The sequence below is a fragment of the Streptomyces sp. NBC_00237 genome (assembly GCF_026342435.1).
GTDB lineage: Bacteria > Actinomycetota > Actinomycetes > Streptomycetales > Streptomycetaceae > Streptomyces.
Genome location: NZ_JAPEMT010000003.1, coordinates 1 through 228,545, shown reverse-complemented (window position 1 = coordinate 228,545; position 228,545 = coordinate 1). Strand labels below are relative to the sequence as shown.

Below are 228,545 nucleotides of genomic sequence, written 5' to 3'. Positions count from 1 at the left end.
GCCCGGTCGACGACCGCACCCCCACCGTGGTGGAGCTCGGCTACCGGCTGAACCGAGCTGCCTGGGGCCGCGGTTACGCCACCGAGGGCTCGCGCGCCTTGATCGCCAGGGGCTTCACGGAGCTGGGGGTGGAACGGGTGACGGCCAACACCATGGCGGTCAACACGAGGTCCCGGAACGTGATGGAGAAGTCGGGCCTCACCTTCCTGCGCCACTTCACCGGCGACTGGCCGGACGCGATCGAGGGCTCCGAACACGGCGAGGTGGAGTACGACCTCACGCGCGCCGCATGGGAGAAGCGATGCTAGGAACCGCTCCTCGTCGGCTACCTGGCGGCGCCCGCTTCCTGGTGCGAGACACGGTCGGCCTCTCTCTGGGGGTGCGGATGTGCGGGGGCTCGCCGCACTCGCGCGTCATACGGTACTGAGTGCCCATCAGCTGCGGCACTCAGTGCTGCCGTTCACTCGCTGCCCCCTGTCAGTCGCGCCCTTCCGTCACTCGCGGCCCTCCGTCAGCGCGGACTCGACCTGCTGGACCACCCGCCACAGCGGGGCGCCCTTGCGCGCGACCATCACGATCACCTCGCCCTCGTCCGGCTCCCCGGACGCCACGGCTTTGCCGCCCGCCCACACCTCGCGGACCGTACCCAGCGCGTGGTCGACGGCCGCGTCGGCGTCGCCTTCGCCGCCCGTGCGCAGCCAGGTCCGCAGGGCGTTGTTGTGGGCGGCGACCACCGCCGCCGCGACCACTTCGGCACGCAGCGCGCCGTCGGACGTACCGTCCCAGCGGGTGCGGAGGTAGGCGGCCAGGGTGCGTTCGTACCGGCGCACGACGGAGAGTTCGTACGTGCGCAAACCGGGGACCTCACGCGTCAACCGGTAGCGCTGGACGGAGAATTCCGGCTTCGCGGCGTACATGCGCATGACCAGGTGGGCGGCGTCGCACACCGCGCCCACGGGTTCCGCGTCACCGGCGGCCTCCAGAAAGGCCGTCATGTCGGCGAGGCAGCGGTCGTGGTCGGGGAAGACCGCGTCCTCCTTGGAGGGGAAGTAGCGGAAGAAGGACCGCCGTCCGACCCCGGCGCGCGCGACGATGTCGTCCACGGTGGTCCGTTCGAAGCCGTGCTCCAGGAAGAGCGCGAAGGCGGACTCCGCGAGGACTTCGCGCATGGGCGTCTTGGGCGCGTCAACCGGCCCCGCTGAGGCAGCACTTTCGGGGGCCTCTCCCGCTGGCTTGCGCCGCCTACGCACCTCGGTCATGCGGGGAACGTAACACCGGAACCCTCAAATGTGGCACTCAATGCATTTACAGAGGGTACTCAGTGCCATATGTTCGAGACATCCATCGTGCGCGTTCTGCAATCGCTTCGTGTGCGCGACCCGCATGTGTCCCGTATGTGACCGTCTGTGTAAGGAGACTCGGCGTGAGCTTGAGGATCGTTGTCTGTGTGAAGTACGTGCCCGACGCCACTGGCGACCGGCACTTCGCCGATGACCTGACGGTCGACCGGGACGATGTCGACGGTCTGCTGTCGGAGCTGGACGAGTACGCGGTCGAGCAGGCGCTGCAGATCGCGGACGAGGCCGATGACGCGGAGATCACCGTGCTGACGGTGGGTCCCGAGGACGCGAAGGACGCGCTGCGCAAGGCGTTGTCGATGGGTGCGGACAAGGCGGTGCACGTCGAGGACGACGATCTGCACGGCTCCGACGTGATGGCGACGTCGCTGGTGCTCGCGAAGGCGATCGAGAAGACGGGTTACGACCTGGTGATCGCCGGTATGGCGTCCACCGACGGCACGATGGGTGTGCTCCCGGCGATCCTGGCCGAGCGCCTGGGTGTCCCGCAGGTCACCCTGCTGTCCGAGGTCAAGGTCGCCGACGGCAAGGTGACTGGCCGCCGGGACGGCGACGCGGCCTCCGAGCAGCTCGAAGCCTCCCTCCCGGCCGTGGTGTCGGTGACCGACCAGTCCGGTGAGGCCCGCTACCCCTCGTTCAAGGGGATCATGGCGGCGAAGAAGAAGCCGGTGGAGTCCCTGGACCTGGACGACCTGGACCTGGAGGCCGAGCTGGTGGGCCTGGCAGGCTCCTGGACCGCAGTCGACGCGGCGGACAAGCGTCCCGAGCGCACCGCGGGCACGATCGTCAAGGACGAGGGCGAGGGCGGCAAGCAGCTCGCCGCGTTCCTCGCGGGCCAGAAGTTCATCTGAGCCCGCGCCCGCCCCTTCTCGTCTTCTTCCCTTCGTCTTCGCAGGAGCTTTCCCATGGCTGAAGTTCTCGTCTATGTCGACCACGTGGACGGTGCCGTCCGCAAGCCCACCCTGGAACTGCTGACTCTCGCCCGGCGGATCGGTGAGCCGGTCGCGGTGTTCCTGGGGGCCGGTGGCGACGCCGCCGCCCCCGTCCTCGGGGAGCACGGGGCGACCCGGGTGCTGAGCGTGGACGCCCCGGAGTTCGGTGACTACCTGGTGGTGCCGAAGGTCGACGCCCTCCAGGCCGCGTTCGCCGCGGTGTCGCCGGTGGCCGTGCTGGTGCCGTCCTCGGCGGAGGGCAAGGAGATCGCGGCCCGTCTCGCGGTGCGGATCCAGTCCGGCCTCATCACCGACGCCGTCGACCTCGAAGCCGGACCGGAGGGCCCGGTGGCCACGCAGGCCGCGTTCGCCGCGTCCTACACCACCAAGTCCCGGGTCTCGCGGGGTGTCCCGGTCATCACCGTCAAGCCGAACTCGGCCCCGGTCGAGGCCGCCCCCGCCGCCGGTGCGGTCGAGGCCCTGACGGTGTCGTTCTCCGACGCGGCCACCGGTACGAAGGTCGTGTCCCGCACCCCCCGGGAGTCCACCGGGCGTCCGGAGCTGACCGAGGCCGCGATCGTGGTCTCCGGCGGCCGGGGCGTCAACGGCGCGGAGAACTTCTCCGTCATCGAGAAGCTCGCCGACTCCCTCGGCGCGGCCGTCGGCGCCTCCCGCGCCGCCGTGGACGCGGGCTGGTACCCGCACTCCAACCAGGTCGGCCAGACCGGCAAGAGTGTCTCCCCGCAGCTGTACATCGCCTCCGGCATCTCCGGCGCGATCCAGCACCGGGCCGGTATGCAGACCTCGAAGACCATCGTCGCGATCAACAAGGACGCCGAAGCCCCGATCTTCGACCTCGTCGACTACGGCGTCGTCGGCGACCTCTTCAACGTCGTCCCCCAGCTCACCGAAGAGGTCACCTCCCGCAAGGGCTGATCCGGCAGACGGGTCACGTCCCGTCCAACGAAACGCGACCCGTCCGACGGGACGTTGCCCGTCCAACCGAACGTGATCCGTCCGACGGGTCCGCAGCACCCGCTTCCCGGGGGCCCGTGGTGATCGTCGCCACGGGCCCCCGGTGGTCACGGGCTCTCGGCCACGGGCTCCCCTGCGGCCTTCTCCAGCAGCGTGAAGGACTTCGGCGGGCCGCCCGGCTGCGGCTTGCCCTCCTTGCTGCCGACGATCCGATAGCCGGAGTCGAGGTAGTACGAGGTCAGGCGTTCGTTTCCGGCCAGGCAGTCCAGCCGTACCCACGCGCGGCCCTTCTCGGCGACCCGGCGCTCCGCCGCCCGCAGCAACTGCCCGCCCGCCCCCGGAGCGACCCTGTCGTGGTCGACCATCAGCCGGTGCACGTACCCGGCGTTCGGGGGCTGCGGACCCCAGGCGTCCTCGTCCTCCCACCACAGTTCCCAGGCCCCGACCACGCGCCCGTCGGACTCGGCCACCCAGACCTCGCCGCGCTCCATGATCCTGCGGAAGTGGTCCCCGTCCAGCTCACCGGGACGCCACTGGCCGGTGATGCCCTGGGCGAGCATCCAGCGGGCGGCGTCGTCGCGCAGCCGGACGAGGTCGGCGAGGTCGGTGTCGGCGGCGAGCCGAAGGCGAAGATCATTCACCCGGGGATAATCGCACGAACGACAATGCCGCTAAGGGGCGCGGGGAACTGCGCGGCCGCCGAAGGCGGCACGGGGGTCCGGGGGCGGAGCCCCCGGCCGTAACCCCAGCTCCCCCACATCGCGCACTCAGTCGCTGAACCGCGCCGGAGCCAGCCGCGTCCGGTCGACCCGCACGTCGAAGACGTCACCGCGCGCGTAGTGGCCGACCGGGTCGAAGTTCTGCCGCTCGGCCCGGACCACGGCGGGGTCGATGTCGGCGGTGACCAGCATCTCCTTCCCGGAGACGGGTGCGACGATCCACTCCCCGTCCGGGCCCGCGATGGCCGAACCTCCGTCGCAGTGGGAGATCCGGTCGGCCAGACGGTCCCGGAAGGGGAAGTCGGCGGGGATGTCCTCGTACGAGAAGAGCGCCCCGGCGGCGAGCGAGTAGACCCGCCCCTCCTGGGCGATGAACCGGGTGATGTCCGTGGTGTTGCGGGTGGAGCCCGGCCAGACCGACACGTGGAGGTCCTCGCCCTGGGCGTAGAGGGAGTGCCGGGCCAACGGCATCCAGTTCTCCCAGCAGTTGAGGCCGCCGACCCGGATGTCGTCGACCTGGTGCACGCGCAGTCCGTGGCCGTCGCCGGTCCCCCACACCAGGCGTTCCTCGTACGTGGGCATGAGTTTGCGGTGGGCGCTGACGATGCCGGACGTCGGGGAGATCGCGAGCAGCGTGCAGTACACGGTGCCGTGTACGCGTTCCGTGATGCCGAGGTAGGTGAAGACGGCCAGGTCGCGGACGGCTTCGGTGATCCTGGCGAGATGGGGTCCGGTCAGCTCGACCGCCGCGTCGAGATAGGCGGCGTACGCCCGCTTCTGCTCGGGGTCGCCGAAGCGCGCGCCGTCGGTGTGCTTCAGCCAGAACGGATAGCCCGACAGGAAGGTCTCGGGGAACGCGACCAGGCCGACGTCGTCCGCCGCCGCCTTCTCCAGGTACTCCACCACCTTCGACGTACCGGCGGTGGGATCGAGCCAGGGGCAACGGAGTTGAGCGGCAGCGACGCGCATGGCGCGATCCTCGCACCGCGGAGACCGCTCCTTCAAGAGGTCCTGAAACCCTTCCGAGACCGCACGGAACGCGAGCTGAAGGCGCACTGAATGCGGGCTGCCGCACGCTCTGCTCCATGACGACCTCCACCACCTCACCCCCGCCCCCACCTCCGGCCCCGGCCGTACGCCCCCTCGCCGTCGAAGCCAGGGAACTGCGCAAGTCGTACGGGGACCGGACCGTGCTCGACGGGATCGACCTGACCGTGCCCACCGGCAGCGTCTTCGCGCTGCTCGGCCCGAACGGAGCGGGCAAGACCACCGCCGTCAAGATCCTCTCGACCCTCATCGGCGGCGAGGCCGAAACCCTGCGGGTCGGCGGGCACGACGTGGCCGCCGACCCGCAGGCCGTACGCACCCGGATCGGAGTCACCGGGCAGTTCTCCGCCGTCGACGGGCTGATCACCGGGGAGGAGAACATGATGCTCATGGCGGATCTGCACCACTTGCCGCGCCGCGAGGGCCGCCGGGTCACCACCGAACTCCTCGCGCGCTTCGACCTCACGGAGGCGGCGAAGCGGCCCGCCGTCGGATACTCCGGCGGCATGAGGCGGCGGCTCGACATCGCCATGACGCTGGTCGGTGGCCCGCGCATCATCTTCCTCGACGAGCCGACCACCGGTCTCGACCCGCGCAGCCGTCACCGTACCTGGGAGATCGTCCGGGAGCTGGTCGCCGATGGCGTGACCGTCTTCCTCACCACGCAGTATCTGGAGGAGGCCGATCAACTCGCCGACCGGATCGCCGTGTTGAGCGAGGGGAAGATCGCGGCCGAGGGGACGGCGGAGGAGCTGAAGCGACTCGTTCCCGGAGGGCACGTACGGGTCAGGTTCGCCGGTCCCGGGGCCTACGGGGCCGCGGTGCGGGAGCTGCCGGAGGCCACCCGCGAGGACGAGGGGCAGGCGCTCCAGGTTCCGTACGACGGCAGTCCGCGCGCGCTGCGTTCGCTGCTCGACCGGCTGGACGCGGCCGGTGTCGAGGCGGACGGGCTGACCGTGCACACACCCGACCTCGACGACGTGTTCTTCGCGCTGACCGGCGGGACCGACGGCTCCCACGCCGACCATTCACGCACCACCACCGACCCGGTCGGCCCGGCCAGCCCGCTCAGCCCGCTCAGCCCGACCAACCCGATCAGCCCGACCAAGGAGTCCGCCCGATGAGCAGCACCCTCTCCCTGGTCGCCCGCGACTCGTCCACCATGCTGCGACGCAACCTCCTGCACGCGCGCCGCTACCCTTCCCTCACCCTGAACATCCTGCTCATGCCCATCGTCCTGCTGCTGCTCTTCGTGTACGTCTTCGGCGACGTGATGAGCGCGGGCATCGCGGGCGGCGGCGCCGACCGGTCCGACTACATCGCCTATCTCGTACCGGGCATCCTGCTGATGACCCTCGGCGCGACCCCGGCCGGTACGGCGGTGTCCGTGTCCATGGACATGACCGAGGGGATCATCGACCGGTTCCGCACGATGGCGATCCATCGCGGGTCCGTGCTGATCGGGCACGTCCTCGGCAGCGTGATCCAGTCGATCGCCAGCGTGGTCCTCGTCGGGGGCGTCGCCGTGGCCATCGGCTTCCGGGCCACGGACGCCTCGGCGCTGGAGTGGCTGGCGGCGTTCGGGCTGCTCGTACTGGTCGCGACGGCGTTCACCTGGATCGCGGTCGGCATGGGGATGGCGAGCCCGAACCCGGAGGCGGCCAGCAACAACGCCCTTCCTCTGATGATCCTTCCGCTCATCTCCAGCGCTGTCGTCCCGGTCCAGACGATGCCGGGGTGGTTCCAGCCGATCGCCGAGTACCAGCCGTTCACGCCCGCCATCGAGACCCTGCGGGGGCTGCTGCTGGGCACGGAGATCGGGCACAGCGGGTGGCTCGCGGTGGCGTGGTGCGTGGGGCTGACCGTGCTCGGCTACTTCTGGTCGACGTCACTGTTCCGGCGCGGCCCGAAGTAGCCTCGGCCGAAGCGGGCCCGCTCACCCTTGCGGTCGCACAGACACCAACTCCCGCGCAGCTGCCACCAGTTCGTCCCGCCCCAGGGCGGCGTACTCCGACACCGCGTCGGCGTACGCCGCCCCGTCGGCGTCCCCGGCCGCCCGCCGGGCCCGCTCCGCCGACATCGTCGGCTGGAACTCGCGCAGCACCCGCAGCCGTTCCGCGAGCGCGATCATGCGTACGGCGCGGAGGGCGAGGGCATCGCCGGAGGCCAGGGCGTCCTCAGAGGCCAGAGCGCCGTCAGAGGCGAGGGCGCAGCCGGAAGCGAGATCCGCCACGCCCAGCGCGTGCAGCATCGTTCCGCACATCCTCATCTCCAGGGGCGAGCGGGACAAGTCGCCGAGCAGCGCCCGCAGTTGCCGCCGTACCCGGTCGCGGACCTCCGCGACCTCGCCGGTCCGGCCCGCGTACGCGTGCGCCGTCACCGCCGCCGACTGGACCTGGAGCGCCCAGGGGTCGAGCCAGTGGTCGCCGCCGGGGTAGAGCGAACCGGATGCCGCGTCACCGGAGACCAGGGCCCCCGCCGCCGAAGCCCCGCCCGCCGCGGTCTCCGCCAGCCGCCCCACCGCCCTGCGCCACAGTCTCAGCCCCTCCTCCGTGCACCCCCGCGCGAGCGCGATCTCGGCCCGCCCGCCGACCTCCGGACTGTAGAAGGCGTCCTGCTGCGCGACGGGCCCGGCGTCCGCCCGCCCGAGCCAGTACTCGGCCTCGTCGGCCTCGCCGCGCTGGAGACAGGCCAGGGCCAGGCCCTGCCGGACGCCGATGTAGTCGTACGCGTTGCCGAGGCCCGGCAGCACCCCGAGGGCCGCCCTGAGGTGCGCGTACGCGGCCTCGCCCTCGCCCACCTGCAAGCACAGCTCGCTGCGCCGCGAGTGGCACATGAGCTGGAGCGGCGGGTTGTCGACCGGGGCCAGTGCGGTGATCGCCCGGTGGACCGAGGCCATCGCCCGGTCCGTGTCGTACGCGTACTCCCAGACGTACGTCGCCACACACTCGGCGACCCCCGCGACGAGCGGGTTCGGGTCGGCGCACAGGGCGTTCAGCACCTCGTGTCCTGGCGGCCGCGAATCGGGGACCGCGCTCAGCACGACTGCGACGGCCCGCAGCAGTGTGTCCGGCGGGGCGGGCGGCAGCCTGCGCAGCGTCACCAGATGGCGTACGAGCTGCGCGCCGAAGCCCATGAACAGGCCCGCCGTACACAGCACGGCGGCGGCCCGCGCCACCTCGACGTGCTCGGGGTCGGGACGGTAGTGGGAGAGCGGCGGACCGGTCTCGGCGCCGAGGGCGGCCAGTCGGGGGTAGTTGGCGTCGGTCGCCCACAGGGCGGCGAGCACGGCGGTCAGCGCGGCGACGGCAGGGCCGTCGTCGTGGGCGAGTGCGTGCCGCAGTGCCGGTACGAGGTTGTCCTGCTCGGCCCTGACCCGGTCCCAGGAGGCCAGCACGTCCGCGCCGAACAGCACGTCGTGGTGCGCCACCCCGAAGTCCCGCGCCCAGCGCAGGAACCGGCCGAGTGCCTCCTCGTCGCCGCCCGCCTCCACGCACCGCGCGGTGCTGAACTCCCGTACGGCCTCCAGCATCCGGAACCGCACCCCGGCCGGGGTGTCGGCGACGGTGAGCAGCGACTGCCCGGCGAGCTGTTCCAGGAGGTGCAGCGGATCCTCGCCGAGAACCGCCTGCGCCGCCTCGCCGGTGAAGCCGCCGGGGAACACCGACAGCATGCGCATGGCCGCCCTGGCCTCTTCGGGCAGGAGGTTCCAGCTCCACTCCACGACGGCGTGCAGCGTGCGGTGCCGCTCAGGGGCGTCCCGCGCGCTGCCCCTGAGCAGGGCGAACCGGTCTTCGAGGCGGTGCGCGATCTCCCGTACGGACAGAGCCTTGGCCCGTGCGGCGGCCAGTTCCACGGCGAGCGGAAGCCCGTCGAGGTGGCGGCAGAGTGCGGCGACCTCGTCCGGCGGCAGCTCCACGCCGGGCCGGGCGGCCCGGGCCCGCTGCCCGAACAGTTCGACGCAGGTGTCGAGGCCGAGTTCGGGCAGCGCGTACAGCGCTTCGGAGGTGAGGCCGAGCGGTGCCCGGCTGGTGGCGAGCACCCGCAGGTCCTTCGCGGCGGAGACCAGGGCGTGCACGAGGTCGGCGACGCCTTCGACGACCTGCTCGCAGTTGTCGAGGACGAGCAGGGCGGGCCCCGGGCCGAGGGCGGCCAGGATGGCGGGGACGGGGTGTCCGGGGCCCTGCCTCTTGCGGACGCCGTCGCCCGCGCCGAGTGCGGAGGCCACCGACGTGGCGACCGCGGTGGCCACGTCGGCGTCCGCCGTGACGGCGACGAGCGGCACGACGTGCACGACGGGCTGTGCGGCCCGGCGGCTGACCGCGTGGGCCAGCCGGGTCTTGCCGAGCCCGCCGGGACCCACGACCGTGACGACCCGCGCCCGCTCTCCCAGTCGTTCCACCGCCGTGATGTCCTCGTCGCGGCCGAGGAGGGGGTTGGGCTCGTGCGGCACGCCGTACCGTGCGACGGGCTGATCAGCGAGCAGCAACTCCTTCTGTACGGCGCGTAGTTGAGCTCCGGGTTCCGTTCCGAGGGTCTCGCGCAGGGTGCGGCGGTACGTCTCGTAGCGGGCGAGCGCGGCGGGCGGGCCTGTCGTCGCGGCCTCGCCGCGCAGGAGTTCGGCGAGGACCTCCTCGTCGCGGGGCCTTCGCGCGGCGGCCTCGGCCAGGGGTCCGACGGCCTCCGGATGCCGTCCGAGGCGAGCGAGGGCGAGCGCTCGCGTCCGTACGAGCGTGTCGCGGACGGGAGCGCGTGCGGTGCGCAGGGCGGCCACCGGGTCGCGTGAGTCGCCGACCGCGTGGCCCGTCTCCCACAGGGCGAGGCCCGCTTCGGCGGCGGCCAGCGCCGCCGCATGGTCACCGGCCCCGGCCCGTTCGGCGCTCGCGGCGGCATGCAGGAGCAGTGCGGAGCTGTCGACCTGTTCCTCGGTGAGGCCGAGCCGGTATCCGGTGGGCGTGCTCACGAGGAGGTCGGCACCCCACTGGGCCCGCGCCCGGGACACCAGGACCTGGAGCGCCTTCCCCGGCCGCTCGGGCAACCCGCCGTCCGGCCACAGCCCCCGTACGAGCCGCTCCGTGCCGGACCCGGCGCGCAGGTCTCCCGCGAGGAGGGCGAGGAGGGCGCGCAGCCGGGGTGCGGTGACCTCCTGCCCGCGGCAGGCGACGCGCGGCAGCAGGGTCAGCTCGATGGTCATCCGGGCAGCGTAACGAAGGCTGAACGCAGGCCGTGCGACAGGGACTTCAGTCACCCGGCCGTACGCTTGACATTCCGCCCTGGGGGTCGCCGCGCACACCGCACTCGCCCCGGGGCGGCGAGGAGGTCGTTCTGCTGCGGGACCTGGAGCGCCCCGGGGCGGACCTCCGTGACAGGGCCGTGCCTCGGCGGCTCAGCCGATCTGTTGCGGCGTGACCGTCAGCCAGTTCTTGTCGGCCGTCGGCTGCTGGCCGAGTTCCTTCTGCCGTGCGACACCCGCGGCCTTCATGCCGTTCAGCTCTTTCATATAGCTGTCCTTGCGGTTGACCCACACCCGCAGGCCGCCCTTGGCCACGTCCGTCGAACGCAGCAGCATCGGGCCGTCGCTCTTGGGAGTGTCGCCCGCCGCCAGGACCGGCTTGCGCCACGGGTCGACGTAGGTGCTGATCGCGGCGGGCTTGCCCTCGTACCAGGTGGCCGGAGCCCACAGGGTGGGTGTCAGCTCCAGCTTGCCGAGCTTCGCCGCGTCGTAGCGCCCCGCCGCGATCTCCTTGCGCGTGCTGGTCACTTCGCCGGTCCTGCGGTCCTTGAGGAGGGTCGATACGCCGAGTACGTTCTCGGGCTTCACCGCGTAACCGTGCTTCGGGTCGGCGAGGACCATGCGTACGAGGTCCTCGTGCGCGGCGCTCACCACGTACACCTCGATGCCGTGCTTCGTGAGGCTGCGGTACAGCTCCTGCATGCCCGGGGAGAACTCGGGCTTCTTCGCCCCGCCCGGCAACGGCTTGTCGTACGCGAGGAGCTCGTCGACGTACCCCTTGAGCTGCTTCAGCGTGAAGCCGGAGAAGATCTGGGCGGCCCACGGGTAGGAGACCTGGTCGTCGATCTCGCAGAGCCGGGCGTAGTACTCGGCGAGGGTCTCCTGGTGGGCGGCGGTGTCCTCGAAGGGGATGATCTTCAGGGAGGGGTCCATGGTGTCGCGGGTCAGGACCCCCTTCATCTCCAGGAAGGGGAGGAGGGACTCTTCGAGGTCGTTGCGGTACGAGGTGTTGTCCGCGTCGAAGACCGCGTACGCGCCCCGGTGCTCCTGGGCGGCGATCAGCGCGGCCAGCTTCTTCGCGACGGGCGCGGGCCAGTGCTTCAGCTCGGACACCACGGCGCGCTGCTCGGCCTGCGCGCCGTCGGAGGCCGCCGCCGCCTGCGTGTCGGGCCACAGGCTTCCTGCGGCGAACACGGCGCCGGTGAGGGCTCCGGCCGCACCGAGCAGGACGGGCTTCTTGCGCTTCGGGGGAGTGTTCACGGCGGGCCACACTAGGCTGACCTGCGCTTCTTTCCCATGATCGACGTCATGGAGTGGGCGGGCGGGGCGGGGGTAGGCGCAGGGCCCCGGTCCGAAAGCTCCGTCCCGAAGGCTCCGAGCCGGAAGGCCCCCGCCCCACCGGGTCACTCGCCGCCGTCACCACCCGTCAACGTCCACCACAGGAACGTGTACTTCAGGGCGTACACGGCGGCGGTCTGCGCGTTGTCGTTCGCGCCCGCGTGGCCGCCGCCCGAGGTCTCGTGGAAGTACACCTCGTGCCCCTGCTCACGCAGCCGTGCGGCGGCCTTGCGGGCGTGGCCCGGGTGGACGCGGTCGTCGCTGGTGGCGGTCAGGATCAGCACGGGAGGGTACGTCCGGTCCTCCCGGAAGCCGTGGTACGGGGACATGTCCGCCAGGTGCGGGCGGTCCGCCGGGTCGTCGGGGTCGCCGTACTCGGCCATCCAGGAAGCGCCCGCGAGGAGGCGGTGGTAGCGGAGCATGTCCAGCAGCGGCCAGCCGATGACGACGGCGCCGAAGAGGTCCGGGTAGCGGGCGAGCATCGCCCCGGCGAGGAGACCGCCGTTGCTGCGGCCCTCGACGCCGAGCCGGCCGGGTGTGGTGAGGCCCCGTTCGACGAGGTCGCGGGCGACGGCGGCGAAGTCCTCGAAGGCCCTGGGCCGTTCGGCCTTGAGCGCGGCCCGGTGCCAGTCGGGGCCGTACTCGCCGCCGCCCCGGACGCCCGCGAGCACGTACCGTCCCCCGCGCGCGAGCCAGCCGCGCCCGTGCAGGGCGCTGTAGCCGGGGAGGAGGGCGTGCTCGAAGCCGCCGTAGCCGTGGAGGAGTGTGGGGGCGGGCTCGTCGTGGTCGGGTCCGGTCACGAAGTACGGCACTCGGGTCCCGTCGTCGGACACGGCGAAGTACTGCCGTACGGAAAGCCCCTCGGTGTCGAAGAGCGCCGGGGCCCGCTTGAGCACTTCGCTCCCGCCGGTGGCCGCTTCCCCCCGGTGCAGCGTCGGCGGCTGGAGGAAGCCGTCCGTTTCCAGGAAGTACTCGTCGGAGTCCTCGTCGGTGGCGACGACTCCCGCCGAGGCCAGCGGCGGCACCGCACCGAGGGGCTGCCGTTCCCAACTCCCGCCCCCTTCCACGGGTGTCAGCACCTCCATGCTCGTCGAGACGTCGGTGAGGGTCTCCAGGATCAGGTGGTCGCGCGTCCAGGAGTACCCGGCGAGTGCGGCCTGCGGGGTCGGGCTGAACAGCACCACCGGCTCGCGCCCGCCCGCGAGGAAGGCGTCGAAGCCGAAGACGAGGAGCGAACCGGCGGGCTGCCCCAGCCATTCGGACTTCGGCTCGACCACGAGCCACTGCCGGTGGGCGTACGCGTCGGCGTCACCCGGCACCTCGATCCGGACCCACTGCCCGTCCGGCCCCCGTACATGGCTGTCCGCGTTCCAGAAGTCACGCTGTACGTGGAGGAAGTCGCGGGCGAACCCCTCGGTCGGGTCGTGCCAAGCGCTCACGGAGAGGTCCTGGGCCTCCACTTCGTACACCAGCTCGGCCTGCTCGACGGGCGTCCCGCGCCGCCAGCGCCGTACGGTGCGCGGATAGCCGGAGTCGGTGAGCGTGCCGGTGCCGGGTCCCAGGTCGATACCGAGGTAGACGGTGTCGTCGTCGATCCAGCCGATCCGGGTCTTACCCTCGGGCACCCGGAACCCGTCCGGCACGAACTCCTTGGTCTCCAGGTCGAATTCCCGGACGACCACGGCATCCGTGCCGGACGGCGACAGCCTGACCAGCGCCCGCCGGAAGTCCGGGTACCGCACGGGCGCGCCCGCCCAGACCCAGTCCGTGTCCTCCGCCTCGGCGAGGGCGTCGACGTCGAGGAGGACCTCCCACGTCGGCTCGTCGGTGCGGTACTCGTCGAGCGTCGTACGCCGCCACACTCCGCGTACGTGGTCGGCGTCGCGGCGGAAGTTGTAGAGGTGGGGGCCGCGCCGGGTGACGTGGGGGATGCGCCGGGAGTCGTCCAGGACCTGCCGCAGCCCCTCCGCCAGTTCGCCGCCGCCGGGCGTGCCCAGCGCCTGCTCGGTCTCGGTGGTGCGCTTGCGCACCCAGTCGAGCGCTTCGGGGCCTTCGATGTCTTCGAGCCAGAGGTACGGGTCTTCAGTGATCACAGGGTGAGTATGCCGACCCGTTTGTTGTCCGCGGACAACACCATGCGGGTCCCCCAACTGCCCACCGTCACGCCCGTCGTGCTGCGGCGCGGCGGCCCACGGCGGCCACCACCAGGCCGCCGAGCTGGCCCGTCCCCTGCCCCGCCCCGGCGACGGTCCGGCTGGGCGATCCGTTGCGCTGACGATCGTCCGCAAACTCGTCCTAAAGTCCGAGCGGTTCGACCACTCCTGCGGCTGGTTCGGCCTGGACCGGCCGTCACTGACCCACCGCCTCAAGGCACGGGCGTCGCCGTCCTCGGCTTCGTCGCGGCCCCGGACACCTCTGGGGCGCCGATCGCACTCGCCCCGTTCACGGACGCGATCGGGGCCGTCTTCGCGACCGCCCAGATCACCGGTTCCACCATCCCGGCCCTCGCCGCCGACCCGGGTACGGCCACCGTGGCGGACGCGGCGCGCGTCCCTGGCAAGCGGGGGCGCACTCTCGGGCTAGGTGTGCGCCGCACTGCTGCTGGCCCTGGCGGCGACGGCGTACACGCCGAGGACGCGGACGGCCGGGCACACGGCCGCACCGGAACCTCGGCGCGGGGCCCCCGTACCCCCGGGGTAGATTCCTCGACAAATCCCCGTCCGCCGACGCCGCACGCCCGAGGACCCTCATGCCGACCGTGACGCTCTCCGTCGAACCGACCTCGTCCGCCCCCGCATTGACCCTGCGCCCGTGGCGGCACGACGACGCGCCGGACCTCGTCACGGCCCACCGGGACCCCCTGCTGCGCCGCTGGCTCGTCCACCACCTGGACGACGAGGCGCAGGCGCTCGGCTGGATCGACGCCCAGTCCGAGGGCCGGTCGGCGGGCACCCGCCTCAGCTTCGCCGTCCTGGAGAACACGGCACCGGGAGAGCCCCCTGCCCGCCCGCTCGGTCACATCGCGCTCAAGCGAACGGGCACCCCCGACAGCCCCTCCGCCGAGGTGGGCTACTGGACGTCGGCCGCTGCCAGGGGCCGGGGCATCGCACCCCGCGCCCTGGCGGCAGTGTCCGACTGGGCCCTCGGCCCGCACAGCACCCTGCCGGTGACGCGCCTGGAACTCCTGCACTCCGTACCGAACGAGCCCTCGTGCCGAGTCGCGGAGAAGTGCGGCTACGCCCTGGAGGCGGTGCTCGCCCCGCTGCCGCCCGCGTACCCCCACAAGGGCCACCTGCACGCCCGGCTGCGCTGAGAAGCCGCCCGCACGCCCTACTTGATCACGCCCGTCATGCTCACCGGCTCTCGTCCAAGCCTTCCAGGACCCAGCGATCCAGTGCCGCACCGGCTGATCCTGACGGACGACGGCCTGGGCGAGGAGGGGACGTCCGTGCCCCTTTGCCTGCGCCAGCCCGGCGATGGCCGACCCGGGAGTTCGCCGCCGGCAATCCGGAGAGACTCGCCGAACGCCTCGTCGCACGCACGGGCCCGGACGTCCCCGACGTGTACGTGCAGGAGCTGCGTCCGGGGAACGCGCGAGGGCTCGTTGGAGTGGATAAGTAAGGTAATGCTCGCACCCACACCGGACGCGGGTGCGCGCTGATCGGACGTCGGGGGAAGACCGCACGTACGGCGGTCAGTGGCACCCGACGCGCATGACCAACCAGAAACCACGAGCCACACATGACCCAGACCGCACCCGCTACCGCCTCCGCCCCACCTGTCACACCACCCGCCGCCTCCGCACCCGCCCGCCGCCTGATCGGTGTGGACGTGGCGCGCGCGGTGGCCATTCTCGCCATGTTCGCCGCGCACGTCGGCCCCGACGCCGAACTGCGCGGAGCGCGCCTGCTCATGGTCGCGGCCGACGGCCGGGCCCCGGCCGTCTTCACCCTGATAGCCGGGTTCTCGCTGGCCCTCGCGAACGGCGGCCGCCAGCCGCGCCGCACGCCCGGCGGCTTCCGGGCCGTCGCGGTGCGCTGCACGGTACTGGCGCTGCTGGGCCTCGCCCTCGCCGCGCCGGGCCGGGGGATACTCGGCATCCTGACCTTCTACGCGGCCTACTTCCTGGCCGCAGAGCCCTTCACCCGGCTCCGCCCCCGGGCGCTCACCGTCCTCGCGGCGACAGGCATCGTCCTGGGCCCGGTCCTCTCGTACGTGCTCGGCCCGCTGGCCGGTTACCGCGTCTCCGGGCGCGGCGGAATCCCCCGGCCCGAGGACCTGACCAGTTTCTCCGGCGTCGTGGACCTCCTCGACAAGACGCTGCTCAGCGGCGCGTACCCGTTCCTCACGTACTTCCCGTACGTCGTCGTGGGTCTCGCGCTGGGCAGGCTCGTGGACGTGCACCGCCGCAAGCCCGCCGTCAAGCTGGCGGTCTGGGGAACGGTGACCGCCGTCGTCGGGTACGGGACCTCCTGGCTCCTGGTGGATCACGGCGGCGGCCGACAGGCCATCCTCGAGGCCATCGCCCGCCACCACGCCTGGGCGCTGGACCGGGAGGACCCGGTGGTGTCCGTACTCGCCCGCCAGTTCGGCGCGATCCCCTCGACCGACTGGCACTGGCTGCTGCTCTCCGGGCCCTACAGCCAGACGCCCTTCGAGACGCTGGGCAACGTGGGTGTCGGAGCGGCTCTGATCGGGCTGTGCCTGCTGGCCGTCCGGGTCCGCACGGTGGCCACGGTCCTGCGCCCGTTGGCCGTGGTGGGCACCATGGCGCTGTCCGTGTACACCCTCCACGCCATCGCGCTCTTCAGCTTCGCCCACGGTGTGACCGGCTGGGTTCCGCTGATGTGGTTCTGCGTGGCGGCGCTGGTCGGCTGCTGGGTCTGGGAGCGCTGCTTCGCCACGACCGCGCTGCGGTACGGCCCGCTGGAGTCGGCGCTGCGGGCACTGACCCGCGCGACGGCCCGCAAGGACTGACCGCCCGGCGGCCGGTCCCCGCCGACCGTCCGTTCCTCAGCCGACGGGGACCGGCTGCCGCACCAGATACACGTCCACCGGGTCCTCCGTCTCCAGCGTGAACCCGAAGCGCTCGTACAGGCGCCGGGCGGGACTCCCCCGGAGCACGTTCAGCCGGACGACATGGCCCTCGCGGTCGGTCCGCTCCAGCAGTTCGCGCAGCAGCGAGGTACCGATGCCGGTGCCCTGGAGGTGCGGCTCCAGGTAGAAGTGCTCCAGCCAGTGGCCGTCGTCGGCCGGGCGCAGCGCCAGACATCCGGCGAGCGTTCCGGCCACCTCGACGACCCAGGTGTGCTCCGGTTCGTACGCGTCGCGCATCCGCTGCCGTACCCGGTCCGGGTCGTACACGCCGAGCCGCTCCAGGTCCGGCCGCATCACCACGGCCCGCACCTCGACCAGCGCTTCGAGGTCTCCCGCCGTCGCCTGCCGTATCTCCCAGTCCGCCATGATCGTCAGGTTAACGGGCCGCCTGGAGCGGCCTGCGGCATTTTCACGGGTACAGGGTGCGCAGGGCGAGCACGGTCAGCCAGCCGCAGCCGACGACGAGCGCGACCCGCTGGAGCAGCCCGCCGAAACCGGCCATGCGCGGGGACCCGCTGAACGCGGCACTCGACCACCCCATCGCTCCCGCGAAGAGGACGCCGGAGGCGATCGAGTACGCCGTCCACCCCGCCGAACCGTGGGGCGCGTACACGAAGCAGGCCGCGATCAGGCCGAGGAACGCGGCCATGGAGAACGCGTCGTGCAGGGTCCCGACCCGGGTGGGACGTTCGATCCGATCGGGAGAGCCCGGCGGATATCCGCGTACCGGATCGGCCCGGAAGATCCCCGCCCCCAGCAGGCCGACCGCCCATAGGCCGATCAGTACGGCCCCCCAGCGCGAAGGCCCTTCCCGCCAGAGCCCCACGGCGAAGGCCGAGGACAACAGGACCGCACAGCCAAGGAAGTTGACGACCTGGACCCAGCCCGTACGGCCGATGCTGAGCGAACTGACCGGATGGCGAAGGGAGTTGTAGTCCGGACGCAGCGCACCCGTCAGCAAGTACACGGCGGTGAAGAGGGGGCCGCTGGCCACCCCGCAGAGAAGCAGCAGGTCATCGCTCATTGCGTCAACTTAGATTGACCCGCGCTCCCTCGTCAACCTCTATTGACGAAGGGGTGCCCCCTTGAAGACACCCCCCGGGGCCGTCATGCTGTGGCGACCCGGCGGGCCCGTCGGTGGCCCTTCGAGGGGTGGAGCAGCATGGCAACGCGTATCGGCAGGTCCGCTGGGGGCGCATGCCTGGCCCTGGTGCTGGCCGTCACCCTCGCGCCGGAGTCGACCGCCGTCGGCAGGGGACCGGACGCGCCGGGCAGGGGCGTACCCGGCACGAAAGCCTTCGAGGCCGTGGCGCAGCGCGTACTGGAGCACCGGACGGCGCACCTCGTGGAGGGGGCCGACCCCGCGGACGTACCACTGCCGCAGGAGGGGGAAGTGCGGGTCTCCTCGGATCAGGTACGTGAAGAGACCGCGATCGGGGCTGAGTTGACGGAGCGTCGGACGGCACTCGCCGATGCTCGGGAGGCGTACGAGGGCGCGTCCACCCGGGTGGCGGTGGAGTCGGTGTCCGTCACGCGCGGCCGAGTCGTCGTGGTCGCGGTCGAGGACACCGAGCTGTCCTACCGACAGTCCGGCGGGGGCGAACCGCCCCTCACCGCGTTCCGGTCGGAGCACCGACTCACCTTCACCCCCGCCCCCGGCAGCGGCTGGCAGCTCACCGGGGTGCAGACGCTGGGCGACGGCCCGCACGCGGTGAACCAGCCGGAGGGTTGAGGGAATCCGGCCGGTGTCACCGCCGCGCGACGCGAAGGCCGGCGCCGCGCAGAGGGCTGCACCCCGCATCAGCCAGCACCACGCGAAGGTCAGCCCGCCGTCCAGGGGCGGAGCTTCTCCGGGTTCCGCATCGCCCAGAAGCGTGTGATCCGGTCACCCTCGACGTCGAACGCGATCACCGTCGACGTGACCCCTTCCTGCTGGACGACCAGCCCCGGCTGACCGTTCACCGTCCGCTCCAGCAGTCGCAGGCCCGGTACCAGGTCCAGCATGGCGACCAGGTAGCGGGCGATCCGCTCGCTGCCCCCGGTGGGCGGTGCCGCGTTGACCACTCCGCCGCCGTCGGCGAGGCCCATGGCGTCCGGGTCGAGAAGGTTGATCAGGGCGGCTATGTCCTTCTCCTCCCACGCCTGCTTGAACTGCCGTACGAGTGAAGCCTGTTGCGCGGCCGGGGTGATCGTCGCCCGCGACACGTCGACCCGGCGGCGGGCGGAAGTGGCGAGCTGGCGGCAGGCGGCCGGGGAGCGGCCGACGATCTCCGCCACCTCGGCGAAGGAGTAGCGGAACACGTCGTGCAGGACGAACACGACGCGTTCGGCCGGGGTCATCGCGTCGAGCACGACGAGGAGGGCCATGTTGACCGACTCGTCGAGCGTGACCCGGTCGGCCGGGTCGACCGGCCTGCGGCCCCCGCTTCCGTCGGCCCACTCCGCGTGGTCCGGCAGCGGCTCCGGCAGCCACTCGCCCACGTAACTCTCGCGCCGTACCCGCGCCGAGCCGAGCAGGTCGAGGCAGATGCGGCTCGCGACCGTGGTGAGCCAGCCGCCCGGGGACTCGATGGCGTCCTGCTGCGCGCGGCTCATGGCGTACCAGCGGGTGTACGCCTCCTGCACGACGTCCTCGGCGTCGGCCAGCGAGCCCAGCAGGCGGTAGGCGAGGTTGATGAGCCTGCGGCGCTCGCTGACGATCGCGCTCAGGGTCGGGTCGAGAGCCTCGGGCGGCGTGTGCATGGGGTGCTGCTCCCTCGATCGCGCGGGTCGGTGCGGGGACGGTGGCGAGAGTCTCCACTCCTACGACGGAGCAGGCCCCCGGAATGTGAGGCCGTCGCGGCAGCCGGAATTCCCTGGGGTCCGCGCCTCACATTCCTTGAAGCTGTCTCGTCGTAAGGGCTGGGACGGAACGCACGGCGTCCCGGGCAGCGCTCCCGCACCGCGACGGTGCGAGAGCCCCAGCGCATCGAGGAGATCACGATGGAATCCCGTATCGACTTCATGTCCAACCCCGTCGGATCCAAGGCTCTCAAGGGCCTCGTCTCCGCGGGCATGGCCATCGCCCACCAGATACCGGCCGCCACAAGGGAGTTGGTCGCGCTCCGGATCAGCCAGATCAACGGCTGCGGCTACTGCGTCGACATGCACACCAAGGACGCCGCGCACGCCGGGGAGAGTTCCGTACGGATCAATCTGGTGGCGGTCTGGCGCGAGGCCCCGGTGTTCACCGAGGCGGAGCGGGCCGCCCTGGAGCTGGCGGAGCAGGGCACCCGGATCGCCGACGCGGCCGGTGGCGTACCGGACGACGTGTGGGCGAACGCCGCCAAGCACTACACCGAGGACGAGCTCTGCGCGCTGATCGCGGCCATCGCCGTCCTCAACGCGCTGAACCGGGTGAACGTCATCACGCAGAACCCTGCGGGCGACTACCGGCCGGGGCAGTACGCCTGAGGCCCGCACGCCTCGCCTGACGGACGGTGCGCCGGGCGCGGACCTCGTACGCGGTGCCTGCTCGTACGCGGTGCCTGCTCGTACGCGGTGCCTACTCGTACGCGGTGCCTAGCTGACCTTGTACATCGGGTTCGGCAGCTTGAAGGTGCGATCCGCGTAGCCGCCGGTGAAGTCCGAGTCCTGGTCGCCGATGCTGGCGACCAGGTCGTAGCCCCGGGACTCTATGTACTTGCGGGTGGCGGCCTTGTACTGGGCGCCGTCGCACTTCCACGCGTCGCCCGAGCCGCACGCCTCCTTCAGGTACGCGGGCGGGTTCACCTTGTCCTTGAGGAAGAGGTGGGTGCGGTCGAGCGGGGTCTTGACGCCGACCTTGGCGAGGTTCTTCGCGAACGGGGCCCGCACGTCCTCGGCGGAGCCGGTGAGGAAGAAGACCTCGACGCCCTTGCTCTTCGCGTAGTTGACGAGCTCGGGCATGCCGTAGACGGGCCCACGGTCGGCCTTGCTCACGTAGTCCGTGAAGGTCTTGGTGCCGTAGGTGAAGTTCGTCGCCTTCTCGTAGTCGTACGTCAGGAGCATGGTGTCGTCGACGTCGAGGACCACGGCGGGCTTCTTGCCGTGCCGCACGCCCTTCTTGCCCGCTTCGGCGAGGTGCTTCTTGGCGGCCTTCTCGACCTGGTGCACGTCGTGCGCGTAGGGGCTGTTCGCGGAGGCGCTCCAGGTGCCGTCGGCGTTCTTCGTCCCGCCGTAGTAGCGGTCGATCTGGGTGACCAGGTCGGCGATGTTCTGCGGCTCGTGGGCACCCGGGCGGCTCTTCGCGGCGGCGGGCTGCTGCTGTTGCGGCGCGTTGTCGGCGCTCGCCACGCCCGTCCCGTAGACGGCCCCTCCCGCGAGGGCGAGGGTGGCGGTCAGTCCGGCGATACGGGTGTTCCAACGCGTCATGACTCGATCTCCGTTGATGAGAGTTGAAGAGAGTTGAAAGGGGTGGATGAGGGTTGATGGCGAGGGGCGACGGCGGAACGACGAAGGTCGTTGCAGGTCGCGCCCTGTCTACGCGCATCACATGACCGACCTCAAGGTTCTTTGCACAGCCATTGCTTTACCTTTTCCTTGCCAACGCAATGCGCGGCGCGGCACGGCTGGCTTCCGGCCTCGCTCAGCACACCACCGGAGCCTCCACCAGCAGCCTGGTACGGACCGAGCGGTAGCCCAACGCCCGGTTCACGGCCGCCATCGACAGGTTCTCCCGGTGGACGGTCGAGGTGACGGTGAGCACTCCGGGGAAGCACTCGCTCATCCGGACGGCCTGCGCCGCCTTCACCCAGCGGGCCAGCCCGTGGCCCCGGTGCCCGGGGGCGACGGCGGTGTCGTGCTGATCGGCCGCCGGGCCGCCGCCCGGCGGAACGGTGGCCACCGTCACGGCGACGACCACCCCAGTGGCCGGGCCCACGGCCGCGCACACCATCAGCCGGTCGCCGCCCTCCGTCATCCGCGCCTCCCACTCCCGTACCGCGGCGGCGTCCCAGGTCCTGGCGGCCAGCTGCATCGCGGCTCCCGGAGCGTCCATGACGTGCCCCATCACCCGCCCGAAGGAAGCGACCAGCGGCTCCGGAGCCACACCGAGCCAGTGCACCACCCGATATCCCCGAGCCCGTACCCCCGGAGGCGGACACTCCGCCAACTCCCGGCAGCGACGCACCACCCGGTCCTCCGCCAACGGCTGCTCCTGCAACTCCAGGGGCAGAAGCACACGCATCCCGGGTACGGTGCGGGCGAACGGCTCCCCCGGCGGCCCGCCGAGCACGGTGGCCTGCACTCGGGCCGTTCCGGCCCCGGCCGCACCCCGCATCGCGTGGGCGAGCAGGGCGGATCCGAGACCACGGCGGCGGGCGGAGGGCGCCACGAACAGCCGCAGAAATGCGGTGTCCTCCTGATGTGGCTGCGGCTTCAGCTCAGCGACCGCCCGCATCGCGCCCCCGCCCCTTCCACTTCTCACGGCCCAGCGCATCGCGGGCGGATCTTCAGCGAGAAGCAGCTCGGCGAGCACGGCGGGGCTCGCCGAGCTGCCTGACGACTCGCGGTTCCCTTCGCTGAACACGGAACACCAGGCAGCAAGGTCGCCGGGGACCGCGCGCTGCGGCACGAACGGCTCGACCACGGCAATCGCATCGGTGCTGTCAACGGTTTCACTCGCATCAGTCACCGCAGAACCCTGCCACGCTCCAGCGTACGGCGCGATCTTCCTGCGCCGCGTCGAACGCGCCCGGCGCGAGCTGGCGATCGGACGCGCAGGAGATGGGCCGCCAACTCCCTTCCAGGGCTGACGACTTCTGCGTCAACTCACAGCCCTTGAACGGCGCGCACCGGGAGAGCGAGACGGCTCCCGAGCTGGCCGACGAGCTCTTCGTCACGACCCGACAGCGCCACTGGCAACAGGCCCTCCTGGAAGGGCTGTTCGCGGTGGTGTCCCGTCAGGTCGGCACGCACGAGCGGGTACCGGTGGTGCGGATGCGGGTGCGGATGCGGATGCGGGTGGATGCATCGGGCCGCGCACGGCGCCCTGAGACGTCCTGGCCCATCACCCTTGCCCCCTCACCCCTGGCGCATCAACAAGCACCCCTGCCGGAACCGCTGCCCCTCCCCCGGCTGCCGCAGCATCCGCGCCACCTCGACGAATCCGGCCTCGGCGGCCAGCCCCGCGAGTGCGTCGACCGGCCACCGGTAGGCCGTGGTCACCTTGTGGTCGAACGGCGTCACGGGGTCCCCCTCCGCCTCGAAGAAGCCGAGTAGAAGATGCCCGCCTCCTTCGATGACACGCCGGAACTCCGCGAAGTACGCGGGCAGTTGCTCCGGCGGTACGTGGATGAGCGAGTACCACGAGAGAATCCCGCGCAACGCCCCGTCCGCCACGCCCAAGGCGTCGAGGGCCTCCATGGATCCGACCTCGAACCGCAGTTCCGGGTACGCCTCCCGGGCGATCCCGATCATCGCGGGCGACAGGTCCACGCCGAACACGTCGAGCCCGAGGTCCCGCAGATGCGCGGTCACCGCCCCGGGCCCGCAGCCCAGTTCGGCGACGGCCCCGCCCCGTACGAACTCGGCGAAGGCGGCGAGCACCGCCCGGTCCAGCGGGGAGCCGTCGAGCGCGTCACGGAAGAGATCGGCGTAGAGGGTGGCGACGGAGTCGTAGGCGTCGGCGGTCGTGGCGAGGTACGCAGTCTGTTCGGTCACGGGGACCGACCCTAAAGCCTCCGACCCCCGGACAGCTATGCCCTTCCCACCCCTCACCCCTCAGCCCGCCGCCCCCTTCCGCGCCCGGAAGGCCGCCGCCTTGGTCCTGTTCTGGCAGGCCGTCGAGCAGAATTGCCGTACCCCATTGCGCGAGGTGTCCGTATAGACCCGGTCACAGCGTTCCGCCTGGCACACGCCGAGCCGCTCCGCCAGCCCTCCGCCCACCGCCAGTGCCAGCGCGGTCGCGCAGCTCGCGCCGACGCCCGACGCGAAGGAGTCGTTCGCTCCGTGGAAGTGCAGCTGCCAGTCGCCGCCCGCACCCCGGTCCAGCCTCGGACGGGCGCTCGTGGCGTGCAGCAGCGCGTTCACCACGTCGGCCGCGACGTCCAACTCCCCTGCCTGGACCGCCTCGAAGACCTCCCGCATGCGCCGCGCCGTCTCCGCGAGGAGCTCCGCCTGCGTACCGTCCGCCGTGCGCGCGAGGGCCGATGTCCCGTCCTGCGGCACGGCCGCCTCGATGGCCGCCCACCTCTCCGTCCCACCGGGCGCGGCATACGGACGACCCCGCGCCTCGCCGTCGGTGAGGGCGTTCACGAGCGCCACGGCATGCTCCAGCCGCGCCACCACGTGACTGTCGAACATCACTTGACCAGTCACCCCTTCCGGCATAACTTCTCTTCTCGTACCTGACGTTACTTGATTCGACAGTCACGCGCGAGCGCCCCCGTACGCGCCCCCACCCGCGCTGTCGTCAGCGAAGGGAACCAGATGCCACACCCCGAACCGGCACGAGACCACCTGCCGCGCACCGTATGGCTGTTGGTGACGGCCCGCGCGATCAATCGCCTCGGCGCCTTCTCCCTCCCCTTCCTCACCGTCCTGATCAGTACCGAGTACGGCGCGGGCGCGGCGACCGCCGGACTGCTGTCCGCCGCGTTCGGCCTCGCGACGATCCCGTCCCGGCTGGCCGGCGGCCGCCTCTCCGCCCGCATCGGCCGCCGCCGCACCATCGTGCTCGGCCTGACCGGCTGCGGCCTCGCCCAGCTCGGCGTCGCCGCAGCCGGGTCCCTGGCCACCGTGGCCGTGTTCGCGATCCTCCTCGGGCTGGCCTTCGAGCTGTACGAAGCCCCGAGCCAGGCCATGATCGCCGACGCCGTGCCCCCTGCCCTGCGGGTACGCGCGTACGGCCTGCTGAACGCCGCACTCGCGGTGGGCGGCACCGGTGCCGGGCTGATCGCCGCGGGTCTGGGCCGGTGGGACCTGCGCTGGCTCTTCGTCGCCGACGCGCTCACCTGCCTGATCTGCGCCCTGGTCCTGCACCTCGTCCTGCCCGCCGACCACCTCCGGCCGAAAACCGGGAGCGCCGGGAACCGGGGAGCCCTCGTGCACCCGTGGCGCGACCGGACCCTGTGGGCGATGTTCGTCCCCGGCACGGTCTTCGCCCTCGTCGCGATGCAGGTCATGATGGCGCTGCCGCTCACGCTCGACCGGCGCGGCTTCGAACCCGCCGACGCCGGGCTCCTGTTCACCACCTCGGCGCTGACCATCGTCGCCGCCCAGCCCGCCCTGCGCCTGCGCCGCCTGGCCGCGATGTCGTCGTCCCGGGCCCTGGCACTCGGTTACGTCCTGATGGCGTGCGGTCTCGCCTGGTACGCCGTCGCCCGCGACCTGCCCTCCTTCGTGCTCGCCACCGTCGCGTGGGGTCTGGGGGACGCGTTGGTCATGGGGCGCGTGTTCACGGTGGTGGCGGGCATCGCACCGCCGCACGGCACCGACCGCTATCTCGCCGCGTACGGAGTCAGCTGGGGCATCGCCACCGTCGTAGCTCCCGTCGTCGCGACGCAGCTCCTCACCCATGCGGGCGTGACGCTCACCTGGGCGGTCCCGGCCGTACTGTGCGCGGCGCTCGCGGCCGTACAACTCCTCGTCGTACAACCCCTGATCGCAGACTCACCAACCGAAGGGCGGCCCCGGGAAGCCGCCCGGAGCCGCCCTTCGGAGCATGCGGAGAATCAGAACGAACCGCGGCCGATCAGAAGTTGATCATGTGCCCGGCGAGCCCGTGCACCGCTTCCTTGACCGCTTCACCCAGCGTCGGGTGCGCGTGCACGTTGCGCGCGACCTCGTGGACGGTGAGGTCCCACTGCTGAGCCAGCGTCAGCTCGGGCAGCAGCTCGGTGACGTCGGGGCCGATCAGGTGGGCTCCGATGATCTCACCGTGCGTGTTGTCGCTGATGAGCTTCACGAAGCCCGTCACGTCGCCGAGCCCGTGCGCCTTGCCGTTGGCGGTGAAGGGGAACTTCGCGACCTTGACGTCGAAGCCCTTCTCCCTGGCCTGCGCCTCGGTCCAGCCGAAGCTGGCGATCTGCGGCTGCGAGTAGGTGGCGCGCGGGATCATCGGGTAGTCGAGTTCCATCGTCTCGGCGTCCGCGATCGTCTCGGCGGCGATGACCCCCATGGCCTCGGCGGTGTGCGCGAGCATCAGCTTGGCCGTGACGTCGCCGATGGCGTAGATGTTCGGCACGGAGGTGCGGCAGCGGCCGTCGACGTCGATGGCCCCGCGCTCGGTGACGGCGACGCCGGTCGCCTCCAGCCCGTACCCGGTGACGTTCGGCGCGAAGCCGATCGCCTGGAGGACCTTGTCGGCCTCCAGTACCTTCTGCGCACCGTCCTTGCCGGTGACCGTCACCTTGACCTGGGCACCGGACTCGTCGATCGTCTCGACGCGAGTGGAGGTGAGCACCTCGATGCCCAACTTCCGGTACTGCTTCGCCAGTTCGGCGGAGACGTCCGCGTCTTCCAGCGGCGCGATCCGGTCCAGGAACTCGACGACGGTGACCTTCACGCCGTAGTTGTGCAGGACGTACGCGAACTCGATGCCGATGGCGCCCGCACCCGCGATGACGACCGACTGCGGTACGTCCTCGGCGAGGATCTGCTCCTCGTACGTCACGACGCGCTCGCTGCGCGCGGTGCCGGGCAGCAGCTTCGGTGTCGCACCGGTCGCGATGACGCAGTTCTCGAACGAGATCTGCCGCGTGGTGCCGTCGGACCCGGCGACCTGGAGGGTGTTCGCGTCGAGGAAGGTGCCCCGGCCGTCGATCTCCGTGATGCCGTTCTTCTTCATCAGGAAGTGAACGCCCTTGACCCGGCCGTCCGCGACGCGGCGGCTGCGCCGGAACGCCTCGCCGTAGTCGAAGGACACCTCGCCGTCGACCTTGATCCCGAAGGTCTTGGCCTCACGGGTGAAGATGTGTGCCAACTCGGCATTGCGCAGGAGCGCCTTGGTCGGGATGCAGCCGACGTTCAGACACACGCCGCCCCAGTACTTCTCCTCCACCACCGCGACCTTCTTGCCCAGCTGGGCGGCGCGGACAGCGGCGACGTAGCCACCGGGCCCCGCGCCGAGGACGACGACGTCGAAGCGCTCTTGCATGGAAGTTCCCCTCTGATCAACCAATGAGTGACTCACCGCGTTACGTCCAACCACCGTGCCACGGAGATCATTCCGCGGCGTCGCGGCCACGTCACACGGTAGCGGCACCCCGGACACCGTCCGCAGCCGTGGCCGACGTCGCACGACGAGCCAGGTGCCGCCAGGGCTGCGGCGCACTAGCCTGGAGGTTCCACGGCGGCGACGGGGGCGAGGGACGATGTCCTGGGCGACGTACAGATGCCAGTGCGGCGACGCACGCTTCCAGCACGGCGATCCCCTCTTCGCGGGGCCCTGCCGGACCTGCGACTGCGTCGCGTTCACCAACCCGCCACCGCTGCCGCTCCCGCCCGAGCCGCCGCCGGAGCCGGAGCTCAAGCCGCACCCCTCCTGCCCTACCCAGGAACCGGGCTGCAACGGGATGCACCCCACCATCGGCTGGTAAGAGGGCGGGCACCGAGCGGCGTGCGCCCCGTCCCGTGCGGCGAAGGCCGTCCGCCGCCCCGCTTCACCCGGTACGCGGCTTCACCACGACGACTTGGTGATCCCCGGCAGGAACCCCGCATGCGCCTGCTCGCGCATCCGCACCCGGGAGAGCCCGAACTTCCGCAGATGGCCGCGGGGCCTGCCGTCCACGCCGTCCCGGTTACGGACCCGGGTGGCGCTCGCGTCGCGCGGCTGGCGGCGCAGCTCCTCCACGGCCGCCTCGCGTTGCGCCTCGCTGGTGCCCGGGGCACGTAGGAGGGCTTTCAGCTCGGCGCGTCGGGCGGCGTGGCGCGCGACGGTGGCCCGGCGCTGCTCGTTCTTCGCGATCTTGCTCTTCTTCGCCATCAGGCGCCTCTCCGAAGGACCGACCCCTGGTCGGGGCCGGCGCGAAGGAACACTATTGAAAATGGTTCCCGTTTTCAGTATGGTAGCGCCATGGCTCGCAACGACGTACGCCCGATCATCAAGCTCCGCTCGACGGCAGGCACCGGCTTCACCTACGTGACCAGGAAGAACCGCCGCAACACCCCCGACCGCCTGGCCCTGCGCAAGTACGACCCGAAGGTCACGCGGCACGTCGACTTCCGCGAGGAACGCTGACTCCGCTCACCAGCCGGTTCGCGCACCGGCACCCGTACACGAACCCCTCGGAAGGACTCCTCATGAAGCACGGAATCCACCCCGCCTACGGCCCCGTCGTCTTCCGCGACACGGCAGTCGGCACCACCTTCCTCACCCGCTCCACGGCCACCAGCACGAAGACGGTGGAGTGGGAGGACGGCAACACCTATCCGGTGGTCGACGTCGAGATCTCCTCGGTGAGCCACCCCTTCTACACGGGCACCGCGCGCGTCCTGGACACCGCCGGACGCGTGGAGCAGTTCGAGCGTCGCTACGGCCGACGCGGGAACCGCTGATGGAACCCTCGCCCGAGGGAATCCCCGGCCCGCCCCCACTGGCGGTCGTGCTCGTCGGCGGGCTCCACTCGGACGCCCGCCGACGGGTGGTCGACCGCCTCCTGCGGGCCGTACCCAGCAGCGTCGCACTGCATCACGACCTCTCGGAGGCGGCCCGTGCGCAGACGTCGGGGGCGGTGCTGCGCACGGTGCGCGACGCCACGGGCGAGTTGTCCCGCGGCGACACCCCGCTGGTCAACGACTGCGCGTGCTGTGCACTGCGTGCGGACCTCCTGCCCGAGCTGCGGCGCATCGCCGCGCTCGGGCTGACCCGGCTCGCGATCGTGGAGCTGTGGGACTCGGTGGAGCCCCGGGCGATGGCGGAGGTCGTCTCGGTGCACGGCGGTGACACCCTGACGCTGACCGGAGTGGTGACCGCCGTCGACCCCGCCCTCGTACTCCCCTACCTGGGCAACGGGGACGACCTCGCGGAAGCGGGTCTCGCCGTCGCTCCGTCCGACCGGCGGGCGGTCGGCGACACGTGGGCGCGGCAACTGGAGTACGCGTCCGTGCTCGCCCTCGTCGACGAGGGCCACGCCGACGCGGAGGACCGGGCACTGCTCGCGCAACTCCACCCGACGGTCCGTCACGTCGGCGCGGATTCGGCGGAGTTGGTGCGCTCGGCCTTCGCGGGGTTCGACGTGGAGGCGGCTGCCACGGCACAGCATCCGGCCTGCGCCCGGCTCCCCCAGGACGCGGAGGAGTCCGGAGTGGGCACCCTGGTCTGGCACCGGCACCGCCCGTTCCACCCCGGCAGACTCTTCGACGCGCTGGAGGAGCTGTGCTGCGGGGCCGTACGCAGCCGGGGGCGCTTCTGGCTCGCCGACCGGCCGGACACCCTTCTCGCGTGGGACTGCGCGGGAGGTGCGCTGTGCGTGGAGGCGTCGGGCCCGTGGCTGGCGGCGCTGCCGGATGCGGCGTGGGATCTGGAGTCACCGATGCGCAGGGCGGCCGCGGCGCTGGACTGGCACCCGGAACACGGGGACTGCTGCCAGCACTTGGTGTTCACGTCGCCCGGGCTGGACAGGGAGGGGCTGGAGCGGTTGCTCGACTCCTGCCTGCTGACGGACGCGGAGTACGCGGAGGGGCGACGCGGCTGGGAGCGACTCCCGGCGGCCTTCGACGTGTTTCTCGCCCCTGCCTCGTAGAACAACGCCCGGAACCCGTGCCGGGCAGCCCGTCACACCAGTTCGGCCAGGAAGCGGCGGCCGAGTCCGAGCCCCCCTCCCGGGTGCGGGGGGGGGGGTGCGACCCGCATGCGCTTGATCCCGGCGGCCTGGGCCCCGGGCAAGAAGTGAACTGCCGTACCTGGTGAATCTGCGCCGTGTCCGTACGCTGACCCTGGTCAGGGATGCGGTCAGGGACTTCTTGAAAAGATGCCGCGATGTGCCGTCCGCGCGATGATTTCTGCCCCTCCCCGGGGTCTACCTTCCAGAACCACACACGCACACATCGCACACGCTTTCGAACGACACGACCTGGAGTCCACCATGACCGCAGCAGAGACCCACACCCTGTCCGTGGCCGGGGCCACCCTGACGTATGACGTCCGCCCCGGTTCCGGCGAGGGCGGGACCCTGTTCCTGCTCGGCTCGCCCATGAGTGCCGCCGGATTCGTCTCGCTGGCCGCGCATTTCACGGACCGTACGGTGATCACGTACGACCCCCGGGGCGTCGACCGCAGCAAGCGCACCGACGGAGCCACGGAGACCACCCCCGAGGAGCACGCCGAGGACCTGCGTGCGGTGATCGAAGCGGTCGGGGCGGAGACGATCGACGTCTTCGCGAGCAGCGGCGGTGCGGTCAACGCGCTGGCCCTGGTCGCCCGCCACCCCGACCTGATCCGCACGCTGGTCGCGCACGAGCCGCCGATCGCCGAGGTCCTGCCGGACCGGGAGATCGCGCTGGAGATCTTCGCGGACATGCGGGCGACGTACTTGCGCGACGGGCTCGGGGCCGGGATGGCGAAGTTCATCGCGGCGGTGATGCACAAGGGCCCGTTCCCGGCGAACTGGCTGGACCAGCCCGCCCCCGACCCTGCCGCATTCGGCCTGCCCACCGAGGACGACGGCACGCGCGACGACGCGCTGCTGGGCCAGAACATGCGCCACTGCACGAGCCACCGCCCCGACTTCCCCGCGCTGCGGGCGGCGTCCACGCGGCTCGTGATCGGGGCGGGACGGGAGTCGGAGAACGAGATGACGGCACGGGCGGCGGTGGCCCTGGCGGAGGAACTGGGCCTGGCGCCGACGTGGTTCCCGAGCCACCACGGGGGCTTCCTGGGCGGGGAGTTCGGGCAGCAGGGCGAGCCGGAGGAGTTCGCGAAGACGCTGCACCTGACCCTGTCCGACCCGTCCGGCGCCTGAGAACGCACGGGGACACGCCGTCCACCCCGTCCGGCGCTGGAGGGCGGGCGGGGCGCGCCATCAAGCCCGTCCGGCACTTGAGGACGCGCGGGGCACCAATCCAGCCCGTCCGGCATTGGAGGACGGGCTGGCGTACCCAATCCAGCCCGTCCGGCGCTTGAGGACGCGCGGGCGAGGGGCGTGCAGGGGGCGAGGGGCGTAGCCCCCTCAGTGACCGCAACCAGACTCGCCCCCGCAGTCCCCACCCCTCATCTCCGCACCTTCCGCTGGTCAGCGCCCCGAGGGCCAACTAGCGTCCCCCCATGAACGACTCCACGCACGACTCCGCGAACGACCCCACAGACGCCCCCACGCCCGACTTCGCCCCCTGGTCCCCCACCTTCCTCGCCGACCCCTACCCCGCCTACGCCACCCTCCGCGCCCGTGGCCGCGTCCACTGGTTCGAGCCGACCCGCCAGTGGCTCGTCCCCCACCACGCCGACGTCTCGGCCCTGCTGCGCGACCGTCGCCTCGGCCGTACGTACCAACACCGCTTCACGCACGAGGAGTTCGGCCGCACCGCGCCGCCCCCGGAGCACGAGCCCTTCCACGTCCTCAACGACAACGGCATGCTCGACCTCGAAGCGCCGGACCACACCCGCATCCGCCGCCTGGTCTCGAAAGCCTTCACCCCTCGCACCGTCACCCAACTCATCCCGTACGTCGACCAGTTGGCCTCCGACCTGGTGGCGGCCCTCGTAGTGAACGGTGGCGGCGACCTCCTCTCCTCCGTCGCCGAACCCCTCCCCGTAGCGGTGATCGCGCAGATGCTGGGCATCCCCGAGTCGGACCGGGCCCCCCTCCGCCCCTGGTCGGCGGACATCTGCGGCATGTACGAGCTGAACCCCTCACCCGAGACCGCCGAACGAGCGGTCCGCGCCTCGCTCGAATTCACCGCCTACCTGCGGGAGTTGATCGGCATCCGCCGCCGCACCCCCGGCGACGATCTCCTCTCCGGGCTCATCGCCGCCCACGAGGACGGGGAACGCCTCACCGAACAGGAGGTGATCTCCACCTGCGTCCTGCTCCTCAACGCGGGCCACGAGGCCACCGTGAACGCGACCACCAACGGCTGGCACGCCCTCTTCCGCCACCCGGAACAACTCGCCCTGCTCCGGGCGAATCCGCAGGACCTCGTCCCCCAAGCCGTCGAAGAGCTGATGCGCTACGACACCCCGCTCCAGCTCTTCGAGCGGTGGGTGCTCGACGACATCGAGGTCGACGGCGTCACGATCGAACGAGGCGCGGAGGTCGCGCTGCTCTTCGGGTCGGCCAATCACGACCCGGCCGTCTTCGCCCACCCCGAACGACTCGACCTGACCAGGGCGGAGAACCCCCACATCTCCTTCAGTGCGGGCATCCACTACTGCATCGGCGCACCCCTGGCCCGTATCGAACTCGCCGCATCCATGCGGGCGTTGCTGGACCAGGCCCCGAACCTGCGCCTGGCCGCCGAACCCGAGCGAAGGCCGAACTTCGTGATGCGCGGACTGCGGGAGCTGCTCGTCGAGGCGTGAGGCGGCGCACACAGGCACCCCGGGTTATGAGAGTTGACTCTCACATAATGTGAGAGGACACTCTCACGTCATGGATACCGGAAATCGGCTGGGCGACATCGACATCACCGATCCGCAGGCGATGCGCGCACTGGCGCACCCCGTACGGCTGGCCATCCTCGACCACCTCCGGCGGCACGGCCCCGCGACGGCGACGCAACTCGCCCCCGACGTGGGGGCGACACCATCGGTGACCAGTTGGCACCTGCGGCATCTCGCGGGTTTCGGTCTCGTGCGCGACGCCGCGCCGGGCACGGACCGACGGCAACGACGGTGGGAGGCGGCGGCACGCGGGTTCCGGTTCGAAGCGCCCGAGGACCCCGAGGACGTGGCGGGGCAGGCGGCCGCCCGAGCCCTGACCCGGGAGATGTTCGCGCGCCGTGCGGATCTGCCGAGCAGATGGGTGGCCGAGGTCGAGCCTCTGCTGAGCCCGTTGTGGCAGGGTGCCGCCAGGCTGGCCGACACCCGGATCGTCGTCTCGGCGGAGGAGCTCGCGGCGATCCAGGACGGCATCGAGCAGGTCCTCGCGCCGTACGTGACGCGTGGTCCTGCCGAGCGCCCGTCCGGCAGCCGTGGCGTACGGCTGCTGCGCTACGCACTGCCGGAACACGCTGCCGAACACCACGCACCACCCGGCGACGGCGCCGAGGAACACGGAACCGGAGCCGGAACCGGACATCCGGGAGGCTCCCTGTGACCATCGCCCCGCCGGCGGAAACGGCGGAACCCTCGTTACCACCGTCCCTCGGGCGCGACCGCCGCTTCCGCCGGTTCTGGGCAGGGCAGTCGATATCCGAGTTCGGCGACCGGATCTCCGAACTGGCACTGCCGCTGATCGCCGTCACCGCACTGGGCGCGTCCGCCAACCAGGTGGCCTGGCTGACCGCACTCGTCTGGACGCCGCACCTGCTCGCGATCATCTGGGGAGCCTGGGTCGACCGGCAGACCCGCAAGCGCCGCCTGATGGTCGCCGCCGATCTGGTGCGCGGCGCGGTGCTGCTCAGTCTCCCCGTGGCGTACCTGCTCGACGCGGTGAGCCTTGGTCAGCTCTACGTGGTGGCCGTGTTGACCGGTACCGCCGCAGTGGTCTTCAGCACCGCCTATCCGCCCTTCTTCGTCCAGCTCGTGCCCCGCTCCTCCTACGTCGAGGCGAACAGCAGGCTCAGTGCCAGCCGGTCGGCGTCGCACGTGATCGGCCCCGCGGTCGGCGGCGGACTCGTGCAGGCATTGACCGCGCCGGTCGCCGTGGTGGTCGACGCGCTGTCGTACGTGGCATCCGCCTTCCTGATCGGCCACATCCCGCTCGTCGAAGCGCCCGCCGAGGCCGATGCGGCAGCGGCTACCTCCCTGTTGCGGCGTGCCCGGGAGGGGATGGCCTTCGTCTGGCAGCACCCCGTCCTGCGGGCGGCGCTCTGCTGCGCGGCGACCGTCAACTTCTTCACGTTCGTCGCGGGCAGCGGGCTGATGGTGCTGTTCGCCAGCCGCACTCTGGGGCTGTCCGCCGGGGCGATCGGGCTGGCCCTGGGGATCGGTTCGACCGGTGCGCTCCTCGGTGCGGTCGTCGCCCCGGGGGTTTCGCGGCGCATCGGACTGGGACGCAGCATCGTGGTGGGGGCCGTGCTGTTCCCGGCGCCCCTCGCCGTCGCCGCCTGTGCGGGCGGCCCGCTGTGGGTACGCGCCGGGGTGCTCGCCCTGGCCGAATTCCTCTCCGGGGTCGGCGTCATGCTATTCGACGTCAATCTCAACTCCCTCCAGACCAGCGTCATCCCGGACGGTCTGCGCAGCCGGGTGGCGGGCGCCTTCAGCACCGTCAACTACGGCATGCGCCCTCTCGGGGCCGTCGTCGGCGGGCTCCTCGCCACCGGCTTCGGGCTGCGGACGACGCTGCTCGTCGGCGCCGTCGGGGGAACGCTGTCCCTGCTCTGGCTGCTGCCCTCACCGATACCGCGCGTCCGCAGCCTGGCGGCGAAGCCCCCGCCCGACACGGCCTCCGCCACCGCTAACTCCACCACGGCCAAGGAATAACCCGTACAGGCAGGGGACTTGGACCCACACATGACCTCTACTTCCTCTTCCCCTTCCTCTCCGTCTTCGTCTTCCTCGTTCGATCCGCGTGCCCTGCTCGCGGAAAGCCGCATCGGCGTACTCGCCACGATCAAGGCCGACGGACGGCCCCAGCTCTCGCCCGTCCAGCCCTTCTACGATCCGGAGACCGGCATCCTGTACGTCTCCATGACCGAGGGGCGCGCGAAGACGGCGAACCTGCGCCGTGATCCGCGCGCCACCCTGGAGGTCACCAGCCCCGACGGGGCTTCGTGGGCCACTGCCGAGGGGGTCGCGAAGCTCACCGGCCCGGGGACCGACCCGCAGGGGCCTGAGGTGGAGGCCCTGGTGGACTACTACCGTCGGGCCGCCGGGGAACACCCGGACTGGGACGAGTACCGGGCCGTGATGGTCGCCGACCGGCGGGTGCTGATGTCGGTGCCGGTCGACCACGTGTACGGGGCGGCCCTCCGCTGAAGTCAGCCAGGTCCTGGCCGCTCGTCACCGGGCGGCCAGGGCCCGCTCTCACGCCATCGCCAACAGCGCCTCCCAGGCCATCGCCGCCTCCGGGTGGCGGCCCAGGAGGACAGCGCCGGACGGGGCTTCTGCCGTCTCCCACGGACCCTCGCAGCCCAGCAGGGCCGCCATCGCGTCACACGTCGACGGGTACGCCGTGAGCAGAGTGGCACGTCCCGCAGTGGGAGTCCGGGACCCGGGCAGGGCGGGTGCGGACTGCTCCTGCCAGGGCGGGGTCCAGGTGTCGAGTGCCGCGAGGCGGCCGGGGAAGACGCGCCCGGCCTCGCGGGTGAGGCGTGCGGCGAGGTCCGCGCCGTCCGCGCGCAGGGTGGTGATCAGGGTCGGCAGCCACGGCAGGAGCACGCTGTCGGGGAGGCGGGCGAAGGCGTTCGACACCGCTTCCACGACGAAGTCCACCAACTGCGGCACCGGTTCCAGGGCGTGCAGCAGACCGCTGAGGTAGCGGGGATAGGCGGGCAGGACGAGCGGGTTGGCCAGGAGCTCGTCGCAGCGGGTGCGCAGCTCGGTGCGGGTGAGCAGGCCGAGCCGGACCTGGGCGGCCCAGAGCAGGGCCGTGCGGGACTGTTCCCCAGGGTGCGACTGGGCGACGGCCAGTTCCAGTTGGGTGCGGTCACAGCCGAGGGAGAGGGCGAGGCCCTCCATGCTGAAGAGGAAGCCGAGCATCGCCGCGACCTGCCGCGCTGTGGCGTCCTCGTCGGCGAAGGCCGTGGGCAGCAGCGTGCAGTAGTGCGCGTAACCGGTCTTGACGAACGACTCGATCCACTGCGGGAGCGAGGGTTCCGCGGTGCGGTAGTACGCGAGCAAGCGGCGGACCCTGCGCAGTACGTCGGGTGCGCCGTCGACGGTGCGCTCCGAGGCGAGGACTTCCAGGGCGCGGGCGCCGAGTTCGTCGGCGAGGCGGCGGCTGCGGAGGTACAGCGTGGCCTCCTCGACCGCCTGGAGGACGGTCGCGGTGGTGGCCTGCGGGTCGTACGCGGCGCGGCGCAGCCGCTGTTCCAGGACCTGTTCGAGGCTGACGCCCTCGTAGCCCAGCTCGATCAGGGCTCGCTGGTGGGTGCCGAGGGCGAGGTCCCAGGACTCCTGGAGGGACTCCTCCCCGAGCTTGCGTTCGCCCATGATGGGGCGGGCCGCGCCGTGCGGCAGGAGTCGGCGCAGCATCCACAGCACGTCGGAGCACTGCTTGAGCGCGGGTGTGGCCGACAGGTCCAGCAACGCCCTTCTCACTCCGCGCTGTTCGAGGTTCAGGGCGAGCGGGGCGAGCCGGTCGTGGACGTCGCGGGCGAGGGGTGGCAGCGCTTCGTAGCCGACCCGGCCGACGCGGTCCCCGCCGAGCATGATCTCGACGAGGCGGCGGACGTCGCGCCTGCCGGGCACGCTGTCCTTCTCGATGCAGGTGACGGCCGCGTCCTGGAAGTCGTACGGGGTGGGTCTGGCGCGTTCGCGCATCCGGGCGAGCAGGATCGACGTCTCGTACACGGCGATGGCGTCGGCGGTCGAGGCGAGGTACCCGGCCTTGCGGGCGGCGCGGACGATCTCCACGGACCAGCCGAGGAGTTCGGCCTCGTCGACGGAGTCGATGACGGGTGCGCGTCGCAGGAAGCCGGAGAGCTTGTCGGTGGGTTCCGGGTCCGGGACGACGGCGGCTGCCGCGCGGGAACGGGTGGGCTTCTTGGCGCCTTCCTGCCCGGTGAGCCGGTAGGGGGCGACCTTGGTGCGTTTGAGGTTCTTGGCCCACTGGGTCGCGGCGATCGACACCGATCCGGCGGCGAGGCCGAACTGCGCCTCGATCGCCGCGTGGCTGGACGGGATCAGTCCGTACTGCCAGGTGCTGCCGCTGGGCGGGGTGATCTCGAAGGTGTCGGTGCCGTGCAGCCCGAACTCGGCGACCCGGCTGGCGGCGTGGAACGCGCCGCAGACGTACAGGCAGTCCTCGGGGTCGGTGCCGGTGGCGGCGAGGTGGGCACGCATGCGGGTCCACATGTACCGTTCGCGGTCCTCGTCGATCCGCACGCGCCCGACGTCGCCCGGGGCGAGCCTGCGGAAGAGGCTGCCGATGAGGAACATGACCTGGCGGTACGTCTCGTGGTCGACGTCGGCCTCACCGAGCGGCTGCTCGACGTAGAGGTTCCACCATTCCGACCAGTGCCGGGTCCTGCCGTGCCGCAGGAGGTGTTCCTCCAGTTCGGCGAAGCGCGGGCGCAGGTCGCCGATCTCGACGCCGACCGCGTCGCCGTGGAGCGCGGCCTCCTCCTCGGCGGGCGGGGCGTCGGGGTCGGCGGGCTCCGCCGATGGGTCCTCGCGCGGCTGCCACTGGAAGACGTGGTCGGAGGAGCGGTCGACCAGGACGAGTTCGACACCGGGAGTGTCGAGTGCGTACGCGATGGCCTGGTACTCGGCGGACGCTTCGGTGATCGGGGCGACGATCGACAGGGGCGCCCACTCGGCGGGGAAGTCCTTGACTTCGGCGGCGAACGCCTGGACGGCCACCGGGAGGCGGCAGTTGCGCAACTCGGTGAGGAGCGGCGTCATGTCCTCGCAGAGTTCCAGGTAGACGACCTTGGGCTGCTTCTCGCGCAGCCGTCGGGCCATCGCCGTGGCGGAGGCGGGCGAGTGGTGGCAGACCGGGAAGATCTCCAGGGGTTCCCGGGCCGCCCGGTCGACGTCGTCGACGAGGCCGAGGAGTATGCCCTGGAGCGCGTCCGGCCCGTCGGCGAACTCCCGTGCCGCGTCCTGGAGTTGAGAACGCAGCGCGTCGAAGTCCGCTCCCGCGTCGCTCTTCGTGGCCTGCTGCACCGCAGGCGGCGCAGCCGAGGCCCGCTGCACGGCGGCGGTCACGACAGGGTCGCGATCGCGTCGCGGCCGCCTTCGAGGAACTCCGGCCAGGAGCCGCCCTCCTGCTTGCTGCGCGGCTCGACGACGCCGTGCAGGTACTTGTTGAGGATCGCCAGGTCCTCCGGCTCGCGCCGGGCGAGGGAGCCGACGAGGGAGGAGGCGAGGGTGCGGGCGGTGAGGGTGCGGTCGCCGAAGAAGTTGCTGTGCAGGATGGAGTCCTCCAGGACGCCGATCTGTTCGGCGGTGGACAGGGCCGACTCCAGTTTCTCGTCGTCGCTGCCCGCTGCCGCAGCGGAGGCGCGCAGGTCGGCGAAGCTCTGGAGGAGTACGTCCAGGAGGGTGGGCGGCACGTCGAGTTCGATCTGGTGGCGGCGCAGCAGTTCCTCGGTGCGGAAGCGGACGATGTCGGCCTCGCTCTTCTTGTTCGTCACGACGGGGATGCGGACGAAGTTGAAGCGGCGTTTGAGGGCGGAGGACAGGTCGTTGACGCCCCGGTCACGGCTGTTGGCGGTGGCGATGACGGAGAAGCCGGGCTGGGCGAAGACGATGCTGTCGTCGCTGTCGCTGTCGAGTTCGGGGACCGAGATGTACTTCTCGGAGAGGATGGAGATCAGCGCGTCCTGGACGTCGCTGGTGGAGCGGGTGAGTTCCTCGAAGCGGCCGATGCGGCCGGACTCCATCGCAGTCATGATCGGCGAGGGGATCATCGACTCCCGGGACTGTCCCTTGGCGATGACCATCGACACGTTCCACGCGTACTTGATGTGGTCCTCGGTGGTCCCGGCCGTGCCCTGCACCACGAGGGTGGAGTTGCGGCTGATCGCGGCGGCCAGCAGTTCGGCGAGCCAGCTCTTTCCGGTGCCCGGGTCCCCGATGAGGAGCAGACCCCGGTCCGAGGCGAGGGTGACGATGGCGCGCTCCACGATGGAACGCTCGCCGAACCACTTCTGGGATATCTCCCGGTCCAGTCCGTCGGCCCGCTCGGAGCCCAGTACGAACAGCCGGACCAGCTTGGGCGACAGCCGCCAGGAGAACGGCTTGTGACCGTCGTCGACGGACTCCAGCCAGTCCAGTTCCTCGGCGTACTTGATCTCGGCGGGGGCGCGCAGCAGGTCGGACATATCAGGGCCTTTCAGTAGGAACAGCTCGGGATGAGGGTGTGCGGAAGCGCAGGAAGGCAGTGGTGCTGATGCGGAAGAGCGCGCTCCTGGAAGGAGATGCAGGCCCGGCCGCTCAGCCCAGGAAGTTCTTCAGTTCCTGGACGAGCTTGCGTATGTGGCCGGAGAGGACCGGCGTGCCGAGCGCCTTGAAGCGCTCGCGGAACCAGGGGTTGACCTCCTGGCGGCCCGAGCTGGTGACCGATCCGACCGGGATGAACTTCACTCCCGAGCGGTGGACGGCCTCGATGCCCTCGAACAGGGGCTGGGACCGGTCGAACTCGTAGAAGTCCGAGATCCACACCATCACGGTGTCCTTGGGGTCGGTGATCTTCGGGCGGGCCATCGCCATGGCGACGGGTCCGTCGTTCCCGCCGCCGAGGTTGGTGCGCAGCAGCGCCTCGAAGGGGTCGTGCACCCAGGGGGTGAGGTCGATGGCCCGGGTGTCGTACGCGATCAGGTGGACGTCCACCTTGGGCAGTCCGGCGAAGATGGACGCCAGGATGGTGCAGTTGACCATCGAGTCGACCATCGAGCCGGACTGGTCGACGACCACCACGAGGCGTTGCGGTGTCGTCTTGCGGGCGGTCTGCTTGTAGAAGAGGCGGTCGACGTAGAGCCGTTCCTCCTCGGGGCTCCAGTTGGTGAGGTTCTTCCAGATGGTGCGGTCGAGGTCGAGGTTGCGGTAGACCCGCTTGGGCGGGACGGACCGGTCGAGCGCGCCGACGGTGGACTTCTCCACCTGGGTGCGGAGCACTTCAGCGACCTCGTCGACGAACCGCCGGATGAGCTTCTTGGCGTTGGCCAGGGCGACGCCGGAGAGGTTGTTCTTGTCGCGCAGCAGTTGCTCGACGAGCGACATGCTCGGGTTCAGCTGCGCGGCGAGCACGGGATCGGCGAGGACTTCGCGCAGACGCATGCGCGAGACCAGTTCGGCTTCGATGTCCCCGAGTTCGGGCCCGATCCCGGGGATGAGCCGACCGAAATCGGGCAGTCGACCGCCGCCTCCCCCGCTGGTACGACTCAGGCCACGGCCTCCGCCACCGGGGAGGCCCGACCCGCCGCCGGACCGGCCGCCGCGCAGTTCGCCGGGGCGGCAGCCGAGAGCGCGCTCCAGCCAGCCCGCGTCGGACTGCCAGTTCGCCAGTTCTCCGGCGGAGACGTTGCCGGACGTGGGGGCGAAGACGTTCAGCAGCACCTTGGAGACGAGCGCCGCCCGCCGCACCTCGGCGGCCCGGTCGCGCTCCGCCTCCTCGTCGCCACCTTCCTCGGGGACCATCAGCCCGTCGAATTCGGCGGCCAGTTCGGGGTTGCGCTGGACGAGGGTGTCGACGGAGGCGCGGGGGTCGAGCAGTGCGGTGGGCAGGCCGAGGTCCTCGACGACGGCGAGGCTCGCCGACTCCAGGTTCGGCTGCTCCTCGGCGTCGAAGAGCCGGGAGAGGAGCCGCCAGTACTGGACCTGCCTGCGGCTGTCGTACGCGGCGGGTTCGAGGGCGGGGCCGCTCCGGGCGTCAGTGGTTCCGGTCATTTCCGCAGCAGCCTTCCCGCTCGCTCCCGCAGTACGGCCGCCGCGTCGGTGGCCGCTTTCTCCGCCTTCGCTCCCGCCTTGTCGGCGGTCCCTCCGGCCCACGCCCCGGCGTGCACGCCGACGGGCTTCTTGCGGACAGCGGTCTCCACGGCGAGCGGCTGGAGCCGGAACTCCCCGGCGTCCCAGCGCAGCAGCCCGATGCAGGCCCGCGACGCGGCGACCGCCTTGGGGGTGAGCGGTCCTGCGGTGGGAATCCGGTCGAGGTCCACTCCCAGGCGCTGCCCCGCGACGACGAACTCCAGCGCGTCGCCGCCCGCATCGCCGTCGCTGTCTGTCTCCGCGCCGTACCCCTCCAGGAACACGGGGACGGCGAGGCGCGCCGGGTGCCGGTCCAGGGGTGCGGTGCGCGGGGCGGTCGCGGTGGGCAGGGCAATGCGTGCGGTGGTGAGCGGGTCGGCGGGCTCGCCTGTCCGCGCCCGTGCGTCGTCCCAGAGGAGGTCGCCCTCGGCGGTGACCGGCATGTCGGTGAGGTCCATGGAGCGGCCGTCGCCTGCGGCGGTCAACAACGACAGGTGTGGGCGCAGTAGTTGCCACAGTCCCGCGCCGACGACGGTGTCCGGCTTCGGGGCCGACACACTGGCCCGCACGAGCCGCGACGGCGACCCGTCGGCGGGCTCGAACACGGCGTGCACCTGTGCCTGTACGGCGGTGGCGTGCTCCTGGAGGTCGACGCCGAGCGGCAGCAGACGCCCGGTGACCACCTGGGTGGCGGCCGGTGCGGCGGCTCCGGGAACGGTCAGGAGCAGGGCCCGCGTCCACAGGTCGGCCCAGCGGCGCACCGGGAACTCCTCCAGGGTCGCTCCCGGGCAGGACGCGGCGAGTTCGTTGGCGAAGCCGTCGAGCAGCGCCGCCAGCCGTCGCAGCGGAGGCTCGGCGAGCAGTGCGGAGATGACGGGTGCCGCAGCCGAGACGGCCTCGTGGTCCAGCCCGCGCCAGCCCGTACGGGCCAGGTCGGCGAGCCAGGAGCGGGCGGCGGCCGGCACGTTCGCCACGGGCACGACGTCCGAGCCACTTCGGTCGACAGCTTCTTCCCCCTCCCCTTCCCTCGCCCCGTCCCGGCCGGTGGCCGCGTCGACACGGGCGATGAGCGCATCGTGCACGGACCCGAGGAGCGCGCTGCGGGCTGCGGCGAGCGCGACGAAGTCGTCCTCGCCGCCTGCCCCGCCCGCCGCTCTCTCGGCGGCCTCGGCGACGCGCGCGGCCAGCGGTGTCCCGGAGACGGCCTGGGCGAGGGCCGCCGTGCCTGCGGCCTGGGCGGCGCCGGGACGCAGCAGTCCCTCCACCAGTACGCGGTCGAAGGCGTCGACGGCGGCCAGCGCTTCGTCGAGTCCTTCGATGTCCTCGGTCAGCAGATCCGCACGCATCACGCCACCGCCCGGGTCGGCGGGAACCAGTGCATCTCGGGCAACGGGGCGTTGACCGACGCGAGTTCGAGGTAGGCGAGGTGGCGGAGGAAGCGGCTGAAGACGGAGGCGGCGGCGGACGACTCGCCCAGGGAGGGGCGGGTGGTGGTCATGGCCGTGGTGAGGTCGGCGGCGACGGCTTCCGCCGTGGAGATCTCGATGCGGAGGTAGCGGGCGACGCGGTCGGCGCCGTACTGCACGACGGCTTCGTTGATGAGCGCGCGAAGGTGGTTGCAGAAGCTGCTGCGGAGGCCGCCGCAAGGGCGGTTGTTGTTGGTGCTGCAGGTGTAGGCGTAGCTCTTGGCCGCGACCGAGGAGACGTATACCCGCTGGATGTCGGAGCCGCTGGAGACGACGCCCTGGAGGCGGCCGTCGGCCAGCTCCACGAAGGGGACCTTGGCGAGTTTGCGGGGGCGGGCGGGGGTGAGGAGGCGGGTGGTGCTCGACCTCTCGCGGTCGGGCGGAATGGTGTCTGACGACACGCCAACTCCTTTGCTCCGAGGCACGCCTCGGGGGTCGTTCCGCCTGGTCGGCGGGACATGTAACGAACATAGACGCGACCACTGACAATGGAGGTTGGGGCGAGGTGGGCCGACCCCTTGGCGTGGGTGGTGGCCCTGGCGGGGTGCCGTGGGGCGCGGGCCGGTGGATGGTGCGGGTTCCGCTGCGCGGGGCTGGTCCTCTACCCTCCCCCAGCACTCGTGCAGGGGGCACCCTTCTTCCACCGTTCCCCGGACCCCCCTTCGGGAGCAAAAGCAGCCCGGGCGGGGAGATTCAGCCCGTCCAGCGTTTGAGAACGCGCAGGCGCAGCCCGTGCAGGGGGCAAGGGGCGTGGCCCCAGGCGGTAACAGCAACCACCCCCTCGCCCCGCAGGGTTTAGGTGAAGGGGCGGGGCTGGGGTGGCCCGCCGCAGGCGCACCAGGCGGAGCTCCCGTACTGGTGCCACAAGTGGCACGGCTCGGCGCAGTCGGCGGAGCAGTTCTCCCGTACCGCCGCCGCTGCGGCGCCCGGCGTGCTCCTCTCCGTACTCCCGCCGCAAAGCTGGTTCGAGCACAACGACACCGACGCGACCCGGCAGGACTGTCCGCACCCGAACCTGGTGGCGGCGGTGAACACCCTCCTCGTGGACGTGACGGAGGCCCTGGAGCAGTTCCGGCACGTCGACGGCTTCGTGGGGGCCGCCCCCTAATACCACTACGGCGACAAGGCCGCCGACGTGTACTGCGCGGCGCGCGAAACGGCGGTGCGGGGCGCGGCCTGACGGCCGTACGCCCAGGTCAGACGCCCGACACCCGTGCCACCCCGGCCAGGTCCGGCCACACCAGGGCGGCCGAGCCCCAGGTCAGTCCGGCGCCGAACGAGGTGAGCAGTACCCGTGCTCCCGGGCGGAGTTCGTCGCGGGCCGCCGCGTCGGCGAGGGCGAGGGGGATGGAGGCGGCTCCGGTGTTGCCGACGCGGGCGATGTTCGAGATCCGCCGTTCGGCGGGGACGCCCAGGCGGTCGCCGACGGCGCCGAGGATGCGGGCGTTGGCCTGGTGTCCGACGAAGTGGTCGACGTCCTCCGTCCGCCAGCCGACGTTGTCGAGCACGGCCCGCGAGGAAGCGGTCATCCGCAGGACCGCGTGCTGGAAGACCTCGCGTCCGTCCATCCGGAAGTGCCGGTCGCCGGGGCCGAAGCGCTCGGGCTCGGAGCGTTCCAGCGCGCCGCCTCCGGCGACCTCGATGAGGCCGTGCCCGGTGCCGTCGCTGCCGAGGTCGAAGCCCAGGACGCTGCCGGACTCTCCGCGTTCGCCGCGTCCCAGGATCACGGCCCCTGCGCCGTCGGCGAACACGACTCCGGCGCTGCGGTCGTCCGGTGCGATCAGCGTCGAGTAGACCTCCGTCGCGACGAGCAGAACCCGTTCGGCGATTCCGCAGGCGAGTACTCCGGTCGCGGTGGCCAGGGCGTACACGAATCCGCTGCACGCGGCGGAGACGTCCCAGGCGGCGACAGGGCCGAGGCCGAGGCGGGCGGCGAGTTCCGGGGCCATCGCGGGCATCGGCCGGTCGGGGGTGGAGGTCGCCAGGACGACCGCGTCGATACGGGGGTTCCCGGCGGCGTCCAGTGCGCGTACGGCGGCCCGGAGGGCGAGGTCGCCGGTGGAGGTGCCCGGGTCGGCCCAGTGCCGTTCGGCGATGCCGGTGCGCCGCCGTACCCAGGCGTCGTCGACCTCCCAGGCGGACGGCAGCGCGTCGTTGGGCACCGTGCGGGGCGGGACCCAGCCCGCGAGTCCTTCGACGACCGCCGTCGCGCCCTCCTTCGGCCGCATGGATTCCGCTTCCGGGTTGAAGAGTTCGCCTGACACCCGCACCTCGCCAGTTCACCCATGGGTTGACATCGGGACGAATGCCACGTTACGCCCCCACATCCCTGCCTCGCCGCCCCCGCAGCCGGACCGTCGTGTCCTGCGGCAACCGGCCCGACCCGTCCGGCGCACCGCCGACCACCGGCACTTCGGCGCCGGTCAGGGAGTGCGGACGGAGCCCCCGGCAGGAGGCGTCGCCGCCTGCGCGTTCTCGGCTGCGTACGCGGCCCGGATGCGGTGCTTGGCGATCTTGCCGTTGGGGTCGCGCGGCAGATCGGAGACGAGGTCGAGGGTGCGGGGGACCTTGAAGCCCGCGAGGGTGGTGCGCAGGGACTCGCGCAGATGGTCGGGGTCGAGTGCGGTGTCCGGTTCCGGTTGGACGAGGGCGTGGAGGCGTTCGCCGAACTCGGGGTCGGGTATGCCGAAGACCGCGCAGTCCAGGACGCCGGGACGGCCCAGCAGAGCGGCCTCGATCTCGGCCGGGTAGATGTTGACCCCGCCGGAGATGACCATGTCGACGGCGCGGTCGCAGATGTAGAGGTAGCCGTCGTCGTCGAGGTAGCCCATGTCGCCGACCGAGACGAGCCCGTCGAGGCCCGCCTCCTCGCGGGCCTCCGGACGGCCCTGGTAGGTGAAGTCCGTGTGCGCGGGCTGGCGTACGTACAGGACACCGACCTCACCGGGTGCGCAGTCCTTGCCGTTCTCGTCGACGACCCGGATCTGCGCGTCGCCCAGCGGTCGGCCGACGCTGCCGGGCCGCTCCAGGGCCTCGACGGAGTCGATGACGGTGATGTACCCGGTCTCACTGGAGGCGTACGTCTCGTGCACGATCGGGCCGAGCCAGTCGATGAGGGCCTTCTTCACCTCCGGTGCGCAGGGCGCTCCGGTGGAGCCGACGAAGCGCAGCGAGGAGAGGTCGTACCGCTCGCGCACCTCGCGCGGAAGCTTCAACAGCCTTACGTACATGGTCGGTACGCAGTAGAGAGCGTCGATGCGGTGGCGTTCGACCAGGGCGAGGGTCTGCTCGGCGTCGAAGCGCGGGGCGATGACGAACAGGTCGGCGGCGAGGGCAGCGTACTGGGCGAACATGCTCGGGGCGCTGTGGTAGAGCGGGGCCGTCATCAGGGCGCGGCATCCGGGCCGTAGTCCGTAGACCTGCCCGAGGACGGTGAGGGTGCGGTTGCGGAAGTCGTCTATCTCCTCGACGGGCACGGGAGCGCGGACGACGCCCTTGGGGCGTCCCGTGGTGCCGGAGGTGTAGGCCATGTGACCGCCGGGGGACACCAACGGCCCTTCGTAGTCGGCCTGTTGGGCGAGCCAAGGCTCGTAGGCGAGGAACGGCTCCGCAGGGCGGTCTCCTACCGCGAGGACGGTGAGGCCCTCGGGAAGCGCGTCGCGTGCCGCAGCCAGCAGGTCCGTGTTGCCGAGGACGGCTTCGGCGCCGCAGTCCTCGATGATGTAGGCGAGTTCGGTGGGGGTGAAGTGCCAGTTCAGGGGGCAGAAGTGGAAGCCGCCGAGGCGGCAGGCGAGCATGACGTCGACGTACGCGGCGTCGTTGCGCAGCAGCACCGCGACGACGTCGCCCGCGCGCAGTCCGAGCGCGTAGAGTCCGCCCGCCAACTTCCTTGCCCTGGACTCAAGTTCATGGGGCGCGGTCTCGCTGCCCTCGAAGCTGACGGTGGCGGTCATGGATGTCCTCTCGTCTCGTCCTGCACGTCCCGCTCGCCCTGCTGGTCCGGCTTGCCTGCCTGTCCGGCCCCGCTCGTGCGGCCCTGCTCGTGCGGCCTCCGGCCGTCATCGTGTCATGCACCCTGGGACTTGCACCTCAGCCCTGCCACCTCCCGTTTCGCCCGGCCCGGCAGGCCCGGGCCGCGTATCAACGCGGCCCGCCGTGCGGCGAGGTCGGGGCGGGTGCGGAGGAGCTCCAGAACACGGCCGGTGAGGCGTAAGAAGCGTACGGCCTGCCCCTGACACCCCGGCTGGCTACCCTGTGGCACGCCCCACCTGCTGCCGACTCCGGAGGCCCTCGCATGACCAGCAAGTTCACCGAGCTCTCGATCGACTGCGCCGACCCCGTCGGACTCGCCCGGTTCTGGTGCGCGGTCCTCGGCTACGAAGTGCAGGCCAAGGAGGGCGAGGACGAGTACATCTCGATCGGCTCGTCCGAGGTGCCCGAGGGGATCGACCGGCCGGGTCCCGTACCGCCGACGCTGGCGTTCGTCCGCGTGCCCGAGAGCAAGACCGTCAAGAACAGGCTCCACATCGACGTCAACCCCACCGACACCAGCCAGGACGAAGAGGTCCGCCGCCTGCTCGGGCTCGGCGCCCGCCCCGCCGACGTCGGCCAGACGGGCGAGGAGAGCTGGGTGACGCTCGCAGATCCGGAGGGCAACGAATTCTGCGTACTGGCGACGCGCCGCCCCTGAGAGCCTCAACCAGCCGTGGGAGCGGGCCTGTTCACTCCGGGCCCGCACCACTCCCCTCGGCCTTGTTCCGCCTTACTTCGGAGCCCGTTACGAGCCCCTGCGGCAGATAGCCGGACGTGACGCCCAGCGCCCACCCCTGGAGCTGAACGGCCAATGGGGCCAGGGAGATTGTGGCCAGCGGAAGCAGGCTACGGACGGGCGCGTCGGCAGGGGCGTCCTCGGAGAGCCGTACCAGACGGTCCGTCAGAGCGGCCTCTAAGAGGCGCCGATCGCCCTCCAGGAGCACGCGCAGCGGCCGCTGGTTCGGGGTCGAAACGGCGGCTGCATCCAACTCAGCTGCTGCGGAGGCTCGTTCAGTGGCGTCGGGCTTGCGCGGAGTGACGGAGGGCCAGTCGCGGGGGAGGTGGCCGGTGGCCTCGGTGAGGTAGAGGCACATCCGTTGGAGGCCGCACAGGCCAGAACTCCCGTACGTCGCCGAGTACCAGTACCCGAACGCCCGCCCTTCGACGTCCTCCAGCGCCGGGGCGATGCGCTGCTCGTCGACTCCGTGACACGCGACGTCCCGCACGACGCCTCCCTCCCCTGTTCCTGCCGGGCACCCGCCGGGTCCGCCGGGCCCCCAGCCCAGCCGGGCCCGTCATGGCACGCCACGTCGTGTCACCCGGCACGCCAGCTGTCACGTCATCAGAACGCCTCCCGGCAATCCCTCTCCCGAGTGAAGGGCCACCTACGGGTGAATCGAACGCCGGATCACAGCCCGCGCGCTCAGCACTCGCCCGCCCCACGCCACGGGCTCGAACATGCACGCGACGATTCGTCTCGGCGCCCCCGTAACGGGTCCTTGATCAGGAGAGTTTCCCGGCTGCCGAATCCGTTCGCTTCACCTCAGGAGGACCCGTGCATTCCGTTCGCTCCCGCACCCGGCGTCACTTTGCGTTCGAGAATCCTCCCGTTTCCGTCGTCCGCCCACGGCAGCAGGTTGACTCCGTCAGGGCACTGCCACTGGGCTCCTCCTCACGCCGTTCACCGAGGTGGGCCGCATGAGCAAATCCGAAGGAGCCCGCCCCCGCACCCCCGGCCCGACCCACCACGGCCCGACCCACCACGGCCCGGTCACCGGCCCGAACCCCTCCCCCACCGTTCCGCCGCCCCGGCCCGAGCGGTCGCGCCCCACCGTGCCGCCGGAGCTGGACTACAACGGGCGACGCCACCGCAGGGCCATGGAGGACGCCACCCTCCTCGACATGGCCCGGCGCATTCCGACCGCGCTGGCGCAGACCGCCAGGCTGGCCTGGTCGGTGGATCGCCGCATGGTGCTCACCGTGCTGGTCTGCCAGGTGCTGTCCGGGATCGGTACGGCGATCATGCTGACCGCCGTGGCCAAGGCCCTTCCCCACCTCTTCACGGCGTCGAGCCCCGCTGCCGCACTCGACTCGGCATGGCCCGCGCTGGTCGTCGCGGGAGTGGCGCAGGCGGCGGGTTCGGCGGCCTGGATCGCCGCCGACTGGGCCACCCGCCGCCTCAACCCCCAGGTGGCCTCCGCCGCCGACCTCACCATCGTCGACCTCCACATGCGGGCCGAGTTGAGCGCGTACGACCAGGAAGGCTTCAAGGACCGCAGCCAGGCCGCCGAGATCGGGGCGGCCCGGGCGGTGGACCTCGCGGACGACGCGAAGACCTTCACCAACGGTCTCGTCCAATTGGTCTCCGCCGCCTCGGTGTTGACCTTGCTCCACCCTGTCCTGCTGATCGTCCTGCTCCTCTCGGTCGTGCCGAAGGGCCTCGGCGGGGTGATCGCGGCGCGGATCGACTACCGGGTTCACGACCGTACGATTTCCGCCCGTACCGTGCGCGGAATGATGCGGTGGTGGCTGACCACCGCCGAACTCGCCGACGAACTGCGCGCGAACACCATGCGGGAATACCTGCATTTCTGGTACCGCACCATGTGCGACCGGGTCGAGGGGCGGGAACTGGAAGGCGCGGGGCCCTACCTCCGCATCACCGCGCTCGCCGCCGCCCTCTCCGGATTCTTCGTCCTCGGGATGTGGGCTTCGCTCGCGGCACTCGTCCTCAGCGGCCACATGGCGCTCGCCGTCGCCGGAACCGCGATCGTCGCGTCGCAGACGTCCGGCCGGGCGCTGAACTCGATCATTCGCTACGGGACGGTGATGTTCCACCACGGCCTCTATCTCAGCGATTACCACGAGTTCCTGGACGAAGTAAGGAACTCGACCACGGACCGAGGCACTTCCCTCGTCCACCGCCCCCCGCACACCATCCGCCTCGACGACGTCGGATTCACCTACCCCCACAAGGAAGTGCCCGCCCTGCACCCCCTTTCCCTCACTCTCCGACGCGGCGAGGTCATCGCGATCGTCGGCGAGAACGGGGCGGGCAAATCCACCCTCGTCCGTCTGATCACCGGCCTGACCCTGCCCACCTCGGGCCGCCTCCTCTGGGACACGACGGACCTCGCGGAGGCGGACGCGGAGTCGGTGTGGCAACACGTTGGCCTGGTCCCCCAGAAGAACGGTCACTGGCCGCTCGCCGCACGGGAGAACATCACGCTCGGCCAACAGCGCGAAGAGGACGACACCCGCGTGTGGGAATCGGCGGAGTCCGTCGGCATGGCCGAAACCCTGCGCGCGCTTCCTGACGAACTGAACACGCTTCTGGCCCGCTCGGTGTGGGGCGGCCACGAACTGTCCGGCGGCCAGTGGCAGCGCCTCGCCTGTGCCCGGGCCCTCTACCGGAGCCCCGGCGTCCTCGTCCTCGACGAACCCACCAGCGAGATGGATCCCCGGGGCGAGCACGAGATCTTCCGCGCGCTGCGGGAGACGGCCCACGACCGGATCACGCTGGTGGTGACGCACCGCCTGGACAACGTACGGATGGCGGACCGCGTGATCGTCCTCGACAAGGGCCGCATCCGCGAGGAGGGCACGTTCGACGACCTGGTCACGAGGGAGGGCAGCCTGCTGGGCGAGCTGTACGCCCTGTCCAAGGACCGCTGACCGACCGGGGGCCCGTCCCATCCGCGCCTGGGGCGGCCCCTCGTCGCAGCCCGATCGCCTCGGGCGGGGGTTGCTGGGGGGCCGTCGCTCCAGGTCGTCGTACTCGGGGCCGGATACACGCTCGCCCGGCCCCTGCTGCGCTTCGCCCGGTCTGTACGGCTCCAACAGGGTTGGAGCGCACGGGAGTTGCGGTGGCCGCTGCCCGACGATGTCCGCGCTTCGCCCAGGAGCTGGACCGTTGCGTCGGCTCGCTCTGAGCGATGGGGGGCGTTCAGGCGTCGTCGGTCCGCTCCGGGATCCCCTGCCCGAGAAACGCCGCGACCGTGCTGACGAAGTGGCGCGGATCGTCGAGCCACGGATAGTGGGCGGCTCCCGGCTGGACCGCCAGCTCCGCGCGCGGGAACAGCTTCGCGACCTCGGCGGCGACCTGCGGGCGCGGTCCGCCGTCGAGTTCTCCGGCCAGTACGAGCACGGGCACGTCCAAGGCGGCGAGTACCGCCCTGGTCGGCGCAGGGGCGAACGCGCCGTCCGTCGCATACGCGTCCGCCGCCGACTCGTTGCTCTGCTCGACGTCCGACGCCGCGTGCGCCCGCGCTGCCCCGTCCCAACGTCCGTAGAAGAAGGGGAGCGCCGCCTCGAACTCCTCGTCGGTCACCGTCCCCGACCACACCGCGTCGTACGCCGCGCGCCCCTGTCCGTACCACGGCTCCGCCGCCCGCAGTTCGGCCGCCTCCCTGCGCTGCTGCCCGGTGAAGTCGATGCCGAGGGCACGGGCACGGGCCGTGACGAAGGTCAGGGTGCGGATGCGGTGCGGGTACCGGGCCGCGTACAGGAGGGCGAGGTCGCCGCTCGCGGAGTGCGAGAGGACGTCGACGCGGTCGAGACCGAGGTGCTCGCGCCATGCCTCGACGTCGTCGACCTGTCGGTCGCAGCGGTACGTCGTCGGGTCGGCCGGGATTGCGGAGGCACCGGTTCCGCGCAGGTCGAGGAGGTGCAGCTGCCGGTGGTCCGAGAGTCCGCCGAGGTCTCCGAGGTAGGCGGAGGCGCGCATCGGCCCGCCGGGCAGGCAGAGCAGGGGCGTGCCCTCACCCCGTACGTGGAAGGCGAGTCGCGTACCGTCGGGCGCGGTGAAATGAGGCATGGCGTCATCCTCACCGGGCCGGCCAGGCACGGCAAAACGTTTGCCCGTACGTGAGCAGGGGCCTGCGGAGTCGCCGCCGTACGCGAGCAGTGCTCAGCGGAACCCCGCTCAGCCGAACCCCGCTCGGCCGAACCCCGCTCAGCCCAGCACGAACGGCAGCCGCTCCCCCAGTCCGCCCAGCTCCGCCCGCTCCTGCTCCGTCGGCGCGCGCCGTCCCGTGCCCACCAGCAGCGCGTCCTCGTCGGTGAAGGACGCGGGGAACGCCGCCCCCGCGATCCGCTCCAGCATCGACCTCGACCTCGCGAGCCCCTCGGCGGGCGGCCGGGCCGCACTCGCCGGGAGGTGGGCGACGAGGTCGAGGTGGTGGAGCGTCCACTCCATGACGTACGTGGAGAGGTAGTCGTCGGCGGTGAGCACCTCGCCTCGGGTGCCGACGCATGACGCCCGGTCGACGAGCTCTCCGGCCCGCCCTGCCGCCGAACCGATGTCGTCCAGGTGGAACTTGAGCAGGGCGGGGTCCTGGTACGCGGCGGCCAGCCGGACCGTGAGGGCGTCGAGCGGGTCCTCGCCGGTCGGCGGGGTGCCGGTGACGTCCCAGTAGGTCAGCTCGTTGCGGGTCGGCTCGCCGGTGGCGGGAGTCGCCAGGGTGATCAGCACGTCCTGCGCGTCGATGATCAGGTGACAGACGAGGTCCTGTACCAGCCATCCCTCGCAGCCGGACGGCCGTGCGAAGTCCCCGTCGGCGAGGTCGGCGACCGTGGCGCGCAGCGCTGCCCAAGTGTACGAGAAGAGATCCACGCGGGCACGCTAGTGGGACGTCGCGGGGGTGGACAACCCGGCAAGGTCCCGATGCCTGCCGGTCGGCTGTCGTTCGGGTCCTGGACGGTATCGGAGTGCAACCGCACTGGCGGTCCTTGGAGTTGGGCTGCGGCACCGGGTCCGTCGTACGGGAAACGGCCCGGCGCTCCCCCGACGGGCGAGCGGTGGTCCCCGGTCTGGCCACCGGGTTGCTGCGGATGCTGCCCGCGAGCCCTGAGATCGCCGCCGTGTGGGGTGCCGCCTTCGACCGGCTCCACCGTGAGGCCGTCGCCACCGAACTGGTGCCGGTCGACGGAGTCCTCGAAGCCCTGGACGCGCTGCGAGCCCTCGGACTGCCCGTGTGCGTGGCGTCGAGTGGCGGCCACGGAAAGCCGCCCCCGGCCTCTTCCTCCACGCGGCCCGGACATGGTGGTCTTTGACGACATGCGCAAACTGCCGGTGCTGCTCGACGGGGCCGTGGCTCGGCCCCGACTCCGGCCGACCGGCGCGCGGATACGCGTGCGTACCCGCTCCCGCCCCGGGTAGCGTCTCAGCAGCGACACCGTCTCAGCAGTGACGAGGAGGCAAGCCCGTGACCGCACAACCGGACCACCACCGTCCCGGTCGGTCCGCATCCGGGCCGCCCATGGGCACCCTGCACGAACTGCGTGCGGCTCTACGGGCCCACAGTTCGGCCGATCTGGACAGGTTCGAGACGGAGCTCGACGAGGCCGACCTCGACGACCTGGCCCAGGTCCGCGAGCTCATCCAGGCGTACCGGCACCGCGTCCTGCTGCGGCTCGACCCCGACGGCGTGGCCGCGCTGGCCCGGCCCAACGAGGACGTCGCCGCCGAGCTGCGCCGCAAGCTGGGCGAGGCCGGTAGCCGGTGACTCTGGCCTTCTACAGCGACAGTGCCGAGAAGGCCCGGATCGACCTCGCCCCGCGCGAACGGGCCGCCGTCGAGGCGGTCAGGGCGTCCCTGGAGACCGATCCGCAGCGGGGACGGCCCGTACCGGACGCCGGTGAGGATTCCGATTCGTACGTCGTCGAGCTGCTGCCCGAGGCGACCGGCGGGCGCGGCATCTCGGTCGTGCACCGGTACAGCGGGGAACTGGACGCCGTACTGATCACCTGGCTTGTGGCAGGGCCGTGAGCCAGGTGTCGTGAGCCCGGGGTCGTGAGTCCGGGGTCGTGAGCCCGGGGTCGTGAGTCCGGGTTCCGGTTGGTTCGCCTTGGTTCGCCCAGGCGGACCCCTCAACTTCCGCGCAGTTCACGGCGCATGAGAACCCGGGGGTGACCGGCCAGTACCGAGGTGGTGTCGGCGGCATGAGTGAAGCCCGCACGCTCGAAGTTCTTGCGGAGCCCCGCGTACGCCATCGTCAGGTCGACCCGGGCGTCGCCGTTGTCGAGCGGGTACGCCTCGATCACCGGAGCCCCCTGGGCGCGGGCGAACTCGACGGCCCCCGCGATGAGCGCGTGCGTCAGACCCTTCTTGCGGTGGCCGGGGCGCACCCGTACGCACCACAGCGACCAGACCGGCAGGTCGTCCACGTGCGGAATCTTGCGGCTGTGCGCGAAGGTCGTGTCGGCGCGCGGTGCGACGGCCGCCCAGCCGACCGGCTCCGCGTCGCCACCGCCGGCGGTGTCGTACGCGAGGACTCCCGGCGGGGGCTCCTTGCGGCACAGCCCGGCGACGTACTCGCCTCGGGCGGGACCGACGAGGGAGTTGTTGAGCTGGGACGGGATGCGGTAGCTCAGGCACCAACAGACGTTGGCGGTCGGGGACTTCGGGCCGACCAGCGTGCGGACGTCCTCGAAGACCGTGGCGGGGCGGATCTCGATGGTCATGGATCCATCGTGGCACGGGGGTCTGACAATCCCGGCCCTCCGGGGAGAGGCCCGCGACGGTGCCGATGACCAGGGTCGCGCCGAAACCACCGAGTACCGCCCAGGTTCGGGTTGCTCGGGATGGACGGTGGTGGTCCGGCTGCACCCGCCTCGGACGGACACCGGGACGGCACGGCGTTCCATCCGCTCCGTACGACCGTCGACGACGTGATTCGTCGGGTCGCCCAGGGTGAGCTTCGGGGCGGAGAAGGCACCGTGCTGGGCGTCGCTCGCGGCCGGGCGGGAACAGAGCATCAACCCCTCGGGAGAGACTGCCGGGACGCGCAGACCACTGGGCTTACGTCTCCGGAGGGGAGCGGCGCGGGGACAGTCTCGTCAGCAGCTCCTCGGTGACCCGCACTCCGGTCAGCCGCTCGGTGAGCGCGAAGACGGCTGCCTTCTGGTCGACGTCGACGGTGAACCCGCCCACCAGGTCGTCGACCTCCGTGAGGTCGAAGCCGACCTCCGCCAGTACGTCGTTCAGCGCGTCGGGGGTCGAACCGGAGCGGTCCGTGGGCCACTCGAAGGCGGTGCGGAGCCGACCGTCCTCGTACCAGTGGAAGTGGTCCGTGGGCAGGTCGGTGTCGGTCGTGTGCGAGACGGCCCGCGAACCGGCGGAGAGCGCTTCCAGGGCGTGGGGTCGTATGCCCGTACGGCCGTCATGGAGATGCAGGGCGAGGGCCCAGTCCCCGCCCTCCCCCGGCACGCCGAGCACCCCCGTGGGGGACGGGTCCCGCTGCCGGTCGGCCAGTTCGGCGGGCGTCACGCCCCGTACGAACGTCAGGGTGTAGCCGCCCGCCAGCGCGCGGGCGAACGCGGAGGCGGGGTCGCGTATCCAGCGGTAGTCGGCGGCGGTGGCGGGACTCGCGCGACTCGTACGGAAGTTCATGCGAACAGACTGCCACCGCCCACTGACAATGGGTGCTCAGGGTGCGATCGGCAGCTGACGCTTGTGCTCGGTGGCCCGGTAGCGGCGCACGATGATGTCGTACGCGGCGGCATCGACCGGCTTGCCCTCCAGGAAGTCGTCGATCTGGTCGTACGTGACCCCGAGCGCGTCCTCGTCGGCCTTGCCGGGGTCCAGCGTCTCCAGGTCGGCGGTCGGCACCTTGCTGACCAGCTCGGCGGGCGCGCCGAGCTCCGCACCCACGGCCCGCACGCGCCGCTTGGTCAGGCCGGTCAACGGCACCACGTCGGCCGCGCCGTCGCCGAACTTCGTGAAGAAGCCGGAGACCGCCTCGGCGGCGTGGTCGGTGCCCACGACGAGGCCGCTCCGGGCGCCCGCGACCGCGAACTGGGCGATCATGCGCTGTCTGGCCTTGATGTTGCCGTGCACGAAGTCCTGCTGGTGGGCGTCGCGGAAGACGGTGCCTCCGGCCAGCAGTGCGTCCAACGACGCGTCACTCGCGCCCTTCACGTCCACCGTGAGCACTTCGTCGGCCTGGATGAACTCCAGCGCGCGCTGGGCGTCCTTCTCGTCGGCCTGCGTGCCGTACGGCAACCGCATCGCGTAGAAGGTGGCGTCCCCGCCGCCCTCCCGCACCCGCTCGACGGCGAGCTGGCAGAGGCGGCCCGCGGTCGTGGAGTCCACGCCGCCGCTGATGCCCAGCACCAGAGAGCGCAGACCGGTGGAGGTCAGCTGGTCCGCGAGGAAGGCGACCCGCTTCTCGATCTCCTGCGGCGCGTCGAAGGACGCGCCGACGTGCAGATCCCGGGCGATTTCCTGCTGCACGGACGTGGGCGCCTGCTCGGTCACGGTTGCTCCTCGGTCGGAGGTGGCTGGGGGACAGACAGCACTCTAAGCGACGCCAACGCCCTCCTGATCAGGGCATACGGGCTGCCACCTCAGTGTTCGACCAGTCCGCCGACCGGAACCGGGGCGACGTGGCCGGACGACGGGGCATCCCGCTCCAGGGCGAGGCCGACGTCCACGAGGGAGGAGCGGATGAGCCGGGGCACGGCCGCGAGCGGCGTCCAGACGGACTCGGCGGTCTCGCCGTTCGGTTCGGGGCGGAGGTGGCCGCCGGTGACGCGGACCCGGTAGAAGACGCCGACGTTGTGGAGGGCGGGGAGGCCGGGGGTGCGGCGTTCCGCCGCGGGGACGGTGCGGGAGTCAACACCCAGCAGGCGTTCGACTGCGGCGTCGAGGCCGGTCTCCTCGGCGACCTCGCGGATCACGGCGTCGAACGGGTCCTCGCCGCCCTCGACCCGGCCGCCGGGGAGGGTCCAGGTCTGTTGGCCGTCCGGCTTCACGGCGTGGGCGAGGACTACCCGACCGCCCTCGATGCACACGGCGTACGCCGCCAGTCGCAGGTCCATGGGGTCAAGCTAGCCCGCCGGGCGGCACCCGGGTGCGCCTGCGGCGGGTTGTCCCGGCCCCGCCCCTCCGCCTCAACCCTGCGGGGCGTGGGTGGGCTGATGTCACTACCGGATCCGCAGACGGGCAACGGTCACGCCCTCGCCAGCACCACCGCCGCGTTGTGCCCCCCGAATCCGAAGGACGTGCTCAGGGCGATCGACGAGGCGTGGGCCCGCTCCGCGCCCATGACGACGTCGATGTCCAGGGCCTTGTCCAGCTCGGTCAGTCCCGCCGTCGGCGGCACCACGTCCTCCCGCAGCGCGAGCACCGTGAGGGCCGCCTCGATCACCCCTGCCGCGCCCATCGTGTGGCCGAGGGAACCCTTCGCGGACGTGACCGGCGGGCGGTGCGGGAAGACGCGCCGCAGCAGCGCCCCCTCCACCTCGTCGTTGCGCGGCGTCGACGTCCCGTGCGCGTTGATGTGGTCGACGTCCTCGGGGAGGAGTCCGGCGTCGGCCAGTGCCGCGCGGACCGCCCGTTCCGCGCCCCGGCCCTCCGGGTGCGGGGCCACCAGGTGGTGCGCGTCCGTGGAGGCTCCGTAACCGATGAGGCGCGCCAGGGGCCGGGCACCGCGCGCGGCCGCGTGTTCGGGGCGCTCCAGGATCAGCGTGCCCGCGCCCTCCGCGATCACGAAGCCGTCGCGGGCCGCGTCGAAGGGCCGCGAGGAGTGGTTGGACAGCGCGCCGAGCTGGGTGAAGCCCGTGACGACGAGGCGGGTCAGCGGGAACTCCGCACCGCAGACGACCGCGATGTCGCACTGCCCGGTGGCCAGGAGGTCGCGGGCGGTGCCGAGCGCGGTGGTGCCGGAGGCGCAGGCCGTGGAGAGGGCTGTCGTCGGGCCCGTGATCCCGAAGCGCAGGGCGATGTTCGCGCCCGCCATGTTGATCAGGTATCCGGTGAGGAAGTACGCGGAGACGCTGCCGGGGCCACGGTCGGCGAGCCGGGCGGCGGCCGTCTGCTCGGAGTGCACCCCTCCGGTGCCGTGTCCGGTGACGACCGCGACCCGGGAGCCGTCCCAGGCCGAGGGGTCCAGGTCGGCGTGTTCCAGGGCCTGCGCGGTCGCGGCGAGGCCGAGGCGGGCGACGGGGTCGAGGGACGCCGAGCCGCGTTGGCGCAGGACGGGGTGGTCCAGGGCCGGAACCCGGCAGGTGAGGGAGACGGGGAGGTCGTGGAGGCGCGGGTCGGGCGCGGCGGTGGGACGGCCCTCGCGGACCGCGGCCCAGGTGGTGTCCCGGTCGGGCCCCGCGGCGGTGACCAGTCCGATGCCGGTCACGACCGGGGCGAACGCGGGCTTCACGCGCGCGCCCTCCGTTCGTCGACGCGGGAGACGAACTCGCCGAGCGTGAGGTCGCGGAGGTCCTCTTCACCGAGCTTGACGCCCAGTTCGTCCTGGAGGGTGATGGCCATCTCGACCACCATGAGGGAGTCGATCAGGAGGTCGGTCATCGGCGTCAGTTCCCGCACGGCGGCGGGGTCGGCCTCGAACTTCTCGACGAGAAGGCCCGTGACGATTTCCAGGGTGCCTCGGGTGTCCTGGGTGTCCAGCTGCGCAGACGTGCTCATGTCGCCCTCCCATGGGGTTATTTGAGTTGTTCCAGCACTGTCCGGCACTGTATCGACAAGTTTCGGGCGACCCGTCGACATACTGAGCAAATTCCCTTTTTCAGGGTTTTGCACAGTAAGGGCAGTGAGGTGGTTCGGCCGTGCAGGAGTCGGTAGGCGAAATCAGCGACAACGCGTTGCGGGGGCTGACGTCCTGGCTCGCCGACTCGTACTTCCGGGTGGAGACCTCCGGAATCGAGAACGTTCCGGAATCGGGGCCGGTGATACTGGTCGCCAATCATTCCGGAGCGTGGGCGCTGGACGGTTTCATCCTGAATGAGGTGCTGGACCGCGAGCTGGAGCGGCAGGTCGACATCATGGCGTCCAGCCTGGTGTTCAGGTTTCCGGTCCTCGCCTCGACCGCGCGAAAGGCCGGGATCTTCGACAACGACCCGACGGTGGGACTGAGTCGGCTGGAAAGCGGAAAGGCCGTCGGGCTGTTCCCCGAGGGATTCGCGGGGGTCCGCAAGCCGTTCCGGCAGCGGTACCGGCTGCGTACGTTCAGTACGGGATTCGCCGTGACCGCGATGCGGGCGGGAGCACCGGTCGTACCCGTGTCGATCGTCGGCGCGGAAGAGGCGTATCCGAAACTCGGCGAGGTCGACTTCCTGGCGCGGCTGACCGGGCTGCCCTATTTCCCGGTCACCACGCTGCTGCCGTTGCCGTCGAAATGGCTGATCTCCTTCGGGGAGCCGATTCCGGTTCCCGTACGGTCGGATTCCTTCGCCGAACGAGCGGCGGCGGCCCGGCTGTTGTGCGACGAGGCGCAGGCGACGGTGCAGAAGATGGTGGACCGGGACAGGGCCAGGCGGGCTTCTCCGTTCCACTGAGGCGGTTCCACTGAGGCGGTTCCACTGAGCCCAGGAGGAGCCGAGGGGGAGACCGTACGCACCCCCACGGTCCGCACCGGCTCCTCAGTTGGCCAGCCAGCGCGCCGCGTTCTGGACGTCGGCCGCCGCGCGGCGGCAACGCTCCGCGTGGGCCAGCAGGAGCATGCGGGAGCGCTCGCCGACGGCGTCGTGGTTCCACCCGCTGTCGTGGGCCAGGTCGACGAGGCGCTGGGCGTGCTGTTCGAGACTGAGGGCGCTTTCCCTGGTCAGCGCCGCGTAGTGGGCGGGGGCGCGGCCCTGGGCGGCGGTGGGGCGGGGTTCGGCCGCCGGAACGTCCGAGGAGGCGTCCGCCCCGGTGAGGGCGACGGTGAGCTTCGCCGGGTCCAGGGTCCTCGGCAGGTCGTCCGGGTCGAGACGCGGTTCCCGTACGACCGGCTGGATGAGGTCGGTGAGCGCCACGACCAGCGCGCGGGCGGTGCTCGCGGCCAGCTCCGCTGCTTCGCACTGCCCCGGCGTGGCGCACAGCGACGGCGCGGGGGTGCCGGGGCGGGCCTCCCCCTCTGCGGCCGCGAGGTCGTGCAGCCAGGAAGTGGCGCACAGGATGTCCGTTCCGGCCTCGATCGACACGTCGTGCCACCGGAAGGGCGTCGTCACCTGATAGGAGGTCGCCGACCTGGGGGGATAGCGGCGCAGCGCCTCGTTCACGGCGGTCTCCGCGCGCTGCGACGCGGGCATCGCGGGCTGGACGGTGAGCAGGGCGAGGGCCTGGAGCGCGGTGTGCGTGGTGGCCTGGGTGAGCAGGTCGAGGGTGTGCTCCACTGCGGCGGCGGCCTGCTGGGCAGTGGGGCTGCCCAGTGTCGGAGCGGGGGAGCTGCCCGTGTCCCGCGCGGTGTCGGTCGCCGCGCTCGCGAGGCCGCCCAGACCGCCGAGACCGCCGAGTCCTCCCGCGCCGTCGCCCTCGCGCAGGTACGAGGACACGCGGCGGCGCAGTGCGGCGGCCCGGTCGGCGTACTCGTTGGCGTCCTCGGCCGTGTTCGCCACCGCCAGCAGGTCGCTGAGGAGGGTGTCCTCCGCCGCCGCGTCGCCCAGGACGACCCGGCGGGCGAGGCGCTGCACGACCGCGCACCAGTCCTCCCGGGCGACGGTGGCGTCGGCGTGCCGGGCGGCGACGAGGTGCGCGGCCTCCTGCGCGGCGACCGCGTGCACGTCGCGCAGGAGGGACGGCGGTACGGACACGGCCGCGTGCGGTGCGACGGGGTGGCGTCGGCCCTCGAGGGTGAGCCGGTCGGCGCGGCCCAGCGCCCCTGCCTCGTGGGCGTGTGCGATCAGGTCCGTGGCGTCGTCGGCGTCGAGCGGTGCGAGGTAGGCGCCGAACGGTGTGTGCAGCCGGACCGGGCGGCCCGATCGGCTGCGCTTGAGCTGGGTCAGGAGCTGGCGGGTGAGACTCTCCCGGGTGAACGGGGTCAGGCCCAGCGCGCGGGCGGGCGCGTCGATCCACGGAATCCGCTGGGCGGCCAGGGCAACACCGAACAGCGCGTTCTCCAGCGGCCTCGCGGTGGCTGGCTCGCGGGACTCGGTCGGGTCGTCGAGGACGGTCATCGGGCGGCCTTTCGTGGCGTGCGGGGCGTGCGGGGCATGCGGGGCATGCGGGGCATGCGGGGCATGCGGGGCATGCGGGGTGTACATGCCGTATGTGGCATATGTGGCGTGCGGGGGGGGCCGCTGGTCCGTCCTACCTGTCGAGGAGCAGGTACGGCTGGTTGCCGACGATCTCGCCGTCGTAGTCCGTGATCAGCGAGTTGACGTGCTCGCGGTGCTGGGGCATCGCGTTGCGAAGCGTGCCGGAGTACGACTGGGGCGCGTGGGACAGCGGGTAGTCGTACGTGTCGTCCAGCCAGGCCAGTTCGACCCACTGCTCCGGGATGTCGTTCGGGGAGGAGGGGCCTCGGCCGTCGAGGTGGGGGATGACGTCGTACTTGTTGACGAGGCTGATGACCTGGGTGCGGGGGTCGGCGGGACGCTTGTTGTCGATGGGCGAGCCGACGGTGACGATGTGGGTGAGCCGGTACGTGGAGACCAGGTCGAGGTCCGTGGCGAGGTTCATCGCGGTGATCCCGCCGAGGCTGTGCCCGACCACCATCAGGTCCGAGCCGACCGGGACGCCCGCACGCAGCAGCAGGTGCTTCGCGGCGCGCGCGTACGTCGTGTCGGTGCGCAGTGCCGCGTCGAAGGCGCCGACGATGTCCTGGGTGGTGCTGTTGCGCAGCAGGCCGAAACTGGTACCGGGCAGCAGCAGGACGTGCCGTACGGAGCCGTCGGTGCACTGGATGCGGCGCAGCAGGACGAGACCGTGGTTACCGAGGGCGGCGATGTCGTCGATGTAGCTGACGATCTCGTTGCTGGAGCGGGTGAGGCAGCGCTCCAGGATGGCGTCGGGCTCGGCGCGTTCGGCGCGGCCGGGGCCGGGGTTGAGGTGGCGGATCAGTCCGGCGGGGAGCCCGAGGAACGGTTCCGTGGTGGGGACGCCGCCCGCCAGGGTCACCCAGGCGAAGCCGTCGTTGCCGGGGTTCTCGTCGAGCAGGGCGATCAGCGCGAACAGCTCCATGGCGACGGGGCTGACCGTGGTCAGGGCGCGTGTGACGCCCATGAGGTCGACCAGTCGGCGTGCGGCGCGGATCGCGTCGAGGCGGCGGCCCGCGACGAGTGCGTCGGTGAGGTCCTTGGCCAGGGGCGCAGCGAGGTTGGGGTGCTCGATGGCGGCGGCCTCGATGCGCAGGGCGAAGGCGTCGACGGCCATGGCGACGGGGGTCGGCCTGAGCCGAACGACGGCGGCGGCCGAGCGGGCGGCCTCGCCGAAGAGCCCGCCGTTGGCGATGAAGCCGAGCCCGGAGGGGTTGGTGAGCGCCTTGGCGGTGGAGGCCACGGTGCCGAGCGCCCACAGGGGCCGCTTGAGCGCGTTGAGACCGACCCGCCAGCTGGAGGCGGCGGCGGTCATCTCCGCTCCGGCCTGCTTGGCGGCGAGTGCGGCCTCGGCGAGCAACACCGAGGCGGCGATGAGGAGTTCGGGGTCGGTGCGGCCGGACGGCGCGGCGGGAACTTCCGGCACGCCCGACGCCCCCTGGGCCTCCTGCACCTCCTGCACGGCGGGCGCGGCGGCACCGCTCGCGTGCCGCCGCTCAGGGCGCCTTGCCTTCCCCTTGCGCCGTACGTCGGTGTCTTTACTGGCCGTACGGGTTGCCATCGCGGCCGCCTCGTTTCCCTGTCGCGGTGCCTGTACGCCCGCGCCGCGCCCGTGCACGGACTTCTTCGTACGGAGGGGATTCGTACGGGTGGGCGTGGTGCGCTGTTCCGTTCGTTCCTACACACACCCAACCCACTCCACAGGAGCCACGCACGCCCGGCAACGAGACGACACCCGTTCGGGGCACAGCCCCCGAACGGCGGGCTGCCCGGCCCCAGGAGTTTCACACGGCGGAAATCCCCTGGCCGTCACCTGGCGCCGCCCGTAGCCTTCGAGGCTCTGATCAGCCGTTCTTCCGGCGGCGTACGAGAGCGAGGGGGCGAGGCTCCGTGAACGACGACCGGCCGACGACAACCCTGTGGCGCCCGACCGGGCCCGTGGAGCTGGAGCTCGTGAGGAAGCTCGGCTGGCGGGCGTGGCCCCCGCGGCTGCCGGAGCAGCCGATCTTCTACCCGGTGCTCAACGAGGACTACGCGATCCGCATCGCGCGGGACTGGAACGTCAAGCACGACGGCGCGGGCTTCGTGACGCGTTTCGAGGTCGAGTCGGAGTTCCTGCGCCGGTATCCGGTCCAGCAGGCGGGGGGTCGGACGATCCTCGAACTGTGGGTACCTGCGGAGGAGTTGGCGGAGTTCAACGCGCACGTGGTCGGGGAGATCACGGTCGTCCACGAGTTCCGCTGAGCGGGCTCCGGGAGTGCGCGGCCCGCGCGGTGGAGACAGGTGGAGACAGTGGGACACCCTGCCCATACGGATGAACTCCCGTGCGGGCAGGGTGCGTTGGGGGAAGGGTGAGCGGAGGGGACGGGGGTGGTTAGGGGAGGTTGTGGACGTGGGGGCCGACCGCGTTGGACCAGGCGTTGCCAGCGGTGGCGTCCCAGTTGGTGGACCAGGTCATCGCGCCGCGCAGGCCGGGGTAGGTCTTCGTGGGCTTGAAGGCGCCGCAGCCGGTGCCCTTGGCGAGGCAGTCGAGGGCGTTGTTGACGATGGCCGGGGAGACGTAGCCGCTGCCCGCGCCTCGGGTCGAGGCGGGGACGCCGAGGCCGACCTGGGAGGCGTCGAGGCCGCCTTCCAGCTGGATGCAGGCGAGTGCGGTGAGGAAGTCGACGGAGCCCTGACTGTAGACCTTGCCGTCGCAGCCCAGCATCGAACCACTGTTGTAGTACTGCATGTTGACGACGGTGAGGATGTCCTTCACGGCGAGTGCGGTCTTGAAGTACTCGGTGCCGGTGGACTGCATGTCGATGGTCTGCGGGGCCATGGTGAGGACCATGTTCGGGCCCGCCTTGGCGGAGAGCTGGCGCAGGGCCTTGGTCAGGTAGGTGGAGTTGATGCCGTGTTCGAGGTCGATGTCGACGCCGTTGAAGCCGTACTCCTGCATGAGCGCGTACGCGCTGTTGGCGAAGGCGGTGGCGGAGGCGTCACTGTTGACGGTGACGTTGCCCTTCTCGCCGCCCACCGAGATGATCACCGACTTTCCGGCCTGCTTCTTCGCAGCGACGTCCGCCTTGAAGTCGGCGACATTGGTATAGCCCACTGCCGGGTCGAGGTTGAAGACGATCTGGCCCGGCGTGGTCGTGGAGTCGGCGAAGGACACGGCGATGATGTCGTACTGCGCCTGCACGTCGCGGAGCTTCTGGACGGTCGCGCCGTTGTTGAAGTTCTGCCAGTAGCCGGTGAGGGCGTGCTTGGGGACGTTGGGGTTGGGGTTGGTGTCACCCTTCGACGTACGGCCGCTGACCGTGGCCGACTTGGGGGATTCGCCTGCCGTGTTCAGCGCGGTCACCTGGAAGTCGTAGGAGGTGTCGGCGGTCAGGCCGGTGACGGTCGCCGAGGTGCCGGTCGCCGACTGGATCTTCGTGCCGCCCCGGTAGATGTTGTACGAGGTGGCGTTCGTGGCACCGGACCAGGACAGGGCGAGGGAGGTGGCGGTGGGCGAACCGACGGTCAGACCTGTGGGGGCGGCCGGGATGCCGGGCTCGGGGTCGGGGCCGCCGCCTCCGTCGGGGCCGAAGACGGAGAGGTCGTCGACGAAGTAGGCGGCCTGGCCGTACCAGCCGTGGGTGTAGACGGTGACGGACTTGGTGTTCGGGCCCGCCTTGAAGGTGGTGGTGAGCTGCTTCCAGTCGGTGGAGCCCGGCGACCAGGTCGACACGTCGGTGGTGCCGGTCCCGCTCGCGCCGAGGTAGGCGTAGCCGCCCTGGGTCCAGGCGGAGAGGGTGTACGTCGCACCGGGCTTGACGGTGACGGCCTGCGAGCAGCGGGCGTGATCCTGTCCGGCGGGGGTGGCCTTGAGGGCGGAGGCACCGCCGTGCACGGGCGTGGAGACCGACGTTCCGGCCGTACAGGTCCAGTTGGCGAGTCCGGCCTCGAATCCGGCGTTCTTGGCGACGTTGAGGTCGGCGGCCTGGGCGGTGGGCGCGGTGGCCATGCCGACGGCGGCGAGGGCGGAGGCGGTGAGTGCGGCCGTGAGAACGGAACGGCGTCGTCTGGCGGGCGTGCGGGGGGTGCGGGGTGCGCGTTGGCGGTCCACGAGCTGCCTCCGGGGGAAGAGGTGTGGGGAGGGGGTGTAGATACGGTGGCCACCGTTGGGGCAGCAATCTGGTCCAGACCAATGAGGTTGTCAAGACCTTTGGCAGAGAAGGGGAGTTGAATGTGCGGACACCTCTCCTCAACGAGCCCGTCCGACCCTCTCCGACGCTGCTTGCGCTCGCCCCCGTCCGGCCCCTCCGACGCTGCTTCCGTTTGCCTCCGTCCGGCCCTCTCCGACGCTGTTTGCGCTCGCCCCCGTCCGGTCCCCTCCTTCCTCGCCCCGCCCCCTCTCCCGGCCCCGTTCTTCAGAGGTGCCGCCCCAAAAACTCCCCGAAGCCCGCGCGGTCCATCGGGCCCGCCTCGACCGCCACGGCCTCCCCGTCCCGGATCAGTACGAACGTGGGCGCCCCGGCGACCCCGTACCGCTTCACCGGCAGCGGACAGCGCGTGATGTCGGCCTTGACGACGGTCAGGCGCCCCGCGTACTTCTCCGCCACCTCCCCCGCCACCACGTCCATCTCCTTGCACACCTGCACCGCCTTGGGCCACGTTCCGCTGAAGTACGCGAGCACGGGGCCCGCCACCCTCGCCACGACGAAATCGAACTCGTCGCTCTCCCTCGGCTGATGGATCCTGCTCGCCACCGACACTCCTCTTCCGGTACGGACCCGAACACGGATGTGTGTACGGATATGTGCGCAAGCCCCCATCATGTCCTGCCCGGGGTGGTCGACCGTCCGGGGCCGCGCCTCCCGCCCCGTTAGGGGCGCGGGGAACTGCGCGGCCAGCCACGACGTGCCTGCACGTGGGCGGGACTGCCGCGCGGCGAGCGCTTTAGGTGAAGGGGCGGGGAGGGGCAGCCCGCCGCAGGCGCACTGGGGTGCGGCGCACCCATCGGCGGAGGTAACGGCGGGGGCACCGGGGTGGGCCCCTTGCGAGGGGTGCGCCGGTAGCGGGGTGGGGCGGGGGTGCTCCGGGGTGGGCCCGGAGCGAGAGGGGCCGCCCCCTTGCCCGCCCGTTCCGCCCCCGGGGGGCGGCCCCGCCGCCCAAGGAGGCTAGGCGGAAGCGCAGCCCAAGGGGGCGAGGCAAGGCGGAGGCCGAAGGGGCGAGGCGGAAGCGGAGGCCGAAGGGGCTCGGCGGGAGTGGGGCTCAAGGGGGCTCGGTGGGAGCGGGGGTCGGAGGGGATGCACGTCGGTGGTTGCCGCGGTCTGGAGCACCGAGATTCTGCGGCGCGGCGGCAAGGAGCGGGCCGCCCGGCTCGGGGGCGTACTCGTGCGGTACGAATGTCTGCTGTGCCCCCTGTGTCTGCCGTGCCCTCCGAGAGTGGCCGCTCCGAGCCCACCACCCGCGTGTTCGTCGCCCTCGCCCCTCCCGACCCGGCGAAGGACGAGCTGGCGCGGGCGCTGGGTCCCGCGTACGCCGCGTACCCGCGCATGCGGTGGAACCGCATCGAGGACTGGCACCTCACCCTCGCCTTCCTCGGCGAGCAGCCCGTCTCGGCGGTGCCCCTGCTCGGCCCGCCGCTCGCGGACCTGGCGGCGTCCCGTTCCCCGCTCTCCTTCGCCCTGACCGGCGGCGGGCACTTCGACGAGCGGGTGCTGTGGAGCGGGATCGAGGGCGACCTCGATGCTTTGCAGTTGCTGGCCGGGGAGGTGCGGGCGCTGGTCAAGGGGTGCGGGGTCGCGTTCGAGGAGCGCCGGTTGCGGCCCCATCTGACCCTGGCCCGCGCCCGCCGGGACGACCCGAGGGCGGCGGCGGAGGCCGCCGCGACCCTCGCCAACTTCGCGGGGCGGCGCTGGCGGGCGGCGCGGCTGCATTTGGTGGCCAGCAACGTGGGGCGCGGGCCGGGGCCGATCCGGTACCGGGACGTGGAGTCCTGGCCTTTCACGGGACCCGGTTCGGGCACGGGCTGAGCGGGTCGGGCCCGCCCTGGGCCGAGCAGAGCCGAGCGGGTCGGGCCCGCCCTGGGCCGGGCAGGGCGGACCCCCGTTCAGTCGCCCTTGATCACCTTGTCCGCGTCCACCTTGTCGCCCGCCGAGTCCTCCGTGACCGAGTCCGGTATCGGCTTGTCCTCGCGGAGGGACTGCCAGAGCGTCGCCGACTGGTCCTTGAGCGGTATGACGCGGTACTTGTCCTTCGCGTCGTAGTCGATCGGCAGCGTGATCATCTTCATGTCCTTCGAACCGATGCCGCCCAGCGCGTTGCCGAAGGACAGCAGGGACGGGACGGAGCCGAGGCCCGAGTCGGTGGTGACGGTGCGGGTGGCGGCGTCCGCGAGGTTGTACATCTTCTTCGGGTTGCTGAACACGCCAACGTCCTTGACCTGCTCCATCAGCGCCTTGACGAATGCCTGCTGGAGCTGGATGCGGCCCAGGTCGCTGCTGTCGCCGACGGTCTTGCGGGTGCGGACCAGGCCGAGGGACTGCTCACCGTTCAGCCGGTGGGTGCCCTTCGGCAGGTCCAGCTTGCTCTTCGGGTCCTTGATGTCCCTGGTGGTGGTGATCTCGACGCCGCCGAGTTCGTCGATGATCTGCTTGAAGCCGCTGAAGTCGACTTCCAGGTAGTGGTCCATGCGGATGTTGGCGAGCCGTTCCACCGTCTTCACGGCGCAGACGGGACCGCCGATCTCGTACGCCGTGTTGAACACCTGCCGCGTCGCTTCCGGCCGCAGCTTGTCGTTGCGGCCCTTGCACTCGGGGCGGGTCACCAGGGTGTCGCGGGGTATGGAGACGACGCTCGCCTTCTCGTGGCCCGCGTGGACGTGCACGACCATCGTGATGTCGGCGCGGGCGCTGCCCACGTCCTTGCCGTACGCGCCGTTGGAGCCGCTGCGCGAGTCGGAGCCGAGGACGAGGATGTCCATCGAGCCGTCGTCGACGTCAGAGGGGCGGTTCGTGCCGAGCTCCGCCTCGATGTCGACCTGCCTGAGATTGCCGTCGAGGCTGAAGTACACCCAGGCCAGACCGCTGCCACCGAGCACCACGAGGGCGGCCAGGACCCACTTCAGGGTGCGGAACCGGCCGGGCGGCCTGCGCCTGCCGCGCCGGTTCGCGGCCCGGCCCCGGCCGCCGCCCGCCTGGGCGCGGCGGGCGGCGGCGCGGCCCTGGTAGGGCTCGGCCGGCTCTTCGTCGTAACGGTCCTGGTACCCGGAGGGCTGCGTGCTCCGGCCGGCGGACTGCTTCCTTCGGCCTCCGCCCGCAGCGGCCCTAGTGTTCTTCCCTCTGTTCCCCATGCGCTTACCAGCCCCTCACCGCTTGCCTCGCACCCCCTGCCATCACGGAATCTGGGGACGGAAAAATCGACAATTTACACGCACCTGCCGTCAGGCGCTGCACGGTCAGACCTTCGGAGGTGTCGAAAGGTTGTACGGCACTTTCATTTTCCTTTGCGATCACTTGCCTTGTCCGTGACCAGCCACTTCATCCCATTCGTCGTCCGCGTCGTCCGGGTCGTCCCGCACAGCCCACGTCCGGAACCCCTACCGCGACCCCGCCTGCCGCCGCTCGGCCCTGTGCCGGGCCGCCTCGTGCGCCTCGCGCAGCAGCCGGGACACCGTGTCCGACGTACGCGCGGCGGGATTGACGACGCAGACCCAGCCGATCTCCCCGTACACGGGATGCGGCAGCACCAGGTCGGCGGCCGTGTGGTCGCGGGGCAGGGCGAGGCTCCGGGGCTCCTCCCCCGTGAGCTCGCGGAACGTCGTGCGGCCGACGTGCACGTTGACCCGCCAGCGGCCGGGAGTCGACAGCGCGGAGGCCGTGTCGCCCGGATAGTCCTTCGTGACGATCGTGGCGTACGGCTGGACGTGCTGCGGCACCTGGCCGTCGGGCGCGTAGTAAAAGAACGCGTCGCCCCACGCCTGCTCGGGAACGTCGTCGCCCTCGCGGGGCGCGAGGACGAGTGCGCCGGGGAGGGCCCGCACGGTGGCCAGGACCTGTTCCATACTCATGCTCATGTCGGTGGTCATGGTTCAAGTGTTGACTTCATGTGCTTGTGTGGGGTTGAGGGGGAGGTCCGGGTGAGCGGTCACGACCTGCGTACGGTCGATGTGGCGGCCGCGACCGGCTACTCCGTGCAGCAGGTACGGAACCTGGAGCGGCTCGGCGTGATCCCCCCGGCCGTCCGGTCCGCCAACAACTACCGGCATTACGGGCCTGTCCACGTCCAGGCCCTCCGCGCCTACCGGGCGCTCGCCCTGGCCGCCGGGCCCGTCGCCGCCCGGCGGCTGCTCGCCGCCATTCGGTCGGGGACGCTCGCCGACGCCGCCGCCGCGATCGGCGAAGTCCACACTGGGCTCGCCCACGAGCGGGCCGAGGCACTGCGGGCCCGGGAGGCGCTCCGGGCGATCCGGGCCGAGTTGACTTCGTACGAGTCGACTTCGTACGGGACGGCCACGTCGACGACGTACGAGACGGCCGAGTCGGGGGACGACGAGCGCGACTCGATGACCATCACCGAACTCGCCGGGGCACTCCGCGTACGCCCCTCGACCCTGCGGTTCTGGGAGCAGGAGGGCCTCGTACGGCCGGAGCGCGTGACCTCGCTGCGCGCCCGGCGGTACGGGCTGCCCGCGATCAGGGCCGCCCGCATCGTGGCCGCCCTGCGCGGCGCCGGTTACGGCGTTCCCGCCGTACGGGAGGTGATGGACTCGCTCGGCCGACTCGAAGGGCCGGGCTCGGCCACGTATCTCCTGGACCGACGTCTCCACGACATCGCGGGCCGGACCGTGGCCCTGCTGCGTGCGGGGGCCGATCTGGCCGCCGTGATCGAGGCCCGCTGAGACCGGAGCGGGCGCTCACGCGGAGGGGGCGTTGACGTGCACCGACCCGCAGTCCACACGCCTCCCCCGGGAGCCGGGGCCGCCAAGATCGGGCAGAAGTTACTTATCGGTATGCAGTGACTTCACAGGCCCTCGGCAGTACAACTCGCACCTCTCCGCACGAGAGTCACGAGAGTGAGGAACCTCCCCATGAGCGAATTCACCTCGCAAGCCGGGCCGAAGCCCCGACAGACCGGCCCGGAGCCCCTGCCCACCGATCCGGAACCCCGGCCCACCGGACGGTTGTCCCGCCGCCTCTTCCTCGCCGGCACGGGCGGCGCCCTCACCACGGCCGCCCTCGCCACTCCCCTCGCCCACGCGGAACCCCGCCGCGCCGCCCTCGCCAACGGGGAACGCGTCCCCGCACTGGTGATCGGCACCGGGTATGGTGGCTCCGTCACCGCCCTGCGCCTGGCCCTCGCCGGGGTCGACGTCCACATGGTCGAGATGGGCATGGCCTGGGACACCCCGGGCCCGGATGGCAACATCTTCGCCAACACCACCAAACCGGACTACCGCTCCTTCTGGCTGCGCACCAGGACCAAGCAGCCTCTGAGCAACTTCCTCGGCTTCCCCCTCGACAAGGACGTCCCGCGCCACACCGGCATCCTGGACGCCGAGGACTTCAGCGGCATCACGGTCTACCAGGGCCGGGGCGTCGGCGGCGGTTCCCTGGTGAACGGTGGCATGGCCGTCACCCCGCGCCGCGAGAGATTCAGCGCCGTGCTCCCGTCCGTCGACGCCGAGGAGATGTACGGCACTTACTACCCGCGTGCCAACGCGGGACTCGGCGTCACCGAGGTCGACCCCCGGTGGTGGGAGTCGGCGGAGTGCTACCAGTACGCCCGGGTGGGCCGCAAGCACGCCGAGCGCTCCGGCTTCCCGTTCGTCTTCGTACCGAACGTGTACGACTGGGAGTACATGAAGCAGGAACTGGCGGGCTCCGTACCGAAGTCGGCCCTCGTCGGCGAGGTGCTGTACGGCAACAACCACGGCAAGAAGTCCCTCCAGAAGACCTACCTCGCCCAGGCGAAGGCCACCGGGCGGGTCGCCATCTCACCGCTGCACAGGGTGACTTCGGTGACTCCGGCGCCCGCCGGGACCCCCGGCTACACGGTCCTCGTCGAGCAGCTCGACACCACGGGCGCGGTGACCGCGACCAAGTCCGTCACCGCCGACCGGGTCTTCTTCGCTGCGGGCAGCGTCGGCACGTCCAAGCTCCTCACCCGGCTGAAGGCGACCGGCGCACTCCCCCGCCTGAACGACGAGATCGGCAAGGGCTGGGGCGACAACGGCAACGTGATGTGCGGGCGCGCCAACCACATGTGGGACGCCACCGGGAAGCTCCAGGCGTCCATGCCGACGGCGGGCATCGACAACTGGGAAGCGGGCGGCGCGTTCGCCGAGGTCGCCCCGCTGCCGACCGGCATCGAGACGTACGCCTCCTTCTACCTCTCCATCACCAAGAACCCGCACCGCGCGCAGTTCAGCTGGAACGCCGCCGCCGGACGGGTCGACCTCGACTGGCAGACCGCCTGGAAGCAGCCATCCATCGATGCGGCGAAGACCATCTTCGACAAGATCAACAAGAAGGAGGGCACGATCTACCGCACCGACCTGTTCGGCCTGTACAAGATCTGGGGCGACCACCTCACCTACCACCCGCTCGGCGGCGCGATCCTGAACAAGGCCACCGACAACTACGGCCGTCTGCACGGCCATCCGGGTCTGTACGTGATGGACGGGGCGCTCATCCCCGGCAACACGAGCGTCAACCCGTTCGTCACGATCACCGCGCTCGCGGAGCGGAACATCGAGCGGATCATCGCTGACGATCTGTAAGTCGCGCTGCCGTGCGGCTCATTGAGCCCGTCACCGCGACGGATGCGCTCCTCGCGGTGGCGGGCGGCACGGCGGCGGGACCTGGTGCGGCTGTGCTCCGCGCGGCACTTCGGCCGCGCACCCACCGGAATCCTTCGTGCAGCAGGGTGATCGAGAAGGCGAGCCCGAGGCCGACCGCGACGCCGAGCAGCGGCTCCTCCTCGAAGGCCGCACCGCCCAGGTGGCCGAGCCCGGCCGAGTACACGGCCCAGGTCGAGGCGGCGACGGCGTCGTAGCGGGTGAAGGAGCGGCGCGGGAAGCCGGTCGCCCCGGTGGTGAGCGTGGCGGCGGTACGGCCGCCGGGGATGTAGCGGGCGACCACGAGGACGAGTCCGCCGCGCTCCTTGAGCAGGGCGTCCACCCTCCCGTATGCCCTGTGGGTACGGGAGTCAGGCTTGAGCCGCGCGAAGATCCTGTTTCCGGAGGCGCGGCCTATCGCGTATGAGATGTGGTCCCCGGTGAACGCGCCGAGCGCGGCGACGAGGATCACCAGGGGCAGCGAGGGGTCGCCGACGGAGGCCGCGAAGACCCCGAGGGTGATGACCAGGGTCTCGCTGGGGACGACGGGGAAGAACCCGTCGAGGGCGGCGATGCCGAAGAGCACCACGTACACCCAGGGGGTGGTGACGAATCCTTCGACTGCGTGGACGATGGCGTCATTCATGGTCGCCACCCTAGGAACGGGCCGGTGGCGGGGGCCGTGGACTTTGGTCCGGCGGTGACCCCGACTTTCGTCGGGGTCCGGCCATGCCCCGGGCGGCCGCCGCCACCAGCCGCCCCTGCGGCACAATCCTCCCTGTGAAGATCTCCGCGCGCGCACTGAACCGGGCCACCCTCGGCCGCCAACACCTCCTGAACCGCGTGACGTTGAGCGTCCCGGACGCGGTCAGGAGCGTCGTCGCCCTCCAGGCCCAGCACGCGCCTTCGCCGTATCTCGCACTGTGGAACCGGATCGCGGACTTCGATCCGGCGGAGCTGGACACGGCGTTCACGACGGGGGCGGTCGTCAAGGCGACGCTGATGCGGATCACGCTGCACGCGGTGGCGGCGGCGGACTACCGGCCGTTCCGGGCGGCGGTGCATCCGACACTGTACGGGTCGGGGCTGGGGTCGCGGTTCTCCGACACGGGGCTGACTCCCGCCGACGCCCGTGAACTGGCGGCGGAATTGCTGGTGTTCACGAAGGAACCGCGCAGTTCCGCCGACGTGCAGGAGTGGCTCGCCGAGCGGGTGGGCGCGGAGCGGAAGGACGGTGCGTGGCGGGGGGTGCTCGTGTACGCGCCGCTGCACCACGTGCCGACCGGCGGGCCGTGGTCGTACGGTGCGCGGCCGTCGTTCGTCACGGCGGGGGCGGAGGCGGTGCCGGACGGCCGGGAGGTGAACGTACCGGCATTGCGCCAGTTGGTGCTGCGCTGTCTGGAGGGGTTCGGTCCGGCGTCGGTGGCGGACGTGGCGCAATTCTCGCTGGTGGGCCGGACGCCGATCAGGGAGGTGCTGCGGGGGCTCGACGGTGAGGTCGAGGAACTCCAAGGGCCGGACGGGACACCCCTGTTCGACCTTCCGGGAGCGCTGCGGCCGGACGCGGACGCGGTGGCCCCGGTGCGGCTGATGGCCATGTGGGACAGCACGCTGCTCGCGTACGCGGACCGGAGCCGGATGATCCCGCCGGAGTACCGGAAGGTGGTGATCCGCACCAACGGGGACGTGCTGCCGACGCTGCTGGTGGACGGGTACGTCGCCGGTGTGTGGCGGCTGGTGGAGGGCGGTGTGGAGGTCACGGCCTTCCGCGACCTGGCGTCCGGGCAGTGGGAGGAGGTCGCCGCGGAGGCGGGGGCGCTGGGCTCGCTGTTGGCGGAGCGGGACCCCCGGACGTACAGCCGCTATCACCACTGGTGGGCGAAGCTTCCCGCCGGAGACGTCAGGTTGTTCCCGACCGGGTGCTCCTGAAACGGTCGCCCCTGAAACGGTTGCTCCTGCGGGGAGTTGCTGCCCCCGCACCTCCGCCAGCGCACCGCGTCCTCCGCCGGAGCCCCCTTCGGCTTCGTGAGGCTGGCCCGCCGCAGTTCCGGGAGGGCCACCCTCGCCCATGGAGACGCTGAGGAAATCGCGGCCCGGTCCAGGCCCTCCGGCAACCATCCGTAAGCGCCTCGACGTCTGATTCCCGCCAGTCCCGCCCCGCTCGCCGGGCGAGGCTGGCCCCATGAACACGTACACACCTCTCCCCATTCCGCCCGCCGCCCTCCGCGAACTCCGCGAGCGCGACGATTCCGGGCAGCCCCCGCAGCCGTACACAGCGGGCGTCGACAGCGCGTTCCCCGACAGCGCGTTCCCCGACTGCGTGGGCAGCCTGCTGCGCTGCTGCCTGCGCGCCGCCGAGCCCGGTGACAGGGTCGCCCTCGTCTCGTACGCCCCGCTCCGCCGCTGGGCGGCGGAGACCGGCGCGACCCCGGGGGCGTACGTCGAAACCGGTCCGGTCTTCGTCCACGCGGACGCCTGTGACGTCCGCGACGGTGACAGTGACAGTGACGGTACGGGGACGACGACCGGGCCCCAGCCGCCGCGCACGCCGGGCTACCCCTTCGCCCGCCCCGGGGCCCAGCGCCTGCTGCGGCGCTACGACGCGCGCGGGCACATCGTCGGCGGCGAGCGCTTCGAGGTCCCCCCGGGTACGGAATCCGTGGCGGCCAAGGCCCTCGACGCCGCGCTCGACGCCGCCTTCGCCGCACCGGAAGTGGCCCTGGTCCACGTGCGGGCGGTGGAGTACGGCTGCTTCCAGTTCGAGGTGCGGCGGCCGTAGGAGGAGGGGGCGGGGCTACGCGGGCAGGGTGTACTCGAAGGTGTACGGGACGGATTTCTCGCCGTGCGGGGCGACGAAGGTGCCCTTTCCGGTGAGCCCCGTCAGCGCACCCGTGCCCGAGCCGGGGACGACCTCGAAGGTGCAGTGCACGGTGCCGTCCTCGCCGAAGCGGCCGCGCTCCTCGACCACGAAGACGCCCTCGTGGCCGTCCAGTTGGCCGGAGATGTACTCCATGCCGTTGAAGGAGCCAGTCGTCTCCGTGGCGTAGGCGCACGTGTACTCGCAGCGGGTGTCGGCCGCTGCGATGCCGCCGGTGAAGGTGTTGACGACGGAGGCATGGGAGACCCGGGGGCTCGCCCCGGCTTCGGTGACGTCCTTCTCGTCCCAGCTGGCGTAGGTGAAGTGGCCCGAGACGGTGGTCGAAATGGCAGGGGTGGCAGGGGCCGGAGTGGCAGTGCCGGTCGTGTCGGACATGGGGTCCCCCTGGGGATCGGTGTGGAGTGCGGGGCGGCTCCCTCGCTCTGCACACCATCCTTCCGGCCATACCTGACACCTTCTGTCAGGTACGGGTGACAATGGCGGGCATGCGTGCCGATCGCCTGCTCTCCCTGCTCCTGCTGCTCCAGAGCCGGGGCCGCATGACCGCGCCCCAACTCGCTGCCGAACTTGAGGTGTCGGTACGCACCGTCTACCGCGACGTCGAAGCGCTCGGCGCGTCCGGTGTGCCCGTGCGGGCGGACCGGGGGCCCGACGGCGGGTACGAGCTGATGGCCGGGTACCGCACCCGGCTGACCGGCCTGACCCCCGCCGAGGCGGAGTCCCTGTTCCTGGCGGGCGCTCCCGGCCCGGCGCGCGACCTGGGGCTCGGCGCGGTACTGGCCACCGCCCGGCTCAAGCTCCAGGCCGCGCTGCCCGCCGAACTGGCCGAGCGTACACGGGTGTTGGAGGACCGGTTCCATCTCGACGCACCGACGTGGTTCCGGGAGGCCGACCCCGTTCCGTACCTCTCAGAGGTCTCGCACGCCGTGTGGGAGCAGCGGACGCTGGCTGTGGAGTACCGGCGCTGGAAGGGTGAAGTGCGGCGCGTGCTGGACCCGTTGGGGCTCGTGCTGAAAGGTGGAATCTGGTACTTGGTGGCGCGGGCGGAGGGTGCGGAGGACTCCGAGGGGTCGGTACGGACGTATCGGGTGGCCCGGTTCCTGTCCGTACGGGCCACGGGCGAGGTCTTCGAGCGGCCCGCCGGTTTCGCCCTGGCGGCGCACTGGGAGGAGTCCTCGCGGCGCGTGGAGGCCATGCGGTTCCAGGGCGTCGCGGACCTGCGGCTCTCCCCGGCGGCGCAGAAGCTGCTGCCCGCACTGTTCGGAACGGAGGGGGCCAAGGCCCTCGCGGGGGCGGGGGAGGCGGACGCCGAGGGGTGGGTGCGGGTGGAGATGCGGGTCGAGCCGACGGCCGTGGCGGTCGGCGACCTGCTCAAACTGCGTGACGAGGCAGAGGTGTTGGGGCCGCCCGAGCTGCGGAGGGCGGTCGCGGAGACGGTGGCGGCGCTGGCGGCCCGCTATGCGGCGTCGACGTGAGGGGGCCGGGGGCGCGGGGCTCGGGGCACCGCGCCAGCCCGTCAGCTCGGTCGTACCGCCTGCGACACCTCCGCCAGGAGCTTCTCCGGGTCCGCACCCCATCGCGAGCTGACCACCAGGTCGCGTGCCGGGTCCACCCAGAGGAGATGGGCGCCACCGTTGCCGCGTGCGCAGCGGCCGGTCGAAGGGGCTGCGGGCCAGACGGTGCGGTCGTCGTTCAGCCACCAGGACAGGCCGTAGTTCGGCTTGACCCGACAGGGCGTCCAGAGCTCCTCGATCCAGCGGCGGGACAGGAGCCGCTTGCCGCCCCAACTTCCTTGCCCCAGTACGAGTTGGCCGATCCGGGCCAGGTCGAGGGCGCTGATCCACAGGCCGCCGCCCCAGTGGGCGCCGCCGGACACGACGGGCACGCGCGTGCCGTCGACATCGGCGAAGGAGTTCGCGTAACCGTGCCAGGACCAGGTGTCCGAGGCCCCGATCGGGTCCATGACCCGGGTGCGGAGCACGTCGGGGAGGGACCGGCCGAGGAGGACGGTGAGGGCGAGGGCGGCGAGGTTCACACGGACGTCGTTGTACGCCCAGCCTTCGCCGGGCGGGCCGCCCGGGGACTCGGTGCCCTCCCGGGTGCTCTGGGCGTCGACCGAGGTGGGCTTGGACCAGAGCTCGCCCTCCCACTGGCTGGTCTGGTCGAGGAGGTGCCGCCAGGTGACGGCGCGCCCGTGGGCGTCCGCGAACTGGGGCAGGTCGACGGAGCGGGAGACGGGTTCGTCGAGGCGGAGGAGTCCGTCGTCGTACGCGATGCCCGCCGTCAGGGAGAGGACGCTCTTGGTCGCGCTGTACGCCATCTCGACCCGTGCGGGTCCGCCCCATTCGGCGATGACCGTGCCGTGGTGCAGGACGACGCCGCTGGGGCCCTGACCGTCGAGGAGCGGGCCGAGGACTTCGCGGTGGGAGGTGTCGGAGACCTGGGCCTCCAGATAGGAGGCCATGTCCTCGATGCCGGGGACGGGGCGGGCCGACTGGGCGTGGGTGGCGAGGGCGAGGGCTTCGGCGTCGACGCCTTGCCAGGGGTCGGGGGTGGGGGCGTTGTGTGGTGATGGCCCGTCCGTGATCCTCGTCCCCGTTCCCGTGAACTGCTCCCCCGTGTGCATGGTGCCCCGCTCTCTGGTGCCGTGTCCGTCCTGTGCATGATCAATTGCGTCGAGACGGTACCCGACGGGGTCCGTGCGTTGGAGGCACCTGGTCCGGGTGTGGCTGCCGCTGCTGCGTGGCCTGCCTTTCGAGGTGTGCGGGTGCGTGGGTGGCTGGGCGCGCCCACGCGGCGGAGCCGCACATCGAAACAGCCCCGCGCCCCGGATGCCTGCTCCGCAGCATCCGTACGGCGTCCGCGGGAAGAGCGCGGTGAGGCCCCCGACGACACCGCCCCGATGTGTCTCGTACGTCCGGGCGTCGAGCAGCAGCGCCTCGGCCACCTCCCACCCCGTCTCCTCCCGGAAGGCCCGCACCAGCGCCTCGACGGGCTGCTCCCCCGGCCGGTTCCGCCGCCCGGCAGGTGCCACTCGCCGCCGCCGTCACGGTGTCCTCAGCAGGAAGCTCGCGGAGGCCCGCACCAGTCCGTTGACCTGGATGTCGATCACGTGTTCGCCCGGGTAGTAGACGCGCGTGGTGATCTCCCTGACCGCGTGCTGCTTGCGCAGGGTCCGGCGCTCGCCGGGGGCGAGTTCGACGGTGGCGAGCTTGAAGACCTTCGGGATGGTCCGGCCGCCCTTGCGGACGTGGTGGACGACGTAGTCGACGGTGAGGGTGTGCGGGCTGTCGTCGGTGTTGCGGATGTCGAAGTCGAGGGCGAGGGTCTCACCGACGGTCAACTCCGTTACGGAGAGGGCGAGTCGGGGGATCTGCGCGTGTTCGCCACCGGTGGCGCCGAGGAGGGCGAGGGCCTGTTGGTTGCCCTGCTTCACCAGGGTGCGCAGTCCGTGCCGTACGGTCCAGGCAGTCTCCGGGGTGGGGCTCTCCTCCGTCCATCGCAGCGCCGTGGCGAGGACGAGGTCCGGGTGGTCCCTGGCGATGTCGTTGAGGTTGTTCGCGACCGACTTGCGTACGTACGAGGAGGGGTCACTGCGCAGGACTTCCAGGACGGCCAGGACCGGGCGGGGGTCCGCGACGAAGCCGGTGAGGGTGCGGGCCCAGGGCAGACGGGGGCGGATTCCCTCGCTGGCGAGCCGCCGGACGTGGTGGCTGGGGCTGTGCGCCCAGTCCGTGACGCGCTTCATGGTGAGGTCGTGGTGGCGTTCGACGAGGGGGCGGACCGCGTACTCGCCGGTGTGCCGCCGGGTGATCTCGTGCAGGGCGTCCAGGGAGACGGTCGGGTGGTCGAGTCCGTACTCCTCGACGAAGCGCGCGACCGGCATCAGGTGCCAGCTGTTGTTGAACATCCCCTGCCCGTCGGCGAGTTCGTCCCCGAGGAGGGCCACGAGGACGGCGACCGCTTCGGGGTACGGGCCTGGCAGGCGGCTGCGCAGCCCCTCGGCCAGGACTCCCACCCGGTCCTTCAACTCCAGTCCCCGGACCCGGACTTCAGCCTCCCCGACATACCCTTCGAGGTCGAAATCCGGGCGGACTCCCTGGACGAGGACGCCGAGGCGGCGGGCCCCCGCTCCGTCGAAGTGCCGCTTCAGCCCGTACTCGCCCGCCATGCCGCTCCCCTGCTCCGCCGTCCCGCGTCTCCCGGTCACACCTCGCACCAGTATCGCGGGCCGTCGCCGAACACGCCGTCCGCCGCGCTTCACGAGCCTCCGGCAACGCTCTCCAAGTACTGGTCCACGAGAGCCACTTGGCGCTCCGGGGTGAACTCGTCCGGCGCGAACAGGGCCTGCACCACCAGTCCCAGCACGAAGCCCTGCGCCGCGGCCGCCACGTCCTCCGCCACCGGCCCCCGAGGCAGCTCTCCCGACTCCTGGGCCGCCCGCACGTGCACGGCGATCCGCTCGCGCGAGCGGCGGTAGCGCTGCGCGTGCTCGGCGGCCAGTTCCGGATCGGCGAGGGCCACGTCCCAGGAGCCGACCCAGATCCGGTTGCTCGCCGCGCCCTCGGCGTCGAGCGGCAGGATGTCGAGCAGTACGGCACGCAGCATGACCAGTCCGGTACCCGCCCCCGCGCGGCCCGCCGCCGGGCGCGGCCGGTCGAGGGAGCGCTTGTCGAGCACCTCCAGGGCGTGCTGGAGCAGGGCCCGCTTGCTCGGGAAGTAGTGCGTGAGCAGGCCCGTGGTCGCGCCCATCTCCTGGGCGACGGCCCGCAGCGTGAGGCCGCCGAAGCCGCGCTCGGCCAGCACCTGCCACACCGCCCGGGAGACGTCGGCGCGGCGGGCTTCGTGGTCTCCCCTGGCGGGCGTCATGGGTGGTCTCCCCTGGCGGGCGTCACGGGTGGTCTCCTCGGGCGGGTGTCATGCGCCACAGTGTACGTACCCAACGTTCGTTACGTATCGTGGGTGCGCCCGCCCGAACGCCCGGACACCTCGCTTCCGGCCCACCCCCGAAGGATCCGCCGTGTACGCCGTACCGCTGACCGACCGCGCTGAACTCCGCCCGCTGGAGCCCTGGCAGGCGCCCGAGTTCCTGGCCCACATCGACCGCGCCCGGGACCTGGTCGACCCGTGGATTCCGTGGGCCTCGTTCTCCACCGACCTGGAGTCGGCCCGAGCCACCCTGCAGCGGTACGCCGACAAGCAGGCGGCCGACGCCGGCCGGATCTTCGGGATCTGGCTGGACGGCACGCTGGTGGGCGGGGTGATGTTCGTACGCTTCGACGCCCCGCTCGGCACCGCGGAGATCGGCGTGTGGTCGGAGCCCTCCGCCGAGGGCCGGGGCCTGATCGGCGCGGCCGTGCGCAGCCTTCTGGCGTACGCCTTCGAAGAGCGGAACCTGCACCGTGTGGAGTGGTGGAACAGCACGGTCAACGTCCGCAGCCGGGCGGTGGCGCAGCGCGCGGGCATGCACCTGGACGGAACGCTGCGCGAGCACACCGCATACCGGGGCGTCCGCCTGGACATGGAGGTGTGGTCGCTGCTGGCCCACGAGTGGAAGGGCCGGGAAGCCTAGGGCCGGGAAGCCTAGGGCCGGGAAGTCTAGGGCCGGGAAGTCTAGGGCCGGGAGGTCTAGGGCCGGGAGGTCTAGGGCCCGGTGCTCGGTGACCTCCTCGGGGTGCAGCCGCCTCTCCTTCGGTACGTTCTCCCACGCGAGCCCCTTGAGCCAGGGCCCGCCGTGCCCCGGGCAGGTCGGCCGCTCCTCACCCACCGGCCACGGCAAAGGCCCGCCCACCGAGGAGTCCGCCACGGCCGGCGGACCGGCGTCGGTCGGTACCGGGGCGGTGTTCAGAGTGCCGCCAGCGGGCCGCCCGGGACGAAGGCGTGTTCCGCGAAGCGTTCGGCCATGCGGCGGTGGGTGGCGGCGTCCGGGTGGATCTGGTCGGGGAGGGGCAGTTCGGCGTGGTCCTTCTCCCCGTAGAGGCCGCGGCCGTCGAGGTGGTGGAGGTGCGGGTCGGTGGCCGCGCGCTGCTCGACGATGCGGGCGAGTTCGGCCCGTACGACGTTGAGCGTCAGCTTGCCCGCCGCGACCTCGGCCGGGTCGCCCGCGGCCTTGAACTGGAGGCGGCCCTCGCCCATCGTCGCGAAGTCCGGGGCACTGGGGCCCGGGGTGTCCTCGTGGATCGGGCACAGGACGGGGGAGACGACCAGGAGGGGCGTGGTGGGGTGGCCCTCGCGGATCGTGTCGAGGAAGCCGTGCACGGCCGGGCCCAGCGCGCGCAGGCGCATCGCGTCGGTGTTGACGAGGTTGATGCCGAGCTTCACGCTGATCAGGTCGGCGGGGGTGTCGCGCATCGCACGTGCGGTGAACGGGTCGAGCAGGGCGCTGCCGCTGAAGCCGAGGTTGATCAGCTCGACACCGCCGTGGGAGGCGGCCAGGGCGGGCCACGTGGTCGACGGGCTCTCGGCGTCGGAGCCGTGGCTGATCGAACTGCCGTGGTGCAGCCACACTCGGCGGCCCCGGGGCACGGGTGCGGGCTCGACGGGGGCGTCCGTGCGCAGGGCGACGAGTTGGGTGATCTCGTTGTACGGCAGCCAGATCTCGACGTCCTTCTCCGTGCCGGCGAGGCCGTCGAAGCGGACGGTGCCGACGGGGCCCGGGATCGTCTCGGCGGTGCCCGTCGTCATGTCGACCAGCAGGGTGTTGCCGCCGGTGGTGCTCGCACGTCCGGCGAGGCGGCCGTCGACCAGCAGGTCGTAGATGCCGTCGGGGCGTTCCGGGGCGCCCTTGTACGCGTTCTTGGTGCGCAGGGTGTCCAGCTCGACGACGGTGGCGCGGGTGCGCAGGGCGAGCCGCACGCCGGTGGGCTGGGCCTCCGCCATGGTGAGCTGGGCGTCGGGGATCTGCGCGCGGGCCGCCGCCGGGAGCCGGTGCGGCAGCAGGCCGTGCGCGGTGCGCTCCAGGTCGAGGGCACCGCGCACAAGAGCGGCGGTGAGAGGGGTGTCGATCAGCCCCGGGTCCTGGGTGGGGGCGTCGGAGCCGTGGCCGGAACGGTGATCGGGGTCGTGCGGAGTACTCATGCCCCCACCCTGCCAAAAGGGGTGGGCGGTTCGCACATCCGTTCCCGTGCCGCGTCTCAGTGGTCCTCTCTCGCTGTCGTGGCGGCCACCCCGTTTTCCTCCTGCCCGCCCCTCACCAGGCACCTCGTGCGTGATCCAAAAACCGGAGGGTTAGCATATGAGCACCGCCTAGCTCGAAAGAGAAGAAGCCTGTGACTGCTGTCAACGACGACTCGTTCACCCACTGGAAGCACCGCGAGGAGATCGCGGAGTCGATGATCCCCGTGATCGGGAAGCTGCACCGGGAGCGTGACGTCACGGTCCTGATCCACAGCCGCTCCCTGGTGAACAAGTCGGTGGTGAGCATTCTCAAGACCCACCGGTTCGCCCGCCAGATAGCAGGCGAGGAGCTCTCGATCACCGAGACCCTGCCCTTCCTCCAGGCGCTGACCACCCTCGACCTGGGCCCCTCGCAGATCGACATCGGCCTGCTCGCCGAGGCGCACCGCGCCGACGACCGAGGTCTGTCGGTCGAGGAGTTCACCGCCGAGGCCGTCGCCGGTGCGACCGGTGCGAACAAGATCGAGCGCTGCGAGTCCCGCGACGTCGTGCTGTACGGCTTCGGCCGCATCGGACGCCTGCTGGCCCGCCTCCTCATCGAGAAGGCCGGTTCGGGCAACGGTCTGCGGCTGCGCGCCATCGTCGTCCGCAAGGGCAAGGGCCAGGACATCGTGAAGCGCGCCTCGCTGCTGCGCCGCGACTCGATCCACGGCCAGTTCCAGGGCACGATCACCGTCGACGAGGACAACGACACGATCATCGCCAACGGCAACGTGATCAAAGTGATCTACTCCGACGACCCGACCCTGGTCGACTACACGGAGTACGGCATCAAGGACGCCATCCTCATCGACAACACCGGCCGCTGGCGCGACCGCGAGGGCCTGTCGAACCACCTGCGTCCGGGCATCTCCAAGGTCGTCCTGACCGCCCCCGGCAAGGGCGACGTCCCGAACATCGTGCACGGCGTCAACCACGACACCATCAAGCCGGACGACCAGATCATCTCCTGCGCGTCCTGCACCACCAACGCGATCGTGCCGCCGCTGAAGGCCATGGCCGACGAGTACGGCGTGCTGCGCGGTCACGTCGAGACCGTCCACTCCTTCACCAACGACCAGAACCTGCTGGACAACTACCACGGCTCCGACCGCCGCGGCCGGTCCGCGCCGCTCAACATGGTCATCACGGAGACGGGCGCGGCGTCCGCCGTCGCGAAGGCGCTCCCGGACCTGAAGGCCCGGATCACCGGCTCCTCGATCCGCGTTCCGGTCCCGAACGTCTCGATCGCGATCCTCAACCTGCGCCTCGCCCGCGAGACCACCCGCGAGGAGGTCCTCGACCACCTGCGCGACGTGTCCCTGAACTCGCCGCTGAAGCGCCAGATCGACTTCATCAGCGCGCCGGACGCGGTCTCCAGCGACTTCGTCGGCTCGCGCCACTCGTCGATCATCGACGCGGGCGCGCTGAAGGTCGAGGGCGACGACGCGATCCTCTACCTCTGGTACGACAACGAGTTCGGCTACTCCTGCCAGGTCATCCGGGTCGTCCAGCACGTCTCGGGCGTCGAGTACCCGACCTTCCCGGCGCCGGTCGCCTGACGCACCTTCTAGGATCCGCGACTTCGTTGACAGTGAAGGCGCTTCATTGACACCGGATTGGCAAATCCGCGGTTCCATTGACAACGGCTACGTTCAGTAGCGGTCCTCTCTGGGCCTTTTTCGATCGCCGCGAATCTGCAACCCCCGCTCTCCGTACTGTCTCAAGCATGGCAGTGCGGAGAGCGGGCGGTGCCCGTCGTACGCGAAAAGTTCCTTCGGTCTCGATCCGGTACGACGATGGACTGGTACGCGAAGTCCCGGTCCGACAGCTCAGATTGACCGATTTTGCCGAGTCCAAGCCGTGGCGGGCTGTTCGCTCGGTCCACGGAATGGCCCACTACTCGGGCAAGTACTCATCGGCGACGACGGGTGGGCACGTGCTCTATGAGAGCCGCCTGGAGCTGGCCCGGTTGCTGCTTGCGGACTTCGATCCGGAAGTCCGAGGGATCTATGCACAGCCGTGTCGGCTGGCGGCCCGGGTCGGTGACCGGACTCGCCACCATGTTCCGGACTTTCTGCTGGTCATGCGTTCGGGGACCGTGCGAGTGGTGAACGTCAAGCCGGCGAGCCGCTTGAAGGATCCGAAGATCGTGGAGGCCCTGGCATGGCCTGGCGAGCTGTTCCGACAACACGGCTGGGACTACGAAATCTGGTCCGGGGCGGTTCGGGTGCTGCTGGAGAACGTGCGCTTCCTGGCTGCCTATCGGCGTCCCGGTGTGGTGCCCGAAACCGAGACAGAGCAGGCATGGCAACGGCTGGTCGACGGCGAGGAACTCGCCTTGGCTGAGCGCCAGTTAGCCCAAGGGAGGCCCACCGAGGAGGTGAGGCCCGCAGTCATGGCTCTGTTGTGGTCTGGGCGGTTGACGACAGATCTGTCGCGTCCGTTGTCGGGCGAGTCGGTGCTGCGGAGGTGCCCATGAGCACGTGGACGACGCCCTTGAGGCCAGGGTTACCGATCAGCTTCGACGGTGAACAGTTCACGGTCGCCGAGGTTGAGGGCCGCCGGATTCTCCTCCAGCCGGCATCTTCAGGCGTCGGTGTCCCGAAGTGGCGGCAGGTCGACATCTCTGTGCTGTTGACGCATCCCACCACTGAGATTCTTACTCCGGCCCCGCAGGGCGAACTTGCTGACGCGGCTGCCCTGAGTGGTCTCAGCGACAAAGATGACGGCGAGCTGACCCTGCAGTTCCGACATGTCCAGGAGGTTCGCACCGGCTATCAACTCGGCAGCGAGGAACTGGCTCTGCCGGGCGAACCACGACCCGACTACGCGCCCGGAACCCCGAAGATGCATCGGTACGCGGCCAAGGCGGCAGAACTGGGAGTTTCCGAAACCACGATCCGCAACTGGGTGCGTCAGGTGAATAGCTCCGGCCCGGCCGGCCTGGTTCGCGACCGCCTCCAAAAGAGCGTGCTTGACAAGGTCGATCCTCGGTGGCTGGAGAAGACCCGGTCAGTTTTGAAGGGTCATGAGAAGTCCTCCCGGCCGGTGAGGAGCCTGATCCTGATCGAGGTCGAGGAGCGTTTGGTCAAGGAGTACGGGGAAGGCACAGTCCCGCTTCCGGCTCGCACGACGGGCTACGAGGCACTGCGGGTGCTTACCAAAGGCACGAACGCTTTCGAAGGCAGCACGAAGGGGAAGAGGTCGATCGCGGACGGCCCGAAGGGGACTTACGGTCGGCTGCGGGCTACACGACCGGGCGAGTATGTGGTGTTGGACACCAATTGCCTGGATGTCTTCGCGATGGAGCCGGTGACCTGCCGGTGGGTGCGGTGTGAACTCACGGTCGCCATGGATCTCTATAGCCGGTGCATCACCGGGCTCCGACTCACCCCGGTGTCGACGAAGTCGACGGACGTGGCGGGGGTGTTGTTCGAGACGGTTCGTCCGCGGGAAGTTTCGGATGGCGGGGGTGAGCCGCTTCCGTACTGCGGGGTTCCCTCCACCGTGGTGGTCGATGCTGACAAGCTGGTCGACCGGGACGGGCAGCCATTGCTGCCCACTGTCGCGGCCGAGACAATCATCTATGACCACGGCAAGGTATATCTGTCGAACCACATCGAGAGCGTCTGCGCGAAGCTGGACATCTCGCTGCAGCCGGCGCGGCCAAAGACACCGACCGACAAGCCGATCGAGCGCTGGTTCCGGACTCTCAACCAGGGAGTGCTGGCTGCGTTGCCCGGCTACAAGGGCTCGGACGTGCATAGCCGTGGTGAGCAGGTCGAGGACGAGGCGTTCTTCTTCATCGATGAACTCGAAGCGATTATCCGTGAGTGGATCACTCTGGTGTATCACCGGCGCCACCACCGCGGCCTGCGGATTCCGGAGGTCCCTGGGCTTCAGCTCAGTCCGCTGGACATGTTCGAGCACGGAGTCACTCGGGCGGGCCCGTTGAGAATCCCGGCCCGCCCCAATCTGGCCCTGGAGTTCCTGGAGGAAGAACGTGTCCCGATCCACCACTACGGTGTCGAGATCGAAGGGATGCGTTACAACGGGGACGGGCTGAATGGCCACCGCAATCGGCCCAGTCCGTTTCGTGGGGTGAATGCGGGCAAGTGGCCGATCGCAGTGGACCGCGGAGATATGCGGAAGGTGTACTTCCAAGACCCCGAGACGCAGAAGTGGCACACGCTCGACTGGGAACATGCAGCCGCACTGGACGGCCCGTTCAGCCGGGAAGCGCTGGTCTACGCTCGCCAGCTTGCCAAAAAGACGCACCGTTTCCCGGACACCAAACGCGCGCTGGTCGAACTTCTCGAACGGTGGGGCGTCGGACTGGCCACAGACCGCACCGAGCGACGGATGGCCCTGCGCCTGTCCCAGGAACGGCTACGGCTGGTGGGCGAGGACGACGAACCGCGGGACGCCAAGGACGAGGTCGTCTCGCTGCCGTCGGTGCAACGTATTGCCGCCCTGAGTTCGTCCGCCCGTATTACAGCAGGAGACGAGCCCGGCGACCTTGACCTGAACACCGTCGAAGCGGAGAACGAGGATCTCGGCGGGGACGACGACGAGGACGAGGAGTGCGACGCCGCTTTCCCCGGCGACGAGTCCGCTCCCATGGATGAGGACGACTATTACGCTGACGTCTGGGACAGCCGTTGAACGCGCGGAACGGCGCCGAGCCGTTCGAGGGCGATGACCGCCAATACAGCCCCACTCGACTGCCGGGCTGGCTGCAGGAGGTCAACGGGCCGGACCGGGCCCAGCCAGAGCAGTACACCAGGGCCCAACTGGCCGACCTCTCGCCGCGAGCGCTCTTGAGGCACAACGACAACCGGGCGGTCTGGCACGCCAACATCGGGCCAATCGAAACTCCGCAACTCCTCCAACTGCACGACGAATTAGACGAGATCATTGAGGCGAACCGGCAGGACGGGGACAAGACGAAACCAGCTGCATTGCTGGACGCCTACCCCGGACTCGGAAAGAGCACTGCGGTCCGCGCATACGGCCGGAAGCTGTTCCGCAATCAGATCACCTTGCGAGGAGAGACCACCCCCAGTGGACACCGCAGGGTCCCGGTCATCTACATCGCGCTGAGCGGGAACACCCAAATCCGCGGCCTGAACGCCGCGATCTGTCGCTTCTACGAACTGCCGGCCACCGGAGACGCCGACACCCTGGCCGAGCGCGCAGTGGACGCTGTGCTGTCCCTGAGGACCGTCGCTTTCATCATCGACGATATCCATTTCCTTGCCGGTGCGAATACCAACTCGGTGCGAATGTCTAACCAGTTGAAGCACCTGGCGAACGTCTTCCCCGTTACCCTGATCTATGTTGGCGTCGGGGTCCGGCAACGAGGGATCCTTCACGAAGGCTCTTCCGGGAAGAAGAACGAACTCGCCCAGTTCGGACGCCGCACTACATCCCTCACGCTTCTCCCTTTCCAGATCGACGACGAGGAGGGACGCCGACAGTGGCGAACCCTACTCAAGACGATCGAGAAGCAACTCGTCCTGGCCGATAAATACCCCGGCATGCTCGCCCGGGACCTGTCCGACTACCTCTATGCCCGATCCACCGGACACTTCGCCTCCCTGATGTCATTGATCAACCGAGGCTGTCTGCGGGCGATCCGCACCGGGCACGAACGCCTCGACAAAGATCTGATGGACCACGTGAAGAACGACGCCGCCGCAGAGGAGGCCCGCCAGGAACTCGAAGCCGCCATCGAGGCCGGCCTGCTCACCAGCCACCCCAGCGAGCCGCCCGACCACCGCAGGCAGACGGCATGACGCAGTGGACGGACGGGCGGATTCCACTCTGGGTACCTCCTGTTGAGGGCGAGGCCCTCGACAGTTGGATCGAGGCATACGCTCGTCGGCTGCGGACAGAATTTCCTCAGTTCGTACGTTTCCTCGGCCTGCCCGGCGCCCGCGGCAACCTCATGGTCCGCTGCCTGACAGAGCATGAACGGCAAGTGCTATCGAAGCGCACGGGGCTCAGCCCAGACAGTCTCACGGCGATGACACTCGAGCCCTGGGACGGTCTGGCTGTCACTCTCGACCGCCCGACGCGCCGTCTCAACCGGCCACCGCACTGGCGGCACACCGGCAACACGACCCGCTACTGTCCCCGCTGCCTCGATGAAACCGCAGGACGCTGGCAGATCACCTGGCGGCTGCCGTGGTCGTTCGCCTGCACCCGCCACGGCGTGCTGTTGCTCGACCGCTGTCCCGAATGCAGGCAAGTACCCCTGGTCCACGGGCGACGGCGATTGCGGGAAGTTCCGGCGGCAAGCTGCCTCTACGGCACGGGGTCCGCCCGTGCTGTTCGCTGCGGCTTCTACCTTCCGCACGCTCCTACCCCCACCCTTCCCCGAGGCTCCTCGATTCTTGCCACCCAGGAGGAAGTCAACTCTGATGTCCTCCAAAGCAGCGAACACTACGAAACAGCCCTGCAGCGCGGCCTGGAATTGTCTGCGCTTGCCCGCTCAGCCCTACGAGGAATCAGGAGCACACTGAATTCGGCTCCTGCCGTTGTCCGCGAAGTGCTCGCGGAGTGCGGAGGCGACTTGCCTGAATTTCCTAGCCTCCAGGGCGGGGGCGATGCTCATAATGCCGCTGTCGGCACCGCAATTGCCAACATTGCAGTGCATCGTGAACGCGATGACAGCGATGCTGTCTTCGCCTGGTTGATGACGAGTAGTCGTTCCCACCGGCAGCGCACAAAACATCCGACAGCCTGGCTTGCGGACTGGGCGCCAGTCGGCCCAAAGGTGACCTCGCGCGCTCTGGTTGCAGTGGCCCATGAACTCAGTTGGACGGCCCGTCTGCGTTACGGCACCACCACAGACTCCCCGGCTTGGCCGACCCTTACCGAAGAAGATGTGCAGCGTCGGGCCTCCAAACTGCCTGCGATGCTCTGGCCCGCTTGGACCATGCGTATACTGCCCCGACTGCCTGCCCCACTCTTTCGGCTTTCGGGACTGCGCCGGGCATGCGCCACACTGCTCTTGACGCCCGGAACAATGTGGACCTACCCGCAAGCAGCTCAGCTGCTGGGAAACCCGCGTACGTTCAGCAACAAGGACGCGCTCAACACAGCACTTGAGAAACAGCGATCCGATGAGCTTGCCTCGCTCATCGTCTTGTTGGCCCGCGCATTGGATGCTAACCCGGTTCCTATTGACTATCACCGCCGACGGGCCATCTTCTCCGAGAATACGATCACTTTCGACCTGAATAGATTCCAAGAATACTCGCGACGACGCGGTCTGAGAATCGGACCAGTGCAGATTGAGAGACTGCGGTGGCACCTCCTCAAACTGCTTCTCGGCGCCGATCCTGGGACATCGTCCCGAACCCCAACCTGGAATGCGAACCTCGCACATCAAATCACCATCGAGCTCAAAGATTTCGTCCTCCAGCAGGCAACCGAAAACCTCAGATCCCACGGCATCGATGAACCTGTGCTCTGGCAGCCACCATCCTCCTGGCTCAGCGAGGTTGAATTCCCGGGCGCAGATCCCGATCGCATTAACAACGTCGAGCTCGCCGAGATGATGACGCTGGGACGCACCCTCACAGAGATCGCTGCCATCCTGGGTATCGGCGAGGACCATGTCCTGCTGCATCTTGAGGCAACCGGAATTAGTGCCGCCCTCCCGTCTGTGTCACGCTCACCTGCCCCAGGCCGCAACATTCCGCGCCAAGGACCGCTCTCACCTCCGAAACTGAGGCAGCTCTATCAAGAGCAGAGGATCTCCCCCTGCCAGATTGCGCAGCTTGCAGGATGCAGTCACACGACCGTCCGGAGAGCCCTCAACGAGGCCAAGATCACCTCCCGTTCCACCTCCGGCATTCCTCCCATCGTCCCCGCCTTGGTGACTCGCGAGTGGCTGGTGAAGGAGTACGCATCGAAGGGGCGCAGTTGCGGCGATATTGCGCGAGAACTCGGCGTTCACAAGGACTGCGTTTCGAAGCAACTAGGACGTTGGGGGATCCCTCGCTGGCCCAAGGGACTCTGCTCGAACCCTTTTGCCCCGCTGAACGTCGTGCTCTCGCCTGAAATGCAGCGTGTCAGCAGGACAAGAAACTGCCTCTCGCGGTTGCGCAACCTCCTTCAGATGCCAGGACACTCCAGCCTGACGACTGCGGCAGCGGCACTCGGAGTCCCTATGCCCACCCTGCGCCACCAACTGCGCACCGTAGAACGGACTCTGGAGTTCACTGTGATCGCGCGAACCAGCCCTCTATCCGTCTCACCGGCAGGAGTCACTTTCCTCGATGAGGCACGACATCTCATCAGCCTTCTGGAGAGCGGATCAGCACTGTCTGGCCGGACTCCAGCGAGTGCCCCTGCTACTTACAGTGACCGCCAGACCGGCGAGATGGACCAGAACTGAGCGCCCCGGGCCGACGCAACCGTTGCGCATCTGGCCCGGATTTCAGCGTTCCCACAGGAACCAGTGTCAATGATCATGGGAAACCTACACACCTGAGGGGTGGGACGTTCCCGTGCGGGAACGTCCCACCCCTCACGCCCCTGTACGGCAGGCCAGGCCATCGGCCGGAAGCCTGCCCGTGGTCAGGCAGACCGTGACGCTCTTGTCCGCACCCGGCACGCCCGAGCCCGGCGCCCGCTCCGTACGCCCGGCCTCGTATGCCTGCCCGCTACTCGACGTGCCGGGTGAACGCCCACACCCCGAGCCCGAGGCAGCTGAACGCCGCGCCCAGCAGACAGACGGCTCCCCAGCCCGCCACCGCGTAGAGGGACGTCGCGGCGAGGGCGCCGGTGGCACTGCCGATCGAGTAGAAGACCATGTAACCGCCGATCAGACGGCTGCCCGCGTCCGGTCGCAGCGCGTGGATCAGGGCCTGGTTGGTGACGTGGACCGCCTGGACGGCGAGGTCGAGGAGTATCACCCCGAGGGCGAGGGCCCAGAGCGAACTGCGGGCCAGAGCCAGAGGCAGCCACGAGACGGCGAGCAGCGCCAGGGCGATGCCGGTGGTCCGCGTGGAGAGTCCCCGGTCGTTCAGGCGGCCCGCGGCGGTCGCGGCCAGGGCGCCGACCACGCCGATCAGCCCGAGTGCCCCGATCGCGCTGTGGGAGAAGTGGTACGGGGCTTCGCTGAGCGGCAGCGCCACGCTGCTCCACAGCGTGCTGAAGGCGGCGAAGATCAGCAGGCCGAACAGGGCCCGGAGACGGAGCAGGCGCTCGGTGGCGAACAGCGTGAGGGTGGAGCGGAGGAGCTGCCCGTAACGGAGGTTCGTCGATGTCGCGTTACGCGGATTCACGCGTGCCGCTTTGCTGCTGCGCGGCAGCACGCGGTACAGGACCAGGGCCAGCAGCGCGGTGAGCGCCGCCGAGACCACGTAGACGGAGCGCCAGCCCGCGAGATCCGCCAGGAGGCCGGACACGGTGCGGGCGAGCAGGATTCCGACGACCACGCCACTGGTGACCTGGCCGACGACCCGTCCGCGCCGGGCGGGGGCGGCCAGTGACGCCGCGAAGGCCACGAGGGTCTGCGTGACGACGGCGAGGAGCCCCGTCGCCGCCAGGCCCACGAGGAAGACGGCCGCCGTGCGGGCGACGGCCACCAACGCCAAGGCCCCCACCAGGAGCAGGAGTTGGGCCACGACGAGCCGTCTGCGGTCGGCGATGTCACCCAGCGGTACGAGGAAGAAGAGCCCGAGCCCGTAGCCGACGTGCGTGAGCGTGACCACGCCGCCGACGAACGCGGGGCTCAGGGCGAGGTCGCGCCCCATGGTCACGAGGAGCGGCTGGGACAGGTAGACATTGGCCACGGCCGCCCCGCAGGCGACGGCGAACAGGGCGACGACCCCCCGGGACAGGACGAACCCCGCTCCCTCCGGGCCTTGTTCGCCGGTCTGTCGTATCGCGCCCCGCCGGTCGCCAAGCATCAGCACTCCCCACCCATCTGGTTTCAACTTGCTACCACCATCGACGATGAGGACAGTAACCTCCTCTGGTAGCATGTTGCAACCACTTCGAGACCGAGAGACCGATCGAGAGACCGAGGGACGGACGCCATGGTCACCAGGACGCGCTTCGACGACAGCGAATGCCCCGTCGCCCGGTCGGTGGACGCCATCGGGGACTGGTGGTCCCTGCTGATCGTGCGGGACGCCTTCGACGGCAGCCGCCGCTTCGGGGAGTTCCAGCGCGGTCTTGGCGTCGCGAAGAACATCCTCACCGCCCGACTGCGTACCCTCGTCGCGGGCGGCGTCCTGGAATCCGTACCCGCGTCGGACGGCAGCGCCTATCGCGAATACGTACTGACCCCGAAGGGCGAAGCGCTGTTCCCGGTCGTCGTGGCGCTGCGTCAGTGGGGCGAGCAGAACTCCTTCGCCCCCGGCGAGCCGCACTCCCAACTGGTCGACCGCGAGCGGGGAAAGCCCCTGCGCCCACTGGAAGTACTGTCCTCGGACGGACGGCGGCTGAACCCCGAAGACACCACGGTCCACAAGGTCCGGTAGGAAACGCCGGGACGGAATCCCGCCGCCGCGCGTTCCCTCCTCGGTCGTGGGAAAGTCCACTTCCCCACGGGAGCCCGACGGGGTCTCGGGGGCGGGCGGCTGCGATACGTTCGGACGATGCGCTCCTCCCTCTCTCCGCAGTTCAGGCGCGGGTTCGTCACTCTGACCGCAGGCGCGGTCACCGCCCTCGCCGTGGCCTCTCCGGCGGCGGCGAAGGACGACAAGCCGCCGACCCCGCCCGCTCAGATGTCAGCGGTCGGCGGGGAGCGACTCGCCAAGCCAGGGCCGCAGGCCGGAACGGGGGCGCCCGCGCTGCCGAAGGGACTTTCGGCCCTGTCCTGGATCGTCTCGGACGCCGACAGCGGCGACGTCCTCGCCGCGTCGAACGCGCACTGGCCGCTGCCTCCCGCGAGCACCCTGAAGATGCTCTTCGCGGCCACCGTGCTGCCCACCGTCCCGCACGGCCTCAGCCACAAGGTCACCGACGAGGAACTCACCGGGATGGGCGCGGGAAGCAGCGCGGTCGGCATAGTTCCCGGGCAGCAGTACACGACGGACGACCTGTGGCGGGGCGTGTTCCTGCGCTCGGGCAACGACGCCGTGCACGTGCTCTCCTCGATGAACGGCGGCGTCGACAAGACCGTCGCGGACATGCAGAAGCGGGCCGACGCACTGGGCGCGAAGGACACGCACGTACGCAGCCCCGACGGTTACGACGCGGAGGGCCAGGTCTCGTCGGCGTACGATCTGACGCTGTTCCTGCGCGAGGGCCTGAAGAACGCGGACTTCAAGGAGTACTGCTCGACGGCCGAGGCGAAGTTCCCCGGCGGCCCGTCGACGAAGGGCAAGCCGTTCGCGATCTCGAACACCAACCGGATGCTGTCGGGCATCGGTGGCGTCGAGAAGTACCCCGGCCTGATCGGCGGCAAGAACGGCTACACCTCGCACGCGGGCAACACCCTCGCCGAGGCGGCGACGCGCGACGGCCGCACGCTGCTGGTGACGGTGATGAACCCTCAGGAGAAGAAGCACGACGAGGTGTACGCCGAGATGCGCGATCTCCTCGACTGGGGGTTCAAGGCGGCGGGGCACACCACCCCCGTCGGCAGCCTCAACCAGCGGCCCCCGGCCGGGGGCGGCACGTCGCCGAGGACCACGACGGCGGCCGGAACCGGACCGACGGCGTCCGGGGACGGGGGTTCGTCGGGCGCGCTGGCCTGGACGGGCGTCGCACTGGCGGTCGTCGCTGCGGGCGGCGGCATCGCGTTCGCCCTGAAGAAGCAGCGGGCGAACGAGAGTTGATCCGCAGACCTCTTACCCGCGGACCTCTCACCCGCGGGCCCCTCACCTGCGGGCGCCACACCCGCAGGCCCCTCGCCCGTCGCCGCTCACCCCTCGGCGGGCGGGTGGGCGGCCGGTAGCTCCACGGTGACGAGGATGCCTCCCGTGGGGCGCGGGGCGAGGGTGAGCGTTCCGTCGTGGGCGTGGGTGATGGTCTTGGCGATCGCCAGACCGAGCCCGACGCCCCCGTGTCTGCCGCCCCGTTGGCGCTCGGTGCCGCGCTGGAACGGTTCGGTGAGTGTCGGGATCAGCTCGGGATCGAGCACCTCGCCCGTGTTCTCGACGGTGAGCACCACGCTCCGGGAGCGGACGGCCGTGGTGACCCACACGGTGCCCTGCGCGGTCAGGTTGTGCACGATCGCGTTCTGCACCAGGTTCGTGGTCAGTTGCAGGAGCAACGCGTGCGAGCCGAACGCGCGGGAGATGTCGCCGCCGGTCTCCAGGGTGACGCCGTGTGCCTCCGCGAGCAGGAGGAGCGTTTCGGCGGCTTCTTCCGCCAGGAGTGACAGGTCGACGGGTTCGCGGGTGAAGGAGCGCTGCTCGGCCCGGCTGAGCAGGAGCAGCGCCTCGGTGAGGTCGATCGCCCGGGTGTTGACGGTGTGGAGCCGGTCGATGATCTCGCCGGTGTCGTGGTCCGGATCGGCACGGGCCACCTCCAGGAGCGCCTTCGAGACCGCCAGCGGGGTGCGCAGCTCGTGCGAGGCGTTGGCCGCGAACCTCCGCTGCGCGGCGACGTGCGCTTCGAGCCGTTCCAGCATGCCGTCGAAGGCGTCGGCGAGTTCCCGGAACTCGTCCTTGCGGCCCTCCAGCCGGATGCGGTGGGCGAGTTCCCCGCTCGCGGCCGTACGGGTGGCGTGGGTGATGCGGGTCAGGGGGGCGAGCATGCGCCCGGCGAGGAGCCAGCCGCCCACCAGCCCGAACACCAGCAGGAACGCCATGACGGCGGTCGCCCTCGGCGCGAAGACCTCCAGCAGGACGGACCGGATGGGGAAGACACCGCCGTTGAGCCTGTCACCGTCATCGGGCTCGTAGAGCATCGCGCGGTCGGGGACGTACCTCAGGAGGAACACCCACACCGCCGCCATCAGCAGGACGCCCGCCAGCATGAGGAATCCGGCATAGCTGAGGGTGAGCTTGACCCGGACGCTCATACCGGGCCGCCTATCCACGGTCTCCCCCCTCACGTCCGCCGCCCGGTGCCGCCTCGATGCGGTAGCCGACGCCCGGCACGGTGGCGATGATCCACGGCTCGCCGAGCCGTTTGCGCAGGGCCGAAACCGTGATGCGTACGGCATTGGTGAACGGGTCGGCGTTCTCGTCCCACGCCCGTTCCAGGAGCTCTTCGGCGCTGACCACTCCGCCCTCGGCCGAGACCAGGACTTCGAGTACGGCGAACTGCTTCCGGGTGAGGGCGACATAGCGGTCGTCGCGGTAGACCTCCCTGCGGAACGGGTCCAGACGCAGGCCCGCGAGCAGCCGCACGGGGGGTCTGCTGTGGCCGCGCCTGCGGTCGAGTGCCCTGAGCCTGAGCACGAGTTCCTGGAGCGCGAAGGGCTTCGTGAGGTAGTCGTCGGCGCCGAGTTCGAACCCGGACGCCTTGTCGTCGAGGCGGTCGGCGGCGGTGAGCATCAGGATGGGCATCCCGCTGCCGGAGGCGACGATGCGGGTGGCGATCTCGTCGCCGGAGGGGCCGGGGACGTCCCGGTCGAGCACGGCGATGTCGTACGCGTTGACGCTCAGCAGTTCCAGAGCGGTGTCGCCGTCGCCCGCGAGGTCGGCGGCGATCGCCTCCAGGCGCAGGGCGTCGCGGATGGCTTCCGCCAGATAGGGCTCGTCCTCGACGATCAGCACTCGCATGCTCCGAGGCTACGAGCCGACGCCTATCGTCGGCGTATCGAAAACCGGATACGCGTCCGCAACACCGTGCCGCCTTGGCTGGTTGCATGACACGAACTCCACCATCGGCCCCGCCCTCGGCCACCCCGTCAGCGATACGGGCGACCCGGACGCCGCCCCGCCGTCGCGTTCCCCGGCTCCTCGTCGTCGTCCTGCTGGTCGGCCTGGCGGTGCTCGCCGCGCTCCTTGCCCGCCGGGCCGCCAAGTCCGCGCTCTCGTCGGCCGCACCGAACCCGCCCGACCTCCACAGCGAGGGCCCCGGACCGGTCGGCGGGGCCGACGGCGTCGTTCCCGGTGGTACGACGGTCTTCGACGGAGCGGTCCCGGCCGTAGCCAATCTCGACGCGGACCTGCTCGACGCGCTCCGCCGGGCGGCGAGGGCCGCCTCGGGCGACGGGGTCGTGTTCCAGGTGAACAGCGGCTGGCGGTCCCCGAGGTACCAGAACCAACTGCTCCGCGAGGCGGTCTCGACGTACGGGACCGCCGCCGAGGCCGCCCGCTGGGTGGCCACCGCGAAGACCTCCCCCCACGTGTCGGGGGAGGCCGTCGACCTGGGGCGCTCCGCCGCGACGGCATGGCTGTCCGAACACGGCGCCGCCTACGGGCTGTGCCGCATCTACCAGAACGAGCCCTGGCACTACGAACTGCGCACCGAGGCGATCGACCACGGTTGCCCGCGCAGGTACGCCGACCCCACAGAAGACCCGAGGATGCGGCAGTGAGCACGACCGAACGAACTCGGACGACGACGCGGGCGGACGCGGCGGACAGTGCGGGACCCGGTGCGGGACCCCGTGCCGGACCCCGGCGCACGGACCTGCCCCGGGCCCTCCGCACCGTCCTCCGCCCCGGCCCCTGGAAGCGCGGCCGGGTGCTCGCGGCGCTGGCGCTGCTGCTGGGCCTGTTCCTGCTGCTGCACGCACGGATCCCGAACCGGGCCGGGAACCTCGGCAGCCTCGTCGAGACCTTTCTCCCCTGGTTCGGCCTGTTCGTGCCGGTGCTGCTGCTCGCGGCGCTCCTGCGCCGTTCCGCCGTCGCGGTGGCCGCGCTGCTCCTGCCGGTGACGGTGTGGCTGAGCCTCTTCGGCGGGCTGCTCGGCGACAGGTCGGGGCCGGTGTCTCCCTCGGCCGGTGACCTCACCGTGGCGAGCCACAACGTGGGCGCGGCGAACCCCGACCCGGTCGGCACCGCCCGCGCCCTGGCCGCATCCGGCGCGGACGTACTGGCGCTGGAGGAACTCGCCGAGCAGGTCAGGGGCACGTACGAGAAGGAGCTGGCGAAGGCGTACCGGTACCGCGCGGTCCTGGGCACGGTCGGGCTGTGGAGCAGGCTGCCGCTGTCGGACGTCCGGCCGGTCGACATCAGGACGGACGTCGGTCCGCTGGGCGACGCCAAGTCCGCCGCCGACAAGCTGCCCGACAACCGGGCGCTGCGCGCCACGGTGGCCACCGGTCGCGGGCCCCTCGCCGTGTACGTGGCCCATCTGGGTTCCGTACGGGTCAATCCCCGGGCGGGTTTCCGGACGGAGACGCGGGACCGGAACGCGGCCGCGCTCGCCGAGGCCGTCGCCGCCGAGCGGGTCGGGCGGGTGCTGGTGCTCGGCGACCTGAACGGCACCACGGACGACCGCGCGCTCGCCGGTCTCACCTCGCGGCTGCGCTCGGCGCAGAAGGCGGCCGGGGACGGCTTCGGCTTCACCTGGCCCGCGTCGTTCCCGGTGGCGCGGATCGACCAGATCCTGGTGCGCGGGGTGGAGCCGAGGAGCGCGCGGGTGCTGCCCGCCACCGGAAGCGACCACTTGCCGGTGGCCGCCGCGATCGGCTGGTAGTCGGGTCCATCTGGTCAGCCATCGGAGCGACACGGTCGGCCAGCCGCTTTGACTTCCGCCGGGAACGGGAAGGGCCGCAGCTCAGCCTCTTGCTGCTCAACCCCTTGCTGGTTCAACCCCCTGCCGGTTCAGCCCCTTGCCGCGTACCCCGACGGAGGTCCGATGCGCCGCGCTCCCCGCCCGCGCCCGATCCTGCTCCCCGCCGCCGTTTCCACGGCCGTTTCCACCGCCCTCCTCGCCGCCACCCTCCTCGTCGCCGCCCCGCCCGCCGCCGCGTACAACGTCGTGGGTCCCGGCTGGCAGGGACCCGACATCACGTGGCGCATCGTGGAGTACAGCGGCAAGGACTCGCTCCGGGGCAAACAGCACCAGGTGGAGCGGGTCATCGGGAGTGCGATGCGGGAGTGGGAGAAGGCCAGCCGGAACATCCGCTTCCGGAAGGTCGACGGCGGGCCCGCGGACATCGAGATCCGCTTCGCCACCCGCCACACCGACCACCTCGCCTCGCGTTCCGGCGCCTCCTCCGGCTCCCCCTTCGACGGGCCCGGAGGCATCGCGGCGTTCGCGTTCTTCCCGCCGCGCGGCGACCTGTACTTCGACGACGAGGAGGAGTGGGACGTCGGGGTGCCCGAGCGGCGCCGGGCCCTGCGCCCCGCCCCCGGAAGCCGGGGCCTCGACCTCTTCCAGTCCGCGCTGCACGAGGTCGGCCACAGCCTCGGCTTCGGGCACAGCGACGATCCCCAATCCGTCATGCAGCCCGCCGTGACGGGCCGCCACGTCCTCGGTCAGGACGACGTCCGCGCGGTGCGGGACCTGTACGACCACCGGCCCGACGCGGGGGCGGCACGCAGAGGACTGCCGGTCGACTACTCCGCAGGCTCCGCCGATGGCACCGGCTCGGCCAGCAGCCCCGCCCTCCGGAGCACGCCGACCACCGACGGCGTCTCCTGTTCCGGCCGCCCGATCCCGCTGAGGAACGTGCCCACGGCCTCTTCCGTGAGGGCCCCTGACACGGCGTCGCTCACCAGTTTCGCGCAGACGGCCGGGTCGATCTCGGCGTCCGGATCGGTGAACTCGTCGTCCAGCCAGGATGCGAGGTCCTGAACCACCTCGCCCGTCGTGAACAGGCGGCTCATCCCGCAGTCGAGCCCGTCGTCCTGGAGGCTCCCGGGGTAGGGGGCACGGCCCCAGGCCCCGTTCTCGTACCAGTACACGCAGCCGATCTCGTACGAGGCGATCAGGTCGCGCAGCAGCTCGAACGGCAGCCAGGCGGGCGCCCCGGCCAGCACGTCGATCGCGGGCTCGTGCCACTTGACGCCGCTCGACTCGTCCTCCCCGTAGAGGACGTACCGCCCGTCGCCCACCGCGCGCAGGGCCCACCAGGTCGACCCGGCGTCGTCGTACCGCAGGCTGTCCGCGCGTCCCGGGGACATCCAGAACCCGGTGCGGTGCACCTCGGACTCCTCCTCCCGCTCCCGGGTGGTAAGCAGCCCCGCCAGCACCCCCCAGCGGGCCCAGAGGACGGGGGCGGGCGGGAGGTCTTCCGGGCGGCCTGGGCGGTGCGCGGAGGGCACGGCGGTGGTCACTTCGGCGGCGCCCTCGGTGGTCTCTTCGATGCTCATGCGGTTTCCCCGTGAGGTGGTGGGATCGGTGTGGCGACGGGCCCGGGACCGATACGGGCGACGGGCCCGGGACCGATGTGGGCGATGGGCCCGGGATCGATGTGGGCGATGGGCCCGGGATCGATGTGGGCGATGGTACGACCACGCCTGACCACGCTTCACCGGCCCTCCATCTCCTGCACCCGAAGCCCCCGTTCGCAGAGCTTCGTGGGTTTCCTCCAGCGAACCCGGGTACTCGGGGTGCGCACCGCACTCCCCCGCACTACCCGGACACCAAGGGGAGTTGCAGGTCCCATTCACACTCGTTCACGCTTGGAGGAGTTTGCTGTGAAGGCGAAGTTAGTGGTGTCGGCGGTGGCGTGCGCGGCTCTGATCGTCGGAGTATCCGGGTGCGCGGACGCCGACGCCCCGGGCTCGGCGGGTTCGGACAAGAAGACCTTCGACGGGCAGTCCCCCGACCAGATCGCCGATGCGTCGGTCACGGCGACGAAGAAGGCGGATTCGGTACGCATCCGGACCGAGGCCACCGCGAACGGGCGGTCGGCGGCCTCCGACTACGTGGTCGACACCCAGGGCAACTGCCAGGGCACCAACACCCAGCAGGACGCCAAGGCGGAGCTGCGGCGCGTCGACTCGGTCACGTACCTCAAGGGCAACCAGCAGTACTGGGAGGCCCTCCTCAAGCAGCAGGGCTCCGGTGCGAAGGGCAAGAAGGCGGCGGCCACCTTCCAGGACAAGTGGGTGAAGCTGCCCCCGGCCGAGGCGAAGGCCACCCAGGCCGGTTGCGACAAGGACGCGGTGATCGCCCTGCTCGACCGGGACAAGTCCGAGCGCAAGGGCATGACCCGCGCCAAGGACACCGAGCTCGACGGCAAGGACTCCGCCGTGCTCCAGAAGAAGACCGCGCAGGGCGAGACGATCACGATGTACGTGGCGGCGGAAGGGGAGCCGTACGTCCTGAAGGTCGAGCAGAAGGGCGGTAAGGCGCCGATGACGACGACCTTCTCCGACTACGGCAAGCCGGTGGACGCGAAGGCTCCGCCCGCCGGTGAGGTCGTGGACCCCCAGAAGCAGCAGGGCGGGACGGCGGCTTCGTAGCCAGCGACGGCGTCAGACACTTCGGGTCCGGGGCGGGCACGCCCCGGACCCTGTCCCGTACGCCGCACAGCCTGCCCGGTCGACGACGACCGACGGAAGCGTTCAGCCCTGCCGCCCTGGCGGACGCGTTCAGGGCGACACCGACCGCGCCGGGCGTCAAGGCAACGACGACCGCACCGTCCGGGAGCCGACCGCGTGCGCCGGTGACCAGCGCGCGGGCCTCATCCGCGCCACCGTCCACGGCGACGACGAACCTGCCGTACACCTCCCGGAGTGCCGGGGTGGGCGAACGGCTCACGGCCGCAGGGGCTGAGCCCGTCGTGGCGCGGGTGGAGGTGCGGGGCGTGGCTTCCGGCGTCGTGACCTTCCACACCGAGTGCGGAACCGTGCACCACGCACCCCTGCCGGAGGGCGGTGCGGGTGTCGTGGAGTGGCGTACGAGTGCGGAGGAGGCCGGGTTCGTACGGGTGGAGGTGCGGCATCCGGACGGGCGGATGGCGGCGCTCACCAACCCGGTGGTGCTGAGCGCATGAGGTACGCGGACTCCCGGGGCCGAACTCCTCGGCGGGGCAGGCGCGTTGATTCCGAACCGGCCCGGGACGGCGGGACGGTGGGACGGTGGAGGGGAAGCAGTGGGAGAGGGGAGGTCAGGCGGTGGTCGATGCCGTCAGGGCGAGGGGTTGGCGGACCACGATCGCGTTCAGGCGGATGCGGTACGGCGCGATGTCCGTGAGGGACAGCGCGCCGACGCCCGCCTTGTCGAGGCCCACGCTCACGTCGATGCAGAAGGCGATCCCGTACAGGTCCTCGCCGCCCTGGAGCGCGAAGAAGAGGTCGCGGTAGTAGCCGGTGCGGTCAGGGGCCTCCTCGTAGTACGCGAGTCCCGGCGCGCCCTCCTGCGCGGCGAGCCCGGTGAAGGCGGACTCCAACTCCCGCTCGACCGTGGGCCAGAACGACGCGTCGGCGAACTCCGGCGGGAGGGCCTGCCGTACGGCCTCCTTGAGGGAGAGGGCCATCACCGCGACGGGTGCGGTCTCCTGGAGACCCCAGCCCCGCACGAGCTTCACGGTCGAGCTGTCGGGGATCGCGGCGGCGGCCTCCCGGATGTGGCCGAAGTCGAAGTTGACGGTCGCGGGCGCGATGGCGGCCTGGAAGAGGCGGTCCATGGCCTCGGCCTGGCCCAGGTGTTCGGGGGCGACGTCCATGACGGTCCTGAAGGTTGCGGTCATCCCTGTCGTTCTCCTCGTGAAGGCACTTCATAGGGTGGTCGGAGCGGGGCCAGTATGCCCCGCCCCCCGCCTCCACCCCCGCGCCCCGCGCCCCCTCAGGCCCCCAGCGCCTCCCGCAGCCTCTCCAGCCCCACCCCGATCTCCTTCGGCGTGTGCGTCGTGAACGACATCCGCAGCGTCGCCGCGTCCGGACGCCCCGCGTAGAAGGGCGCCCCCGGCACGTACGCCACCTTGTGCTCGACCGCCTTCGGCAGCAGCGCCGCCGCGTCGAGGCCGTCGGGCAGCCGGGCCCACAGGAACATCCCGCCCTCGGGGTGGTTCCACGTACTGCCCGCCGGGAGGGCCGACGCGAGGCCCGCGAGAAGCGCGTCCCTGCGCACCCGGTACGCGTCGCGCACGATTTCCAGGTGCAGGTCCAGATCGCTGTCGGCGAGGTAGCGGGCGGCCGCCGCCTGGTCGAGGGTGGAGGTGTGCAGGTCGGCGGCCTGCTTGGCGATCACGCAGGCGCGCCGGAGTGCCTCGGGCCCGCGCAGCCAGCCGAGCCGCAGGCCGGGAGCCATCACCTTGGAGAAGCTGCTGAGGAGGACAGTGCGGTCCTCGCCGCCAGGACAGCCGGAGATCCACGGCACGCTCTCGCCGCCGAACCGCAGTTCGCCGTACGGATCGTCCTCGACCACCCACAGCCCGCGCCGCGCGGCGATCTCGGCGACGGCGCGGCGGCGGGCGAGCGGGAGCGTACGGCCGGTGGGGTTCTGGAAGTTGGGGACGAGGTAGAGGAGCTTGGGGTTCTCGGCGGCGACGAGCGCGTCCAGGGCGTCGGGGAGGATGCCGTCCTCGTCGGTGGGGACCGGCACGGTACGGACGCCCGCGAGGCCGAAGCACTGGAGGGCGGCGAGGTAGGTCGGGTCCTCGACGAGGACGGTGTCGCCGGGCTCCAGCAGGGCGGAGGCCAGCAGCGAGAGGCCCTGTTGCGAGCCCGTGGTGATCAGGAGGTCCCCGGCCTCGGTGGGCAGGCCGCGCGTGGTGAGCCGGGCGGCCACCGAGGCGCGCAGGGCCGGGTCGCCCTCGGTGGTCGAGTACTGGAGGACCCGGTGCGGGGACTCGCTCAGCACCGCGTCGTACGCCCGGCGGATGCCCTCGGAGTCGAAGAGTTCGGGCGCGGGGAGGCCGCCCGCGAAGCTGATGACCTCGGGGGCTTCGGTGAGCGCCAGGATCTCCCGGACGGGCGAGCCGCCGACGGACGCGGTCCGGGAGGAGAGGGCGGGAACGGGCGCGGGGGCGGGGACGCTGCTGCCGCTGCGGGCTGTGGTGGTCATGTCCACGGACTCTACGAAGCCCGACTGCCGTGTCCCAGAGGGGGCCCGGGGATTTCGGCGTACCGGCCCCGGGAAGCACGGCCCGACCCCGGCCCCCGCACGCGCCTGCCCTGCGCCTGACGTGCGCTTGCCGTACGCGTGACGTGCGTGTGACGTGCGCGGACACGCTTTATGATCAGCCCCTCTCCCCCACCCGGCCCCCACTTGGAGCAGCAGTGAAGACAGGCGATCACATCGTCCAGGAACTCCCGTGGAAGTGGGGCGTCCAGGGAAAGATCTTCGTCATCGGCGGCCTCGGCTACCTCTTCGACGCGTACGACATCGCCCTCAACGGCTTCCTGATGCCCCTGGTCGGCAAGGAGTTCGACCTCACCCTCGCCCAGCGCGGCCTGGTCGCGACCGCGAACCTCGTCGGCATGGCGGTCGGCGCGATCGCCTGGGGGTCGGTGGCCGACCGGATCGGCCGCAAGAAGGCGTTCAGCGTGACGCTGCTGATCTTCGCGGTGTTCTCGGTGCTCGGCGCGCTCTCGCCGACGTACTGGATCTTCCTGGTCCTGCGCTTCCTCGCCGGGATCGGCCTCGGCGGCTGCATCCCCGTGGACTACGCGCTGGTCAGCGAGTTCTCGCCGCGCAAGTACCGGGGGCGGATCCTCACCGCGCTCGACCTGTGGTGGCCGATCGGCGTCACCCTGTGCGGGCTCGTCTCGACGGCGATGCTGCCGCTGGACGGGAACTGGCGCTGGATGCTCTTCACGATGACGCTGCCCGCGCTGCTGCTGTTCTGGGTGCGGCGCGGGGTTCCCGAGTCGCCGGTCTACCTGTCGGGGAAGGGGCGCGAGACCCAGGCGCGGGCGGTCATCGACGACCTCGTGGCCCGTACCGGCGCGCCCGTCGAGCCGTACGGGATCCCGGATGCGCCGACCGCTCCCCGTACCCGCGGACTCGCCGCGGCGGCCGAACAGCTGCGCCTGATCTGGTCGTTCAGCCCGCGCGTCACCTCGGCGGTCTGGGCGATGTTCGCGACGGTCCTGCTGGTCTACTACGCGGCGCTGAGCTGGATGCCGTCGATCCTCAAGGCGGAGGGGCAGGCCGACACGGCGGCCTTCACCGGCACGACGCTGATGGCCGGGCTCGGCATCCTGGGCGTGCTCGTGTCCACCGCCCTGGTGGACGTCGTCGGGCGGAAGTGGCTGATCGGCGTGAGCGCGCCGCTGGCCACGGCGGCGCTGGTGGTCTTCGCGCTCGTACGGGACCAGGGAACCGCCGCACTGGTGGCGATCGGCGCGTTCGGCTTCCTGATCCAGCTGGCGATCCCGGCGCTGTACGCGTACGCCTCCGAGCTCTATCCGACCTCGCTGCGGGCCAGCGGCTTCGGCTGGGCGTCCTCGGTGAGCCGCTCGCTGACCGGGTTCGCGCCGCTGCTGTTCGGGTCGGTGCTGTGGCCGGTGCTCGGACTGCCGTGGACCTTCGGCGTCCTCGCCGTGGCCGTGCTGCTGGCGATGGGGTGGATGGCGGTGGCGGCCCCGGAGACGAAGGGGCGGGCGCTGGAGGGCGAGCTAGCCGGGGTGTGACTCTCGAAGGCGGGGCGCGGAACGGGACGGCGGCCCGCCCCCTCCCCCGATGGTGAGGACGGACCGTCGTGGCCCTGTCGGGTACGCCGGGTCGCGTCGACCGGGGGCGTACCGCCGTGGATGAAGTTACGGACGGTACGGCCGCGCGGCGTCCCACGAGGGGTTGATCTCCGTCTCCACCGAACGTGGCAGTTCCGGCCCCTCCTACAACCTCCGTGGTATGCCGCCCGGTTGACGTGCCCCCACAACGGCCCGATTACGCTGCGACGATGCACCGGTTCCGCCCTCCTCGCGCCGACCTCCTGCTCGCCCTCGCGCAGACCACCGTGGCCGTGCTGCTCGGGCAGGAGTCCGTCGCGCAGGGGCGGCCCGCGCTCGACCTCCTCGGGTACGCGCTGATCGGTCTGGTCAACCTGCCGGGCGCGTTCCGCACCCGGGCGCCGGTCGCCGTCTGCCTTCTCGTGCACGCGGCGTGGATCGTCTTCATCACGGCCGGGTACTGGCCGGTCGCCAACAGCTTCGGCCCCATGCTCGCCGTCTACACCGTCGCGTCGCTGCGCCCGCTGCGGGCGTCCGCGGCCTGCACCGTGCTGATGGGTGCGATATGGGTGTACGCCGGTCTCCTCGACCCCCGCTCGTCGATGCCCGCCGTCGTCGCGCAGGCCCTGGTGTGGCCCGCGGCGCTGTGGCGGTTCGGGGTGGTGGCTCGCAGGTCGGCGAAGCTGGCGCGCAGGCTGCGGGCGGAGCAGGAGGAGCGGGCCCGCCGGGAGGTCGGCGAGGAACGCGGGCGGATCGCACGGGAGTTGCACGACGTCGTCGCCCACCACATGTCGGTGATCTCCGTGCAGTCGGGGCTCGCGCAGTTCGTCTTCGAGTCCGACCCACCGACCGCGCGCGCCGCGCTGGCCACCATCGCGGGCACCAGCGCGGAGGCCATGGAGGAGATGCGCCGGATGCTGCGGCTGCTGCGCGCACCGGACGAACGGGACGGCGTCGGCGTGCCGGACGCCCCGATGCCGGGGCTCGCGCGGCTCGCGGAGATGGTCGAGCGGGTACGGGCCGGAGGCGTGCCGGTGGAGCTGCGGGTGTCCGGGGCGGAGCGTCCGCTGGCGCCCGGGGTGGAGCTGTGCGCGTACCGGGTGGTGCAGGAGGCGCTCACGAACGTACTGAAGCACGCGCCGGGAGCGCCCACCGTCGTGGAACTGCGGTACGGCGTCCACCAGGTGACGGTGTCGGTCACGAACGCGGATCCGGCCACCGGAGAAGGGGCAATTCCAGCCAGAGTACCGAGCGGAACCGGCCACGGCTTGATCGGAATGCGGGAGCGGGCGAAGCTCTACGGCGGAACGATCAGCATCGGCCCGCACGGCGGCGCAGGCGGTTACGAGGTCCGCCTCGACCTGCCTACCTCGCCCCGGGCCGTACGACCGGAGGACGACCGGACCCGATGAGTGCTCAGGAGGCGACGAGGGTCCTCGTCGTCGACGACCAGTTCCTGATCCGCGCCGGGCTGGTGGGACTGCTGCGTGCCGCCCCCGGCTTCGACGTCGTGGGCGAGGCCGCCGACGGCGCGGAGGCCGTCGAACTCGCCGCCGCACTGCGCCCGGACGTCGTCCTCATGGACATCCGGATGCCCGGGATGAGCGGCATCGTGGCGACGGCCAGGATCCTGGCGGAGGCCGGGGACCCGCCGCCCCGGATCCTCATCCTGACGACCTTCGATCTCGACGAGTACGTGTACGGGGCGCTGCGCGCGGGCGCTTCCGGCTTCCTCCTGAAGGACTCGGGGCCCGAACGGCTGCTGGCGGCGGTGAACGCGGTGCGGGGCGGGGACTCGCTCTTCGCGCCGAGCGTCACCCGGCGGCTGGTCGAGTCCTTCGCCGTACGAACGGAGAACCACGAGACCCAGGCCGCCCTGCCCCCTGAACTACCGCCGGATCTGGACCAGTTGACGGGCCGCGAGGTGGAGGTGCTGCGGATGGCCGCGCGCGGACTGTCGAACGCGGACATCGCGGAGCTGCTGTTCATCAGCGGCGCGACGGTCAAGACGCACCTCAACCGGGCGATGACGAAACTGAACCTGGCAAGCCGGGCGCAGGTGGTGGTGATGGCGTACGAGACGGGGCTGGTGCGGCCGGGCGGTGCGTGACCGTCTCCCCCGGCTCTCAGTGCGTCTCGGACGTCGGCTCCGTCCCGCGTCCGGTGAAGTGCTCCAGGGTGCCGGTGATCTGGAGCAGCCGCTCCAGGGCCGGCGTACGGGCGTCTAGGTGCAGACGGGCTCCGGCGGCGGCGGTGGCGCGGTGGACCATGAGCAGGACCGACAGGCCCATGGAGTCGACCGCCGCCACGTCGGCGCAGTCCAGCCGGAGTTCGCGCAGCCCGGGGCGGTCGGCGAGCTGTTCGCGTACGGCGGTCAGGAGGCGGTCGGCGTGGTCGTAGTCGAGGTCGCCGTGCAGTTCGAGGCGTACGGTTCCGTCGTCTCGGGGAACGGCCTGCACGTGCAGCGGATGCGGACGGATCCGGCGGGTCGGCGGGATCGGGCGCGGGGGCATCGTCGTCATGCGGGCTTTCCGGGGCCGGAGGTGATGGGGGGAACGGCAGCGCTCGTCACATGGCCTTGAGGGCGTCCGTGGCGAGGGTCAGGAAGCGGCCGGCGCGAGGGAAGTCCCGCAGTTCCCCGCCGAGGATGTCGAGTGCGGGGCACAGGGAGTCGGCGGGGACGCCGCGCGCAACGAGGATGCCCGCGGTCCACCGGAGGAAGCCGGTGAAGAGATCGGGGTCGTCGGTGTAGAGCGCGGTGGCGAGGAAGCTCACGATGTGGGCGAGGTCCTCCGCGGTGTGCTCGCGCTGCCGCTCGGTGTACGCGCGCATGTCCGGGTGGCGCTCTTCGAGGCCGACGAAGGCGGCCTTGACCAGTTCGGCATGGGTGCGGGCGACCATCGTGTACTCCTGGTCGGCCAGGTGCGGGAGGTCGTCCAGGGGCTGGTGCGCGTGCGGCGGGCCCGGCAGCCGGTCGGCGTCGAGGAGGTCGGCGGCGGAGCGGGCGTCGGGGGCCCAGGCGTCGGCTCCGAGCAGGCGCGCGTACCGGCCGTCCGGCCCGAAGGCCGCCCCGCCGACCAGTACGGGCACGCCCGTGGCCTGGCAGGCGGTGATGGTGGCGTGGGCGGTGGGCAGCCGGGTGGCGATGGAGCTGGAGAGGGCCACCACCTGGGTGGCCGACCGGTGCAGATGGCCGATCAGGTGCGGGGTGGGGACCTGCGCGCCGAGGTAGTCGACCTGCCAGCCGCGCAGTTTCAGCACTTCGGCGAGTATGCGGGCGGGCAGGGCGTGCCACTCGCCGTCGACGCAGGCGACCGCGATGCGGCCCTTGGCGGGGGCGGACGCGGGGGTTCCGGACGCGGGGGCTCCGGACGGGGTGCGCCGGGCTGCCGTGCGCCGCACCGCCGTGTGCTGGGCGAGAGCGGCGACCGCGCGGTCGTTGATGGCGGTGGCGGTGTGCTCCTGGGCCACGGTCATGCGGTTGGCGGCCCATTCGACACCGACCTTCGCCTGTACGGGGGCGATGACCTCCAGCAGCACGTCCTCGGCGGGCAGCCCGTCGTCGAGGGCGTCCAGGACGGTGTCGGTGGCCTCGTACTCGTCGCCCGCGCCGACGGCTTCCCACAACCGGTCGGCGTAGACGGCCGGGGCGCGGGAATCGGCGTGGCCGGGCGGCGCGGCGGGGCCCGTACCGGGGAAGCCGGCGCCTGCGAGGGTGCCGGGGCCGCTGGGGCGGTCGGGAGCTGTGTGCGGGCTCATGCGCTGAGCCTGCCCCGAGAACGCCCGTTCACCGGACCTCACCGGACTTCACCGGACTTCACCGGACGGACCTCTCCCGCCGTCGAACCGCTCGCGGCGCCGAGATGACCAGGACCGCCATGTCGTCGTGGCGACCGCCGCCCACCCACTGCGACGCCAGCATCTGCACCCGCTCGACGACGGCCGTCGCGGGCATGCCCGCGCAGTCGGCCAGCGCCGCCTTCAGCCGGTCCTCACCGAACATGGCGTCGCCCAGCGGTCCGCCCCGCGCCTCGGTGATGCCGTCCGTGTAGAGCACGCAGCTCTCGCCAGGAGCCAGCGTCGCCTGCACCGTCCGCGTCGGCACCCGGGGCATCGCCCCGACCAGCGTGCCGCTCGTGTCGGCCTCCTCGACCCGCCCGTCGGCCCGTACGAGCAGGGGCGCGGCGTGTCCGGCGCTGCTGAGCCGCAGCCGTACGCGATCCTCGTCGCGCACCGCCGAGGCCAGCACCAGGGTGGCGAAGCGGGCGTGGTGGGAGTTGAGCAGCGCCCCGTTGAGGAGGTCGATGACGCGCTGGTGGTCGTCGGCCAGCGGGAGCAGGGCGTGCAGGGTGTTGCGGATCTTGCCGGTGAGCACGGCCGCGTCGAGGCCCTTGCCGCACACGTCGCCGAGCACCGCGAGGGACGCCTCGCCGTCGGCGGCGGCCGGGTGGACGTCGTAGAAGTCGCCGCCGACCCGCTCGGTGTCCTGCGACGGCCGGTAGCCACCGGCGAACTCCATGCCCGCGACCTGGTGCAGGACCGGCGGGAGCAGTTCCCGCATCAGGGTCTCGGTGATGGCGGACTGCTCCGCGTACAGCCGGGCGGCCGACATCGAGGCCCCGGCGCGCGACGCGAACAGCCGGGCGAAGACCTCCTCCTCCTCGCTGAACGCGCTGGACTCCCGCTCCCCGGCACGCCGCAGCAGGATGAGCGCGCCCGCCGGGACCCCGTGTCCCGGCAGCGGCGTCACGACGATCGAACCGACCTCGCCGAAACCGTCCGGAACCACCCAGTCGGGGGCGGCGGCCGGGTCGATCCACCGCGAGGGAACCGGCGGGAAGCCCTGCAGCGCCTCGCCGAGCCCCGGCACGTCGTGCGGGTCGGCGGTCCTGAGCGAGCGCACCGGGCTGCCGCCCCTGACGCACGCCACGGCGGGCAGCCGGTGCCCGCTGGCCGGGGCGACCACGAGAGCCGCGTCGGCCAGGTGCTCGGCGGCGAGCTGGGCGGTGGCGTCCATGCAGCGGTCCAGGTTGAGGGAGGAGAGCAGCCGGTCGGACGCCCGGGTGAGGAAGGCGGTGCGCTCGCGCTCCAGCCGCAGGGCCTCCCGGGCGAGCACCTGGTCGGTGTCGTCGACGAGCCACCACACGACGGTGCCTTCGTCGTCCGGCCGGGCGGGGTGCGCTTCGAAGGTACGGTCGCCGACCGGACCGCGTGCCGTCTCCGACCGCGTTGCGGTACGGCGCTGCCGGTGCGCGCGCAGGAGCCAGTCCGGAACCACTTCCGCGAGGGGACGCCCCGCGCACGGGCCCTTGGCCGTTGTCGCTGTGGCAGTCGCAGTCGCTGCTGCTGCCGTCGCTGCCGCTGCCGCTGTCGCGAAGAGGGCCTCGGCGGCTTCGTTGGCATGGCGGACCGTGTCCCGTCCGTCCACCACGAGTGCCGGATACGGCGCCGCGTGCCACGCCCGGCCGTCACCGCGAGAACCGTCTGGTCCGGTCGCGCGTGCCTGTTGGACACCCGCCTGCTGGGCACCCGCCTGCTGGGCACCCGCCTGCTGCGTAGTTGCTTGCCTGGAAGAAAGCGCCAAACGTAGAAGGCCCGCTGTGCGGGCCCCTCACCCCATCGAGTAGAGGAAGATTCCGAGGCCGAGAAAGGTTGCCTCACGACAACACTCCTCCATCGGCAACCTTTCTGGCAACCCGCCTCCTGTGAGGACTGGTGTCGACATGTGAAGGACTTCGGCCGATGATTCCTGATACCTCCCCCCCTTGCGGTCGACCGCACCTGTCACCCCGTCAGCATCATCTCGGCCTCCCCGCACGGACGTTGCCCCCTCACTCGTCCCCGTACTTCATCCCGATGCCGAGGGTGCTGCGCTCCGGGAGGAGTCCGGTGGCGACGATGTCGAGCACCAGGGGCAGGAGGAGTTCGGACAGGCGTGCGACCTCGTCGGGCGCGAGCGCGTTCCAGGGCGCGACGGCGAGTTCGTCGGTGAGGTGCTCGACGGCGGTGCGGACCCGGAGACCTTCGGCCGTGGCGGTGCCGTCGCCTTCCAGCAGACCACGCGCGGCGAGCCCTCGACCCGCCCCCGCCCACTCCTCCTCGCTCCACTGCCTGCTGCCGAACACCTCAGCGGGTGCGGCACCGACGGCCGCGTGCGAGACCAGCGCCTCGGCCGGTCCGATGCCGTGGGCCTGGAGGGCGGCGAGGTGGCCGTCGCCCCGGTGTTCGCGCAGGACGGTGGCGGCCTGCCAGAGGACCAGGTGCGGCGCGTCGGGCCAGGGCAGTGCGGCGTTGGCCGCGGCCATGGGCCGCCCGGCCGTGTCCGCCGCCTCGGCCGCGCGACGTGCGAGCTCCGCCGCCTCCCGGAGGTCCGGCGAACCGATCCGGTCGCCGAACAGCCTGCGCAGGGCCCGGTCCACGGCTTCGCTGCGGGCCACGAGCACCTGCTCGGGCGTCGCGATCCGCCAGGCCGGGGCGGCGTACCGCTCCACCATGCGCGGACTGAAGCTGTAGAAGAGCGCGTTCACCAGGCCGGGGCCCACCGCGCCGAGCGGCGCGGCGCGGTAGGCGAAATAGGCGGGCCAGCGCTCGTCGACGGCGTACCCGAGGCGTTCGGCCGCCTCGAAGGACTCCGCCGCGTAGTAGACGGTGGCGTGCACGGGCTCCAGCAGTTGCCACATCTGCCGGGCGGTGCTCGGACGGTGCGTCATCTCGGTTCTCCTTCGCTGCCACGGACTCACTGCTCTGCGAACGGCACCAACTTGCCACCGCCTAGATACAGTTCACCTCCCCGCCCCCATCTTGTCAATGCCTACTTGTCACTGCCAAGATCCAGGGGATAGCATCCACCCATGGCAGCAACACACACCTCGTACCACCACGGAGACCTGCGCCAGGCAGTCCTCCGCGCCGCCCTGGAGGTCATCGCGGGCGAAGGAGTCACCGGGATCAGCCTCCGTGACCTCGCCCGCCGCGCCGAGGTCTCGCACGCGGCACCCGCCCATCACTTCAAGGACAAGGCCGGCCTGCTCACCGCCATCGCGACCGAGGGCTTCGACCTGCTGGCCGCCGCGCTGGGCGAGGTCCCGGCGGACGCCCCGCACCGGCTGCGCGAAATGGGCGCACGGTACGTGGAGTTCGCCCTCTCCCACCCGGCGCACTTCGAGGTGATGTTCCAGCCCCGGCTGCTCCACGACGACGCTCCGGAACTCGTCGCCGCCAAGGCGCGCGCGTACGCTCCTCTGCGCTCCGGCGTCGAGGACCTCCCCGAATCCGGGCGCAACCCCGACGCCCGACGGGCGGGACTCGCCGCCTGGTCACTGGCCCACGGTTTCGCGACGCTGCAACTCGGCGGCAGCCTCCCGGAGCTGGACGCCGACCCGGCGACGACCTTCCGCAGCCTCGTCGCCGACGCCCCGCAGTTCCCGTAGCCCTCGCCCCACACTTCCCCGGAGAGCCGCCATGCCCGAACAATCCGCCACGTCGTGGTTCTCCGCGCGCACCGTCTACCGGCACCGCGATCTGAACACCTACGAGGAACGCATCACGCTCTGGCACGTCACCGACTCCGACGCCGCCATGGCCGCGGCCGAGCAGGAGGCCGCCGAGTACTGCGAGGGCCTCGACGGCACGGAGTACCTCGGCTTCGTCCAGACCTTCGCGCTCTTCAGCGACGAGGGTGCCCCCGGCATCGGCAGCGAGGTCTTCTCCCTGATGCGGGACAGCGAACTCGCCCCGGACGCCTATCTGGACAGGCACTTCGACACGGGCGGCGAACGCGCCGCGACGACGCTCGCGGCGAGGGACGGCTCGGAAGGGTGACGCACCGCACCTCCGGCACTCTCAACTTATAACCCACGGGGGGACTTGCCGCAAGGCCCCGATCATGACGCAGAATCGCCCATCTGACCTACCGAGAGACGGGGATTTCCTTGAGCGACACGATCGACGCGCACGACGTGATCATCGCGGGCGGCGGACCGACCGGTCTGATGCTGGCCGCCGAACTGCGCCTGCACGACGTACGGGTGGTCGTGCTGGAGCGGCTCACCGAGCCGACCACGCAGTCCCGGGGCCAGGGCCTGCACGCACGCAGCGTCGAGGTGATGGCTCAGCGCGGCCTGCTGGACGCCTTCCTCGCGGAGAGCGAGAAGTTCCAGGTGGGCGGCCTCTTCGGGGGGATCACCAAGCCGTGGCCCGAACAGCTGGACACGGCGCACCCGTTCGGCGTGGCCAGCCCTCAGCCAACCACCGAGAAGATACTCAACGCGCACGCCCTCGCTGTCGGCGTCGAGATACGACGCGGCTGCACGGTCACCGGTTTCGACCAGGACGCCGACGGAGTGACCGTCGAGCTCGCGGACGGTACGAAGCTGCGCTCGCGCTATCTCGTCGGGGCCGACGGCGGTCGCAGTACGGTGCGCAAGCTGGCCGGAATCGACTTCCCCGGCCTGGCCGCCACGGTGGAGACGATGCTGGGCGAGATGGAGCTGACCGCCGACGCGGAGACGGTCGCCGCAGCCGTCGCCGAAGTCAACAAGACGCAGCTGCGGTTCGCCGTCAGCCCCAGCGAGAACGGGCTGTGGCGCATCGTCGTGCCTGCCGACGGCGTGGCGGAGGACCGGACGGCCGAGCCGACGCTCGACGAGATGAAGAAACAGCTCCGGGCGTTCGCGGGCACCGACTTCGGTGTGCACTCGCCGCGTTGGCTGTCACGGTTCGGCGATGCCACCCGGCAGGCCGAGCGCTACCGGGACGGCCGCGTGTTCCTGGCGGGCGACGCCGCGCACATCCACCCGCCGACCGGCGGGCAGGGCCTGAACCTGGGCGTGCAGGACGCGTTCAACCTGGGCTGGAAGCTGGCCGCTGCGGTCAACGGGTGGGCGCCCGAGGCCCTCTTGGACACGTACGAGACCGAACGTCACCCGGTGGGCGCGCGCGTGCTCGACAACACCCGCGCGCAGATCACGCTACTCGGGGCCGACCCGGGGGCGACGGCGCTGCGCGAGATCTTCACGAAGCTGATGGACTTCGAAGAGGTGAACCGCTACATCACCGGCATGATCACGGCGGTCGACGTCCGCTACGACTTCGGCGAGGGCCACGCGCTGCTCGGCAGCCGGATGCGGGACCTGCGGCTGAAGCAGGGCACCTTGTACGACCTGATGCACACCGGCCGTGGCCTGCTGCTCGACCGTACGGACGGCCGGCTGTCGGTGGAGGGCTGGGCGGACCGGGTCGACCACGTCGTGGACGCGAGCGAGGAACTGGACGCACCGGCGGTGCTGCTGCGGCCGGACGGGCACGTGGCGTGGGTCGGCTCGTCCCCAGCGGACCTGCGCACGGCGCTGGAACGGTGGTTCGGTGCCACTGCCGCCTGACCTGTGAGGCTCCGCCGCGCGTACGCTCCCTTGCTCTTCGGGGCTGCGAAGCATGCCCCTTCAGGGGCGCGGGGAACTGCGCGCCCAGCCCCAACGCACCCGCACGTCCGACCCCCAAGCCTCGCGAGTTCAGGTGAAGGATGGGGTCTCCCCTGCTCGAACGAAGTTGAGAGCTTGGGGAAGGGTCTGGGGCGGCCCGCCGCAGGCGCACCGGGGTCCGGCGCACCTGATGGCGGAGGTAACGGCGGGCGGCTCCGGGGTGGGCCCGGAGCGAGGGTGCCGCCCCCTTGCCCGCCCGTTCCGCCCCCCGGGGGGCGGCCCCGCCACCCAAGGAGGCTAGGCGAAGGCGGAGGCCCCGCCGCCCAAGGGGGCTGGGGAAGCGGAGGGTGGTGCAGCCTCTGGGGTGTTGGGCGGAGCCCAAGGGGGCCAGGCGGTACCGCCCAGGGGGCTCACCGGAGGAGGCGGGGGCGCGGGTTGCTGCGAGGGCGGGATCGGCGGGGCGCTCTGCCCGCCCCGCGCGACGAGCCCCGCGTGGACGGCGTCGAGGACCAGGTCCAGGAGGCGCTCCGACTTTCGGCACAGAAGCGGGCGTCCGGCTCCGTCACCTGCCCCGGCGGCCCAGTTCGCGTGCGGCGCGCTTCAGGCCGGGGTCGCGGAGACGCGTCACGTCGGCCTCGGCGTAGACGGGTTCGCGGTGCGTGGGCGGGATTCCCGCACCGTCGTACGTCGTGCCGCGCGCGGTGAGGAACTTCTCGTTGGGGACCGTCAGCACCCATCCGTTCGGCAGATCCCGCTCCATGACGTCGGAGAAGACGCCCTGGGTGGGTTCGCCGATGCGGATCGGGGCCGGGGTGCGGGACATCAGGGCCTGGGTGAACGACTCGCCCGCGCTGATCGTGAGCGGGCCGCCGAGCACGGCGACGGGACCGGTGAACCTCGGCCCCTTCGCCGGGTGGACCCTGATGGCCTGGGGGGCCGTCCAACTGCCCTCATCAGCAGGGTCGTTGCGGGCGACCTTCGTGTACGCGGTGTACGTACGGTCCGTGAGCCGCGCGGCGACCTTGATGCCGAGGGCGTCCGAGCCGCCCCCGTTGGCGCGGAGGTCGACGACGAGGCCGCGCATGCCTCGCACCCGCTCGGCGGTGAAGATCTCGGCCAGTGCCCGGTCGAGCACCTCGGCGTCCGCATCCGCGTCCCAGTCCTTCCCGTATCCGGAGAAACCGGTGATACGGAGGTACCCGACACCGCGTTCCTTCAGATCGGCGTACTGGATCTTCCCTCCGGCGAACTGTTCTATCTCGGAGGCGAGTTGAGGCTTGCTGGCAGCCTCCACCCGGGCCAGGAACTTCTTCACGTCCTCGGGGTAAGGGGTGCCGGGCCGCATGTTCATGGTGCCGCGTTTGCCCGCGACGTCGCGGAGTTGGGTGTGCATGTCGTGCAGCGGCTCGATCATCTTGCTCAGGATCTCGAAGAGGCGGTCGCTGCTGGTGTTCTTGTGCACCTGGGGCCTGTACGTGGCGCGCATCGCGTCCCAGTCGACGCCCTTCGCCCGGAAGAAGGGATAGTTCTCCCGCAGGGTCGCCCAGAACACGTCGAAAGTGTGCACGGGGTCGGTGGAAGGCGTGCGCGTGCAGTCCGCCGGGAGCGCGGCGATGCGTTCCAGACGCCGTTCGCCGACCGAACCGGCGGACGCCAGGCGGATGTTGTCCTTCCCTGCCGTACGGAGTGTGAGCCCTCGCACCCCGGCCTCGTCACGGAACGGCACGCCACCCCCGGCCGGGGCCCGCCCGGCGGTGAGGCGGAGCCCTCCCGGCAGGCAGTCGGCGGCCGAGAACTCGTAACTCCGCAGCACTCCATGACGTACCGTCACATACTCCTGGTAGCCGTCACCGCGCCAGACCCCTTCCAGCGAGGCACCGTCCGTACCGCCCTTCGGGCTCGGCGCGCCCTGCGCCACCGCCCCCGTCGACACCACGGCCAGCACCACTGCCGCCGCCGCACACCATCGCCCCGTCGTACTTCCGAACATGCTTCGGCCCCCTCGTTCCACGGCACTTTCCTGACGTCTGTCCTGATCAGGCTCGCGCACGGTGCGGGTCGCCCACCATCCGGCGGGCTCCCTTCCGGAGCCGGGGGCTATCCCCACCTCGGTGGCCGGGGAGTCGTACGGGGCTCGCACAGGGTGCTCGGACTCCGCTCGCGCCCCCTGTCGCCGCCGCGCGTCCGGGCCCGCGACCTGCCCGGTCGGGGTTTCCGTCGGGCGCGGCGGGGCAGGCGGCCCGGCAGCCCGTGCTCGTACGACCCGCCCGCCGGTATAGCGTCGGCAGCACGGCACCCCACGCCATGGCACCCGTACCGCCTGCACCGCCCGAGAGGAACCACCGTACCCATGACCACCGAGATCAGCCCCGACAACCTCACCGGACTCCTGGACCTGGCCCGCCGGGACTACCGGGAACTCGCGGAACGGGGCCTCTCCCTCGACCTCACCCGGGGCAAGCCCTCCCCCGAGCAACTCGACCTCTCCGAGGACCTGTTCGGCCTGCCGGGCGGCCGGTACACGTCCGCCGACGGGACGGACGTACGGAACTACGGGGGTCTGCAGGGGCTGCCCGAGCTGCGGGAGATCTTCGCGGAGGTGCTCCAGGTCCCGGCGGCACAGCTCGTCGCGGCCGGGAACTCCAGCCTGGAGCTGATGCACGACGCCATCGTGCACGCGCTGCTCAGCGTGCTGCCCGGCGCGACGTCGCGGTGGGTGGACCAGGAGCGGATCGCGTTCCTGTGCCCGGTGCCCGGGTACGACCGGCACTTCGCGCTCTGCGAGCGGTTCGGCATCGACATGATTCCGGTGCCGATGACCGAGAGCGGGCCCGACATGGAGGCCGTCGAGCGGCTCGTCGCCGAGGACCCGGCGGTCAAGGGCATCTGGTGCGTTCCGAAGTACAGCAACCCGGACGGGGTCTGCTACAGCGACGAGACCGTCGAGCGGCTCGCGACGATGGCGACCGCCGCCCCCGACTTCCGGATCTTCTGGGACAACGCGTACGCGGCCCACCACCTCACCGACCGGCCCGTCGAGATCGCCGACCTGCTCGGCGCGTGCGAGCGGGCGGGCAACGCGGACCGGGCGTTCGTCTTCGGGTCCACCTCGAAGATCACCGCCGCCGGTGCCGGTGTGGCCTTCTTCGGAGCGTCCGCCGCGAACCTGAAGTGGCTCCTCTCCAACAACCAGAAGCGGTCGATCGGCCCGGACAAGGTGAACCAGCTCCGGCACGTCCTCTTCCTGCGCGACGCGGCCGGGCTGCGCGCCCACATGGAGCGCCATCGCGCCCTGCTCCAGCCGAAGTTCGAGGCCGTGGCCCGCATCCTGGAGGCCGGTCTCGGCGGCACCGGGCTCGCCACCTGGACCGCCCCCGAGGGCGGGTACTTCGTCACGCTCCAGGTGCCGGACGGGTGCGCGAAGGAGGTCGTGCGGCAGGCAGCGTCGGCCGGAATCGCGCTGACCCCGGCAGGGGCCACCCACCCGTACGGCGACGACCCGCGCGACGCGGTCATCCGCATCGCGCCGAGCTACCCGAACCTCGCGGAGCTGGAGCAGGCCGTCGAGGGACTCGCGGTGTGCGTGCGGTTGGTGGGGTACGAGAAGCAGGCCGTCCGAGGCTGAGGCCGGGAAGGGAGCCGGGAAGGGGCTTCTCGCCCGGCCCGGAGCCCCGGTCTCACCCTGGCTGACTCGCGGCGGGCGTCGGGCCGGCGCTCGCTGCGGGCACCGACGTGCACGCGAGGACGAAGACGTCCAGGTTGCCTTCGCCCACCGTGGCTTCGTGGCCGCGCAGCCGCCACGCGCCCGTGCATTCGGCTTCGTCGGGGATCGCCTTCTCCGGTGCGATCCCCTTCTCGATCTTCGCGTTGCGCAGCAGGAGGCCCTGGATGCGGCCCTTGCTCTCGGCGCGGGACCGCAGGACGTCGACGCGGTCGGGGTTCTCCAGGTCCGACCGTCCGGTCGGCTGCCGGGTGCCGTCGTACCCGGACCTGTCCACCGTGCATCCGGCCAGCGCCGTCACCGCCGCCGCGACCGCCGCCACGGAAAGAGCCACGCCGGTTCCCCGTATCCCCCGTATCCCCATGGAAGGGGAAGGTAGCAGGGGCGCACCGAACGCCCCAGTGCCTCAGCCCCGCCCCTTGCCCGCGGAAGCTCCCGGCAGCGTCGCGCGGAGCGGCCGGGAGCAGGGGGCCGAAATCGAGGGAGTCAGGAACCCCCTGGTCAGCCCTGGATCTGGTACGTCGGGCCCCCGTCGATCTTGAACGAGGCGGGCGTGGAGGCCCCGGCCGCGCAGGTGCGGTCGGTGGCGGTGGTCCGGTGGCCGTCCACGCTGGTGAAGGTGAGGGTCGAGGCATCGGCGTCATACGTGCCCTCGAAGGTCGCGCCGGACGCCTTCGCGATCCGGTACGTGCCGTCCTCCGCGAAGGAGACGGTGTCGGTCTTGTCGGCCTGCGCGTAGGAGGCGCCGGCGAAGTCGGTGGCGGCCGCGCCGCACCCGGCGGGGTGGGCGGGAACGGCGGATGCGGCCTGGGCGGCCGAGACGGGCAGGGCGGCGGCGAGGACCGTGCCGAGGGCGGCGGCGATCAGGGCGGTGCGGCGCATGGGGACTCCGTACATCGTTCACAGGGGGTGGGTGACCCCGCGCTCCCACGAGGGAGGCGGAGTGCCTTCCGGCCCTGAGCACCCTGCCGAGACCGCCCGCCCGCCGCATCCGACACGCGCCCCGCGCCCGCGCTTCTCCCCCGTACGGCCCCGTAAGGCCCCGGTGGCGGCGGCCTGGAAGGCCATTTCCTTACTGGCGTTCCACTCTGGCCAGCACGGCGGGATACACCGCTCCCGGCCCGAAGCGCCGACGGGCCCGGTCCGCGGCCTCCTCCACCGCGCGGGCGCGTTCGTCGCCGGGGTTCAGGGAGAGCTGGCGGTAGGCGCCGTCGGCCGGTGACAGGCCGTCGGCGCGCAGGGCGAAGGCCCGGACTCTGGCGCGTTGCAGTCCCAGACCGGCCAGCAGTGCCAGGGCGTCCGCGGTGAGGGCGGCGGAGTGTCCTGTGGGTTCGGCCGGAACGCGGGTGCGGGTGGTGGACGTGCGGTCGGCGTAGCGGACGGTGAGGGTGAGACGGCTGGTGACCTGGTGCTCGCCGCGCAGTCGCTGTCCGATGCGCTCGGCGAGTTCCAGTACGGCCCGGTGGTGCTGGGCCGGGTCCAGGCAGTCCCGGTCGAGTACGAGATCCGCCGTCAGATGGGCCGCCGGTTCCTTGGGCACCACCGGGCGGGGGTCCTGGCCCCGGGCGCGTTCGGCCAGCAGCCTCGCCTGGGCGACACCGAGGAGTCGTTGCAGGGTCCTCGCGGGGACGTCGGCGACCTGGCCGATGGTGTGCAGGCCGTACTTGGTGAGGACGTCCGCCGTGCTGCGGCCGACGCCCGGCAGGGCGGCGACCGGGCGGGGGCGCAGCCAGGCGGCGGCGCGTTCCCCGGTGACCTGGGTGGTGTCTCCGGGCGCCGACATGTCCGCCGCCATGGAGGCCAGCATGCGGTTGGGCGCGAGACCGGCGCTGGTGTCGATGCCGTGGTGGGCCTTCAGCCGCATCATCGCCAACTGGACGACGTCGTACGGCGACAGGCCGAAGTACCGCAGCGCCGACGTCAGGTCGAGCTGTACGGCTTGGGGCGGGACCGCGTGAACGTGGGGCGTGATGCCCGACAGCAGCTCGACGACGTCGTCGAGCCGGTCCTCACCGAGCGCGGCGTGCAGGTGGAGGTGGGCGATGTACCGCTGAGGTGCGGTCCGGGGTGTGGCCCGCGTGGTCGTGGAGGTGCTCATCCCGCGCTCCCCGGGCTCGTGTAGCCGAACTTCTTCAGGTCCGCCGAGCGGCTCCCGGCGGGCTGGAGGTCGGCGTACGGGTGCAGGCGGGCGCCGGCGGTGCCGTCGGTCAGGGTGCGCCGGGGCTGGGCGGGGGTCGGATGCGGGCGGTCGGCCCCGAGGAGGGTGAGGGCCGCCTCCGGGCCGTTGTCGCGGCGGGCGGCGGCGATCTTGTCCAGGTCCCAGGCCATGGTGCCGACGACCGTGCGGCGGGTGCCTCGGACCTGGACCGTGCCGCGGACCAGGAGTAGCCCGCTGTGGAAGACGGTGTACGCGCAGGCCGCGTGGGAGTCCTCGAAGAAGGCCAGGTCGACCAGGCCCGCGCCGTCCTCCAGGGTGACGAAGATGATCCGCTTGCCGCTGGCGATCGGCGGGGTCTGCGTGGAGGCCCGTACGCCCGCGACGAGGACCTGCTGCCCGGCGCGCAGCCCGGCCAGGTGCGTCGCGTCGGTGGCGCCGATCTCGCGCAGCAGCCGGTGGTGGTGCTCCATCAGGTGCCGGGAGACGTCGATGCCGAGCGTGTTCAGTTCCGCGCCCAGGGCCTCGCGTCCGGTCAGCTCCGGCAGGCCGCTCGGCTCCTCCCCGCCGACGGCTCTCGCGTCGAGGGAGAGCTGTCCGTCGCCCGCGGACCGGGTGCGGGACTGCCGGTGGAGTTCGGCGATCTGGAGCATCAGGTCGCGTCGGGTGAGGCGGCCGTCGTGGAGGCAGCCCAGGGCGCCGGTCTGCGCGAGGCGTTCGGCGACCGGGCGGCTGGGCCGGGCCCGCTGCCAGAAGTCCGACAGGGATGCGTACGGCTGGCCCTTCTCGATCCGTACGCACTCCTCCTCGCTCATTCCCCGTACGGCGTTCAGGGCGAGCCGCACGCCCCACCGCTCGCCGTCGGTCCGCTCGCCGTCGGTCCGCTCCACGGTGTGCTTCGCCCTGGAGTGGTTGACGTCGAGGGGCAGGACGGCGACCCCGTTGCGGCGGGCGTCGGCGACCAGGACGCGCTTGGGCCACATGCCGGGGTCGTGTTCGAGGAGCCCGGCGAGGAGGAAGGCCGGGTGGTGGGCCTTGAGCCAGGCGCTCTGGAGGGCGGGTACGGCGAAGGCGACCGCGTGCGCGCGGCAGAAGCCGTACGCGCCGAACGCCTCGACGGTCTTCCACACCTCGTCGCGCACGGCGGCGGCGTAACCGCGTGCGCGCGCCTCACGGTGGAACCAGTCCTTGATCCGGGGCAGCCGGTTCTTGTCGCCGAGGGCACGGCGGGCGATCTCGGCCATGGCGCGGTCGCAGCCGGTGAGCACCGACAGGGTCTCGATGATCTGCTCGTGCCAGATGGTCACGCCGTAGGTGTCGGCGAGCACCGGTTCCAGGTCCGGGTGGGCGTACGACGGCGTGCCGCCGTGGCGGGCGGCGATGTACCGCTCGGGCATGCCTCCGGCGACCGGTCCGGGGCGGAAGAGGCTGATGTCGGCGATGACGTCCTGCGGGTCGCGGGGCTGGAGGCGGGAGAGCAGGTCCTGCTGGCCCGGCGACTCCAGCTGGAACATGCCCAGGGTGTTGCTGTCCTGGATGAGCTTGAACGCGAAGACGTCGTCGAGCGGCACCTGCGACGGGTCGTCCAGGTCGACGCGGTCGCCGGTGACGCGTTCGATCTCGGTGACCGCGTGAGCCATCGAGGACAGCATCCGTACGCCCAGGACGTCGAGCTTGATGTTGCCCAGCGCCTCGATCTCCTCCTTCGCCGCCATCGCCATCGGATAGTCGCCCTGGGGGGTGGGCTGCACCGGCAGCCGGTCCAGGAGGGTCGCGTCGCTGATGACCACGCCGCAGGGGTGCATGGCCATGCCGTGCACCAGGGAGTCGAGCCCCTCGGCGAGTTCCCACAGCGGCCCGTACCGGTGGGCCTCGGCCGACAGCCGCTTCAGTTCCGGCAGTTCGGCGAGTGCGCCGGTGATGTCGCAGGCCCGCAGGTGGGGGAAGCTCTTGGCGATCCGGTCGACCTCGGCCGGTGCGATGCCCAGGGCCAGTCCCGTGTCGCGCAGGGCGCGGCGGGCCCGGTAGGTCTCGGGCATGGCGGTGACGGCCACTCGCTCCTTGCCGAAGCGGTCGAAGATCGCGTCGTAGCATTCGAGTCTTCTGCCGGACTCCACGTCGATGTCGATGTCGGGGAGCGACCCCCGGCGCACGCTCAGGAAGCGTTCGAACAGCAGACGGTGTTCGAGGGGGTTGGCGGTGGCGATGCCCAGCGCGTGGCAGACCAGCGACCCGGCGCCCGAGCCGCGGGCCGCGACCCGGATGCCCTTCCCCCGGATGTCGGCCACGACCTGGCCGACGGCGAGGAAGTACGAGTCGTAGCGCAGCCGGGAGATCACGGCCAGCTCCTCGTCGAGGCGCTCGCGGGCGACGGGGTCGCGGTCCAGGCCGCGTCGGGCCAGGCCCGCCTCGCTGCGGTGGCGCAGCAGCCGCGCGGCGCCGTCCGGTCCCGGGCGGGCTCCCAGCAGCCGGGGCTCGGGAAAGTGCGGTGTGCCGAGGCCCAGGTCGGCCTTGGTGTCCACCGCGCACCCGGCGGCCGTGGCGGCGGTGTCCGCCATCAGGCGCTCCGCCCGTCGGGGCGATGCCTCCGCGGATTCGGCGATCATGTGCGCGATGCGTGTCATCGCTCCTCCGTCCTTGAGCCAGCGCTGTCCGCTGTCCAGGTGGCGCCGGTCGATGGGCCGCAGCAGGCGTGCGGCGTCCAGGACGTCGGCGAGCCGGTGCTGCTCGGGGTCGGCGTAGCGGACCGCGTTCGACAGCACGGCCGTGGTGCGGGTGCGGTCGGCCAGGGCCAGCGTGCGGGCGGCCAGCCGGAGTGATCCAGGACCGGTGCCGGAACGTTTCTGCGCGACGGCTTCCAGGCGTACGCCCTCTCCGAAGATCTCCCGCCACGGGGCCAGCAGCTTCCTCGCCACGTCCTCCCTGCCCATGGACAGCGCCCGGACCGGCTCCGAGAGGGGGCCGAGCAGCACGGTCAGGCCGGGGCCGCCGTACGCGCGCAGCGCTTCCCACGGCACGACCGGCGCTCCGTTCGGGGCAGGGAAGTGGCCGTGGGCAGACGTTGCGGCATGCGCAGGGGCAGGGGCATGCGCATGGGCGGCCGAGGTGATGCGGCACAGCCGCGCCCACCCCGTCCGGTCCTGCGCCAGCAGGACGAAGCGCAGGGGCGGCTCGACCACGTGCGCACCGCCGCGCACCGGCGTACGGCGTCGCCGCGCGGAGGGCAGAGGCGCGAGGGCCTCCACCGCGAGGTCGATGCCGAAGAGCGGCCTGACCCCTTCGGCGGCGCAGGCCCGCGCGAACCGGACGGAGCCGGTGACCGTGTCCCGATCGGTGAGCGCGAGCGCCGGGACGCCCCGCTCAGCCGCCCGCCGGGCCAGTTGCTCGGGCTGGGAGGCGCCGTAGCGCATCGAGTAACCGGACGCGACGTGCAGGTGCGCGAAGCCCGCCATGCCGCACCTCCATCACTTTGCCCCCTTCTGTCCATCCGCCCGAGAGTCTTAATCGTACGTTCGTTCGATAACTGTAGCCCAGAGTTCGAACGCGCGATCGTTTTCGCTCTGTCGGTGATCACGGCGGAAGGAGTGCTGGGTGCAGGACGGAGCCCCGACACGGCAAAGCCATCGCGCCAACCCTCCCAGCGAGCTTCACTGCTCGGAGAGTTGTGCGATGGCTGCCCCGTGACCTGGGGTTATGAGGGGATCGCGATCAGCGGTCCGCGATGCGCTTCGACCTTTCGGCGGCCTCCTGGAGAGCCGCCCGCCGGTTCTCCACGAGCAGCCGGGTGGCGGCGGCGTGCTCGGCCGCCGCCGGGTCGGGGCGGGACGCGGCCTTCGCCAGGCCGGGTTCGACCGCCTCGCCAAGGTCGGCCAGGGCCCGGCTCAGGCTCAGCTCGCAGAACCCCGGCCGGTCGCCCGCGAAGACGGCCCGTACGTCCATCCGGGTGTCGGGGATCGCGGCCAGCCAGGAACGCACCCCGGCCTCAAGTCCGGCCCGCCCGTTCCACGCCGAGTCGAGGGGCACGTCCCGGGAGACGGCGTCGTCGGTGTATGAGGCGAGCCAGCCCTCCGCGTCCGCCCTGCTGATCGCGGCGAGGCAGTCACGGACGAGCTGTTCGTTGGCGTGCAGGCAGCTTCGGCCCCGGCGGGGCCGCCAGCCCCGCCCGCCAGGAGACACCCATGGCGGCTCCCGCCCCCAGGCCCGGCTCGACCCGCGCCCGCTCACCGACCCCCTCACCCAGGTCCCGTACAACAGCGCGACCCAGTACCACCTCCGCTACGGGACCGGCTCCACCCCGGAGCGCTTCGGCACCGCCTGCGCCTGACAGACCTTCGACGCGGGCGAGCGGGTCGCCCGGCTGACCGGCGTCACGGCCGAGTACCGGATCGGCGGGCGGCACGTCTGCCAGCCCCGGTCAGCGTACCGGCTCGCGCGGAAGCGATTCTTCACCCGGAGGCGGTACTTGGGGACGCGCTGGAGACGGAAGCGGCAGCTCCAGCACCGTCCCCGAGTGAAGCGTGAGGCGTACGGGGCGGAAGTCGACGGCGTCGAGCGGCAGGGCGTCCGTCCCGGACGACCGGGCGAAGCGCGGGTGTGCCCCGCCGCTGACCTGAAGCCGTATCCGGTGCCCGACGGCGAAGCGGTACGCCGTGGAGCTCATGGCCACGTCGACGGCGGCAGGCGCGTCCCCTTCCGTGCGTACGGCCGCGATGCCGTCGCACACGTTCACGGAACGCCCGTCCGCGTCGACGTCGCACAGCCGCGCGAAGAGGTCGGCGTGCCCGGTGTCGGTGGAGACGCGGACCCGCGCGAAGACCGCGCCGAGCACGTCGACGGCCCCGGTCAGCACCGGCCCGTCGAAAGTGAGGACGTCGTCGCGGGCTTCGAGGGCCTTCTGGTCGCGGGAGCCCCCACCGGGAGAGAGCAGCGGCCCGCCCACGGACGGGGTCGGGTCACTGGGGTCGTAGCGGAAGGAGACGAGGGGTTCGTCGCCCGTGGGGGCCTCCCCCAGGAGCCGCCCGCACGCGTCCGGGAACCACGAGCCGACCCGTATCCCTTCGCCCGGCCACCCGTCCAGGTCCAGCCACTCCCCGTCACCTCCACGGTGGATACGCACCGCACTGGGACGCAGAGTTGACGGATCGTCACAGAGGTGGGCCCGCAGCCAGGCGAGCGTTTCGGTGAAGACATCCGTCCACCCCTGCTGGAGGGCGGAGGTGTGGGTCCACGGGCCGACGAGCAGCGCGGCGTCGCAGCCCGCCTTCCGCAGCCGGGCGTACTGCGCGAGGGTCTGGTCGGCGAAGACGTCGTGCCAGCCCGCGACGAGGCTGGTCGGTACGGTGGCCCGCTCGGCCGCCTCGGCGAGATCGGCCCCGCTCCAGTACGGGTCGGCGGGGTCGGAGTGGGTCATCGCGTCGTCCAGCCAGGGGACCTGGCCGAGGGCGGGTTCGTAGGCCCGTCGGAGGGGGCGGGCGGAGACGATGCGGCGGACGTGGCGTTGGAGGCGCAGGGTGGCCCGCAGGAAGGGCACGACTCCCCGGTGCTGGTTCTCCACGCCCATGCTCGACGCCAAGGGACTCTCCAGGTGGAGGATGCCGTCGGTGTGGAAGAAGGCGTGGGGGTCGTGGAGGCCCACCTGGACAGCCATGGCCTTGAGCTCGGGCGGCGGGTCGAGGGCCAGGGCCCACTGGACGTACCCGAGATAGCTGGGTCCGGCCGTCCCCAACACCCCGTTGAACCAGTCCTGTTGGCGCAGCCAGGCGACGGTGGCCTGCCCGTCGGCGGGTTCGTTGCGCCAGTAGTGGAAGGTGCCGCCGGACCCGCCCGTCCCCCGGCAGCTCTGTACGACCACGTGGAAGCCCTGCTCGGCGAAGAGCACGCCGTACAGGGGCGACCAGGGAATCCCGCGTCCGTACGGCGAGCGGACGAGCAGGGTCGGGAACTCGCCCTCACCCCGGGGGAAGTAGTGGTCCGTCACCAGAGTCACGCCGTCGGTGGCCGGGACGGCGATTCCCGCCTCGAACCCGACCTCGTACCGGGCGGCGGGCAGCTTGCGCCAGGTGGCACGCATCAGCCGTGAGGCCAAGGGCACCTTCCCGCCCGTGGCGCTCCCGCTCTTCTCACGCGTCAGACCCATGGAACATCCCTCCCCTTATTTTCCGTACGTTGTACGAGAATAGCGGATGCTTGGATGGACCCCACCACGCCCACCCGAAGAACCGAGGAACCGAGGCCCCATGCCCCGCGCCGCCGACAAGCCGTCCCCGCCCCCGGTGGACCCGGAACAGCTCTGGCTGGGCAAGGGCGCCAACCGCTCCGGCAGGGGCCGCAAACCCGCCTTCACCAGGGAGGCGATCACGGCGGCGGCCGTGGCGCTCGCGGACGCGGAGGGCCTGGAGGCGGTGACGATGCGCAGGGTGGCGGCGGAGGTCGGCGCGGGCGTCATGTCGCTCTACAGCTACGCCCCCGACAAGGAGACCCTGCTGGAGCTGATGGTCGACCACGTCACCGCCGAACTCACCCCGCCCCCCGCCCCGGCCGGCTCCTGGCGCGCGGACCTCAAGACCGTCGCCCACCTCCAGCGCGCCCACATGCTCCGCCACCGCTGGCTCCCGGCGGCCCTGAGCACGCGCCGTTCCCTGGGCCCGAACGCCCTCGCCTTCCTGGAGCACGTCCTGGCCGCGCTGCGCCCGACGGGCCTGGACGGCGGGGCCAGGCTGGAGGTCTTCAGCCAGCTCACGGGCTTCGTCTCGGCGTACCTGGCCCACGAGCTGACCAGCGCGCAGGCGGCGGGCGACCCGGCCCGGCTGGCGGCGGAGGTCCGCTATCTGACGGCGGTGGCGTCGGACGGGCGGCATCCGGAACTGGCGGAAGCACTGGGCGCACCGGCCCGCTCGCTGTCGCCGGACGCGATGTTCGCGCGGTTCCTGGACCGACTGGTGGACGGGCTGGACACGGACTGACCGATGAGTTCCCGGGATGCGGCGGGTCCTATGGACGGACACAGTGACCGCAACGCCCGACGACCCACGGAGAAGCCATGAAGAACGACGTCTGGCCGATGGTGCACGCGGAACGCGCGGCCCTCGTCGAGGACCTGTCCCGGCTGACACCCGAGCAGTGGGACGCGCCCTCGCTCTGCGAGGGGTGGACCGTGCACGACGTGGCGGCCCACCTGGTGGACACGTGGACGACGACGCGCCTCGGCTTCGTCGCCGCCATGGTCCGCGCACGCTTCGACTTCGACCGGCAGAACGCGGTCGGCGTCGCGCGCGAGCGGGGCGCCTCCCCGCAGGAGACCTTGGAGCGGCTGCGGCGGGCGGCGTCCCGGACGTCGACTCCCCCGGCACCGCTCGACACGCGCCTGGTCGAGGAGGTCGTGCACGGCGAGGACGTACGCCGCCCGCTCGGCCTCACCCACACCTACGCGCCCGAGGCCGTCGCCCGCGCCCTGCGCCTCCAGACCCGTACCTCCGCCTCCATGGGCGGGGCCAAGGAGCTGGCGTCACGCGTACGGCTGTCCGCGACGGACGCCGACCTGACGATCGGGGAGGGCCCGGAAGTCACCGGAACGGCGCTCGCCCTGCTGCTCGGCGTCTCCGGCCGGACGCCCGCACCGGCCGAACTGAGCGGCCCGGGAGTGGCGATGCTGACGAAGGACTCCTGACGGCACTCGCCGCCGAATCGGGCCCTGATTCCGGAAGCCAGTCCCTCTCAGTCCCTTTCGAGGGCCCGGAAGAGGACTGACCTGCGAGGATGCCGGAGGGACCGAAGGAGGGACCGAACGAGAAGCCAACACTCCCCAACTCTCTTACGAAGAAAGCCCCTTCGGATAGTCGGACCGGCCTCACCCCCTCAACGCCAGCCCCTCCACCTCACCTCCTCGGCTTCTCCCACACCCATAGGTGAAGGGGCGGGGAGGGGCAGCCCGCCGCAGGCGCACCCCGCTATCGCGCGACGGCGCGGGAAAGCAGGCCACGCGACGGCAGCCGCCGAGGAGAGCCCAGCGAATGAGCGAACGAAGGAGCGGGACCGCTCGCTACTTCCGGGCGATGGTGATGATCTCCGTACTCGTCGGGGCCAGCGGACCCCGCGCCCAGTCCCCGTACTGGCCCTCGATCACGAAGCCCGCCCCGTCGAGGAAGTCGTTCAGGGTCCCGGGGTCGAGGAAGCGGAGCCGGGAGCTGCCGAGCCGCAGCACGGTGCCGTCCGGAGTGGCGGTCGTGCTGCGGAAGTCCACGACGACACCGCCGCCGGTCGGGGGCTCGCGTACGGCAGCCAGCTCGTGCCAGCACCGCAGGGGCCGGGCGGGAGCCCCGTCGACTCCCGGGAGGTCGACCCGGACGTCCGAGTCGGCCGGATTCCACTTCTCCCACGCGCGCGCCTGCGGATGCCGCGTCTCGAAGACGAAGCGCCCACCCGCGCGCAGAGCGGCGTGCACCGCACCGAGCGTGTCGCGCACCTCTTCGTCGGTGACGAGGCACTGGAAGGCGTGCCCGGTCATCGTCGCCAGGTCGAACCCGGTGCCGCAGAGCCTGGCCGCGTCCGCCGCGACTCCCTCCACCCACGCGATGCGCCCGTCCGGCCCTGGGGACTCGCCGCGCGCCCGCTCCAGCGCCGCACGATCCGGGTCGAGGCCCGCGAAGCGGCCCCCGTGCCCCCGCGCGCGGGCCAGGCGCAACAGGGAGCCGGTGCCGCAGCCGACATCGAGGACGGAATCGGCCGCCATCACGAGCGGGTGGTAGAAGCCGTCGTCGGAGCGGTGGTCGGGATCCCAGGGGTTCAGCACGTCGTAGAGCAGTGCCTCGTCGGCATCCGTGAAGGCACGGCCCTGTGGTGTCTCGCCCACGGGATCAGCCCTTTCCCGGAACGCATCCCAGCAGCTCGGGCAGTGCGCCCATGTCGTCGAAGACCACCGTGCCCGGTCCCGCCAACCGTTCGGCCCTCGTCAGCCCTCCGCAGTATCCGAAGGCCCGCATCCCCGCCGCGCGGGCCGCCTGGACTCCGTACGGACTGTCCTCGATCACCGCGCACCGCTCCGGCGGCACGCCCAGCGAGCGGGCCGCGTGCAGGAAGAGGTCGGGGGCGGGCTTGCCGAGTGCGACGTCGGTGGCGCTGAAGATGCGGGAGTCGTCGAAGTGGTGGGCGAGGGAGGTGAGTCCGAGGCTGCGGCGGATGTCCTGGTGACGGCCGTTGGAGGCGACGCAGAAGGGGGTCGCGCCGAGACGGGTCAGGACGTCCGCAATGCCGTCGACGGCGACCAACTCGGCCTCGAAGGCCGCCAGATAGAGGTGCTCGTACGCATCCAGCCACCCCGCCTCCAGCCGACGTCCGAGGCGTTCCTCGATGGCAGCGGTGTAGACCTCGTGCGACGAACCGACGAACTTCTCCAGGATCTCGGCCTCGCTGAACGGGCAGCCCAGATCGGCGGTGATCCGGGCGTCGACCTGCACGCAGAGGCGCTCGCTGTCGACGAGAACGCCGTCGCAGTCGAAGATCACCAGCTCGACGGGGTGTTGCGGATCGCCGGAACCGAAGTCCCTCTCGTCCCTCGCGCGCACAGTCATGTGCCGAAGGGTAGGCCGACCCCCGACCACCCTCGCAAGCGGATTCGAACGGACCGAAGGACAGAAGCCGCGTCGGCCCGGTTCCATGCCCATTCCATGCCCATTCAGTGGGCGTCCGGTCACACCCCCAGCAGGGACTCCCCAACGACGGCGACGAATATGCGATATTCACCGCACCGAGGCCGAGGACCGGTCCGCCTGACAGGCTCTGGACTGCCCGGCGCACGTGGTCCGACCCCGCCCGGTTCGGCGGACCGGGCGGAGGCGAAGGAGGGGAGCATGTCCACCAGGGCCTACGTCACGTACCCGGGCACATGTCCCGACTGCGGAGCGGACGCCGAGTGGCGCGGCGCGCAGCTTCTGCTGGACGGTGCCGACGCCCTGTGCTGGGACTCGGACCTCCAGTGCCCGGCGTGCGGGCTCGCCCTGACCGCATGCGGCGGTGATGAACTCCCGCTTGGCGTAAGGGAGTTGTTGCTCACCGCGCACGGCCGGGCGACTGTCCGGGTGGGCCCGGAGGCCCGGAGTGCCGTCGTCATGCGCGTGCTGCGTGCTTCCCTCACCCTCGACCTGGTGTCCGTACGGAGCGTGCTGGCCGAGGTCCGGCGAGGAACGTACGTATGCACCCTTCCCGAGGCGGAGTTGCTGGCGCGGTGGATGCGGGCGGCGGGGGTGGAGGCGGTTGCCGAGTGGCTTGCGGACGTACGAACGTGAGGGCATGTACGTCTGGTACACCTCGTACGGGTCCAACACGCATGCGGCGCGGCTCGCCTGCTACCTCGCGGGCGGGCGGCCCGAAGGGACGGAGCACAGCTACCCGGGGTGCCGCGATCCCCGGCCGCCCCTCGCCTCGGTTCCCGTCGAGCTGGGCGGGGTGCTGTACTTCGCGACCGAGTCCGTGGTGTGGACGGGCGGGCGGGCGTTCTACGACCCCGACGCCCCGGGGCGGGTGCTGGCGCGGGCGTACCTCGTGAGCGCGGAGCAGTTCTGCGACATCGCCGCGCAGGAGATGTACCGGGAGCCGGGGCCGGGTGCGGACCTGGATCTGGGGCGGGTCGTGCGGGAGGGGCGGGTGGTGCTCGGGCCCGGGCGGTACGAGACGCTCGTCTGTGCGGGGAGCAGGGGCGGGTGGCCGTTGCTCACCTTCACCGCGCCGTGGGGTGTCGGCGACGTCCCGTCGAACAGGCCCGCCCCCGCCTACCTCGCCCACCTGTACGCGGGACTCGCGGAGACCGGGGCCTGGGCACCGGACCACCTCGCCGCGTACCTCGCGCGCTCCCCGGGGGCCGCCGGGCACTGGAGTGCGGACCAGATCGCGGCGTTGGCCCGTACCGGACCGGGGTGAGGGCCCCTCACCCCTTCCACAGGGTGCCCTTGGGTGGACGTCACCGGGTGCGCTCCCAGCCCCACCGCTGCGTAGGCACCTTCTGCGGGCCGGTTCCGGCGGGACCGGCCGGAGTGACGGCCACGGCGTGCGGTTCCACTCCGCGTGCGGCGGTGGAGGGCGGGGACGCGTTGTTCAACGCCACCGCATTCGCGGACCTGTTGAAGGGCGTCGGCGCGATGTGACCGAGGGGGCGGGAACGCATGCCCGGGTTTGGCAGGATGCTCACCATGATCATCCCTCTCGAACAGCCGACGACTCCCCCCGCCCCCGTCCAGGCCCTGATCGTGGTCGACGTGCAGGTCGCCTTCGTCACCGGGGAGGGCGCGGTGCCCGATGCGGCGCGCGTGCTGGACCGTACCGGCCTCCTGCTGCAAGCGGCGCGAGCGGCAGGTGCCCTCGTCGTGCACCTTCAGAACGACGGTCCGCCCGGCGCGGACGACGAGACCGGGACACCGGGCTGGGAGCTCCGCTTCCCGCCGGTGGAGGGCGAGTTGGTGCTGCGCAAGACGGTCGACGACGGCTTCGAGGAGTACCCGCTCGCCGAACGGCTGAAGGAGGCGGGGGTACGGAGCCTGGTCCTCTGCGGCGTGCAGTCGGAGATGTGCGTGAGCGCGACCGCGCGCACCGCCCTGGAGTCGGGTTTCCGCGTGGTGCTGCCGCACGACGCACACGCCACGTACGGCATCCCTGCCGCACCGGGCATCAGCGAGGCCGTCCCGGCGGCGATGGTCTCCCGGGTCGCGGAGTGGGCGCTGGGCGACGAGGTGGAGGTGGTGGCGGCTGCGGAGGGCGTGACGTTCGAGCCGAACCCGTAGCGCCACGCCCCGGTGGGGCCAGCCACGCCCCGGCGGCGCTAGAGCTTGATCCATTCGCTGGAGGTGGTCACCTCGTCCAGGATGTCCGCGACCGGGTCGACGCCCAGACCCGCTCCGGTCGGCACGTCCAGGTGGCCGTCCGCGAGTTCGAAGGGGGCGGTGATGTCCGTGGCGAAGTAGCGGCGGGAGCCGGACGTGTCGCCGGGGAGGGTGAAGCCGGGGAGGGCGGCGAGGGCCACGTTCGCGGCGCGGCCGAGGCCCGTTTCCAGCATTCCGCCGCACCAGACGGGGACGCCGTGGGCGACGCACAGGTCGTGGATGGCCTTGGCCTCCAGATAGCCGCCGACCCGGCCGGGCTTGATGTTGATGATCGATGCCGCGCCCAGGGTGATCGCCGCCGCCGCGTCCTCGGCGGACTCGATGGACTCGTCCAGGCAGACGGGGGTGGCGAGTTGGCGGGCGAGGGCCGCGTGCTGGACCAGGTCGTCGTCGGCCAGGGGCTGCTCGACGAGCAGGAGGTCGAAGGCGTCCAGCTTGGCGAGGTGGCGGGCGTCGGCCAGGGTGTAGGCGGCGTTGGCGTCGACCTGGAGGAGGAGGTCGTCGCCGAAGCGTTCGCGGACGGCGCGCACGGGGGCCAGGTCCCAGCCGGGTTCGATCTTCAGCTTGATGCGGACGTAGCCCTCGCCGATGAACCCCTCGACGGAGTCCAGGAGTTCGGGGATCGAGTTCATGATGCCGACGGAGACACCGCAGGGGACACGGGTGCGGTCCGCGCCGAGGTAGGAGCCGAACGACTGGCCCGACGCGCGCAGTTGGGCGTCCAGGACGGCCGTCTCCAGTGCCGCCTTGGCCATCTTGTGGCCCTTGAAGGGCTTCGTCGCACGCTTGACAGCGAAGGCGTCGGCCGCCTCGGGGAGTGCGGGGATCAGGAAGCGGCGCAGTACGTCGGCCGCCCCGTCGACGTACTCGGAGCAGTAGCGGGGCTCCGACATCGCGACGCACTCGCCCCAGCCCTCGCTCTCCGGCGTGACGACGCGCACGAGCAGGACGTCGCGGGCGGTCTCGACGCCGAAGGACGTACGGAAGGGGGCGCGCAGCGGCATGGCGATGCGGCGGAGTTCGATTCCGGTGATTTTCATGGGAGTTGGCTCCTGGTTCCCTGGTGCGGGGCGGGGCGGCTGGCTCTCTGGCGCGGGGCGGGAGTGGGCGGGCGCGCTAGCGCGGGGCGGGAGTGGGCGGGCGCGCTAGCGCGAGGTGAGAGTGGCGCGCTCGACGACGTAGCACGTCCGGTCGTGGAAGCCCGTGACGCGGGCGCCGTCGGCGAGCAGTCCGCCGAGCACCTCGCGCAGGGCGAGCCGCCACTCCTTGGCGGCGGCCGGGTCGGTGCGGCGCAGGCCCTCGATGTCGGGCGGTATCTCGACGAGGAGGGTGGCCGCGCCGAGGTCCCGGCCGGGGGCGGGGAGGCCGTCGCGGACCGAGAGGACGGTCACCGCGTCGGCGGGTACGGTCACGGCCGGGGCCGGGTGCGCGGCGAGGTCCCAGGACATGAGGGCGCGGTCGGACTCGTCGCCTCCGTTGATGGCGTCGGCCATCTCCCCGTAGAAGCAGGGCAGGTACTCGACGGGGCGCGCGCCCAGCTTGGAGAGGTTGAAGTGGGCGTTGCGGCGCACGAGCGGGTCGTACGTCCAGGTGATGCGGGTCAGCCCGCGGGCCAGGGACCATTCCCGCTGGTGGAGTTTGAGGGCGAGGCCCGCCGCGCGGCCGGGGAGGGCACCGGTGACGTGCGAGTGGAGGGTCTGACCCGAGGGGGCGGCGAAGAAGCCCACGGACGCGCCGATCAGGGTGCCGTGCTCGTAGGCGCCCGCGACGTAGTTGCCGGAGTGCGAGAAGGCGCGCATCAGCTCGGGGTTCACCGGGGAGTCGCCGGGGGCGGCACCCCACACCTTCTCGAACAGGGCGGCCACCGCGTCGAACGCGTCGAGCTCGTGGAGTTCGCGGATGTCGACAGGGGTGTCCACGGGAGTGTCCCCGGGAGGGTTCACGGGGCTGTTCAGCGGACTGTTCATCGGACCGCCTCCGTCTCCGCGCCCACGACGTGCCGCACGAGTGCCGCCAACAGTCGTGTACGGGAGACGAGTTCGGCGGCGCGGACGTGTTCGTGGTCGGCGTGTGCTCCGCCGCCGACCGCGCCGAGCCCGTCCAGGGTCGGGCAGCCGATCCCGGCGGTGAAGTTCCCGTCGGACGCGCCGCCGACGGCCGTCGATGTCAGCTCACCAATGCCGAGGGTGCGGGCCAACTCGCGTGCGGTGGCGAAGAGTTCGGCGGACGAGGTCTCCTCAAGCGGAGGCCGGTTGGGGCCGCCCCGTACCTCCACCTCGGCTCCCGGCAGGGTGGCCCTCAGGGCGCGCAGCGCCGCATCCGCCTTGTCCTGCGCGGCGAGCGTCGGCACCCGTACGTCCACGTTGACGGTGGCGGTCGCGGGGACGGTGTTGGTCGTCGAACCCGCGGCGACGACCGTGGGCGTCACCGTGGTGCGCCACCCCTCGGACTCCCCGGCGTTGATCTCGGCGGCGACGGCGTCCAGCGCGAGGATCAGGTGGGCCGCCTCGACGGCCGCGTTGACGCCCTTCTCGGGTTCGAGGCCCGAGTGCGCCGCCTTTCCGTGCGCCACCAGTTCGTATCCGGAGGTGCCCTTGCGGCCGGTCTTCAGCGCTCCGCCGTCCGCCGACGCCTCCAGTACGAAGGTGGCGGCGCAGCCGCGTGCGACCTCTTCGATCAGCGCGCGCGAGGCGGTCGAGCCGACCTCCTCGTCCCCGGTGATCAGTACGCAGATCCCGTCGAGGGAGGGCAGCGAGGCCAGGGCGTGGAAGGTCATCACCAGGCCCGCCTTCATGTCGAAGACGCCGGGACCGCGCACGATGCCGTCGGTGACGGACCACGGGTGGGTGGTCAGAGAGCCCATCGGCCACACCGTGTCGTGGTGGCCGAGCAGCAGGACGCGCGGGGTGCCGAACGTCCACCGCAGGTGCGTCACGCCGTCGACGACGATCCGCTCGGGTTCGGCCCCGAGGTACCTGGCCCCCTGCGCGGCGACGACGTCCGCACTGCGGGCGACGGCTTCGAGGTCGGCCGAGAAGGACTCGCAGACGACCAGTTCCTCCAAGTCGGCGAGCATCTGGGCGAGTTGACCGCCCTCCGGTGTCACGGCCTGACTCTCGGGCAGGTCACTCGTCGGTTCCGCGTTCACCTTCGGCTCCTCACAGGCGGCAGGGCAAGCTTCATGGGAGCCACGCTAAGGGAGACCGCGGGTGCGGGGTTTGTACGGGAGGACCAAAGGTCGGCCCTCTCGTGGTCGTCCTGCACAAACGGCAGAGGGGGTCGGGTTACCGGGGGCCGCCAGAAACACCCAGGGACAGTTGAGTACCCGTACTCACGTGCCGCCCACCGGACGGTCACATGATGTGCACATGAAGCAAACGCCCGGCACCCGCCGCTCCTACCTCGTCGCCGCAACCGCCCTGTGCGCACTGGCCCTCACCGCCTGCGGCACCACCACGTCCGACGGCAGCGGCCAGACGGCGAAGCCCCAGCCCGCGAAGGCGGTCGGCGCCGCAGCGGCTCAGAAGCCGGATTCCGAGCCCGGCCCTGCGGAGTCCGAGGCTGCGCTCGCCTACATGATGTTCCTGAACAAGGTCGCCGAACCCTGCTTCCCCGACCTCCCCAAGGAACCGCCGATCCCCGAGGAGGAGGGCGCGGAAGGCGAAAAGGGTGCGGCAGGTGACAAGGGCGCGGCAGGTAACAAGGGCGCGGCAGGTGAAAAGGGTGCGGAGGCCGACACTCCGCCGACGTCCCCCCGTCTGCTGCCGCCCATCCCCAGCGGGCCGCCCTCGCCCGACGAGCTGAACCCCGGCTCCTACCAGGAGACCGAGGAGGACAAGAAGGCGGAGGCGAAGAAGGAGGCCGGGCTCCAGTGCGTCACCAAGGCGCACGTCGAGCGCATCACCAAGGCGGTCAAGGGCCTCAAGGACCCCGCCGAGGTGAAGCAGGCCCTGGTCAAGAGCGGCTACCTGGGCACCCACGTCGAGTCCAGCGCCGTGCCCGCCGCCGGGGCGGGCTTCAGCGTGGACATGCGCATGATGGGCAGCACCACCTGCCTCACCGGCACCGTCTCGGGTGCGGCCCCGTCCGTCCGGCCCCGCGAGGTACTGGACCCGGAAGCCCCCTGCCCCCGCCCGTGATCCGGAGGCTCCTGCCCCCACCCGTGACCCGGCGGCACCGCACGCGTCAGCCGCGTACCGGCTCGGCTCAGCCCCGTACCGGACCCGTCGACGCCCGGATGACCAGCTCCGGGTCGAACAGCAGCTCCCCGGTGGGCACTTCGCGGTTGCTCACCAGGGCCAGCACGCTCCGGCTGACCTCCAGCGCCAGCCGGTCGGCGGGCTGGCGGACCGTCGTCAGGGCCGGGTCGGTGAACTCGGTGATCGAGGACCCGTCGTACCCGACGACCGAGACGTCGTCCGGCACGGACAACCCCTGCCGCCGCACCCCCCGGACCGCGCCCAGCGCCATGTAGTCGCTCGCCGCGACGATCGCCGTCGCTCCCTGCGCCACCAGCGAGGCGGCGGCGGCCTGCCCGCCCTCCACGGTGTACGACTGCCGGACCACCCACTTCTCGCCGTCGTCCGCGCCCCGCCGGGCCAGCGCGTCCACGAAGCCCCGCACCCTGCGGTCGGCCGGACGGTTGCCTGAGGGGCCCGACGCCATGCCGATGCGGCGGTGGCCGAGCCGGTGCAGGTGGTCGACGGCCAGTTCGGCGGCGATCGTGTCGTCCGTGGAGAAGACCGGCACCGGCACGCCGTCGGCGAACTCGCCGTTGACGCCGACGTACGGAACGCGCCGCTGACGCAGCAGCTCGTAGCTGTCGGTGTCGGCGCCCTCCACGGTGTTGGACGCGGACAGGAACACGACCGCCGCGACCCCCTTGTCGACGAGGGCGGTGAGGAAGTCCAGCTCCTGCACGCCTCCCGGGAACACCGGGCACAGGACCGTCTTCAGGCCCTGCGGGGCGAGCGCCGACTCGATGCGTTCGGCGACGTCCGCGAAGAACGGGTTCGACACGAACTCCGTTACCACCGCGACCAGTTGGCCTTGCGTCTGCCGTTCGTAGCCGAGTTCGGCCATGGCCTGCTCGACGGCTTCCCTGGTCTTGCGGGACACGCCCTGACGCCGGTTGATGACCCGGCTGACGGTGGCCTCGCTGACCCGTGCGCGGGCTGCGACGTCGGTGATCCCGACCTTCATCGAGGTCCTTCCGTAGGTGCCGTACGGGGCTGGGCGAGCGAGGCCAGACCGCCGCGCGGGACGGCCAGCAGGCACGGCCCCTCCGGCAGGTGCGTCAGAGGATCATTCATCATACGGCCGTCAGGTCCCTGCACCCGAGCCCGCACCGGACCCGCTCCCCCGACCACCTCCACCGTCAGCCGGTCCCGGTCCGAGCCGTTGACCAGGTGGAAGGTGCGGTACGCGGTGAAGTCGAGCGTCACCACCCGGTCGCCGTGCACGCTCACCCAGCACTCGTCGCCCCGCGCCGCCGACACCACCGGGTACAGCTCGTCCGGCCGCCCCGGCTCGACCCGCCCGTCGAGGAGCAGTTCCCGGTGGCGCCGCCACTGGCCGAGCCAGAACCGTACGACCTCCAGCTGTTCCTGCGGGACCTGGTCCAGCCGTACCGAGATCTGCGGTACGCAGTGCAGCGCGCCGATCAGCTGCCGGGCGACCGTCTGCGCGCTGGCCCCGTGCGACCACATCACCATGTCGGAGTGGACGACCGCGCCCACCGCGAGCAGCGAGGTGTCCAGGGTGCGGACCCGATTGGCGACCGCGTCGGCGGGACAGTCGAAGGAGCGGAGCATGTTCCCGTACGGGGTCATGCCGGGGCCCGCGTACGGCTGGCGCAGCTCGATCAGCACGTCGGGGCGCACGGCCTCCAGCTCGCGCCGCAGCCCGGCGAGGAGTTCCGTCATGGCGAGGCCCACGTCTCCCTTGCCGTCGCCCGCGTACACGAGGGCCTGGTCGAGGAAGTCGATCTTCAGGCCGTCGAGTGCGTTGTCCCGTACGAGACGTACGCACAGGTCGATGACGTGGCGGCGCACCTCGGCCCGCCGGGGGTCGAGTACGAACGCTCCCGGCACGGTCGCCCGGGCGGGGGCGGCGGTGGCCCAGGCGCCGAAGCAGTCGGCCTCCGGGCCCAGGAGCAGGGGGGCGACCCAGACGAGGTGGGCGAGGCCCTGGGCGCGGACCCTCGCGACGTGGGCGGGGAGGGCGGGGAACTTGGCGGGGTCGGGCTCCCAGTCGCCGCAGCCCGCGTAGCCGCGCCCGTTGCCGTACCGCTGCCAGCCGTCGTCGAGGATCAGCGCGCCGCAGCCGAGGTCGGCGGCGAGGGCGGCCTGTGTCTCGACGGCGGCGGCGGTGACGTCCTGGTTGAAGGCGTACCAGGTGGAGTAGACGGGGCGCCGGGCCGTGTCGGGCACCGGCATCGGCGGGTGGGTGGTGGCGAACCAGTCGCGCAGCGGGCGCAGGGCGGCGGCGACGGAGGGCGCGCGGGGCACGAGGAGGAGGCGGTGCGGGGCGGTGGATGCCTGCCTGCGGAGGTGGACGACATGGGTGTCGTTCTCCTCGGAGACCCCGAAGCGGACGGTGGTCTCGGTGGCCGGGTCGGCGGCGGCGAAGGTGAGGAGGGTCGCGCCGGAGGGCTCGTAGAGGCAGCCGGCGGCGGGCCCGTTGACGAGGCTGACACGGGCGCGGCCCTCCCAGTCGGCGACGAGGGTGCGCCGCCAGGCGGCCTGCGGGTGCCAGTAGCCGACGGCGTCGCCCAGCGGCACGGAGAGCCGGATCTCGACGGGCGAGCCCGGTGCCCGTACCTCCAACATGTGGGTGCCGCTGGGGAGTTGGATCAGGGTCCAGCGGGGCCGGGGGCCTCCGTCGGTGGCGAGCACCGCGATCGACACGTCGTCGAGGAGGGGCTCGAAGGGGGCGGAGGGCTCGTGGGCGGTGGTCACTGCGGCTTCGTCGATCGTGTGCATGGTGGTCATTCCTTCACGGCTTGGTCGTCCTGCACGGCGCGGTCATTCCTGCACGGCGCGCTCACTCCTCCACGGCGCGGTCACTCCTTCACGGCGCCCGCGAGCAGGCCGGAGACGAAGTGGCGCTGGAGGGCGAGGAACACCACGGCCATGGGGACGGCCGCGATGGCGGTACCGGCGAGGATGGCGCCGTAGTCGGTCTCGTCGAGCCCCTGGAGGGAGGCGAGCGCCACCGGGATGGTGAACGAGGTGCTCGCGCGCAGCACGATGAGCGGCCAGACGAAGTCGTTCCACTGGTAGAGGAAGAGGAAGATCGCGAGGGCGGCGAGGGCCGGGCGCATCGGCGGCAGCGCGACGCGCAGGAAGAGCCGGAACTCGCCGCAGCCGTCGATCCGCCCCGAGTCGAGGAGCTCCTTCGGCAGTCCGGACATGGACTGACGCATCAGGAAGATGCCGAAGGGCAGCGCCAGGTTGGGGAGGACGACCGCCTGGTACGTGTTCAGCCAGTGCAGCTCGGCCATCGTACGGAACAGGGGTACGAGGGTGATCTGCGCCGGGACGATCAGCCCGAGCATGAGCAGCCCGAACAGGGCCTCGCGGCCGCGGAAGCGATAGGTGGCGAAGCCGTATCCGGCGAGGGTGCAGACCGCTCCGGCGAGGAGGGTGTACACGGTGGCGATGCCGAGGGAGTTGAGGATGACCTGCCCGAAGTGGGCTTCCTGCTGAAGGGTGTTGAGGTTGTCGAGGAAGCTGGTGCCGGGGAGCAGGGGCGGCGGGCTGTCGAAGATCTCGTCGGAGCTGTGGGTGGCGGCGACCAGCACCCAGTAGAGGGGGATCGCCACGACGGCGAGGGCGATGGCGAGGCCGGAGGTCAGCAAGATGCTGCGACCGGGGTGACGGTTCGTCATGACGTGCTCCCCTTGTCTCCCAGCAGGCGGAACTGGAGCAGGCCGAGGAGCCCGATCAGCACGGTGAGCGCGTACGCGAGGGCGGAGGCGTACCCGAAGTCGAAGTAGGAGAAGGCGTTGCGGTAGAGGTAGACGCCGATGGTGAGGGTGGCGTTGTCGGGGCCGCCGCCGGTGAGGACCATCGGCTCGTCGAAGAGCTGGAGGGTGCCGATGGTGGAGAGCACGGTGGTGAGGAGGAGCGCCGGTCGCAGCCCCGGCAGGGTGACGTGCCGGAAGGCGGCGAAGGCTCCCGCGCCGTCGACGGATGCCGCGTCGTACAGCTCCTTCGGTACGTTCTGGAGCCTGGCGAGCAGGATGACGGCGTTGTAGCCGGTGTAGTGCCAGGTCAGGGCGAGGCCCAGGGAGATCTGCGCCCAGAGGCCGTCGGTGAGCCAGGGCACGGGGCCGATGCCGAGGCCGCTGAGGAGCCAGTTGACGAGTCCGTACTCCTTGTTGAGGAGGACGGAGAAGGCGATGCCGTACGCGACGAGGCCGGTCACCATCGGCAGGAAGAAGCCGAGCCGGAAGACGGAACGCCCGCGCAGGAGCGTCGAGTTGAGGGCGACGGCGAGTCCCGTGGCGAGGGCGAGCATCAGCGGTACCTGGACGGCGAGGATGACGCCGGTGTTGCGCAGCGCGGTCCAGAAGAGGGGGTCGTCGAGGAGGCGGAGGTAGTTGTCCGCGCCGACGAAGGTGTCCGCTCCGGCGACCTTGCGGTGCAGGCTCATCACGAAGGACCAGCCGATGGGGTACAGCTTGAAGGCCGCGAAGAGCAGCAGGGCGGGCAGGACGAAGAGGTACGGGGCCGGGCTGGGGCGGCGCCTGCGGCGGGCGGCCGGGGCGCCGCTCCGCCGGGCACCGGTCGCCGCCACCGGTGGTGCGAGGGTCACTTGGCGGCCTTCCGGCCCGTCTGGCGGGCGAGGTCGGCGGCGGCTTCGGCGAGCACCTTCGCGGGTTCCGCACCCTTGAGGAGCACCTTGGACTGGGCGTCGGTGACGAGCTTGAGGGCGCGCGCGTAGTCGGAGGTGTAGTTGACCGCCGGGGACTGGGCCTTGAGGGCGGCGAGGAAGACCTCGCCCTTGCGCTGGCCGCTGAAGAACGTCGAGGGCTCGTGGAAGACGTTGTCGTCGTACGCCTTCATCAGGGCGGGGGCGATGCCCTTGCCCCGGTAGATCTTCACCTGGGACGCGGGGCGGGTGAGGGCGAACTCGACGAACGCCCAGGCGGCGGACTGGTGTTGGCTGCTTCCGGAGACGGCGAGGTGGGTGGAGTTGACGGTGGCGGCGGTGGTGCCGCCGCGCCGCACGGCCGGCGGCAGCCGCACCTTCCACTTGCCGGACTCGGCGGGGACCTGCTCCTCGATGATGCCGCCGAACCAGGTGGGGTAGGGGACGACGGCGTTGGTGCCCTTCTTCAGGGAGCTCATCAGGGCGTTCCAGCCGCCCGCGAGGTCGCTGACCAGGCCCGCGTCGTTCATGGTCTTGATGAGGGTCAGCGCGCGGACGGCCTCGGGCGAGTCGAGGGTGATGCGGCCTTCGAGGTCGAAGTAGAAGGCGCCCTGGAGCTGGAGGAGCGTCTGGAAGAAGTTGGCGGCGTCGGGCTGGGAGGCGGGCTTGTCGATGCCGAGGAGGTGCGCGCCGGTCTTGGCCTTGATCTTCTTTCCGGCCTCGATGGTCTCGTCCCAGGTCTGGAGTGCGTCGGCGTCGACCCCGGTCTTCTCGAAGAGGTCGGCACGGTAGTAGAAACCGGCCGAATTCGCTTCCCAGGGGAGGGCGTTGACCTTCTTCCCGTCGGGGCTGACGGTGCCCCAGAGGCCGGCGGCGAAGGCGTCCTTGTGCGTGGCCGCGCCGAGCGGGGCGAGGTCGGCGAGGCCGCCGGGAAAGCGTTCGACGTAGCCGGGCAGGTAGTCGACGCCGATGTGCAGGACGTCGGCGAGCCCCTGGCCCCCGGCGGCCATTCCGGCGGTGATCTTGTCCCAGATGGCGGGGTTGCCGATGTCCTCGACGGTGACCTCGATGCCGGGGTGGGTCTTGTTGAACTCCGGCACGAGAGCCTTGAGTTCGGCGGCGGGACCCTGCCAGGACCAGACGGAGATCTTGCCCTTCTTCGGGTCGCCCTTGGCGCCGGAGCCGCTCCCTCCGTCGAGTCCGCCCGCCCCGTCGCCCGAGCAACCGGTCAGGCCGAGGGAGCCGAAGGCCGCGAGTCCGGCGGCCATCGCGCCGCCGCCCAGACGCAGGACGCTCCTGCGCTCCAACCGGCCCTGCGGAGAACGGCCCTGCGGAGAACGATCCTGCGGTGCGGTGCTGTTGTTCGTTTCGACGTCGGCCATGGTGGCCCCTCCCCAGTTTCGACCGTCGCATGTCGTGACGGGTCGCCGTCGTGCGGCGACGGAGCCGGACACTACAAGCGACATCGGCCTACTTGCAATGCATCGCTGAAAACTTTCAGCTTGGCCGTCGTTCAACTACTGTCAGATTCATTGCAATCGGCCGGGACGGGTTGCTAGCGTGCGGCTGCCCCGGGCCTTCCGTGCCCGGCAAGGTCCCGGGCCGCCCCCGCCCGGACTCCACCCCGAATCCGGGAGAGAACCCGATGACGCGTTCCCGCATGACGCTGCTGTCCGCCGTCGCGCTGCTCGCCGCGCTCGCCCCGCTCACACCGCTGGGCCCTCTCGGCGGGAAGTCCGCGACCGCCGCCGAGGCACCCCGCCAAGAGCCCCTCACGGTCCGGGACCCCGGCTTCGAACTCGGCGGCTCCGCCTGGCAGTTCACCCCCGGCACCGGCACGGCCACCAACAACCCGCACAGCGGGAAGCGGCTCGCCTACCTCGACGCGGGCAGCGGAAGGAAGGTCTCCCAGACGGTCACGGCGACCGGCCGGGGCGCGTACGTCGTCTCGGCGTGGATCGCCACCGGCGGCCCCGGCGGGAAGTACGTCCTGCGGATCAACGGCACGGTCGTCGTCTCCCAGGCGCTCCCCGCCGCCGCCAACTACCGCCGCCACACGCTCGGCAGCGTCGACCTGTCGCCCGGCGACCGCCTGGAGATCGCCTTCGAGTCCGGCGATGGCTGGGTCAACGCCGACGACGTGATGGTCTCCCCCGCCGCACCCGCCAGACCCAAGGTCACCTCCAGCGACCCCCGGGTCGCCGAGATGTTCGCCTGGGCCACGAAGAAGGCCAACAGCTGGGTCCACCTGCCCGGCACCGAAGGCCCCCTCAACGCCGACGAACGCCAGACCGGCGGCACCGGAAGCGCCCTCTACGGCCCGTCCTACTGGGCCGGTTACGCCAACCGCAGCGGCTACTACTCGCGCGACATGGCCCACCAGCTCGCGGGCGCGGGCGTGCTGGGCCTGCACGCCGAGAACAAGGCGATGCTGCGCGCCTTCGCCGCCTCGGCCACCCCCGAGCACCGGTACTACCCCGTCTGGGCCCTCAACTTCGACAACCGCACGCCCCTGTCCATCGACTACCGCAATCCCGGGCTCTTCGTCCGCGAGGTGCCCGCCGTCTTCGAACTCGTACAGAAGGCGGAGGAGGCGTACCGCTGGAGCGGCGACCGCGCCTACCTCGACGACCCGGCGCTGTGGGACTTCTACCGGCACGCCACCGAGGAGTTCGTCACGCTGCACGACGGCCAGAAGGACAACGGCCCCCGCGCCGAGGTCGCCGAGGGCACCGGCAAGGGCATCTTCCAGGGCGTCGCCAGCTACAACGAACAGAGCGACGAACCCCTCGCCGAGTCCGGCGACGCCATCGGCTCCCAGTACCGGGCCTACCGGGCGGTGGCCTCACTGGCGCGCGCGAAGGGCGACAAGAAGACGGCGGCCCGCTTCGACCGCAAGGCCCGCGACCTCAAGTCGTACTTCAACACCGCCTGGAGCGGCGGCGGTTCGGGCGCGGACATGGTGCGCGGTTACACCACCGACGGGCGTGCGCTGACCGGCTGGGGCAAGGAGAACAGCTGGTTCATGCCGATGAAGGGGATCGTCGCTCCGGGCGAGCGCCGCGAGGCGTACCTCGACTACATCGACGCCCAGTCCTCGGGACCCGACCGCCCCACCAACATCGAAGCACTCACCTACCTCCCCGACACCTTCTTCGCCAACGACCGCCCGGACACCGCCTGGAAGTGGATGCAGCACGTCTACGCGCAGAAGGACGTGCAGCACGTCAACACCCGCCAGGGCACCAACGGCGACTACCCCGAGGTCTCCTTCTCCCTCGTCGGCCAGACCGTCGAAGGTCTGATGGGCGTCGCCCCGAACGCCCCCGCCCGCACCCTCACCACCCACTCCGGCCTCCCCTCCGGCATGCAGTGGCTGGCCGTCGAGGACCTGCGCGTCGGCGACTCCGCCTTCACCCTCCGCCACGACACCGCCCGCCGCTCCACCCTCACCCACACCACGGGCGCCACCCCTTACACCTGGGAGGCCCGCTTCCGCGGCACGCACCGCACGCTTAAGGTCGACGGCATGGTCAAGCCCGCCCGTACCGAAGTGATCGACGGAGTGACGTACAGCAGCGTCCGTACCCGGGTCGCCCCGGGCCGCACAGTGACCGTCGAGGTCCGATGACGTCCCCCTCCGCCTTCCCCGGGGGTGCCGAGCTGTTCCGGCTCGGCCCCTCCGTGGCGCACCTCAACCACGGTTCCTTCGGGGCCGTCCCGACGCCCGTCGCGGAGACCCACCGGCGGCTCCTCGACGAGGCCGCCGCCGACCCCGACGCCTTCTTCCTCAGCGCGCCGGACCGGACAGCCGAGGCGAGGACCCGGATCGCCCACCACCTGGGCACCGACCCCGAGGGTGCGGCGCTCGTCACCAACGCCACCGAGGCGGCGAACCTCGCGCTCGACAGCCTGCGCTGGGGGCCGGACGACGAGATCCTGGTCACCGACCACGGCTACGGCACGGTCGTGGCCGCCGCCGCCCGCCGAGCCCGCGTCGTGACCGTCCCGCTCGACCCGTCGCTCCCCGACGAGGAAGCGGTACGCAAGGCGGTCCTGGCCGGGGTCACTCCCCGCACCCGGGTCGCCGTACTCGACCACATCAGCTCCCCCACGGCACGCTTCATCGCGACTCCCGCGCTCCTCGCCGACCTGCGCGAACGCGGCGTGACCACCCTCGTCGACGGCGCACACGCCCCGGGTGCGCTCGCCGAACCCCTTGCCGGGGAACCCGACTTCTGGTTCGGGAACCTGCACAAGTGGGGCTACGCGCCACCGGGCAGCGCCCTGCTGACGGTGGCGGCCCCCTTCCGCGCGCACGTCCCCGCGCCCATCCCCTCCTGGGAGGAGGAACGCGGCTTCCCGCGCTCGCTGGAGTACCGTGCCACGGTCGACTACACCGGCTGGCTGGCCGCCCCCGAGGGCCTCGAACTCCTGGCACGGCTGGGCCCCGCACGCGTCCGCCGTCACAACAGCACGCTCGTGTCGTACGGGGCCGAGCTCCTCGCCCGCATCCCCGGCGTGGTCCCGCTGCCGTACGACGACCGCCTGCCGATGCGCTCCCTGCGGCTGCCTCCCGGGTTCGCCAGGACGTCGCAGGAGTCGACCGCACTCCGCGAGGAGATCGCGGGCCGCCTGGGCTTCCGCGTCCTGATCTGGCCCTGGCCGGGCGGCGGCGGAATCCGCATCAGTGGCCAGATCTACAACACTCCGAAGGAGTACGAAACCCTGGCATCGGCCCTGGGCACACTCCTCGGCACCCCCTGATCTCAGGACGCCGGGGCCTCGGCCTCCGATCGGGCTCGGCCGGTCGAGCACGGAGGTCACCGAGGAGCTCTCCCTTTCCGTCGCCCCGGCCACGTCGCACCGCTTCGCTGAGCGCGGACCCCTCTCGCCGCAACTCGGCACGGCCACCTCTTGACCCTGCATGGTCCAGACCAATAGCGTCCGCACATGCGACGAAGACTCCTGAAAGGGTCGGCTCTCATAGCCGCCGCCTGCGTCACTTCGCTCCTCGCCACACTGGCCCCCTCCGCCGCTGCCGCCCCGGCAGCGACGGAGGATTCGGCTGCCGCCTCCGCCCAGCAGGCGGGGCACGGCGACAAGCCGGCCCTCCGCCGGGTCGGCTACTTCACCCAGTGGGGCGTCTACGGCCGCGACTACCAGGTCCAGGACCTGGACACCAGCGGCACCGCAGCCCGCCTCACCCACCTCAACTACGCCTTCGGCAACGTCGACAAGGGCGGCAAGTGCTTCCTCACGCCCGTCCCGGGCGAGAGCGACCCGTGGGCCGACTACCAGCGCCCGCTGGACGCCGCGACCTCCGTCGACGGCACGGCCGACACCGACACCCAGGCCCTGGCCGGGAACTTCAACCAGATCAAGGAGCTGAAGGCCAAGCACAAGGGCCTCAAGGCCCTTGTCTCCCTCGGCGGTTGGAGCTGGTCGACGCACTTCTCCGACGCCGCCCTCACCCCCGCTTCCCGCAAGGCCCTCGTCTCCTCCTGCATCGACCTCTACATCAAGGGCAACCTGCCCAAGGACGGGGCACGCGGCGGCGACGGAGCGGCCGACGGGGTCTTCGACGGCATCGACATCGACTGGGAGTGGCCGGGTTCCGCCGGTGACACCGACACCGTCTACCGGCCCGAGGACAAGCAGAACTTCACCGCCCTGGTGAAGGAGTTCCGCAACCAGCTCGACGCGTACGGCAAGCAGAAGCGCAAGCACTACGAGCTGTCCGCGTTCGTGCCGACCGCCGACGAGAAGATCGACGCGGGCTTCGAGGTCCGCAAGATCATGAAGGACTTCGACTTCGTCAACCTCCAGGGCTACGACTTCCACGTCAGCGGCGAGAAGAAGACCGCCCAGCAGTCGGCACTCTTCGCCCGGAACGACTTCAGCGTGCACGGCACGGTGGAGTCCTGGCTGAAGCGCGGCGCCCCCGCCCGCAAGCTGGTCGTCGGCATGCCGTTCTACGGTCAGGGCTGGACCGGCGTCACCGGCGGCGGCAACGGCCTCGGCAAGCCCGCGACCGGCCCCGCCCCCGCCAAGTGGGCAGCGGGTTACGCGGACTACAAGGAGCTCAAGCCCCTCGTGCAGCAGGGCAAGTTCGAGGTCCACCGCGACCTGCTCGCCGGACACGCCTGGCTGTTCGACGGCACGACCCTGTGGACGTACGACGACCCGCTGGTCCTCGCCACGAAGGGCGCGTACGTACGGGCCCGGGGGCTCGGCGGCGTGATGGCCTGGTCGCTGGACGCGGACACCGAGGACGGCGAGCTGTACCGGGCACTGGACCGGAGCCTCGGCCGACGCTGACCGCCTTCAGCAGGCGCAACTCGTCCACCACGGGCGGCCCGCACCAGGGCCGCCCGTTCGTCGTGCCCGCACCAGGACCGAAGCCCGGCAGACGGCACGCCCCACCCTGAACTAGTGTGTCTGGTGCAACTGGTTCGCCCTGCCCGCCAGGCAGGCGCGTCGTAAGAGGGAACCCGGTGGGAATCCGGGACTGCCCCGCAGCGGTGAGTGGGAACGACAGCCGTCATACGCACTGGGTCCTGACGGACCTGGGAAGCGACGGCCGGTAGGTGTCTGCCAGACGGATCGGCAGGCGTGCCCGCGAGTCCGAAGACCTGCCCGTCGCCCGTACGTGACCCATCGCGTACGGACAATCCCGGTGACCTCGTGGGCGGGTCGGCGTACACATCAGGCGGAGGACCGCACCCGTAACGGGTGCCGTCCGGTCTCCGCCCGATCTCGTCATCCCTTCGCGCCCGTGTCGTCCTCCGGGATTCTCAGGAGTCATCTCGCGAAGGAGATTTCCGTGACAAGTTCCGTGACCGATTCCGCGACAAGTTCCGTGACACCTTCCGTGGCGTCGAGTTCCACGACCTCGAAGTCCGCAGCCGGGGCAGCACGGGCCACCGTGTACGGCTATCCCCGCCAGGGCCGGAACCGCGAACTCAAGAAGGCGATCGAGGGCTACTGGAAGGGCAAGGTCACCGCCGACGCCCTGAAGGAGACCGCCCGGGCCCTGCGCCGCACGAACTGGGAGCAGTTGGCCGAGGCGGGCCTCCACGAGGTGCCCACCGGCGACTTCTCGTACTACGACCACGTCCTGGACACCAGCGTCATGGTCGGCGCGATCCCCGCCCGCCACCGCGAGGCCGTCGCCACCGGCTCCCTCGACGGCTACTTCGCCATGGCACGCGGAAACCAGGACGTCGCACCGCTCGAAATGACCAAGTGGTTCGACACCAACTACCACTACCTGGTACCCGAGCTGGGGCCGGACACCGTCTTCACGGCAGACTCCACCAAGCAGGTCGGCGAGCTCGCCGAAGCCCTCGGTCTCGGCCTCACCGCACGCCCGGTACTGGTCGGCCCCATCACGTACCTCCTCCTGGCGAAGCCCGCCCCGGGGGTGGCCGCCGACTTCGAACCGCTCACCCTCCTCGACCGCCTCCTCCCCGTGTACGCCGAAGTCCTCGCGGACCTGCGGGCCGCCGGGGCCGAGTGGGTGCAGCTCGACGAGCCCGCCCTGGTCCAGGACCGCACCCCTGCCGAACTGAACGCCACCGCCCGCGCGTACCGCGACCTCGGTTCGCTCACCGACCGGCCGCAACTCCTCCTCGCCTCCTACTTCGACCGTCTCGGTGACGCGCTGCCCGTCCTCGCCAAGGCACCGGTCGAGGGCCTCGCGCTCGACTTCACGGAGTCCGCCGCCGCCAACCTCGACGCGCTGGCCGCCGTCGGCGGCCTGCCCGGCAAGCGCCTGGTCGCGGGCGTCGTCGACGGCCGCAACATCTGGATCAACGACTTCGAGAAGTCCCTCACCACCCTGGGCACCCTCCTCGGCCTCGCCGACCGCGTCGACGTGGCCGCCTCCTGCTCCCTCCTGCACGTTCCCCTCGACGCTTCCGCCGAGCGCGACGTCAACCGGGAGATCCGGCGCTGGCTGGCCTTCGCCCGGCAGAAGACGACGGAGATCGTCACGCTCGCCAGGGGACTCACCCAGGGAACGTCCGCCATCGCCGCCGAACTGGCCGCGAACCGGGCCGACTTGGCCTCCCGTGCCAACTCCCCCATCACCCGCGACCCGGCCGTCCGGGCCCGCGTGGACGCCGTCACCGACGCGGACGGCCGCCGCTCCGCCCCGTACGAGCAGCGGACGGCAGCCCAGCGCACCCACCTGAACCTCCCGCTCCTCCCCACCACCACCATCGGGTCCTTCCCCCAGACCACGGAACTCCGCACCGCCCGCGCCGACCTGCGCGCCGGACGGATCGACACGGCGGGCTACGAGGAGCGGATCGCGTCCGAGATCCGCGATGTCCTCGCCTTCCAGGAGAAGGCCGGAATCGACGTCCTGGTGCACGGCGAGCCCGAGCGCAACGACATGGTGCAGTACTTCGCCGAACAGCTCACCGGCTACCTGGCGACCCAGCACGGCTGGGTCCAGTCGTACGGCACCCGCTACGTCCGGCCGCCCGTCCTCGCGGGCGACATCTCGCGCCCCGAGCCGATGACCGTACGCTGGACGTCGTACGCGAACTCGCTCACGGACCGACCGGTGAAGGGCATGCTGACCGGCCCGGTGACGATGCTCGCCTGGTCCTTCGTACGGGACGACCAGCCGCTCGGCGACACCGCACGCCAGGTCGCGCTCGCCCTGCGCGACGAGGTCAACGACCTGGAGGCGGCCGGGACTTCCGTCATCCAGGTCGACGAACCCGCCCTGCGCGAAACGCTCCCGCTGCGCGCCGCCGACCACGCCTCCTACCTCGGCTGGGCGACGGAGTCCTTCCGCCTCACGACCAGCGGCGTACGCCCGGACACCCAGATCCACACCCACATGTGCTACGCCGAGTTCGGTGACATCGTGCAGGCCATCGACGACCTCGACGCGGACGTGATCAGCCTGGAGGCGGCCCGCTCGCACATGCAGGTGGCCCGCGAACTCGCCGAGCACGGCTACCCCCGCGAGGCGGGTCCCGGCGTCTACGACATCCACTCCCCGCGCATCCCCTCCGCCGAGGAGGCGGCGGCCCTGCTCCGCAAGGGACTTGAGGCGATCCCGCCCCAGCGGCTGTGGGTCAATCCGGACTGCGGCCTGAAGACCCGGGGCTGGCCGGAGACGCGCGCGTCGCTGGAGAACCTGGTGACGGCGGCTCGTACCGTACGGGGTGAACTGAACTAATTCGTGGGCGAGTCGGCCGGAGGGGACTGCGGGTGGTCACGCCCCCTCCGGCCGACGCTTCCCGTCCGTGCCCAAGTCCGCCCGCCCCAGCACTTCGGCGCATCCCCGCCGGGCCCCGGGGCTCAGCAGCTCCCCGAACCGGTGGAAGAGAACGAGGAGTTGAGGCCCGTGACGTTCCCGGAACGCGGCATCGACCCGTGCGATGTCGAGTTCGTTGGCGGCGGTGAGTTCCGCGAAGTCCCGCTTCTCCTGGAGGGCGGGGACCCGGCTGAGACCGGTGAAGCGGTCCGTGAAGCGCATGCCGGGATCGGCGAACACCGGATACACGGCCTGCCGGTCACAGCTCGCGTAGAAGTAGACGACGGCCTCGGCCTCGGAACCGGCCGCGTCCCTCAGCCGTACCCGCTGATCGAGCGGGAGCAGGGCGGCGGCGAAGCCGTCGGTGCCGTACGCCGCATGGCACAGGCCCGCGATCCGGAGCGCGGGCCGAGCCCCCCACTCGGCAAGCTGCCCCCGTACGCGGTCGAGGTGGGCGAGGAGGGTGCCGCCGGGGTGGGGAAGAGTGGCCGCACCCTGCTCGTGCAGGAGTCGGCACACGGCACGTTCGGCGTCGTGTCTCATCGGCAGCTTCCCTCCCGGACATCACCACGTCACGGCTCGCGCACGAATCGGTCGGCACCCGACCGGCCCCGCCCACCGTCTAGAACAGTCCGCGGAACCGGCCGGGTTGCCGCCTCGGGCCCTGCGAGAAATCGTCCCTCGCCCCCAACCCCCAGTCAATCCTAGGGTTTCCTCACCACCTCCCAAGCTGTAGCTTCACCTTCCATGACCCTCGACGACCTCCGCGTCTTCGTCGCCGTGTGCCGCACCGGCAGTCTCAGCGCCGTCGCCCGCGAGCTGTCCTGCACGCAGTCCGCGGTGAGCCAGCACGTCAAGCGCCTGGAGCGCGAAACCGGCCTCGCCCTCCTGGAACGCCTTCCGCGCGGGGTGGAGCCCACACCGGCGGGCAGGCTCCTGAACGCCGCGGCGGCGGGCAGCCTGGGCGACATCGATCACGCCGTACGCCGACTGCGCGAACTGGCGCGCGGCGAGGGCGGTTCGATACGGATCACCACCGGCGGGACCACGGTCCGGCACTTCATGTCCGAGGCCGTGGTCGACTTTCGCCAGCAATTCCCCGGTGTCAGACTTGAGTTCAGGACGGCTACCTCCAGCCGGGACTGCTTCGACGCGCTCCTCGCGGGCGGCCTCGACCTGGCCTGGATCACCTTGGGGGAGCCCGTCCGGAGCATCGAGCAGCGTCCCGTAGTCGCTCTCCCCTGGGTGCTGGCCGTCGCCACGGACGACCCCATCGCCGCCAAGTCCACGGTGACCACAGCCGACTTGAAGGACATCCGCCTGATCGCCCTGCCCGAGAACACCACTTCCCGCTCCCGCCTGGACGCCTGGTTCACGACGTCCGGCATCGAGCCCGTCTCGGACACCAGCGTCGCCGACTGGGACACCGCGATCCTGCTCGCCGAACTCGGCCTGGGCCACGCCGTCGTCCCCGACCTCCCCGCCTGGCACGGCCCCGCCCACCCCCGGCTGCGTCTGATCCCGCTCCCCGAGCTGCCTCCGCTCCGCACGGGCTGGGCGGTCCGCCGCTGGGAGGCGCTGCCCCCACTGGCGCGGGCCTTCGCGGACACGGTGGAGGAGAGCTGCGCACGCACCTTCCCCACCGGGCCCGACCGCGCGTCATGAGGGTCAGTCCCCCCTGATCTCCGCGTGCGCCAAGAGGAACTCCGTCGCCCGCGCGATGGTCTCCGCCGAGGTGGCGTACACCGCCCCGGACTCCTCCTCCGACCGGTCCGCCCCGGTGGCCGCGTACCACCACGCATGGGCGTCCGGGTCGTGATGAATGACGGCGCTGCCCCCCGCGTACGCGAGCGGAACGGACTCCCCGGCGGACCTCTTCACCACCGCGTGCGGCCACTTCAGTCGAGCCGACTGCCGCTTCAACCCGCCCCAGGCCGAACCCAGTTGGACGTACGTTGCCCCACTCCGCCCCGCTGCCGTCGCCGCGCTCTCCGCCAGCCGGTCGACGGACTGCTTGGCCTCGTACAGCGCACGCAGCATCGCCAGCTGCACGTCGGGCGCGGCCATGAGCACGGGATCGAACTCCTTCCCGGCGGCCCGGTAGGCGGCGGCGCGCGTCGAGATGCCCCGCGCGAGCGCACGGACGGCGTCGAGCACCTTGTCGTCCATGGCCAGCGAGTCGTCCAGGGTGGGATCGACCCAGGCGGGCTCGACCTGGGCCGCGAGGGCGGCCCAGAAGTCGGGGTCGTTCTTGTCGGGGGTCGGGACAGCCACGATGTCATCCATACGACAAGCCTAACTGTCATGGCACCCCATCGACAAGTCTTCCTGTCGGACCCCGAGACAGGTTATGCCCCCGTTCCGCTTGACCTTGACACGGTGACAAGGTCTTCACTGTGGTCGAGGAGGTGGTCCCGATGACCATGGCGGAACAGGAATCACAGACCGCACAGACCACACACGACATCAAGGTCGAGCGGGCGCTCCGCGCACTGCTGGACGACCGTGCCTCGGTGCGGCTGCGGGCGACGATGGCCGTCGGCACGGCCCCCGACCCCCGCTTCGTCGGCACGCTCGTCGAGCGCTGCGCGGTCGAGCCCGACTTCCAGGTCCGCGAGATGCTGACCTGGGCACTGACCCGCCACTCGCCCACCCTGACCCTCCCCGCACTCGTCGGCGCACTCCGCTGTGAGGCCGCGCAGGCACGCAGCCAGTCCCTGCACACCCTCTCCAAGATCGGGGACCGTACGGCGTGGCCCGCGATCTCCCGGGCGCTGCTGTCCGACGCCGACGACGAGGTCGCGCGCAGTGCGTGGCGGGCGGCGGTCGTGCTCGTGCCGGAGGACGAGAAGCCCGGACTGGCCGCAGTACTGTCGACACAGCTCGGGCGGGGCCCGCACGCGACGCAGCTGAGCCTGAGCCGGGCGCTGGTGGACCTCGGCGAGGTGATCGTGCCGGTCCTGCACGCGGCGGGCTCGCCTGCCGACCCCGCCGTACGTGCACACGCGCTCGCCACGGAGCGGCTGCTGCGGGACCCGGAGGCCGGGTTCGAGTCCGCGATCGAGGAGGCCAAGCGGGTGGCGATGCTGGGCCCGGGCCGTACGGAGGAATAAGAACAGTGCTGATCGGTGAGGTGGCGCGGAGGTCCGGGGTCAGCGCCCGCATGCTCCGGCACTACGAGTCGCTCGGCCTGGTGCGCCCCTCGGAGCGCAGTGCCGCGGGCTACCGGGAGTACTCCGGCGAAGACATCCGGCGGGTCTTCCACATCGAGAGCCTGCGGTCGCTGGGGCTGTCGCTGCGGGACGTCGGCCGTGCCCTGGACGACCCGGCCTTCACCCCGTCCGACCTCGTCGCCGACCTCATCCGCCAGACCCGCGCACGCATCGCCGCCGAGACCGAGCTGCTCAACCGGCTGAGCCGGATCGACGCCGCGGAACCGGCGGGCTGGGAGGACGTCCTCCAGACCACGGCGATGCTCCAGGCCCTCGGTTCGACGAACCCCGCCAGACGCCAGAGCGCCGCGCTCTCCTCCACCGAGGAGGTGCCGGTGCCGGTGGAGGCTCTGGTCGAGGCATTGCTCAGCGAGCCGGAACCGAATGTGGCGGGCGCTCTGCGCTGGGCCCTGGCACGGTCGGGCCGGAGCGTGTCGGCCCTGCTGGAAGAGGGGCTCGGCGCGACGTCGGCCAGGGTGCGCAAGCGTGCCGTGCAGGCTCTCGCCGCGATCCCGGACCGCGAGGTGACCGATGTACTGAGGAGCGCCCTCACGCACCCCGATCTCGCGGTCCGGGGGACCGCCGCGCTCGCACTCGGGACGCGGGGCGTGACCGACGCGGTCCCGATCCTGCTCGACATGGTCGTCCGGGGCATGAACGACGTGGACGCGGCCGACGCGCTCAGCGCCCTCGCGACCCACACCGCCGAGGAGGACGCCCCCTCCCTGACGGACGCACCCTCCCCGGCGGACCACATCGCCACGGGCTTCGTCGACCGCTTGGCCCGCACCGCCAAGAACCCGCCCGCCCGCAGACGCCTCACCCAGGCCCTCGCGGACATCCCGGGCCCCACGGCATCCCGCGCCCTCGCGGACCTGTCCACGGACGACGACCCGGGCGTGGCTCTCACCGCGAAGTACCTGCTGAGCCTGCGAAGCAGCCCTCCCTCCAGGGGCGCGGGGAACTGCGCGAGCAACCACGACGCACCGCACGCATCCGAGACAGCCGCGCGGCGAGCGCTTGAGGTGAAGGGGCGGGGTAGGGGACTCATCCCGCCGAAGGCGGGCCAGGGGTCCGGGGGCGGAGCCCCCGGCAGTGATCCCAGCCCCCACCAGAGCTGACGGGTCACACCGCGCCCTCGACGGCCGAGGTCCGGCCGGGCCGGTGGACGCCCGGTTCGGTGCGCAGGCTGAGGACCATGGTGAGGCCGCCGCCGGGAGTGTCCTCCGCGCTGAGCGTGCCGTCCATCGCCTCGACGAAGCCCCGCGCGACCGCGAGGCCCAGGCCGACTCCGGCGCCGCGCGGGCTGTCCCCGTACCGCTGGAAAGCCTCGAAGATACGGTCCTTGGCCTCGTCGGGGACGCCGGGGCCCCGGTCGGTCACGCGGAGTTCGACGCGGTCGGCGAGGGCGCTGGCCGCGACGAGCACCGGGGTGTCGTCGGGGCTGTACTTGACGGCGTTCTCGACGACGTTGGCGACGACCCTCTCCAGCAGGCCCTTGTCGACCCGGACCATGGGGAGGCTCTCCGGAACGTCCAGGAGGACGCTGCCGTCGGGGATGCCGACGAGCGCCATGGGGACGACCTCGTCGAGGTCGACGGTGCGGATCAGCGGGGTGACGGTGCCGGTCTGGAGGCGGGACATGTCGAGGAGGTTGCCGACCAGGTGGTCGAGGCGGTCGGCGCCCGCTTCGATGCCCGCGAGGAGTTCCGCCTCGTCCGCCGCCGAGAAGGCGACGTCGTCGGAGCGCAGGGAGGTGACGGCGGCCTTGATGGCGGCGAGCGGGGTGCGCAGGTCGTGACTGACGGCGGCGAGGAGTGAGGTGCGGATCTTGTTGTCCTGGGCCTGGCGGCGGGCGTCCTCGGCCTGGCCGACCAGGCGTTGACGGTCCAGTACGACGACGGCCTGGGCGGCGAAAGCGCCCAGGACGCGCCGGTCCTCGGCCGGGAGGACCCGCCCGGAGAGGGCGAGCGCGAGGTGGTCGCCGACGGGCATTTCGACGTCGGCGGCCTCGGGGCGTTCGGCGGGGGCGGGGCCCGTGCTGCCGACGCAGGTCCAGGGCTCGACGTCGCTCTCCCGTTCCAGGAGGGCCACGGACTCCATGCCGAAGGTCTCCCGGACGCGTTCCAGCAGGGCGTCGAGTGTCGTCTCGCCGCGCAGGACGCTGCCCGCGAGGAAGGAGAGGATCTCCGACTCGGTGCGCAGCCGGGCCGCTTGGTGGGTGCGGCGGGCGGCGAGGTCGACGACGGAGGCGACCGCGAAGGCGATCGTGACGAAGACGGCGAGGGCGACGATGTTCTTGGGGTCGCTGATGGTCAGCTTCCCGATGGGCGGGGTGAAGAACCAGTTCAGGAGGAGGGTGCCGACGACCGCCGAGGCGAGCGCGGGCAGCAGTCCGCCGAGCAGCGCGGCGGCGATCGTCACGGTCAGGTACAGCAACATGTCGTTGGCGAGGCCGACTTCGGGCGCGAAGTCGCTGAGGAGGAGGGTGAGGAGGGCCGGTCCGCCGAGGCCGGTGAGCCAGCCCCAGAGGGTGCGGTGGCGGCCGAGGCGGGCGCCTCGCGCGGTGGGCAGGGGTCGGTGGCGGCCTGCCCCTGCCTCGTCGTGGGTGACGATGTGCACGTCGAGGTCGGGGCCGGATTCGCGGGCGACGGTGGAGCTGACGCCGGGCCCCAGCACGTACTGCCAGGTCCTTCGGCGGCTGACCCCCAGCACGATCTGGGTGGCGTTGACGCCGCGTGCGAACTCCAGCAGGGAGGCCGGAACGTCGTCGCCGATCACGTGGTGGAAGGTGCCGCCGAGTTCCTCCACCAGGGTGCGCTGGACGGCGAGTTCCTTGGGTGAGGCGGCGGTGAGGCCGTCGCTGCGGCCGATGTAGACGGCCAGGACCTCGCCGCCCGCGCCCTTCTCGGCGAGGCGGACGGCACGCCGGACGAGGGTGCGGCCCTCGGGGCCGCCGGTGAGGCCGACGACGATGCGTTCGCGGGAACCCCAGATCGTCGAGACCTGGTGGTCGGTCCGGTACTCCTGGAGGTACTCGTCGACCCGGTCGGCGGTCCACAGGAGCGCCAACTCCCGCAGGGCGGTGAGGTTTCCGGGCCGGAAGTAGTGGGAGAGCGCGGCGTCGATCCTGTCGGGCCGGTAGATGTTGCCGTGCGCCATGCGGCGGCGCAGGGCCTGCGGTGACATGTCGACCAGTTCGATCTGGTCGGCGCGGCGGACCACCTCGTCGGGGACGGTCTCGCGCTGGCGCACTCCTGTTATCGACTCGACGACGTCGCCGAGGGACTCCAGGTGCTGGATGTTGACGGCGGAGACGACGTCGATGCCGGCGGCGAGGAGTTCCTCGACGTCCTGCCAGCGCTTGGCGTTGCGGCAGCCGGGGACGTTGGTGTGGGCGAGTTCGTCGACGAGGGCGACGGCGGGGCGGCGGCTGAGGACCTCGTCGACGTCCATCTCGGTGAACACCGCGCCCCGGTGGGTGAGTTCGCGCCGCTCGACCTGTTCGAGGCCGTGCAGCATCGTCTCCGTACGGGCGCGGTTGTGGTGTTCGACGAAGGCGACGACGCAGTCGGTGCCGCGCTCGACCCTGCGGTGGGCTTCGGAGAGCATCGCGTACGTCTTGCCGACGCCGGGTGCCGCACCGAGGTAGATCCTGAGTTTGCCGCGCGTGCCGCGTCCCATGACTTTGGTGTGTCTCTCATGCCTCGAAGCGGTAGCCCATGCCGGGTTCGGTGATGAGGTACCGGGGGTGGGAGGGGTCGGGCTCCAGCTTGCGCCGGAGCTGGGCCATGTAGACCCGGAGGTAGTTGGTGTTGCGGGCGTGGGCGGGGCCCCAGACGTCCTGGAGGAGGCGGCGCTGGGAGATGAGCCTGCCCGGATTGCAGATCAGTATTTCGAGGAGCTGCCACTCGGTGGGCGTGAGCCGTACGTCGTGTCCGTCCCGGCTCACCTTCTTGGCGACCAGGTTCACGGAGAAGTCGCCGGTGTCGACGACGGCCGCCTCCTCGGGTGCCTCGCGGCCCGGATGCGTACGACGGAGGGACGCGCGGAGCCGGGCGAGCAGCTCGTCCATGCTGAACGGCTTGGTGAGGTAGTCGTCGGCTCCCGCTTCGAATGCCTCTATCTTCTCGGGCGAACTGCGGCGGGCGGAGAGGACGAGGACGGGTGCCTTGGTCCAGGCGCGCAGTGCCTTGATCACGTCTATGCCGTCCATGTCCGGCAGTCCGAGGTCCAGGAGGATCGCGTCCGGTTGGCGCGCCGCCGCGATGCGGAGCGCGCTGGCGCCGTCGGGGGCGGCGTCGACCCCGAACTCCCGCGCCTGGAGGTTGATCACGAGGGCCCGGACGAGCTGTGGGTCGTCCTCCACCACCAGCACCCGGCTCATCGGTGTGCGACCTTCCTGTCGATACGGTGGCAGTGGGCGGGACCCCGTGCGAACGGGATCCCGCCCACTGCCGCGCGGTGCGGTTGTTAAGCCCATCAGCCCTTGGCCACAAGGGACTTGAGGGCGAGGTTGAGCTTGAGGACGTTGACGCGGGGCTCGCCGAGGAAGCCGAGGGTGCGGTTGTCCGTGTTGTCGGCGACGAGCTTGTCGACGGCTGCGACGTCGAGCTTGTTCTTCTCCGCGACCCGGTGGGACTGGAGGGCGGCGTAGGCCGGGGAGATGTGCGGGTCCAGGCCGGAGCCGGAGGAGGTGACCGCCTCGGCGGGGATGTCGGACGGCTTGACCGTGTAGCCGCTCACCGAGTTGTCCTGGATGACGGCCTGCCGGGCGGAGAGCACCTTGTAGCAGAGGGTGCCCTGCTCGTCCTCGGTCGTGTAGTCGGACAGCTTGGCCGGGCACCTGCCGTCCACCGCACCGCTGTCGCCGGAGAGGTTGGTCGCGCCGGAGAGGATCAGCTTGTACTGGGTGTTGACGCTGTTGGCACCCAGACCGTTGGAGGGACGCGGCTGGAACCAGCGCAGGTCCGCCTTCGGGGATTCCTCCGGGTCGTCCGGGTTCTTCAGCGGCAGGTTGTAGCTCTGGCCGATCAGCTCGGAGCCGACGGCCTTGCCGGTCGCGGGGTCCTTGATCTCGGAACCGTTGGCCTTGTCGGAGAAGGCGGCCTGGGCGATGCCGGTGACCGCGAGCGGGTAGATCACACCGCACACGATCGTCAGGACGATCAGCGCGCGCAGGCCCGCCAGCAGCAACCGGCCAGTGTTTCCTACGGAGTTGTTCATGACGTGATCAGCACGCTTTCTGGTTAACGCAGCCCGGGGATGAGGGAGAGGAGCAGGTCAATGATCTTGATGCCGATGAACGGGGCGACCAGGCCCCCGATTCCGTAGATCCCGATGTTGCGGCGGAGCATCCGGTCCGCGCTCATCGGCCGGTACTGGACGCCCTTCAGGGCGAGCGGGACCAGCGCGATGATGATCAGCGCGTTGAAGATGACCGCGGCGAGGATCGCGGACTGCGGGGAGGACAGGCCCATGACGTTGAGCTTGTCCAGGCCCGGGTAGACCACGGCGAACATCGCGGGGATGATCGCGAAGTACTTCGCGACGTCGTTGGCGATCGAGAATGTCGTCAACGCGCCCCGGGTGATGAGGAGTTGCTTGCCGATCTCGACGATCTCGATGAGCTTGGTCGGATTGGAGTCCAGGTCCACCATGTTCCCGGCCTCCTTCGCGGCCGAGGTCCCGGTGTTCATCGCCACGCCGACGTCCGCCTGAGCCAGGGCGGGAGCGTCGTTGGTGCCGTCTCCCGTCATCGCGACCAGCTTGCCCCCGGCCTGCTCCCGCTTGATCAGCGCCATCTTGTCCTCGGGAGTGGCCTCGGCGAGGAAGTCGTCCACGCCTGCCTCTTCGGCGATGGCCTTGGCGGTCAGCGGGTTGTCACCCGTGATCATGACCGTCTTGATGCCCATCCGGCGGAGCTCGTCGAACCGCTCGCGCATGCCTTCCTTGACGACGTCCTTGAGGTGGATGACACCGAGGACGCGCGCGCCGTCAGCGTCTTCCACAGCCACCAGCAGCGGCGTGCCACCAGCCTGGGAAATCCGGTCGGTGAGTTCCTGCGCGTCGTCGGCGACACGGCCGCCCTGCTCCTTCACCCAGGCCGCGACCGATCCGGTCGCGCCCTTGCGCACCTTGCGTCCGTCCACGTCCACACCCGACATCCGGGTCTGGGCGGTGAACGCCACCCACTCGGCTCCGACCAGCTCGCCCTGGTGACGCTCGCGCAGCCCGTACTTCTCCTTCGCCAGTACGACGATGGAACGGCCCTCGGGAGTCTCGTCGGAGAGCGAGGAGAGCTGGGCGGCGTCCGCCACCTCGGCCTCGGTCACTCCTCGTACGGGCAGGAACTCCGCCGCCTGGCGGTTGCCGAGGGTGATGGTGCCGGTCTTGTCGAGCAGCAGTGTCGACACGTCGCCCGCCGCTTCGACCGCCCGCCCGGACATGGCCAGGACGTTGCGCTGGACCAGCCGGTCCATGCCCGCGATGCCGATCGCGGAGAGCAGCGCCCCGATGGTGGTCGGGATGAGGCAGACGAGAAGCGCGACCAGCACGATCATCGACTGCGCGGCGCCGGCGTACGTGGCGAACGGCTGGAGGGTGACGACGGCCAGCAGGAAGACGATGGTGAGGGACGCGAGCAGGATGTTCAGCGCGATCTCGTTGGGCGTCTTCTGCCGGGCCGCACCCTCGACCAGGTTGATCATCCGGTCGATGAAGGTCTCGCCCGGCTTCGTCGTGATCTTGATGACGACACGGTCGGAGAGGACCTTCGTGCCGCCGGTGACGGCACAGCGGTCGCCGCCCGACTCGCGGATGACGGGGGCGGACTCGCCGGTGATGGCGGACTCGTCGACCGAGGCGACGCCCTCGACCACGTCTCCGTCACCGGGGATGACGTCCCCCGCCTCGCAGACGACCAGGTCGCCGATGCGCAGGTCGGTGCCGGGCACGCGCTCCTCGTGCGACCCGTTCATCCTGCGGGCGACGGTGTCGGTCTTGGCCTTGCGCAGGGTGTCGGCCTGCGCCTTGCCGCGCCCCTCGGCGACGGCTTCGGCGAGGTTGGCGAAGATCGTGGTCAGCCAGAGCCAGGCGGTGATCGCCCAGCCGAACCAGTCACCGGGATTCATGATCGCGAAGACCGTGGTCAGTACCGACCCGATCTCGACCACGAACATCACCGGGGACTTGATCATCACCCGGGGGTCGAGCTTGCGGATCGCGTCGGGGAAGGACTTCAGGAGCTGCTTCGGGTCGAAGAGGCCCCCGCCCACCCTGCCGCTCTCGGGCTTGTGACCAGTGGGAACATCCGGGTGCGGGGCCCGGGTCACAGTAGGTGTGCTCATGATGCGAGCCCTTCGGCAAGCGGTCCCAGCGCGAGCGCGGGGAAGTAGGTGAGACCGGTGATGATCATGATGGTGCCGACCAGCAGGCCCGTGAACAGCGGCTTCTGCGTACGCAGCGTGCCCGCCGTCTCCGGTACCGGGGTCTGCTCCGCCAGCGATCCGGCCAGCGCGAGGACGAAGACCATCGGCAGGAAGCGGCCCAGCAGCATCGCGATCCCGATGGTGGAGTTGAACCAGGTGGTGTCGGCACTGAGGCCGCCGAAGGCGGAGCCGTTGTTGTTCGCGCCGGAGGTGTAGGCGTAGAGGATCTCGGAGAAGCCGTGCGCCCCGGAGTTCAGCATCGAATCGCTGGGACCGTCCACCGCCATCGCGACGGCGGTGAATCCGAGGACCAGGGCGGGCGTGATGAGGATGTAGCAGGCGGCGAACTTGATCTGCCGGGTGCCGATCTTCTTGCCCAGGTACTCCGGGGTGCGGCCGACCATGAGACCGGCGATGAACACCGCGATGACCGCCATGATCAGCATGCCGTACAGGCCGGAGCCGACGCCGCCGGGGGCGATCTCGCCGAGCTGCATGCCCAGGAGGTTGATCCCGCCGCCGAGGCCGGTGTTGGAGGAGTGGAAGGAGTTGACCGCGCCGGTCGACGTCAGCGTCGTGGCGACGGAGAAGATCGCCGAGCCGCCGATCCCGAACCGGGTCTCCTTGCCTTCCATCGCGCCACCGGCCAGGTCGAACGCCGGTCCGTGGTGCGCGGACTCCGTCCACAGCATCAGCGCGGTGAACCCGATCCAGATGGTCGCCATCGTCGCGAGGATCGCGTAACCCTGCTTGACCGAGCCGACCATCTTGCCGAAGGTGCGGGTCAGGGCGAACGGGATCACCAGGATCAGGAAGACCTCGAAGAGGTTGGAGAACGCGTCGGGGTTCTCGAAGGGATGGGCGGAGTTGGCGTTGAAGTAACCGCCACCGTTGGTGCCCAGTTCCTTGATGACCTCCTGCGAGGCGACCGCACCGCCGTTCCACTGCTGCGTGCCGCCCGTGAACTGCCCGACCTCGTGAATGCCGGAGAAGTTCTGGATCGCCCCGCAGGCGACGAGGACGAGTGCGCCGATCACGGAGATCGGGAGCAGGATGCGGACCGTGCCGCGCACCAGGTCGGCCCAGAAGTTGCCCAGTTCCCCGGTGCGGGAGCGGGCGAAGCCCCGTACCAGGGCGGCGGCGACGGCCATGCCGACGGCCGCGGACACGAAGTTCTGCACCGCGAGCCCGCCGGTCTGCACGACGTGGCCCATGGCCTGCTCGCCGGAGTACGACTGCCAGTTGGTGTTCGCGACGAAGGACGCGGCGGTGTTGAACGCCTGGTCCGGGTCGATCGAGGAGAAGCCGAGGGAGCCGGGCAGGCTGCCCTGCACCCGCTGCATCAGGTAGAGGAAGAGCACGCTGACCAGCGAGAAGCCGAGGACACCGCGCAGGTAGGCGGGCCACCGCATTTCCGTGGACGGGTTGGCGCCGATCGCCTTGTAGATCCACTTCTCCACCCGCAGATGCTTCGGGGAGGAGTAGACACCGGCCATGTAGTCGCCGAGCGGGCGGTACGCGAGCGCCAACGCGGCGATCAGCGCGAGGAGTTGGAGGACTCCGGCAAACACAGGAGACATAACGGGCTCAGAACCTCTCCGGGTACACAAGGGCGAGGATCAGATAACCCAGCAGGGAGACGGCTACGACGAGCCCGACGATGTTCTCGGCAGTCACAGCTTCGTCACCCCCTTGGCGACGAGTGCCACCAACGCGAAAACCGCGAGCGTGGTCACGACGAAGGCCAGATCGGCCATCGCAGACTCCTGAATGAGTGGGTGGGTAGAGGCAGGTCTCACGACCCGGGCCGTGCGGCCTGCGCCGTACGTCCCAGGAAGAGATAAGCCCCTCCTGAGCGCCCTTTGACCTGCGTTAACGCGCCCCTGACGCCCACAGTGCTCCTCTTGACGCGTCCCCTACGGGTCTTGACGCGCCCCATACGGGCCAGCCGACGCGCTCACGCCCGCAGCGGCACCGGCAGCCGGACCAGCACCCGCACCCGCACCCGCACCCGCACCCGCACCCCTCAACGACACCACCATCGTGAGCCCGCCCCCCGGCGTGTCCTCCGGGAGCAGCGTGCCTCCCATGGCCTCGGTCAGCCCCCGTGCCAGCGCGAGCCCCAGCCCCACCCCCTTGGTGTTGTCGGTGTCGCCCAGGCGCTGGAAGGGGACGAAGACCCGGTCCCGGTCCTTGGGAGGCAGCCCGGGGCCCCGGTCGGTGACGCGCAGTTCCACCCGGTCGGCGAGGCGGCTCGCGGAGAGGCGTACGGGGCGGTCGGGCGGGGAGTGACGGACGGCGTTGGCGACGAGGTGGGCGATCACCCGTTCCAGCAGCGGCGGATCGCTGAGCACCTCCGGTGCCGACGCCAGGTCCGTGGCCACGACCTGGGACGGGTCCGTGAGCAGACCGTCCAGCGCGCCGGGCAGCACCTCCCCGAACGCGGTCGGCCGCAGGGCCAGCGTGAGCGCGCCCGCCTGGAGCCTGCTCATGTCGAGGAGGTTGTCGATGAGGCGGCCGAGTCGGGCCATGGACTCCTCGGCGGTGGCGAGCAGCTCCTCGCGTTCCTCCGCGGTGAAGTCGACGCCGGGGCTGCGCAGCGAGCCGACGGCCGCCCAGCCCGCGGCCAACGGGGTCCGCAGGTCGTGGCTGACGGCGGCCAGGAGCGCGGTGCGCATCCGGTCCGCGGCCTTGATGGGTTCCGCCTCGGCCGCCGCCTCGGCGAGCCGGTCCCGCTCGACGGCGGCGGCGACGTGCGCCGCGAAGGCGGTGAGGACGCGGCGCTCCGCCGCGTCGAGCGTACGGCCGTACAGGACGAGCAACAGGCCCTCACCGACCGGCACTTGAGTGATCGCGCCACAGTCCCGCACCGCCCGTCCCCCGGCCGGCGGCACACCCGCCTCCACCAGCTCGGCCGACGCCACCCCGAACGTCTCCCGCGCCCGCGTCAGCAGCGCCTCGATGGCCCGGTCGCCCCGGACGATGCTCCCGGCCAGTGCCGACATCGTCTCGGCCTCCGCCGTCGCCCGCGCCGCCCGCCGCGACAGCCGCAGCGAGCGGTCCGCCATGACCGCAGCCGTACCGGCCACCACCACGAACCCGGCGAGCGCCAGCAGATTGTCCGGCTCCGCGACCGTGAACCGCCCCCTCGGCGGTATGAACCAGTAGTTGAGCAGCAGCGACGCGGTGACGGCCCCGACCACCGCCGAGACGACCCCGCCGATGCACGCGACGCCCAGCACCGTCACCAGGTACAGCAGCGCCTCACTCGTGAGGTTCAGCGTCCCCCGGAACCGGTCGAGGAGGAAGGTCAGCAGTAAGGGCAGGACCAGCCCGGCGACCGGCCCCGCGACCAGCCGGGACGTCGGCAGGGTCCGGCGGCGCGAGGGCAGCAGCCTGCCGCCCCCGGCGCGCTCGTGGGCGACCATGCGTACGTCGATGTCGACGTCCGCGCAGAGCGCGACCGTGGTGTCGCCGATGCCCCGGCCGGTGAGGAACCGCTCCAGCCTGCCCCTCCTGCTGGTGCCCAGCACCACCTGCGTGGCGTTCTCCGCCCGCGCGAACTCAACCAGCGCGGACGGCACCCGGCCCCCGACGACCGAGTGGTACGTACCGCCCAGGCGCTCCACGAGCTGCCGCTGCCTGGCCAGCGCGCCGTGCGAGGAACCCGCCGCGAGGCCGTCGCTGCGTACGACGTGGACGGCGAGCAGCGCCCCGTGCGCGGCCCGGTCGGCGATCCTGGCCGCACGGCGGATCAGGGTCTCGCCCTCGGAGCCGCCGGGGAGCGCGACGACGACGCGCTCCCGGGCCCGCCACGCGTCGGGCGTACGGCGTCCCCACGCGTCGGGCGTACGGCGTGCCCACGCATCGGGCGTACGGCGTTCGGCGCGCAACTTCTCGTCGACGCGGTCGGCCAGCCACAGCAGGGCGAGTTCGCGCAGGGCGGCGAGGTTGTCCTCGCGGAAGTAGTGGCCGAGGGCCGCGTCGATGCGCTCGGGCGGGTGGATGTCGCCGTGGGCCATGCGGCGGCGCAGCGCGTCCGGGGGCATGTCGACGAGTTCGATCTGATCGGCGCGGCGCACGAAGTCGTCGGGGACGGTGTCGTGCTGCGGCGTGCCGGTGATCTTCTCGACGACGTCCTTGAGGGACTCCAGGTGCTGGATGTTCAACGTCGTGACGACGTCCGTCCCGGCGGCCAGGAACTCCTCCACGACCCGCCAGTGCGCGGGCCTGGAGCCGTCCGCCTCGGCGGGGTGGGCGAGCTCGTCCACCAGGACCTCGCGCGGCTGCCGGGCGAGCACGTCGTCCAGGGCGACGTACTCCAGCACGGCCGCCCCGTCGCCCTCCGGCATCCCGAGGAGCGCGTCGAGGAGCGCCTCGGTGTGCGGGCGGCCGTGGCAGCGTACGGAGCCGATCACCACATCGGTGCCGCGCCCGGCCCTGCGCCGGGCCTCGTCGAGCATCCGGTACGTCTTGCCGACGCCGGGGGCGGCACCGAGGTAGACCTTCAACCTGCCGCGCCTGCCGGGCACTTGAGTCAGCCGCTGCCCTTCCCCCACCCCTGCGGCGTCGGTGTTCAGAACTTGTCCGGGTGGAGCCGGGCGAGGACCAGGTACCCCACGAGGGCGAAGGCGACGACGATCCCGACGATGTTCTCCACGGTCATTTGCTTCTCAACTTCCCTGCGAGAAAGCCCACTTGGACCAGGACGACGATGTGAAAGGTGCGGTACGGGCCATGGGAACCCGCAGGCGTCCAGAGCCTCATCCTCCAGCGCGCCGTACCACCCCGGCGGCGGCCTTGACGCAGCGCTGACGCCGTTCCGCCGTATCCCTACGCGTCCCTGGCACCGCGCACCGCCGCCCGCCCGCTCCCCGTATGGGACGCGCCAATTCCGCGCCCCGCAGGGCGATTCGCCCTTGCCGGAACCTTAGATTCCCCCACGGGCCGCGCCCGCTGTCCGCCTCGTGGGCGCGGTCGGGCCCACGACGGAACCTCCCCCTCCCCAGAAGGCCAGCCCCGCGATGCTTCCCACCGCTCCCCCGCAAGCACCTCCGGGCCCCCGCACCCCGCCGCACGCGCCGGCCCCCGTACCGCGTCACAGCAGCCGCACCCGCCTCCTCGACCCCGTACTCCTCCTCAAAGCCCTCCCCGAGGCCCTGCGCAAACTGCATCCGCGCACCCTCGTCCGCAACCCGGTGCTCTTCGTCGTCGGGGTCGGCTCGGTCCTCACCACTCTCTCCGCGCTGATCCACCCGTCCGTCTTCGCCTGGGTGATCAGCGGCTGGCTCTGGCTGACGGTGGTCTTCGCGCAGCTCGCGGAGGCCGTCGCCGAGGGCCGGGGCAAGGCGCAGGCCGCGTCGCTGCGCAAGGCCCGCACGGACACGACGGCCCTGCGCCTGCGGCACTGGCAGTACGGCACGGACCTCGACCGCGCCGAGAGCAGGGGCGAGACCGAGCGGGTCGCCGCGACCGACCTCCAGCTGTTCGACTTCGTGGTGGTCCGCGCGGGCGAGATCGTCCCGGCGGACGGCGACGTGGTCGACGGCGTCGCGGCGGTCGACGAATCGGCGGTGACCGGCGAATCCGCCCCCGTCATACGGGAGTCGGGCGGCGACCGCTCGGGCGTGACCGGCGGCACGAAGGTCCTCTCCGACCGCATCGTCGTGCGCGTCACCTCCCGCCCGGGACACTCCTTCCTGGACCGGATGATCGCCCTGGTCGAGGGCGCGTCCCGGCAGAAGACCCCGAACGAGATCGCCCTCAACATCCTCCTCGCCGCCCTCACCGTCACCTTCGTGCTCGTCGTCGTCGCCCTCGCCCCGATGGCGGGCTACGCGGACGCCGCCCAGTCCACGACCGTCCTGGTCGCCCTCCTCGTCACGCTCATCCCGACCACCATCGGGGCGCTGCTCTCCGCGATCGGCATCGCGGGCATGGACCGGCTGGTCCAGCGCAACGTCCTGGCCATGTCCGGCCGGGCGGTGGAGGCGGCGGGCGACGTCGACACCCTCCTCCTCGACAAGACCGGCACCATCACCCTCGGCAACCGCGAGGCCGCCGCCTTCGTGCCCCTGCCCGGCGTCACGGAAGCGGCGCTCGCCGACGCCGCCCAGTTGGCCTCGCTCGCCGACGAGACCCCGGAGGGCCGCTCGGTCGTCGTCCTGGCCAAGCAGCGGTACGGGCTGCGGGAGCCCGCCGAGGGGGAGTTGGGGAACGTACGGTTCGTGGAGTTCAGCGCGCGGACGCGGCTGAGCGGCATCGACATGCGCCGCCCCGACGGCTCCGCGACGTCGATCCGCAAGGGGGCGTCCGCGCAGGTCGTGGAGTGGGTGCGGATGTACGGGGGTGCGGTCCCGCCCGAAGCGCTGCACTGGTCGGACACCGTCGCGGCGGGTGGCGGGACCCCGCTCCTGGTGGCGGTGCACGATGCGTACGGTCCGCGCGTGCTCGGCATCGTGCACCTCAAGGACGTCGTCAAGGAAGGCATCCGGGAGCGCTTCGCGCAACTGCGCCGGATGGGGATCCGTACGGTGATGATCACGGGCGACAACCCGCTGACGGCCCGTGCCATCGCTGAGGAAGCGGGTGTCGACGACTTCCTCGCCGAGGCCACTCCCGAGGACAAGTTGGCGCTGATCAAGCGGGAGCAGGCCGGGGGCAAGCTGGTCGCGATGACGGGAGACGGCACCAACGACGCTCCCGCCCTGGCTCAGGCGGACGTCGGCGTGGCGATGAACACCGGGACCTCGGCCGCGAAGGAGGCCGGGAACATGGTGGACCTGGACTCCAACCCGACCAAGCTCGTCGAGATCGTCGAGATCGGCAAGCAACTCCTCATCACCCGGGGCGCGTTGACGACCTTCTCCATCACGAACGACGTCGCGAAGTACTTCGCGATCATCCCCGCGATGTTCACCGCCGCCCATCCGGGTCTCGACGCCCTCAACATCATGGGCCTGCACAGCCCCACCTCGGCCATCGCCTCCGCCATCATCTTCAACGCGCTGATCATCATCGCGCTGATCCCCCTCGCGCTGCGCGGGGTCCGCTACACCCCGGCCTCCGCGCACGACCTGCTGCGTCGCAACCTCACGATCTACGGACTCGGCGGCCTGATCCTCCCCTTCGTCGGCATCAAGGCCATCGACCTGCTGATCTCACGGATCCCGGGGCTCGGCTGAGGCGGCGCGACCTCCTTCCCGCTATTCTTTCTTGCTAAGTACTGGTAGTCAGCGTTACGCTGTACTGGTACTCAGCAACACTGAATAGCATCGCTCGCATCGGAAAGGAGGTGTTCCATGACCAAGCTGGAAACGGAAATGCTCAAGGGCACGCTGGAGGGAATCGTTCTCGCGATCCTGTCCGGGCGGCCCGCGTACGGCTACGAGATCACGGCGGAGCTGCGGGAGCAGGGCTTCTCCGACATCGCCGAGGGCACGATCTACGCGCTGCTCGTCAGGGTCGAGAAGCGCGGCCTCGTCGACGTACAGAAGGTTCCGTCCGAGAAGGGGCCGCCGCGCAAGGTGTTCTCCCTCAACGCACAAGGACGGGAGTACCTCGCGGAGTTCTGGAGGACCTGGAGCTTCCTCACGGAACGACTCGCTCAGCTCCGCGAAGGGGGCGCATGACCATGGCAGACGTCGAAGGCACCGCGCAAGGCACCGCGAAAGGCACCGTCGAAAGCACCGGGTTCCTCGCGAAGGTGATCGGGCCCAAGAAGCGCTGGAAGGCGTACAAGGTGCGCGCCAAGGAGCTTCCCGAGCCCTACCGCGCGGCGGTCGGGGCGATCGAGCGGCACCTGATGCACTTCGTGCCGACGGACGGCGAGAACAACGCGGCCATGTTCGAGGACCTCGCGGACCTCTTCGAGGGAGCGGCGACGAACGGGACGCCGATCAGCGAGATCGTCGGGGACGACCCGGCAGGGTTCGTCGAAGACTTCTCCCGGAACTACACGGACGGCGGCTACGTGCCCGCCCGCGCCCGCACGCAGCTGGCCGAAGCGCTCGCGGAGGCGGCGGGAGGGGCGGCGGGGAAATAGGTCGCCTGCGGCAGACAGCCTGTCCCCGGCCCGGCCCCGGGCTGCCCCTCGGCCCGGCCCCGAAGTGCCCCTTGCCGTCTTCTACAGTCGTCGCATGCGCGCCGATCGACTGGTCTCCCTCGTCCTCCTCCTGCGCCAGCGCGGCCGCATGTCCGCGACCGCGCTGGCCCACGAGCTGGAGGTGTCCACGCGCACCGTGCTGCGCGACATCGAGGCGCTGTCCGCAGCCGGAGTCCCGGTCCACGCCGAACGCGGTCGGCACGGCGGATTCGCCCTGCTCCCCGGCTTCCGTACGGAACTCACCGGACTCAACCACGACGAGGCCCTCGCCCTGCTGGTCGCCGGATCGCGGCGCGGGGCGCAGGTGTTCGGCCTGGGCTCGGCACTCGCTTCGGCCATGCTCAAGGTGGTCGACGCCCTCCCCGAGAACCAGCGCGACACCGCCATCACCGTGGCCGAACGCCTCCTCGTCGACCCCGAGACCGACCTGCTCTCCCGTCGGCTCGACACCGAAGACCTCCCCGCCGCCGTCGCATCCCCCATCCGCCACGCCGTCCTCACCGGCCACAAGGTGCGCATCCGGTACGCGGCGGTGGACCAGCCCCCGAAATGGCGCACGGTGGACCCGGTCGGCCTGGTCACCGTGCGGGACCAGGGCTACCTGCTGGCCATCCGCTCCGGCGAGGACCGCACCTACCGTCTGTCCCGTATCCTGGCCGCCGAGGCCCTCCCGGAACCCGCTGAACGCCCCGACCACGTCGACCTGGACCGCGCCTGGCGGGACCGCAGCACCGGCTTCCGTACCGGCGGCGACCAGGTCACCGCGCTGGTCCGGCTCCCCCCGTCCCGCCGGAAGGACCTCACGGCCACCGCCCTGACCGTCCTCTCCGAACGAACCGACCCCGAAGGCCGCCTCCTCCTGGAGGTCACCTTCCAGGACGCCCGCCACGCCGAATGGGCCCTCTGGCAACTCGCCCCCCACGCGGAACTCCTCACTCCGCCATGGCTCCGCACCGTCCTGCGCACCCGCGCCACCACGTCCGCCACCACCTACGAAGCCTGAACCCCGCACAGCGCCTAGGGTGGGAAACGTACGAAACGCCCTGGTCAAGGAGGCGGTGGGGCATGAAGCGTGGGAGCGGCTGGCAGGTGCGCCGCGTATACGATCCGCCCGAGCCGGGGGACGGCCGGCGCGTGCTGGTGGACAGGCTGTGGCCACGCGGGGTGTCCAAGGAGCGGGCGGCGGTCGACGAGTGGCTGAAGGACGCGACGCCTTCGAACGGGCTGCGTTCCGCCCTGCACGCGGGGGAGCTGGACTTCGCGGAGTTCCGGGACCGCTATCGCGCGGAGCTGGCGGAGCCGGGGCCCGCGCAGGCAGTCGAGCGGCTTCTTGAGATGGCGCGCGCAGGAACCGTCACGCTGGTCACCGCCGTGCAGGACCCCGGACGAAGTCACGTACCGGTCCTGGTCGAGCTGCTGGAGCAGCGGCAGGGGTGAGCGGGCCCCCGTCCCCGGGACGGGGGCCGATGTCATCGACGATCAAGAGGGCAGCAGAATGGGACGATGGATCATCACTTCGTCGGCATCCCGGAGTTGACCGGCGTTCCCCGTGTCGCGGTCGTCATCGACGTCATGCGTGCCTTCACCGTCGCCGCCTGGGCCTTCTCGCGCGGCGCCGAGAAGATCGTGCTGGCCTCGACGCTGGACGAGGCACTCGCCCTCAAGGAGAGCCGTCCGGGCTGGCTGGCCCTGAAGGACGGGGCTCCGGCCGCGGGCTTCGACGCGGTGAACTCGCCCGCTCAGCTGAGGTCGCGCGACTTCACCGGGCGCACGCTGGTGCAGAAGACGACGGCGGGAACCGTGGGCGCCCTGGCCGTCGCGGACACGCCGCTGGTCCTGTGCGCGAGCTTCGTCGTGGCAGGGCCGACCGCGCGGTTCCTCCGGGAGCGTGATCGCGGCCCGGTGACGTTCGTCGTCACGGGCGAGGAGGGGCGGGCCGAGGAGGACCTGGCCTGCGCTCAGTACATAGGTCGGCGCGTGGATGAGGGTGAGGGTGAGGGTGAGGTCGACGCGGAACCGTACGTCCGACGGGCGAGGAACTCCCGGGCGGCGGCCGAGCTCCGTGACGGGGTGCGGAGCGGGAGCCATCCGGACGACGTCGAACTCTGCCTGGAAGTCGACAGGTTCGCCTTCGCCATGGTGGCCCGCCGCGAGGACGCGTTGATGGTGCTCCGCCCCGTCTCCGAGCCCGTAAGCCCGCTCCACACCCGTTGAACGGTCACGGCGAGAAGGTGAATTCGAGCAGGAAGGCCGCGATCAGCGCCCACACGCCGATGCCCACCAGCCAGATCCAGCCGACGAGCAGACCCGTGGCGATCAGCGCCGCGGCGAGGACCAGCAGGACGACGATGACGGGCCTCAAGTGGGACGCCAGCGTCCGGTGGTTGACGTGCATGAGCGCACCGTAGCGGGACTCTCGCGCGCGCGGACCGGACCTGACGGATTCCCTGCGTCACGTCGACCCACCGGACCTCAGTCGTCGAGCGCCTGGTAGAGGGTGGTCCAGAAGTCGTGGATGGCCCGCGCCGAGTCCGGAGTGCTCATCCCGGTCTGGGTGAGCAGGATGCCGACGAGCCCGTTGCGCGGGTCGGCGTACGTACTGGTGCCCGCGCCGCCGTCCCAGCCGAACTGGCCGACGGGCGCGTAGTCGCCCCGATAGGTGCGCACCGCCATCCCGAAGCCCCAGCCGCCGTGCTGCCCCTGACCGTGCGACAGGTGGACGAGGTCGCGGGCCAAGGACTCCCGGGCGGCGAGCTGTGCGGCCGGGAGGCGGTTGGTGGTCATCAGCTCGACGGCGGCCCGGGACAGAATCCGCTCGCCGTGGTGCGTGCCGTGGTTGAGCAGCATCCGGAAGTACGCGTCGTAGTCGTCGGCGGTCGAGTCGAGTCCGCCGCCGCTCGAAGGGAAGGCCGGGGGCTTGCTGTGGTGTCCGCCCTCGGCCGGGTCCTCCACGGTGAACTCGCCGGTCTGCGGGTCGGGGGCGTACAGCGGCGGCAGCCGGTGGATCTTGTCGGCGGGCACGTGGAACCCGGTGTCCTTCATCCCCAGCGGACCGAAGATCCGCTCCCGCAGGAACGACTCGAACGGCTGGCCGGTGACCCGCGCCACGAGTACGCCGAGCACGTCGTCGGAGACGTTGTACAGCCACCGCTCGCCGGGCTGGTGCATCAGCGGAAGCGTGCCCAGGCGGCGCATCCACTCGTCCGGCTCCACGGCCGGAAGCATCCACCCGTTCTCGCCGTAGACCTTCCGCTCGAAGTACGCGGCCATCACCGGGGAGCCCATCGCCGTCGTGTCGAGACCGAGCCCGCAGGTGGAGGTGAGCAGGTCCCGCACGGTGATCGGGCGCCGGGCCGCGACGGTGTCGTCCAGCGGACCGTCGGACCGCTTGAGCACCTGCCGGTCGGCCAGTTCCGGCAGCCACGGGTCCACCAGGTCGTCGAGGCGCAGCCTGCACTCGTCGAGCAGGACCATCGTCGCGGCGACCGCGACCGGCTTGGACGTCGAGGCCATCCGGAAGATAGTGTCCCGGCCCATCGGTGCGCCGCCTTCGTGCCGCATCGTCCCTATCGCCTCGACGTGCGTCTCCCCGCCCCGGCCGACCAGGGCCACGAGACCGGGGATCTTCTTGGACTCCACGTGCCGTTCCAGCACTTCGCGCAGCCTGCGCAGCCCTGATGCGGTGAAGCCGCCCTCGTTGGTGCTCCCTGTGCCCATCACGAAACTCCTTGCGTAGGTGTCCGATGTACGTGGTGCAGGTCGAGCGAACCGAGCTAGTCGGTGACGCTGAGTACTGGTACACCGTAACGCTGACTACCGGTACTTAGCAAGAAGGAATAGCAAGGAAACGCACCCGCGCCGGTTCGCGACAACGGCCGGGCGGCGTGGCGGACGGGCCGCCCCGGCAGGACCCCGGCCGACCGGGCGGAGCACACCCCCAAGTAAGGTGAGCCTTACATCGAATTCGCGCCACACGGCCCGCACGTCCCATCGGCGCCCGTGCGATGTCGACCACCTCACGAACGCACCTCACGAACAGCACCTGCCGAACAGCACCCGTCGAACAGCACCTGTCGAACACCACCTGGGGAACCCTCCGTGCCTGATGCAGCAACGCCCGTCGTCGCCCCCGTCCCGTCCCCCGGCGGCAGCGCCGCGTCGCCGCACGGCTGGCGGGAGTTGCGCTCGGGCGCGGAACTGACCGAGCTGCTCGGCATCCCGCACCCGATCGTCATCGACAAGGTGCACGACGAACTCACCGCCGACGACCTGGGGATACTCGCCCGCTCCCCGTTCTGCGTGCTGTCCACCTCCGACGCGGAAGGCAACTGCGACACCTCGCCCCGGGGCGACGCGTCCGGATTCGTCCACGTCCTGGACGCGCGGACGCTCGTCCTCCCCGACCGGCCGGGAAACCGCCGCAGCGACAGCTTCCGCAACGTCCTCTCCAACCCTCACGTGGGCCTGCTCCACCTGGTGCCGGGCAGCGCCGACGTCCTCCGGGTCAACGGCCGCGCACGCATCCTCACGGACGCGCCGTTCTTCGACGAGCTGACGGTGAAGGGACAGCGCCCGCTGCTCGCGCTCGTCGTGGAGATAGACGAGATATTCCGGCACTGCTCGAACTCGCTGCGCCGGTCGGGCCTGTGGCAGCCGGAGACGTGGGCTCAGGAAGCACCCCGCGACTGAGAGCTCCGCGACTGAGAGCCCCGCACCGGAAGATCTCCCGGCCGAACGACCCCGCCGCCGAACACCCCGCCGCTTCAGCGGGCGACCCGTCGCACTCGGGCGACCCGGCACAACCGGATCGTCGTACTCGACTACGCGGAGCCAGGGGAGCCAGCGGAGTCGATGGAGCGCCCGCGCGCCCCGAAGGCGTCCGGCGTGCTGCCGCGCAGCACGGGTTCCGCGGGGAGCAGGAGGCCGGTGGTCGGGGTCGTGGCGGGGTGTTCCACGGCGCTGATCAGGCGGTCGACGAGGGCGTGGGCGATCGCGGGCAGGGGCAGGCGCACGCTGGTGAGGGTGGGCTGGAGGAAGGTGCACAGCGGGATGTCGTTGAAGCCGGTGACGGCGATGCCGGTGCCGACGGTGTGGCCTGCGGCGCGGACGGCCTGATAGGCGGTCAGTGCGAGCCAGTCGGAGGGACAGACGAGGGCCGTGGGGTGGTCGGGACCGGTCAGCAGGCGCTGTACGGCCAGGGTCAGCGCGACGGGGTCGTCGTCGGGCACCCCGACCTCGAAGGCCCCGTCGGGGGCGTCGGCCGCCGCCTGGAGGAATCCGGCTCTGCGGTCGGCCAGCCAGGGCAGGGAGGCTGCGGAGTTGACGTAGCAGAGGCGGCGGTGGCCCTGGCCGATCAGCCGCCGTACCAGCTCGCCGGTGGCGGCGGTGGAGTCGATGTCCACCCAGTTCTGCGGGCGGCCGGGGGCGGTGCGGCCGAAGGCGGCGAAGGGGAAGCCCGCCTCGGTGAGCACGTCGACGCGGGGGTCGTCGTGGACGACGTCGGAGAGGACGAACCCGTCGACCTGGCGGGCGGCGATCAGACCGTGGAAGGACTTGGCGACCGAGGCGGCGCTCTGCCGGGGGTCGGAGCGGAAGAGCAGGATGCGGTGGCCGACGGCGTCCGCGGCGCTCACCAGGGCCTGGAGGAAGCCGCCCATCAGGGGGTTGGGGTCGGCGGGATTGTCGTCGGGGGCGGGGTAGCCGATGACCTTGCGGGTGCCGGTGCGCAGGCTGCGGGCCGACTGGTCGGGCTGGTACCCGAGTGCGTCGATGGCGGCGGTGACCTTGGCGAGGGTGCTGGGGCGCAGCCGCCCGGGGGCGTTGAGGGCGTTGGAGACGGTCTGGCGGGAGACTCCGGCGGCGCGCGCGACGTCCTCGATGGTCACCTGTCGAGCGGTCATCGTTCCTCTGGCTGGTCGGGGGGGGCGGGCGGGTCCGGGGGTGGCGGGTGGCCGCCCCCGGACCCGTACGTCACCGCTCGCGGGTCAGGGTGAGCAGGCCGCCGGTCGGTACGGTCACCGGGTTCGGGCCTGCGAGAAGGTCGAGCACGGTTTCGGACAGGATGTCACCTCGGCAGTCCCGGACGAGGGCCAGGACCCGTTCGGGCCCGGTGGCGGTCAGCAGGACCACGGGGTCGGGGTCCGCGTTGGCGACGAGGACGGTACGGGGGCCTGGCCGTTCGGGGAGTGCGACGGGCAGCGGGGCGTAACGGGCGACCACGGTGGCACGGGCGTCGTGGGCGCGGACCTGGGGGTAGCCGAGTTCGGGCCGGGAGGGCTCCAGGGACCCGAGTTGCAGTACGTCGACGTGGGTGCGGAAGACGCGGGTCCAGAACCGTACGACCGCCAGTTGGTCCGGGCTCTGCGCGGCGAGGTCGATGGAGATCTGCGGCACCGAGAACAGGGCGTTGATCAGGTGGACGGCGACGTTCTCCGGCGTCTCCGCCGGGTGCCACATGATCATGTCGGCGTGGACGGCGAGCGGTCCCGAGGTGAGGCGGCAGTCGACGGTGCGCTGGCGGTTCTCGGCGGGGCTGAGCGGGCAGTCGGTGGCGCGGATCATGGCGGCGTACGGCCACAGGCCCGGGCTGACGTACGGCTGGCGCAGCTCGACGATCACGTCGGGGCAGGTACGGCGCAGCCGGGCGTCGAGGTCGGCGAGGAGCTGACGCACCCCTTCGTGAACGGCGGTGTGGTCGGCGCCCGTCGGGGCGGGCGGCGGGTCCTTGACGGCGAACCGGTCGATGAAGTCGAGCTTCAGGCCGTCCACGCCCCACTGCTCGACCGCCTTCGAGATCTTCTCGATCAGGTGGCCGCGGACCGCGGGGTGGCGCGGGTCGAGCACGGCCGCGTCGACCTCGGGTTCCTCGCGCAGGAGCATGCCCTTGAAGCGGTCCCAGGCGTCGTCGTGCCGACCGATGTACGGCACCGCGTACCAGAGGAGTTCGGCGAGTCCCAGCCGGTGCACCTCGGCGACGTGGGCGGCGGGGTCGGGGAACGCCTCCGGGTTGGCGTCCCAGTCGCCGCAGTGGCCGTAGCCTCGGGTGCGGTCGGCGGTCTGCCAGCCGTCGTCGACGATGATGCTCGCGCAGCCGAGGTCCGCGGCGAGGGCGGCCTGGCGTTCGACGGCGGCGGCGTCGACGTGCTGGTGCAGGCTGTACCAGGTGGAGTAGGCGGGCAGCCGGGCGGCGGGTGCGACCCCGGGGTGCCGCAGTCCCTCGCCCCACCAGGCGGCGACGTCCTGGACGGTGGCCGCGAAGTGACGCCCCGTCAGATCGATACGGAGCCTCAACGGCCTCCCGTACGAGTCCAGTTGCTGTTCCGCGGTGAACGCGAACTCACCACTCTCCTCCACCACCCCACCACCGACCCGCACGGGCGCGGAGGTCTCCCCCAGCGCGGCGGTGCACAGCGCTCGGTCGCCCGCGCCGACCAGGCTGGCGACGGGAGCGCCGAGGGCGAGGGAGACCGTGCGGGGCAGGGTCCAGGACGGCGGCAGCCAGCAGGGGGCACTGGTGTCGGGAGTCCAGTAGGCGGTGGCTCCCACACAGGGGACCCGCCATTCGGCGTGCACGGTGAGGGAGGTGGCGGGTGCGGTCGGCGCCTCGGCCGCGACCGTGACCTCGATCAGGACCGCGCCTTCGCCGTCGGGGGTGACGGTGGTCTCCAACTGCTCGCGAGTACCGCCCGAAAGGCGCAGGTGTACGACGAGGGGGTCGCCGGTGGAGTGGAACAGGCCGGTGTGCAGCGGCAGTTGACCACCGGGATCCCCGGCGCCCGACGCACCCCCGTCCGGCAGGCCCGGCCGCCAGGCCGGAACGGGCCATGGCGTGACGCCCTCGGGCTCGACGCCGTCCGAGGCGGCCGGGGGCGGTGCGGCGGACCGTGATTCAGCGGACTCTGATCCGGGGGACTCTGGTCCGAGGGACCCTGGTCCGGGGGACCCTGGTCCGGGGGACTCTGATTCAGCGGGCACGGGTCTCACTCCTTCGTGGCCCCGGCCAGCAGGCCGGAGATGAACTGGCGTTGCAGGAAGAGGAAGAGGACCATCACGGGGATGGCGGCGATGGCGCTGGCCAGCAGCACATGCGCGTAGTTCGTGGTGGACAGCCCGTTCAGGGTGGCCATGGCCACCGGCAGTGTGTACATCTCCGGGCTGCGCAGCGCGATCAGCGGCCAGACGAACTGGTTCCACGCACCGAGGAACACGAACAGCGCGAGCGCCGCGATGACCGGCCGGTTGACCGGGACGACGATCCGCCACAGCACGCGTAGTTCGCCCGCGCCGTCGACGCGTGCCGCGTCCAGGAGTTCGTCGGGCATCGAGCGCAGCGCCTGGCGCATCAGGAAGATGCCGAACGGAGTGACCAGGCCGGGCAGTACGACGGACTGGTAGGAGTCGATCAGGCCGATGTCCATCATCATCTGGAAGATCGGGATCAGCATCACCGTGTCGGGAATGACCAGGGTGCTGAGCAGGAGCACGAAGAGCAGATTGCGCCCCCGGAACTCGAACTTGGCGAAGGCGTAACCCGCCAGCACCGAGACGACGACCGCACCGAAAGTCTGGACACCCGCCACCAGCACGCTGTTGAACAGCACCCGGGTGAGGCCGATGGACTCCTCAAGTCCCCGCAGGTTCTCCATCAGGTGACCGCCGGGCAGCAGCTTGGGCGGCCAGGAGAAGATGTCCTTGTCGTCCTGGGTCGCGGCGATCGCGAGCCAGTAGAACGGACCGACGCAGAGCCCGAAGGCGCCCGCGAGCATCAGCGTGAGCAGAGGGCTCCGGCGCTTCCTGACGGACCTGATCACATAGGGAGTGGCCACGTCAGGCGTGGTCGCGTCGGGTTTCGTCACGCCAGGCGTGCCCGTGCCGGTCTGGGTCGCGGAAGTCGTCGTGCGCAGCGGTTTCATCGGCGTTCCCCGATCAGACGGACCTGGAGGATGCCGAGTACGGACACGATCAGCGCGAGCGCGTAGGCGAGGGCCGACGCGTAGCCGAAGTCGAAGAACTTGAAGCCGTTGTTGTAGAGGTACATGGTGACCGTCAGGGTGGCGTTGTCGGGGCCGCCGCCGGTGAGGACGTACGGCTCGTCGAAGAGCTGGAGGGTGCCGATGGTGGAGAGCACCACGGTGAGCAGCAGGATCGGGCGCAGCTGGGGCAGCGTGATGGAGACGAAGCGGCGGATCGGGCCCGCGCCGTCGACCTTCGCGGCTTCGTACAGTTCGGTGGGGACTCCCTGGAGTCCGGCCAGGTACATCACCGCGTTGTAGCCGGTGTAGTGCCAGGTCAGGACGAGGACGATGGCGACGCGGGCCCAGGAGGGGCTGCCCAGCCAGTCCACCCGGTCGACGCCGAACAGGGACAGCAGCCAGTTCAGCAGCCCCGCGTCGTGGTTGAGGATCACCGAGAACATCACGCCTGCGGCGACCAGCCCGGTCAGCGAGGGCATGAAGACCCCCAGCCGCCACAGCGGGCGCAGCCAGACCTTGGAGGAGTCGAGGCCCAGGGCGATGAGCAGCGCGAGGCCGAGCATCAGCGGCACCTGGACGACCAGGATCAGCGCGGTGTTCTCCAGGGCGGTCCAGAACAGCGGATCTTCCAGCAGGCGACGGTAGTTGGCGAGCCCCGCGAATTGGCGCCCGGCACCGTTGCCCGTGGTGAGACTGATCCAGAACGAGGCGACGATCGGGTACGCCTTGAAGAGCGCGAAGCCCAGCACGGCGGGCATGATCAGCAGATACGGGACGGAGCGCCGGGTCAGCACCCGGCGACGGCCCGGACGGGCCCGGCCGGTGGGCGGGGGTTTCCGGCGACCCGCCGGCGCGGTGGCGGCGGGGACGCGTTCGGTCGGTGCGAGGGACATGCTCAGACCGCCTGCTGCCGACCGGTCTGCTGGGCGAGCTGCGCGGCGGCGGCCTTGAGGGCGGTGGCCGGGTCGGCGCCCTTCAGCAGCACCTGGCTCTGGGCGTCGGTGGCGAGTTTGAGTGCGCGGGAGTAGTCGCCGGTGAAGTTGGTGGCCCCGGAATTCCCGCGGACCGATTCGACGAAGGACCCCAGTACCTTCTGGCCGCCGTAGAAGGGGTGCGGGGCGCTGAACTTCGGATCGGCGTACGCCCCGGTGAGGGCGGGGAAGACACCGCCGGAGGCGAACATCTTGTTGATCTCGGCGGGCTTGGTGAGGGCGTACTCGACGAACCGCCAGGCCGCCTTGCGGCGTTGGCTGGAGGAGGCGACGGCCAGATAGGTGGAGTTGACGAGGGCGCTGCGCCCGCCGCCGGGGACGGCAGCGGGCGGCTGCATCACCCGCCACTTGCCCTTCTGCGCGGGGAACTTGGTGGCCAGGTACTCGACGGCCCAGGCGGGGTTCGGGTTGGTGGCGATCTTGCCCTGGCCGAGCAGGCGCTTCTCGGTACCCTCGCCCGCGAGGTCGGCGATCAGCCCTGCGTCGTTGAGACGCTTGATGAGGGTGAGGGCCTGGACGGCGGCCGGGGAAGCGAGGGTGATCCTGCCGTCGCCGTCGAAGTAGAAGGCGCCCTGGAGCTGCATCAGGTTCTGGAAGAAGTCCATGTCCTGGGTGGCGCCCGGCTTGTCGATGCCGAGGAGATAGGCACCGCTGGCGGAGCGGATCTTCGGTCCGGCGGCGATCAGGTCGTCCCAGTTCTGGATGGATTCGGGGTCGACGCGGGCCTTGTCGAAGTAGTCCTTCCGGTAGAACAGCCCCAGCGGATTGACCTCCCAGGGCAGGGCGTGGGCGGCCTTGTCCTTGCCGATGACGGACGGCCACAGGCCCTTCACGAAAGCGTCCTTGTGCTTGTCGGCGCCGAGCGCGGACAGGTCGGCGAGGCCCTCCGGGAACTTCTCCAGGTAGCCGGGCAGGTAGTCGACGCCTATGTGCAGTACGTCGGCGAGGCCCTTGCCGCCGGAGGCGAGACCGACCGTGATCTTGTCCCAGATGGCCGGTTCGCCGACGTCCTGGACGTCGACCTTGATGCCGGGGTTGTCCCGCTCGAAGTCGGGAACGACGCCGCGCAGCGCCTCGGCGGCAGTGGTCCAGCTCCAGACGGTGATCGTGCCGGTGTCGCCGTCACCACCCGCCGCGCTGCCCGCGCCGTTGTCGCCGCAGGCGGTCAGGCCGAACCCGGCGGCGGACGCGGTGGCGAGCTGAAGCAGTCGGCGACGGCTCAGGGAGTGGGACATGTCGGCTCCTGGTGAAGGTGGGTGGTGGGGTCGGGGTGCGGGGTGCGGCCGGTGACCGCGACGGGCGCGGACGTGCCGTGGGAGAGGGTGCGGAGCACTTCGGTCAGTAAGTCCGCGGCGGTGCTCGGCGTGCAGACGTGCGGGGACAGCCGGATCCACTCGTCGCGGCGGGTGGTGACCACCCCTGCCGTTTCGAGGGCCCGGTGGACGCTGACGGGGTCGTGCCCCGGCAGTCGGAAGGAGGCGATTCCTCCGCGCTCGTACGGGTCGAGGCCGTCGAGGAGTACGTCGCCGCCGACCCGCCGCACCCGGTCGAGCAGCTCGGCGAGGGTGGCGCGGATACGGGCCCCGGCGGCGGCCGGGCCGCCCTGTTCGGCCAGGTCGTCGAGGGCCGCACCGAGTGCTGCGGCGGCCGTGAGGTCGGGGTTGGTGGCGAGGTGGGCGGCTGCCCCGGGGAGCGGCGGCGCCGGATGCCGGTCCGCGAAGGGCTCCGTCACACCTGCCCAGCCACCGAGCCCGGTGCCCAGCTGCCCTTCGCACCGGTCGCGGATCATCAGCAGGGCCGCGCCCCAGCCCGCCCGCAGCCACTTCTGGCCACCGCTGACGAGGACGTCGACGGCGTCCGACTCCAGCGGTACGGCACCCAGGCCCTGGATGGCGTCGACGATCAACAGCCGGTCGGGGCCGAGGACTTCCTTGAGTGCGGCGAGCGGTGCCAGGTGTCCGGTGAGCGAGTCGACGGCGCTGACGGTGACGGCGGTCACCTCGGGAGTGAGGTGGCCGCGCAGCAGGTCGGGGGTGAGGTGGCGGCCGTCGGCCGAGGCGATGAGGCGCACGGCGGGGCCGCCGCGCCCGGCGAAGCGCAGCCACGGGTAGAGGTTGGCGGGGAACTCGGCACGCGGCACCAGCAGGGTGCCGGGACCCCGGAGGGCCGCGGCCACCGCGAACAGGCCGTTGCTGGTGGACGGGACGAGGGCGATCTCGTGCGGACGGGCGTCGAGCAGTCGCGCCGCCGATACCCGGGCCGCGTCGCCGAGCGCGAACAGCCGGTCGAGGTCGGCGGGTTCGAGCCGGGTGGCGAGAGCGGTCGCGGCGGTGCGTGCGGCGGCTGCGGGAGGCGAGAGCGGGCCGACCCTGGCGTGATCGAGGTAGCCGGCTCCCGGCACAGCCGGGTTTGGCGAATGGATTTGATCGTTCAAATTTCTTCCCAAGCGATAGTGCACAATGGGTACTTGCTGATTTGAAGGTTCACATTAGGGAGGCGTTCACCCTCCGGCAAGAGTTTCGGCACACCCAGACCGCACGTCCCGCACCACGCACCACGCACCACGCACCACGCACCACGCACCACGCAGGCACCACTCCCCCCACCCACAAGGAGCCCCCGTGGCATCCCGTATCTCTCTCCTCCTCCCACGACGCGCGACCGCAGTCCTCGCCGCCTCGTCCGCGCTCCTCCTCGGCCTCCTCGCCCCGACCACCACCGCTGTGGCGGACGGCGGTACGACGCGGCCCCCCGCCCTCACCGGCGCGCAGCTCGCCGCCTCGTGGACCGCCCCGCTGTCGACCCGGGACCGGTACGTCGTCGACGCCGAAGGCGACCGGTTCAAGCTCAAGTCCGGCAACTGGGCCGGAGCGCAGGGCACTTGGCAGGGCAGCGGGGACGTCGGCGACGTCAACAACCACCAGGCCAAGCAGATGTCGCACAACATCCCGCTCGGCCTGGACCGCACGCCGATGGCCCAGATCCTGGCCGACTTCCACGCCCTGGGCCTGAACAGCATCCGACTGCCGTTCGCCAACGCGATGATCCGCGACACCAGCACCGTCCCGGACTCGGCCGTCACCGCCAACCCGCAGCTGAAGGGCAAGACGCCGCTCCAGGTGCTCGACGCCGTCGTCGCGGCCCTGACCACCGAGGGCTTCGCCGTCATCCTCAACAACCACACCACCAGCTACCGCTTCTGCTGCGGCCTGGACGGCAACGAGCGCTGGAACAGCGGCCAGTCGACCCAGCAGTGGGTCGACGACTGGGTGTTCCTGGCAAAGCGCTACCGGGCCGACAAGCGGGTCGTCGGAGCCGACCTGCGCAACGAGGTCCGCCGCGACACCTGGAACGACGCCAACTGGGGCTGGGGCAACGACCACGACCTCCACAAAGCCCTGGACGCTGCCGGGAACAAGATCCTCCAGGCCAACCCGGACCTGCTCGTCATCATGGAGGGCATCAACTGGCAGGGCATACCCACCGATGTGACCCCCCACAGCCGTCCGAAGCTCACCCCGGTCGCCACCCTGTCCAACACGCTGATCCGCTCCGACAAGCTCGTCTACGCGGCCCACTTCTACGGCTACACCGGCCCCAACCACACCGGCGCCACCGGCACGGGCGAAACGCACGACCCGCGCTACGAGGAGTTCACCCCCGCCCAGCTGGCCCAAGTCGTCGACGACCAGGCCCTGTTCGTCACCACGTCCGGCCAGCACTTCACCGCACCCGTGTGGATCAGCGAGTTCGGTGCCGGAGGCCGAGGGGAAGTCGACGCCCCGGAACGCGCCTGGTTCGCCCGCTTCACCGACATCCTGGTGAAGAACGACACCGACTTCGCCATCTGGCCCCTGGTCGGCTGGACCGACGCGAGCGGCACGCCGCAGGACACCTGGGCCATGGTCAACTACAGCGCGAACGGCACCCGGCTCGGCGTCATGGACGCCGGTGACTGGCGCGCCACCGACTGGAACAAGCTCGTCAACGCCCCCGGCCGCACCGGTCGGATCGCCCCGGCCCCGCGCTGGAACATGCTCAACCTGGACCACGCGGACCACAACGTCTCCGCCACCATGCTCGCCCGGCCGGACTGGTCCCCGGGCAACCGCAAGGGCAACTGCCCGGACAGCCAGCGCCTGACCGGACTCGCCCGGAGCAGCGGCCGGAGCCTGTGCACCGACGCAGGACAGCCCGCGAAGGCGGACGGCCCCTGGACCGTCGTCGCCGACGAGCGGTACGTGACCGGCGACTGGGCGAGCGGCTACAACAAGCTCCAGTGCCCCGACCGCAGCTTCGCCGTCGGCTACAGCATGAGCGGCAACGCCATGGTGTCCCTCCTGTGCGCACCCGCCACCGCCGCCCTCCCCACCACCGGCCGCGCCCTCTGGTTCGACCGGGGCGACAACCGGCCCACGACCGGCGGCTCGACCGCCAGCGACTGGGCTTCCGGCCGCTACAAGGGCCAGTGCAACGACAACGAGTACCTCGCGGGCGTCGCCTTCACCTGGAAGTGGAACCACGGCGGCGTCCCCGACGCGCTGCTGTGCCGCCCGCTCGCCTGACCACCTGACCGCCTCAGCGCCCGATTCACTCCGGCCGGGCCGAACGACCGACTGACACCGACTGACCTCGGCCGGTCGGCCCGGGCACGCGCACCCACCCGTTGAACGCCACGACAGGACGAGCTGGCCGACAGTTCACGTGGGCCAGTTCTTCCCCGACGAGCCCGGGCTGGCCGTCCCGTACGACATCGCACTCGACGGCATCGGGCCGAGCCCTACGGCTCGATGCCGTCGAGACGGGTGATGTCGACGGTTGCCGCCCCGGGAACGGCGCGATGTGGCGTCTCCCGGCAGCGGCGGGCCGCCCGGCACGGCGTGCGTGCCGGGCGACGGGCGAGGGCGGTGCGGTCTGCGGGGGCATGGTCGTGGCGCTTCTCTCGGGACGGGCCCTGCCCGTCAAGGGGCGCTTGCCGAACCACTGGGCGAAGGCGGCCGAGGGAACGACCGATCACACCGGGCGAACGCCCCGGTCACTCCGCACCGGCGTCTCCGCACCGGCCTCTGCTCACGGGCCGCTACCAGGCGTACGCCCGACCGGGCCTGTTCTCGCGGTCGGGCGCTGGGCCGTCATCGTTTCATCACGGTACGGAGAACAGCACGTCATACGCTTCGAGCACCCTGGCGCCGACACCCCGCTGTACCCCTCCTTCATGCCCAGCCCGGAGAAGAGCGCACCCCCCATGGCACGAGTCCTGCTCATCGAAGACGACCCCGCCGTCCAGAAGGGCGTCACCCTCGCCCTCAGACGCCGGGGCCACGACACCGAGGTCGCGGGCAGCGGCGAAACCGGACTCCTGGCCCTGGACCGCTACCGGCCCGACCTCGTCCTGCTCGACCTGATGCTGCCGCAGATGAGCGGCCTGGAGGTCTGCCGCCGCATCCGGGAGAGCCGACAGGTGCCGATCATCATCCTCTCCGCCCGAGGCGACGAACTCGACATGGTCGTCGGTCTGGAGGCGGGCGCGGACGACTACATCGTCAAACCGGCGAGCGGGGAGATCCTGGAGGCCCGGATGAAGGCGGTCCTGCGCCGCGTCGCCCCGGCCCAGGAGAGCGACCGGCCCGTGGCGGGGGCGGAGGACTTCGCGGCCCTCACGATCGACCGCACCTCCCTGGTGGTCGCCAAGAACGGCACCGAACTCGCCCTCGCCCCCTCCGAACTGAAACTGCTGCTCTTCCTGAGCGCCGCCCCCGGCCAGGTCTACAGCCGCCAGCAACTCCTGGAGCAAGTCTGGGAGCACTCGTTCTACGGCGACGTGCGCCTCGTCGACGCCTGCGTGATGAGGCTGCGCGCCAAGATCGAGGACGACCCCCGTGCCCCGGGGTACATCCAGACCGTCCGAGGTTTCGGCTACCGCTTCGGACCCCTCGGGTGAGCTCCCCGCCACCGCCCCGCACCCGGACCGCCCCCCGGAAGCGTTCACGGCTGCGGCTTCCGCACGGTCTGCGGGCCCGTCTCGTGGGTGCCTTCCTGCTGGCCACCGCCTTCGGCGCGCTCCTCACCGCCGGGCTCACCTTCCAGCAGGCCCGCTCGGCGATCCTGCAACGCACCCAGGGCTCCGCCGTCGCCGACCTGCGCGGTCAGCTCGACTCGCTGGCTCCCGGCCTCGCCTTCCCCCCGACCACGAAGGACCTGCGCGATCTCGCCCTGCAACTCGACCAGGTCGGCGGCCACCGGTCGTGGCGCGCGGCCGTCTCCTACCAGGACGCGCCGCTCGTCTCGGCCGCCCCGGGCCCGGCCGTGCCCGCCCCCCTGCGGAGCGAGGTGACGCGCGAGGGCGCGGCGGCGTACCAGCGCGTCGAGCACGACGGCCGGCCCTGGCTGGCCCTCGGCATGCCCGTCCTCTACGCACAGGACACCGCCCGTACCACCGGGGCCTCCCCCGCCGCCGGCCGCCCGGGGCCGTCCGGCCTCACCGTGTACGTGTCCTTCCCCCTCGACGACGACCGGGCCGACATCGCCGCCCTGGTCACCGCCGCCCAGGCCGGAGCGGCCCCCGCACTCGCCCTCGCCCTGGTGCCCGCGCTGTACGCCGCAGGTCGGATCCTGCGCCCGGTGCGGCGGCTGCGCGGCGGCGCGGAACGCCTCGCCGCCGGTGAACTCGGCACCCGCCTCCCTGCCCACGGCAGCGACGAACTCGCCTCCCTCACCCGCTCCTTCAACACCATGGCCGAGACCCTGGAGCGGGACGACGCCGAGCTGCGCCGGATGGAAGCGGGCGCACGCCGCTTCGCCTCCGACGTCGCCCATGAACTGCGCACGCCTCTCGCCGCGATGGCCGCCGTCACCGAGGTCCTGGACGAGGACGCCGCATCGGGCGTCCTGCCGGAGGACACCGCCGACGCCGTCCGGCTCATCAGCGAGGAGACCCGTACCCTCGCCCGGATGGTCGAGGACCTCATGGAGGTCTCGCGCTTCGACGCCAAGGCGGCCCCGCTCCACCTGGAGGACGTGGACCTGCGCACGCTGGTGACCAAGACCCTCCAGTTGCGGGGCTGGGCCGAGGACTCCCGCGTGCGGACCGACCTCAAGGGTGCGCTTCCCGTACGCGTGGACCCCCGCCGCATCGACGTCATCCTGGGCAACCTGATCGGCAACGCCCTGCGCCACGGCCGCCCACCGGTCACCCTCACCGCGCGGCCGCACGCGGGGAGCACCGTGATCACCGTCACCGACCACGGATCCGGCATCCCCGCCGACGTACTCCCGCACGTCTTCGAACGCTTCTACAAGGCCGACGCCGCGCGCACCCGCTCCGCGGGCAGCGGTCTCGGCCTCGCCATCGCCCGGGAGAACGCCCTGCTGCACCACGCCACCCTCGTCGCGGGCAACACCGCCCGGGGCGGGGCCGTCTTCACCCTCACTCTGCCCCCTGCCCCCGAGGAGCAGCCATGAACAGCCGAAGCCCCCGGCCCACCGCCGCAGCCCCCGGCCGCAGGACCCCCGGCAGGCTGGGTGCGGGGGTGGGCGCGGGGTGCCTGCTCGCCGTCGTGCTCACGGGGTGCGGCATCAGCGCCACCCCGCCGGTCGCCGCCGGGGCCCCCGCCTCGGGCATTCCGCAGCCGGGCACCGAAGCGCGCTCCGTACGCCTGTACTTCTCCGGGCCGAACGGCATCCGGGCCGTGACCCGCCCCACCGACCGGCCGCTCAGCCCGCAGCACGCCCTGGACCTCCTGCTCGAAGGCCCCACGCCCGCCGAACGCCAGCGCGGCCTCGTCACCCGGATTCCCCCCATGGGCGGCCAGCTCACCGCCACCGCAGGGACCGGGTCGGTGGACGTCTTCGTGCCCGTCTCCGTCAGCACCGGCGACCTCGACATCAACGCCGTCAGCCAGATCGCCTGCACCGCCGCCCACGCCCAGGTCCCCGGCGCGAAGGGCCCCACACAGATCGACATCCGCATCCACGAGAGCCTGGTGCGGTCGCCCACTCCCTGGACGGTGCGGTGCGGGCCGAACAACAACGCCGTGCCGGTCAGCACCAACTGACAGGAACTCGCGCCCCCACCAGGCCGTCGCCGCGGACTCAGCGCGCGTTCCCCCGAGGTTTCAGCGGTACGTTCGGCAGTTCCGGCGCGGGCAGCGGAGCGCCGTCGTAGCCCTTGACCTCGCCGAACCGGTCACCCGTCGCCCAGTCGGCGCGGGCCCGGGCGATGTCCTCCGTGGTACGGCCCACGAAGTTCCACCACATGATGATCTGCTCGCCGAACGGCGTGCCGCCCAGCAGGATCGTGCGGGCGGTGTCGTCCGATGCGTTGGTCAGGGTCAGGGTGGGGGTTCCCGGGGGCAGGTGGCCGAGTTCGGAGCGGGCGAGGAGGGTGCCGCAGAAGGTGACCGGGCCCTGGTCGACGAGGAGGCCGTGTTCGAAGGCGGGGTCCAGGGGGAGAGTGAGGGTGCTGTGGGCGGGGAGGAGGATCTCGGCGCCGAGGAGAGGGGTGAAGGTCGGGACGGGGGAGATGGATCCTGCCAACGAGCCGAGGAACACGCGGATTTCGGCTCCGTCGACGTGGACCGGGGCCGGGGCGTAGTGGTGGAAGTCGGGGGGCGTGTCGCGGTGGGACTCCGGGAGGGCGACCCAGAGCTGGACGCCGTGCAGGGTGGTGGTGTCCGGGGTGGAGACCTCGGAGTGGCTGATGCCCCGGCCGCCCGTCATGAGGTTCAGTTCGCCGGGGCGTACGAAGGCGTGCGTGCCGAGGCTGTCGCGGTGTTCGATCTCGCCGGTGAAGAGCCAGGAGACGGTCGAGAGGCCGGTGTGGGGGTGGGGTGCCACGTCCATGCCGCCGGACGTGGCCACGTCGTCGGGGCCGTAGTGGTCGGCGAAGCACCAGGCGCCGATCAGGGAGCGGGCGCGCTGCGGGAGCGTACGACGTACCGTCATGGCCCTCGGGCCGCCGAGCGGGACGTCCCGAGGGGTGAGGACGTCGACCTTGGGGGCTGCGGGCTTGGGGGCCGCGGGACCCTCGCCGTCGGACCCGGTCTCGCACAGGATCGCTGCGGGGTCCTTCTCGGCGTTGCTCATGACGTGCCCCTCGTGGGTGGTTCCGCTTTCAACAGTGGGTTCGATGGTACGGGGGCCGTCCCGGTGGTCGGCTAGTCGGTGGGCTGGTTGAGGGTGCCGAGGGGTTTGACGTGGCCGGCCGCCCTGAAGCCCCAGTCGAGGAGGGCGCGGGCCTCGCGGTAGACCGTCAGGCCGTTGCCCTGCTGGGGGTTGAGGACGGTGACGATCAGTGTGCGGTCGCCGCGTTTGGCGGCGGCGATCAGGGTGTTGCCCGCATTGCTGGTGTAGCCGTTCTTGATGCCCGCGATGCCCCGGTAGCGGCCGATGCCGTTGGCCCCGGTGAGCAGGCGGTTGGTGTTCTGGATGGGGTAGGAGGAGAGGTGGCTGCCGTCGGAGCGGGTCCGGTCGGGGAAGCGGGCGTTCGCGGTGGCGGCGAACTGGGCGAACTGCTTGTTCTTCAGCCCGGCACGGCCGAAGAGTGCCAGGTCGTACGCCGTCGAGTACTGGCCGGGGGCGTCGTAGCCGTCGGCCGAGACGACCCGCGTGTCGCGGGCGCCCAGGGCGCGCGCCGTGGACTGCATCTGGGTGACGGTCGACTTCCAGCCGCCGTTCATGGCGGCCAGTACGTGTACGGCGTCGTTGCCGGAGCGCAGGAAGGTGCCGCGCCACAGGTCCGCCGCCCGGTAGGTGCGGCCCGCCTTCACTCCCACCACGCTGCTGCCCTCGCCGACACCCGCCAGGTCCTTCTTGCTGACCTTGCGCAGCGCCGTGCCGGGCACGCGGGGCAGGGCGGTCAGCGCGAAGAGGGTCTTGAGGGTGCTGGCCGGGGGCAGCTTCGCGTGCGGGTTGTGCGCGGCCAGCACCTGGCCGGTACGGGCGTCCGCGACGATCCAGGCACGCGCGGACACCTTCTTGGCGAGGGCGGCCCGGGAGGGGACGGCCGCCGCGAGCCCGGGACTGCCGGAGCCGGGACTGCCGGAGGCCGGGGCCGCTGCTGCCCGCGTCGTCAGTAACCCGGACTGCGCGGGCAGCAGGAGCAGCAACGCGACACCACCGATGACGGCGCGGCTGACGACTCGACAGGAGACGGCCGAGGCCGATGAAGTGACGGTCATTCAGTCACGGTAGGGAACACCAGTGGCACTGAACGACCTGTATTACGCCACCTGGGCGACAGGGCCGAAAGCCGACAAAACACGGCGGCGGGGCCTCCCGTTGTGCGGACGGGAACTCACCGAGGGGTCCGGCTCCGCCCACGGTGCGGGCACCGTCTACCGTGCGGGAGGAGCCCCCACTATGCGCGCACGAGGTCTCAACTACGACACCGGTTTCCTGCCGGGCGCGGAGCTGTCCCGCCCGGTCTTCACCGTCGACGCGGTCCGGCGCGACATGACCGTGCTCGCGGGTGAGCTGCACTGCGATGCCGTACGGATCTCGGGCCGCGAGCCCGAGCGGCTGAGCACCGCCGCCCGGCTCGCCGCCGAGGCCGGGCTTGAGGTCTGGTTCGCCCCCTTCCCCGTCGACCTGCCCGCCGACGACCTGCTCCCCTTCTTCGCCGACTGCGCCCGCCGGGCCGAGGAGGTGCGGAAGACGGGCGCGGAGGTGGTGTTCGTCGCCGGGTGCGAGCTGAGCGCGTTCGGCGAGGGCTTCCTGCCGGGCGGCAGTTACGGCGAACGGCTCCGGAGCATGGCCGAGGCCGACATGGAGTGGTGGATGTCGCTGGGGCCCGTGCAGGAGCGGCTCAACGAGTTCCTGAGCCGGGTCGCCGCCACGGTGCGTGCGCACTTCGGGGGGCGGATCACGTACGCGTCCGGGCCCTGGGAGTCCGTCGACTGGGCCCCCTTCGACGTGGTAGGCGTCGACGCCTACCGGGCTTCGTACAACGCGGAGAACTTCCGCGCCGAGGTGCGCGCCCATCACGCGCACGGCAAACCGGTGGCCGTCACGGAGTTCGGCACCTGCGCCTACCGGGGTGCGGCCGACCGGGGCGGCATGGCCTGGCAGGTCCCGGCCGACGCCGTGCCCGACGAGGGTGAACAGGCCCGGTACTTCGGCGAGTTGTCCGACGTCTTCGAGGAGGAGGGGATCGACACCGCCCTCTGGTTCACGTTCGCGAGCTATGCGAGGACCGGCGCGGACGCCCTCGGCTCGTACGGCGTGGTACGTGTCCTGCGCGAGGACGACGACGGCGAGTGGGAACCGAGGGAGGTCTTCCGGACGATGGCGGCCAGGTACGACAAGAACGACTGACCAGGGCCCCTACTGACGCACCGTCACCCGACCCTGCTTCGGCGCCGCTCGTGACGGACGATCTCGAAAGCGGTGCGGAGCGGGGGCGGAAAGTGCGTGTCCTCACGTGCGTGTCCTCAGGGGACTTCGCGCGTTCTTCCCTGTGTGCTGCGGCTGGCTGGCCGCAGAAGTAACCAGGAGGAACCCCCCATGAACAAGCTCAACAAGGCCGTTGCCGTCACCATGGTCGCCGGTGGGATGATCGCCGCCGGTGCGGGCGCCGCCGCCGCGCACAGCGGCTCCGACGCCAACGGCAAGGCCACCAACTCCCCCGGCGTCGTCTCCGGCAACCTGGTCCAGGCACCGATCCACGTCCCGGTGAACGCCACGGGCAACACCGTCAACGTCATCGGCGCGCTGAACCCGGCCTTCGGCAACGAGTCGTCCAACAGCTGACCAAGTGTGGCATAGCTAGCACGTCTCACACTTCGGACACGTCTGGCACAGCTGACACAGAGGGCCTCCCGAATCCACCGGGAGGCCCTCTGTTCGTCTGTTGTTCGTCTGTGACGGAGGTCGGCAGGTCGCTTGGGTCAGCCGGTCACGACCTCCGTCTCGTAGAAGCACAAGTGGCCCTTGATCTGGGCGACTTCGGGCTTCGGGTCCTGGTAGGCCCACACCAGGTCCGCCGCTCCCGGCACCGACCAGTACGACGCGTCGCCCTTGAAGGGGCAGTGGGTCGAGGTGTCGGAGGGGGTGAGGAGTTCGGTGCGTACGTCGTCGGGCGGGAGGTAGTAGCGGACGGGCAGGCCCGTTTCGTGCAGGAGGAGCGGGCGGCGGCTCTCCGCGAGGGTCTGTCCGTCCCGTACGACACGGACGTGCGTCGTGCCCTGCTCGACGGTGATGCGGTGACCTTGAGGCCGCCGGCCCTGCGATCCCTGGCCCTGGGGCCCCTTGCCGTGAGGTGTCGTCATACCTGTGTCAGCCGAGCGAGAGGCTGTTTTCTTCCCTGAGCGGGCCTACGAAGGCGACGGCGTCCATGGCGTGCAGGTCGGCCGGGTCGAGCGGGGCGTACCACCAGCTGCCGGGGGCCCTCAGGTCCGGGACGCCCGGGTGGGCGGCGAGCGGCGCGGCGGGGAAGAAGGCGCGGGCCGGGCTCGCGTCCGCCAGCGCCTGCTGGAAGGTCTCGCCGTCGGGCTGGGCGGCGTCCGAGGGATCGGCCCAGGAGGGCGCGCACGCCGCTGCCGCCTCCGGGGTGGAGTCCGCCGCCACGAAGGCGTACCGGTCGCCGATCGCGGAAGCGGCGACCAGGGCTCCGGCGCCCCACCAGCGCTGCTCCCCCAGGAAGTTCATGCCGCACCGGGTGCGCTGGAGGTGCGTGTTGTGGGCGAAGACCAGGCTGGGGCTTCGCTGGGCGGCCGCGAGAGCGAGGAGGTTCTCGGCCATCATCGCGTCCCGGATGCCGAGCATGACCGCGATCCGGTCGGGCACGGTGGAGGCCATCGCCGCGTGGTAGCGCAGGAGCCCTCGTGCGGTGCGGGCCTGCGTGTACGCGCGGTCGAAAGCGGTGGCGGCGGTGACGTCCCCGGCGGGCTCCCGGGTGACGGCCGTGACGACCCCGGCGGGCTCCCGGGTGACGGCCCGCTGCGGGCGGAGCGTCGGGAGTTCCGTCTCGTACACCGCCAGTACGTCGGCGGCGGCGACCCGCAGCGCCCCCGCACGCTCGGTGCCGCCGATCGAACGCGCCGGGTCCTTCAGCGCTTCCGCGTCGGCCCACGGAGCGTCGTCGCCGAGGAGTTCGCGCAGCTCGTCGGCGTCGTACGGTACGCGATGGGCGGGGAGGCGGGCGGCCAGGTGGGCGTGGGCGGCGAGCAGGGCGGCGCGGGGGCTCGGGGTCAGGCCGATGTCGAGCGGCCCGTCGAAGCCGTGGAACCGCACCTGCTCGGCGGGCGGGAGCCCGGTGTTGTACTCCCGCAGGCGGACCACGAGGTCGCGGTTGGCCGCGAGGCCGCCGAAGCGGTGGGTGATGCCGGTGGCGAGGACCTCGTCGAGGTCTCCTGCGCCGGTGGTCACGTGGTCGTCGACGACCGCAGCGGCCAGGCAGTCGCTCTCGATCGCGATCGCTCGGTAGCCGTGGTGGCGTACGAGGTGGAAGAAGAGGTCGTTGCGCAGCTCCAGGAACTGTTCCGCCCCGTGGGTGGGCTCGCCGAGGCCGAGGAGGAGCGGCGAGCGAGGAAAGGAGGCGAGCAACTGGTCTGCGGCGAAAGCGAGTTGCTCCGCGTCGTCGCCGAAGTGGAGGCCGAGGGAGTGGAGGGGTGCGGGCATGGGGGTTCCCTTCAGGGATGCCGAGAGGGAGCGGGGGCGGCGGCTTCGGGGCACCGCTTCTGCCTTCTACCGTATCCTTGAAGGTTCGGTTGAGACTTTTCACCGCAACTGCAAGGTACACACCCCCTCAACCTTCAAACAGAGGTCACGCCCGGGCGACAATGGACCCATGAACCCCGGAGCACTGCGTCCCGTCGATCTCGCCCGTGAGCACGGCCTGTCCACCCAGGCCGTGCGCAACTACGAGGACGAGGGCATCCTGCCGCCCGCCGAGCGCAGCGCTTCCGGCTACCGGCGCTACACCCCCGTGCACACCCAGGCCCTGCGGGCGTTCCTCGCCCTGCGCCCCGGGTACGGGCACGGCGTCGCCGCCGAGATCCTGCGGTCCGCCGGTCGCGGCGACACCGGCACCCTCTTCCGCCTCGTGGACCGGGCGCACGCCGACCTCCTGCACGAGCGCGACACCCTTGCGGAGGTGACCGCCGCACTGGGCACGCTGACCACCGACCCGGGCCCGACCCCTGACTCGTACGCCCGCACCGACCCGACCGTCGGCATGCTCGCCCGTCAACTCGGCCTGCATCCGGCCTCGTTGCGCAAGTGGGAGGCCGCCGGAATCCTCCACCCGCGCCGCGATCCGGCGACCGGGCACCGCCGCTATCCGCCCGAGGCCGTACGTGACGCGTACGTCGCCCGGCAGCTGCGACGGGGCGGCTTCCCGCTCGACCGGATCAGGACGTTCACGGAGCAGTTGCGCGGGGCGGGCGACGCCGGTGCGCTCGGCGAGGTCCTCGCCGAGTGGCACGGCCGCCTGCACCGCCGGAGTCGGGCGATGCTGGCGGCCGGACGCCACCTCGACGCGTACCTCGACCTGGTCCCGGCCCCGGCGGCCCCTACCGAGGGCTAGTACCAGAGCTGATACGGCTGGCCGCCGTTGCAGCCGAAGGTGCGCAGGCCCTCGTGGCTGTGGTCCAGGCACCGGCCGGTGGCCTCGTTCAGCAGCTCGATGCCGCCCTGCCAGCCGCGCCGCTTCCACCGCTGGTAGGGCTCGGCGCCGTTGCCGCAGTCGAAGGTGCGCAGCCCCTCCTCGTTGCTGTCGTCCAGGCAACGGCCGGTGGCGACGTTCTTCAGGACCCGGAAGTCACCGCCCTTGTCGTAGACCGTCCACCGCTGGTGGGGGTTGTCGGCACCGCACGGCAGGGCCCGGAGGTTGTACTCAGAGTCGTCGAGACAGGACCCGGTGGCCCGGTTCTTGAAGATCTGTACCTTGACCTTGACCTCCACCTGTTCCGCCCGCTGCGACTGGCTGCCGTCCTCCGCCGTCGCGCTCGCACCGGGAAGCGCGGCGAGCACCAGCGCGGCAACCGTGGTCGCCGCCGCCGCGAACCTCGCGGGCCTCAGCCCCTTTCGGATCTCCTTCTGAACTCCCATGCTGTGGTTACCCATTCGACCGATCGCCTTCTTCGTCACGCTGTGTCCCTTCGGGTGGTGCAGGTTTCTCCTGCCCCACCACCGTCGCCGCCCGCGCTCTCGCGCCGGTCACTTCCGGGTCACCCGTACGGTGGGAGCACGCGTGCTTTCCACCCCCGGACACTCACTCTGCGTCGTACGCTCGTCACGATGCGCACACGGTACGAATTCAAGCTGCTGGGCCCGCTGGAAGTGCGCCGGGACGGCGTCCCGGTACCGCTCGGCGCGGCCAAGCTCCGGGTCCTGCTGGTGGCCCTGCTCCTGGAGGCCGGACGGGTCGTGACCGTCGACGCCCTCACGGAGCGGCTCTGGGGTGAGGAACCCCCCGGCCGGGCCCGGAACACCGTGCAGAACTACGTTCTGCGACTGCGCCGCGCCCTGGGACCGGGAGCCGTACTCACGCACCCGCAGGGGTACTTGATCCAGGCGGGCCCCGACGAGCTCGATCTGCTGCAGTTCGGGGCGCTGGTCCGCGAGGGGCGGACCGCGCTGGGCGAAGGGGCTCCGGAGCGTGCGGCGGTGCTGCTCGGGAAGGCGCGGGAGCTGTGGCGGGGGGAGCCGCTGTCCGACCTGCCCGCCGAACCGGTCCGCGACATCGTGCCTTGCCTGGTGGAACAGCGCCTGGACGCCGAGGAGTTGTGGATCGAGGCGGAGCTCACGCTCGGAAGGTCCGCCGCCGTGCTGCCGCAGCTGCGGACGCTGGTAGGCGCGCACCCGCTGCGGGAGCGCTTCTGGGCGCAGCGGATGCTGGCGCTCTACCGGTGCGGGCGGCAGGGCGAGGCGCTGGAGTGCTACCGCGAGGTGACGGCACTGCTGGCGGAGGAGCTGGGGGTGGACCCCGGGGCCGAACTGCGGTTGCTGCACGGCAGGTTGCTGGCTGCGGATGCGGGGCTGGGAGCGGGGCAGGGTGCAGGGCTGAGTGCGGGGCTGGGTGTGGCGGAGCCGGGCGGCCGGGGCTCGCCGGAGCCCGACCCGGACCCGGACCTTGAGCCGGACCCTGAGCGGCCTCCGGGTGCCCGGCCGAGCCCTCGGCCCGCGCCGGAGCCGCCCGCCACCCCCGCCCGTACCGGCGACCTCCCCGCCGAGACCACCACCTTCATCGGGCGGGAGCGCCAAGTGGCCGACGCCCAGAGGCTGTTGGAGACCTCCCGACTGGTGTGCCTGACCGGGGTCGGTGGTGTCGGCAAGACGCGTCTCGCGCTCCGGGTCGCCGCCGAGGCCGCCCACGGCTCCCCCGAGCTCTTCCCGGACGGGGTCTGGCTCGCCGATCTCGCCCCGCTCACCGAACCCGCCCTCCTCGACCGCGCGGTGGCCGCCGCCCTCGACCTGCGGGACCAGTCCGCGCGCCCGGCCGCCGACGCGGTGGTCGCGCATCTGAGGGGCCGACGCCTCCTCCTCGTACTCGACAACTGCGAGCACCTCGTCGGGGCCGTCGCGGCGCTCGTCCTGCGGCTGCTGCGGGCGGCGCCCGGCGTACGCGTGCTGGCCACCAGCCGGGAACGGCTCGGTGTGCCGGGCGAACACGTGCTGCTCGTACCGTCGTTGACGCTGCCCCGGACGGGCGGGAAAGCGGATCCTCGCCAAGCAGGAGGAGAGGCGGAGTCGGACTCGGACTCGGAGTCCGAGTCCGAGTCCGAGGCGTTCCGGCTTCTGGTCGAGCGGGCCGGGGCCGCCGCACCCGCCTTCCGGGTCACCGCGCGCAACCGGGGTGCGCTCGCCCAGCTCTGCCACCGGCTGGACGGCATTCCGCTGGCCGTGGAGCTGGCCGCCGTACGGCTGGGGACGATGGCCGCCGAGGAGGTGCGGGACAGGCTCGACGACCGGTTCCGGCTGCTGTCCGTACCGCACACGCGGGCCGCGCCCACGCGCTACCAGCAGACCCTGCGCGGGGTGGTCGACTGGAGCCACGACCTGTGCACGGCTGGGGAGCAGCTGCTGTGGGCGCGGCTCTCGGTGTTCTCCGGCGGCTTCGACCTGGAGGCGGCGGAGGCGGTGTGCGGGGAGGAAGCGGATGACGACGAGAAGGGGACAGGAGCCACGGCCTTCGGCGACACCGCTCGCGCGGACATGCCCGATGTCGCTGGCGCACAGACGCCGGACATCGCTGGCGCACAGACGCCGGACATCGCTGGCGCACAGGCGCCGGACATCGCTGGCGCGGACCTGCCCGACACTGCCCGCACGAACACGCCCGCCACTGCCCGCACGAACACGCCCGACATCGCCCGCGCGGACGTGCTCGACCTGCTGACCGGGTTGGTCGACAAGTCGATCGTCCTGGTCGAGCCGGACCACGACGGGGCCTCCCCCAGGGCCCGCTACCGACTCCTGGAGACCCTCCGCCAGTACGGGCTCCAGCGGCTGCACGACCGGGACGCGACCACCGCCCTGCGTGTCCGGCACTGCGCGCACTACCGCCGCCTCACCGCCCGCGCCGCCGACCTCTGGTGCGGGCCCGACGAGGCGGACTGGCTGTCGCGGCTCGACCGTGAACTGGCCAACGTCCGCGCGGCCCTGGACTTCTGTGCGACCCGCCCCGGCTGGGCTGCCACCGGTCTGGAGATCGCCGTGAACCTCACCCGTACGCGCACCTGGTTCTTCTGCAGCACGCTGGGCGAGGGCCGCCACTGGCTGGAGCGGCTGCACGGCCAAGCGGAGCTCGTACCACCGCAGTTGGAGGTCGCGGCGGCGGCGATGAAGGCGTGGATCGCCATGTGTCAGGGTGACGCGGAGGCAACGCAGACGTTCATGACCCGGTGCCGGGCACTCGCGAATCCGGCCGCCGCACCGGCCGTGTTCATCGAGGGCGCGCACGCCATGCTGGTGGCGGGGGACCCGGCGTCGATCGGCCTGCTCGCGCGGGCCAGGTCAGGGTTCCTGGCGGTCGGGCAGACCGGGGACGCCCACATGTGCACGATGCTGTGGGCGATGGCCGCTGCCATCCTGGGCGACCGGGAGACCGCGTTCCGCGCCCGTGACGTGTACGTGGCGGAGACCGGGCGGGCGGCGGCGGAGTACGCGCGGACCTGGGCCCTGTGGTGCGCGGGACTCGCCGAGGAGCGGCACGGCGATCCGGCGCTGGCCGTCGCGCCGATGCGGGAGGCGCTCGTACGGCAGCACGCGCTCGGGGACCGATGGGGTCCGGTGTGGGACCTGGAGACCCTCGCCTGGGCGGCGACGGCGACGGGGCACCACCGCAGGGCGGCCGGACTGCTGGGGGCCGCGCACGGATTGCGGCAGGTCACGGGGGTTTCGCTGAGGGGCCTGCGGCCGTTCCACGACGTACATCTGGAGACGGTGGAACGGGTGCGGGAGGCGCTGGGCGAGGAGGAGTACGGACGGCAGTGGGACAGGGGGACGCGGGCGGAGAACTGTGTGGCGCTGGCACTGGAGCTGACGGAGTCATTGGTGAGGGTGTGACAGGGGGCGCTGCGATTGCGGGTGGTGGGCTGGTGGCTGAGTGTGATCGGAGGGCCGCCCCGCAGGACCAGGCCGCGCCCCATGTCTCACGTCCCGCGTCTCACGCCCCACGTCTCTCGGTCGTACCACCGGAAGGAACCCACCCCATGGGCCACACCGCCACCCTCTCCGCCGCCGTCACCGTCGCGCTGTGCGGGGTCCTCACGCTGGGCCCCGCTGCGGTCGCCTCGCCCGAGGCGCGTACCGCTCCGGCAGCCGCGTCGACGACCGCCGTCCCCGCCCTCTCCCCGTCCGTGACGCAGCTGGGCGACCAGGACCGGGAGAAGCTCGCATCCACCTTCCAGACCGTCAGCAAGTTCGGTACGGCGTCGCAGCAGACGGGCAAGCTGGCCGGGATGGTGGTCAAGGGCGAGAAGGACAAGACGAAGCTGGACAAGGCGCGCAAGGACTCCGACAAGGGCCTCGACAACCTGCTGGCGATCATCCCCGGAGGCTCGCCCGCCAACTACGCGGGCCGCGCGGCCCTCTCCCCGGCGGACGCTTCCACGGCCGCCGCGTTTGCCGCTCGTGAGGGGATGAAGGCGGCGGTCGCACTGATCAAGGCCGACACGAAGGCGCTGGTCGAGGCCGCGCTCAAGGCGGATGTCAGCGGGTTCATGAAGGTCGGCGGAACGCTTGTCGTCCACTTGGGCCAACTGGCCACGAGCATCTTCCTGGAGATGGGCCTCGGCGCGGTCAAGGACATCCTGCCGCAGCCCCCGAAGGTCTCGGGCTTCCCCAGCATCCCCGGCTTCCCGGGGGCGGAGGCGACGACCCGTCACTGAGTCGGAGCAGTGCGGGGGGGAGGTCTTCAGTACCGAACGGCGCACCACGGACCTCCTCCTCCCCTCCTCGCCCCTCCCCGTACCAACCTGGTCCAGACCTCTTGACGGCTGGTCTGGACCTATCTAGCGTGTGGGCGCACCACACCCCCCTTGCGTCTCCCGGTTCCCCCACCCAGGAGGTCCAGCATGTCCCCCCGCGCCCGCACGTCACTCCCCCGCCTCCCTCGCCTGCCCCGCCTGCCTCGCCTCCTGACGGCCGCCCTCGCCGCGGCCGCTGTCATCCCCCTCACCAGCGCCGCCGCCTCGCCCACCACGGCCACCGCCGCTCCTGCCGCCGACACCTGTCCGGTGAAGTCCAAGCCCGCCGGAAAGGTGCTCCAGGGGTACTGGGAGAACTGGGACGGCGCCGCCAACGGCGTCCACCCGCCGTTCGGTTGGACGCCGATCACCGACCCCCGCATACCCCAGCACGGCTACAACGTCATCAACGCCGCGTTCCCCGTGATCCGCAACGACGGCACCGTCCTCTGGGAGGACGGCATGGACGCGACGGTGAAGGTCTCCACGCCTGCCGAAATGTGCCAGGCCAAGGCGAACGGCCTGACGCTCCTGATGTCGATAGGCGGGGCCGCCGCCGGAATCGACCTCAACTCCACGGCCGTGGCGGACAAGTTCATCGCGACGATCGTCCCGATCCTCAAGAAGTACAACTTCGACGGCATCGACATCGACATCGAGACGGGCCTGGTCGGCAGCGGACAGATCACCAAACCCTCTGCCTCCCAGGCCAACCTGATGCGCATCATCGACGGCGTCCTCGCCCAAATGCCGTCCAACTTCGGCCTCACGATGGCCCCCGAGACCGCGTACGTCACCGGCGGCAGCGTCACGTACGGCTCGATCTGGGGCGCGTACCTCCCGATCATCAAGAAGTACGCCGACAACGGTCGCCTCTGGTGGCTCAACATGCAGTACTACAACGGCAGCATGTACGGCTGCTCCGGCGACTCCTACTCCGCCGGCACGGTCCAGGGCTTCGTGAAGCAGACCGACTGCCTCAACAAGGGCCTGGTCATCCAGGGCACGACCATCAAGGTCCCGTACGACAAGCAGGTCCCGGGCCTCCCGGCCCAACCGGGCGCGGGCGGCGGCTACATGAGCCCCTCGCTAGTCTCCCAAGCCTGGCGGAATTACAACAACCAGCTCAAGGGCCTCATGACCTGGTCCCTCAACTGGGACGGCTCCAAGAACTGGACCTTCGGCAACAACGTCAAGACCCTCCAGGGCCGCTGACCCGCCCCGGCCCGACACGCTTCTCACGCACCACCGCTGCCGTGCCCCCACACGACAGCATCCCACCGTGGGCCGTTCCCCTTCCCCCCTTGCGGAACGGCCCACGACGCCATGCCCACTGCTGTCGGGCGACCACATTTCCGTGCGCCAACGGCCGGTTCCCTGTCTCCCCGGGAGCCTCCGACGCGTCCGTTTTGGGTAGATCTCCGAGTCCCCGGGGGACAAGCGGGGGACAGCGCGTTACGCAGCCTCAGCGTCTTTCCCCGGGGTCTCGTCACGGGGGACGAGAGTGAGGTGCGATCCCTCCTGCTGGCCCTCCGCGGTGGGCGTTTGCCGTGGCACGAGGGCGACGGGTGCATCCGCTTCGGCTTGGGCGAACTGAGGCATCAAGCTGGTGTAGGTCTGAGCCGTCAGGACGTAGGAGCTGTGCCCGAGGAGTATCTGGATCGCCTTCATGGAGAGACCTGCGGCGAGGCTGAGCGAGGCCGCGCAGTGTCGTAGGTCGTGAAGGCGGATGGGCGGCAGGCCGAGCCGCTTGATGAGGGCTTCGAAGATCTGGCTGATGTTGTCGGGGTGGTAGGGGCGCCCGTCTTCGTAGGTGAAGACGTATCCGGTGTTCTGCCAGATGCCGAGTGGTTCGCGTTCCTTGCGCAGTTCTTGCTGGGTGGATCGCCAGGCGAGCAGCAGGTCCTTGGTTACTGCGTCGAGGGTGATGGTGCGTTTTCCGCTGCGGCTCTTGGGAGTGTCGGTCCACACTCCTTGCCCGTGTCCGGTGACGAGCTGTTCGGAGATGCGGATGGTGCCGGCTTCGAGGTTGGTCTCGCTCCAGCGCAGGCCCGCTGTTTCGCCTCGGCGCGTCCCGCGGAAGATCATGAGGTGGAACATGGTGTAGAGGCGGTGGGTGACGGCCCCGTCGAGGAACTGTCCGATCTGGTCGGGGGTCCACACCATGACGGGCCCTGGTCTGGTGCCTGTTTCCTGCCAGTGGATGACTCGCTCGCGTGTCCACACCAGCGGTTCGGGCTTGCGGTAGGTGGGAAGGGAGACGTTCTTCGTCCAGTTCTGTGAGATGAGCCGTTCGGCGACTGCGTCTTTCAGTGCACCGGCCAGCATGTCCTTGATCTTGCGCTGGGTTCCGGGGCCGGTCTCGCGTCGCGGTCTGGCCATCGCCTCTCGCCGTGCGGCCTTCGCTTCGTTCCACCGGGCACGGAGCTCTGGGGGCCTGGGACGCGTCGCGGCGCGCCATGCGTCGTGGGCGACCTGGCACGCCAACGTGGCCTCGTCGGCGAGTTGCCGGTTGATGGCCCTCTCCTCGTTCTCCCGCCAGACCTGTTGGAACATCGCCTGTATGTGCTTGTCGCGTAGCTCCCGCATCTGAAGGTTGCCGATGGCGGGAATGACGAGGCTGTCGATATAGGCGCGGTAGTCGGTTCTGGATCGCTGCTTGAGGTCGAGCCGCTTGTCGAGCCATCGGTGGAGGTACTGGCTCACGGTTTCCCGGGAGTCGACGTCGATGCCGTCCTGTGAGAGGTCCCAGAGCCGTTGTGCTGCTTTGGTGGCCAGCGTGCGGGTGACGAAGCCGCCTTTGCGTGGGCGCCTGCGTTCGCCGCTGGGGCTGTCGGGGAGCTTGACGTAGTAATACCAGCTGCCGTGGTCGCGCTTCTCGAGTTCAGGGCAGGAGGAGCCGAGTTCCCGAACCTTGACGTTGCCGGCGGCGTCGAGGACAGGATGACCTTCGTCGTCGAGTTTGGGTGTCGTGCACTTGCACCGTCGGTAGATGGATCCGTCGAAGGCCATGGGGTTCCTCACGTGGGTCGGGCTGTCCGTATGCGTCTTGATCTTTCTGTAGCGAAGGAGGCGCTTCCTTGACCGCCGTATGCTTCTGGCCAGGTGGCGCGGGGAAGAAGGATGTGCCCACCTATGTCTGCTTCTTCTGGTGTCCGTCGTTCGGGTTCCGGTTCTCACGGGATGACCCTGGATGAGGTGCTGGCGCTGCCGGTGAGCGTGAGCGTGTCGGTGGCCGCTCGGGCGTTTGGGATCGGCCCGGACAAGGCGTATGCGTTGATCAAGGCGGGGTCGTTCCCGGCGATGACGGTGCCGGTCGGTGACACGTTGAAGGTGGCGACGGTGACGATCTGGAAGGCGCTCGGCATCACACCTCAGCCGTGACATGTTGGCACCTATTGCGTGGTTCGGGATACCGGCCCGATCGCCTTTCACCTGGCAATACAGCCCTATTCGCCCCCATGGCGGACGGTCGCATCCAGAGGCCGCCTGGTGACGCACGCCACGAACCCTGCACACCCAACGGAGATCAGAAGAGCTCTGACCTGCAATTTTCACAACTCTCTAACAGGCTGGCACCCCTCTTGGAGTGTTGACCCCTAACGAAAACCCGTACCCTGACCTATTGAGGAGCTAAGCGGTCGCTAAGCGGCAGGCAACCGCGCTCCCCGACGGAGGGACTGTCCATGGGGGCTCGGCTGACGGGCTACGCGAGCACGGGTGGCCTTCACCCGCAGGAAGCCAAGGGGTTGCGTATCGCCTCTTCGCTGCTGCTGGACGAGGAGGCGCCGCCCAAGGGTGAGGTCGTGCGCACTCTGAATGCCAAGGGGTTCCGCACTTCTCGCGGAAGCGAGTGGCGGACCAACGTCCTCATGCGCACGCTCCTCCATCCCGGTATGGCGGGCCTTGATGATGACGGCAACCCGATCGAGGGGCACGAGGAGTCGGTCCTCACCGTCGACGAGCGCAACCAGCTCGTCGCGAAGTACGGGCCGCCCGCAGACAACGAGAAGGAGGGGGCTGCTCCGCGTCCGGCGTATGACTACCTACTGACCAACGGGCTGTCGGGGTGCGGGGTGTGCTCCTGCGGGATGGTCGGCGCCCGGGTGACCGGCGACGGCGACCCGAGTTACCGGTGCCCGCCTCCGAGGGACGGGCACGCGTCGTGCGGGCGGATTCGCATGACGGCCGACCGCCTGGAAACAGCGGTGGGCGAGCAGGTGGTTGCCGAGCTGCTGCGCCCCGGTGTTCGCGAGCAACTGGCCCAGTTGCAGCAGGACATCAAGGACGAGGTGTCACGTCTTCGCCTCCATGTGGAGAGTGCCGCGAAGAGGTTCGCCGAGCTGGGCGATCTGTACGGGCGGGGCCTGCTGGTGAAGGCGGCGTTCTTGGCCGCGCAGCAGGCGACGAAGCAGGACCTCAAGGAATCTCGTGTCCGCCTGCGCCTGTTGGAGCAGGTCGACGGTTTGGACCTTGGCGGGGTGACGGACGTGGTGGCGTGGTGGAACAGTGCCCCGCAGTTGTCGCGTCGCGCCCTGGTCGGGCTCGTGGCCGAGGTTGTGTACGTGCTGCCGTCCGGGCACGGGCCGCACGATCCGCACGAGCGCATCAACATCGTCTGGCGTACGGCCAGCTGAGCATCTTCACCTGTACCACCATTTCACCCTGACCGCCGCTTTCGGTTCGACCGGCACGGCCGGGCCGTCGGCATGCCTTCATAGAACTGGATCTAGTCTTGACCGCGCCGTCTCTGCGCCCCCTGTCCGCGACGACCTGGGCTTGGGTGCACGACCGCACCGCCTGGGGTTACAGCAACTGCGGGCTGATCGCCTCCGAAGGTGAAGCCCTTCTGGTGGACACCCAGTTCACCCTGGAGGAGACCCGCGCACTCCTGGCCGCGATAGACCTGGATGTCCCCGGTGCGGCGGTCACCAGGGTGGTGAACTCGCACGGGAACGGCGACCACACCTGGGGCAACCAGCTCATACCCAGGGCCGAGTTCATTACCTCGAAGGCATCAGCCGAGAACCTGTGCCAGGAGATGAACCCCGCCCAGCTCACCGCCTTGAGCCGGTCCCCCGCCACCACCCCTGTCGCGGCGTACGCGGCCGAGCACTTCGGCATGTTCGACTTCTCGGGCATCACTGTGCAGCCGCCGACCCGCACGTTCACCGGGCACACCACCGTCCAGGTCGGCGGCGTGCAGGTAGAGCTCCTGGACCTGGGGGCCGGGCACAGTCACGGGGATGTGGCCGTGCACGTCCCGGACGACGGGGTGGTCTTCACTGGAGACGCGGTGTTCAACGGGGCGCACATGGTGGTGTGGTCGGATTCGCTGCGTGCCTGCGTCACGGCGTGCGACACCCTCCTGGGCACCGGCGCCCAGGTCTTCGTGCCGGGGCACGGGCGCATCACCGAACGGTCCGGGGTGATCGAGATCCGTGACCTGCTGGCGCGCGTCCTGGACGCGTCCGTGGAACTCGCTACGGCCGGCGTCGGGCTGGGTGAGGCCGCGTACCGGGTGCGGGAAGCTCACGGGGGGACGCTGGCGCACCCGGAGCGGCTTTTCACGGCTGTCGCCGCTGCGTACCAGGACGCGGGAGTCGAGGGCGTTCCCGCAGGGACACTTCCCCTTGTGGAGGGGATGGCGGCGCTGGCCAGCGCCTGAGCAGCTGGGGCTGGTGTGCGGGCTCCCCCTTGCGGGCGGGAGCCCGCAATGCCGTCCGAGAGGGCTCGGTTCAGACCCGCCTGGGCAGGGGCGCGGTGACCGGGTAGGGCGTCCGGGACGGCGGCACGTCGAGGCCGTCGGCGCACTCTTCCGCCGGGATGACGAACATGAGGCGCTGCGAGCGGGCACCCATGGGTTCGTACGCGCGGAAGACGACTTCGAACTCCTCCTCGCCGTGCCCGGGGAGGTAGAGCTTGCGGCGGTGCCCGTCGGGGTGGGTGACGGTCGTCAGGTCCTGGCACAGGCGTCGCGCTGAGGCGGTGTCGCGGGCTTTGACGTCCGCCAGGAGGGTTTGGAGTTCTTGGTCCTCGGGGTGGGCTTCGGCGCGCAGGCGCAGTTGGGAGGACATGGGCTTGGCCCAGTCGGTTTCCCAGTTGATGAGCTGCAACCGGGCTTCCTGGTAGGTCAGGGCCCAGATCATGACGTTGACGCCGTGCTTCATCCAGGGCCAGTCGCGTTCGGCGGCCTCGTTGTACATGAGGACGTTCCAGTGCCAGTCGGAGATGTAGGCGGGCCAGGGCTGGACGCGTATGAGGGCGGCGGTGGAGGGGTCGACTTCGGTGGTGGGGACAAACCTCTGCGGGGGGACTTCTCCCGTGGTGAAGACGTACAGGGTGTGGCGCTCGGCCTCGTCGAGGTCCAGGACACGTACGACGCCTTCGAGGAGTTCACGGGTGGGCTTGACGACGCGTCCCGACTCCAGCTTGCGGTACCAGCCTTCGCTGATGCCGAGGAGTGCGGCGAGTTCGGTTTGGGTGAGTCCGGGCTTGGCGCGGTCACCGAAGCGGGCGGTGAACCCGGCGACTTGGGAGGGGTCCCGCCTCTGACGCCATTTCTGAAGGAAGGGCGCGATCTGACGGTTACTGGACATGGGTGCGCCACTCCTGATGAAAGGCAAAGAATCGGAAAAGACTTAGGCGACCCTAACGGAAAATTCCCGCCAATCGGACAGCCGTGCGTGGCGGGCACTCTTCCAGCCCTCACTCCACCTTTCGGACATTCAGCCAATTACGTAACAGATCAGCCGCCTGGTAGCCGCCGCACCGGTACCGGAAGGACCGGTTCCGCCAGTACCGGAAGTGTACGGATAGGAATATCCATCGAACGCACATCCGGTCCGGGTGTCAGAGTTGATCCGCCGTCAGGCCCCGTCAGGAGCGGGTACCTGGCGCGCTTGCCCGCACGGCGTGACCTGCCGGAGCGGAGCTGTATCGACCAGAACCGCGGAAGGAACTCCCATGAGCCGCAGCGTTTTCATCACCGGTGGCAACCGAGGCATCGGCCTCGCGATAGCCCGGGCCATGGCGGCCGACGGTGACAAGGTTGCGGTGACCTGTCGATCGGGCGAGCCTCCCGCCGGGCTACTGGGGGTGTACTGCGATGTCACCTCCACTGAGGACGTCGACGCGGCGTTCACGCGCGTCGAGAAGGAGCACGGTCCCGTCGAGGTCCTGGTGTCCTGCGCCGGCATCACCCGGGACGGCCTGCTGATGCGCATGTCCGAGCTGGACTTCACGGACGTCATCGACACCAACCTGACGTCCGCCTACCGGGTCGCGAAGCGGGCCAGCCGGGGGATGCTCCGCGCCAGGAGCGGGCGCATGATCTTCGTGTCCTCGGCCGTGGGGCTCCTCGGCGAGGCCGGGCAGTCGAACTACGCGGCCTCCAAGGCCGGGCTGGTCGGCTTCTCCCGTTCCCTGGCCCGCGAGTACGGATCGCGCGGCATCACGTCGAACGTGGTCGCCCCGGGCCTGACTGCCTCCGCCATGACGCAGGACCTTCCCCAGGAGCGGACGGAGGCGATGGTGTCGCAGATCCCCCTGGGCCGTATCGCGCAGCCGGAGGAAATCGCTGCCGCTGTGCGCTTCCTCGCCAGCCCGCAGGCGTCGTACATCACCGGCGCCGTGCTGCCCGTGGACGGCGGCGTCGGCATGGGCCACTGAGCCCACAACTGGCGGACGCCTAGGGGGGGCGGTCCGATCACCGCGGGGCCGCAAGGAAGCGGCCCCGGACAGAGGGGCAACGGCAACGTGACCATCGACGCGCAGCGCGTAGCTGCGCTCGCAAAGCTGCCCAGGCGGGGACGACAGGGCAGCAGCAGTTTCGACCCGGCGAAGGCGACCCAGGTTCTGGGCCTGCGCGGCGGGACGGACGACCGGCTGGGGAGGCCGGTCGCCTGGAGCTCGGCAGCGTGCGTGAACCGCACGGGCGGCGACGACGCATCAGAGCCGGAGACCTCCGGGGAGGAAGCGCGCGCGGTGTGTGCGCGCTGCCCGATCCGTGAGGACTGTGCGACGGCCTTGATGGCGGGTGCGCCCGCCGCAGTACGTCAGTGGCGAGAGCGGGCGGACGGGGGTCGCGCGCAGGGCTGCTGAACGGCAGGAGGGGAAAGGGCCTGCGGTGGTACCGGATTTACGGTGCCGCCGCAGGCCCTTCATGCGTTTCGGGGGTAGGGGCTCGCGGCTGGGCATGAGGGCTGACGGAGGGCAGTTCTCGCCTAGGGGCTCGGCGTTCCGCGAGTGGGTTTCCGCAGGTCAGAAGCGCCGGAACTCCCTCAACTCCTTTGTGGCGCAGATCACTTGCCCCCAGGCCCGGGGAGCTGGACCCTCCCCCCATTGATAGTAGAATTTAAATACAAGGTGAGGGCAGGAAGTCACACCGAAAACACCTCTTGGAGATCGAAATGCTGCGCAAGCTCAAGATGACCCAGATCCACGCCAACCCGAACCAGCCGCGCGAGTACTTCGACGAGGAGAAGCTGAACGAGCTGGCGACGGCCATCAAGACCTACGGCCTGATCCAGGCGATCGAGGTCCGCCCGGACAACGAGAAGGGCGGGTACGAGATCGTCTCCGGCGAGCGCCGCTACCGCGCCCACCAGATGCTCGGCCTGACCACGATCAAGGCCACGATCACCTCGGAGAAGAGCGAACTCCAGCGGTTCAAGCGGTCGATGTCGGAGAACGTGAACCGCGAGGACATGACGCCGTTCGAGGAGGCGCACGGATACCAGCGCATCCTGGACGAGGAGGAGGGCGCGACGGTCGAGTCGGTCGCCAAGGACTTCGGGAAGACGGTCGCGTACGTCAAGCTGCGCCTTCAGCTGCTGGACCTGCGGGTGGAGTTCCAGGAGCTCGTGAAGGCGGAGAAGATCGGCACGCAGGCAGCCGTGCAGATCGCGCAGCTGAACTTCGCGAACCAGGGCGCTCTGCTGAGCAAGTTCGTGCGCGGTGAGTTCAGTTCGGACAACGAGATCGTGCACTTCGCGTTCGCGATGAAGCAGCAGCAGGACCAGCCAGTGCTGATGATCGTGGAGGAGATGACGGAGGAGCAGCGCGCGGAGCGCACTGCGACCCGCACCAAGACGCGCAGCACGCTGGACGACATTGAGCGCCTGATCGCGAAGCTGGACGAGATCGCTCAGACGGACCCGTTCAAGCTGGCGGAGGCCCTTGAGGGGCAGATCGGGGCCCAGCAGGAGAAGTTGGAGCGGGTGGCCAAGACGCTGACGAAGGCGCGGTTCCAGCTGAAGCAGGCCAAAGCGCACGCGGAGGCCAAGGAGGTCGTGACGGTCAACCCGGAGGCGGAAGCCCCGAAGAAGGTGACCGTGACGGTCAGCCCTCAGGAGAAGGCCCCGGAGAAGGAGCTTGTGGCGGTCTGAGCAGGAGTTTGGCGGTCCGCGACAGCGGGCCGCCCCTCGGCCAGGGGGCGGCCTTACGCCCCCTCCTCAGAGCCCTTCAGGACCTGGAGCACCGTCATGAGCAACACGTCCCGCCGGCCGCAGTGGACTGCATTGCAGCGCGCCGACTTCGACCGCACCGCCCACCACGAACTTCCCCTCGAACCGATTCCGGCGCGCATCCCCGCCGCCGTCGACAGGTCGGGGACCGAGGCCCTGTTCGGGGAGCCCGTGCAGGCACCTGGGCGGCCTCGCACCGCGCCAAGGAAGCCGCACGACGCCGATGGCCAAGACGAACTCTTCTGATCAGGAGACACCGATGCCCGTACGCCTGAATCCGCCCGCACCGGCACGGCCCGCTGGGGGCTGGAACCGACTGTCCCTCAACGCGCACATGTGGCAGGAGGACGACCCGCAGTGCGCCCTGCGGCCCCGCTCGTACCCGACGTTCACCGAGAGCCAGAACACGTTCCGCGCCCGGTGGGGCGGCTTCGGAGACTGCATACGGCCGGGGGGCGATTGCCGGTCGTGCCCGCTGCTTCAGGCGAGGGAGGTGATGCCGCTGAATGCGCCCGCGGTGCTGGTCAGGGTCGAGACGGTGTACGTCGGGGACATGTTCACCACGAGGCCCGTCGACAGGCTGTGGCTGACGCTGGGGCCCGAGGACATGTCGTTCCACGAACGGGAACCGTGGACGTGGGAGCGCCTGACCCGCCTGGAGGGGTGGCAGGTGGGGGCCCGGTACCGGGACGCAGCCAGTCCGGGACTGTGGTTGCACCGCACCGCCTACGCTGTCGCCCCGCACGTCGAGGTGCACACGAGGTCCTGGCCTTCGATGACGCGGCACGCGTTCCTGGTGGGAGGCACGAGAGCGGCACTGCTGACGTGCTCGGGCCGCTGCCGCCACGACAGCGGTGAACTACTGAACGCCATCGGCCACTTCGCACCGGAGGAACCTGACGACGGCACCCTGGCGGTGAAGGTGTGGAGGGTGCCTGTACCTGCCGGGCCGCGAGGCCGCAGACGACTGGTGCCGGGCAGCGATCACGTGGCGCTGGCGGAGGATGACAGGCCGATTGCCCGGCTGTCGTTCGATGGAAGCCGGTGGTCGGAGCAGCAGATAGCCGGGGCCTGGGCCGCGCTGCTGGAACACACTGCCTGACGGAACGGGTTCGCCGGGACTTCGGCCTGCGGGTCTCTTCGGTCCCTCAGCGTGAACGTGGGAACAGGGGGGTGGACTTTCGGGAAGGGCTGGACACCCCCCTTTTTCATAGTAGACTTTAAATAACAGAGGGAGGGGGGAACCTCCCCGGATCACCAAGGAGGGGCAGATGCCCACAGCGCCGATCGAGTGCTTCGAGCTGTACGGCCGCGACGCCCCCGAGTGCGAGAACTGCGAGGGGGCTAAAAGCGAGATCTACCTGCACGGGCCCTACGAGATGCACCGCGAGTGCCCCGACTGCGCCGGGACCGGCCGCGCCCTCAAGTGCCCGGGATGCACAGATGGGACAGGGTCGACCGGCGACACCTGCCCGGTGTGCGACGGCCACACCTTCCTCCTCTGATCTTAAATAGGCCGCAACGCATGAGAGGCAGAACATGACCCTTGGCGACAGCCTCGTCCACGCCGCATTCACCACAGGCAACGGCTTCACCCGCAGCATGACGACCGCCGGCACCGTGCGGATCACCGTCCAGACCCCGGACGGAACCCAGCACTTCCTGCGACCCGACACAGGCAGCGCCGCCGACTGGCGAGCCGCCGACCTGGAGAACCCCCGGGGAGGGTTCCGCTTCGACGAACCCGTCTCCGAGGAATGGGGACTGGGACTGGAAGCCCTGGCCGGATAGCCCGCTCACCAAACAGGAAGGACTGCACGTCATGGGATTCCAGAAGGGCGACCACGTCACCCCCAGGAAGCCGCCCGCACCCGGCGAACTCCGCCCCTTCGGCAGGGTCACAGGCTGGGGAGCCTGCCCCTTCCAGGGGGCGAGACTCGTCATGGTGCGCTGGCCCGGCACCGAACGGGACATCTCCCACTCACCTGAGGAACTGGCCCACGTGGACTGATCCATCACCCTTCAATAGGTCGGAACATTAAAGCGTGCTAGGTTCTTGATCGTTGTCAGGTCCAGGCACGACTTGACCACCCACCGCCTTCCGGACGGGCAGCGACCCCCCGCGCCCCGCCCGCCCGGAACGGCTCGTCAGATACGAGCCACCCCTCAGGCCGGGACCCGCCCACCCAGCGGGTCCCGGCCCACCCATGGAGAAACCCAGATGCCTGCCGACCTCACCCCCTACGACACCGACCTCTACGCAGCACTCATCGCCGAGCGGTACGGCCGCCCACTGGCCGACATCCTCCAAGAGGCAGCCCCCCGCCCCGTGCAGGAACTCCTCAAGGAACAACGCCGCCGCCCCGCGAAGACCCGCAGGCCCCCAACCCCCATCCCCAGCCCGGACCCGAACGCCGCCGAACACTGCGCCATCGCCTACGCCGCGACCGCACCCCGGCGCCGGAGGAACACGTGAGCACCGACATGACCGAGGAGCGGTTCCGTCGCCAGGTCCGCCAGCTCGCCGCCATGCGCGGATGGACCCTCGCCTACCACACCCACAACTCGCAGCGCAGCGACGCTGGTTGGCCCGACGAGGTCTACGGCCACCCCAAAGCAGCGCGAACCCTGTTCGTGGAACTCAAGACCAACACCGGCCGCATACGCCCCGCTCAGCGCGAATGGCTCCAGCACCTCGCCGACTGCGGGTTCGAGGTCACCCTGTGGCGGCCCCGGGACCTCGGCCTGATCGTCAACACCCTCGCCCCCGCAGGGCCCCGTGCCCAGCTCCCCGACAACCTCTGAACCGAAAGAGCATCATGACCGGCAACGACCACGCCCACGGCACACCCCCGCACCCGGGTTCCGTGTGGTGCTCCAGCTGCGACAGCTGGTTCAACATCGTCACCAACACCTGCCGCTGCAACAACCGTTGACCGCGATGCTTGACCTCATGAACCACCCCGCGAAGCCCGGCACCGCCGAGCCGTCCCCCCAGCCCCCGCACGACCAGCACCGCACCACCCACGACGCTCTGACCGTGATCGCGGACCTGGCGAACGGCCTGTGCGAACACCTTGCCGACGACCAGTGGCGCACCGCAGACCGCATCCGCCAGCTCGCTGAAGCCGCCCTCGCCGCCAACACCCCGAACGGAGCCTCCTGATGCACGTACGGTTCGACACCCTGCCCGCCCCCCACCGCAGCCAGGAGGCGTTCAACGCCGCCGAGGCCCTGCGCGAACGCCCCGGCGCCTGGGCACACATCGACACCCACGAAACGATCAACCGGGCCGCCAACCAGTCCCACCGCATCCGCACCGGCAAACTCGCCGCGTTCCGGCCAGCGGGCACATTCGAGGCGAAGGCGCACAGCACCCGCGAGGGAACCGCCGAGGTCTGGGCCCGCTACACCGGCCCCAGCGAAGAGCGGGCCATCTGAGCAGAGTCAGGGGCCTCCCCTCCTGCCGACGACAGCGCCAGAGTTAGGCCGCCTACCAGTACGACAGGGAATGGGTAGGGGCCGTCTATCTGTGGGAGGCCGGAGACGGGGGGTGGGCTGCGGCACGGGGTACGGCCACACCATTCACCCCCGACCTACCACGGCACCGTCATTCGCAACGCCGCCACCCGTGCACTGCTTTCACTACTCGGACTGTAGGCGCAGAAGTAGCCTCCCTGCGCGAAGCCCTGCGGAGACCCACGTCCGTAGGGCTTCCTGCTTACCCCGGTCACAGCCCCCGGCGGGACCAGCGCAGCCCTTCCACCACCGTTGCGCCCGTCCGACGAATCAACACACGGATAACCGCGAGTTAATTACCTGCACACCTTAAGAGCGATAGAGCACCCGCACCACGAATTCCCCATCATCCAACGATTGCAGATAGTCAGTAAAATATCTCCGATATTTCATATCTCCATCCCGCCACACACCACTACCCTCGGCATGAAAATTGGAACTATCCATCCAGTCTCCATCTAGGTTCAAAATAGCGTCAGTGGGAAAGACGTTCAACCTGCTGGACTCTACGAATTGATCGATTCCCCCTTGCAGCCATCCAACAGGATCGAATACATCATTACGGTAAGTTGAGGGTAGCCATTCAGCAGATGCCGCGGCAGTAACGAACTCTTGCGCTAGGTATCGCTTTTGCACCTCAAGCATAGAAGGCTTTCCTGCATCGCACGCTTGGCGGTATATTTCATCCACTGAAGCGGCCTCAGGATACTTTTGAGCGAGTTCTGCCAGTCTATTCCACCTGGCTGCCTCTAGGGCCTCAACGCGCGATATCTCTGTATTGAAATCGAGCAAGGCAACCGGGCCCCCGTCACACCTACTGAGAGGGATCTCACGCATCTCTCCTCTAGGGCCCAGTATGACACGCACCAAACGATCATCATGTTCCAAACCAGCTTTAACAAAGAAGCACTTTTCATGATGGCCATTATAAATCCACCAACTATCCCATTCCCCCTGCCACTCTTTACCTGGTCGACTGAGATCGTCGTTTTGATCATACGGAGAAAGTGCCTGAGTAAGCAGATTCATTACATCCTCAGATTTTCCCGAGGGTAGGCAGACTGTGACTACGCTTCTCGACATTCTTCATTCCTAGACTTGAAAGAAAACTGAGGATAAGTGGGCCCCGCGCCTTGCGGGGCCCACTTACCAACCTACGCGTCGTTCCGGTATACCGTGCAGTCCAGGGGCCACGGTGGGCACACTGGGCGCCCATTCACACTATCCCAGATCGACCCTATGGCGTCCCGCAGGAAGAGTATGTCGCCCAAAGCGCCAGCTCCTCCCATGATCTTCCCGCCGACCCCGCGTCCAGGTCCCTGAGCCTTCCCGCCACCCTTTACCCCGCCCCGCAAGGCGGCGCTTCCCTGTTTGAGGAGCCCGAATTCCCCGGTGTCATATCCTGACGGCAGATGGACGGAACGGACGTTGACGTCGTCAACAAATATCTTGGCTACCGCCTCCGCCATCTCACGAGTTTGCGCCGAGAACACTACGTACTTAGTCTGATTCTTACTACCCATCTTATTTCGGATCGTCTGTGCAATCTTTTCGGCACCTGCTTTTCCATTCGATGTGACGTCATCGACGGATTCAACACTGACGATTGCCCCGGAATCCCATGTCACCTTGATGAAGTCTGCGGTCGTTCCACGCACCGGTGATTCCCCATTGGGAAGGTCCACACGCCCCTTCTCCATCTTTGCATTCAGATCGTCCTGGTGAAGATACTTAGACCCGGTTCCAGTGGATGAGTCATAGTATTTACCTGAGTCTGAAAGTGTTTTATTCATGTGGGGAAGGACAGCCCTACTAGAGGGACTATCCCCATCAGCCGCTACGACGTGCGGAATTCTGTTCTCGTCTGTATACACTCCAGAATCTGGATAGTAGGTCAGGGGGGCGTACTTCCAATCGTCCCCGTTTGGACGGTGCCCATCGAGCTCGGCGAAGCTAGCGGGGTTGCCGCCCGCGAAGGCGTACCGGTTGCCGGTCATGGGGTCACTACCGAGGCCCATGTCCGCGAGCGCCCCGTTGTACATGTCCCGGCTGGTGAACCGGTTGAGTCCGGGGCTGTAATTTCGGAAGCCCATGTCGTACGTGGCCGAGGCTGCGTCCCATCGCTTGGAGTTGAAGCGGTAGGGGTTGTACGCATCCTTGGTGGGGTTGGTGGCCGAGGGCTTGTCGATGCCTGTGAACTCGGTGGTGTCGTCGGAGCCGTAGGCGGTGTAGCCGTACGTCGCCTTCGCGTTGCCGTCCTTGTCCGTCAGGGTTTCGACGTCGGTGTGGCTGTTGTAGCCGTAGTACGACTCGTCAGTCTTGCCGTCGGCCGTGTGCTTGACCTGGGAGAGGCGTTCGCCCCAGGGGCTGTACTGGTAGGACGCGGTGAGCTTGGTGGCGACTTCCTCGGTGAGGACTTCGCCGGACATACCCAGGTAGTTGTACTCGGTCTTCTTCCCGTCCTCGGTCTTGGAGGTGGTGCGGTCGAGGGGGTCGAAGGCGTACGTCGTGGACTTCAGAACACCCTTGGCGTCGGCCTTGTCGTGTTTCACGACGTGGTCGAAGCCGTCGTAAGTGTTCTTCTCGATGACCTGGGTGCCGGACTTGACGGAATCCTGGCGGCCGAACGGGTCGTAGACGTGGTCCGCGACGGCGGTGCCGACGGTGGTCTTCAACAACCGGTTGCGGTCGTAGCCGAAGGTGGTCGTCTTGCCCTTGACCGTCTGGGAGATGACGTTGGCGTTGTCGTCGTGGACGTACGTCTCAACGCCTGCACCGTTGCCGGTCTTGGTCGCCGTGGCGAGGCGGTCGGCGGGTTCGTACGTGTACTTGGTGGTGGAGGACAGGAGCTTCGTCGCGTCGTCCGCGTTGCGCTTCTGGGCGACGTCCTGTGCCTTGTTGCCGTTGGCGTCGTACGCGTAGGCGTGGTCGGAGATCAGGGTCCCGTCGGGCTTCTTCTCCGTCTGGGTCTTGAGGGCGCCGTCGAGGTAGTAGGTGTAGCCGACGACGTTCTTGTTGCCCTTGATCTCCTGCTTCTTCTGGCCCCGGTCGGTGTAGTCGTAGGTGGAGACCTTCGCCGCCGGGTCCGAGGACGACTTGCCGACCGTCACCGTCTTGACCAGTTCGCGCAGGTCGTAGGTGTAGGAGGAGAACTGGTCGGGGTGGGTCTGGGTCTTGGGCTGGCCGTTCTCGTCGTAGGTGTAGGCGGTCTTCTTCTTCTCCTGGCCCGCGAGGGCTTCAGTGACCGTTTCGACCTGGTTGAGTCCGGTGTAGGTGACCGTGTACGCGTCGATGCGGCGGCCCGAGGAGGTGTCGTCGACCGAGGTCAGGTTGCCGTTGCCGTCGTAGGCGTAGTCGAACCTCTTCTTCTCGGCGTCCGCCTCGGCGGAGTTGTCGCGGACCAGCTTCACGCTGTCCGCGGCGACCGTGCCCGCACCGGATTCGGCGAGCTTGAGCTGGGCTTCCTTGCCCTCCTTGAAGTCGTAGTCGCCGATCTTGACCCAGCCGTCGGTGTTCGTCCGCTGGTCGACCTTGACGGACGTGGAGCCCTTGGCGTGGGAGAGCAAGTACGTCGCGGACGGGGAGGCCCCGGCCACCTTCGGGTACTTGACGTACGCCGCGTACTTACCGGTCTTGGGGATGTTCAGCGTCCACTGGAAGGCATCCGAGCCCGTGCCCGGGGCGTGGACGTGGTCGCGGCTGAGGGTGCTCTTCCATTCCGTTGCGCCGGTGGCCGCCACGTTCTGCTTGTCGGTGTTGTTGACCATGACGACCGAGGTGCCGACCGGGATGCCGCCGTCCTGGAGGGACTTGAGCTTGCCGTCGGGGTAGTGCTCCCACGTCATCGTGCGCGTGGCGGAGCCGCCCGCCGAAACCAGGGTGCGCTTGGACTGCTGGCCGAAGTCGTCGTAGTCGTACTTGGTGACGATGTCCCACGGGTCCGTGGAGGAGCGCACCCAACCGTTGTCGTAGTACTCGTAGGTGGTGTCGTTGCGGGTGGTCTCGCCGGAACTGGGCGGCATGGAGACCTTCGCCACCCGGCCGACCGCATCGTAGGTGGTCTCCGTGAAGACCTTCTTGTTGTAGCGGCCGTCCTTGGGGTCGTAGGGCTGGTACTGCCTCTTCGGGCGGTTCAGGGCGTCGTAGGTCGTCTCGGAGGTGAAGTCGTCGGCGTTGTCCGTGGTGGCTACGCCGCGCGGCGAGAAGGTCTTGATGCGGTTGCCGACCTGGTCGTAGCCGAACTTGGTCTCCCGGATCACCTTGTCGGCATGCGGGGCTTCGACCGACACCAGCTTGGCGCGGTCGTCGAAGTGGCGGACGACGCGGTTGCCCTCGGCGTCCGTCGCGGCGACCGGGCGGGAGTCCTTGTCATACTCCTGGCGGCTGGTCTTGCCTGCGGCGTCCGTGGTCGCGATGACCCGGTGGTTGAAGTCGTAGTCGGTCTTGGCGGTGAAGTCGTCCGGGGACGGGGTCTTGTTCTTCTTCGGGTCGATGACCTTGACCGGGTTGCCGACGCCGTCGTAGAGGTAACTGACCTTTTCACCGGCCGCGTTGGTGACGTCGGTGAGCTGGTAGATCTCGTCGTAGGTGTTAGTGGTGACGTAGTCCTTAGCGTCCGCCGTCGTCGCCGTGCCCTTGGGCTCGGTCGTCGACGTCAGGTTGCCGACCTTGTCGTAGGCGTATGTCGACTCCCTCTTGGCCGAGGTCGGCGTGTCCTGCGGGGCCGTGGCCCAGATGAGCTGGTCGGCCTTGTCGTACACGGCGGTCGAGATCGCACCGTTGATCGCCTTCGACTGGGTGACGTTGTCGTTGGCGTCGTAGTCCGGAGCAATCGACTGGAGGACCTTGCCAGCAGCCTGATCCTTCGGGACCGTGGAGACCAACGGACGCCCGTACGTGTCGTAGGTCTGGGTGATCTTCTTGCCCAGCGCGTCGGTGACCGTCGTGACCTGACCGCGGTCGTCGTACGCGGTGAGCGTGCTGCGGCCCTCCGCGTCCGTGGTCTTGCGCGGGTAGCCGGTGGGGGTGAAGTCCGACGTCAGGGTCGCGTTGCCGTTGGCGTCCGTCGCCTTGGTGAGCTGGCCGAAACCGTCGTATTCGTACTTCGTGGTGAAGTCATCCTCGACCGTAGTGGACTTGACGCCCAGCGGGTCGGTGACCTTGTTGAGGTTACCGAACCCGTCGTAGCCGAACTGCCAGGAATAGCCTTCGGCTGAGGTCTTCTTCCACAGGTCGGCCGCGTAGCCGTCCGCCCGGGTCTGGTACTTGTAGCGCACCGAGTGGGCCGGGAAGACATCCGGGCCCGCGCATTCCGCTGCGGTCGGGACGCCCGCCTTGTTGTCCTCGGCGCTGCGTTGCCAGATGGGGAAGCCGGTCTTGGGGTCGTAGCAGTAGGCGGTCTTGGCGCCGTTGTTCTCCTCGATGAGGGTGACGTTGTGGTCGTCGTCCCAGGTCATCTTGGTGGTCTGGGACTTGGCGTTCGTCACCGTGGTGGCGCGGTCGAGGCCGTCGGTGATGTAGGTGGAGGTGTGGTTCTGGGCGTCGGTCACCTTGGTGGTGCGGCCGCTGCCGGTGGGGGTGTAGGCGAAGGTGGTCCCACCGCCGAGGCGGTCGGTGAGGGTCTTGGTCGACCAGCGGTACTCCGGGTCCCGGTCGTAGGCCACCGTGGTGGCGTTGTCGCGGGGGTCGGTGACCGTGGTCAGCTTGACGTTCTTGGCGCCCTGCGCCGTGTCGTACCCGAACTTGAAGACCTTCGGCTGCGTACTGCCGTCACCGTCGGTGAGACGCCCGAGGGTTCCCTGCCGGGTGTAGTGGAACGTGATCTTCCGGCCGGAGATGTCGGTCATCGACTTCACGTGGTCGTAGATCTTCGGGTCCCACAGCTTCTCGGCCTTGGCGATGTCGCCGTTCGCTTCGATGTACTCGTAGCTCGTGTCCCCGGGCAGGTAGTAGTCCAGCTTCAGGGAGGTGCGGCCGGCCGGGTCCTTGATCTCCTTGAGGAACTTGACCCAGCGGTTGCCGGAGTCGCGCACCTCGTAGACGTACGTCTGGACGTTGTTGTTCTTGTCGATGACCTGGCGGAGGTAGCCGTCGCAGTCGATCTGGAAGCGGGTGCCGTCCGGGCGGGTCATCGTCCAGGCGTCTGTCACCTCGTCCATGCCGTCGGTGCAGGTCACACCGTCCTTCGGCTTGAGGAGGTAGTGGTATCCGGCGGAGGAGCGCCAGGTGCCGTCGCTCTGTTTGCGGAAGATGTGCTGGGTGCCGTCGCCGTCGGTGATGTAGACCTCGCCCGGTGCGCTGTCCGGGTGGAAGTCGAGCATCGTGCCCAGCCGCATCGGGCCGGAGGCTTGGGCGGACCAGCCGTGGCCGAGCTGGGTGTTGGAGGTGTCCTGGGCGTTGTAGGAAAGGCGCAGGAAGGTGTTGAGGCCGCGGCCGGGGTTGTTGAAGGCGTTGTAGGACCACACGCCGTTGCCGGAGCCCAGGTTGGACATGAAGGTGGAACCGGCGCCGGTGTTCTTGCCGGTGTAGGAGTGGTACTTCTCCATGCCCAGGCGGTCCGCGGTCGGGTCCTCGACGGCGACCGGCTGTTCCAGGCCGCCGATGGAGTCGGTCTTGGAGAGCCAGGTGCTGGTCTTCGGGTTGAAGACGTCCCAGATCAGGGTGTGGCCCTCACGCCGGTTGCCCTCCACCAGAGGGGACTTGACCGTCGCCTTGACGATGGCCTCCTCGCCCGGGAGGAGGGCGGGGATGTCGGTGCGCAGATTGAGGGTGGGGGTGTCGGTGAGCTCGGAGCCGTCGGGCAGGGCCCAGCGGTAGGAGAGCTTGCGTTCACCCGCAAGCCAGGCGGTGTCGCTGGTGTTGGTCAGCGTCACCTCGACCGGGTAGGTGTTGTCCTCGGTCATCCGCTGCGGGGTGTGCGGGGCGTAGTACGTGTTCCACGGGGTGGAGTCCACGTAGATCACGCGCAGTTGCGGGCGCAGGCGCTCCTCGGCCGCTTCACCGGACAGGAACATGGTGCGTTCCTGCGGGGCGGTCGCCGCCTCGTTGGCCAGCTTGATGACCGCGCCCGTATTCGGAGTCGACTTCTCGACCCACTTCTGGGTCAGCGAGGTGGCGTCCCAGGTGTGGCGGCCGACCTCGCTGGTGATCCCGCCCACGGAATCGGAGACTGCCGGGCCGAAGTCACCGCCGGGCTTGGCCCACACGGTGGTGGCGTTCGCCTTGTTCCACGTGGCGGCTGTCTCCGCGAAGTCCTTCGTGAGAGGCGCGAGTTCGTACGTGGCGCCCTTCGTGCCCGTGGTGGTCTCCGCGCCCCACAGCTGCACCTGCGACTGCAACACCGTCGCGGTGTCGGGAATCGACGTGGTGGGGAACTGGAAGGCGCTGCGGGTCGTTCCGTGGGTGGTGGAGTTGTTGCCGACGCTCAGCCAGGACTGCTGTACCGCACTCGGCAGCGCACCGTCGGCGGGGAGCTTGTCCAGGTTCACGTCCGGCTTCAGCGACGACAAGGTGGTGTCGGCCGCTGCGGGCAGGATGCGCAGGGTCCGCCCCGCCTTCGGCACGCCGACATCGCGGACCGGGGAGCCCAGGAGCTTGCCGCCCTTGGTCTTCACCGCGATCTGGTAGTAGTGCGTGCGCCCGATCTCATTCGCACTGGCCGCCGGGGTCGGGGTGGCCGAGACGTCCGTGTACAACGTGGTGCCCTGGGCCACCGGGGCGACCAGAGTGTCCGGGCCGACCGTGAAACCGGGCGTCGCGGAGCGGTGGACCTGGTACTCCACCAGGTCGTTCGCCACGTCGCCGGTGGTGTTGGTGTAGGCGGCCCAGGACAGCTCCGGGCCGCTGCCGTGCACCACGGTCGGCTCGCGCAGCTCCGTGCCGACGGCACCGTAGGTGACCGTCAGGCGGGGGAAGTTGGCCGTTTCGCCGTCGTAGTTGCCGTCCGCCGACTCATACCGGGGACCACCCAGCGGGCCGGTGGCCGACTCGTCGACCGCCTTCACCACGAAGCCGTGGTTGGCGGCCGTGCCGTCCACCCACTTCTGCACCGTGTCCTTCACCGGGAACCGGTGCCAGGTACTGTGCTGGCCCTTCGTCTTCACCACCTGCGCGTCGGCGACCAGGCGGACCGAGCCCGCGAGCGTGCGCTCGTCCTCGTCACCGCTGTCGCCGAGCACGATCTTCCCGGCGGTACCGCGCGCGAAGTCCACCGGATCACCCAGCGGCGACCAGTTTCCGGCCTTCCCCTCGCTCTGGTCGACGACGGTCTTTGTCGACCCCTTGCTGCCGGTGACCGTGTACGGAGCCTCGGTCGCCGCGTTCTCCAGGTCGGTCCCGGGGAAGCGGGCCTCGACCCGGTACTTACCGGACTCGGGAACGGTCGGCTGCCAGGAGTACGTCTCCCCCTTGGCCGCGTTCTGGTTGTACGCGAAGTCCCCGCCGGTGCCCTGTGCCTTGGGCCACTCGCCGACCGCAGCCGTGCTGGCAGGCACGTCAGGACCCGCCTGCACCGAGGTGCCCGACACCTCGCCCACCAGGGCGTTCGTGTTCGTCCAGGTCGCCGTCGACTCGTCCCACGCACCCGTCGCCCGGTGCGCGGCCAACGGCACATCGTTGGCGTTGCTGGCGTGGACCTGGTCGAAGTACAGGCCCAGGCGCGCCGCGTCAATCTTGGTTCCGGCCGGGATCTGGTCCAGCGGGAACTTCAGCAGCGAGCGGGCCACGCCCGCTCCGGTCTTACCGACCGACATCTTCCAGGACGTCCCGAAGTTCTCCCCCGGGGCGTCGGACAGGACCATCGTGTCCTGCGACTGGCCCGGAAGCGGAGCCACCGTGAGCGTCGGGTCGACCGTCACCGGATACTGGCGGGCCGGGTCGGCCAGCCACTTTGCGTCCGGGGTGACGGTCAGCTTCCAGCCCTGGCCGTCCCGGGCCAGCTTCTGGGTGACCTTGTCGGTGCTGACCTGCCCGTACGCGGAGGTCTCCGACTTCTTGGAATCCGTCATGAACGGAGCCGGGATCACCAGCACCGGGTGCTTCGAGGTCTCCCCGAAGAACGCGATCGACCCGTCCTTACGGGCCTTCGGCGTCAGCCCATCCGTACTCAAACGGAAGCTGAAGGAAAGCGGCGTGCCCGGCTTCTGCGCCAGGACGATGTTCTCCTTCACCTGCCCCGCACCCACCTGGTACACCAGGTCAGCACCAGACGTGGGGTCCTTGTAGGTGACCGTGTCACCCTTGACCGAAGGCGCCAGATCACCCGACGGGCCGTCCAGGCCCAGGGTGACCGACCGGCCGCCCCCGACCTCGTACCGCAACAGCTCCTTCGCCGTCCGGCCGAAGTAACTCGCCGCCGTATTGGTGGTGTTGGCCAGCTCCTTCCCGGACGCACGGACCGACGTATCGATCGGCTTCCAGGCGGAGCCCTGCCGGTAGGACGTCGGGAAGGCCGACAGCTCCGCCTCCACCCGCCCGTCCGAGAGCTGCCAGAAGCGGGCACTGGACGTGCGCTCGCCGGTCAGCTCCTTGACACGCTCGGCCTTCGGGGCGTTCTTGCCCTGCGGGAACCGTTCCCGGCTCGGGATCTCCAGCTTGCCGCCGGGCGGCGGCTTCTGGTCTTCCGGGTCCTCGTCGTCCCCGCCGAACCACCCCGAGACGGTGTCCGCGAAGCTCTTGCCGTCTCCGTCGTCACCGCCCCCGGGAGCCGGTGCCGCATAGGCGATCTGCGGAAGCGCAGTCCCCAGCACGGCCGAGACGACGAGGGCGGCGATGAATCTTCGGTGCCGAGTCCTCACGTAGTCAACTGCCTTTCCCCTGGCCAGAATTCGCCGCTTCAGCTGAATTTGGGCAGGGCTCAGCACTGCCGCAGGAATCTCCCGGGCAGTGAATAGAAGTGCGAGTTCTACGCATGCGCATGCGGCGCTGTCAACGAAATGTCAATGTCGGGTAGTTGGTATTACATGGGGGTATCAGGCGAGGTTCTGAGATCTTGCGGAAATAGCCGCTATCGCCGAGGAGTGGCGCCCCGGGAGTAACTCCGGTAGAACCCTCTGGCCCAGCTCCTGCCCCTGCAATAGCCAAAGGCCACAGATGTCCACAGCGACCGAGACTCAGCCCGCGACCGGCTCCGCCGACACGACCGACAACCGGCCGCCCAGCCGTCCCGGCCGCCGTCCCCGACTCCTCGCGACCGGCGCCCTGCTTCTGCTGGCCTCCGCCACGTACGCCATCTACGTGCTGACCAGCCCGGACAACCCAGCGAAGCCGCCCGTCCCGACGGCGGCGGTCACGTACTCCGTCACCGGCACCGGAACCGCCGACATCACCTACCTCGCCACCAGCGAGACGGGCACCGCCACCACCGAGAAGGCGGCCACCCTGCCCTGGAAGAAGACCGTTCAGGTACCGCTGGGACAGCAGCCGGTGGTGAAGATCCAGCTGCCGCAGCAGGGGGGCACCGCCACCTGCGCCCTCGCCGTACGCGACCAGCACCAGCAGCGGGCCACAGCCTCCGGACCGTACGGGCGGACGACGTGCGCGGCAGTCCTCCCCGCCGAGAATCAAAGGTGAGGCCGCACGAGGGCCTGCCGCGGAAACTGAGCGACTTCACCCAGGGTTGATGGAGCACAGTCGGATTGTCTGCGAGAAGGGCGAACGCCCCCACATCGGTGCCCACCCACGAACCCACTCGCAAGAAGCGGGGTGCGCGCGAAACCACCTCCCTGGAATCCTGAAGATCAATTCGAGAGAATAGGCAGCAGCCGGTTGATCCTTCTGGATCGGCAGTGCAGCACGGTGGCATTCGACGGATACAGTTCGATCAAGGTGCCGGACGGGGAGCCCAACTTCGCCTGGTTAGGGAGGGTCCGCCACCGACTGGGGATCACGGATTACCCCACGCTGCGACTGATGCCCCTGGTCGAGACAGGAACGCGCGGCCTGCTCCGGGAAGATTCCGTCGTTCTGGCCGACCACGGCTTCGACGATGGGAAGTTCCTCGGCAAGGTCGTCGAAACTGGTGCACAGTTCCTGGCCCGTCTCAGCTCCACGGCGTCTGCCGACCGAGGGCCGGTTGCCGGATGGCTCGTATCTGACCCGAATCCGCCACGTCGCGGTCCGTGCCATCGATGCCGAGATCACAGCGACCTACGCTGCCTTGCCTGTTCAGGTGGAGCACACGTGGGACTCTTGCCCTGAAAGGTAGGTCGCCCGCTCGTCCGAGGTGAGATCGCGGTCAACCGCTTGGCAGATCCTGTCGATTGCCTCGCTCGGGCTCGGCAGGTGCGTGTCCCACAGGCGTGCCGTGTTGTCGCTGCTTGCCGTGGCGAGCGTGCGACCGTCGGGGCTGAACACCACAGCGGTCAACGGGCCGGTGTGGCCCGTAAGAGTGGCCCGCAGGAGGCTGGTGGCGGTGTCCCACAACCGCGCCGCCCCGTCACTGCTTGCGGTGGCAAGGGTGCGGCCATCAGGACTGAACACCACCGCGAACACAGTTCTGGTGTGACCGGTGAGGATGGCCCGCAGGTGACCGGTGGCGGTGTCCCACAACCGCGCCGTCCTGTCGAAGCTTGCCGTAGCAAGGGTGCGGCCATCAGGACTGAACACCACCGCGGACACCACATCGGTGTGACCAGTCAGCGTGGCCCGAGTGCGTCCGGTGGCGGTGTCCCACAACCGCGCTGTGTTGTCGTTGCTTGCCGTGGCGAGCATGCGACCGTCGGGGCTGAACACCACCGCAGACACCGCATCGGCGTGACCAGTCAGCGTGGACCGAATACCGCCGGTCGCGGCGTCCCACAACCGTACTGTGTTGTCGCTGCTTGCCGTGGCGAGCGTACGGCCATCAGGACTAAACACCACGGCGAACACCGAGTCCTCCGAGTCAGTGTGACCGAAGGAGAGGGTGCCTTGGATGTGGCCGGTGGCGGTGTCCCACAACCGCGTCGTGTTGTCGTTGCTTGCCGTGGCGAGCATGCGACCGTCGGGGCTGAACACCACCGCGGTCAACGAGCTGGTGTGGCCCGTAAGAGTGGCCCGCAGGTGGCCGGTTGCGGTGTCCCACAACCGCGCCGTCCCGTCGTCACCCCCGGTGGCAACGGTGCGGCCATCGGGGCTGAACACCACCGTGAACACCGCAGCGGTGTGACCAGTCAGCGTGGCCCGAGTGCGTGTGGTGGCGGTGTCCCACAACCGCGCCGTCCCGTCGTCACCCCCGGTGGCAACGGTGCGGCCATCGGGGCTGAACACCACAGCGGACACCGCATCGGCGTGACCAGTCAGCGTGGCCCGAGTACGGCCGGTCGCAGCATCCCACAACCGCGCCGTCCTATCCCAGCTTGCCGTGACGAGCGTGCGACCGTCGGGGCTGAACACCACCGCGGACACCTCGTCGGTGTGACCAGTAAGCGTGGCCCGAGTACGGCCGGTGGTCACGTCCCACAACCGCGCCGTCCTGTCCCTACTTGCCGTGACGAGCGTGCGACCGTCGGGGCTGAACACCACCGCGGACACCTCGTCGGTGTGACCAGTAAGCGTGGCCCGAGTACGGCCGGTGGTCACGTCCCACAACCGCGCCGTCCTGTCCCTACTTGCCGTGACGAGCGTGCGACCGTCGGGGCTGAACACCACCGCGGACACCGCATCGGCGTGACCGGTGAGGACAGCCCGCGCATGGCCCGTCGCGATGTCCCACAACCGCGCCCTCCCGTCCCAGCTTGCCGTGGCAAGGGTGCGACCGTCCGAGCTGAACGCAACCGTGGACACCGCAGCGGTGTGACCGGTCAGCCTAGCCCGGATGTCGCCGGTCGCGGCGTCCCACAACCGTACTGTGTTGTCGCTACTTGCGGTGGCAAGGGTGCGACCGTCGGGGCTGAACGCAACCGTGGACACCGCATTGGTGTGACCGGTCAGCGTGGCCCGAGTACGGCCGGTGGTCACGTCCCACAACCGCGCCGTGTTATCTCTGCTCGCGGTGGCAAGGGTGCGGCTGTCGAGGCTGAACGCAACCGCGTACACAGGGAGCGCGTGGCCGGTGAGGGTGGCCCGCAAGCGGCCGGTGGCGGTGTCCCACAACCGTGCTGTCCCGTCCCAGCTTGCTGTGGCAAACGTACGGCCATCGGGGCTGAACGCCACTGCGGACACCACACTGGTGTGGCCTGTAAAGCGGTGGCGAAGCCGGAGTTCGGACGCTTGGTAGAGCCTCGCGAGGGCTTCCTTGGTGACGCCAGTGCGGTATGCCTGGACAGCGAGGAGTGCTGCGAGGTCAGCGTCGAATTCGATGAGGGCTGCGGATTGGGCAGCCAACTGGCGGGACAGTGACTGCTGTTGTGCGGTGACAGCCGTCTGCCGCTGCCAGGCCGCGAGGCCGGCGGCGATGAGGGCCAGGACGAGAAGCCCGGTCAGGATCTGGGTGCGGAGTCTGGTGCGACGGTGGCTGGTGCGGACGAACTGGGCGATGGGGCGGGGAAGTCCGCGCTGACGGATCCAGGCGAGGCCGGCGGCGAGGTCGGTGCCGTGCAGGAGATCGCCGGCGCGTTTGCGGGCGGTCCAGCGGGTGTGCTGGGCCTCGGTGCGGTGCAGCCAGGAGTAGAACTCCTGGTCCTCGGCGATCCACCTGCCCAAGGCGGGCCAGTCCCGGATCAGTGAGTCGTGAACGAGTTCGATCTCTGGACTGGTGGCACGACCCGTTACGGGGGGAGGCGGGCGTTTCCTGGCCGGGCCGGTTTCTTCCACCACGGGCGTGGGAGAACGGCGGAGGGTGACGATGCGGTGCTGGGTCAGGGCGGTCAGGACGGTGTCCACAGTGGCAGGCGGGGATGTTGGTGCGAGGAGTTCGTGGAGGGTTTCCCGTGGCAGGGAGCGGCGGCTGGCGGGGAGTTGCAGGCTGGTGTCCGGGGGGTGGACCAGGGCGGTAAGGACCTGCCGGGCGGTGGGCTGCTGTAGGACGGGGAGTTGATCGACGGCGTGCTGGCACCAGGTGGCGAGGGCGCCGGTGATCGTGCCGATGCGGTCGTAGGCGCTGTGGGTGAGGCGGCCGTCGTCGTCGCGGCGTTGCCACAGTTGCAGGAGGGTGAGCTGGAGGGCGGTGAGCCAGGTGGCGGGCGCGGTGCGGGCGGGCTGCTGCCGGGGGCCTGTGGTGCTCGTGTCGTGGGTGGTGAGGATGTCGTTGATGATGCGGGCGGGCAGGCCGGTCTCGAAGCTGGCGGTGGGGTGTTCGAGGGGGCCGGTGACGATGGTGTGGAGGTCGGTGCGGGTCAGGAGGGCGGGGATGTCGAGGAGCGGCTGCAGGGCTTGTTTCAGCGCGGGGGTCTGGTCGGTCAGCTGGGGATAGAAGTCGTTGCGCATGACCAGGACGAGCGTGACCGGGGCGTGGGAGGCGAGGGTCTGGAGCAGCTGCTCGGCTGCGGCTTGGACGTGCGCTGGTGTTCGGTACGGGTTCTGGGAGGAGCTGGGGGCGGGGTGGGTGAAGAGTTCTTCGAACTGGTCGATGACCAGCAGGACGCGCCCGTAGTGGGGCTGCTTGGCGAGGACCTCAAGGGCTGCGGTGGCGATTCCGTAGGTGCTGGCGCCGGGCAGGCCGTGCTGGCCGAGGGCGGCCAGCAGGTCGGGGCCGGGGCGGGGCAGGTAGAGCGGGAGCCAGCGGTCGCTGCCGGGCACCGCGCCCCGGGCGAGAGCGGGTAGTACGCCGGCCTGGACCAGGGAGGTCTTGCCTGATCCCGAGGGGCCCAGCAGCATCAGCGCGTCTCGTCGCCCGGTTAGGGCGTTGATGACTGCGTCCTGCGCCGCTGTGCGGCCGTGGAACCAGGCGGCGTGTTCCATCGCGAAGGGCTCCAGGCCCCGGAAGGGGCACACATCGCTGATCTCCAGGTCCGGCCAGAAGGCCCGCAGGACCTGCGTGGGAGTAGCGAAGACGACGCCGTCCAGTCGGCCGACAGCGTCGGTACGGGTGACGGAGTTGACCATGCCGATCACCAGCCCGGTGGTCTCGTCCACGACCGGACCGCCGCTGAAGCCCTGGGTGAGATCGTTGGCCTCGGTCAGCTGCAGCGCCGGGCCTTCTTGGCGGTTGTCGGGTACCAGGTCACCGGCGACCCCGTAGCCGAAGTGCCCGCCCTCCCGACCCCCGGAGGTGTGGCCGAAGGAGCGCACCCTGTGCCCCCGGTTGCCGGCCGCCGGCCCCAGGGCCAGCGGTGCAATGTACGCAGGCGGATCCTGCACTCGAAGGAACGCAACATCCTCCGCGTCCCGGGGCCGCCACGCTTCGGCAACTACCTCGGCCATCGAGCCCGGTGCCCCCGGCAGGTGATCGAACACCACCCGCACCAAGCCACCGGGGCCGACACCGGCCGATTCGGCCACGTGTGCGCAGGTCACCACCACCCCAGGCGCCGCCAGGAAGCCCACGCCCTCGACTCCACCGGTGGCGGAGCATATCTGAACCACCGCCATCAGCAGCCGGCTACTGTCCCCGCCAACGGCGCGCTGCCCCACCGTGTCCACGACAGGCTCACTTCTCAGGAGGTGCCAGCAGCGTCGACACGGTGCCAGGTGACGGTCACGTTCAGATGGCACCCGGTCGCCGTCTTAGCGATCACCGCACCGGCCTCGGCGGCCATGTCCACTCCGAACTCGATCGTCACCTCGTCCGGCCCGGCTTGCCGCAACTGGTCCAGTGCGGCCCGCGCAAGCTCTGCGACCGGCCGCAGGGATTCCTGCACCTTGAGAGGAATCTCGCGAATGACATCCCCCGTGCGTCCGGCTTTCACCGGCCCCTCAGCCGTATCAGGGGCTTCGAACAAGATTGAGGTCCCGTCATCCAACGTCATCCTCGCAAGAGTGCCCACGAGAACCCCCTGACTCAACTGCTCCGAGGCGCTCGCCATCCGCAGGAAGTTCAGGATGTCCGAGAGTGCGCCCTGTGACCTCAAGGTAGCCCCTGAAGGCTCAACCACGCATGCCACAAACACACTTGGGGCCTTTCAGCCCCTAAAAGAGACCCTTCGGCTTTCGTGAGAGCAAGTCTGAGTGGCGAGCGGCGAGATAGACGGCCTGACCGCCCTGCATATATCCCTTCCAAGGACCTACCGACCCTGCTCCCCTGCGGGATAAAATTGGGAGCCTAAGGAGCCGAGCCTGATCACCTAGGCTCATCTTCGGGTGCGGGGCTGGAGTCCTGCCGTGTCTCAAGTCCGTATCCCCGCCTCGCTGGCCGACCTCGCGGTCCCCACGGCTGACCTGGTCCCATACCACCGCAACCCGCGCACCGGCGACCTCGGCGCGATCTGCAGAAGCCTGTCGGCGAACGGGCAGTACCGGCCGATCGTGGTCAACAAGGGCACGCTGACCGGCCGGGCGAATGAGGTCCTGGCGGGCAACCACACCCTGAAGGCGGCCCGCCATCTGGGCTGGGAGCAGATAGCCGTCACCTGGCTCGACGTCGACGATGATACGGCTGCGAAGATCGTCATCGTCGACAACCGCACCAACGACCTCGCCGGATACGACAGCGCCCTCCTCGCTGAAGTCCTCTCCGAGCTGCCCGATCTGGAGGGCACCGGCTACGACCAGGGCCAGGTGGACGACCTCCTCGACTCCACCGTGTTGCCCGCCCCGATCGAACTGCCCACGGACGGCGCCGGAACGGGTGCTGCTGCCACGGTGGATTACCTCCAGTGGGGGTACATGCAGTGGTCTTCCACCCGTGTGCGGATCACCCAGGCGGAAGTCGAACTCCTCGACGCCCTCTACCAGCGGTTTGTCGCCGACCAGGACTCTGACCTCGGGTTCGGGTGGCACGTCCTCAACGAGGAGCACCACGCCTCCGAGGAGGCTGCCGCATGAGCAGTCGCCTCGAAGTGCGCTTCGATCCCGCCTACCCGCTGGCGAAGCTGCGCCCCGCCGAGTACAACCCGCGCCGTCTCTCCCCCGAGTCTTTCGTCCGCCTCCAGGGGTCGCTGGGCCGCCACGGGGTCGTGAAGCCGGTCATCCTCAACGCCGACGGAACCCTCGTCGCCGGCCACCAAAGGACGAAGGGGCTGAAGGCGATCGGGCAGGAGACGACTCCGGCGATGATCCTGCCGCAGAAGGTCCGCCTCCAGGACGAAATCAAGTTCAACCTCCTCCACAACCGCGTTGAGACCGAGTCCTCGCTCGTCTACGCAGAACCGGGGCCGATCGGTCAATGGTGCTGGATTCCGTGGCAGACCATCCAGGTCGCCGAGTCGAAGAACCTTCCCTTCCAGCAGGCGATCGCGTTCATGACCGCAGCCCACGGGGCGTGGGGGTCGGTCGTTATCGACGACCAGGGGCGCATCGTCCTGAACGCCGAGTACGCGGCCGTCGCCAAGACCCAGCGGTTCGACGTCCTCGCCTGGACCTGCGCGTCCTCCGACGCCGGTGAACTGGTCCAGGACCTCACGGGCGAGTACGGCGTGTACGACTGGACCGGCCTGGAGGACCAGGCCCCCGTGTGGAACCAGCACATCGTGCAGCCCAACCGGCTGCGCGAGCACTCGTCGAAGGCGAAGGCTGACCAGGTCCGCTACAAGTCCGAGGTGTGGGAACGGCTCGTACGGCCGAGGATCACCACCTCTACGAGGGTGGTGGACTTCGGTGCCGGGCACGGGGACTACGCACGGCACCTGCGGGGCGAGGGCTACAGGGTTCAGGACTACGAGCCGTACCGGACCCTGAAGGGCAAGTACTCCCTCGACATCCGCACGATCGTCGGCCAGATCCGCGGCATCGAACGGGAGCTACGCGAGCGGGGCCTGTACGAGGTCGTTGTTCTGGACTCCGTCATCAACGCCACCACCTCGCTCGACTACCAGCACTGGGTGCTCCTGACCGTAAACGCGCTCTGCGCGGCGGACGGCCAGGTGTGCATCGGAACCCGCAACCTGGAACGGGAGCTGGCGTACGAGAACTCCGGGCACTCCATCAGCCGGGACTCGACCCGCCTGAACTTTCTCGACAGTGAGAACGTCGACATGCGGTTCGTGAAGGGGAAGTGGCAGCGCATCCGCTACCACACGCCCGAGTCCCTGCGTGGCCTGCTGCTCCGCTACTTCGAGGACGTGCAGCTCAGCGACACGTCGAGGGCGACGGTGAAGGCCGTCTGCCGCAAGCCTCGCGCTTTCCCTGTCGAGGAATACGAAGAGGCATTTCGCAACGAATTCAATATGCCGTACCCGAATGAGTACCGACACAACAAACATGAGGGAATTGTCGCAATTCTGGTAGAATTGATCAAGGATAGGAATAGCAAATTGGAGGGGTGAAGGAAATGAATTCGGGGGCGAACCCAGAACAGGTTCGCATCGAGATAGAGGCGAGGGACACCTACCGCATCATGTGGCTGGCAGGTGTCCGTGAGGTCGACCTCACGGAGCACTGCCTGAAGACGTTCGCCGAGTGCGACCGCCACGACGTCACCCACCGCCGCCGCACGCAGACCCTCCTGCTTCCGGCAGACAACCCGCCCGCCGCCTGGTACCTGTGCGCCCTGCCCATCCCCTGGGACTGGGGCCGCAACGCCCACCTCGCGTTCGAGCACGCACCAGGCGAAACCTGGGAGGGAGACGCCACCGTCCCGGGGCTGAGGGTCAAGCTGACCAACGCCCGTCCCATCAACGGGTGGGGCGAGCACAGCATCCCGCTGGACGCACCCCTGCGGTCCGGCCGCCGCTACCGCACCTGCCGGAACTGGCAGTTCGGATGGTGGCTCAAGAAGCACCGAGCCGTCCCCGATGCTTCACCTCGCCCGCCGAAGCCCGAGCCGGAGGGCTCGGGAGAACAACTGACCTTCTAACGACACGCCCAAGCCCCGCGCCAACAGGGCCTGCCATCAATGCTCTTGTGAACACTGCCGACGGCCCGGTAATCTCTCCGGGCCGTCGGCAGTGTTCCGACGGCCCACAGACAAGAGCCCAACTCGGGCCATCGGAGGGGCACATGAGGGAGCGGCAGA

General features: G+C 70.6%; 200 protein-coding genes, 3 pseudogenes and 1 riboswitch (1 of these 204 running past the window's edge). Of the genes and pseudogenes, 102 read left to right on the top strand and 101 right to left on the bottom strand.

The genetic code is table 11. The annotated features are described in order from the left end of the window. A protein-coding gene (locus OG897_RS27925) for a GNAT family N-acetyltransferase (RefSeq protein WP_266660908.1) crosses the window boundary here: on the top strand, nt 1-308 show its 3' portion. It extends 253 nt beyond the left edge of the window; 308 of the gene's 561 nt are visible here — the last part of the coding sequence; its start codon lies beyond the left edge, outside the window; the stop codon is at nt 306-308. A gap of 186 nt (nt 309-494) precedes the next feature. Here OG897_RS27925 and OG897_RS27920 read toward each other — a convergent pair whose 3' ends face one another. Then, entirely contained in the window at nt 495-1,169 is a 675-nt protein-coding gene (locus OG897_RS27920; RefSeq protein ID WP_266662464.1) for a TetR family transcriptional regulator, read from the bottom strand. Between the two features lie 254 nt (nt 1,170-1,423). On the opposite strand from OG897_RS27920, the gene OG897_RS27915 reads away from it, so the two are divergent. Both OG897_RS27915 and OG897_RS27910 read left to right on the top strand, forming a co-directional pair. Next, nucleotides 1,424-2,209, top strand: a complete 786-nt coding sequence (locus OG897_RS27915) for an electron transfer flavoprotein subunit beta/FixA family protein (RefSeq protein ID WP_266660906.1) — start codon at nt 1,424-1,426, stop codon at nt 2,207-2,209. A 54-nt stretch (nt 2,210-2,263) separates the two neighbouring features. After that, nucleotides 2,264-3,226: an electron transfer flavoprotein subunit alpha/FixB family protein gene (locus OG897_RS27910; RefSeq protein ID WP_266660904.1), complete on the top strand. Its 963-nt coding sequence runs from the start codon at nt 2,264-2,266 to the stop codon at nt 3,224-3,226. A gap of 146 nt (nt 3,227-3,372) precedes the next feature. On the opposite strand, the gene OG897_RS27905 is transcribed toward OG897_RS27910, so the two are convergent. Both OG897_RS27905 and OG897_RS27900 read right to left on the bottom strand, forming a co-directional pair. Continuing rightward, a complete protein-coding gene (locus OG897_RS27905) occupies nt 3,373-3,906 on the bottom strand; it encodes a GNAT family N-acetyltransferase (protein WP_266660902.1) in 534 nt (177 codons plus the stop codon). A gap of 126 nt (nt 3,907-4,032) precedes the next feature. After that, on the bottom strand, nt 4,033-4,953 hold the full coding sequence (locus tag OG897_RS27900) for a carbon-nitrogen hydrolase family protein (protein WP_266660900.1): 921 nt from the start codon (nt 4,951-4,953) through the stop codon (nt 4,033-4,035). A gap of 116 nt (nt 4,954-5,069) precedes the next feature. On the opposite strand from OG897_RS27900, the gene OG897_RS27895 reads away from it, so the two are divergent. Both OG897_RS27895 and OG897_RS27890 read left to right on the top strand, forming a co-directional pair. Next, a complete protein-coding gene (locus OG897_RS27895; protein ID WP_266660898.1) occupies nt 5,070-6,155 on the top strand; it encodes an ATP-binding cassette domain-containing protein in 1,086 nt (361 codons plus the stop codon). Further along, nucleotides 6,152-6,946: an ABC transporter permease gene (locus tag OG897_RS27890; RefSeq protein WP_266660896.1), complete on the top strand. Its 795-nt coding sequence runs from the start codon at nt 6,152-6,154 to the stop codon at nt 6,944-6,946. Before OG897_RS27895 ends, OG897_RS27890 begins: the two co-directional genes overlap by 4 nt. 21 nt (nt 6,947-6,967) lie before the next feature. Here the strand turns inward: OG897_RS27890 and OG897_RS27885 are convergent, their stop codons facing one another. The 3 genes from OG897_RS27885 to OG897_RS27875 all read right to left on the bottom strand — a co-directional run bounded on the left by OG897_RS27885 (nt 6,968) and on the right by OG897_RS27875 (nt 13,752). Then, nucleotides 6,968-10,225: a BTAD domain-containing putative transcriptional regulator gene (locus OG897_RS27885; protein WP_266660894.1), complete on the bottom strand. Its 3,258-nt coding sequence runs from the start codon at nt 10,223-10,225 to the stop codon at nt 6,968-6,970. 192 nt (nt 10,226-10,417) lie between these two features. After that, nucleotides 10,418-11,524, bottom strand: a complete 1,107-nt coding sequence (locus OG897_RS27880) for an HAD family hydrolase (protein WP_323188111.1) — start codon at nt 11,522-11,524, stop codon at nt 10,418-10,420. Between the two features lie 143 nt (nt 11,525-11,667). Continuing rightward, entirely contained in the window at nt 11,668-13,752 is a 2,085-nt protein-coding gene (locus OG897_RS27875) for a prolyl oligopeptidase family protein (RefSeq protein WP_266660892.1), read from the bottom strand. A gap of 115 nt (nt 13,753-13,867) precedes the next feature. Between OG897_RS27875 and OG897_RS40840 the strand changes: the two are divergent. The 3 genes and pseudogenes from OG897_RS40840 to OG897_RS27865 all read left to right on the top strand — a co-directional run. Next, a pseudogene (locus OG897_RS40840) lies at nt 13,868-13,975 on the top strand (ArsR family transcriptional regulator); the annotation flags it as partial. A 376-nt stretch (nt 13,976-14,351) separates the two neighbouring features. Further along, nucleotides 14,352-14,915, top strand: coding sequence for a GNAT family N-acetyltransferase (locus OG897_RS27870; protein WP_266660890.1), 564 nt, complete (start codon nt 14,352-14,354; stop codon nt 14,913-14,915). 428 nt (nt 14,916-15,343) lie between these two features. Further along, a complete protein-coding gene (locus OG897_RS27865) occupies nt 15,344-16,579 on the top strand; it encodes a heparan-alpha-glucosaminide N-acetyltransferase domain-containing protein (protein WP_266660888.1) in 1,236 nt (411 codons plus the stop codon). Between the two features lie 36 nt (nt 16,580-16,615). Here the strand turns inward: OG897_RS27865 and OG897_RS27860 are convergent, their stop codons facing one another. Both OG897_RS27860 and OG897_RS27855 read right to left on the bottom strand, forming a co-directional pair. Next, nucleotides 16,616-17,065, bottom strand: coding sequence for a GNAT family N-acetyltransferase (locus tag OG897_RS27860; RefSeq protein WP_266660886.1), 450 nt, complete (start codon nt 17,063-17,065; stop codon nt 16,616-16,618). A gap of 43 nt (nt 17,066-17,108) precedes the next feature. After that, nucleotides 17,109-17,723 (bottom strand): DUF998 domain-containing protein, encoded by a 615-nt coding sequence (locus OG897_RS27855; protein ID WP_266660884.1) that lies wholly within the window; start codon nt 17,721-17,723, stop codon nt 17,109-17,111. 138 nt (nt 17,724-17,861) lie between these two features. Here OG897_RS27855 and OG897_RS27850 point away from each other — a divergent pair, with 138 nt between their 5' ends. Next, a complete protein-coding gene (locus OG897_RS27850) occupies nt 17,862-18,431 on the top strand; it encodes a hypothetical protein (RefSeq protein ID WP_266660882.1) in 570 nt (189 codons plus the stop codon). An 89-nt stretch (nt 18,432-18,520) separates the two neighbouring features. Here the strand turns inward: OG897_RS27850 and sigJ are convergent, their stop codons facing one another. Then, nucleotides 18,521-19,441 (bottom strand): RNA polymerase sigma factor SigJ, encoded by a 921-nt coding sequence (gene sigJ, locus OG897_RS27845; protein WP_266660880.1) that lies wholly within the window; start codon nt 19,439-19,441, stop codon nt 18,521-18,523. Nucleotides 19,442-19,681: 240 nt separating this feature from the next. Between sigJ and OG897_RS27840 the strand changes: the two genes are divergently transcribed. Continuing rightward, entirely contained in the window at nt 19,682-20,152 is a 471-nt protein-coding gene (locus OG897_RS27840; RefSeq protein ID WP_266660878.1) for a carboxymuconolactone decarboxylase family protein, read from the top strand. 108 nt (nt 20,153-20,260) lie between these two features. Here OG897_RS27840 and OG897_RS27835 read toward each other — a convergent pair whose 3' ends face one another. The 4 genes from OG897_RS27835 to OG897_RS27820 form a co-directional block, all read right to left on the bottom strand. Beyond that, a complete protein-coding gene (locus OG897_RS27835; RefSeq protein ID WP_266660876.1) occupies nt 20,261-21,091 on the bottom strand; it encodes an HAD family acid phosphatase in 831 nt (276 codons plus the stop codon). A gap of 214 nt (nt 21,092-21,305) precedes the next feature. Then, nucleotides 21,306-22,352, bottom strand: coding sequence for a GNAT family N-acetyltransferase (locus OG897_RS27830; RefSeq protein ID WP_266660874.1), 1,047 nt, complete (start codon nt 22,350-22,352; stop codon nt 21,306-21,308). 389 nt (nt 22,353-22,741) lie between these two features. Beyond that, entirely contained in the window at nt 22,742-23,380 is a 639-nt protein-coding gene (locus tag OG897_RS27825; protein ID WP_266660872.1) for a trans-aconitate 2-methyltransferase, read from the bottom strand. A 60-nt stretch (nt 23,381-23,440) separates the two neighbouring features. After that, the gene (locus OG897_RS27820) at nt 23,441-24,037 is read right to left on the bottom strand and encodes a CGNR zinc finger domain-containing protein (protein WP_266660870.1); all 597 of its coding nucleotides are present in this window, start codon (nt 24,035-24,037) and stop codon (nt 23,441-23,443) included. 111 nt (nt 24,038-24,148) lie between these two features. Here OG897_RS27820 and OG897_RS27815 point away from each other — a divergent pair, with 111 nt between their 5' ends. Then, nucleotides 24,149-25,423, top strand: coding sequence for an MFS transporter (locus OG897_RS27815; RefSeq protein WP_266660868.1), 1,275 nt, complete (start codon nt 24,149-24,151; stop codon nt 25,421-25,423). Here the strand turns inward: OG897_RS27815 and lpdA are convergent. Next, complete coding sequence (lpdA, locus tag OG897_RS27810) at nt 25,413-26,816, bottom strand: dihydrolipoyl dehydrogenase (protein WP_266660866.1); 1,404 nt, start codon at nt 26,814-26,816, stop codon at nt 25,413-25,415. The genes OG897_RS27815 and lpdA overlap by 11 nt on opposite strands. A gap of 522 nt (nt 26,817-27,338) precedes the next feature. Next, the gene (gene rpsN / locus OG897_RS27805) at nt 27,339-27,644 is read right to left on the bottom strand and encodes a 30S ribosomal protein S14 (protein ID WP_266660864.1); all 306 of its coding nucleotides are present in this window, start codon (nt 27,642-27,644) and stop codon (nt 27,339-27,341) included. Between the two features lie 90 nt (nt 27,645-27,734). On the opposite strand from rpsN, the gene rpmG reads away from it, so the two are divergent. The 8 genes from rpmG (at nt 27,735) to OG897_RS27765 (ending at nt 34,736) form a co-directional block, all read left to right on the top strand. Then, nucleotides 27,735-27,899, top strand: a complete 165-nt coding sequence (gene rpmG / locus OG897_RS27800; RefSeq protein WP_266660862.1) for a 50S ribosomal protein L33 — start codon at nt 27,735-27,737, stop codon at nt 27,897-27,899. 62 nt (nt 27,900-27,961) lie between these two features. Continuing rightward, on the top strand, nt 27,962-28,216 hold the full coding sequence (locus tag OG897_RS27795) for a type B 50S ribosomal protein L31 (RefSeq protein WP_266660860.1): 255 nt from the start codon (nt 27,962-27,964) through the stop codon (nt 28,214-28,216). Then, nucleotides 28,216-29,403: a GTP-binding protein gene (locus tag OG897_RS27790; protein ID WP_266660858.1), complete on the top strand. Its 1,188-nt coding sequence runs from the start codon at nt 28,216-28,218 to the stop codon at nt 29,401-29,403. Before OG897_RS27795 ends, OG897_RS27790 begins: the two co-directional genes overlap by 1 nt. 342 nt (nt 29,404-29,745) lie before the next feature. Then, complete coding sequence (locus tag OG897_RS27785; protein ID WP_266660856.1) at nt 29,746-30,621, top strand: alpha/beta fold hydrolase; 876 nt, start codon at nt 29,746-29,748, stop codon at nt 30,619-30,621. 302 nt (nt 30,622-30,923) lie between these two features. Further along, nucleotides 30,924-32,177: a cytochrome P450 gene (locus OG897_RS27780; protein WP_266660854.1), complete on the top strand. Its 1,254-nt coding sequence runs from the start codon at nt 30,924-30,926 to the stop codon at nt 32,175-32,177. Between the two features lie 70 nt (nt 32,178-32,247). Then, nucleotides 32,248-32,913, top strand: coding sequence for a helix-turn-helix transcriptional regulator (locus OG897_RS27775; protein ID WP_266660852.1), 666 nt, complete (start codon nt 32,248-32,250; stop codon nt 32,911-32,913). Beyond that, on the top strand, nt 32,910-34,241 hold the full coding sequence (locus OG897_RS27770) for an MFS transporter (RefSeq protein ID WP_266660850.1): 1,332 nt from the start codon (nt 32,910-32,912) through the stop codon (nt 34,239-34,241). The genes OG897_RS27775 and OG897_RS27770 overlap by 4 nt, the downstream gene beginning before the upstream one ends. A gap of 30 nt (nt 34,242-34,271) precedes the next feature. Then, nucleotides 34,272-34,736 (top strand): PPOX class F420-dependent oxidoreductase, encoded by a 465-nt coding sequence (locus tag OG897_RS27765; RefSeq protein ID WP_266660848.1) that lies wholly within the window; start codon nt 34,272-34,274, stop codon nt 34,734-34,736. A gap of 48 nt (nt 34,737-34,784) precedes the next feature. On the opposite strand, the gene OG897_RS27760 is transcribed toward OG897_RS27765, so the two are convergent. From OG897_RS27760 to OG897_RS27740, 5 genes are all read right to left on the bottom strand, one after another. Next, nucleotides 34,785-37,589 (bottom strand): DUF5682 family protein, encoded by a 2,805-nt coding sequence (locus tag OG897_RS27760; RefSeq protein ID WP_266662461.1) that lies wholly within the window; start codon nt 37,587-37,589, stop codon nt 34,785-34,787. A gap of 38 nt (nt 37,590-37,627) precedes the next feature. Continuing rightward, on the bottom strand, nt 37,628-38,749 hold the full coding sequence (locus OG897_RS27755; RefSeq protein WP_266660846.1) for an AAA family ATPase: 1,122 nt from the start codon (nt 38,747-38,749) through the stop codon (nt 37,628-37,630). 112 nt (nt 38,750-38,861) lie between these two features. Continuing rightward, a complete protein-coding gene (locus tag OG897_RS27750; protein WP_266660844.1) occupies nt 38,862-40,313 on the bottom strand; it encodes a VWA domain-containing protein in 1,452 nt (483 codons plus the stop codon). Next, entirely contained in the window at nt 40,310-41,767 is a 1,458-nt protein-coding gene (locus OG897_RS27745) for a hypothetical protein (protein ID WP_266662460.1), read from the bottom strand. The genes OG897_RS27750 and OG897_RS27745 overlap by 4 nt, the downstream gene beginning before the upstream one ends. Next, nucleotides 41,737-42,258, bottom strand: a complete 522-nt coding sequence (locus OG897_RS27740; RefSeq protein ID WP_266660839.1) for a hypothetical protein — start codon at nt 42,256-42,258, stop codon at nt 41,737-41,739. The genes OG897_RS27745 and OG897_RS27740 overlap by 31 nt, the downstream gene beginning before the upstream one ends. Before the next feature lie 398 nt (nt 42,259-42,656). Between OG897_RS27740 and OG897_RS27735 the strand changes: the two genes are divergently transcribed. Then, entirely contained in the window at nt 42,657-42,965 is a 309-nt protein-coding gene (locus OG897_RS27735) for a hypothetical protein (RefSeq protein WP_266660836.1), read from the top strand. A gap of 88 nt (nt 42,966-43,053) precedes the next feature. Here the strand turns inward: OG897_RS27735 and OG897_RS27730 are convergent, their stop codons facing one another. Together OG897_RS27730 and OG897_RS27725 are read right to left on the bottom strand one after the other, a co-directional pair. Next, nucleotides 43,054-44,085 carry a beta-ketoacyl-ACP synthase 3 gene (locus OG897_RS27730; RefSeq protein WP_266662459.1) on the bottom strand — a complete coding sequence of 344 codons (1,032 nt, stop codon included), beginning with the start codon at nt 44,083-44,085 and terminating at the stop codon, nt 43,054-43,056. Between the two features lie 195 nt (nt 44,086-44,280). Continuing rightward, complete coding sequence (locus OG897_RS27725; RefSeq protein ID WP_266660834.1) at nt 44,281-45,810, bottom strand: AMP-binding protein; 1,530 nt, start codon at nt 45,808-45,810, stop codon at nt 44,281-44,283. 2 nt (nt 45,811-45,812) lie between these two features. Here OG897_RS27725 and OG897_RS27720 point away from each other — a divergent pair, with 2 nt between their 5' ends. Further along, nucleotides 45,813-46,070, top strand: a complete 258-nt coding sequence (locus tag OG897_RS27720; RefSeq protein WP_266660832.1) for a hypothetical protein — start codon at nt 45,813-45,815, stop codon at nt 46,068-46,070. Nucleotides 46,071-46,151: 81 nt separating this feature from the next. Beyond that, nucleotides 46,152-46,547, top strand: a complete 396-nt coding sequence (locus OG897_RS27715; protein WP_266660830.1) for a VOC family protein — start codon at nt 46,152-46,154, stop codon at nt 46,545-46,547. Between the two features lie 31 nt (nt 46,548-46,578). On the opposite strand, the gene OG897_RS27710 is transcribed toward OG897_RS27715, so the two are convergent. After that, a complete protein-coding gene (locus OG897_RS27710; RefSeq protein WP_266660828.1) occupies nt 46,579-47,115 on the bottom strand; it encodes an Imm49 family immunity protein in 537 nt (178 codons plus the stop codon). Between the two features lie 652 nt (nt 47,116-47,767). Here OG897_RS27710 and OG897_RS27705 point away from each other — a divergent pair. Further along, a complete protein-coding gene (locus tag OG897_RS27705) occupies nt 47,768-49,564 on the top strand; it encodes an ABC transporter ATP-binding protein (RefSeq protein WP_266662457.1) in 1,797 nt (598 codons plus the stop codon). Between the two features lie 271 nt (nt 49,565-49,835). Here OG897_RS27705 and OG897_RS27700 read toward each other — a convergent pair whose 3' ends face one another. Continuing rightward, entirely contained in the window at nt 49,836-50,705 is an 870-nt protein-coding gene (locus tag OG897_RS27700; protein ID WP_266660826.1) for an alpha/beta fold hydrolase, read from the bottom strand. Nucleotides 50,706-50,843: 138 nt separating this feature from the next. Then, nucleotides 50,844-51,503, bottom strand: a complete 660-nt coding sequence (locus OG897_RS27695; RefSeq protein WP_266660824.1) for a maleylpyruvate isomerase N-terminal domain-containing protein — start codon at nt 51,501-51,503, stop codon at nt 50,844-50,846. Between the two features lie 95 nt (nt 51,504-51,598). Between OG897_RS27695 and OG897_RS40835 the strand changes: the two genes are divergently transcribed. From OG897_RS40835 to OG897_RS27680, 3 genes are all read left to right on the top strand, one after another. Continuing rightward, a complete protein-coding gene (locus OG897_RS40835) occupies nt 51,599-51,943 on the top strand; it encodes a hypothetical protein (protein ID WP_323188110.1) in 345 nt (114 codons plus the stop codon). 152 nt (nt 51,944-52,095) lie between these two features. Beyond that, nucleotides 52,096-52,395 (top strand): hypothetical protein, encoded by a 300-nt coding sequence (locus tag OG897_RS27685; protein WP_266660822.1) that lies wholly within the window; start codon nt 52,096-52,098, stop codon nt 52,393-52,395. After that, nucleotides 52,392-52,658 carry a hypothetical protein gene (locus OG897_RS27680; RefSeq protein WP_266660820.1) on the top strand — a complete coding sequence of 89 codons (267 nt, stop codon included), beginning with the start codon at nt 52,392-52,394 and terminating at the stop codon, nt 52,656-52,658. The genes OG897_RS27685 and OG897_RS27680 overlap by 4 nt, the downstream gene beginning before the upstream one ends. Nucleotides 52,659-52,759: 101 nt before the next feature. Here the strand turns inward: OG897_RS27680 and OG897_RS27675 are convergent, their stop codons facing one another. The 6 genes from OG897_RS27675 to OG897_RS27650 form a co-directional block, all read right to left on the bottom strand. Next, nucleotides 52,760-53,353: a GNAT family N-acetyltransferase gene (locus OG897_RS27675; protein WP_266660818.1), complete on the bottom strand. Its 594-nt coding sequence runs from the start codon at nt 53,351-53,353 to the stop codon at nt 52,760-52,762. A gap of 337 nt (nt 53,354-53,690) precedes the next feature. Beyond that, nucleotides 53,691-54,281, bottom strand: a complete 591-nt coding sequence (locus OG897_RS27670; protein ID WP_266660816.1) for a DUF6461 domain-containing protein — start codon at nt 54,279-54,281, stop codon at nt 53,691-53,693. Between the two features lie 36 nt (nt 54,282-54,317). Next, nucleotides 54,318-55,148 (bottom strand): ammonia-dependent NAD(+) synthetase, encoded by an 831-nt coding sequence (gene nadE / locus OG897_RS27665; RefSeq protein ID WP_266660814.1) that lies wholly within the window; start codon nt 55,146-55,148, stop codon nt 54,318-54,320. Between the two features lie 89 nt (nt 55,149-55,237). After that, entirely contained in the window at nt 55,238-55,711 is a 474-nt protein-coding gene (locus OG897_RS27660) for an NUDIX hydrolase (RefSeq protein WP_266660812.1), read from the bottom strand. Between the two features lie 131 nt (nt 55,712-55,842). Next, a complete protein-coding gene (locus OG897_RS27655; RefSeq protein ID WP_266660810.1) occupies nt 55,843-57,048 on the bottom strand; it encodes a beta-ketoacyl synthase in 1,206 nt (401 codons plus the stop codon). Continuing rightward, nucleotides 57,045-57,314 carry an acyl carrier protein gene (locus OG897_RS27650; protein WP_266660808.1) on the bottom strand — a complete coding sequence of 90 codons (270 nt, stop codon included), beginning with the start codon at nt 57,312-57,314 and terminating at the stop codon, nt 57,045-57,047. The genes OG897_RS27655 and OG897_RS27650 overlap by 4 nt, the downstream gene beginning before the upstream one ends. Before the next feature lie 140 nt (nt 57,315-57,454). Between OG897_RS27650 and OG897_RS27645 the strand changes: the two genes are divergently transcribed. Beyond that, on the top strand, nt 57,455-58,183 hold the full coding sequence (locus OG897_RS27645; protein ID WP_266660806.1) for a lysophospholipid acyltransferase family protein: 729 nt from the start codon (nt 57,455-57,457) through the stop codon (nt 58,181-58,183). Nucleotides 58,184-58,267: 84 nt separating this feature from the next. On the opposite strand, the gene OG897_RS27640 is transcribed toward OG897_RS27645, so the two are convergent. Then, complete coding sequence (locus OG897_RS27640; protein WP_266660804.1) at nt 58,268-59,782, bottom strand: hypothetical protein; 1,515 nt, start codon at nt 59,780-59,782, stop codon at nt 58,268-58,270. A 133-nt stretch (nt 59,783-59,915) separates the two neighbouring features. Further along, entirely contained in the window at nt 59,916-61,424 is a 1,509-nt protein-coding gene (locus OG897_RS27635; RefSeq protein ID WP_266660802.1) for a lipase family protein, read from the bottom strand. 329 nt (nt 61,425-61,753) lie between these two features. Between OG897_RS27635 and OG897_RS27630 the strand changes: the two genes are divergently transcribed. Further along, nucleotides 61,754-62,107, top strand: coding sequence for a hypothetical protein (locus tag OG897_RS27630; protein WP_266660800.1), 354 nt, complete (start codon nt 61,754-61,756; stop codon nt 62,105-62,107). A gap of 130 nt (nt 62,108-62,237) precedes the next feature. On the opposite strand, the gene OG897_RS27625 is transcribed toward OG897_RS27630, so the two are convergent. Together OG897_RS27625 and OG897_RS27620 are read right to left on the bottom strand one after the other, a co-directional pair. Further along, nucleotides 62,238-63,956 (bottom strand): glycoside hydrolase family 18 protein, encoded by a 1,719-nt coding sequence (locus OG897_RS27625; RefSeq protein WP_323188109.1) that lies wholly within the window; start codon nt 63,954-63,956, stop codon nt 62,238-62,240. Nucleotides 63,957-64,260: 304 nt separating this feature from the next. Beyond that, nucleotides 64,261-64,599, bottom strand: coding sequence for a co-chaperone YbbN (locus OG897_RS27620; RefSeq protein WP_266660798.1), 339 nt, complete (start codon nt 64,597-64,599; stop codon nt 64,261-64,263). Between the two features lie 639 nt (nt 64,600-65,238). On the opposite strand from OG897_RS27620, the gene thpR reads away from it, so the two are divergent. After that, nucleotides 65,239-65,868: an RNA 2',3'-cyclic phosphodiesterase gene (gene thpR, locus OG897_RS27615; RefSeq protein WP_266660796.1), complete on the top strand. Its 630-nt coding sequence runs from the start codon at nt 65,239-65,241 to the stop codon at nt 65,866-65,868. A 77-nt stretch (nt 65,869-65,945) separates the two neighbouring features. Here thpR and OG897_RS27610 read toward each other — a convergent pair whose 3' ends face one another. Together OG897_RS27610 and OG897_RS27605 are read right to left on the bottom strand one after the other, a co-directional pair. Then, nucleotides 65,946-67,187, bottom strand: a complete 1,242-nt coding sequence (locus tag OG897_RS27610; protein ID WP_266660794.1) for an LCP family protein — start codon at nt 67,185-67,187, stop codon at nt 65,946-65,948. Nucleotides 67,188-67,433: 246 nt separating this feature from the next. Next, nucleotides 67,434-67,898, bottom strand: coding sequence for a DUF6194 family protein (locus tag OG897_RS27605; RefSeq protein ID WP_266662453.1), 465 nt, complete (start codon nt 67,896-67,898; stop codon nt 67,434-67,436). Nucleotides 67,899-67,940: 42 nt separating this feature from the next. Between OG897_RS27605 and OG897_RS27600 the strand changes: the two genes are divergently transcribed. Together OG897_RS27600 and OG897_RS27595 are read left to right on the top strand one after the other, a co-directional pair. Continuing rightward, on the top strand, nt 67,941-68,735 hold the full coding sequence (locus OG897_RS27600; protein WP_266660792.1) for a MerR family transcriptional regulator: 795 nt from the start codon (nt 67,941-67,943) through the stop codon (nt 68,733-68,735). A gap of 189 nt (nt 68,736-68,924) precedes the next feature. Further along, nucleotides 68,925-70,616, top strand: a complete 1,692-nt coding sequence (locus tag OG897_RS27595; protein ID WP_266660790.1) for a GMC oxidoreductase — start codon at nt 68,925-68,927, stop codon at nt 70,614-70,616. Here OG897_RS27595 and OG897_RS27590 read toward each other — a convergent pair. Continuing rightward, nucleotides 70,597-71,319, bottom strand: coding sequence for a DedA family protein (locus tag OG897_RS27590; protein ID WP_266660788.1), 723 nt, complete (start codon nt 71,317-71,319; stop codon nt 70,597-70,599). The genes OG897_RS27595 and OG897_RS27590 overlap by 20 nt on opposite strands. Nucleotides 71,320-71,453: 134 nt before the next feature. Between OG897_RS27590 and OG897_RS27585 the strand changes: the two genes are divergently transcribed. Together OG897_RS27585 and OG897_RS27580 are read left to right on the top strand one after the other, a co-directional pair. Beyond that, nucleotides 71,454-72,602, top strand: a complete 1,149-nt coding sequence (locus OG897_RS27585; protein WP_266660786.1) for a winged helix DNA-binding domain-containing protein — start codon at nt 71,454-71,456, stop codon at nt 72,600-72,602. A gap of 253 nt (nt 72,603-72,855) precedes the next feature. Further along, nucleotides 72,856-73,452, top strand: a complete 597-nt coding sequence (locus OG897_RS27580) for a DUF1203 domain-containing protein (protein WP_266660785.1) — start codon at nt 72,856-72,858, stop codon at nt 73,450-73,452. A 15-nt stretch (nt 73,453-73,467) separates the two neighbouring features. Here OG897_RS27580 and OG897_RS27575 read toward each other — a convergent pair whose 3' ends face one another. After that, nucleotides 73,468-73,926 (bottom strand): DUF3224 domain-containing protein, encoded by a 459-nt coding sequence (locus tag OG897_RS27575; RefSeq protein WP_266660783.1) that lies wholly within the window; start codon nt 73,924-73,926, stop codon nt 73,468-73,470. Between the two features lie 110 nt (nt 73,927-74,036). On the opposite strand from OG897_RS27575, the gene OG897_RS27570 reads away from it, so the two are divergent. Then, a complete protein-coding gene (locus tag OG897_RS27570; RefSeq protein WP_266660782.1) occupies nt 74,037-75,026 on the top strand; it encodes a YafY family protein in 990 nt (329 codons plus the stop codon). A gap of 41 nt (nt 75,027-75,067) precedes the next feature. Here the strand turns inward: OG897_RS27570 and OG897_RS27565 are convergent, their stop codons facing one another. The 3 genes from OG897_RS27565 to OG897_RS27555 all read right to left on the bottom strand — a co-directional run bounded on the left by OG897_RS27565 (nt 75,068) and on the right by OG897_RS27555 (nt 78,420). Further along, the gene (locus OG897_RS27565; RefSeq protein WP_266660781.1) at nt 75,068-76,177 is read right to left on the bottom strand and encodes a serine hydrolase; all 1,110 of its coding nucleotides are present in this window, start codon (nt 76,175-76,177) and stop codon (nt 75,068-75,070) included. Between the two features lie 420 nt (nt 76,178-76,597). Further along, nucleotides 76,598-77,761, bottom strand: a complete 1,164-nt coding sequence (locus tag OG897_RS27560) for a DNA alkylation repair protein (RefSeq protein WP_266660780.1) — start codon at nt 77,759-77,761, stop codon at nt 76,598-76,600. Between the two features lie 50 nt (nt 77,762-77,811). Then, nucleotides 77,812-78,420 (bottom strand): TetR/AcrR family transcriptional regulator, encoded by a 609-nt coding sequence (locus tag OG897_RS27555; RefSeq protein ID WP_266660778.1) that lies wholly within the window; start codon nt 78,418-78,420, stop codon nt 77,812-77,814. A 151-nt stretch (nt 78,421-78,571) separates the two neighbouring features. Here OG897_RS27555 and OG897_RS27550 point away from each other — a divergent pair, with 151 nt between their 5' ends. Beyond that, complete coding sequence (locus OG897_RS27550) at nt 78,572-79,123, top strand: GNAT family N-acetyltransferase (RefSeq protein ID WP_266660776.1); 552 nt, start codon at nt 78,572-78,574, stop codon at nt 79,121-79,123. 272 nt (nt 79,124-79,395) lie between these two features. Here the strand turns inward: OG897_RS27550 and OG897_RS27545 are convergent, their stop codons facing one another. Next, nucleotides 79,396-80,628, bottom strand: a complete 1,233-nt coding sequence (locus OG897_RS27545) for an SGNH/GDSL hydrolase family protein (RefSeq protein WP_266660774.1) — start codon at nt 80,626-80,628, stop codon at nt 79,396-79,398. A 191-nt stretch (nt 80,629-80,819) separates the two neighbouring features. On the opposite strand from OG897_RS27545, the gene OG897_RS27540 reads away from it, so the two are divergent. The 5 genes from OG897_RS27540 to OG897_RS27520 all read left to right on the top strand — a co-directional run bounded on the left by OG897_RS27540 (nt 80,820) and on the right by OG897_RS27520 (nt 89,119). Further along, nucleotides 80,820-82,268 (top strand): glyceraldehyde-3-phosphate dehydrogenase, encoded by a 1,449-nt coding sequence (locus OG897_RS27540; RefSeq protein ID WP_266660772.1) that lies wholly within the window; start codon nt 80,820-80,822, stop codon nt 82,266-82,268. A 167-nt stretch (nt 82,269-82,435) separates the two neighbouring features. Then, entirely contained in the window at nt 82,436-83,188 is a 753-nt protein-coding gene (locus OG897_RS27535) for a TnsA-like heteromeric transposase endonuclease subunit (protein ID WP_266660770.1), read from the top strand. Continuing rightward, nucleotides 83,185-85,374, top strand: a complete 2,190-nt coding sequence (locus OG897_RS27530; RefSeq protein WP_266660768.1) for an integrase — start codon at nt 83,185-83,187, stop codon at nt 85,372-85,374. Before OG897_RS27535 ends, OG897_RS27530 begins: the two co-directional genes overlap by 4 nt. After that, nucleotides 85,371-86,507, top strand: a complete 1,137-nt coding sequence (locus OG897_RS27525; protein WP_266660766.1) for an ATP-binding protein — start codon at nt 85,371-85,373, stop codon at nt 86,505-86,507. Before OG897_RS27530 ends, OG897_RS27525 begins: the two co-directional genes overlap by 4 nt. After that, the gene (locus tag OG897_RS27520) at nt 86,504-89,119 is read left to right on the top strand and encodes a TniQ family protein (protein WP_266660764.1); all 2,616 of its coding nucleotides are present in this window, start codon (nt 86,504-86,506) and stop codon (nt 89,117-89,119) included. The genes OG897_RS27525 and OG897_RS27520 overlap by 4 nt, the downstream gene beginning before the upstream one ends. Before the next feature lie 268 nt (nt 89,120-89,387). Here the strand turns inward: OG897_RS27520 and OG897_RS27515 are convergent, their stop codons facing one another. Further along, nucleotides 89,388-90,638, bottom strand: a complete 1,251-nt coding sequence (locus OG897_RS27515) for an MFS transporter (protein ID WP_266660762.1) — start codon at nt 90,636-90,638, stop codon at nt 89,388-89,390. Nucleotides 90,639-90,767: 129 nt separating this feature from the next. Between OG897_RS27515 and OG897_RS27510 the strand changes: the two genes are divergently transcribed. Both OG897_RS27510 and OG897_RS27505 read left to right on the top strand, forming a co-directional pair. After that, nucleotides 90,768-91,214, top strand: coding sequence for a helix-turn-helix domain-containing protein (locus OG897_RS27510; protein ID WP_266660760.1), 447 nt, complete (start codon nt 90,768-90,770; stop codon nt 91,212-91,214). A gap of 117 nt (nt 91,215-91,331) precedes the next feature. After that, complete coding sequence (locus OG897_RS27505) at nt 91,332-92,516, top strand: D-alanyl-D-alanine carboxypeptidase family protein (protein ID WP_266660758.1); 1,185 nt, start codon at nt 91,332-91,334, stop codon at nt 92,514-92,516. 86 nt (nt 92,517-92,602) lie between these two features. Here OG897_RS27505 and OG897_RS27500 read toward each other — a convergent pair whose 3' ends face one another. Both OG897_RS27500 and OG897_RS27495 read right to left on the bottom strand, forming a co-directional pair. Next, the gene (locus tag OG897_RS27500) at nt 92,603-93,706 is read right to left on the bottom strand and encodes a HAMP domain-containing sensor histidine kinase (RefSeq protein WP_323188108.1); all 1,104 of its coding nucleotides are present in this window, start codon (nt 93,704-93,706) and stop codon (nt 92,603-92,605) included. Between the two features lie 10 nt (nt 93,707-93,716). Next, nucleotides 93,717-94,412, bottom strand: a complete 696-nt coding sequence (locus OG897_RS27495) for a response regulator transcription factor (RefSeq protein ID WP_266660754.1) — start codon at nt 94,410-94,412, stop codon at nt 93,717-93,719. Between the two features lie 86 nt (nt 94,413-94,498). On the opposite strand from OG897_RS27495, the gene OG897_RS27490 reads away from it, so the two are divergent. From OG897_RS27490 to OG897_RS27480, 3 genes and pseudogenes are all read left to right on the top strand, one after another. Further along, nucleotides 94,499-95,173 carry a D-alanyl-D-alanine carboxypeptidase family protein gene (locus tag OG897_RS27490; RefSeq protein WP_266660752.1) on the top strand — a complete coding sequence of 225 codons (675 nt, stop codon included), beginning with the start codon at nt 94,499-94,501 and terminating at the stop codon, nt 95,171-95,173. Nucleotides 95,174-95,268: 95 nt separating this feature from the next. Beyond that, nucleotides 95,269-96,279: an endonuclease/exonuclease/phosphatase family protein gene (locus tag OG897_RS27485; RefSeq protein WP_266662451.1), complete on the top strand. Its 1,011-nt coding sequence runs from the start codon at nt 95,269-95,271 to the stop codon at nt 96,277-96,279. Nucleotides 96,280-96,441: 162 nt separating this feature from the next. Further along, nucleotides 96,442-97,086: pseudogene (locus OG897_RS27480) on the top strand (matrixin family metalloprotease); the annotation flags it as partial. Between the two features lie 59 nt (nt 97,087-97,145). Here the strand turns inward: OG897_RS27480 and OG897_RS27475 are convergent. After that, a complete protein-coding gene (locus tag OG897_RS27475; protein WP_266660750.1) occupies nt 97,146-97,901 on the bottom strand; it encodes a hypothetical protein in 756 nt (251 codons plus the stop codon). A gap of 327 nt (nt 97,902-98,228) precedes the next feature. Between OG897_RS27475 and OG897_RS27470 the strand changes: the two genes are divergently transcribed. Next, a complete protein-coding gene (locus OG897_RS27470; protein WP_266660748.1) occupies nt 98,229-98,999 on the top strand; it encodes a hypothetical protein in 771 nt (256 codons plus the stop codon). A gap of 203 nt (nt 99,000-99,202) precedes the next feature. Next, entirely contained in the window at nt 99,203-99,532 is a 330-nt protein-coding gene (locus OG897_RS27465; RefSeq protein WP_266660746.1) for a hypothetical protein, read from the top strand. 114 nt (nt 99,533-99,646) lie between these two features. Here OG897_RS27465 and OG897_RS27460 read toward each other — a convergent pair whose 3' ends face one another. Further along, the gene (locus tag OG897_RS27460; RefSeq protein WP_266660744.1) at nt 99,647-100,228 is read right to left on the bottom strand and encodes a Type-2Aa cytolytic delta-endotoxin; all 582 of its coding nucleotides are present in this window, start codon (nt 100,226-100,228) and stop codon (nt 99,647-99,649) included. 95 nt (nt 100,229-100,323) lie between these two features. Continuing rightward, nucleotides 100,324-101,544: a PLP-dependent aminotransferase family protein gene (locus tag OG897_RS27455; RefSeq protein WP_266660743.1), complete on the bottom strand. Its 1,221-nt coding sequence runs from the start codon at nt 101,542-101,544 to the stop codon at nt 100,324-100,326. A 215-nt stretch (nt 101,545-101,759) separates the two neighbouring features. On the opposite strand from OG897_RS27455, the gene OG897_RS27450 reads away from it, so the two are divergent. The 3 genes from OG897_RS27450 (at nt 101,760) to OG897_RS27440 (ending at nt 105,264) form a co-directional block, all read left to right on the top strand. After that, complete coding sequence (locus tag OG897_RS27450) at nt 101,760-103,115, top strand: MFS transporter (RefSeq protein WP_266660742.1); 1,356 nt, start codon at nt 101,760-101,762, stop codon at nt 103,113-103,115. A 269-nt stretch (nt 103,116-103,384) separates the two neighbouring features. After that, nucleotides 103,385-104,566: a sensor histidine kinase gene (locus OG897_RS27445; protein ID WP_266660741.1), complete on the top strand. Its 1,182-nt coding sequence runs from the start codon at nt 103,385-103,387 to the stop codon at nt 104,564-104,566. After that, the gene (locus tag OG897_RS27440; RefSeq protein ID WP_266660740.1) at nt 104,563-105,264 is read left to right on the top strand and encodes a response regulator transcription factor; all 702 of its coding nucleotides are present in this window, start codon (nt 104,563-104,565) and stop codon (nt 105,262-105,264) included. The genes OG897_RS27445 and OG897_RS27440 overlap by 4 nt, the downstream gene beginning before the upstream one ends. A gap of 16 nt (nt 105,265-105,280) precedes the next feature. Here the strand turns inward: OG897_RS27440 and OG897_RS27435 are convergent, their stop codons facing one another. The 4 genes from OG897_RS27435 to OG897_RS27420 all read right to left on the bottom strand — a co-directional run bounded on the left by OG897_RS27435 (nt 105,281) and on the right by OG897_RS27420 (nt 109,864). Continuing rightward, a complete protein-coding gene (locus OG897_RS27435) occupies nt 105,281-105,676 on the bottom strand; it encodes an STAS domain-containing protein (protein ID WP_266660739.1) in 396 nt (131 codons plus the stop codon). A gap of 46 nt (nt 105,677-105,722) precedes the next feature. Further along, on the bottom strand, nt 105,723-106,913 hold the full coding sequence (locus OG897_RS27430; RefSeq protein ID WP_266660737.1) for a B12-binding domain-containing protein: 1,191 nt from the start codon (nt 106,911-106,913) through the stop codon (nt 105,723-105,725). 58 nt (nt 106,914-106,971) lie between these two features. Further along, entirely contained in the window at nt 106,972-108,585 is a 1,614-nt protein-coding gene (locus OG897_RS27425) for a PP2C family protein-serine/threonine phosphatase (RefSeq protein ID WP_266660735.1), read from the bottom strand. Between the two features lie 400 nt (nt 108,586-108,985). Beyond that, nucleotides 108,986-109,864 (bottom strand): hypothetical protein, encoded by an 879-nt coding sequence (locus OG897_RS27420; protein ID WP_266660734.1) that lies wholly within the window; start codon nt 109,862-109,864, stop codon nt 108,986-108,988. Between the two features lie 141 nt (nt 109,865-110,005). Between OG897_RS27420 and OG897_RS27415 the strand changes: the two genes are divergently transcribed. The 3 genes from OG897_RS27415 to rox all read left to right on the top strand — a co-directional run bounded on the left by OG897_RS27415 (nt 110,006) and on the right by rox (nt 112,534). After that, a complete protein-coding gene (locus tag OG897_RS27415; protein WP_266660733.1) occupies nt 110,006-110,584 on the top strand; it encodes a TetR/AcrR family transcriptional regulator in 579 nt (192 codons plus the stop codon). Between the two features lie 31 nt (nt 110,585-110,615). Then, nucleotides 110,616-110,975: a hypothetical protein gene (locus tag OG897_RS27410; protein WP_266660732.1), complete on the top strand. Its 360-nt coding sequence runs from the start codon at nt 110,616-110,618 to the stop codon at nt 110,973-110,975. A gap of 110 nt (nt 110,976-111,085) precedes the next feature. Beyond that, a complete protein-coding gene (gene rox, locus OG897_RS27405; protein ID WP_266660730.1) occupies nt 111,086-112,534 on the top strand; it encodes a rifampin monooxygenase in 1,449 nt (482 codons plus the stop codon). 601 nt (nt 112,535-113,135) lie between these two features. Here the strand turns inward: rox and OG897_RS27400 are convergent. After that, the gene (locus OG897_RS27400; RefSeq protein WP_266660729.1) at nt 113,136-114,563 is read right to left on the bottom strand and encodes a S41 family peptidase; all 1,428 of its coding nucleotides are present in this window, start codon (nt 114,561-114,563) and stop codon (nt 113,136-113,138) included. A gap of 360 nt (nt 114,564-114,923) precedes the next feature. Between OG897_RS27400 and OG897_RS27395 the strand changes: the two genes are divergently transcribed. Next, nucleotides 114,924-116,198, top strand: coding sequence for an aminotransferase class I/II-fold pyridoxal phosphate-dependent enzyme (locus OG897_RS27395; protein ID WP_266660728.1), 1,275 nt, complete (start codon nt 114,924-114,926; stop codon nt 116,196-116,198). A 52-nt stretch (nt 116,199-116,250) separates the two neighbouring features. On the opposite strand, the gene OG897_RS27390 is transcribed toward OG897_RS27395, so the two are convergent. The 6 genes from OG897_RS27390 to OG897_RS27365 form a co-directional block, all read right to left on the bottom strand. After that, nucleotides 116,251-116,628, bottom strand: coding sequence for a hypothetical protein (locus OG897_RS27390; RefSeq protein ID WP_266660727.1), 378 nt, complete (start codon nt 116,626-116,628; stop codon nt 116,251-116,253). Nucleotides 116,629-116,795: 167 nt separating this feature from the next. Beyond that, the gene (locus OG897_RS27385) at nt 116,796-117,176 is read right to left on the bottom strand and encodes a hypothetical protein (protein ID WP_266660726.1); all 381 of its coding nucleotides are present in this window, start codon (nt 117,174-117,176) and stop codon (nt 116,796-116,798) included. 190 nt (nt 117,177-117,366) lie between these two features. Continuing rightward, nucleotides 117,367-118,392: an ImpB/MucB/SamB family protein gene (locus OG897_RS27380; RefSeq protein ID WP_266660725.1), complete on the bottom strand. Its 1,026-nt coding sequence runs from the start codon at nt 118,390-118,392 to the stop codon at nt 117,367-117,369. Continuing rightward, the gene (locus OG897_RS27375) at nt 118,389-121,901 is read right to left on the bottom strand and encodes a DNA polymerase III subunit alpha (RefSeq protein WP_266660724.1); all 3,513 of its coding nucleotides are present in this window, start codon (nt 121,899-121,901) and stop codon (nt 118,389-118,391) included. The genes OG897_RS27380 and OG897_RS27375 overlap by 4 nt, the downstream gene beginning before the upstream one ends. A gap of 256 nt (nt 121,902-122,157) precedes the next feature. After that, complete coding sequence (locus OG897_RS27370) at nt 122,158-122,625, bottom strand: nuclear transport factor 2 family protein (protein ID WP_266660723.1); 468 nt, start codon at nt 122,623-122,625, stop codon at nt 122,158-122,160. Nucleotides 122,626-122,863: 238 nt separating this feature from the next. Then, the gene (locus OG897_RS27365; protein WP_266662449.1) at nt 122,864-124,519 is read right to left on the bottom strand and encodes a CocE/NonD family hydrolase; all 1,656 of its coding nucleotides are present in this window, start codon (nt 124,517-124,519) and stop codon (nt 122,864-122,866) included. Between the two features lie 166 nt (nt 124,520-124,685). Here OG897_RS27365 and OG897_RS27360 point away from each other — a divergent pair, with 166 nt between their 5' ends. Then, nucleotides 124,686-125,411 (top strand): TetR/AcrR family transcriptional regulator, encoded by a 726-nt coding sequence (locus OG897_RS27360; RefSeq protein ID WP_266660722.1) that lies wholly within the window; start codon nt 124,686-124,688, stop codon nt 125,409-125,411. Between the two features lie 77 nt (nt 125,412-125,488). After that, nucleotides 125,489-126,115: a maleylpyruvate isomerase family mycothiol-dependent enzyme gene (locus OG897_RS27355; RefSeq protein WP_266660721.1), complete on the top strand. Its 627-nt coding sequence runs from the start codon at nt 125,489-125,491 to the stop codon at nt 126,113-126,115. A 372-nt stretch (nt 126,116-126,487) separates the two neighbouring features. Here OG897_RS27355 and OG897_RS27350 read toward each other — a convergent pair whose 3' ends face one another. Beyond that, nucleotides 126,488-127,297, bottom strand: a complete 810-nt coding sequence (locus tag OG897_RS27350) for a class I SAM-dependent methyltransferase (RefSeq protein WP_266660720.1) — start codon at nt 127,295-127,297, stop codon at nt 126,488-126,490. 4 nt (nt 127,298-127,301) lie between these two features. Continuing rightward, complete coding sequence (locus OG897_RS27345; RefSeq protein WP_266662447.1) at nt 127,302-127,949, bottom strand: HAD family phosphatase; 648 nt, start codon at nt 127,947-127,949, stop codon at nt 127,302-127,304. 345 nt (nt 127,950-128,294) lie between these two features. On the opposite strand from OG897_RS27345, the gene OG897_RS27340 reads away from it, so the two are divergent. After that, the gene (locus OG897_RS27340) at nt 128,295-128,729 is read left to right on the top strand and encodes a hypothetical protein (protein WP_266660719.1); all 435 of its coding nucleotides are present in this window, start codon (nt 128,295-128,297) and stop codon (nt 128,727-128,729) included. A 4-nt stretch (nt 128,730-128,733) separates the two neighbouring features. After that, on the top strand, nt 128,734-129,360 hold the full coding sequence (locus tag OG897_RS27335) for a histone deacetylase (RefSeq protein WP_266660718.1): 627 nt from the start codon (nt 128,734-128,736) through the stop codon (nt 129,358-129,360). Nucleotides 129,361-129,400: 40 nt separating this feature from the next. On the opposite strand, the gene OG897_RS27330 is transcribed toward OG897_RS27335, so the two are convergent. Then, nucleotides 129,401-129,604: a hypothetical protein gene (locus tag OG897_RS27330; RefSeq protein WP_266660717.1), complete on the bottom strand. Its 204-nt coding sequence runs from the start codon at nt 129,602-129,604 to the stop codon at nt 129,401-129,403. 25 nt (nt 129,605-129,629) lie between these two features. Between OG897_RS27330 and OG897_RS27325 the strand changes: the two genes are divergently transcribed. Beyond that, the gene (locus OG897_RS27325) at nt 129,630-130,217 is read left to right on the top strand and encodes an isochorismatase family protein (protein WP_266660716.1); all 588 of its coding nucleotides are present in this window, start codon (nt 129,630-129,632) and stop codon (nt 130,215-130,217) included. Nucleotides 130,218-130,255: 38 nt separating this feature from the next. On the opposite strand, the gene menC is transcribed toward OG897_RS27325, so the two are convergent. The 3 genes from menC to OG897_RS27310 form a co-directional block, all read right to left on the bottom strand. Continuing rightward, nucleotides 130,256-131,356 carry an o-succinylbenzoate synthase gene (menC, locus tag OG897_RS27320; RefSeq protein WP_266660715.1) on the bottom strand — a complete coding sequence of 367 codons (1,101 nt, stop codon included), beginning with the start codon at nt 131,354-131,356 and terminating at the stop codon, nt 130,256-130,258. A 105-nt stretch (nt 131,357-131,461) separates the two neighbouring features. Then, on the bottom strand, nt 131,462-132,283 hold the full coding sequence (locus OG897_RS27315) for a GNAT family N-acetyltransferase (RefSeq protein ID WP_266660714.1): 822 nt from the start codon (nt 132,281-132,283) through the stop codon (nt 131,462-131,464). Further along, nucleotides 132,280-133,392, bottom strand: a complete 1,113-nt coding sequence (locus OG897_RS27310) for a M20 family metallopeptidase (RefSeq protein ID WP_266662445.1) — start codon at nt 133,390-133,392, stop codon at nt 132,280-132,282. The genes OG897_RS27315 and OG897_RS27310 overlap by 4 nt, the downstream gene beginning before the upstream one ends. Before the next feature lie 292 nt (nt 133,393-133,684). Between OG897_RS27310 and OG897_RS27305 the strand changes: the two genes are divergently transcribed. Then, nucleotides 133,685-134,455, top strand: a complete 771-nt coding sequence (locus tag OG897_RS27305; protein WP_266660713.1) for a hypothetical protein — start codon at nt 133,685-133,687, stop codon at nt 134,453-134,455. A 67-nt stretch (nt 134,456-134,522) separates the two neighbouring features. Here the strand turns inward: OG897_RS27305 and OG897_RS27300 are convergent, their stop codons facing one another. The 5 genes from OG897_RS27300 to OG897_RS27280 form a co-directional block, all read right to left on the bottom strand. After that, entirely contained in the window at nt 134,523-135,518 is a 996-nt protein-coding gene (locus tag OG897_RS27300) for a LacI family DNA-binding transcriptional regulator (protein ID WP_266660712.1), read from the bottom strand. Then, nucleotides 135,515-137,299 carry a glycoside hydrolase family 36 protein gene (locus tag OG897_RS27295; RefSeq protein WP_266660711.1) on the bottom strand — a complete coding sequence of 595 codons (1,785 nt, stop codon included), beginning with the start codon at nt 137,297-137,299 and terminating at the stop codon, nt 135,515-135,517. The genes OG897_RS27300 and OG897_RS27295 overlap by 4 nt, the downstream gene beginning before the upstream one ends. Nucleotides 137,300-137,379: 80 nt before the next feature. Next, the gene (locus OG897_RS27290) at nt 137,380-138,207 is read right to left on the bottom strand and encodes a carbohydrate ABC transporter permease (protein ID WP_266660710.1); all 828 of its coding nucleotides are present in this window, start codon (nt 138,205-138,207) and stop codon (nt 137,380-137,382) included. Then, nucleotides 138,204-139,136, bottom strand: a complete 933-nt coding sequence (locus tag OG897_RS27285; protein WP_266660709.1) for a carbohydrate ABC transporter permease — start codon at nt 139,134-139,136, stop codon at nt 138,204-138,206. Before OG897_RS27285 ends, OG897_RS27290 begins: the two co-directional genes overlap by 4 nt. Beyond that, nucleotides 139,133-140,575, bottom strand: coding sequence for an ABC transporter substrate-binding protein (locus OG897_RS27280; RefSeq protein WP_266660708.1), 1,443 nt, complete (start codon nt 140,573-140,575; stop codon nt 139,133-139,135). The genes OG897_RS27285 and OG897_RS27280 overlap by 4 nt, the downstream gene beginning before the upstream one ends. A gap of 263 nt (nt 140,576-140,838) precedes the next feature. Between OG897_RS27280 and OG897_RS27275 the strand changes: the two genes are divergently transcribed. From OG897_RS27275 to metE, 4 genes are all read left to right on the top strand, one after another. Further along, nucleotides 140,839-142,824: a hypothetical protein gene (locus tag OG897_RS27275; protein ID WP_266660707.1), complete on the top strand. Its 1,986-nt coding sequence runs from the start codon at nt 140,839-140,841 to the stop codon at nt 142,822-142,824. Further along, the gene (locus OG897_RS27270) at nt 142,821-143,960 is read left to right on the top strand and encodes an aminotransferase class V-fold PLP-dependent enzyme (protein ID WP_266660705.1); all 1,140 of its coding nucleotides are present in this window, start codon (nt 142,821-142,823) and stop codon (nt 143,958-143,960) included. Before OG897_RS27275 ends, OG897_RS27270 begins: the two co-directional genes overlap by 4 nt. Before the next feature lie 186 nt (nt 143,961-144,146). Beyond that, a complete protein-coding gene (locus tag OG897_RS27265) occupies nt 144,147-145,514 on the top strand; it encodes a glycoside hydrolase family 18 protein (RefSeq protein WP_266660703.1) in 1,368 nt (455 codons plus the stop codon). A 113-nt stretch (nt 145,515-145,627) separates the two neighbouring features. Continuing rightward, a riboswitch (cobalamin riboswitch) is annotated at nt 145,628-145,851 on the top strand. 216 nt (nt 145,852-146,067) lie between these two features. Continuing rightward, nucleotides 146,068-148,395, top strand: coding sequence for a 5-methyltetrahydropteroyltriglutamate--homocysteine S-methyltransferase (gene metE / locus OG897_RS27260; protein ID WP_266662443.1), 2,328 nt, complete (start codon nt 146,068-146,070; stop codon nt 148,393-148,395). Between the two features lie 36 nt (nt 148,396-148,431). Here the strand turns inward: metE and OG897_RS27255 are convergent, their stop codons facing one another. Next, nucleotides 148,432-149,016: a DUF6817 domain-containing protein gene (locus tag OG897_RS27255; protein WP_266660701.1), complete on the bottom strand. Its 585-nt coding sequence runs from the start codon at nt 149,014-149,016 to the stop codon at nt 148,432-148,434. A 204-nt stretch (nt 149,017-149,220) separates the two neighbouring features. On the opposite strand from OG897_RS27255, the gene OG897_RS27250 reads away from it, so the two are divergent. After that, nucleotides 149,221-150,138 (top strand): LysR family transcriptional regulator, encoded by a 918-nt coding sequence (locus tag OG897_RS27250; RefSeq protein ID WP_266660699.1) that lies wholly within the window; start codon nt 149,221-149,223, stop codon nt 150,136-150,138. A gap of 3 nt (nt 150,139-150,141) precedes the next feature. Here OG897_RS27250 and OG897_RS27245 read toward each other — a convergent pair whose 3' ends face one another. Beyond that, the gene (locus OG897_RS27245) at nt 150,142-150,759 is read right to left on the bottom strand and encodes a hypothetical protein (protein WP_266660697.1); all 618 of its coding nucleotides are present in this window, start codon (nt 150,757-150,759) and stop codon (nt 150,142-150,144) included. 131 nt (nt 150,760-150,890) lie between these two features. Here OG897_RS27245 and OG897_RS27240 point away from each other — a divergent pair, with 131 nt between their 5' ends. Beyond that, nucleotides 150,891-151,586 (top strand): HEAT repeat domain-containing protein, encoded by a 696-nt coding sequence (locus OG897_RS27240; protein ID WP_266660695.1) that lies wholly within the window; start codon nt 150,891-150,893, stop codon nt 151,584-151,586. Nucleotides 151,587-151,591: 5 nt separating this feature from the next. Further along, a pseudogene (locus OG897_RS27235) lies at nt 151,592-152,626 on the top strand (HEAT repeat domain-containing protein); the annotation flags it as partial. Between the two features lie 184 nt (nt 152,627-152,810). Here the strand turns inward: OG897_RS27235 and OG897_RS27230 are convergent. The 9 genes from OG897_RS27230 to kdpF (OG897_RS27190) all read right to left on the bottom strand — a co-directional run bounded on the left by OG897_RS27230 (nt 152,811) and on the right by kdpF (OG897_RS27190) (nt 163,781). After that, nucleotides 152,811-155,369, bottom strand: coding sequence for a DUF4118 domain-containing protein (locus OG897_RS27230; RefSeq protein WP_266660693.1), 2,559 nt, complete (start codon nt 155,367-155,369; stop codon nt 152,811-152,813). 16 nt (nt 155,370-155,385) lie between these two features. Next, nucleotides 155,386-156,072, bottom strand: coding sequence for a response regulator (locus OG897_RS27225; protein ID WP_266660691.1), 687 nt, complete (start codon nt 156,070-156,072; stop codon nt 155,386-155,388). A gap of 95 nt (nt 156,073-156,167) precedes the next feature. Then, nucleotides 156,168-156,911, bottom strand: a complete 744-nt coding sequence (locus OG897_RS27220) for a potassium-transporting ATPase subunit C (protein WP_266660689.1) — start codon at nt 156,909-156,911, stop codon at nt 156,168-156,170. Between the two features lie 23 nt (nt 156,912-156,934). Next, nucleotides 156,935-159,034 carry a potassium-transporting ATPase subunit KdpB gene (gene kdpB / locus OG897_RS27215; RefSeq protein ID WP_266660687.1) on the bottom strand — a complete coding sequence of 700 codons (2,100 nt, stop codon included), beginning with the start codon at nt 159,032-159,034 and terminating at the stop codon, nt 156,935-156,937. Beyond that, nucleotides 159,031-160,695, bottom strand: a complete 1,665-nt coding sequence (gene kdpA, locus OG897_RS27210; protein ID WP_266660685.1) for a potassium-transporting ATPase subunit KdpA — start codon at nt 160,693-160,695, stop codon at nt 159,031-159,033. The genes kdpB (OG897_RS27215) and kdpA overlap by 4 nt, the downstream gene beginning before the upstream one ends. Before the next feature lie 7 nt (nt 160,696-160,702). Continuing rightward, nucleotides 160,703-160,792 (bottom strand): K(+)-transporting ATPase subunit F, encoded by a 90-nt coding sequence (kdpF, locus tag OG897_RS27205; RefSeq protein ID WP_138907650.1) that lies wholly within the window; start codon nt 160,790-160,792, stop codon nt 160,703-160,705. Continuing rightward, entirely contained in the window at nt 160,789-160,914 is a 126-nt protein-coding gene (locus OG897_RS27200; protein ID WP_266660681.1) for a hypothetical protein, read from the bottom strand. Before OG897_RS27200 ends, kdpF (OG897_RS27205) begins: the two co-directional genes overlap by 4 nt. Nucleotides 160,915-161,031: 117 nt before the next feature. Next, nucleotides 161,032-163,656, bottom strand: a complete 2,625-nt coding sequence (locus OG897_RS27195; protein ID WP_266662441.1) for an ATP-binding protein — start codon at nt 163,654-163,656, stop codon at nt 161,032-161,034. A 35-nt stretch (nt 163,657-163,691) separates the two neighbouring features. Beyond that, a complete protein-coding gene (gene kdpF / locus OG897_RS27190) occupies nt 163,692-163,781 on the bottom strand; it encodes a K(+)-transporting ATPase subunit F (RefSeq protein WP_266660679.1) in 90 nt (29 codons plus the stop codon). Between the two features lie 358 nt (nt 163,782-164,139). Here kdpF (OG897_RS27190) and kdpB (OG897_RS27185) point away from each other — a divergent pair, with 358 nt between their 5' ends. The 6 genes from kdpB (OG897_RS27185) to OG897_RS27160 all read left to right on the top strand — a co-directional run bounded on the left by kdpB (OG897_RS27185) (nt 164,140) and on the right by OG897_RS27160 (nt 169,433). Further along, the gene (kdpB, locus tag OG897_RS27185; RefSeq protein WP_266660677.1) at nt 164,140-166,299 is read left to right on the top strand and encodes a potassium-transporting ATPase subunit KdpB; all 2,160 of its coding nucleotides are present in this window, start codon (nt 164,140-164,142) and stop codon (nt 166,297-166,299) included. Between the two features lie 117 nt (nt 166,300-166,416). After that, nucleotides 166,417-166,746, top strand: a complete 330-nt coding sequence (locus tag OG897_RS27180; protein WP_266660675.1) for a PadR family transcriptional regulator — start codon at nt 166,417-166,419, stop codon at nt 166,744-166,746. A gap of 2 nt (nt 166,747-166,748) precedes the next feature. Next, nucleotides 166,749-167,159, top strand: coding sequence for a DUF1048 domain-containing protein (locus tag OG897_RS27175; protein WP_266660672.1), 411 nt, complete (start codon nt 166,749-166,751; stop codon nt 167,157-167,159). 94 nt (nt 167,160-167,253) lie between these two features. After that, nucleotides 167,254-168,222 carry a YafY family protein gene (locus tag OG897_RS27170; RefSeq protein ID WP_266660670.1) on the top strand — a complete coding sequence of 323 codons (969 nt, stop codon included), beginning with the start codon at nt 167,254-167,256 and terminating at the stop codon, nt 168,220-168,222. Nucleotides 168,223-168,284: 62 nt separating this feature from the next. Continuing rightward, the gene (locus OG897_RS27165; RefSeq protein ID WP_266660669.1) at nt 168,285-168,656 is read left to right on the top strand and encodes a DUF488 domain-containing protein; all 372 of its coding nucleotides are present in this window, start codon (nt 168,285-168,287) and stop codon (nt 168,654-168,656) included. A gap of 66 nt (nt 168,657-168,722) precedes the next feature. Continuing rightward, nucleotides 168,723-169,433 carry a 2-phosphosulfolactate phosphatase gene (locus tag OG897_RS27160; protein WP_266660667.1) on the top strand — a complete coding sequence of 237 codons (711 nt, stop codon included), beginning with the start codon at nt 168,723-168,725 and terminating at the stop codon, nt 169,431-169,433. Between the two features lie 4 nt (nt 169,434-169,437). Here the strand turns inward: OG897_RS27160 and OG897_RS27155 are convergent, their stop codons facing one another. Beyond that, nucleotides 169,438-169,614, bottom strand: a complete 177-nt coding sequence (locus tag OG897_RS27155) for a hypothetical protein (protein ID WP_266660665.1) — start codon at nt 169,612-169,614, stop codon at nt 169,438-169,440. Nucleotides 169,615-169,691: 77 nt separating this feature from the next. Next, nucleotides 169,692-170,936, bottom strand: a complete 1,245-nt coding sequence (locus OG897_RS27150) for a serine hydrolase (protein WP_266660663.1) — start codon at nt 170,934-170,936, stop codon at nt 169,692-169,694. Nucleotides 170,937-171,398: 462 nt separating this feature from the next. On the opposite strand from OG897_RS27150, the gene OG897_RS27145 reads away from it, so the two are divergent. Further along, nucleotides 171,399-171,908 carry an MSMEG_1061 family FMN-dependent PPOX-type flavoprotein gene (locus OG897_RS27145; RefSeq protein WP_266662440.1) on the top strand — a complete coding sequence of 170 codons (510 nt, stop codon included), beginning with the start codon at nt 171,399-171,401 and terminating at the stop codon, nt 171,906-171,908. A gap of 131 nt (nt 171,909-172,039) precedes the next feature. Here the strand turns inward: OG897_RS27145 and OG897_RS27140 are convergent, their stop codons facing one another. The 6 genes from OG897_RS27140 to OG897_RS27115 all read right to left on the bottom strand — a co-directional run bounded on the left by OG897_RS27140 (nt 172,040) and on the right by OG897_RS27115 (nt 179,584). Further along, nucleotides 172,040-173,119 (bottom strand): LacI family DNA-binding transcriptional regulator, encoded by a 1,080-nt coding sequence (locus tag OG897_RS27140; protein ID WP_266660661.1) that lies wholly within the window; start codon nt 173,117-173,119, stop codon nt 172,040-172,042. Between the two features lie 70 nt (nt 173,120-173,189). After that, complete coding sequence (locus OG897_RS27135; RefSeq protein ID WP_266660659.1) at nt 173,190-175,193, bottom strand: glycoside hydrolase family 36 protein; 2,004 nt, start codon at nt 175,191-175,193, stop codon at nt 173,190-173,192. A 5-nt stretch (nt 175,194-175,198) separates the two neighbouring features. Further along, nucleotides 175,199-176,131 carry a carbohydrate ABC transporter permease gene (locus OG897_RS27130; protein WP_266660657.1) on the bottom strand — a complete coding sequence of 311 codons (933 nt, stop codon included), beginning with the start codon at nt 176,129-176,131 and terminating at the stop codon, nt 175,199-175,201. Then, nucleotides 176,128-177,084 carry a carbohydrate ABC transporter permease gene (locus OG897_RS27125; RefSeq protein WP_266660655.1) on the bottom strand — a complete coding sequence of 319 codons (957 nt, stop codon included), beginning with the start codon at nt 177,082-177,084 and terminating at the stop codon, nt 176,128-176,130. The genes OG897_RS27130 and OG897_RS27125 overlap by 4 nt, the downstream gene beginning before the upstream one ends. Before the next feature lie 2 nt (nt 177,085-177,086). Continuing rightward, the gene (locus tag OG897_RS27120; RefSeq protein ID WP_266660653.1) at nt 177,087-178,418 is read right to left on the bottom strand and encodes an ABC transporter substrate-binding protein; all 1,332 of its coding nucleotides are present in this window, start codon (nt 178,416-178,418) and stop codon (nt 177,087-177,089) included. Beyond that, nucleotides 178,403-179,584, bottom strand: coding sequence for an aminotransferase class V-fold PLP-dependent enzyme (locus tag OG897_RS27115; RefSeq protein WP_266660651.1), 1,182 nt, complete (start codon nt 179,582-179,584; stop codon nt 178,403-178,405). Before OG897_RS27115 ends, OG897_RS27120 begins: the two co-directional genes overlap by 16 nt. A gap of 220 nt (nt 179,585-179,804) precedes the next feature. On the opposite strand from OG897_RS27115, the gene OG897_RS27110 reads away from it, so the two are divergent. From OG897_RS27110 to OG897_RS27095, 4 genes are all read left to right on the top strand, one after another. Next, the gene (locus OG897_RS27110) at nt 179,805-181,748 is read left to right on the top strand and encodes a glycoside hydrolase family 5 protein (protein WP_266660649.1); all 1,944 of its coding nucleotides are present in this window, start codon (nt 179,805-179,807) and stop codon (nt 181,746-181,748) included. A 680-nt stretch (nt 181,749-182,428) separates the two neighbouring features. Next, nucleotides 182,429-183,124, top strand: a complete 696-nt coding sequence (locus tag OG897_RS27105; RefSeq protein WP_266660647.1) for a response regulator transcription factor — start codon at nt 182,429-182,431, stop codon at nt 183,122-183,124. Continuing rightward, nucleotides 183,121-184,644 (top strand): HAMP domain-containing sensor histidine kinase, encoded by a 1,524-nt coding sequence (locus tag OG897_RS27100; protein ID WP_266660645.1) that lies wholly within the window; start codon nt 183,121-183,123, stop codon nt 184,642-184,644. The genes OG897_RS27105 and OG897_RS27100 overlap by 4 nt, the downstream gene beginning before the upstream one ends. Continuing rightward, nucleotides 184,641-185,237 (top strand): hypothetical protein, encoded by a 597-nt coding sequence (locus OG897_RS27095; RefSeq protein WP_266660643.1) that lies wholly within the window; start codon nt 184,641-184,643, stop codon nt 185,235-185,237. The genes OG897_RS27100 and OG897_RS27095 overlap by 4 nt, the downstream gene beginning before the upstream one ends. Nucleotides 185,238-185,274: 37 nt before the next feature. Here the strand turns inward: OG897_RS27095 and OG897_RS27090 are convergent, their stop codons facing one another. Then, the gene (locus OG897_RS27090) at nt 185,275-186,267 is read right to left on the bottom strand and encodes a pirin family protein (RefSeq protein ID WP_266660642.1); all 993 of its coding nucleotides are present in this window, start codon (nt 186,265-186,267) and stop codon (nt 185,275-185,277) included. Between the two features lie 71 nt (nt 186,268-186,338). Further along, nucleotides 186,339-187,361, bottom strand: a complete 1,023-nt coding sequence (locus OG897_RS27085) for a D-alanyl-D-alanine carboxypeptidase family protein (protein ID WP_266660640.1) — start codon at nt 187,359-187,361, stop codon at nt 186,339-186,341. A 181-nt stretch (nt 187,362-187,542) separates the two neighbouring features. Here OG897_RS27085 and OG897_RS27080 point away from each other — a divergent pair, with 181 nt between their 5' ends. Further along, nucleotides 187,543-188,496, top strand: a complete 954-nt coding sequence (locus OG897_RS27080; protein ID WP_266660638.1) for a hypothetical protein — start codon at nt 187,543-187,545, stop codon at nt 188,494-188,496. Between the two features lie 189 nt (nt 188,497-188,685). Continuing rightward, nucleotides 188,686-188,931, top strand: a complete 246-nt coding sequence (locus OG897_RS27075) for a chaplin (RefSeq protein WP_266660636.1) — start codon at nt 188,686-188,688, stop codon at nt 188,929-188,931. A 137-nt stretch (nt 188,932-189,068) separates the two neighbouring features. Here OG897_RS27075 and OG897_RS27070 read toward each other — a convergent pair whose 3' ends face one another. Both OG897_RS27070 and OG897_RS27065 read right to left on the bottom strand, forming a co-directional pair. Further along, the gene (locus tag OG897_RS27070; RefSeq protein ID WP_266660634.1) at nt 189,069-189,449 is read right to left on the bottom strand and encodes a DUF427 domain-containing protein; all 381 of its coding nucleotides are present in this window, start codon (nt 189,447-189,449) and stop codon (nt 189,069-189,071) included. Between the two features lie 7 nt (nt 189,450-189,456). Then, complete coding sequence (locus OG897_RS27065) at nt 189,457-190,800, bottom strand: erythromycin esterase family protein (protein ID WP_266660632.1); 1,344 nt, start codon at nt 190,798-190,800, stop codon at nt 189,457-189,459. Nucleotides 190,801-190,969: 169 nt separating this feature from the next. On the opposite strand from OG897_RS27065, the gene OG897_RS27060 reads away from it, so the two are divergent. Next, complete coding sequence (locus OG897_RS27060; RefSeq protein WP_266660630.1) at nt 190,970-191,707, top strand: MerR family transcriptional regulator; 738 nt, start codon at nt 190,970-190,972, stop codon at nt 191,705-191,707. On the opposite strand, the gene OG897_RS27055 is transcribed toward OG897_RS27060, so the two are convergent. Beyond that, nucleotides 191,704-192,231, bottom strand: a complete 528-nt coding sequence (locus OG897_RS27055) for a ricin-type beta-trefoil lectin domain protein (RefSeq protein WP_266660628.1) — start codon at nt 192,229-192,231, stop codon at nt 191,704-191,706. The genes OG897_RS27060 and OG897_RS27055 overlap by 4 nt on opposite strands. A gap of 189 nt (nt 192,232-192,420) precedes the next feature. On the opposite strand from OG897_RS27055, the gene OG897_RS27050 reads away from it, so the two are divergent. The 3 genes from OG897_RS27050 (at nt 192,421) to OG897_RS27040 (ending at nt 197,807) form a co-directional block, all read left to right on the top strand. Continuing rightward, the gene (locus OG897_RS27050; RefSeq protein WP_266660626.1) at nt 192,421-195,690 is read left to right on the top strand and encodes a BTAD domain-containing putative transcriptional regulator; all 3,270 of its coding nucleotides are present in this window, start codon (nt 192,421-192,423) and stop codon (nt 195,688-195,690) included. Nucleotides 195,691-195,836: 146 nt separating this feature from the next. Next, the gene (locus OG897_RS27045; RefSeq protein WP_266660625.1) at nt 195,837-196,514 is read left to right on the top strand and encodes a hypothetical protein; all 678 of its coding nucleotides are present in this window, start codon (nt 195,837-195,839) and stop codon (nt 196,512-196,514) included. Nucleotides 196,515-196,700: 186 nt separating this feature from the next. Then, on the top strand, nt 196,701-197,807 hold the full coding sequence (locus tag OG897_RS27040) for a chitinase (protein WP_266660623.1): 1,107 nt from the start codon (nt 196,701-196,703) through the stop codon (nt 197,805-197,807). 240 nt (nt 197,808-198,047) lie between these two features. Here the strand turns inward: OG897_RS27040 and OG897_RS27035 are convergent, their stop codons facing one another. Beyond that, nucleotides 198,048-199,604 carry a site-specific integrase gene (locus OG897_RS27035; RefSeq protein WP_266660621.1) on the bottom strand — a complete coding sequence of 519 codons (1,557 nt, stop codon included), beginning with the start codon at nt 199,602-199,604 and terminating at the stop codon, nt 198,048-198,050. Nucleotides 199,605-199,775: 171 nt separating this feature from the next. Here OG897_RS27035 and OG897_RS27030 point away from each other — a divergent pair, with 171 nt between their 5' ends. The 3 genes from OG897_RS27030 to OG897_RS27020 all read left to right on the top strand — a co-directional run bounded on the left by OG897_RS27030 (nt 199,776) and on the right by OG897_RS27020 (nt 202,260). Further along, entirely contained in the window at nt 199,776-199,976 is a 201-nt protein-coding gene (locus OG897_RS27030) for a DNA-binding protein (RefSeq protein WP_266660619.1), read from the top strand. 302 nt (nt 199,977-200,278) lie between these two features. Next, the gene (locus tag OG897_RS27025; RefSeq protein ID WP_266660617.1) at nt 200,279-201,229 is read left to right on the top strand and encodes a zinc ribbon domain-containing protein; all 951 of its coding nucleotides are present in this window, start codon (nt 200,279-200,281) and stop codon (nt 201,227-201,229) included. Between the two features lie 98 nt (nt 201,230-201,327). Continuing rightward, nucleotides 201,328-202,260: an MBL fold metallo-hydrolase gene (locus tag OG897_RS27020; RefSeq protein ID WP_266660615.1), complete on the top strand. Its 933-nt coding sequence runs from the start codon at nt 201,328-201,330 to the stop codon at nt 202,258-202,260. A 70-nt stretch (nt 202,261-202,330) separates the two neighbouring features. Here OG897_RS27020 and OG897_RS27015 read toward each other — a convergent pair whose 3' ends face one another. Then, complete coding sequence (locus OG897_RS27015) at nt 202,331-203,191, bottom strand: helix-turn-helix domain-containing protein (protein ID WP_266660613.1); 861 nt, start codon at nt 203,189-203,191, stop codon at nt 202,331-202,333. 367 nt (nt 203,192-203,558) lie between these two features. Between OG897_RS27015 and fabG the strand changes: the two genes are divergently transcribed. From fabG to OG897_RS26960, 11 genes are all read left to right on the top strand, one after another. Then, nucleotides 203,559-204,263: a beta-ketoacyl-ACP reductase gene (fabG, locus tag OG897_RS27010; protein ID WP_266660611.1), complete on the top strand. Its 705-nt coding sequence runs from the start codon at nt 203,559-203,561 to the stop codon at nt 204,261-204,263. A 740-nt stretch (nt 204,264-205,003) separates the two neighbouring features. Beyond that, complete coding sequence (locus tag OG897_RS27005) at nt 205,004-205,981, top strand: ParB/RepB/Spo0J family partition protein (protein ID WP_266660609.1); 978 nt, start codon at nt 205,004-205,006, stop codon at nt 205,979-205,981. A gap of 96 nt (nt 205,982-206,077) precedes the next feature. After that, nucleotides 206,078-206,305, top strand: a complete 228-nt coding sequence (locus OG897_RS27000; RefSeq protein ID WP_266660607.1) for a hypothetical protein — start codon at nt 206,078-206,080, stop codon at nt 206,303-206,305. A gap of 13 nt (nt 206,306-206,318) precedes the next feature. Beyond that, complete coding sequence (locus OG897_RS26995) at nt 206,319-207,161, top strand: hypothetical protein (protein ID WP_266660605.1); 843 nt, start codon at nt 206,319-206,321, stop codon at nt 207,159-207,161. A gap of 169 nt (nt 207,162-207,330) precedes the next feature. Next, a complete protein-coding gene (locus tag OG897_RS26990) occupies nt 207,331-207,564 on the top strand; it encodes a hypothetical protein (RefSeq protein WP_266660603.1) in 234 nt (77 codons plus the stop codon). A gap of 34 nt (nt 207,565-207,598) precedes the next feature. Further along, entirely contained in the window at nt 207,599-207,850 is a 252-nt protein-coding gene (locus OG897_RS26985; RefSeq protein WP_266660601.1) for a hypothetical protein, read from the top strand. 31 nt (nt 207,851-207,881) lie between these two features. Next, complete coding sequence (locus OG897_RS26980) at nt 207,882-208,070, top strand: hypothetical protein (protein ID WP_266660599.1); 189 nt, start codon at nt 207,882-207,884, stop codon at nt 208,068-208,070. Between the two features lie 210 nt (nt 208,071-208,280). Next, complete coding sequence (locus OG897_RS26975; RefSeq protein ID WP_266660597.1) at nt 208,281-208,535, top strand: hypothetical protein; 255 nt, start codon at nt 208,281-208,283, stop codon at nt 208,533-208,535. Beyond that, nucleotides 208,532-208,864, top strand: coding sequence for a VRR-NUC domain-containing protein (locus OG897_RS26970; RefSeq protein WP_266660595.1), 333 nt, complete (start codon nt 208,532-208,534; stop codon nt 208,862-208,864). The genes OG897_RS26975 and OG897_RS26970 overlap by 4 nt, the downstream gene beginning before the upstream one ends. Before the next feature lie 148 nt (nt 208,865-209,012). Then, complete coding sequence (locus OG897_RS26965; RefSeq protein ID WP_266660593.1) at nt 209,013-209,225, top strand: hypothetical protein; 213 nt, start codon at nt 209,013-209,015, stop codon at nt 209,223-209,225. Then, nucleotides 209,225-209,500 (top strand): hypothetical protein, encoded by a 276-nt coding sequence (locus OG897_RS26960; protein WP_266660591.1) that lies wholly within the window; start codon nt 209,225-209,227, stop codon nt 209,498-209,500. The genes OG897_RS26965 and OG897_RS26960 overlap by 1 nt, the downstream gene beginning before the upstream one ends. Nucleotides 209,501-209,887: 387 nt before the next feature. Here the strand turns inward: OG897_RS26960 and OG897_RS26955 are convergent, their stop codons facing one another. Both OG897_RS26955 and OG897_RS26950 read right to left on the bottom strand, forming a co-directional pair. Further along, the gene (locus tag OG897_RS26955; protein WP_266660589.1) at nt 209,888-210,607 is read right to left on the bottom strand and encodes a hypothetical protein; all 720 of its coding nucleotides are present in this window, start codon (nt 210,605-210,607) and stop codon (nt 209,888-209,890) included. Between the two features lie 125 nt (nt 210,608-210,732). Next, entirely contained in the window at nt 210,733-219,372 is an 8,640-nt protein-coding gene (locus OG897_RS26950) for a DNRLRE domain-containing protein (protein WP_266660587.1), read from the bottom strand. A gap of 295 nt (nt 219,373-219,667) precedes the next feature. Here OG897_RS26950 and OG897_RS26945 point away from each other — a divergent pair, with 295 nt between their 5' ends. Further along, the gene (locus tag OG897_RS26945; RefSeq protein ID WP_266660585.1) at nt 219,668-220,147 is read left to right on the top strand and encodes a hypothetical protein; all 480 of its coding nucleotides are present in this window, start codon (nt 219,668-219,670) and stop codon (nt 220,145-220,147) included. Nucleotides 220,148-220,741: 594 nt separating this feature from the next. Here OG897_RS26945 and OG897_RS26940 read toward each other — a convergent pair. Both OG897_RS26940 and OG897_RS26935 read right to left on the bottom strand, forming a co-directional pair. Then, nucleotides 220,742-225,025, bottom strand: a complete 4,284-nt coding sequence (locus OG897_RS26940) for a trypsin-like peptidase domain-containing protein (protein ID WP_266660583.1) — start codon at nt 225,023-225,025, stop codon at nt 220,742-220,744. A 65-nt stretch (nt 225,026-225,090) separates the two neighbouring features. Then, nucleotides 225,091-225,402: a CU044_2847 family protein gene (locus OG897_RS26935; RefSeq protein ID WP_266660581.1), complete on the bottom strand. Its 312-nt coding sequence runs from the start codon at nt 225,400-225,402 to the stop codon at nt 225,091-225,093. Between the two features lie 352 nt (nt 225,403-225,754). Between OG897_RS26935 and OG897_RS26930 the strand changes: the two genes are divergently transcribed. Genes OG897_RS26930 through OG897_RS26920 form a run of 3 tightly spaced genes read left to right on the top strand, consistent with a single transcriptional unit; the run spans nt 225,755 to nt 228,386 of the window. Beyond that, nucleotides 225,755-226,417, top strand: a complete 663-nt coding sequence (locus OG897_RS26930) for a ParB N-terminal domain-containing protein (RefSeq protein ID WP_266660579.1) — start codon at nt 225,755-225,757, stop codon at nt 226,415-226,417. Further along, a complete protein-coding gene (locus OG897_RS26925; RefSeq protein WP_266660577.1) occupies nt 226,414-227,856 on the top strand; it encodes a ParB N-terminal domain-containing protein in 1,443 nt (480 codons plus the stop codon). The genes OG897_RS26930 and OG897_RS26925 overlap by 4 nt, the downstream gene beginning before the upstream one ends. Beyond that, on the top strand, nt 227,853-228,386 hold the full coding sequence (locus OG897_RS26920; protein WP_266660575.1) for a hypothetical protein: 534 nt from the start codon (nt 227,853-227,855) through the stop codon (nt 228,384-228,386). The genes OG897_RS26925 and OG897_RS26920 overlap by 4 nt, the downstream gene beginning before the upstream one ends. The last annotated feature ends 159 nt before the right edge of the window (nt 228,387-228,545 follow it).

Bases quoted from the DNA above. Each gene is read 5' to 3' on its own strand.
- OG897_RS27060 (WP_266660630.1), top strand. From the start codon at position 190,970: ATGAACCCCGGAGCACTGCGTCCCGTCGATCTCGCCCGTGAGCACGGC.
- OG897_RS27365 (WP_266662449.1), bottom strand. From the start codon at position 124,519: ATGCGTGCCACCTGGCGCAAGCTGCCCGCCGCCCGGTACGAGGTCGGG.
- OG897_RS27520 (WP_266660764.1), top strand. From the start codon at position 86,504: ATGACGCAGTGGACGGACGGGCGGATTCCACTCTGGGTACCTCCTGTT.
- OG897_RS27400 (WP_266660729.1), bottom strand. From the start codon at position 114,563: ATGTTCGGAAGTACGACGGGGCGATGGTGTGCGGCGGCGGCAGTGGTG.
- OG897_RS27255 (WP_266660701.1), bottom strand. From the start codon at position 149,016: ATGAGACACGACGCCGAACGTGCCGTGTGCCGACTCCTGCACGAGCAG.
- OG897_RS27175 (WP_266660672.1), top strand. From the start codon at position 166,749: ATGGCAGACGTCGAAGGCACCGCGCAAGGCACCGCGAAAGGCACCGTC.
- OG897_RS27355 (WP_266660721.1), top strand. From the start codon at position 125,489: ATGAAGAACGACGTCTGGCCGATGGTGCACGCGGAACGCGCGGCCCTC.
- OG897_RS27715 (WP_266660830.1), top strand. From the start codon at position 46,152: ATGACCAGCAAGTTCACCGAGCTCTCGATCGACTGCGCCGACCCCGTC.
- OG897_RS27565 (WP_266660781.1), bottom strand. From the start codon at position 76,177: ATGCACACGGGGGAGCAGTTCACGGGAACGGGGACGAGGATCACGGAC.
- OG897_RS27675 (WP_266660818.1), bottom strand. From the start codon at position 53,353: ATGACCATCGAGATCCGCCCCGCCACGGTCTTCGAGGACGTCCGCACG.
- kdpB (WP_266660687.1), bottom strand. From the start codon at position 159,034: ATGAGCACACCTACTGTGACCCGGGCCCCGCACCCGGATGTTCCCACT.
- OG897_RS27155 (WP_266660665.1), bottom strand. From the start codon at position 169,614: ATGCACGTCAACCACCGGACGCTGGCGTCCCACTTGAGGCCCGTCATC.
- OG897_RS26985 (WP_266660601.1), top strand. From the start codon at position 207,599: ATGACCCTTGGCGACAGCCTCGTCCACGCCGCATTCACCACAGGCAAC.
- OG897_RS27775 (WP_266660852.1), top strand. From the start codon at position 32,248: ATGGATACCGGAAATCGGCTGGGCGACATCGACATCACCGATCCGCAG.
- OG897_RS27785 (WP_266660856.1), top strand. From the start codon at position 29,746: ATGACCGCAGCAGAGACCCACACCCTGTCCGTGGCCGGGGCCACCCTG.
- OG897_RS27860 (WP_266660886.1), bottom strand. From the start codon at position 17,065: ATGGCGGACTGGGAGATACGGCAGGCGACGGCGGGAGACCTCGAAGCG.
- OG897_RS27045 (WP_266660625.1), top strand. From the start codon at position 195,837: ATGGGCCACACCGCCACCCTCTCCGCCGCCGTCACCGTCGCGCTGTGC.
- OG897_RS27490 (WP_266660752.1), top strand. From the start codon at position 94,499: ATGACACGAACTCCACCATCGGCCCCGCCCTCGGCCACCCCGTCAGCG.
- OG897_RS26960 (WP_266660591.1), top strand. From the start codon at position 209,225: ATGCACGTACGGTTCGACACCCTGCCCGCCCCCCACCGCAGCCAGGAG.
- OG897_RS27455 (WP_266660743.1), bottom strand. From the start codon at position 101,544: ATGACCACCACAGCCCGCAGCGGCAGCAGCGTCCCCGCCCCCGCGCCC.
- OG897_RS27070 (WP_266660634.1), bottom strand. From the start codon at position 189,449: ATGACGACACCTCACGGCAAGGGGCCCCAGGGCCAGGGATCGCAGGGC.
- OG897_RS27850 (WP_266660882.1), top strand. From the start codon at position 17,862: ATGGCAACGCGTATCGGCAGGTCCGCTGGGGGCGCATGCCTGGCCCTG.
- OG897_RS27910 (WP_266660904.1), top strand. From the start codon at position 2,264: ATGGCTGAAGTTCTCGTCTATGTCGACCACGTGGACGGTGCCGTCCGC.
- OG897_RS27385 (WP_266660726.1), bottom strand. From the start codon at position 117,176: ATGCGCCGCACCGCCCTGATCGCCGCCGCCCTCGGCACGGTCCTCGCC.
- OG897_RS27040 (WP_266660623.1), top strand. From the start codon at position 196,701: ATGTCCCCCCGCGCCCGCACGTCACTCCCCCGCCTCCCTCGCCTGCCC.
- OG897_RS27495 (WP_266660754.1), bottom strand. From the start codon at position 94,412: ATGCGAGTGCTGATCGTCGAGGACGAGCCCTATCTGGCGGAAGCCATC.
- OG897_RS27130 (WP_266660657.1), bottom strand. From the start codon at position 176,131: ATGAAACCGCTGCGCACGACGACTTCCGCGACCCAGACCGGCACGGGC.
- OG897_RS27780 (WP_266660854.1), top strand. From the start codon at position 30,924: ATGAACGACTCCACGCACGACTCCGCGAACGACCCCACAGACGCCCCC.
- OG897_RS27265 (WP_266660703.1), top strand. From the start codon at position 144,147: ATGCGACGAAGACTCCTGAAAGGGTCGGCTCTCATAGCCGCCGCCTGC.
- rpmG (WP_266660862.1), top strand. From the start codon at position 27,735: ATGGCTCGCAACGACGTACGCCCGATCATCAAGCTCCGCTCGACGGCA.
- OG897_RS27765 (WP_266660848.1), top strand. From the start codon at position 34,272: ATGACCTCTACTTCCTCTTCCCCTTCCTCTCCGTCTTCGTCTTCCTCG.
- OG897_RS27725 (WP_266660834.1), bottom strand. From the start codon at position 45,810: ATGACCGCCACCGTCAGCTTCGAGGGCAGCGAGACCGCGCCCCATGAA.
- OG897_RS26995 (WP_266660605.1), top strand. From the start codon at position 206,319: ATGCCCGTACGCCTGAATCCGCCCGCACCGGCACGGCCCGCTGGGGGC.
- OG897_RS27640 (WP_266660804.1), bottom strand. From the start codon at position 59,782: ATGACCGTCCTCGACGACCCGACCGAGTCCCGCGAGCCAGCCACCGCG.
- OG897_RS27105 (WP_266660647.1), top strand. From the start codon at position 182,429: ATGGCACGAGTCCTGCTCATCGAAGACGACCCCGCCGTCCAGAAGGGC.
- OG897_RS27870 (WP_266660890.1), top strand. From the start codon at position 14,352: ATGCCGACCGTGACGCTCTCCGTCGAACCGACCTCGTCCGCCCCCGCA.
- OG897_RS27570 (WP_266660782.1), top strand. From the start codon at position 74,037: ATGCGTGCCGATCGCCTGCTCTCCCTGCTCCTGCTGCTCCAGAGCCGG.
- OG897_RS27835 (WP_266660876.1), bottom strand. From the start codon at position 21,091: ATGACGCGTTGGAACACCCGTATCGCCGGACTGACCGCCACCCTCGCC.
- OG897_RS27075 (WP_266660636.1), top strand. From the start codon at position 188,686: ATGAACAAGCTCAACAAGGCCGTTGCCGTCACCATGGTCGCCGGTGGG.
- OG897_RS27445 (WP_266660741.1), top strand. From the start codon at position 103,385: ATGCACCGGTTCCGCCCTCCTCGCGCCGACCTCCTGCTCGCCCTCGCG.
- OG897_RS27410 (WP_266660732.1), top strand. From the start codon at position 110,616: ATGCCCGAACAATCCGCCACGTCGTGGTTCTCCGCGCGCACCGTCTAC.
- OG897_RS27790 (WP_266660858.1), top strand. From the start codon at position 28,216: ATGGAACCCTCGCCCGAGGGAATCCCCGGCCCGCCCCCACTGGCGGTC.
- OG897_RS27290 (WP_266660710.1), bottom strand. From the start codon at position 138,207: ATGACGAACCGTCACCCCGGTCGCAGCATCTTGCTGACCTCCGGCCTC.
- menC (WP_266660715.1), bottom strand. From the start codon at position 131,356: ATGAAAATCACCGGAATCGAACTCCGCCGCATCGCCATGCCGCTGCGC.
- OG897_RS27245 (WP_266660697.1), bottom strand. From the start codon at position 150,759: ATGGATGACATCGTGGCTGTCCCGACCCCCGACAAGAACGACCCCGAC.
- OG897_RS27125 (WP_266660655.1), bottom strand. From the start codon at position 177,084: ATGTCCCTCGCACCGACCGAACGCGTCCCCGCCGCCACCGCGCCGGCG.
- OG897_RS27815 (WP_266660868.1), top strand. From the start codon at position 24,149: ATGCCACACCCCGAACCGGCACGAGACCACCTGCCGCGCACCGTATGG.
- OG897_RS27165 (WP_266660669.1), top strand. From the start codon at position 168,285: ATGAAGCGTGGGAGCGGCTGGCAGGTGCGCCGCGTATACGATCCGCCC.
- OG897_RS27005 (WP_266660609.1), top strand. From the start codon at position 205,004: ATGCTGCGCAAGCTCAAGATGACCCAGATCCACGCCAACCCGAACCAG.
- OG897_RS27750 (WP_266660844.1), bottom strand. From the start codon at position 40,313: ATGACCGGAACCACTGACGCCCGGAGCGGCCCCGCCCTCGAACCCGCC.
- OG897_RS27755 (WP_266660846.1), bottom strand. From the start codon at position 38,749: ATGTCCGACCTGCTGCGCGCCCCCGCCGAGATCAAGTACGCCGAGGAA.
- OG897_RS27670 (WP_266660816.1), bottom strand. From the start codon at position 54,281: ATGAACTTCCGTACGAGTCGCGCGAGTCCCGCCACCGCCGCCGACTAC.
- OG897_RS27885 (WP_266660894.1), bottom strand. From the start codon at position 10,225: ATGACCATCGAGCTGACCCTGCTGCCGCGCGTCGCCTGCCGCGGGCAG.
- OG897_RS27460 (WP_266660744.1), bottom strand. From the start codon at position 100,228: ATGACCGCAACCTTCAGGACCGTCATGGACGTCGCCCCCGAACACCTG.
- fabG (WP_266660611.1), top strand. From the start codon at position 203,559: ATGAGCCGCAGCGTTTTCATCACCGGTGGCAACCGAGGCATCGGCCTC.
- OG897_RS27545 (WP_266660774.1), bottom strand. From the start codon at position 80,628: ATGAGTACTCCGCACGACCCCGATCACCGTTCCGGCCACGGCTCCGAC.
- OG897_RS27230 (WP_266660693.1), bottom strand. From the start codon at position 155,369: ATGGGACGCGGCACGCGCGGCAAACTCAGGATCTACCTCGGTGCGGCA.
- OG897_RS27310 (WP_266662445.1), bottom strand. From the start codon at position 133,392: ATGCTCGCCGACTTGGAGGAACTGGTCGTCTGCGAGTCCTTCTCGGCC.
- OG897_RS27295 (WP_266660711.1), bottom strand. From the start codon at position 137,299: ATGCACACGATCGACGAAGCCGCAGTGACCACCGCCCACGAGCCCTCC.
- OG897_RS27420 (WP_266660734.1), bottom strand. From the start codon at position 109,864: ATGACGCACCGTCCGAGCACCGCCCGGCAGATGTGGCAACTGCTGGAG.
- OG897_RS27090 (WP_266660642.1), bottom strand. From the start codon at position 186,267: ATGAGCAACGCCGAGAAGGACCCCGCAGCGATCCTGTGCGAGACCGGG.
- OG897_RS26935 (WP_266660581.1), bottom strand. From the start codon at position 225,402: ATGACGTTGGATGACGGGACCTCAATCTTGTTCGAAGCCCCTGATACG.
- OG897_RS27580 (WP_266660785.1), top strand. From the start codon at position 72,856: ATGAACACGTACACACCTCTCCCCATTCCGCCCGCCGCCCTCCGCGAA.
- OG897_RS27415 (WP_266660733.1), top strand. From the start codon at position 110,006: ATGGCAGCAACACACACCTCGTACCACCACGGAGACCTGCGCCAGGCA.
- OG897_RS27865 (WP_266660888.1), top strand. From the start codon at position 15,344: ATGACCCAGACCGCACCCGCTACCGCCTCCGCCCCACCTGTCACACCA.
- OG897_RS27030 (WP_266660619.1), top strand. From the start codon at position 199,776: ATGACCCTGGATGAGGTGCTGGCGCTGCCGGTGAGCGTGAGCGTGTCG.
- OG897_RS27855 (WP_266660884.1), bottom strand. From the start codon at position 17,723: ATGAGCGATGACCTGCTGCTTCTCTGCGGGGTGGCCAGCGGCCCCCTC.
- kdpB (WP_266660677.1), top strand. From the start codon at position 164,140: ATGCTTCCCACCGCTCCCCCGCAAGCACCTCCGGGCCCCCGCACCCCG.
- OG897_RS27440 (WP_266660740.1), top strand. From the start codon at position 104,563: ATGAGTGCTCAGGAGGCGACGAGGGTCCTCGTCGTCGACGACCAGTTC.
- OG897_RS27170 (WP_266660670.1), top strand. From the start codon at position 167,254: ATGCGCGCCGATCGACTGGTCTCCCTCGTCCTCCTCCTGCGCCAGCGC.
- OG897_RS27895 (WP_266660898.1), top strand. From the start codon at position 5,070: ATGACGACCTCCACCACCTCACCCCCGCCCCCACCTCCGGCCCCGGCC.
- OG897_RS27240 (WP_266660695.1), top strand. From the start codon at position 150,891: ATGACCATGGCGGAACAGGAATCACAGACCGCACAGACCACACACGAC.
- OG897_RS27325 (WP_266660716.1), top strand. From the start codon at position 129,630: ATGATCATCCCTCTCGAACAGCCGACGACTCCCCCCGCCCCCGTCCAG.
- OG897_RS27510 (WP_266660760.1), top strand. From the start codon at position 90,768: ATGGTCACCAGGACGCGCTTCGACGACAGCGAATGCCCCGTCGCCCGG.
- OG897_RS27650 (WP_266660808.1), bottom strand. From the start codon at position 57,314: ATGAGCACGTCTGCGCAGCTGGACACCCAGGACACCCGAGGCACCCTG.
- OG897_RS26945 (WP_266660585.1), top strand. From the start codon at position 219,668: ATGTCCACAGCGACCGAGACTCAGCCCGCGACCGGCTCCGCCGACACG.
- OG897_RS27250 (WP_266660699.1), top strand. From the start codon at position 149,221: ATGACCCTCGACGACCTCCGCGTCTTCGTCGCCGTGTGCCGCACCGGC.
- OG897_RS27335 (WP_266660718.1), top strand. From the start codon at position 128,734: ATGTACGTCTGGTACACCTCGTACGGGTCCAACACGCATGCGGCGCGG.
- OG897_RS27275 (WP_266660707.1), top strand. From the start codon at position 140,839: ATGACGCGTTCCCGCATGACGCTGCTGTCCGCCGTCGCGCTGCTCGCC.
- thpR (WP_266660796.1), top strand. From the start codon at position 65,239: ATGTCTGCTGTGCCCCCTGTGTCTGCCGTGCCCTCCGAGAGTGGCCGC.
- OG897_RS27340 (WP_266660719.1), top strand. From the start codon at position 128,295: ATGTCCACCAGGGCCTACGTCACGTACCCGGGCACATGTCCCGACTGC.
- OG897_RS27500 (WP_323188108.1), bottom strand. From the start codon at position 93,706: ATGAGCGTCCGGGTCAAGCTCACCCTCAGCTATGCCGGATTCCTCATG.
- lpdA (WP_266660866.1), bottom strand. From the start codon at position 26,816: ATGCAAGAGCGCTTCGACGTCGTCGTCCTCGGCGCGGGGCCCGGTGGC.
- OG897_RS27575 (WP_266660783.1), bottom strand. From the start codon at position 73,926: ATGTCCGACACGACCGGCACTGCCACTCCGGCCCCTGCCACCCCTGCC.
- OG897_RS27730 (WP_266662459.1), bottom strand. From the start codon at position 44,085: ATGCGGCCGAAGGAGGGCGCGACGGCGGTCGTCGAAGGACTCGCGGGC.
- OG897_RS27475 (WP_266660750.1), bottom strand. From the start codon at position 97,901: ATGAGCATCGAAGAGACCACCGAGGGCGCCGCCGAAGTGACCACCGCC.
- OG897_RS27220 (WP_266660689.1), bottom strand. From the start codon at position 156,911: ATGAACAACTCCGTAGGAAACACTGGCCGGTTGCTGCTGGCGGGCCTG.
- OG897_RS27660 (WP_266660812.1), bottom strand. From the start codon at position 55,711: ATGGACCTGCGACTGGCGGCGTACGCCGTGTGCATCGAGGGCGGTCGG.
- OG897_RS27080 (WP_266660638.1), top strand. From the start codon at position 187,543: ATGCGCGCACGAGGTCTCAACTACGACACCGGTTTCCTGCCGGGCGCG.
- OG897_RS27635 (WP_266660802.1), bottom strand. From the start codon at position 61,424: ATGGCAACCCGTACGGCCAGTAAAGACACCGACGTACGGCGCAAGGGG.
- OG897_RS27590 (WP_266660788.1), bottom strand. From the start codon at position 71,319: ATGAATGACGCCATCGTCCACGCAGTCGAAGGATTCGTCACCACCCCC.
- OG897_RS27025 (WP_266660617.1), top strand. From the start codon at position 200,279: ATGGGGGCTCGGCTGACGGGCTACGCGAGCACGGGTGGCCTTCACCCG.
- OG897_RS27430 (WP_266660737.1), bottom strand. From the start codon at position 106,913: ATGAGCCCGCACACAGCTCCCGACCGCCCCAGCGGCCCCGGCACCCTC.
- OG897_RS27700 (WP_266660826.1), bottom strand. From the start codon at position 50,705: ATGCCTCATTTCACCGCGCCCGACGGTACGCGACTCGCCTTCCACGTA.
- OG897_RS27315 (WP_266660714.1), bottom strand. From the start codon at position 132,283: ATGAACAGTCCGCTGAACAGCCCCGTGAACCCTCCCGGGGACACTCCC.
- OG897_RS26925 (WP_266660577.1), top strand. From the start codon at position 226,414: ATGAGCAGTCGCCTCGAAGTGCGCTTCGATCCCGCCTACCCGCTGGCG.
- kdpA (WP_266660685.1), bottom strand. From the start codon at position 160,695: ATGTCTCCTGTGTTTGCCGGAGTCCTCCAACTCCTCGCGCTGATCGCC.
- OG897_RS27535 (WP_266660770.1), top strand. From the start codon at position 82,436: ATGGCAGTGCGGAGAGCGGGCGGTGCCCGTCGTACGCGAAAAGTTCCT.
- OG897_RS27050 (WP_266660626.1), top strand. From the start codon at position 192,421: ATGCGCACACGGTACGAATTCAAGCTGCTGGGCCCGCTGGAAGTGCGC.
- OG897_RS26940 (WP_266660583.1), bottom strand. From the start codon at position 225,025: ATGGCGGTGGTTCAGATATGCTCCGCCACCGGTGGAGTCGAGGGCGTG.
- OG897_RS27595 (WP_266660790.1), top strand. From the start codon at position 68,925: ATGAGCGAATTCACCTCGCAAGCCGGGCCGAAGCCCCGACAGACCGGC.
- sigJ (WP_266660880.1), bottom strand. From the start codon at position 19,441: ATGCACACGCCGCCCGAGGCTCTCGACCCGACCCTGAGCGCGATCGTC.
- OG897_RS26990 (WP_266660603.1), top strand. From the start codon at position 207,331: ATGCCCACAGCGCCGATCGAGTGCTTCGAGCTGTACGGCCGCGACGCC.
- OG897_RS27150 (WP_266660663.1), bottom strand. From the start codon at position 170,936: ATGGGCACAGGGAGCACCAACGAGGGCGGCTTCACCGCATCAGGGCTG.
- OG897_RS27605 (WP_266662453.1), bottom strand. From the start codon at position 67,898: ATGGAACAGGTCCTGGCCACCGTGCGGGCCCTCCCCGGCGCACTCGTC.
- OG897_RS27085 (WP_266660640.1), bottom strand. From the start codon at position 187,361: ATGACCGTCACTTCATCGGCCTCGGCCGTCTCCTGTCGAGTCGTCAGC.
- OG897_RS27095 (WP_266660643.1), top strand. From the start codon at position 184,641: ATGAACAGCCGAAGCCCCCGGCCCACCGCCGCAGCCCCCGGCCGCAGG.
- kdpF (WP_266660679.1), bottom strand. From the start codon at position 163,781: ATGACCGTGGAGAACATCGTCGGGATCGTCGTCGCCTTCGCCCTCGTG.
- OG897_RS26965 (WP_266660593.1), top strand. From the start codon at position 209,013: ATGAACCACCCCGCGAAGCCCGGCACCGCCGAGCCGTCCCCCCAGCCC.
- OG897_RS27515 (WP_266660762.1), bottom strand. From the start codon at position 90,638: ATGCTTGGCGACCGGCGGGGCGCGATACGACAGACCGGCGAACAAGGC.
- OG897_RS27300 (WP_266660712.1), bottom strand. From the start codon at position 135,518: ATGAAGGTCGGGATCACCGACGTCGCAGCCCGCGCACGGGTCAGCGAG.
- OG897_RS26975 (WP_266660597.1), top strand. From the start codon at position 208,281: ATGCCTGCCGACCTCACCCCCTACGACACCGACCTCTACGCAGCACTC.
- OG897_RS27505 (WP_266660758.1), top strand. From the start codon at position 91,332: ATGCGCTCCTCCCTCTCTCCGCAGTTCAGGCGCGGGTTCGTCACTCTG.
- OG897_RS27015 (WP_266660613.1), bottom strand. From the start codon at position 203,191: ATGTCCAGTAACCGTCAGATCGCGCCCTTCCTTCAGAAATGGCGTCAG.
- OG897_RS27395 (WP_266660728.1), top strand. From the start codon at position 114,924: ATGACCACCGAGATCAGCCCCGACAACCTCACCGGACTCCTGGACCTG.
- OG897_RS27360 (WP_266660722.1), top strand. From the start codon at position 124,686: ATGCCCCGCGCCGCCGACAAGCCGTCCCCGCCCCCGGTGGACCCGGAA.
- OG897_RS27900 (WP_266660900.1), bottom strand. From the start codon at position 4,953: ATGCGCGTCGCTGCCGCTCAACTCCGTTGCCCCTGGCTCGATCCCACC.
- OG897_RS27000 (WP_266660607.1), top strand. From the start codon at position 206,078: ATGAGCAACACGTCCCGCCGGCCGCAGTGGACTGCATTGCAGCGCGCC.
- OG897_RS27120 (WP_266660653.1), bottom strand. From the start codon at position 178,418: ATGTCCCACTCCCTGAGCCGTCGCCGACTGCTTCAGCTCGCCACCGCG.
- OG897_RS27270 (WP_266660705.1), top strand. From the start codon at position 142,821: ATGACGTCCCCCTCCGCCTTCCCCGGGGGTGCCGAGCTGTTCCGGCTC.
- OG897_RS27890 (WP_266660896.1), top strand. From the start codon at position 6,152: ATGAGCAGCACCCTCTCCCTGGTCGCCCGCGACTCGTCCACCATGCTG.
- OG897_RS27555 (WP_266660778.1), bottom strand. From the start codon at position 78,420: ATGACGCCCGCCAGGGGAGACCACGAAGCCCGCCGCGCCGACGTCTCC.
- OG897_RS27795 (WP_266660860.1), top strand. From the start codon at position 27,962: ATGAAGCACGGAATCCACCCCGCCTACGGCCCCGTCGTCTTCCGCGAC.
- OG897_RS27305 (WP_266660713.1), top strand. From the start codon at position 133,685: ATGAAGCAAACGCCCGGCACCCGCCGCTCCTACCTCGTCGCCGCAACC.
- OG897_RS27610 (WP_266660794.1), bottom strand. From the start codon at position 67,187: ATGGGGAACAGAGGGAAGAACACTAGGGCCGCTGCGGGCGGAGGCCGA.
- OG897_RS27720 (WP_266660832.1), top strand. From the start codon at position 45,813: ATGTCCTCTCGTCTCGTCCTGCACGTCCCGCTCGCCCTGCTGGTCCGG.
- OG897_RS27380 (WP_266660725.1), bottom strand. From the start codon at position 118,392: ATGAGCACCTCCACGACCACGCGGGCCACACCCCGGACCGCACCTCAG.
- OG897_RS27160 (WP_266660667.1), top strand. From the start codon at position 168,723: ATGGATCATCACTTCGTCGGCATCCCGGAGTTGACCGGCGTTCCCCGT.
- OG897_RS27065 (WP_266660632.1), bottom strand. From the start codon at position 190,800: ATGCCCGCACCCCTCCACTCCCTCGGCCTCCACTTCGGCGACGACGCG.
- OG897_RS27435 (WP_266660739.1), bottom strand. From the start codon at position 105,676: ATGACGACGATGCCCCCGCGCCCGATCCCGCCGACCCGCCGGATCCGT.
- OG897_RS27280 (WP_266660708.1), bottom strand. From the start codon at position 140,575: ATGGCCGACGTCGAAACGAACAACAGCACCGCACCGCAGGATCGTTCT.
- OG897_RS26980 (WP_266660599.1), top strand. From the start codon at position 207,882: ATGGGATTCCAGAAGGGCGACCACGTCACCCCCAGGAAGCCGCCCGCA.
- OG897_RS27920 (WP_266662464.1), bottom strand. From the start codon at position 1,169: ATGCGCGAAGTCCTCGCGGAGTCCGCCTTCGCGCTCTTCCTGGAGCAC.
- OG897_RS27140 (WP_266660661.1), bottom strand. From the start codon at position 173,119: ATGACCGCTCGACAGGTGACCATCGAGGACGTCGCGCGCGCCGCCGGA.
- OG897_RS27035 (WP_266660621.1), bottom strand. From the start codon at position 199,604: ATGGCCTTCGACGGATCCATCTACCGACGGTGCAAGTGCACGACACCC.
- OG897_RS27330 (WP_266660717.1), bottom strand. From the start codon at position 129,604: ATGCGTTCCCGCCCCCTCGGTCACATCGCGCCGACGCCCTTCAACAGG.
- rpsN (WP_266660864.1), bottom strand. From the start codon at position 27,644: ATGGCGAAGAAGAGCAAGATCGCGAAGAACGAGCAGCGCCGGGCCACC.
- OG897_RS27225 (WP_266660691.1), bottom strand. From the start codon at position 156,072: ATGAGCCGGGTGCTGGTGGTGGAGGACGACCCACAGCTCGTCCGGGCC.
- OG897_RS27530 (WP_266660768.1), top strand. From the start codon at position 83,185: ATGAGCACGTGGACGACGCCCTTGAGGCCAGGGTTACCGATCAGCTTC.
- OG897_RS27840 (WP_266660878.1), top strand. From the start codon at position 19,682: ATGGAATCCCGTATCGACTTCATGTCCAACCCCGTCGGATCCAAGGCT.
- OG897_RS27055 (WP_266660628.1), bottom strand. From the start codon at position 192,231: ATGGGAGTTCAGAAGGAGATCCGAAAGGGGCTGAGGCCCGCGAGGTTC.
- OG897_RS26955 (WP_266660589.1), bottom strand. From the start codon at position 210,607: ATGAATCTGCTTACTCAGGCACTTTCTCCGTATGATCAAAACGACGAT.
- OG897_RS27375 (WP_266660724.1), bottom strand. From the start codon at position 121,901: ATGGCGGGCTTCGCGCACCTGCACGTCGCGTCCGGTTACTCGATGCGC.
- OG897_RS27600 (WP_266660792.1), top strand. From the start codon at position 67,941: ATGTGCTTGTGTGGGGTTGAGGGGGAGGTCCGGGTGAGCGGTCACGAC.
- OG897_RS27180 (WP_266660675.1), top strand. From the start codon at position 166,417: ATGACCAAGCTGGAAACGGAAATGCTCAAGGGCACGCTGGAGGGAATC.
- OG897_RS27705 (WP_266662457.1), top strand. From the start codon at position 47,768: ATGGAGGACGCCACCCTCCTCGACATGGCCCGGCGCATTCCGACCGCG.